This window comes from Mesorhizobium sp. P2_B5 (genome assembly GCF_056404775.1).
In genome coordinates, this window is the sequence record NZ_JBFUDJ010000009.1 from 54,444 (window position 1) to 226,011 (window position 171,568).

157 protein-coding genes, 1 tRNA gene, 2 pseudogenes and 1 riboswitch (1 of these 161 running past the window's edge) are annotated in these 171,568 nt (G+C 62.1%); of the genes and pseudogenes, 71 read left to right on the forward strand and 89 right to left on the reverse strand.

The genetic code is table 11. From position 1 onward, the window contains the following. On the forward strand, positions 1-303 hold the 3' portion of the coding sequence (locus tag AC1D1N_RS24390; protein WP_352557565.1) for a universal stress protein. It extends 147 nt beyond the left edge of the window; the window shows 303 of its 450 coding nt (coding positions 148-450); the start codon falls outside the window, past its left edge; the stop codon is at positions 301-303. 297 nt (positions 304-600) lie between these two features. On the opposite strand, the gene AC1D1N_RS24395 is transcribed toward AC1D1N_RS24390, so the two are convergent. Continuing rightward, entirely contained in the window at positions 601-1,350 is a 750-nt protein-coding gene (locus tag AC1D1N_RS24395; protein WP_477351549.1) for a cytochrome c biogenesis CcdA family protein, read from the reverse strand. Positions 1,351-1,568: 218 nt separating this feature from the next. Here AC1D1N_RS24395 and AC1D1N_RS24400 point away from each other — a divergent pair, with 218 nt between their 5' ends. From AC1D1N_RS24400 to rpmG, 8 genes are all read left to right on the forward strand, one after another. Beyond that, a complete protein-coding gene (locus tag AC1D1N_RS24400) occupies positions 1,569-1,946 on the forward strand; it encodes a COG4315 family predicted lipoprotein (RefSeq protein ID WP_477351551.1) in 378 nt (125 codons plus the stop codon). A gap of 331 nt (positions 1,947-2,277) precedes the next feature. Beyond that, a complete protein-coding gene (gene topA / locus AC1D1N_RS24405; RefSeq protein WP_477351553.1) occupies positions 2,278-4,914 on the forward strand; it encodes a type I DNA topoisomerase in 2,637 nt (878 codons plus the stop codon). A 4-nt stretch (positions 4,915-4,918) separates the two neighbouring features. Beyond that, positions 4,919-7,225, forward strand: coding sequence for a ribonuclease R (rnr, locus tag AC1D1N_RS24410; RefSeq protein WP_477351555.1), 2,307 nt, complete (start codon positions 4,919-4,921; stop codon positions 7,223-7,225). Between the two features lie 18 nt (positions 7,226-7,243). Further along, complete coding sequence (locus AC1D1N_RS24415; protein WP_477351679.1) at positions 7,244-7,696, forward strand: DUF983 domain-containing protein; 453 nt, start codon at positions 7,244-7,246, stop codon at positions 7,694-7,696. 86 nt (positions 7,697-7,782) lie between these two features. Continuing rightward, on the forward strand, positions 7,783-8,523 hold the full coding sequence (locus AC1D1N_RS24420) for an NUDIX hydrolase (RefSeq protein ID WP_477351557.1): 741 nt from the start codon (positions 7,783-7,785) through the stop codon (positions 8,521-8,523). Between the two features lie 38 nt (positions 8,524-8,561). Continuing rightward, entirely contained in the window at positions 8,562-9,740 is a 1,179-nt protein-coding gene (locus AC1D1N_RS24425; protein ID WP_477351559.1) for an MFS transporter, read from the forward strand. Between the two features lie 113 nt (positions 9,741-9,853). After that, a complete protein-coding gene (locus tag AC1D1N_RS24430; protein ID WP_436260167.1) occupies positions 9,854-10,312 on the forward strand; it encodes a YqfO family protein in 459 nt (152 codons plus the stop codon). Positions 10,313-10,466: 154 nt separating this feature from the next. Then, positions 10,467-10,634 carry a 50S ribosomal protein L33 gene (gene rpmG, locus AC1D1N_RS24435; RefSeq protein ID WP_006201775.1) on the forward strand — a complete coding sequence of 56 codons (168 nt, stop codon included), beginning with the start codon at positions 10,467-10,469 and terminating at the stop codon, positions 10,632-10,634. A gap of 406 nt (positions 10,635-11,040) precedes the next feature. Here the strand turns inward: rpmG and AC1D1N_RS24440 are convergent, their stop codons facing one another. Together AC1D1N_RS24440 and AC1D1N_RS24445 are read right to left on the reverse strand one after the other, a co-directional pair. Then, complete coding sequence (locus AC1D1N_RS24440) at positions 11,041-12,414, reverse strand: PleD family two-component system response regulator (RefSeq protein ID WP_477351562.1); 1,374 nt, start codon at positions 12,412-12,414, stop codon at positions 11,041-11,043. Positions 12,415-12,447: 33 nt separating this feature from the next. Next, the gene (locus tag AC1D1N_RS24445) at positions 12,448-12,819 is read right to left on the reverse strand and encodes a response regulator (RefSeq protein WP_142864985.1); all 372 of its coding nucleotides are present in this window, start codon (positions 12,817-12,819) and stop codon (positions 12,448-12,450) included. A 238-nt stretch (positions 12,820-13,057) separates the two neighbouring features. Here AC1D1N_RS24445 and AC1D1N_RS24450 point away from each other — a divergent pair, with 238 nt between their 5' ends. Continuing rightward, positions 13,058-13,357, forward strand: coding sequence for a DUF3572 domain-containing protein (locus tag AC1D1N_RS24450; protein WP_477351681.1), 300 nt, complete (start codon positions 13,058-13,060; stop codon positions 13,355-13,357). Beyond that, on the forward strand, positions 13,354-14,007 hold the full coding sequence (locus AC1D1N_RS24455) for a hypothetical protein (RefSeq protein WP_477351564.1): 654 nt from the start codon (positions 13,354-13,356) through the stop codon (positions 14,005-14,007). The genes AC1D1N_RS24450 and AC1D1N_RS24455 overlap by 4 nt, the downstream gene beginning before the upstream one ends. 25 nt (positions 14,008-14,032) lie before the next feature. On the opposite strand, the gene AC1D1N_RS24460 is transcribed toward AC1D1N_RS24455, so the two are convergent. Next, positions 14,033-15,562: a hypothetical protein gene (locus AC1D1N_RS24460; RefSeq protein WP_477351566.1), complete on the reverse strand. Its 1,530-nt coding sequence runs from the start codon at positions 15,560-15,562 to the stop codon at positions 14,033-14,035. A gap of 103 nt (positions 15,563-15,665) precedes the next feature. Next, the gene (locus tag AC1D1N_RS24465; protein ID WP_477351568.1) at positions 15,666-16,241 is read right to left on the reverse strand and encodes a GNAT family N-acetyltransferase; all 576 of its coding nucleotides are present in this window, start codon (positions 16,239-16,241) and stop codon (positions 15,666-15,668) included. Positions 16,242-16,308: 67 nt separating this feature from the next. Between AC1D1N_RS24465 and AC1D1N_RS24470 the strand changes: the two genes are divergently transcribed. After that, a complete protein-coding gene (locus AC1D1N_RS24470) occupies positions 16,309-17,637 on the forward strand; it encodes a DNA polymerase IV (protein ID WP_477351570.1) in 1,329 nt (442 codons plus the stop codon). Positions 17,638-17,642: 5 nt separating this feature from the next. Here the strand turns inward: AC1D1N_RS24470 and AC1D1N_RS24475 are convergent, their stop codons facing one another. Beyond that, positions 17,643-18,149, reverse strand: a complete 507-nt coding sequence (locus AC1D1N_RS24475; protein WP_436261997.1) for a hypothetical protein — start codon at positions 18,147-18,149, stop codon at positions 17,643-17,645. Positions 18,150-18,331: 182 nt separating this feature from the next. On the opposite strand from AC1D1N_RS24475, the gene AC1D1N_RS24480 reads away from it, so the two are divergent. Continuing rightward, positions 18,332-19,213 (forward strand): DMT family transporter, encoded by an 882-nt coding sequence (locus AC1D1N_RS24480; RefSeq protein WP_436260172.1) that lies wholly within the window; start codon positions 18,332-18,334, stop codon positions 19,211-19,213. Positions 19,214-19,309: 96 nt separating this feature from the next. Here AC1D1N_RS24480 and AC1D1N_RS24485 read toward each other — a convergent pair whose 3' ends face one another. From AC1D1N_RS24485 to AC1D1N_RS24505, 5 genes are all read right to left on the reverse strand, one after another. Continuing rightward, on the reverse strand, positions 19,310-19,705 hold the full coding sequence (locus AC1D1N_RS24485) for a nuclear transport factor 2 family protein (RefSeq protein WP_477351572.1): 396 nt from the start codon (positions 19,703-19,705) through the stop codon (positions 19,310-19,312). Positions 19,706-19,885: 180 nt separating this feature from the next. Then, positions 19,886-23,359, reverse strand: a complete 3,474-nt coding sequence (gene dnaE, locus AC1D1N_RS24490; protein ID WP_477351574.1) for a DNA polymerase III subunit alpha — start codon at positions 23,357-23,359, stop codon at positions 19,886-19,888. A gap of 189 nt (positions 23,360-23,548) precedes the next feature. After that, on the reverse strand, positions 23,549-24,079 hold the full coding sequence (locus tag AC1D1N_RS24495) for a dihydrofolate reductase family protein (protein ID WP_436260175.1): 531 nt from the start codon (positions 24,077-24,079) through the stop codon (positions 23,549-23,551). 23 nt (positions 24,080-24,102) lie between these two features. Beyond that, positions 24,103-26,115 (reverse strand): acetyl-CoA carboxylase biotin carboxylase subunit, encoded by a 2,013-nt coding sequence (locus AC1D1N_RS24500; RefSeq protein ID WP_477351576.1) that lies wholly within the window; start codon positions 26,113-26,115, stop codon positions 24,103-24,105. A gap of 104 nt (positions 26,116-26,219) precedes the next feature. Beyond that, complete coding sequence (locus AC1D1N_RS24505; RefSeq protein WP_477351578.1) at positions 26,220-26,654, reverse strand: ion channel; 435 nt, start codon at positions 26,652-26,654, stop codon at positions 26,220-26,222. 147 nt (positions 26,655-26,801) lie between these two features. Between AC1D1N_RS24505 and AC1D1N_RS24510 the strand changes: the two genes are divergently transcribed. The 6 genes from AC1D1N_RS24510 to AC1D1N_RS24535 all read left to right on the forward strand — a co-directional run bounded on the left by AC1D1N_RS24510 (position 26,802) and on the right by AC1D1N_RS24535 (position 31,602). Continuing rightward, on the forward strand, positions 26,802-27,929 hold the full coding sequence (locus AC1D1N_RS24510) for an S-(hydroxymethyl)glutathione dehydrogenase/class III alcohol dehydrogenase (RefSeq protein ID WP_477351580.1): 1,128 nt from the start codon (positions 26,802-26,804) through the stop codon (positions 27,927-27,929). 66 nt (positions 27,930-27,995) lie between these two features. Further along, positions 27,996-28,565, forward strand: coding sequence for an S-(hydroxymethyl)glutathione synthase (gene gfa / locus AC1D1N_RS24515; protein WP_112564608.1), 570 nt, complete (start codon positions 27,996-27,998; stop codon positions 28,563-28,565). A 64-nt stretch (positions 28,566-28,629) separates the two neighbouring features. Continuing rightward, positions 28,630-29,097, forward strand: coding sequence for a YaiI/YqxD family protein (locus AC1D1N_RS24520; protein WP_112564610.1), 468 nt, complete (start codon positions 28,630-28,632; stop codon positions 29,095-29,097). 22 nt (positions 29,098-29,119) lie between these two features. Then, entirely contained in the window at positions 29,120-29,806 is a 687-nt protein-coding gene (locus AC1D1N_RS24525) for a DUF1345 domain-containing protein (RefSeq protein ID WP_352588862.1), read from the forward strand. A gap of 136 nt (positions 29,807-29,942) precedes the next feature. After that, the gene (locus AC1D1N_RS24530; RefSeq protein WP_477351683.1) at positions 29,943-30,809 is read left to right on the forward strand and encodes a cytochrome b/b6 domain-containing protein; all 867 of its coding nucleotides are present in this window, start codon (positions 29,943-29,945) and stop codon (positions 30,807-30,809) included. Between the two features lies 1 nt (position 30,810). Beyond that, the gene (locus tag AC1D1N_RS24535) at positions 30,811-31,602 is read left to right on the forward strand and encodes a molybdopterin-binding protein (protein ID WP_436260182.1); all 792 of its coding nucleotides are present in this window, start codon (positions 30,811-30,813) and stop codon (positions 31,600-31,602) included. A gap of 19 nt (positions 31,603-31,621) precedes the next feature. Here AC1D1N_RS24535 and AC1D1N_RS24540 read toward each other — a convergent pair whose 3' ends face one another. Further along, on the reverse strand, positions 31,622-32,623 hold the full coding sequence (locus AC1D1N_RS24540) for a hypothetical protein (RefSeq protein WP_477351583.1): 1,002 nt from the start codon (positions 32,621-32,623) through the stop codon (positions 31,622-31,624). A 174-nt stretch (positions 32,624-32,797) separates the two neighbouring features. After that, a riboswitch (glycine riboswitch) is annotated at positions 32,798-32,884 on the forward strand. A gap of 149 nt (positions 32,885-33,033) precedes the next feature. Here AC1D1N_RS24540 and gcvT point away from each other — a divergent pair. The 3 genes from gcvT to gcvP are packed head-to-tail and all read left to right on the forward strand — an operon-like array spanning position 33,034 to position 37,338. Beyond that, positions 33,034-34,134, forward strand: a complete 1,101-nt coding sequence (gcvT, locus tag AC1D1N_RS24545) for a glycine cleavage system aminomethyltransferase GcvT (protein WP_436260184.1) — start codon at positions 33,034-33,036, stop codon at positions 34,132-34,134. 6 nt (positions 34,135-34,140) lie between these two features. Next, complete coding sequence (gene gcvH, locus AC1D1N_RS24550; RefSeq protein WP_112564620.1) at positions 34,141-34,509, forward strand: glycine cleavage system protein GcvH; 369 nt, start codon at positions 34,141-34,143, stop codon at positions 34,507-34,509. A gap of 18 nt (positions 34,510-34,527) precedes the next feature. Next, positions 34,528-37,338: an aminomethyl-transferring glycine dehydrogenase gene (gene gcvP, locus AC1D1N_RS24555; RefSeq protein WP_477351585.1), complete on the forward strand. Its 2,811-nt coding sequence runs from the start codon at positions 34,528-34,530 to the stop codon at positions 37,336-37,338. Positions 37,339-37,430: 92 nt separating this feature from the next. On the opposite strand, the gene AC1D1N_RS24560 is transcribed toward gcvP, so the two are convergent. The 10 genes from AC1D1N_RS24560 to cpaB form a co-directional block, all read right to left on the reverse strand. Continuing rightward, positions 37,431-38,603 (reverse strand): GGDEF domain-containing protein, encoded by a 1,173-nt coding sequence (locus AC1D1N_RS24560; protein WP_477351587.1) that lies wholly within the window; start codon positions 38,601-38,603, stop codon positions 37,431-37,433. A gap of 161 nt (positions 38,604-38,764) precedes the next feature. Then, the gene (locus AC1D1N_RS24565) at positions 38,765-39,235 is read right to left on the reverse strand and encodes a hypothetical protein (protein WP_112564626.1); all 471 of its coding nucleotides are present in this window, start codon (positions 39,233-39,235) and stop codon (positions 38,765-38,767) included. 162 nt (positions 39,236-39,397) lie between these two features. Beyond that, complete coding sequence (locus tag AC1D1N_RS24570) at positions 39,398-40,219, reverse strand: PA3715 family protein (protein ID WP_477351589.1); 822 nt, start codon at positions 40,217-40,219, stop codon at positions 39,398-39,400. A 132-nt stretch (positions 40,220-40,351) separates the two neighbouring features. Beyond that, positions 40,352-41,317, reverse strand: a complete 966-nt coding sequence (locus AC1D1N_RS24575; RefSeq protein WP_112564628.1) for a type II secretion system F family protein — start codon at positions 41,315-41,317, stop codon at positions 40,352-40,354. 1 nt (position 41,318) lies between these two features. Then, positions 41,319-42,284 (reverse strand): type II secretion system F family protein, encoded by a 966-nt coding sequence (locus AC1D1N_RS24580; RefSeq protein ID WP_477351592.1) that lies wholly within the window; start codon positions 42,282-42,284, stop codon positions 41,319-41,321. Positions 42,285-42,288: 4 nt separating this feature from the next. Continuing rightward, the gene (locus tag AC1D1N_RS24585) at positions 42,289-43,710 is read right to left on the reverse strand and encodes a TadA family conjugal transfer-associated ATPase (RefSeq protein ID WP_192258762.1); all 1,422 of its coding nucleotides are present in this window, start codon (positions 43,708-43,710) and stop codon (positions 42,289-42,291) included. Then, positions 43,707-44,921 (reverse strand): CpaE/TadZ family protein, encoded by a 1,215-nt coding sequence (locus AC1D1N_RS24590; protein WP_352588834.1) that lies wholly within the window; start codon positions 44,919-44,921, stop codon positions 43,707-43,709. The genes AC1D1N_RS24585 and AC1D1N_RS24590 overlap by 4 nt, the downstream gene beginning before the upstream one ends. A 44-nt stretch (positions 44,922-44,965) precedes the next feature. Then, a complete protein-coding gene (locus tag AC1D1N_RS24595; protein ID WP_477351594.1) occupies positions 44,966-45,232 on the reverse strand; it encodes a hypothetical protein in 267 nt (88 codons plus the stop codon). 4 nt (positions 45,233-45,236) lie between these two features. Beyond that, the gene (locus AC1D1N_RS24600; protein WP_477351596.1) at positions 45,237-46,637 is read right to left on the reverse strand and encodes a type II and III secretion system protein family protein; all 1,401 of its coding nucleotides are present in this window, start codon (positions 46,635-46,637) and stop codon (positions 45,237-45,239) included. A 78-nt stretch (positions 46,638-46,715) separates the two neighbouring features. After that, the gene (cpaB, locus tag AC1D1N_RS24605; protein ID WP_477351598.1) at positions 46,716-47,621 is read right to left on the reverse strand and encodes a Flp pilus assembly protein CpaB; all 906 of its coding nucleotides are present in this window, start codon (positions 47,619-47,621) and stop codon (positions 46,716-46,718) included. 260 nt (positions 47,622-47,881) lie between these two features. Here cpaB and parE point away from each other — a divergent pair, with 260 nt between their 5' ends. Both parE and AC1D1N_RS24615 read left to right on the forward strand, forming a co-directional pair. After that, the gene (parE, locus tag AC1D1N_RS24610; protein WP_112564842.1) at positions 47,882-49,936 is read left to right on the forward strand and encodes a DNA topoisomerase IV subunit B; all 2,055 of its coding nucleotides are present in this window, start codon (positions 47,882-47,884) and stop codon (positions 49,934-49,936) included. A gap of 44 nt (positions 49,937-49,980) precedes the next feature. Beyond that, positions 49,981-52,050, forward strand: coding sequence for an FUSC family protein (locus tag AC1D1N_RS24615; RefSeq protein WP_477351600.1), 2,070 nt, complete (start codon positions 49,981-49,983; stop codon positions 52,048-52,050). A 4-nt stretch (positions 52,051-52,054) separates the two neighbouring features. Here AC1D1N_RS24615 and AC1D1N_RS24620 read toward each other — a convergent pair whose 3' ends face one another. After that, positions 52,055-53,176, reverse strand: a complete 1,122-nt coding sequence (locus tag AC1D1N_RS24620) for a DUF2336 domain-containing protein (protein ID WP_477351602.1) — start codon at positions 53,174-53,176, stop codon at positions 52,055-52,057. Between the two features lie 92 nt (positions 53,177-53,268). Here AC1D1N_RS24620 and AC1D1N_RS24625 point away from each other — a divergent pair, with 92 nt between their 5' ends. Together AC1D1N_RS24625 and AC1D1N_RS24630 are read left to right on the forward strand one after the other, a co-directional pair. Next, positions 53,269-53,781, forward strand: coding sequence for a MaoC family dehydratase (locus AC1D1N_RS24625; protein ID WP_477351685.1), 513 nt, complete (start codon positions 53,269-53,271; stop codon positions 53,779-53,781). Beyond that, complete coding sequence (locus AC1D1N_RS24630; protein ID WP_477351604.1) at positions 53,781-54,662, forward strand: HpcH/HpaI aldolase/citrate lyase family protein; 882 nt, start codon at positions 53,781-53,783, stop codon at positions 54,660-54,662. Before AC1D1N_RS24625 ends, AC1D1N_RS24630 begins: the two co-directional genes overlap by 1 nt. Before the next feature lie 70 nt (positions 54,663-54,732). Here the strand turns inward: AC1D1N_RS24630 and AC1D1N_RS24635 are convergent, their stop codons facing one another. Next, positions 54,733-55,317 (reverse strand): nitroreductase family protein, encoded by a 585-nt coding sequence (locus AC1D1N_RS24635; RefSeq protein WP_477351606.1) that lies wholly within the window; start codon positions 55,315-55,317, stop codon positions 54,733-54,735. Positions 55,318-55,483: 166 nt separating this feature from the next. On the opposite strand from AC1D1N_RS24635, the gene AC1D1N_RS24640 reads away from it, so the two are divergent. Both AC1D1N_RS24640 and AC1D1N_RS24645 read left to right on the forward strand, forming a co-directional pair. After that, positions 55,484-56,449 (forward strand): hypothetical protein, encoded by a 966-nt coding sequence (locus tag AC1D1N_RS24640; RefSeq protein ID WP_352557526.1) that lies wholly within the window; start codon positions 55,484-55,486, stop codon positions 56,447-56,449. Positions 56,450-56,605: 156 nt separating this feature from the next. Further along, positions 56,606-57,496 (forward strand): ankyrin repeat domain-containing protein, encoded by an 891-nt coding sequence (locus tag AC1D1N_RS24645; protein ID WP_477351608.1) that lies wholly within the window; start codon positions 56,606-56,608, stop codon positions 57,494-57,496. 85 nt (positions 57,497-57,581) lie between these two features. Here AC1D1N_RS24645 and AC1D1N_RS24650 read toward each other — a convergent pair whose 3' ends face one another. Together AC1D1N_RS24650 and thrS are read right to left on the reverse strand one after the other, a co-directional pair. Beyond that, on the reverse strand, positions 57,582-58,520 hold the full coding sequence (locus tag AC1D1N_RS24650) for a lysophospholipid acyltransferase family protein (protein ID WP_477351610.1): 939 nt from the start codon (positions 58,518-58,520) through the stop codon (positions 57,582-57,584). Between the two features lie 84 nt (positions 58,521-58,604). After that, the gene (gene thrS / locus AC1D1N_RS24655) at positions 58,605-60,578 is read right to left on the reverse strand and encodes a threonine--tRNA ligase (protein ID WP_477351612.1); all 1,974 of its coding nucleotides are present in this window, start codon (positions 60,576-60,578) and stop codon (positions 58,605-58,607) included. Between the two features lie 207 nt (positions 60,579-60,785). Here thrS and AC1D1N_RS24660 point away from each other — a divergent pair, with 207 nt between their 5' ends. Continuing rightward, on the forward strand, positions 60,786-61,622 hold the full coding sequence (locus tag AC1D1N_RS24660) for an SAM-dependent methyltransferase (protein WP_477351614.1): 837 nt from the start codon (positions 60,786-60,788) through the stop codon (positions 61,620-61,622). Between the two features lie 11 nt (positions 61,623-61,633). Here the strand turns inward: AC1D1N_RS24660 and blaOXA are convergent, their stop codons facing one another. The 3 genes from blaOXA to AC1D1N_RS24675 all read right to left on the reverse strand — a co-directional run bounded on the left by blaOXA (position 61,634) and on the right by AC1D1N_RS24675 (position 63,256). Continuing rightward, positions 61,634-62,449 (reverse strand): class D beta-lactamase, encoded by an 816-nt coding sequence (blaOXA, locus tag AC1D1N_RS24665; RefSeq protein ID WP_477351616.1) that lies wholly within the window; start codon positions 62,447-62,449, stop codon positions 61,634-61,636. A 155-nt stretch (positions 62,450-62,604) separates the two neighbouring features. Next, positions 62,605-62,973 carry a membrane protein insertion efficiency factor YidD gene (gene yidD / locus AC1D1N_RS24670; protein WP_352557520.1) on the reverse strand — a complete coding sequence of 123 codons (369 nt, stop codon included), beginning with the start codon at positions 62,971-62,973 and terminating at the stop codon, positions 62,605-62,607. Positions 62,974-63,097: 124 nt separating this feature from the next. Continuing rightward, positions 63,098-63,256, reverse strand: coding sequence for a hypothetical protein (locus AC1D1N_RS24675; protein WP_477351618.1), 159 nt, complete (start codon positions 63,254-63,256; stop codon positions 63,098-63,100). A 92-nt stretch (positions 63,257-63,348) separates the two neighbouring features. Between AC1D1N_RS24675 and AC1D1N_RS24680 the strand changes: the two genes are divergently transcribed. Beyond that, positions 63,349-64,278 carry a LysR substrate-binding domain-containing protein gene (locus AC1D1N_RS24680; RefSeq protein WP_436262000.1) on the forward strand — a complete coding sequence of 310 codons (930 nt, stop codon included), beginning with the start codon at positions 63,349-63,351 and terminating at the stop codon, positions 64,276-64,278. A 59-nt stretch (positions 64,279-64,337) separates the two neighbouring features. Here AC1D1N_RS24680 and AC1D1N_RS24685 read toward each other — a convergent pair whose 3' ends face one another. Then, a complete protein-coding gene (locus AC1D1N_RS24685) occupies positions 64,338-64,784 on the reverse strand; it encodes an iron-sulfur cluster assembly scaffold protein (protein WP_477351620.1) in 447 nt (148 codons plus the stop codon). A 240-nt stretch (positions 64,785-65,024) separates the two neighbouring features. On the opposite strand from AC1D1N_RS24685, the gene folE reads away from it, so the two are divergent. The 3 genes from folE to AC1D1N_RS24700 all read left to right on the forward strand — a co-directional run bounded on the left by folE (position 65,025) and on the right by AC1D1N_RS24700 (position 67,198). Then, positions 65,025-65,675, forward strand: coding sequence for a GTP cyclohydrolase I FolE (gene folE, locus AC1D1N_RS24690; protein ID WP_112564672.1), 651 nt, complete (start codon positions 65,025-65,027; stop codon positions 65,673-65,675). 14 nt (positions 65,676-65,689) lie between these two features. After that, a complete protein-coding gene (hisI, locus tag AC1D1N_RS24695; protein ID WP_477351623.1) occupies positions 65,690-66,142 on the forward strand; it encodes a phosphoribosyl-AMP cyclohydrolase in 453 nt (150 codons plus the stop codon). An 84-nt stretch (positions 66,143-66,226) separates the two neighbouring features. Then, positions 66,227-67,198 carry a patatin family protein gene (locus AC1D1N_RS24700; protein WP_477351688.1) on the forward strand — a complete coding sequence of 324 codons (972 nt, stop codon included), beginning with the start codon at positions 66,227-66,229 and terminating at the stop codon, positions 67,196-67,198. Between the two features lie 15 nt (positions 67,199-67,213). On the opposite strand, the gene recJ is transcribed toward AC1D1N_RS24700, so the two are convergent. The 5 genes from recJ to AC1D1N_RS24725 form a co-directional block, all read right to left on the reverse strand. After that, a complete protein-coding gene (gene recJ / locus AC1D1N_RS24705; protein WP_477351625.1) occupies positions 67,214-68,998 on the reverse strand; it encodes a single-stranded-DNA-specific exonuclease RecJ in 1,785 nt (594 codons plus the stop codon). A gap of 60 nt (positions 68,999-69,058) precedes the next feature. Continuing rightward, positions 69,059-70,042 (reverse strand): class II fructose-bisphosphatase, encoded by a 984-nt coding sequence (glpX, locus tag AC1D1N_RS24710; protein WP_477351627.1) that lies wholly within the window; start codon positions 70,040-70,042, stop codon positions 69,059-69,061. 208 nt (positions 70,043-70,250) lie between these two features. Further along, positions 70,251-71,564, reverse strand: a complete 1,314-nt coding sequence (locus AC1D1N_RS24715; protein ID WP_477351628.1) for a homoserine dehydrogenase — start codon at positions 71,562-71,564, stop codon at positions 70,251-70,253. A gap of 48 nt (positions 71,565-71,612) precedes the next feature. Continuing rightward, positions 71,613-72,830 carry an LL-diaminopimelate aminotransferase gene (locus AC1D1N_RS24720; RefSeq protein ID WP_142865034.1) on the reverse strand — a complete coding sequence of 406 codons (1,218 nt, stop codon included), beginning with the start codon at positions 72,828-72,830 and terminating at the stop codon, positions 71,613-71,615. A 91-nt stretch (positions 72,831-72,921) separates the two neighbouring features. Continuing rightward, positions 72,922-73,332: a hypothetical protein gene (locus AC1D1N_RS24725; protein ID WP_203279972.1), complete on the reverse strand. Its 411-nt coding sequence runs from the start codon at positions 73,330-73,332 to the stop codon at positions 72,922-72,924. Positions 73,333-73,429: 97 nt separating this feature from the next. On the opposite strand from AC1D1N_RS24725, the gene phaC reads away from it, so the two are divergent. The 5 genes from phaC (at position 73,430) to AC1D1N_RS24750 (ending at position 78,356) form a co-directional block, all read left to right on the forward strand. After that, positions 73,430-75,265 carry a class I poly(R)-hydroxyalkanoic acid synthase gene (gene phaC / locus AC1D1N_RS24730; protein ID WP_477351630.1) on the forward strand — a complete coding sequence of 612 codons (1,836 nt, stop codon included), beginning with the start codon at positions 73,430-73,432 and terminating at the stop codon, positions 75,263-75,265. A 327-nt stretch (positions 75,266-75,592) separates the two neighbouring features. After that, a complete protein-coding gene (locus tag AC1D1N_RS24735; protein WP_477351690.1) occupies positions 75,593-76,750 on the forward strand; it encodes a YcbK family protein in 1,158 nt (385 codons plus the stop codon). Positions 76,751-77,200: 450 nt separating this feature from the next. Then, a tRNA-Glu gene (locus tag AC1D1N_RS24740) sits at positions 77,201-77,275 on the forward strand. A gap of 347 nt (positions 77,276-77,622) precedes the next feature. Further along, the gene (locus AC1D1N_RS24745) at positions 77,623-77,958 is read left to right on the forward strand and encodes a GcrA family cell cycle regulator (protein ID WP_477351632.1); all 336 of its coding nucleotides are present in this window, start codon (positions 77,623-77,625) and stop codon (positions 77,956-77,958) included. 146 nt (positions 77,959-78,104) lie between these two features. Further along, positions 78,105-78,356, forward strand: a complete 252-nt coding sequence (locus AC1D1N_RS24750) for a hypothetical protein (protein ID WP_477351634.1) — start codon at positions 78,105-78,107, stop codon at positions 78,354-78,356. A gap of 43 nt (positions 78,357-78,399) precedes the next feature. Here the strand turns inward: AC1D1N_RS24750 and AC1D1N_RS24755 are convergent, their stop codons facing one another. Then, positions 78,400-78,693, reverse strand: a complete 294-nt coding sequence (locus AC1D1N_RS24755) for a hypothetical protein (RefSeq protein ID WP_112564692.1) — start codon at positions 78,691-78,693, stop codon at positions 78,400-78,402. A gap of 764 nt (positions 78,694-79,457) precedes the next feature. Here AC1D1N_RS24755 and AC1D1N_RS24760 point away from each other — a divergent pair. Beyond that, positions 79,458-79,997, forward strand: a complete 540-nt coding sequence (locus AC1D1N_RS24760; RefSeq protein WP_477351636.1) for a hypothetical protein — start codon at positions 79,458-79,460, stop codon at positions 79,995-79,997. A gap of 24 nt (positions 79,998-80,021) precedes the next feature. Here the strand turns inward: AC1D1N_RS24760 and AC1D1N_RS24765 are convergent, their stop codons facing one another. The 3 genes from AC1D1N_RS24765 to AC1D1N_RS24775 all read right to left on the reverse strand — a co-directional run bounded on the left by AC1D1N_RS24765 (position 80,022) and on the right by AC1D1N_RS24775 (position 82,719). Continuing rightward, complete coding sequence (locus AC1D1N_RS24765) at positions 80,022-80,690, reverse strand: DUF2161 domain-containing phosphodiesterase (RefSeq protein WP_477351638.1); 669 nt, start codon at positions 80,688-80,690, stop codon at positions 80,022-80,024. 65 nt (positions 80,691-80,755) lie between these two features. Further along, a complete protein-coding gene (locus AC1D1N_RS24770; protein ID WP_477351640.1) occupies positions 80,756-81,997 on the reverse strand; it encodes an ATP-binding protein in 1,242 nt (413 codons plus the stop codon). Beyond that, on the reverse strand, positions 81,994-82,719 hold the full coding sequence (locus tag AC1D1N_RS24775; RefSeq protein WP_436262002.1) for a response regulator: 726 nt from the start codon (positions 82,717-82,719) through the stop codon (positions 81,994-81,996). The genes AC1D1N_RS24770 and AC1D1N_RS24775 overlap by 4 nt, the downstream gene beginning before the upstream one ends. A gap of 126 nt (positions 82,720-82,845) precedes the next feature. Here AC1D1N_RS24775 and AC1D1N_RS24780 point away from each other — a divergent pair, with 126 nt between their 5' ends. From AC1D1N_RS24780 to AC1D1N_RS24800, 5 genes are all read left to right on the forward strand, one after another. Further along, complete coding sequence (locus AC1D1N_RS24780) at positions 82,846-83,622, forward strand: hypothetical protein (protein WP_477351641.1); 777 nt, start codon at positions 82,846-82,848, stop codon at positions 83,620-83,622. 197 nt (positions 83,623-83,819) lie between these two features. Next, positions 83,820-84,008 carry a hypothetical protein gene (locus AC1D1N_RS24785; protein ID WP_436260215.1) on the forward strand — a complete coding sequence of 63 codons (189 nt, stop codon included), beginning with the start codon at positions 83,820-83,822 and terminating at the stop codon, positions 84,006-84,008. 254 nt (positions 84,009-84,262) lie between these two features. Then, positions 84,263-85,540 (forward strand): efflux RND transporter periplasmic adaptor subunit, encoded by a 1,278-nt coding sequence (locus AC1D1N_RS24790; RefSeq protein ID WP_477351643.1) that lies wholly within the window; start codon positions 84,263-84,265, stop codon positions 85,538-85,540. A 4-nt stretch (positions 85,541-85,544) separates the two neighbouring features. Beyond that, positions 85,545-88,688, forward strand: coding sequence for an efflux RND transporter permease subunit (locus AC1D1N_RS24795; protein ID WP_477351645.1), 3,144 nt, complete (start codon positions 85,545-85,547; stop codon positions 88,686-88,688). Between the two features lie 11 nt (positions 88,689-88,699). Next, the gene (locus AC1D1N_RS24800; protein ID WP_477351647.1) at positions 88,700-90,202 is read left to right on the forward strand and encodes an efflux transporter outer membrane subunit; all 1,503 of its coding nucleotides are present in this window, start codon (positions 88,700-88,702) and stop codon (positions 90,200-90,202) included. Positions 90,203-90,225: 23 nt separating this feature from the next. Here AC1D1N_RS24800 and AC1D1N_RS24805 read toward each other — a convergent pair whose 3' ends face one another. The 3 genes from AC1D1N_RS24805 to AC1D1N_RS24815 form a co-directional block, all read right to left on the reverse strand. Continuing rightward, a complete protein-coding gene (locus AC1D1N_RS24805) occupies positions 90,226-90,501 on the reverse strand; it encodes a DUF6074 family protein (protein WP_112564854.1) in 276 nt (91 codons plus the stop codon). A 147-nt stretch (positions 90,502-90,648) separates the two neighbouring features. Continuing rightward, positions 90,649-90,948 carry a DUF982 domain-containing protein gene (locus AC1D1N_RS24810; protein WP_112564705.1) on the reverse strand — a complete coding sequence of 100 codons (300 nt, stop codon included), beginning with the start codon at positions 90,946-90,948 and terminating at the stop codon, positions 90,649-90,651. A gap of 148 nt (positions 90,949-91,096) precedes the next feature. Beyond that, positions 91,097-91,330: a hypothetical protein gene (locus AC1D1N_RS24815; RefSeq protein ID WP_477351650.1), complete on the reverse strand. Its 234-nt coding sequence runs from the start codon at positions 91,328-91,330 to the stop codon at positions 91,097-91,099. A gap of 342 nt (positions 91,331-91,672) precedes the next feature. Here AC1D1N_RS24815 and map point away from each other — a divergent pair, with 342 nt between their 5' ends. The 3 genes from map (at position 91,673) to AC1D1N_RS24830 (ending at position 94,796) form a co-directional block, all read left to right on the forward strand. Continuing rightward, positions 91,673-92,500 (forward strand): type I methionyl aminopeptidase, encoded by an 828-nt coding sequence (gene map, locus AC1D1N_RS24820; RefSeq protein ID WP_112564709.1) that lies wholly within the window; start codon positions 91,673-91,675, stop codon positions 92,498-92,500. A gap of 226 nt (positions 92,501-92,726) precedes the next feature. Beyond that, entirely contained in the window at positions 92,727-93,395 is a 669-nt protein-coding gene (locus AC1D1N_RS24825) for a JAB domain-containing protein (RefSeq protein WP_436260220.1), read from the forward strand. Positions 93,396-93,542: 147 nt separating this feature from the next. Further along, positions 93,543-94,796, forward strand: coding sequence for a tyrosine-type recombinase/integrase (locus tag AC1D1N_RS24830; protein WP_436260221.1), 1,254 nt, complete (start codon positions 93,543-93,545; stop codon positions 94,794-94,796). Between the two features lie 51 nt (positions 94,797-94,847). Here the strand turns inward: AC1D1N_RS24830 and AC1D1N_RS24835 are convergent, their stop codons facing one another. Continuing rightward, positions 94,848-95,450, reverse strand: a complete 603-nt coding sequence (locus AC1D1N_RS24835; RefSeq protein ID WP_436260222.1) for a hypothetical protein — start codon at positions 95,448-95,450, stop codon at positions 94,848-94,850. Between the two features lie 91 nt (positions 95,451-95,541). Between AC1D1N_RS24835 and AC1D1N_RS24840 the strand changes: the two genes are divergently transcribed. Next, on the forward strand, positions 95,542-95,793 hold the full coding sequence (locus AC1D1N_RS24840) for a helix-turn-helix domain-containing protein (RefSeq protein WP_436260223.1): 252 nt from the start codon (positions 95,542-95,544) through the stop codon (positions 95,791-95,793). A gap of 405 nt (positions 95,794-96,198) precedes the next feature. Here AC1D1N_RS24840 and AC1D1N_RS24845 read toward each other — a convergent pair whose 3' ends face one another. The 19 genes and pseudogenes from AC1D1N_RS24845 to AC1D1N_RS24935 all read right to left on the reverse strand — a co-directional run bounded on the left by AC1D1N_RS24845 (position 96,199) and on the right by AC1D1N_RS24935 (position 111,803). After that, positions 96,199-98,637, reverse strand: a complete 2,439-nt coding sequence (locus tag AC1D1N_RS24845; protein WP_436260224.1) for an AAA family ATPase — start codon at positions 98,635-98,637, stop codon at positions 96,199-96,201. Further along, positions 98,634-99,221: a hypothetical protein gene (locus AC1D1N_RS24850; protein WP_436260225.1), complete on the reverse strand. Its 588-nt coding sequence runs from the start codon at positions 99,219-99,221 to the stop codon at positions 98,634-98,636. The genes AC1D1N_RS24845 and AC1D1N_RS24850 overlap by 4 nt, the downstream gene beginning before the upstream one ends. Then, on the reverse strand, positions 99,218-100,861 hold the full coding sequence (locus AC1D1N_RS24855) for an SIR2 family protein (RefSeq protein ID WP_436260226.1): 1,644 nt from the start codon (positions 100,859-100,861) through the stop codon (positions 99,218-99,220). Before AC1D1N_RS24855 ends, AC1D1N_RS24850 begins: the two co-directional genes overlap by 4 nt. A 643-nt stretch (positions 100,862-101,504) precedes the next feature. Next, the gene (locus tag AC1D1N_RS24860) at positions 101,505-102,278 is read right to left on the reverse strand and encodes a lytic transglycosylase domain-containing protein (protein ID WP_436260227.1); all 774 of its coding nucleotides are present in this window, start codon (positions 102,276-102,278) and stop codon (positions 101,505-101,507) included. Positions 102,279-102,281: 3 nt separating this feature from the next. Beyond that, entirely contained in the window at positions 102,282-102,617 is a 336-nt protein-coding gene (locus tag AC1D1N_RS24865) for a DUF736 domain-containing protein (RefSeq protein WP_436260228.1), read from the reverse strand. Positions 102,618-102,687: 70 nt separating this feature from the next. Continuing rightward, positions 102,688-103,233, reverse strand: a complete 546-nt coding sequence (locus AC1D1N_RS24870; RefSeq protein WP_436260229.1) for a S26 family signal peptidase — start codon at positions 103,231-103,233, stop codon at positions 102,688-102,690. Further along, the gene (locus AC1D1N_RS24875; protein ID WP_436262003.1) at positions 103,230-103,718 is read right to left on the reverse strand and encodes a DUF2840 domain-containing protein; all 489 of its coding nucleotides are present in this window, start codon (positions 103,716-103,718) and stop codon (positions 103,230-103,232) included. Before AC1D1N_RS24875 ends, AC1D1N_RS24870 begins: the two co-directional genes overlap by 4 nt. Beyond that, a complete protein-coding gene (locus AC1D1N_RS24880; RefSeq protein WP_477351655.1) occupies positions 103,715-104,875 on the reverse strand; it encodes a replication initiator protein A in 1,161 nt (386 codons plus the stop codon). The genes AC1D1N_RS24875 and AC1D1N_RS24880 overlap by 4 nt, the downstream gene beginning before the upstream one ends. Positions 104,876-104,892: 17 nt before the next feature. Next, a complete protein-coding gene (locus AC1D1N_RS24885) occupies positions 104,893-105,174 on the reverse strand; it encodes a helix-turn-helix transcriptional regulator (protein WP_008877975.1) in 282 nt (93 codons plus the stop codon). 141 nt (positions 105,175-105,315) lie between these two features. Continuing rightward, the gene (locus tag AC1D1N_RS24890) at positions 105,316-105,861 is read right to left on the reverse strand and encodes a DUF2285 domain-containing protein (RefSeq protein ID WP_436260230.1); all 546 of its coding nucleotides are present in this window, start codon (positions 105,859-105,861) and stop codon (positions 105,316-105,318) included. Further along, positions 105,833-106,081: a transcriptional regulator domain-containing protein gene (locus AC1D1N_RS24895; protein WP_436260231.1), complete on the reverse strand. Its 249-nt coding sequence runs from the start codon at positions 106,079-106,081 to the stop codon at positions 105,833-105,835. Before AC1D1N_RS24895 ends, AC1D1N_RS24890 begins: the two co-directional genes overlap by 29 nt. 136 nt (positions 106,082-106,217) lie before the next feature. Next, the gene (locus tag AC1D1N_RS24900) at positions 106,218-106,478 is read right to left on the reverse strand and encodes a DNA -binding domain-containing protein (RefSeq protein WP_436260232.1); all 261 of its coding nucleotides are present in this window, start codon (positions 106,476-106,478) and stop codon (positions 106,218-106,220) included. Between the two features lie 178 nt (positions 106,479-106,656). Continuing rightward, on the reverse strand, positions 106,657-106,983 hold the full coding sequence (locus tag AC1D1N_RS24905; protein ID WP_436260233.1) for a DUF736 domain-containing protein: 327 nt from the start codon (positions 106,981-106,983) through the stop codon (positions 106,657-106,659). Positions 106,984-107,606: 623 nt separating this feature from the next. After that, the gene (locus tag AC1D1N_RS24910) at positions 107,607-108,047 is read right to left on the reverse strand and encodes a hypothetical protein (RefSeq protein ID WP_477351659.1); all 441 of its coding nucleotides are present in this window, start codon (positions 108,045-108,047) and stop codon (positions 107,607-107,609) included. Between the two features lie 135 nt (positions 108,048-108,182). Then, the gene (locus tag AC1D1N_RS24915) at positions 108,183-108,350 is read right to left on the reverse strand and encodes a hypothetical protein (protein WP_436260235.1); all 168 of its coding nucleotides are present in this window, start codon (positions 108,348-108,350) and stop codon (positions 108,183-108,185) included. A 204-nt stretch (positions 108,351-108,554) separates the two neighbouring features. Next, complete coding sequence (locus AC1D1N_RS24920) at positions 108,555-108,983, reverse strand: hypothetical protein (RefSeq protein ID WP_436260236.1); 429 nt, start codon at positions 108,981-108,983, stop codon at positions 108,555-108,557. A 59-nt stretch (positions 108,984-109,042) separates the two neighbouring features. Then, positions 109,043-109,969: a DUF2493 domain-containing protein gene (locus AC1D1N_RS24925; RefSeq protein ID WP_436260237.1), complete on the reverse strand. Its 927-nt coding sequence runs from the start codon at positions 109,967-109,969 to the stop codon at positions 109,043-109,045. A 361-nt stretch (positions 109,970-110,330) separates the two neighbouring features. Beyond that, a pseudogene (locus tag AC1D1N_RS24930) lies at positions 110,331-110,800 on the reverse strand (toprim domain-containing protein); the annotation flags it as partial. Between the two features lie 109 nt (positions 110,801-110,909). Next, entirely contained in the window at positions 110,910-111,803 is an 894-nt protein-coding gene (locus tag AC1D1N_RS24935) for a LysR family transcriptional regulator (protein ID WP_436260238.1), read from the reverse strand. Positions 111,804-111,896: 93 nt separating this feature from the next. Between AC1D1N_RS24935 and AC1D1N_RS24940 the strand changes: the two genes are divergently transcribed. Genes AC1D1N_RS24940 through AC1D1N_RS24955 form a run of 4 tightly spaced genes read left to right on the forward strand, consistent with a single transcriptional unit; the run spans position 111,897 to position 114,833 of the window. Beyond that, a complete protein-coding gene (locus AC1D1N_RS24940) occupies positions 111,897-113,084 on the forward strand; it encodes an MFS transporter (protein WP_436260239.1) in 1,188 nt (395 codons plus the stop codon). A 27-nt stretch (positions 113,085-113,111) separates the two neighbouring features. Next, positions 113,112-113,858 (forward strand): SDR family oxidoreductase, encoded by a 747-nt coding sequence (locus AC1D1N_RS24945; RefSeq protein ID WP_436260240.1) that lies wholly within the window; start codon positions 113,112-113,114, stop codon positions 113,856-113,858. A 12-nt stretch (positions 113,859-113,870) separates the two neighbouring features. Continuing rightward, positions 113,871-114,338, forward strand: coding sequence for a cyclophilin-like fold protein (locus AC1D1N_RS24950; RefSeq protein WP_436260241.1), 468 nt, complete (start codon positions 113,871-113,873; stop codon positions 114,336-114,338). A 51-nt stretch (positions 114,339-114,389) separates the two neighbouring features. Further along, complete coding sequence (locus tag AC1D1N_RS24955; protein WP_436260242.1) at positions 114,390-114,833, forward strand: lipocalin-like domain-containing protein; 444 nt, start codon at positions 114,390-114,392, stop codon at positions 114,831-114,833. Positions 114,834-114,911: 78 nt separating this feature from the next. Here the strand turns inward: AC1D1N_RS24955 and AC1D1N_RS24960 are convergent, their stop codons facing one another. From AC1D1N_RS24960 to AC1D1N_RS24995, 8 genes are all read right to left on the reverse strand, one after another. Continuing rightward, positions 114,912-115,964, reverse strand: coding sequence for a DUF7146 domain-containing protein (locus tag AC1D1N_RS24960; protein ID WP_436260243.1), 1,053 nt, complete (start codon positions 115,962-115,964; stop codon positions 114,912-114,914). Further along, positions 115,964-116,266: a hypothetical protein gene (locus AC1D1N_RS24965; RefSeq protein ID WP_436260244.1), complete on the reverse strand. Its 303-nt coding sequence runs from the start codon at positions 116,264-116,266 to the stop codon at positions 115,964-115,966. The genes AC1D1N_RS24960 and AC1D1N_RS24965 overlap by 1 nt, the downstream gene beginning before the upstream one ends. Continuing rightward, positions 116,263-120,612, reverse strand: a complete 4,350-nt coding sequence (locus tag AC1D1N_RS24970; protein WP_436260245.1) for a strawberry notch-like NTP hydrolase domain-containing protein — start codon at positions 120,610-120,612, stop codon at positions 116,263-116,265. Before AC1D1N_RS24970 ends, AC1D1N_RS24965 begins: the two co-directional genes overlap by 4 nt. A gap of 96 nt (positions 120,613-120,708) precedes the next feature. Beyond that, on the reverse strand, positions 120,709-122,841 hold the full coding sequence (locus tag AC1D1N_RS24975; protein ID WP_436260246.1) for a ParB/RepB/Spo0J family partition protein: 2,133 nt from the start codon (positions 122,839-122,841) through the stop codon (positions 120,709-120,711). A gap of 170 nt (positions 122,842-123,011) precedes the next feature. After that, positions 123,012-123,383, reverse strand: coding sequence for a DUF2958 domain-containing protein (locus AC1D1N_RS24980; RefSeq protein WP_256754696.1), 372 nt, complete (start codon positions 123,381-123,383; stop codon positions 123,012-123,014). Beyond that, on the reverse strand, positions 123,380-124,351 hold the full coding sequence (locus AC1D1N_RS24985) for an ArdC family protein (protein WP_436260247.1): 972 nt from the start codon (positions 124,349-124,351) through the stop codon (positions 123,380-123,382). The genes AC1D1N_RS24980 and AC1D1N_RS24985 overlap by 4 nt, the downstream gene beginning before the upstream one ends. 163 nt (positions 124,352-124,514) lie before the next feature. Beyond that, positions 124,515-126,449 (reverse strand): DNA ligase D, encoded by a 1,935-nt coding sequence (ligD, locus tag AC1D1N_RS24990; RefSeq protein WP_477351692.1) that lies wholly within the window; start codon positions 126,447-126,449, stop codon positions 124,515-124,517. A gap of 428 nt (positions 126,450-126,877) precedes the next feature. Further along, a complete protein-coding gene (locus tag AC1D1N_RS24995; RefSeq protein WP_436260249.1) occupies positions 126,878-127,891 on the reverse strand; it encodes a GlxA family transcriptional regulator in 1,014 nt (337 codons plus the stop codon). 885 nt (positions 127,892-128,776) lie between these two features. Here AC1D1N_RS24995 and AC1D1N_RS25000 point away from each other — a divergent pair. The 13 genes from AC1D1N_RS25000 (at position 128,777) to AC1D1N_RS25060 (ending at position 143,025) form a co-directional block, all read left to right on the forward strand. Beyond that, positions 128,777-130,402 (forward strand): ABC transporter substrate-binding protein, encoded by a 1,626-nt coding sequence (locus AC1D1N_RS25000; RefSeq protein WP_436262004.1) that lies wholly within the window; start codon positions 128,777-128,779, stop codon positions 130,400-130,402. A gap of 39 nt (positions 130,403-130,441) precedes the next feature. Continuing rightward, positions 130,442-131,848 carry a flavin monoamine oxidase family protein gene (locus AC1D1N_RS25005; RefSeq protein WP_477351664.1) on the forward strand — a complete coding sequence of 469 codons (1,407 nt, stop codon included), beginning with the start codon at positions 130,442-130,444 and terminating at the stop codon, positions 131,846-131,848. 68 nt (positions 131,849-131,916) lie between these two features. Further along, positions 131,917-132,930, forward strand: a complete 1,014-nt coding sequence (locus AC1D1N_RS25010) for an ABC transporter permease (RefSeq protein WP_436260251.1) — start codon at positions 131,917-131,919, stop codon at positions 132,928-132,930. 5 nt (positions 132,931-132,935) lie between these two features. After that, positions 132,936-133,778, forward strand: a complete 843-nt coding sequence (locus AC1D1N_RS25015) for an ABC transporter permease (RefSeq protein WP_436260252.1) — start codon at positions 132,936-132,938, stop codon at positions 133,776-133,778. A gap of 20 nt (positions 133,779-133,798) precedes the next feature. Continuing rightward, the gene (locus AC1D1N_RS25020) at positions 133,799-134,791 is read left to right on the forward strand and encodes an ABC transporter ATP-binding protein (protein WP_436260253.1); all 993 of its coding nucleotides are present in this window, start codon (positions 133,799-133,801) and stop codon (positions 134,789-134,791) included. Then, positions 134,788-135,795, forward strand: a complete 1,008-nt coding sequence (locus tag AC1D1N_RS25025) for an ABC transporter ATP-binding protein (protein ID WP_436260254.1) — start codon at positions 134,788-134,790, stop codon at positions 135,793-135,795. Before AC1D1N_RS25020 ends, AC1D1N_RS25025 begins: the two co-directional genes overlap by 4 nt. 44 nt (positions 135,796-135,839) lie before the next feature. Then, on the forward strand, positions 135,840-137,165 hold the full coding sequence (gene otnK, locus AC1D1N_RS25030) for a 3-oxo-tetronate kinase (RefSeq protein WP_436260255.1): 1,326 nt from the start codon (positions 135,840-135,842) through the stop codon (positions 137,163-137,165). A gap of 457 nt (positions 137,166-137,622) precedes the next feature. Then, positions 137,623-138,435, forward strand: a complete 813-nt coding sequence (locus tag AC1D1N_RS25035; protein WP_436260256.1) for an SDR family NAD(P)-dependent oxidoreductase — start codon at positions 137,623-137,625, stop codon at positions 138,433-138,435. Between the two features lie 89 nt (positions 138,436-138,524). Further along, positions 138,525-139,217 (forward strand): GntR family transcriptional regulator, encoded by a 693-nt coding sequence (locus AC1D1N_RS25040; RefSeq protein ID WP_436260257.1) that lies wholly within the window; start codon positions 138,525-138,527, stop codon positions 139,215-139,217. 127 nt (positions 139,218-139,344) lie between these two features. Next, complete coding sequence (locus AC1D1N_RS25045; RefSeq protein WP_436260258.1) at positions 139,345-139,803, forward strand: RidA family protein; 459 nt, start codon at positions 139,345-139,347, stop codon at positions 139,801-139,803. Positions 139,804-139,818: 15 nt separating this feature from the next. Further along, positions 139,819-140,733 (forward strand): SMP-30/gluconolactonase/LRE family protein, encoded by a 915-nt coding sequence (locus tag AC1D1N_RS25050; protein WP_436260259.1) that lies wholly within the window; start codon positions 139,819-139,821, stop codon positions 140,731-140,733. Between the two features lie 101 nt (positions 140,734-140,834). After that, positions 140,835-141,962, forward strand: coding sequence for a mandelate racemase/muconate lactonizing enzyme family protein (locus AC1D1N_RS25055; protein WP_436260260.1), 1,128 nt, complete (start codon positions 140,835-140,837; stop codon positions 141,960-141,962). Between the two features lie 325 nt (positions 141,963-142,287). Beyond that, positions 142,288-143,025, forward strand: a complete 738-nt coding sequence (locus tag AC1D1N_RS25060; RefSeq protein ID WP_436260261.1) for a GntR family transcriptional regulator — start codon at positions 142,288-142,290, stop codon at positions 143,023-143,025. A 160-nt stretch (positions 143,026-143,185) separates the two neighbouring features. Here AC1D1N_RS25060 and AC1D1N_RS25065 read toward each other — a convergent pair whose 3' ends face one another. The 6 genes from AC1D1N_RS25065 to AC1D1N_RS25090 form a co-directional block, all read right to left on the reverse strand. After that, positions 143,186-144,148, reverse strand: coding sequence for a cyclase family protein (locus tag AC1D1N_RS25065; RefSeq protein ID WP_436260262.1), 963 nt, complete (start codon positions 144,146-144,148; stop codon positions 143,186-143,188). 519 nt (positions 144,149-144,667) lie between these two features. Then, positions 144,668-145,900, reverse strand: coding sequence for an aminotransferase class III-fold pyridoxal phosphate-dependent enzyme (locus AC1D1N_RS25070; protein WP_436260263.1), 1,233 nt, complete (start codon positions 145,898-145,900; stop codon positions 144,668-144,670). A 576-nt stretch (positions 145,901-146,476) separates the two neighbouring features. Then, complete coding sequence (locus tag AC1D1N_RS25075) at positions 146,477-147,610, reverse strand: acyl-CoA dehydrogenase family protein (protein ID WP_436260264.1); 1,134 nt, start codon at positions 147,608-147,610, stop codon at positions 146,477-146,479. A gap of 1 nt (position 147,611) precedes the next feature. After that, the gene (locus AC1D1N_RS25080; RefSeq protein ID WP_436260265.1) at positions 147,612-148,808 is read right to left on the reverse strand and encodes an acyl-CoA dehydrogenase family protein; all 1,197 of its coding nucleotides are present in this window, start codon (positions 148,806-148,808) and stop codon (positions 147,612-147,614) included. Between the two features lie 5 nt (positions 148,809-148,813). Next, entirely contained in the window at positions 148,814-150,901 is a 2,088-nt protein-coding gene (locus AC1D1N_RS25085) for a 3-hydroxyacyl-CoA dehydrogenase NAD-binding domain-containing protein (RefSeq protein WP_436260266.1), read from the reverse strand. A gap of 377 nt (positions 150,902-151,278) precedes the next feature. Further along, complete coding sequence (locus AC1D1N_RS25090; protein WP_436260267.1) at positions 151,279-152,082, reverse strand: IclR family transcriptional regulator; 804 nt, start codon at positions 152,080-152,082, stop codon at positions 151,279-151,281. A 313-nt stretch (positions 152,083-152,395) separates the two neighbouring features. Between AC1D1N_RS25090 and AC1D1N_RS25095 the strand changes: the two genes are divergently transcribed. The 5 genes and pseudogenes from AC1D1N_RS25095 (at position 152,396) to AC1D1N_RS25115 (ending at position 157,615) form a co-directional block, all read left to right on the forward strand. After that, entirely contained in the window at positions 152,396-153,652 is a 1,257-nt protein-coding gene (locus AC1D1N_RS25095) for a CaiB/BaiF CoA transferase family protein (RefSeq protein ID WP_436260268.1), read from the forward strand. Next, positions 153,574-153,876 (forward strand): annotated as a pseudogene (locus AC1D1N_RS25100) (3-oxoadipyl-CoA thiolase); the annotation flags it as partial. The gene AC1D1N_RS25095 and the pseudogene AC1D1N_RS25100, both read left to right, overlap by 79 nt. Before the next feature lie 77 nt (positions 153,877-153,953). Continuing rightward, the gene (locus tag AC1D1N_RS25105; protein WP_436260269.1) at positions 153,954-155,390 is read left to right on the forward strand and encodes an NAD-dependent succinate-semialdehyde dehydrogenase; all 1,437 of its coding nucleotides are present in this window, start codon (positions 153,954-153,956) and stop codon (positions 155,388-155,390) included. Positions 155,391-155,538: 148 nt separating this feature from the next. Further along, entirely contained in the window at positions 155,539-157,107 is a 1,569-nt protein-coding gene (locus AC1D1N_RS25110; RefSeq protein WP_436260270.1) for an acetolactate synthase large subunit, read from the forward strand. 70 nt (positions 157,108-157,177) lie between these two features. Then, positions 157,178-157,615 carry a hypothetical protein gene (locus AC1D1N_RS25115; RefSeq protein WP_477351671.1) on the forward strand — a complete coding sequence of 146 codons (438 nt, stop codon included), beginning with the start codon at positions 157,178-157,180 and terminating at the stop codon, positions 157,613-157,615. Between the two features lie 193 nt (positions 157,616-157,808). Here AC1D1N_RS25115 and AC1D1N_RS25120 read toward each other — a convergent pair whose 3' ends face one another. The 13 genes from AC1D1N_RS25120 to AC1D1N_RS25180 form a co-directional block, all read right to left on the reverse strand. Next, complete coding sequence (locus tag AC1D1N_RS25120; RefSeq protein ID WP_436260272.1) at positions 157,809-158,831, reverse strand: ABC transporter permease; 1,023 nt, start codon at positions 158,829-158,831, stop codon at positions 157,809-157,811. 67 nt (positions 158,832-158,898) lie between these two features. Then, complete coding sequence (locus AC1D1N_RS25125) at positions 158,899-159,939, reverse strand: sugar ABC transporter substrate-binding protein (protein ID WP_436260273.1); 1,041 nt, start codon at positions 159,937-159,939, stop codon at positions 158,899-158,901. 24 nt (positions 159,940-159,963) lie between these two features. Continuing rightward, positions 159,964-160,725, reverse strand: coding sequence for an ATP-binding cassette domain-containing protein (locus tag AC1D1N_RS25130; RefSeq protein WP_436260274.1), 762 nt, complete (start codon positions 160,723-160,725; stop codon positions 159,964-159,966). Between the two features lie 550 nt (positions 160,726-161,275). Then, a complete protein-coding gene (gene eda, locus AC1D1N_RS25135) occupies positions 161,276-161,944 on the reverse strand; it encodes a bifunctional 4-hydroxy-2-oxoglutarate aldolase/2-dehydro-3-deoxy-phosphogluconate aldolase (protein WP_436260275.1) in 669 nt (222 codons plus the stop codon). Positions 161,945-162,012: 68 nt separating this feature from the next. Further along, positions 162,013-163,254, reverse strand: coding sequence for an NAD(P)/FAD-dependent oxidoreductase (locus tag AC1D1N_RS25140; protein WP_436260276.1), 1,242 nt, complete (start codon positions 163,252-163,254; stop codon positions 162,013-162,015). Then, positions 163,241-163,927 carry an amino acid ABC transporter permease gene (locus AC1D1N_RS25145; protein WP_436260277.1) on the reverse strand — a complete coding sequence of 229 codons (687 nt, stop codon included), beginning with the start codon at positions 163,925-163,927 and terminating at the stop codon, positions 163,241-163,243. The genes AC1D1N_RS25140 and AC1D1N_RS25145 overlap by 14 nt, the downstream gene beginning before the upstream one ends. After that, positions 163,927-164,598 carry an amino acid ABC transporter permease gene (locus AC1D1N_RS25150; protein ID WP_436260278.1) on the reverse strand — a complete coding sequence of 224 codons (672 nt, stop codon included), beginning with the start codon at positions 164,596-164,598 and terminating at the stop codon, positions 163,927-163,929. Before AC1D1N_RS25150 ends, AC1D1N_RS25145 begins: the two co-directional genes overlap by 1 nt. Next, entirely contained in the window at positions 164,595-165,398 is an 804-nt protein-coding gene (locus tag AC1D1N_RS25155) for an amino acid ABC transporter ATP-binding protein (protein WP_436262005.1), read from the reverse strand. Before AC1D1N_RS25155 ends, AC1D1N_RS25150 begins: the two co-directional genes overlap by 4 nt. A gap of 56 nt (positions 165,399-165,454) precedes the next feature. Further along, positions 165,455-166,420 carry a substrate-binding periplasmic protein gene (locus tag AC1D1N_RS25160; RefSeq protein ID WP_436260279.1) on the reverse strand — a complete coding sequence of 322 codons (966 nt, stop codon included), beginning with the start codon at positions 166,418-166,420 and terminating at the stop codon, positions 165,455-165,457. A gap of 530 nt (positions 166,421-166,950) precedes the next feature. Next, positions 166,951-167,727, reverse strand: a complete 777-nt coding sequence (locus tag AC1D1N_RS25165) for an ABC transporter permease (RefSeq protein ID WP_436260281.1) — start codon at positions 167,725-167,727, stop codon at positions 166,951-166,953. Further along, a complete protein-coding gene (locus AC1D1N_RS25170) occupies positions 167,724-168,557 on the reverse strand; it encodes an ABC transporter permease (RefSeq protein ID WP_436260282.1) in 834 nt (277 codons plus the stop codon). The genes AC1D1N_RS25165 and AC1D1N_RS25170 overlap by 4 nt, the downstream gene beginning before the upstream one ends. Positions 168,558-168,615: 58 nt before the next feature. Then, entirely contained in the window at positions 168,616-169,743 is a 1,128-nt protein-coding gene (locus AC1D1N_RS25175; RefSeq protein WP_436260283.1) for an ABC transporter substrate-binding protein, read from the reverse strand. Between the two features lie 51 nt (positions 169,744-169,794). Further along, entirely contained in the window at positions 169,795-170,886 is a 1,092-nt protein-coding gene (locus tag AC1D1N_RS25180) for an ABC transporter ATP-binding protein (RefSeq protein ID WP_436260284.1), read from the reverse strand. Positions 170,887-171,384: 498 nt separating this feature from the next. Here AC1D1N_RS25180 and AC1D1N_RS25185 point away from each other — a divergent pair. Next, positions 171,385-171,568: alcohol dehydrogenase catalytic domain-containing protein (locus tag AC1D1N_RS25185; protein ID WP_477351677.1), on the forward strand; the 184-nt coding region annotated here is incomplete at its 3' end.

A 171,568-nucleotide genomic window follows, 5' to 3' on the forward strand; every position in this document is an offset into this window, starting at 1 on the left:
ACGCCAGTCGTCGAGATCCCTGGGGCGGCCGAATTCATTCATAAGTTTTTGCATGGAAAGGCGGAGGAGTATCTCGCTTCCGCCGCAGCCGTCGCGGCAGCCAGTCAGGTGTCCTTCGAGACTGTCCACATCAAGCATGAGCATTGCTTCGCCGCTATCATCGAAACGGCTGAAGCCAGGGGCTGCGATCTCATCGTCATGTCATCACATAGGCGAAGTGGGATATCGGCAGTGCTGCTCGGAAGCGTAACGCTCAAGGTGCTGACGCACAGCAACATCCCTGTGCTTGTTCACCGTTCGTAGAGTTGGTCGCGTGTTGCCGTGTGCCAACTCCCAATGCGCTCGCGCCGCTACATTTCCACACCCAAGCAGAAGTTCGTACCACAGCGGTAATGCAGGAGAGATTCTGGCCGAGGCGATCTCAACGTATTATGAACAGTTCTATAGCAATGCATAGTCTATCTCACTGGAAGCTAGAGCTAGCATTGAGATAAACACCAACAATGAATTTTCGATCAATCTTCACTTGAGGGGATCATTACTGATGTTTGGGATCGAAAGGACGATGCCAAGTAGTCTGACAACACCACTTTTGAGCACCTATCCCAGCCGTCCCAGCACCGGGAAATTCTCCAACAGCCAGTACGACACCGTCTGCACCCCACCGGTGAGGAAGAACACGCCGGCGACGACCAGCAGCGCGCCGATGGCTTTTTCGACACGGCCGAGATGGACGCGGAATTTGCCGAGGAAACGCATGAAGGCGCCGGAAAACAGCGCCGCGATCAGGAACGGGATGCCGAGGCCGAGCGAATAGGCGGCGAGCAGCAGCGCGCCTTCGCCCACCGTCTCGCGGCCGCCGGCCAGTGTCAGGATCGGCCCCAGCACCGGGCCGATGCACGGCGTCCAGCCGAAGGCGAAGGCCAGGCCCATGACATAGGCGGCGACCATGCTGGCCGGCTTGCCTTGCGACTGGAAGCGCGCCTCGCGCGACAAAAGTGGAATGCGCAAGATGCCGAGGAAATTCAGCCCCATCAAGATGATCAGCACGCCGGCCGCCATCGCCAGCTGCTCCTGCCAGACACGCAGCCAATGGCCTATGGTCGAGGCCCCGGCGCCGAGCGCGACAAAGACGGTGGAAAAACCGAGCACGAAGGCGATGGAAGAATAAAGCAATGCCCCGCGCGCGCCGGCCTTGGCGGTTACGCCGGCATTGTCGCCGCGAAAGTCGTCGACCGACACGCCGGCCATGTAACAGAGGTAGGGCGGCACCAGCGGCAGCACGCACGGTGACAGGAACGAGATGGCCCCCGCCCCGACCGCGCTGACATAGCCGATGTCCAATGCCATCCCGAAACTCCAAATTCGCTGGCGCCGATATAGCGATGCAAAACTATGTTCGCCAATCACCATCGTGTGGCATTTGGCTACAGGTACGGCTCGGCCGGAGGAATTGTTACCGGCCCATCGTCAGATGACCAAGCCAGGGAAGAAACGCCCCTCGCCTAGCGTTCACAGAGCGAAGCCGCGATTTCTGCGCGCTTCTTCGGATACCCAGGGAGATTTCCATGAAAACGATCACTGTTGGCCTGGCCGCGCTTTTGCTCAGCACCGCTGCATCCTTCGCCGCCGAAGCCTGGAAGGAAGCCGAAGTCAACGGCACCAAGATCTACACCGATGCCAACGGCATGACGCTCTATACCTATGACAAGGACGAGAAGGGCAAGAGCAATTGCTACGATAAATGCGCCACCAACTGGCCGCCGCTGAAGGCCGAAGATGGCGCCAAGCCGGACGACGAATGGACCATCGTCGACCGCACCGACGGCACCAAGATGTGGGCCTATGACGGCAAGCCGGTCTACACCTTCATCAAGGACAAGAAGGCTGGTGACGTCACCGGCGACGGCGTCGGCGAAGTCTGGCACATCGTCAAGGCCGACTGATCGTTCGAATCTCTCCCGCGCCTGACCGGCGGGACTCTGGCTGCCGGCTCCAAGCGACCCGGCGGCCGGTTTCGTTTTGCGGCACCTTGCAAAGACGGACCACGCGCAACCTCCGTGTCGTTTGCGCAAGACTTGACGCCCAAACCGGACGTCCCCGAATTCTGTGATTTTCTCCATACACTCTTAGAGTGTATTGCGTCAGACGTGCCGGCAATTTGGCCGCCTCCCCTTGACCGGATGCAAAAGCGCGGCCATGTGAGCGGCAAATAGAACGAGATTTCGTCGCGCGCAGCGGAATCCTTCTGCCGCACCACAGCTGATATGAGAACTCATGGACGTCGTCGTCGTCGAATCGCCGGCCAAGGCAAAGACAATCAACAAGTACCTCGGCAAGAACTATAAGGTTCTGGCCTCGTTCGGCCATGTCCGCGATCTGCCGGCCAAGGATGGCTCGGTGCGTCCGGACGAGGATTTCGCCATGTCCTGGGCGGTCGACACCGCATCCGGAAAGCGGCTCGCCGACATCGCCAAGGCGGTCAAGGACGCCGATGGGCTGATCCTCGCCACCGACCCGGATCGCGAGGGCGAAGCCATCTCCTGGCACGTGCTGGAAGTTCTGAAGCAGAAGCGCGCGTTGAAGGACAAGCCGGTCAGCCGCGTCGTCTTCAACGCCATCACCAAATCGTCGGTGCTGGAAGCGATGGCCAATCCGCGCCAGATCGATGGACCGCTGGTCGATGCCTATCTCGCCCGCCGGGCGCTCGACTATCTCGTCGGCTTCACACTGTCGCCGGTGCTGTGGCGCAAATTGCCGGGCGCTCGCTCGGCCGGCCGTGTCCAGTCGGTGGCGCTGCGTCTGGTCTGCGACCGCGAATCCGAAATCGAGCGGTTCATTCGCGAGGAATACTGGCAGATCGCCGCTCTGCTGGGCACGCCGCGCAACGAGAATTTCGAGGCGCGGCTGACCGCTTTCGAGCGCAAGAAGCTGCAGAAGCTCGATATCGCCAACAAGGCGCAGGCCGACGACATCAAGGGCATGCTTGAGGGCGCAACCTTTAAGGCGCTGTCGGTGGAAGCCAAGCCGACCCGGCGCAATCCCGGCCCGCCCTTCACCACCTCGACGCTGCAGCAGGCGGCCTCGTCGGGCCTCGGCTTTTCGGCCACGCGCACCATGCAGGTGGCGCAGCGCCTCTATGAAGGCATGGAGATCGGCGGCGAGACCACCGGCCTGATCACCTATATGCGAACCGACGGCGTGCAGATGGCGCCCGAGGCGATCGACGCCGCCCGTGACGCCATCGCCAAGGAATTCGGCCCCAAATATCTGCCGGAAAAGCCGCGTCAGTACACGACCAAGGCCAAGAACGCCCAGGAAGCACACGAGGCGATCCGCCCGACCGATTTCATGCGCACCCCGGCTTCGGTCAGGCAGTATCTCGATTCCGATCAGCTGCGGCTTTACGAGCTGATCTGGAAGCGCGCCATCGCCAGCCAGATGCAGTCGGCCGAGATCGAGCGCACCACGGTCGAAATCGAGGCGGTCAACGGCGCGCGCACGGCGGAGCTTCGCGCCGTCGGTTCGGTCGTCCGCTTCGACGGCTTCATTGCCGCCTACACCGACCAGAAGGACGATGACGCGGAGGACGAGGAAAACCGCCGCCTGCCCGAGATTCGCGCCGGCGAGCAGCTCGCTCGCCAGGCCATCAACGCCACCCAGCACACCACCGAGCCACCGCCGCGCTATTCCGAGGCGTCGCTGATCAAGAAACTGGAAGAGCTCGGCATAGGCAGGCCGTCGACCTACACCGCGATCCTGAAGACGCTGGAAGACCGTGACTACGTCACCATCGACAAGCGCCGGCTGGTGCCGCAGGCCAAGGGCCGGCTGTTGTCGGCCTTTCTCGAAAGCTTCTTCGAGCGCTATGTCGAATATGACTTCACCGCATCGCTTGAGGAAAAGCTCGACGAGATTTCCGACGGCAAGCTCGCCTGGAAGGACGTGCTGCGCGACTTCTGGAAGGATTTTTCCGGCGCGGTCGCCGACATCAAGGAACTGCGCGTCACCGACGTGCTCGACGCGCTGAACGAGGAACTGGCGCCGCTGGTGTTCCCCGCCCGCGAAGACGGTTCCAATCCGCGCATCTGCCCGAAATGCGGCACCGGCAATCTGTCTCTGAAGCTCGGCAAGTTCGGCGCCTTCGTCGGCTGCTCGAACTATCCGGAATGCTCGTTCACCCGCCAGCTCGGCGACGCCGCCAACCCGAATGGCGAGAATGGCGGCGGCGAGGACGGCACCAAGGTACTGGGCAAGGACCCCTACACATCAGAGGAAATCACACTGCGCTCAGGCCGCTTCGGCCCCTATATCCAGCGCGGCGACGGCAAGGAAGCCAAGCGCTCCAGCCTGCCCAAGGGTTGGACGCCGGATACAATCGACCATGAGAAGGCGCTCGCTTTGCTCTCTTTGCCGCGCGATGTCGGCAAGCATCCGGAGTCGGGCAAGATGATCTCGGCCGGGCTCGGCCGCTACGGTCCGTTCGTGCTGCATGACGGCACCTATGCCAATGTAGACAGCATCGAGGACGTGTTCTCGATCGGCCTCAACCGCGCCGTGTCGGTCATCGCCGAGAAGCAGCTGAAGGGCAAAGGCGGCCGCAATGGCGGCACTGCCGCAGCACTCAAGGAGCTCGGCGACCATCCCGACGGCGGCGGCAAGATCGTCGTGCGCGACGGCAAATACGGACCTTACGTCAATTACGGCAAGGTCAATGCGACCCTGCCCAAGGGCAAGGATCCACAGTCGGTGACGGTCGAGGACGCGCTGGCGTTGATTGCCGAGAAGGAAGCCAAGGGCGGTGGCGGCAAGAAGCCATTCCGCAAGGCGGCAGCGGCCAAGGCGCCTGCAGCCAAGAAAACCACAGCCAAGAAGTCGGCGACCAAGAAGCCGGCGGCGAAGAAAAAGGGATAGCAGCGTGGCGCGCAGGATCACCGGTAGAAGCCACGGCGATCCGCGCACCGCCGACACCAGGGCCAAGGTCAAGGACGACTACCGGCCCTCGCGTGACGAAATCCTGCGCTACATCGCCGAAAATCCCGACCGCGCGGGAAAGCGCGACATCGCCAAGGCGTTCGCGCTGCGCGGCGACGACCGCATCTGGCTGAAGGACATTCTGCGCGACCTGCAGGACGAAGGCGTGCTGACCAAGGAGCGCAAGCGGCTGGCCCGTGTCGGCGCCCTGCCGCATGTCGCCATACTCGACATTTTTGGCCGCGACGGCGACGGCATCTTGCTGGCGCATCCGGCCGAGGCCGTGGGCCCGGGCGAACCGCCCGTCGTCTCGATCCGCGTCTCGCGCGGTGGCAATGGCCCGGCGCCAGGCATTGGTGACCGCGTGCTGGCCAAAACCTTCCCGACCGATGAGCCGACCGGCCCCGCCTATACCGGCCGCGTGATGAAGATTTTCGAGAAACGGACCGATGCCGTGCTCGGCGTCTTCCGCATCCTTAAGGACGGCACTTTCCGCATCGAGCCGGTGGAACGGCGCCAACCCGAGCTGATCGTCGACAAGGAATTCCAGAACGGCGCCAGGAACGGCGACCTGGTCGAGGTCGAACCAGCGCGCGCCTCCCGCTACGGCCTGCCGCGCGCAAAAGTGCTGGCGGTGCTGGGTTCGCTGACCAGTGAAAAGGCGGTCTCGATGATCGCCATCCATGCCCATGACATTCCGCATATTTTCCCGGCCGACGTCATCGCCGAATCCGAAGCGATCAAGCCGGCGACGCTTGCTCACCGCGAGGACTGGCGCGACCTGCCGCTGGTCACCATCGACCCAGCCGACGCCAAGGACCATGACGATGCGGTGTTCGCCACGCCGGACCTCGACGAAAAGAACCCGGGCGGCGTGATTGCCACCGTGGCGATCGCCGATGTGGCGGCCTATGTCCGCTATGGCACCGCACTCGACCGCGAGGCGCTGAAGCGCGGCAATTCGGTCTATTTCCCTGACCGCGTCGTGCCGATGCTGCCCGAGCGCATCTCCAACGACCTCTGTTCGCTGCGCGAAGGCCAGGACCGTCCAGCGCTGGCCGTGCGCATGACCTTCTCGGCCGATGGCCGCAAGCTGCGACATACCTTCCACCGCGTCATGATGAAGTCGGCGGCCAAGCTCGCCTACCCGCAGGCTCAGGCCGCGATAGACGGCGTGCCGGACGACAAGACCGGCCCGATCCTAGACACGGTGCTGAAGCCGCTGTGGGACGCCTACGCCATCCTCAAGCGCGGCCGCGATGGCCGCCAGCCGCTGGAGCTCGATTTGCCCGAGCGCAAGATTATGCTCAAGCCGGACGGCACGGTCGACCGCGTCATCGTCCCGGAACGGCTGGACGCGCACAAGCTCATCGAAGAATTCATGATCCAGGCCAATGTCGCCGCTGCCGAGACGCTTGAAGCGAAGAAACAGGCGCTGGCCTACCGCGTGCATGACGCGCCGTCACTGGCCAAGCAGGAATCGCTGCGCGAGTTCCTGCAGACGCTCGGCCTGTCGCTGGCGCGCGGCGCACAGATGCGGCCCGCCCAGTTCAACGGCATCCTCGAGCGCGTGCGCGGCGCCGACAATGAGGGGCTGGTCAACGAGGTTGTGCTGCGATCGCAGAGCCAGGCCGAATACTCGCCCAAGAACATCGGCCATTTCGGCCTCAACCTGAAGCGCTACGCGCACTTCACCTCGCCGATCCGCCGCTATGCCGATCTGATCGTGCATCGGGGACTGATTGCCGCACTCGGGCTTGGCCCGGGCGGCTTGACGCAGGATGAGGAGGCGCGGCTGGAAGACGTGGCGGTGCTGATCTCCGGTACCGAGCGCCGCGCCATGGCGGCGGAGCGCGACACGGTCGACCGGCTGATCGCCGCCTATCTCGCCGAGCGCATCGACGACCGGTTTGACGCGCGCATCTCCGGCGTCACCAAGGCAGGACTATTTGTCCAATTGCCGCAGTTTGGCGCGGATGGTTTCATCCCGGTGTCAAGTCTGAACGGCGATTACTATATATACGACGAAACCGCGCGATCGCTGTTCGGAGAACGCACCGGCAAGGGTTATCAGCTTGCCGACCGCGTCGAGGTTCGCCTGATCGAGGTGGCGCCGATGGCTGGCGCGATGCGGTTCGAAATGCTGACCGACCCGAAGCCCCTGCCCGGCTCCAAGAGGTCGTTTCACAAGGCAAAAGGCCGCGCCCGCGCGTCGCAATCGCGCCCGGGGTCACGCGGCAGGAGGCGGTAAATGCCGAAAGAATTAGGGATGGCAAGCGAACTGGGGATCCAGGAACAGGTTTTCGGCGGTGAACATCATTCGGGCCGGGTCGCCCGCCCGCTATGGACGGCGATGAAGCGCGGCGCGCTTGGCCGCTGCCCGCATTGCGGCGAAGGCAAACTGTTTGCCGGCTTCACCAAGAGCGTCGATAAATGCAGTGTCTGCGGCGAGGAGCTTTATCACCACCGCGCCGACGACCTGCCCGCCTATCTCGTCATCGTCATTGTCGGCCACATCGTTCTCGGCGCCTTTATGGCTGTCGAGGCGACCTCGACGCTCTCCATGTGGCAGCACATCGCCATCTGGGTGCCGCTGACCATCGTGCTGTCGGTCGCTCTGCTGCAACCGGTCAAGGGCGCCGTCATCGGACTGCAATGGGCGCTCTATATGCACGGCTTCGGCGGCGAAAAGGACGGGACCGAGCCACGTCCCGGAACTTGACCCGCATCGGGCAATGTCGCCTGGCGCAACATGCCGACCGTGAAAGGCCACTTTCGTTTGCCAAAAGTTTCCGCTAGGTCCTGCGCATGGAAGGTATGACCAAGGCGGAAGTCGACAGGATGGAGCGGGGCACGATCGCCCATAGCGGCCAGCCGATGCGTCCCCGCGACGCCGCGACCCTGATCCTGCTGGAACGCCAGGGCGACGAGGTGCTGGTGCTGATGGGCCGGCGCCATGCCGGCCACGCTTTCATGCCCGGCAAATTCGTCTTTCCCGGCGGCCGCACCGATCCGGCCGACAGCCGCATTGCCGTTGCCACAGTGCTTCATCCCGAGGAAGAAGCCAAGCTCACCGCCGGCGTAGGCCGCATCAGCCCATCGCGGGCCCGCGCCATCGCGCTCTCGGCCATCCGCGAGACCTATGAGGAAGCCGGCCTGCTCATCGGTTGCAAGGCCGCCTTCGCAACGGACAAGCGCGACTGGCAGGGCTTTGTAGAGCACGGCGTCCAGCCTTCGTTGGCGCCGCTTCGCTTCGTCGCCCGCGCCATCACCCCGCCCAATCGCGTGCGTCGTTTCGACACAAGGTTCTTCAGCGCCTGGCGCAGCGACGTCGCCGTCGAGGTGCCGGGTGGCGGTCCGACCAATGAGCTGGAAGAACTGGTCTGGTTGCCGCTTGCCAAGGCCAGAGAGGCCGATATCCCCGACATCACCCGGACGATCCTGCAGGAGCTGGAAAAGCGGCTTGCCGACGATCCGCTGCTGCGCCCCGGTGGCTCCGCGCCGTTCTACCGGCTTGTCCGCAACCGCTTCGTTCGCGAAATTCTTTAGCCCCCGAAATTTACTAGCATCGAGTAATTAGGCATCCCATGACGGTCGATACCCAGCAAGAGGGCGACGAACGCGTACACTGGCTACCGATGGTGGCTGCGATCTCGTCCATCAGCGTCGTCGGCATCGCCATCGGCCTCGGCATGCCGCTGCTCAGCGTCATTCTGGAGACGCGCGGCCATTCGGCTTCGATGATCGGCCTCAACACGGCGGTCGCCGGCCTCGCCTCGATCGCCGGCGCCCCACTCGCCACGCCGCTGGCGATGCGCTTCGGCGTCGCCTGGACGATGGTTGCCATGATCGTTGCCGGCGCTCTCGCCTTTGTCGGTTTCCATTTCGCCCCGGACTTCTGGATGTGGTTCCCGCTGCGCATCGTCCTCCACATCGCGCTCACGGTCCTGTTCATCCTGTCGGAATTCTGGATCAGCACATCGGCGCCGCCCCGTCGGCGTGGCCTGGTGCTCGGCATCTACGCCACCGTGCTGTCGCTCGGCTTTGCCGCCGGGCCTTGGATCTTCGCTCATATCGGCAGCACCGGCTTCAGGCCGTTCGGCGTCATCATCGTCCTGGTGGCACTGGCCGCGATACCGGTGCTGGCCGCGCGCAACGAAAGCCCCACCATCGTGGTCGACGGCGAGACCAGCCACTTCCTGCGCTACATCTGGCTGGTACCCACGGCGACTGCCGCCGTGCTCGTGTTCGGCGCCGTCGAGACCGGCGGCTTTGCGCTGTTCCCGGTCTATGGCAACCGCATCGGCTATTCCGAAGCGGATGCAGCCCTTCTCCTCACCATGATCGGTCTCGGCAACGTGTTGCTGCAGATTCCTATCGGCATGATCAGCGACCGCGTCAGCGACCGCCGCTATCTGCTTTTGGCTTGCGCCGCGGTCGGGCTTGCCGGCACCATCTTCATGCCGTTCTTCGCTCAGAATTGGCACCTGATGGCGGCGCTTCTGTTCGTCTGGGGCGGTGTGGTGGCCGCCATGTACACGATCGGCCTTGCCCATCTCGGCTCCCAGCTTTCCGGCCATGAACTGGCCTCGGCCAACGCCGCCTTCGTGCTCTGCTACGGTGTCGGCATGGTGCTCGGCCCGCAAGCCATCGGCATCGGCATGGATGCGTTCGGCCCGTCCGGATTTGGCTGGTCGCTCGGCCTGTTCTTCGGCGCTTACATTACCCTGGTCAGCGTCAGGCTGATCCGCAAGCTCCTGTTGTAACCCGCCGCGGCAAGCCCTTTCCCACAACGCAAAGACATGGCTGCTGACAGAACCGTGTCAGGAGGCCTCAGCTAAAAGGGTGTCCCAAAACACCCGAGTCTGAGGATACTGCGATGATCGACAGCGGCTTTGAAACCACATCGTTACGCATGACGCTTCTGCTGCTTGTCAGCTTCCAGGCCCCGGCAGCCGATGTCGACCGCATCATGGACGCCGTGGTCGCGATCGCCCCGCTCGCCATGGGCAAATACGATCGTAACGCCTATCAAACGGCGCACGGCATCGAACGCTACAGGCCACTCGAAGGTGCTGCCGCCGGCGCCGAAACCGAACTGCGCCGCCGCCCCGGCACGGTCGAGGTCTCGTTCGAACTGCCCGATGACCAGATGCTCGCCGCCCGCGTCGTCGAGGCGATTTTCCAGGCGCATTCCTATCAGGAGCCGGTGATCCGCATTCAGCCGATCCTCGCCAGCCGCTCCAAGGGCCTGGACGACCGCGCCAATCCGAATCGCTGGTGGAACACCACCGGCGACTGGAAGAAAGCGGCAGCGCCGATACCGCAACGCGCGTGATTTCAAGCCAAAGGGCGGCTTGCCTGGGTCACAGCTGGTGCGCCGGGCTTGACTTTCCGGGCACGTTCTTTATGTGTCGCGCCAAGTTTCCCGCGTCCGGGTGTTTTCCCCCGCTCCAGCGGCCAAAACCCCACGAACATAACGGACTGATACAATGGCCAAAGCCGCAAACATCAAGATCAAGCTTCTGTCGACCGCCGACACCGGTTTCTTCTACGTGACCAGCAAGAACAGCCGTACCAAGACGGACAAGCTGTCCTTCCGCAAGTACGATCCGGTCGCCAAGAAGCATGTCGAGTTCAAGGAAACCAAGATCAAGTAATCTGGTTTCTGCATGCTCTGTAAAAACGCCGCCCTTTCGGGCGGCGTTTTTGTTTTGCAGGCTCTGAAAAGCCGGAGACCTTCCGCGCCTTGGCGAGGAACGCTCCTTTTGATTTTTGGAAAAAAGTGGGCCGGTCGGCGTATGGCAGCGGTACGAGGAGGCCACTATGTGCCAAGGCCGGCCGGCCGACCCCACGGACCCAGGAGATGCGGCGGACCTGAGCATCATGGGGTATTCGGAGCGATACGGCTGTCTACCCTCGTGCCCGCATCGCCTTAGTTCTTGCACTGCACATTTGCGCAACAACGCTGGAAAATCAATAGTTTCTTAACCAAGCCTCCCGAATCGCTTGGATTAAGGTAAATTCCTAACCCTGTCGGGTTGACTGCATAATCGGCGGTCCAGCCTACGCCGCCTTGGCGACGACGCGGTTGCGGCCACCGCTCTTGGCTTCGTAAAGCGCGACGTCGGCGCGCTTCATCAACGCCGCGACCGTGTCCGCACCGTTCAGAACCGACGACACGCCGACGCTGACCGTGACCTCGATGGTCTTGCCTTCTTGACCGATGGCAAACGGCAACTGGGCGATTTCGGCGCGAATGCGCTCCGCAACCTTTTCCGCCACCGCGCCGTCCGTATCCGGCATCACAACGACGAATTCCTCGCCGCCGAAGCGGCAGGCAAGATCGATGCCCCTGACATTCTTGCGCAGCCGCCGGGCGAATTCGCGCAACACGTCGTCGCCGCCGTCATGGCCATGCGCGTCGTTGACGGTCTTGAAGCGGTCGAGATCGGTGATCATCACCGACAGAGGCCGCCGCCGCGCCACGGCGCGGTCGAACAGCGTCTGCAGATGGCTGTCGAGGTAGCGCCGGTTGTGCAGCCCGGTCAGCCCGTCGGTCACCGCCATCTCGATGGTCTGGGTGACGCTGGCGCGCAGCTGGTCGTTATAGCGCTTGCGGCGCACCTGCGTGCGCAGCCGCGCCATCAGCTCCTGCTGATCGATCGGCCGCATCAGATAGTCGTTGATGCCGAGTTCGAGGCCGCGGATGATGCGGCCCTCCTCGCCTTCCTCGGCAAGCAGGATGATCGGCAGGAAGCGGGTGCGATCGAGCGAACGCAATTGCGAGCATAGCCGCAGCGGATCGAAATCGGCGAAACCGGTCGAGATCAGCACGCATTCGTACGGCGCCTCGGCAGCCTGGAAGAAACCGGCATGCGGGTCGGTGGCAATGTCGAGCTCGGCGCTGCCCCGCAGCATTTTCTGGACGCGTTCGAAGGAGGATTTGCGCTCGTCGATCAACAACACCTTCGGCGTCGCCTCCTCGGACGTGAAGCTGCGGCTCAACAGCGCCTCGATGCCGATGTTGCGGGTGGTCGAGGCGCGCAGACGCAACTCGTCGGTCAGCGACTTCAGCCTGACCAGGCTCTTGACCCGCGTCATCAGCTGCAAATCATTGACCGGCTTGGTCAGGAAATCGTCGGCGCCGGCCTCGAGGCCGCGCACCCGGTCCGAAACCTGGTCGAGCGCGGTGATCATGACCACCGGTATATGCGACGTCGCCGGATCGCTCTTCAGCCGCTTGCAGACCTCGAACCCGTCCATGTCGGGCATCATCACGTCCAGCAGCACTACATCGACCTTGCCGTTTTCGCAGGTCTCGATCGCATCCAGCCCGTTGGAGGCGGTCAGCACCTCGAAATATTCGGCCAGCAGCCGAACCTCCAGTAGCCGCACATTGGCAGGGATGTCGTCGACGACGAGAATCCGCGCAGTCATTTCACAAGGCTCCGGCTGGAATGGGTGCTGGCATCAGGCGTCACCCAGATAGGATTTAATGGTTTCGATGAAACGCGGCACCGAGATCGGCTTGGAGATGTAGGCCTCGCAGCCCCCTTGGCGAATACGTTCCTCGTCGCCCTTCATGGCGAAGGCGGTGACGGCAATCACCGGAATGGAACGGAGATCGTCATCCTCCTTCAGCCATTTCGTCACTTCCAGGCCTGACACTTCCGGCAACTGGATATCCATCAGGATCAGGTCCGGCCGGTGCTGGCGCGCCAGATCGAGCGCCTCGAGGCCGTTGCGCGTGCGCACCGTCTCGTAACCGCTGGCTTCGATGAGGTCCCGAAAGAGCTTCATATTGAGCTCATTGTCCTCGACGATCATCACCTTCTTAGGCATCGATTTCCCGTCCCGGCCGAGCTTCTGCCTGAAACCCGCCGTCATGCGCCCTTGTCGGAGCACACCAAACCCTCCTTCACTCTACGACAATATGATTGACGAAACGGAAACCCGCAGCTGTAAAAGCCCTTCGGATTCCACCTCGAAAACCACATTGGATTGGGGCGGTGGCTTGTCGCAAGCGACGCTTGCCATTACTGCGGAAAAGAGACTCATTTCCGCAAACCAGAAGGTAATGATGGCAAACGCAGCGTCAATGCGCGAGGAGGCGGAAACCATTGCCGTGAGGGCACTGGGCTTCGTCGCCGCGGACCCCGAACTCCTGCCGCGCTTCCTGGCAATCACCGGCATCGAGGCGCATTCCATCCGCCGGGCGGCCAGCGAACCGGGTTTTCTGGCTGGCGTCCTGCAGTTCATCCTTGCCCATGAACCCACTTTGCTTCGCTTTGCCGAGGAAACCGGCACACCGCCGGCCTCAGTCGGCAAGGCCTTGCGCGCGCTGCCGCTTGGCGGCGATGACCATGAGCATTCGATATGAGCGATGATCCCGAGACGGCACGCCAGATCGCCGAACTTGCAGCCGACGACCGGCCTCTGCTGATCCTCGACGTCGATGATGTCGTGCTTGAATTCATCCGGCCGTTTCCGCATTTCCTGAAATCGCGCGGCTTTGGGCTCACGCTGGCCTCCTTCCGCCTCACCGGCAACATCGCCGAAACGGCGAGCGGCCGGCTGATCGAACAGCCGGAGGTGACGGCACTGCTTGGCGATTTCTTCGACGCGCAGGCCGACTGGCAAAGCGTCACCGACGGCGCTGAACAAGCGCTTGCCAGTCTCGGCGACCGCGCCGAAATCGTCCTTTTGACCGCCATGCCGCACCGCCATCGCGCGGCGCGCCGCGCCCATCTGGACGCGCTCGGACTGCCCTACCCGCTTTTGACCACCGAAATGGCCAAGGGGCCAGCGGTGGCGAAATTGCGCGGCAAGAAGGGCAGGCCGGTGGCCTTTGTCGACGACCAGCCCGCCAACCTCATCTCGGCGCGCAATTCCGTGGCCGATGCGCACCTGTTCCATCTGATGGCCGACAATTCGCTGCGCGCCTACCTGCCGCCGGTGCCGGACGACATCGTCTCGGTCGAGGACTGGCGCGACGCCGCGCCGAAAATCGCCAGCGCGCTCGGGCTTTAAGCCCAAGCGCTTCCGAGCCTGGGGATCACGGCTGCAACTTCGCCCCTGCGCCGCCACTATTGCCTTCGCCAGGGCTCGCATCCTGACCGGCGCCCTCTTCCACGACCGGATCTGGCCCCTTCAGCATGGCGCCGTTGACCGTCACCGAACCGTCGTGCCTGGCGTTGATCACCCATTCGATACGACCATCCGGCAGCGTCTTGGCGAATCCCTTGATGGCCAACGCGCCGGTAAAGGCCTGCGAGGCCTGCGGGTCGGTCTTCGCCGCCTCCTGCAGGCTTGCCACGATCTTGTCATAGCCGGTGACGTCGATGGTCACGTTGGCATCGGGCTTCTCGCCATCGGGAAAAGTCATGTCGCCTTCCAGCGCGATTTCCGCGGCGCCATTCTTGATTGTGCTGTGGCCGATGACGACCTTGGGACCGTTTGCCAGGAAACCCGCTTTGAGCTCGTCACCGAATTCGGGCGATAGCGCCGGCATTTTGTTGAGATCGAAGGCTTCGATAGCCTTCTTTGCCATTGTGTCGAAATCGATGTTGGCGCCGCCGAAATTGAGATCGATGTCGGTGGGCAACAGCGCGACGCTCCAGGCTGGAACAAGATTTTGCGGCATCGAGAGCCCCGAAGCTTTGATCCCGTAATTGATCGTCCCATTGCGGGCGATGCCGTCCATGCCGAAAGCGACGCCCATTTTGGCCGCGCCGAAACTGCCGACCGGGCTGCCGACGCTAATGTCCTTGAAACTGTAGGTTCCATCGACCCGCTCCCATAATGGCAGCGCGGACAGGAGACGCGACTTGAGTTCGGCCTGGTTGGCCTTCAGTTTTGCCTCATCCTCATTGGCTACGGCGAAGGCCAACAAGTTCAGAAGAGGCTTCGTGCGCAGCCCTTTGCCTTTTGCATCCACGGACAAGGACGGCGACTTGAACGTCAGCAGGAGTTTCTGACCGTTGCTAGGATTGTCGGTCGTGACCGACTCTGCAAAATCGGCGATAGTCTGAACCATGTTGAAATCGACACCACCATTCGCACCCTTGGCGGCGCTTATTGTGGCCGTGCCGGCGCCGGTACTCATATCCGTGCGCTGCCTGGCATCTTGCGACGTCATCGTCATGCCTTCCAGCGATGAAATCGCGCTGCTGAAAGCCGCCAACTCGGGATCATAGATACCGACGAACTTGCCGCCCTTGATCGACATCTTCATGCTTTGCGGACCCTGAGGCCCGTCGAACTCCATCGACCCTTCCGGTGCCAGATTGCCTGAAACATCCCACGCGCCATCGCTGCGTGGCTTGGTCAAGAGCGCATAGGGCGCGAGATCAAGCTTCAAGCCATCCTGTTTGCCCAGAAGATCCACGAGCGGCCTGAAGTCGAATGCGAGCTTGTAGGCATCGCCTTCGACCGAGACTTTTACAAATCCAATGTCGAAAGGCTTCTTGCCGAAATAGTGCGCCAGATTGTCGGTAAGTTGCTTGGCGCCCTCGCTGTCGACCGTCTGGCCAAACGCCGGTGCGCTGCAGGCAAGAAGCAAAACAAATGGCAAAACGCGCTTCATATCGATCCTCCACTCTACTGCGGCTGTCAAAACCGTTTCTGCCACTGGTAGGGAAATACCATCACAGCCGCAAGACAAGACCCTTGGGATTGCTGGCCGCCTGCTACAGCACCAGCCGCATCAGCGGCCGGCCGGCCTTGCGTTCGACAAGCCGCTCGAAGCCGGCCTTTTCAAACACACGCGACGAGCCGACGAACAGCCCGATCGAACGCGAATCGCGCGACACATCGATCGGACAGGCCTCGACCAGCCTGGCCCTGTTCTGGCGCGCAAAGGCGATGCCGCCCTCGACCAGGCGATGGCTGATGCCCCTGCCGCGCGCACTGGCGCGAATGAAAAAGCAGGAGATCGCCCACACGCCGGGATCGGTGGCGTCGGACGGATCGACCGGCGCCGAACCCCTGCCCCGATTGTTCCATTCGGGCACGTCGGCGCGTGGGCCGATCTGCATCCAGCCGACCGCCACGCCGTCCTCGAAAGCCAAAAGCCCCGGCGGCGGCCCGACCTCGATTCGCGCCTTGATAAGATCTTTGTTGCGCTGCTTGTCGCTGGCGCGCCGCGCCGCCGGCGCTTGCCTGAAATAGGTGCACCAGCAGCCGTAACAGGCGCCCTGCTTGCCGAAAAGATCCTCGAAATCCGCCCATAGGTCGGGCTTCAGCGGCGCTATGGTCGTGCTCATGCGTTCTCTCCCGGCTAACCGCTTGTGGCGGCTTCCGTCCTGACGTACCATTGCATTTGTTCTCTTTATGTTCGCAGCGATGGCGGCCCCTGTCAACAATCCCGAGCACGGTTTTTGCCGCGACTGCCTGACCCTTCAGCGCAGCGATGCCAGACGCTGCGAGCGGTGCGGCAGTCCCCGGCTCGCCCGTCATCCCGAACTCTACCGTCTGCATCTTGCCCATATCGATTGCGACGCCTTCTATGCGGCGATCGAAAAGCGCGACAACCCGGCGCTAAAGGACAAGCCGCTGATCATCGGTGGCGGCAAGCGCGGCGTCGTCTCCACCGCCTGCTACATCGCCCGCATCAAGGGCGTGCGCTCGGCAATGCCGATGTTCAAGGCGCTCGAAGCCTGTCCGGAGGCGGTCGTCATCCCGCCCAATATGGAAAAATATGTCCGTGTCGGCCGCGAGGTGCGCGCGCTGATGCAGGCACTGACGCCGCTGGTCGAACCGCTCTCGATTGACGAGGCGTTTCTCGACCTTGCCGGCACCGAGCGCCTGCACGGCATGCCGCCGGCAGTGGTGGTGGCGCGCTTTTCGCTGACCGTCGAAAAGGAAATCGGCATCACCGTTTCGACCGGCCTCTCCTACTGCAAGTTCCTGGCCAAGGTCGCCTCCGACTTCCGCAAGCCGCGCGGCTTTTCGGTGATCGGCGAGGCCGAGGCGCTGGGTTTCCTGGCCGAGCAGCCGGTGACGCTGATCTGGGGCGTCGGCAAGGCGTTTGCCGCAACGCTCGAACGCGACGGCATCCGCACCATCGCCCAGCTGCAGCGCATGGAGCGCGTCGATCTGATGCGCCGCTATGGTGTGATGGGCACCCGGCTCTACCATCTGTCGCGCGGCCAGGATGACCGCCGTGTCGACCCCGATCAGGATGCAAAAAGCGTCTCGGCCGAAACCACTTTCGACACTGATATAGCTGAAATGGACGAGTTGGTTCCGGTGCTGCGAGGACTGTCTGAAAAGGTTTCGGCGCGGCTGAAAAGGTCAGGCATTGCCGGGCGCACCGTGGTGCTGAAGCTGAAGACGCAGGACTTCAAGCTGCGCACCCGCAACCGCCAGCTCGGCGACCCGACAAGGCTGGCGGACCGCATTTTCCAGACCGGCCTCGACCTGTTGCGCAAGGAGGCGGACGGAACGAAATACCGGCTGCTCGGCATCGGCGTCAGCGATCTCTCGGATGACGGGAAGGCCGACCCGCCCGATCTCGTCGATGTCGGCTCGCGCAAGCGAGCCATGGCCGAAAGCGCCATCGACACGCTGCGCGACAAGTTCGGCAAGAAGGCGGTGGAAACCGGCTACACCTTCGGCAAGGGCCGCAACGCCAACCCGCCCGAGCCGATCGAAGAGTAATTGGCCTAGATGCGCTGCAGATCGATGCGACTCGTCACCACGCTCTTGCCGGTTTTCGGATCGACGTCGGTAACGGTCAACCGCATTCCGTCGCCGCTGGTTTTCTCGACCGTCAACCGCGCCTTGCGATCGCCATTGACCTCCGTCGCCCAGCTGATGCCGAGATTGATCGCGTTGCCCGAGCGGAGGCCGGCGAGCTGTGCCGGCCCGGTACGCGATCCGACATAGACGCCGGTGTACTTCGCCCCGCTGGCCTTCAGATCCGCGCTGATGGCGCGCGTCACCACGACAAGACCACGGCAGTTGCCGTCAAGCGACAATGAGGTCGACGTCGCATCGGAATTGAAAGTACAGGAAACATTTACCGTCGGTGCGTCGGTGGTGACCTTGACTGTGCCCTTGCCGGAGAAATTACCCTGCAGGGAGCTGAGAAAATCCGCCTCGTCGGCATGGGCCGCCCCGCTCGCAGTTATCAGGCAGCCGGATAGCAGAAATCGCGCGAATGATTTCATTGGTATCTCTCCCCCGTTGATGTTGAAGAACAATGCGTCCAGGAATTGGCCAATATCGGGAACCAACGCCTGCCGTCGTGTCAGGTTCCACTTCCTGCTTGGCTGTTTTGCAACGGGTCTGGCCCACTCGAATGCGTCGCCTAGCGGTTGCGATAGAAGTCCCGGCTTGCGACATAGCGCGCATGGCCCCTGCTCCCTCGATCCCCAAAGCCGCGTTCTGGATGGCGCTGTCGATAGCCTCGTTCCTGGCGATGTCGGTCGCCGGCCGCGCCACGACGGCGGAGCTCAACGTCTTCCAGGTGCTCGAACTGCGCTCGGTGATCGGCTTTTTTATCCTGTTGCCGCTGGTGATGATGAGCGGCGGTTTCGCCGCGATGCGCACGCGGCGACCGCTGGCTCATATCGCCCGCAACGTCATCCACTATACCGGCCAGGCGGCCTGGCTCTATGCGCTGACGCTCATCCCGCTTGCGGTGCTGATCTCGATCGAATTCACCACGCCGATCTGGACCGCCATCCTGGCCGTCAGCTTCCTTGGCGAGAAACTGTCGCGGCCAAGGCTGGCGGCGATCGTGCTCGGCCTGGTCGGCGTGGTGGTGATTGTGCGCCCTGGCGTCGGCTCCATCGATCCGGGCCACCTCGTCGTTCTCGGCGCAGCCGTCTGCTTCGGCATTTCGCTGGTGCTGGTCAAGTCTCTGACGCGCACCGACAGCGTCGTGCGCATCATCTTCTGGATGCTGGTCATCCAGTCGGCGGTCGGCCTCGTGCCGGCGCTCTATGAGTGGCGCAATCCCTCGCTGGCACTCTGGCCGTGGATTTTCGTCATCGCCTTCACCGGCATGTCATCGCATTTCTGCCTGGCCCGCGCGCTCGTCTATGCCGACGCCACCATCATCTCGCCGATGGACTTCCTGCGCGTGCCGCTGTCGGCGCTGGTCGGCTGGCTGCTCTACAGCGAGCAGATCGACATTTTTACCGCCGGCGGCGCCCTGCTGATCCTGATGGGCAACCTGCTCAACCTGCAGCGCAAGGCCGTAAAACCGGCCGAAATGGCGGCGTCGTAGCGATCCACCCGGTCAGTTCCCCTCTTCAGGTGTGTTGAGCAAGTGGCGGATTGCGTAGCGTCCGGTGCGCAAGCCGTCCAGTGGCCAGGGACGTCGTCAGCGTTGCACCTTGCCATCGGGCCCGACGACGCCCCAGGCGGTCGCCGTATCGTAGAAGAACTGCTCCTTGGCGATCCGATCACCGCGCCACTGCTGCAGCGCCACCTCTTCCAGCCGCTGGACGACACCATCCTTGTCGGTCTTGTCGAATGTCCAGCGGATGGCGACGTTGTCGCCGTCGACCAGGAAAGTCTGGACGGGATGCGTGTGCATCTTCTGGAGTTGGTCCAAAACCGATTGCTCGCGCGCCATCAGCATTTCCTTGTCGCGCCGCGGGACGCCGAGATTCTCCTGCATGGTTGCGTCGTCATGGTAGAAGTCGGCGATCGCCTTGACATGGCTGCCTTTGACCACCTCCTTGAGGAAGGCTTCGACGCGTTCGCGGCTGGGCATGATTGTGCGTTCCTTTGAAGTTCGTGCTCAACGCATGTGGTTCAAAGGAGCTTCACTTCAACCATGCGGGGCACGCTGGCCCTATCGGCCGCAATGTCAGGCCCACAACTACGTTACGCAGTGGTGCGCTGGCCGACGTCCATGTGATTGCCGTCGGCATCGCCTGAATATCAGCGCAGCCTAGACGAGTTCGACTTCCACCACACCCGGCACAGCGCGCATCGCAGAGGCGATCTGCGGCGAGATGCGGTAGCGGTTGGGCAATTCGATCTCGACCTCGCCCTGACCGGCCTCCTTGATCAGCACGAAGCTGACCTGGCCCTCCCCCTTCACCGCCAGCTGGCTGGCCAGCATACCGATCGGGGCCGCATCGCGCACGAAAATGCGCAGCGCCTTCTGGATGCGGCTTGCCTCGTCCTCCAGCGACTGCACCGTCTGGATGCGCAGATTGACGCCTTCGGGCCGGTCCTCGGCCGAAACGGTGATCACCACCGAGCGGCCGGGCTCGAGCAGATCGCGATATTGCGCCAGCCCCTCTGAAAACAGCACGGCTTCATACTGACCAGACGTGTCGGAAAAGGCGATGACGCCCATCTTGTTGCCGGTGCGCGTCTTGCGCTCCTGCTTGGTGGTGACGGTGCCGGCAAGCCGCCCGGCGGCGGCACCGCGTTTGACCGCGGCCGAGAATTCGCCCCAGTTCTGCACCCGCATTTTCTGCAAAGCAGCCTTGTACTCGTCGAGCGGATGCGCCGAGAGATAGAAGCCGACCACCTGGAATTCGCGGTGCAGCCGGTCCGCTGCAAGCCACGGATCGGTCGGCGGCAAATTGAGCGCCTGCTGCTGCGCGCCGAGAGAAGCGCCGAAAATGTCGTGCTGGCCCGAAATCGCGTTCTGCTGGGCCAGCGAGGCCAGCCCCATCATCCGCTCGACGCCGGCCATCATCTGGGCGCGGTCATGGCCGAAGCAATCGAGCGCACCGGCCATGATCAGGCTTTCGAAGACCCGCTTGCCGACGATCTTCGGGTCGACCCGTTCGCAGAAATCGGCGAGGTTCTTGAACGGCTTTTCGCCGCGCATCGCGACGATGTGCTCGACCGCCGCGTCGCCAACCCCTTTCAGCGCGGCAAGCGAATAATAGATGCGGTTCTCGCCGACTTCGAAATTGCGGAAACTGGTCATCACCGACGGCGCCACCACCTCGATGCCGAGGCGCAGCGCATCCTGGCGGAAATCGGCGAGCTTGTCGGTGTTGCCCATGTCGAGCGTCATCGACGCCGCCAGGAATTCGACCGGGTAGTGCGCCTTGAGATAGGCGGTCTGGTAGGAAACCACGGCGTAAGCCGCAGCGTGCGATTTGTTGAAGCCGTAGTCGGCGAACTTGGCCAAAAGGTCGAAGATGAAGTCGGCCTGCGGCTTGCCGACGCCACGCTCGACGGCACCGGAGACGAAGCGCTCGCGCTGCTTGTCCATCTCGGCACGGATCTTCTTGCCCATGGCGCGGCGCAGAAGGTCGGCTTCGCCGAGCGAATAGCCCGACAGCTCCTGCGCGATCTGCATCACCTGTTCCTGGTAGACGATGACGCCTTGCGTCTCCTTCACCAGATGGTCGATCTTGGGGTGGATCGAGGCCATCTCCTCTTCGCCATGCTTTCTGGCGTTGTAGGTCGGGATGTTCTCCATCGGACCGGGGCGGTAGAGCGCGACCAGCGCGATGATGTCCTCGATGCAGTCGGGCCGCATGCCGATCAGCGCCTTGCGCATGCCGGCACTTTCCACCTGGAACACACCGACCACTTCGCCGCGCGACAGCATGGCGTAGGTGTCGGGATCGTCGAGCGGGATCGTCGCCAGGTCGATCTCGATGCCGCGGCGGCGGATCAGCTTCACCGCCGTCTCCAGCACCGTCAGCGTCTTCAGGCCGAGGAAGTCGAACTTCACCAGCCCGGCCTGCTCGACATATTTCATGTTGAACTGGGTGACCGGCATGTCCGAGCGCGGATCGCGGTACATCGGCACCAGTTCCGACAGCGGCCTGTCGCCGATGACGATGCCGGCGGCATGCGTCGAGGCGTGGCGGTAGAGGCCTTCCAGTTTCTGCGCCATATCGAGCAGCGTCTGCACGATCGGCTCCTTCTCGGCCTCCTCGGCAAAGCGCGGCTCGTTGGCGATGGCGTCCGCGAGCTTGACCGGATTGGCCGGGTTCTGCGGCACCATTTTGGACAACTTGTCGACCTGGCCGTAAGGCATCTGCAGCACACGACCGACGTCGCGCAGCACCGCGCGCGCCTGCAGCGTACCGAAGGTGATGATCTGCCCCACCTGATCGCGGCCGTATTTCTGCTGGACGTAGCGGATAACCTCCTCGCGCCGGTCCTGGCAGAAGTCGATGTCGAAGTCGGGCATCGACACACGGTCGGGATTGAGGAAGCGCTCGAACAGCAAGGAGAAGCGCAGCGGGTCGATGTCGGTGATGGTCGTCGAATAGGCAACCAGCGATCCGGCGCCCGAACCGCGGCCCGGCCCCACCGGAATGCCTTGCGCCTTCGCCCATTTGATAAAGTCGGCAACGATCAGGAAGTAGCCGGGGAATTTCATCTTCTCGATGATGGAGAGTTCGAAATCGAGCCTCTCGCGATATTGCTCGACCGTGTAGCCCGCAGTGGGTCCATGCGCCGCCAGCCGCGCGTCGAGCCCTTCATGGGCCTGGCGGCGCAGTTCGTCGGCCTCGGCCTTCAGCGCCACCTCATTGTCGGCGACATCGCCGCCGGTAAAGCGCGGCAGGATCGGGTTGCGGGTCTTGGGATAGTAGGAGCAGCGCAGCGCGATCTCGACGGTGTTGTCGATCGCTTCCGGCAGGTCGGCGAACAGCCGTGCCATATCTGCCTGGCTGCGCAGGAAATTGTCCGGCGACAGGCGGCGGCGGTTGTCGGCGGCAACGACCGAGCCTTCGGCAATGGCGATCAGCGCGTCATGTGCGTCATAGTCGTCGCGGGCGGAGAAGAACGCCTCATTGGTGGCGACAAGCGGCAGATCATGGATATAGGCAAGATCGACCGATGATTTCTCGATCATGCGGTCATAGCCGGAAACCCGGTCCAGCTCGACATAGAGCCGGTCGCCAAACAGCGTCTTGAGCCCCAGCAGCCTCGCTTCGGCAAGATCGCGGCGGTCTTCCTTGAGAGCCCGGCCGATCGGCCCGCGCGGCCCGCCAGTGAGGCAGATCAGGCCGTCGCTATGGCCTTCCAGCATTGCTGACGTCAGGTGCACCGGTTCGCCCGGCGGCGTCTCCAGATAGACCTGGCTGACCAGCCTCACCAGATTGCCATAGCCGGTCTCGGTGGCGGCGAGCAGCACCACGGCATGCATCTCCGGCCCATGACGGCGACGGTCGCGCTGCGCGTCGCTGGTCTCCCCGGAAAAGGCGAGATCGATCTGGCAGCCGATGATCGGCTGGATGCCCTCCTTCACCGCCTTCTGGGCGAACTCCAGTGCACCGAACAGATTGTTAGTGTCGGTGACGGCGATGGCCGGGCACTCGTCCTTGACGGCATGACCGACAACGGCGCCGACCTGCAAGGCGCCTTCCAGCAGCGAATAGGCCGAATGCACGCGCAGATGGATGAATGGCCGCGCCGGCGTTTCGGGCCTGCTCATCCTTTCAATGGCTTCCTTTTTCAGCGGATCGCGTGTTTTTGTTGCGTCTGCCACCCGGTCAGGCCCTGCTGGTGTTTGAGAATCTCGGTTTGAGGCTAATCTAGTCGTCCGCCGCACCGACTGCCAGCGAAACGACCCTCCGTCCCCAAACTACCGCGCGCGCCTCGTCTTGCCGGGAAATCCACGCGATCAAGCAGGAACGTATGTCAGCCTAATGACGTCCTCATCAACGCGGTCGGTGGACACAAGGCGCAGCGGTGGCCTCGGGCCGGCGAAGAATGGCTTGCCGTAGCCAAGGACGACGGGGTGGAGGTAGAGCCGGTATTCATCTATCAGGCCGAGGTCGGTGAGGCTTCGCGCGAGATCCGGCCCGGAAACGGTAATCTCTCCAAGCAGCTGAGCCTTCAACCCGCGTACCACTCTCTCCAGGTCACCCTCAACCAAGGTCGCGTTGGGACCAACCGATCTCAGCGAACGCGATACGACCCATTTTGGTTGGCGCCGCCACGCCGCCGCGAAATCGCGTTGCGCCGTGCCCCATTCGGGACGGTCTTCGTCCCAGTACCGCATCGTCTCATACATGCGCCGGCCGTACACACTGCCGGCCAGGTCGCGTACGTGCCGGATCCAGTGATCAAACAGCGCGGGGCTCGTCTTCATCTGATCATGATCGACATAGCCATCCAGGGACTGGTTCATTCCAAAGACGAGCTTCGCCATGTCCAAATCTCCACGCCGAATTCTCAGGCGAATTCCATGATCACTGCGTCCACAGCCAGGCTGTCGCCCGGCTTGGCGTTGAGTTTGGCGACGGTCAGATCACGGTCGGCGCGCAGCACGTTTTCCATCTTCATCGCCTCGACCACGGCCAGCGTCTCGCCGGCCTTGACCTCCTGCCCCTCGACAACCGCGATCGACACGACCAGGCCCGGCATCGGGCAAAGCAGCATCTTGGACGTGTCCGGCGCCACCTTTTCCGGCATCAGCCGTTCCAGCTCCGCTATGCGCGGCAGCATGGTGCGTGCGTTCACCGACATGCCTTTCCAAGCGATGCGCAAGCCGTTCGGCAGTGGCCTGATCTGCGCGGTGACCCTGCGGGCGCCGACATGACCGCGCCAGATCAGATCGCCCGGCCGCCAGTCGGAAGTCACCGTCAGCGCCTTGCCACCATTGACCGACAGGTCGATTTCCATCGGGATGGAGACCATCCCTTCCAGGATCGAGGCGGAAAGATAATCCTCGCCGATCTTCACCACCCAGTCGCGTTTGAGCGCACCCGAATGCGGCGCCAACCGCCCGCCCAGCCGGTCGAGCCTGTCGCGGCGCAGAAGCTCGACCGCGGTGGCAATTGCCGCCAGCACCGCTTTTTCGTCCTCGTTGGGTACGATCGGCGCGAAGCCGTCGGGATATTCCTCCGCGATGAAGCCGGTCGATATCCGCCCTTCGCGCCAGCGCGGGTGCTGCATGAGCGCTGCCAGGAACGGTATGTTGTGCTCGATGCCGTCGACAACGAAACTGTTCAGCGCCTCCGACATGGCATCGATTGCATCGATACGCGTCGGCGCCCAGGTGCAGAGCTTTGCCACCATCGGGTCATAGAACATCGAAATCTCGGAGCCCTCGGTGACGCCGGTGTCGTTTCGGATGATGACATCGCCGAACGTGCCCTCCTCCGGCGGCCGATAGCGCGTCAACCGGCCGATCGACGGCAGGAAGTTGCGGTAGGGATCCTCGGCATAGAGCCGGCTTTCCACCGCCCAGCCGTTCAGCTTGACGTCGCTCTGCTTCAAAGCCAGCCTCTCGCCGGCAGCGACGCGGATCATCTGCTCGACCAGATCAATGCCGGTGACGAGCTCGGTGACCGGATGCTCGACCTGCAATCGTGTATTCATTTCAAGGAAATAGAAGTTCTTTTCAGCATCGACGATGAACTCGACGGTGCCGGCGCTCTGGTAGTCGACCGCCCGAGCCAGCGCGACTGACTGCTCGCCCATCGCCTTCCTGGTTTTGGCATCGAGGAATGGCGACGGTGCCTCTTCGGCGACCTTCTGGTTGCGGCGCTGGATCGAGCATTCGCGCTCGCCGAGGTAGAGCGCATTGCCATGCGCGTCGGCCAGCACCTGGATCTCGATATGGCGCGGATCGACGACGAATTTCTCGATGAAGACACGGTCGTCGCCGAACGAGCTTTTGGCTTCCGAGCGCGCCCGGTCGAAGCCGTCGCGCACTTCCGACTGGCTCCAGGCGATGCGCATGCCCTTGCCGCCGCCGCCGGCCGAGGCCTTGATCATCACGGGATAGCCGATCTCGCCGGCGATCTTTTCGGCATGGTCGGCATTTTCGATGACGCCAAGCCAGCCGGGTACTGTCGAAACCTTGGCCGCATTGGCGAACTTCTTCGATTCGATCTTGTCGCCCATCGCCTTGATCGCTTTGGGTTTCGGGCCGATGAAGACAATGCCCTCGGCCTCTAACGCTTCGCAGAAGGCGGCCCGCTCCGACAGGAACCCGTAGCCGGGATGCACGGCCTGCGCGCCTGTTTCCTTGCAGGCAGCGATGATTTTCTCAGGTTGGAGGTAGCTTTGCGCGGCGGGCGACGGCCCGATATGCACGGCTTCGTCGGCCATTTCGACATGCACGGCGTCGCGATCGGCGTCGGAGTAGACTGCGACCGTGGCGATGCCCATCTTGCGCGCCGTCTTGATGACGCGGCAAGCGATCTCGCCGCGATTGGCGATCAGGATTTTCGTGAACATGCAGACGTCGTTCCTCCGGCGAAGCCGTCCTGTTCTATGGACTATCCGGTTGTGGCTCAAGTGGCGGCATACGCATGGCAAAAGCATGCTCCAAGGCGCCTGTTTCAAAAATGCTTGTCGCGCTCGAACGGACCGAAGCGAATGCCTGATGTGACGAGATAGGCGGCCGACCAGCCCATGATCAGGAAGCCGGTGATGCCTTCCATCGCCGCCAGCAGCCGCCACTCGGCCAGCGGCGCCACGTCGGTGAAGCCGATCGTGGCGAAGGCCGATGCAGAGAAATAGAAGGCAGTGTCGAACTCTGCGAACGCGCCGACGGCCACCATTCCGGTGGCCCAAAGCGCCAGCTCAACGCAGACAAGCGCGAACATGCCGAGCGCCAGCACCACCAGCGCAACCACCTTTTCCGCGTGGCTGCCGTCCAGCATGGGATGGGCCAGCAGATAGGCAATGAGCTGCGTGAGCATGATCAGCCCGGCAGCATGGACCAGAAATGTCAGCACATCGAAGAGTGCCGCAAGCAGCAGATTGGCAAGCATAACCGACCCTTTCCCGACCCGGTCAGCCTATTGGCCGATGGTGTGCTATCTGCGTCAAGAAAGCGGGCATTTTGCCTCATCTGGCAGTTGCTGGAGCGGCCAAAACCTGAAACCTTGGAGCCAAAATCGCATGGGAGGAATTGTCTGATGAAAACCCGCGCCGCAGTCGCTGTCGCCGCCGGAAAGCCGCTGGAGATCATGGAGGTCGACCTCGACGGTCCGCGCGAGGGCGAGGTGCTGGTCGAGATCAAGGCGACCGGTATCTGCCATACCGACGAGTTCACGCTGTCAGGGGCTGATCCCGAGGGTCTCTTTCCGGCCATTCTCGGCCATGAGGGCGCCGGCGTCGTTGTCGATGTTGGCAAGGGCGTCACCTCGGTCAAGAAGGGCGACCATGTCATCCCGCTCTATACGCCGGAATGCCGCCAGTGCCCGTCCTGCCTGTCGCGCAAGACCAACCTCTGCACCGCGATCCGCGCCACCCAGGGCCAGGGCCTGATGCCGGACGGCTCGTCGCGCTTCTCGGTCGGCAAGGACAAGATCTTCCACTATATGGGCTGCTCGACCTTCTCGAACTTCACCGTGCTGCCCGAGATCGCGGTCGCCAAGGTCAATCCGGACGCTGCCTTCGACAAGATCTGCTACATCGGCTGCGGCGTCACCACCGGCATCGGCGCCGTCATCAACACGGCCAAGGTCGAGCAAGGCGCAACCGCCGTCGTCTTCGGCCTCGGCGGCATCGGCTTGAACGTCATCCAGGGTCTGAAGCTGGCCGGCGCCGACATGATCATCGGTGTCGATCTCAACAACGACAAGAAAGCCTGGGGCGAGCGCTTCGGCATGACGCATTTCGTCAATCCGAAGGAGATCGATGGCGACATCGTCCCTCACCTCGTCAACATGACCAAGCGCGGCGCCGACCAGATCGGCGGCGCCGACTACACATTCGACTGCACCGGCAACACCAAGGTGATGCGCCAGGCGCTGGAAGCCTCGCATCGCGGCTGGGGCAAGTCGGTCATCATCGGCGTCGCCGGCGCCGGCCAGGAGATTTCGACCAGACCCTTCCAATTGGTCACCGGCCGCACCTGGATGGGCACCGCCTTCGGCGGCGCGCGCGGCCGCACCGACGTGCCGAAGATCGTCGACTGGTACATGGACGGCAAGATCCAGATCGACCCGATGATCACCCATTTGCTGAAGCTGGAAGACATCAACAAGGGCTTCGACCTCATGCACGAGGGCAAGTCGATCCGGAGCGTAGTGGTTTACTGAGGAGAAGAGCCGCCGACCGAAGGGCCAGCGACTGAAGTTGCACGGGTTCAACAAGGGAGGAAGAAAATGCCTGAAAAACTGCATCCGAAAATCGACAATGGCTTGCCCAAGGAAAGCGCGAGCTTTGCCGGCGGCACGCTGGTCTGCGCCTGCACCAGCAAGCCGGTGAAGGTAAAGGTCAAGGGCCAGATCGCCCATAACCATGCCTGCGGCTGCACGAAGTGCTGGAAACCAGAAGGCGCGGTGTTCTCGGTCGTGGCGGTCGCCGGCACCGGCGACGTCACCGTCACCGAGAACGGCGACAAGCTGAAGGTGGTTGATCCCTCAGCGCTCATCCAGCGCCATGCCTGCACCGGCTGTGGCGTCCACATGCATGGCCCGGTCGAGCGCGATCATCCGTTCAAGGGCCTGACCTTCATCCATCCGGAGCGTTTCGAGGAGGACGGCTGGTCCCCGCCCGGCTTCACCGCTTTCGTGTCGTCGATCATCGAATCCGGTGTCGACCCCAAGCGGATGGACGGCATCCGCGGCCAGCTGAAGTCGATCGGGCTCGAGCCTTATGACTGCCTCAACCCCGGTCTGATGGACTATATCGCCACCTGGACGGCGAAGAAGTCAGGCGCGCTTCCGGCCTGACAATACGAGATTTCTGGCATGGGGCCGGGTAATATGCCGGCCCCATGTTCGTTTTGGAGAGACAATGCCCGCACCCGCCATCTACGTCGACGCCGACGCCTGCCCGGTGAAAGCCGAGGTCGAAAAGGTCGCCGAGCGCCATGGCGTCGTCGTCACTTACGTCTCCAATGGCGGGCTTCGTCCCTCGCGCGATCCGATGATCCGCAACGTCGTCGTTTCCAAGGGTGCTGACGCCGCCGACGACTGGATCGTCGACAACGCGAAATCCAACGACATCGTGATCACCGCCGACATTCCGCTTGCCGCCCGCGCCGTGGCGCTGGGCGCCCATGTGCTTGGGCCAACCGGTCGCCCTTTCACGCCCGAAACCATCGGCATGGCGGTGGCGATGCGCGATCTGAAGCAGCATTTGCGCGAGACCGGCGAGAGCAAGGGCTACAATGCCAGCTTTGCGCCGCAGGACCGCTCGCGCTTCCTGGGCGAACTCGACCGTATCTTGCGGCGCGCGCTGAAATCCGTCACACCGGAATAGAAACGGCACCCGAGGCCGGCCCGTGGCAACAGACATCCCGATCACGAACCCGCTGCACCGGCACAAGCAATTCCTGGTGTCGGCATGCGTCGGTCTGCCGGCATTGGTTATCGCGCTGATCGCGGGCTTGCCGCTTGCCTATTCCGTCTCGATCGCCGCCGACGCCTTCTTCGTCGTCTTCATCGCACTCGTCCTCGCCAAGATGCCGCTGCTGTCCGGTCGCTATCTCAGCAAGAATGCGCGCGAGGTCGACCTGCCGGTGCTGGGCATCTTTGCCATTACGCTGGGCGTCGTCAGCATCGCCATCGTCCTTTTGTTCCTGCTGATCAACCACAAGGACCGCGACCCGACCGAACTCGGTATTGCTATGTTGTCGATCCCGCTTGGCTGGTTCACCATCCACTCCCTGGCGGCGCTTCACTATGCTCATGTCTACTGGATGGACGGCGACGCAATCGATGCCGAAACAAAGAAGAAGATGCCGGTCGGCGGCCTCGATTTTCCCGGCAGCAAACGGCCGGATGGCTGGGACTTCCTCTATTTCGCGACGGTGATCGGCATGACCGCGCAGACTGCCGACACGGCGATAACCACCTCGCATATGCGCCGCGTCGTGCTTGTCCATTCGATCCTGTCGTTCTTCTTCAACACGGTCATCGTAGCTGCCGTCGTCAATCTCGCGGTCAGCCTTGGCAATTCGGGCCCGTAATGAGAATCTGCCCGTAATAAAAACGTGATCGCATGAAACATCGCTTTCGATAGCGACGTATTGGGAGGAGAACGACTTGCGCGGCCATGCCAGGATCGCGCAGCCAGAAGGCAGGAAAAAGATGAATACCGTTGCCATGAGCCAGCCTGACGCCGGGGCCGATGCCGCCGCGACGAAGGATAAGACGCTAATCTACCGGCAATCGCGCTGGACGCGTCTGACGCACGGGCTGTGGGCGATTTCGCTATTCTTCATGCTGTTGTCCGGTCTGCAGATCTTCAACGCCCGCCCGCAGCTCTATATCGGCAAGCAATCCGGCTTCGAGTACAACAACACTGTCTTTGCCATCGGCGCCGAAAACACCACGACCGGTCCGCGCGGCTATACCGAGATCTTCGGCCATCGCTTCGACACCACCGGCGTGCTCGGCTGGTCGGGCCCGGCCGGGCAGCAGACCTCGCGCGCCTTCCCGTCCTGGGCGACGATCCCGTCCTACTACGACCTCGGCACCGCCCGCGTCGTGCATTTCTTCTTTGCCTGGATACTGACTACCACCCTGGTCGTCTGGCTGGTCGCCAGCTTGGTCAACGGCCACCTGCGCCGTGATCTGGCTCCGCGCCTGGACGACCTTAAGCGCTTGCCGCGCGACATTATCGACCACGCCAAGCTCAGGTTTCACCACACCCGTGAATACAACACGCTGCAGAAAATGGCTTATGGCGGCGTGCTGTTCGTGCTGTTGCCGCTGATGATCATCACCGGTCTTGCCATGTCGCCGAGCATGAACTCGGTGCTGCCCTGGCTCAACGAGGTGCTCGGCGGCCGGCAGACGGCGCGCACCATCCATTTCACGGTGATGCTGCTGCTGGTCGGGTTTTTCATCATCCATATGCTGATGATCCTTGCTGCCGGCCCGATCAACGAACTGCGCTCGATCATTACCGGCTGGTACCGCACCGATCCTCCCGCGCATGACGACAAACCCGCCGAGAGGAGCGTCTAACATGGCCAAATTCCAGATCAGCCGCCGCAAATTCCTGACCGGTGCCAGCCTCGGTGTTTCCGGCATCATGCTGTCGGGCTGCGATGCCTTCGACAGCCAGCTCGGTATGGGCGACGGCCTGCGCAGCTTCCTCGAAAACGCCAACGGCCTGACCTATCGGGCGCAGCGCCTGCTGGCCGGTCGCGACGCGCTGGCGCCGGAATTTTCCGAGGCCGACATCCGCCAGCCGCAGCGGCCGAACGGCGTGACAGCGCCCGACGACGACACCTACAAAGGCCTGCTCGCCAACAATTTCGCCGATTGGCGGCTGGAAGTGACGGGCCTGGTCGAAAAGCCGCTGTCGCTCAGCCGCGAGCAGCTGCAGAACATGCCGAGCCGCACCCAGATCACCCGGCATGACTGCGTCGAAGGCTGGAGCTGCATCGCCAAATGGACCGGAACGCCGCTGTCGCTGGTGCTGGATCAGGCTGTCGTCAAGCCTGAGGCGCGCTACGTCATGTTCCACTGCCTCGACACGATCGACCGCAGCCTCTCCGGCGAGATCAAATATTACGGCAGCATCGACCTGATCGACGCCCGCCACCCGCAGACGATCCTCGCCTATGGCCTCAACGGCAAGCCGCTGCCGGTCGAAAACGGCGCGCCGCTGCGCGTGCGCGTCGAGCGCCAGCTCGGCTACAAGATGCCGAAATACCTCTACAAAATCGAATTGATCGACAGTTTTGCCAATGTCGGAGGTGGCCGCGGCGGCTACTGGGAAGACAATGGCTACGACTGGTATGGCGGGATTTGATTGAGCCTGCCGATCGAGTTCACGCCACCTTGTCGAGCAGTGGCTTGAGCGCCGGGTGAATCTCCGGCGAGGCGTGCTTGATCGGCGTCAGCAGCGCGCGTTCATTGCCGTGCAGCGGGCGGTGGGTGCCGATGCGCTCGGCCAGCCATTTTGCCTCGCCGGCATCGATCGTTTCGGCACGGCGCGCGAGCGCTTCGGCAGCCCGGTTCTTCGATTCCCACTCGGCCTCGATATCGCCGGGCGAACGATAGGCTTCCATGATGCCTGCGAGCCCGCCCGACACCATCCGGCTGAAAAAGCCGCCAATCTCTGGCTCGGCCTGTTCGAAGAAGCTGTCACGGCGCAAGGCAGCCTCGCGCGTCGGCGCTTCGTAGCCGGCCGAACACATGACGAAATTGGCGAGCGCCTTGACGAACAGTTCGTTCCAGGACGGATCATTGCCGGCGGCGGAAGTCTGCTCGTTGATCCTGAACAGGACTTCGGCCTCGGTGCGGGTGATGGCGATGTTACCGTCGCCGCCATAGGCATAGAGGATGCGGCGCAACAGATCGACTTCGGCCTTGGCGACCAGCCCGGGAACCAGCGTGCCGCCAAGCATCAGCGGCCCCTTACCGTCGACCACCGCATGGGCGACCTGCTCCAGCGCATAGGCGGACAGCCGGCCGGGCGATGATTTCGCCCTCTCCAGCACATGCACTAGGAGCTCCAGCTCGATGCGACTATCGACCATGCCGTCACGCGAGATCGTCCTGATGAGCCAGTCGGCATTGTCCTCGGAAATGTAGCCCGCCGGCTTTTCCTGGTGGACGATATAATCCGTGACGGCCTCGACGAAGAATCCAAGCCATTCCGGGGATTTGTCCCTGGCCGTGGCGTCAAGCGCGAACAGCGCCTCGGCCTCACCACGGCTCACCACGCCATCGGCGAATACTTCGCGGCGCAACATGACGACATCTTCCGCCGTGATGCGATCTTTCGAAGTCAGCCCCGCCACCGGTGCGCTCCCGATCCGTTCGCCCATCTGTCAGTCCCCGTCCGTCGTGCTAACCCAACTACCGGCCAAACTATCAGCAGTGTCTTGAAAAACCGGCAAACGGCGTGGTTAGCGAAGACTTGTCAGGAAGATGTCGCTGGCAGGTGACAACGTGTCGCCGACAAGCTATGGATGGCGCGTCGAGGGCTCAGGTCTGAGTCCTACCTGTTTGCGGGAGAGAGCAGCGCGAGCTGCCGCCGAAGGGGAAATCGCCCGAAATCTCTCAGGCAAAAGAACCGTAGACGGGAAAGACACTCTGGAAAGTCGGGGCTTGCCCCCGCGCCGAAGGTGTAAGCGTCGCCGACAGAGTTCCGGTTGCGCGAGTCTCTCAGGCTTCAGACAGAGGGGCACGGACTGGTCGCCAGCAGCGGCCGATTGCGTGCGACTCTGGAGATGACATGACGGGCGACGACACCAAACACCTTCCCCTCGAGGACCTGCACACCGCCGTCGGCGCGCGCTTTGGCGCCTTTGCCGGCTGGTCGATGCCGCTGACCTATCCGGCCGGCGTGATGAAGGAGCACCTTCACACCCGTGAACATGCAGGGCTGTTCGACATTTCGCATATGAAGCTGTTCGAAGTCAGCGGCCCGGGCGTTGTCGCGCTCTTGAACCGCGCCTGCCCGCTCGATGCCGGCGCGCTCGGGATTTCGCAGTCCAAATACAGCTTTTTCCTCAATGAGGCCGCTGGGATCATCGACGACCTGATCGTCACCCGGCTCGGCGATACCAGGTTCATGGTGGTCGCCAATGCCGGCAATGCTGCCGAGGACGAGAAGCATTTGCGCGCGCTGGCGGCGGATTTCGATGTGAAGGTCGAGGCGCTTGACCGCGTCTTTCTCGCCATCCAGGGACCCGAAGCGTGGGCTGCCTTGTCCCGCGCCGGCATCGAGACCGGCTCGCTGCTGTTCATGCACGGCATCGAGCCGAAGCAGAACTGGTTCATGAGCCGCTCCGGCTATACCGGCGAAGACGGATTCGAGATCGGCCTGCCGGAAGCGGATGCGCGGGCTTTGGTTGTGAAATTGCTTGAGGACGAGCGCGTGTTGTGGATCGGCCTTGCCGCACGCGACTCGCTGCGGCTGGAGGCCGGCCTCTGCCTGCATGGCCAGGACATCACGCCGGAAATCGATCCGGCCAGTGCCGGCCTGATGTGGGCGGTCCCCAAGGATCTCCGTGCCAGCGGATCCTTCATCGGTGCCGACGCCTTGCGGGCGATCCTGGAGCGTGGCGCGGCACAAAAGCGCGTCGGCCTGAAGCCGGACGGCCGCCAACCGGTGCGCGCCGGTGCTGCCCTGTTCGACGCCGACGGCAATGCGGCCGGCCATGTCACATCAGGCGGCTTCGGCCCTTCGGCCGGCCACCCCGTCGCCATGGGATACGCGTCCACGCCCATGGCCAAGCCAGGGACAAAACTCTTCGCCGACGTTCGCGGGACGAAAATCCCGATCGATATCAGTTCCTTGCCCTTCATTCCTCATCGCTACCGCAAAGGATAAATCCCGATGGCAAAAACCTATTTCACACAAGATCACGAATGGCTGAGCGTCGAGGGCGGCATCGCCACCGTCGGGATCACCGACTATGCGCAGGAACAGCTTGGCGATCTTGTCTTTGTCGAACTGCCTCAAATCGGCACGAAGCTGAGCAAGGGCGATACGGCCGTGGTTGTCGAATCCGTCAAGGCGGCCTCCGACGTCTATGCGCCGGTCGATGGCGAGATCACCGACGCCAATGGCGCACTGTCCTCGGACCCGTCGCTGGTCAACTCGGCGGCGACCGGCGACGGCTGGCTGTGGAAGATGAAGCTTGCCGACGAAGGCCAACTCGCCGGCCTCATGGATGACGCCGCCTACAAAGCCCATATCGGCTGATAACAGGACTTAAAAACGATGAGCGCAGCACTTACCCCCTTCTCGGCCCGCCATATCGGCCCGGGCGTCAATGATGTCAGAGCCATGCTTGCCGTGATCGGCGTTCCCTCCGTCGAGACGCTGATCAGCCAGGCCGTGCCGCAGTCGATCCGCCTCGACCTGCCGCTGACCCTGCCCGCACCGGCGAGCGAAGCCGAAGCGTTGGCCGAATTGTCCGCGACCATGGCGAAGAACACGGTGCTGAAGAGCTTCATCGGCGCCGGCTATCACGGCGTGCATGTGCCACCGGTCATCCAGCGCAACCTGTTCGAGAACCCGGCCTGGTACACCGCCTATACGCCCTACCAGGCCGAGATCAGCCAGGGTCGCCTGGAAATGCTGTTCAATTTCCAGACCCTGGTCACCGAGCTGACCGGGCTGCCCGTGGCCTCGGCCTCGCTGCTCGATGAGGCGACGGCGGTGGCCGAAGCCGTCGGCATCGCCTTGCGCCATCATCGCGACAAGCGCACCAAGGTGGCGCTGGCCGGCACGCCACACCCGCAGACGCTGGACGTCGTGCGTACCCGCGCCGAACCGCTCGGCATCGAGATCGACGGCGAGACCATCGACGACAACACCGCCGCTCTGCTCGTCTCCTGGCCGGACACATTTGGTGTTTATGGCGACCACAAGGCGGCGATCGACAAGGCCCGCGCCACCGGTGCGGTCGTCGTCTTCATCGCCGATCCGCTCGCGCTCACCCTGACCGATGCGCCGGCCAAGCTCGGCGCCGACATCGCCGTCGGCCCGATGCAGCGCTTTGGCGTGCCGATGGGCTTTGGCGGCCCGCACGCCGCCTATTGCGCCGTCTCCGACAAACTGACCCGGCTGATGCCTGGCCGCCTCGTCGGCCAGTCCACTGACAGCAAGGGCCGCCCGGGCTATCGCCTTGCCCTGCAGACACGCGAACAGCATATCCGCCGCGACAAGGCGACCTCCAACATCTGCACCGCGCAGGCGCTGCTTGCCAACATGGCGACGGCCTACGCGATCTGGCATGGCCCCGCCGGCTTGCAGGCGATTGCAGCGCGCATCCATGAGCTCGCCAATCGCCTCGCGGCAGGCCTGAAGGCCGCTGGCGTTTCGGTGCTCGGCTTACGCCGTTTCGACACAGTGACGGCCGAAGTGAAAGGCAAGGCTGCTTCGATTGCGGCTGCCGCTGAAAAGGGTGGCCGGCTGCTGCGCATCATCGATGCCGACCGTATCAGCATCGCCTTCGACGAAACCTCGACCGAAGCCGATCTCGAGGCGATCGCCGCCCTGTTCGGCGCCAAGCCAGGCACCGCCGAAGCCGGCGCAATGCCCGGCAAGCCGCGCGGCAAGGAGTTTTTGACCCAGCCGGTTTTCCGCGAGAACCACTCCGAGACCGACATGATGCGCTTGCTGCGCCGGCTGGCCGACAAGGATCTGGCGCTCGACCGCACCATGATCCCGCTGGGCTCCTGCACCATGAAGCTCAACGCGGCGGCCGAAATGATGCCGGTCAGCTGGCCGAGCGTCGCCAATCTGCATCCCTTCGCACCGGCCAGCCATTCGCAGGGGTATCGCGCCATGGTCGGCGAACTGGAGGGCTGGCTGTCGGAGATTACCGGCTTCGACGCCGTCAGCCTGCAGCCCAATGCCGGCAGCCAGGGCGAATATGCCGGCTTGCTCGCCATCCGCGCCTATCACCGCGCGCGCGGCGAGGGCCATCGCACCATCTGCCTGATCCCCTCCTCCGCGCATGGCACCAATCCGGCGAGTGCGGCCATGGCCGGCATGAGCGTCGTCGTCGTGCGTTGCCTTGAGGACGGCAATATCGACATGGACGATATGCGGGCCAAGGCCAACGAGCATTCGAAGAATCTCGCAGCGCTGATGTTCACCTATCCTTCGACGCACGGCGTCTACGAAGAAGGCGCGCGCCACCTCTGCGCCCTGATCCATGAGCATGGCGGCCAGGTCTATTTCGACGGTGCCAACCTCAACGCGCTGGTCGCCCTGGCGCGCCCCGCCGACATCGGCGCCGATGTCTGCCATATGAACCTGCACAAGACCTTCTGCATTCCGCATGGCGGCGGCGGTCCGGGCGTCGGTCCGATCGGCGTCAGGGCGCATCTCAAGCCCTATTTGCCGGGTCATGTCACCGAAGGCTCGGCGCATGCCGTGTCGGCTGCCCCGTTCGGCAGCGCTTCCATCCTGCCGATCACCTGGATGTACATCCGCATGATGGGCGCCGGCGGGCTGAAGCAGGCGACGGAGACGGCGATCATCTCGGCCAACTATGTGGCGACGCGGCTCGCGCCGTACTTCCCGCTTCTCTACAAGGGCAGGCACGATCGCATCGCGCATGAATGCATCCTCGACACCCGCGTGCTCAAGGAAAGCGCCGGCATCAGTGTCGACGACATCGCCAAGCGCCTGATCGACTACGGTTTTCACGCGCCGACCATGTCGTTCCCGGTCGCCGGCACGCTGATGGTCGAGCCAACCGAGTCCGAGCCCAAGCGCGAGCTCGACCGGTTCTGCGAGGCGATGATCGCCATCGCCGGCGAGGCCGCCAAAGTGGCGAAGGGTGAATGGCCGCTTGAGGACAACCCGCTGGTCAACGCCCCGCACACGGCGGCCGAAACGCTTGCCGGCCAGTGGACCCATCCTTATTCGCGGCTGGAAGCGGCCTACCCTGCCGGCGACGCCGATACATCAGCCAAGTACTGGCCGCCGGTGTCGCGCATCGACAATGTCGCCGGCGACCGCAACCTCGTCTGTTCCTGCCCGCCGCTGTCGGAATATCTCGGCGCCGCCGAGTAGAGGCTACAAGCAATTCCAGGGAAAATGCGACGCGGTTTTCCCGGGAAAAGCGCGCAGCGCTTTCCCTTGGGAATTGCGGAAAAGCAAATGGATCAAGCAGAACGCAAGGCCGGCCCGTCGGCCTTGCTCGTCTTGTCCAGGATCAGCACGCGGTTTCGCCCGGCGTGCTTGGCCGCGTAGAGCGCCTTGTCGGCCTCGGCCAGCACCTCGTCGAGGCTGCTGCCGCCCTCCGCGCCGAAGCCGATGCCGCCGCTGACGCTGCTGCGCAGCGGACCGCGAGGCGTCGGCACCACTTCCGTACCGAAGGCGACGCCGATCTTGCTGGCGAGATCGTAGGCCTTGTCCTCGGTCATCCGCGACATGACCAGCGCGAACTCCTCGCCGCCCAGCCGGAAGGCGTGGACGCCGGCCCTGTCATACTTCTTGATGATTGCGGCGAAGCGGCACAGCACCCGGTCGCCGACCGGATGGCCATAGACATCGTTCGTCCGCTTGAAATGATCGAGGTCGAACATGGCGACCGACATGAACGGACCGAAGACGCGCTCGCCATAGAGTGAAATCAAAGCCCGCCGGTTCATCAGGCCGGTCAGCGGGTCGGTCAAGGTTTCGGCCTTCAACTCGATCTGCGCCTGCAAATGGTGCAGCGACAGCGTCAGCGCGCCGAGCGCCGTCATGCAGGCGACCGCCACGACCGAATTCAGCCGCTCGGCCCAATTGTCGGGCGCGACGCCAAGCACCCACTGGCCCTTGACCAGAAGTACAGCGGCGCAGAGGCCGAAGGACAGACCACAGACGCCGCTCAAGGCCGAGACGACCAGAAGAATGCCGCGATCATGACCGCCGCCCTTTATCCAGAACATCACTCCGATCGAGGCGAGCAGCACCGTTACCGTCGTATAGGTGAGGATGAAACCGACACCGTCGAAACCGAGATAGGTCACGCCGGCGCAGATCGCCATCGCAAGCAGGGTCGGCAGGACGGCGCGATTGTGGTTGCGCACACCGAGATACTGCATGGCCGAGAGCGAGAGGGCCAGGAACCCGAGGCTGAGAAGTGCTAATGCCGTCTGGCAAAGCCAAGGGTTGGGCTCCCTTGTGTAGCGCCAGAACACGATGACATGGGCGACAAGGACCAGAATGCCGCACGCCACCGTCAGCACAAAGCGCGCACGCGGCGCCGTGAACCAGATCGCAAACATGGTAACGCTGAGGCATGTGCCCGACAGCGCAGCCGCCAGCAGGAGCGAACTGAAATCCAGCATGGGTGAACGACAGCCTTCAGGGATCGTCGGTTGCACCGCATCATAGGCGAGCGGCCGCTTCGAGATACCGTTTTTGACCGGGCTTGCAGTGCAAATTTCCGACAGGGTTTACAAACCGTCGATAGATCGCGGCAGATACCACAAACGACGGTTGCGAAGCCTCACCCCTTGTTGAGCAGCGCCAGATTGGCGTTGACCACGGTCGGGTCGGCCATGCCCGCCCTTGCTTCCATCAGCAGGGCTCTTGCCTTCTGCTTGTTGCCGCGCAGCAGCTGCGAATAGCCCATATTGTTGACGATCTGCGGCTTGCGCCCAGCAACCTTCAACAACTGGTCGTAGGCGCGGTCGGCGAAGTCGAAGCGGCCGAGCTCGTCGTAGGACGCAGCCAGCCCCATCCATCCCTCGGCACTGTCGGCCTTCAGCTCCACGGCCTTGCGGAAATGCTGTTCGGCAAGACCGTAATTGGCGTCGCGGAACTGCGCCTTGCCCTGCGCCAGGTCGGAAGTGCTGACGTCCTTTGCCGCCGGTTGGATAGATGTGGTCTTGGTCTTGTCGACGTTCTCAGTCGTACAACCGCTGACCGCCAAGACGGCCGCTAGCGCGGCCATTGCCGTGAAAGTTCTGTGACGCATGCCCCTGCCCCAGTCGCCCGATTTACCGGGTCATTCTCTGGGGATCATGTGTACAGGAGAGCGATTAAGCTTCGGTGCTGAAATGCGCTGAAAATTTGGTTTCCGGCACACCGTCCATTAACCACCAGGCGCAACCCTCGATCGGCACCGACGCGAGCGGCCTCAAGGTTCCAAGGCGTTGAGCGCCGCCGGAACCGGATAGCGGCCGCCGTCATAACGCAGCCGATAGGTATGGCCTGTGGACTTGCCGGGATGGGACTGGCACTCCCCGTTCGCATCAGGAAATGGATTATCGGTATCCGATCGCTCGACCACGGTAATGTCGTGATAGCCGTGATGTATCGCCCGGCCCATGGTCAGCGTCACCTGAGTGGAGTGAAACGATCCTGCGCAGTTGGTATCGCCCTCGCCGCCACTGCCTGCCACGATCATGCCAGCGAGCACCACCCGCAGGCCGTTGCCGTCAACCGCATAGAGCCGCAGATCGGTCTCGCTAAAGGGATTCGGCTGCGAATGGTTTGCCATCTCGATGCGCAGGCCGAAGGCGGTGATATCAGGGGCCAGCCCATAGCGGCCGGTGTCGAACTCGATCTCGCGGATTGCGATGGCGTCATCCGTCATCAGATCAGGCTGGAGCAGCCGCTGGCGCACCTGCAGGCTGTTCCGGTCGACCACCAGCAACTCGATATCGCCGACGTGTCGGTCGTCGCTGGATTGGGAGCTGTCAATCAGCGGCACCGCGACCAGCAACAATTCGTCATGGGCGGGCCAGACCTTGCAGACCAAACCGAACGGCGTATCGCCGTCCCGGAGGGTTTGAGCGATGCTGGTATGGGGCTCGAGTGTGAACGAGGTGCCGTCAGCACTCTTGCGAGCCTTGGGATAGGACTGTTGCACGAGAGCGGCAGCGTCGCCGCAGTCGCCGGCCGCAGCCTGTGCAGGCGACAAGCCGGCCGTGGCAAGGCAGAGGAAGACGGTGCACAAGATTATTCGCATTGGCTGATCACTCATCTGCCGGTTTTGCCGAAGCAGCCGCACTGGCCGGGTCTCGCGAAATCCAGGCAGGGCTAATTGAAGTGAGTAACCGCAGGAAGTCGCCGGGCGGCTCCGACGTATCTACTGCGCGGCAGTCATTTTGACGATGATCGGAATGACGGCGATCATCAGCACCACCGGCAGGATGCACACCACCACCGGCACCGACATCTTGGCCGGCAAGGCATGTGCCTTTTCCTCGGCCAGCGACATGCGCTTGTGGCGCATTTCGTCGGAGAACACACGCAGCGCCCCGGCGAGGCTGGTGCCGAGTTCCTTGGACTGCTGCAGGAGCGTGGCAAAGGAGCGCACCTCGTCAAGGCTGAGGCGGTCGGCGAGCGCCTTCAGGGCATCGTCCAGGCTGCGGCCAGCCCTCAGTTCCAGCGACACCAACTGCAGGTTCTGGCTGAGCGACGGATAGGTCTTGGCCAGTTCCTTCGAGACGCGCTCGATGCCGGCTTCCATGCTCATGCCGGCATCGGAGCAGACGATCATCAAATCCATGAAGTCGGGAAAGCCGTTGCGGTATTCGCGCATTTTTTCCCGCACCTTCTGGCTGAGCACCAGGCCGGGCACGAAATAGCCGGCGGCTCCCGACAGGATGATGAAGGTCCAGCGACTGGTCGCGGTGGAATCGGCGCTCGCCATCCAATGGTTGACCAGGAACGCGCCGATCGCGGCACCCACGAGGCAGGCGAAGCGGATCAGGAAGAACGTGCCGACCGCGCGCGGCTCCATGTAGCCCGCCTGGATCAGCTTCATGCGCAGCCGGGCGACATTTTCCGGATCGCTCTTGGCGTAGAATTCCTGCGCCCGCTTCACCGCCTTCTCGCGCACGACGCTCTGGCTCTTCTTCGGCGCCGCCTCGACCTGTTCGGGAGCCTTCCTGTCGTCGACCTTGAGCCGGCGCTTGAGATCGTTGCGGTCGCCTTTGGCCAACACCAGCGGCCATGCCACCGCGCCGCCGCCCAATGCCAGGAGCAGCGCGGCCACCGGCATCATCGAGGTCGGCGCCAGCGAGGCGAGGAACTGGATCACCTGTTCCATATCAGAACCGGAAGTTCGACATCTTGAACATGATGATGTTGCCCAGCATCAGCCATGTCACCGAGCCGCCCAGCAGGTACCAGGTCTTCGGCACATCCCAGACCTGGCTGTAAAATTGCGGCATCAGCACCATGATGGCGGCGAACAGCAGCGCGGGCACCGCAGTCAGGATATAGGCCGACATGCGGCCTTCCGTCGAAATGGCGCGCACCTTGCGGCGCAGCTTGCCGCGTTCGCGGATCGTCGTCGACAGCCCGTCGAGGATCTCGCGCAGATTGCCGCCCGAACTCGTCTGGATCGACACCGCGGTGACGAACAGCGGCAGATCCTCCTGGCCGACCCGGTCGAACAGTGAGTTCAACGCCGAGACCAGGTCGGAACCATAGGTCACCTCGTCGGAGATAACGCCGAACTCTGTGCCGATCGGATCGGGCATCTCGCGCGACACCATGGAGATCGCCACCGGGACCGGATGCCCGGCCTTAAGGCCGCGCGTGATCAACTCCAGCGCTTCCGGCAGTTGCACGCCGAACCGCTTGACCCGGCGGCTGCGCTTGGTACGCAGCACCAGCACCGGCAGCAGTGGCGCGAGCATCACAAACAGCAAGATGGCGAGCAGCAGCGGCAGACCGTACCAGAGCGCGGCGAGCATCATCGCCAGCGCCACGCCCGTCGTGATCATCAGGAATTTCGACAACGGCATCACCATGCCCGACTGCGTACGCAAGGCGCGAAAACGATCGGGCGAGAACAGTGAGGTGCCGGCGTCCAGGCCGCGCTCCTTGCGCAGCTGGATCAGCACCTGTTCCTGGCTGATCTTGTTTTCCTGCAGCTTCATGCGCCGGTTGATGGCCAGGCGCTTGTCGCTACGGCCGGCATAAAGCAGATAACAGCCTTCGGCGATCATGATGCCGGTCAGCGCTGCCGCGGCATAGACGACATAGATCGGGCTGAAACTCTCGAACACCAGCCTACTCCTGCGGTCGGCCGGGTTCGAAATATTTACCGGGGAATTCGATGCCCATATTGCGCAGATCCTCAAGAAAGCGCGGGCGAATGCCGGTCGCCTCGTAGTGACCGAGGATGGTGCCGTCGGCTTCCATGCCAGTGCGCACGAAGCGGAATATCTCCTGCATCTGGATGACGTCGCCTTCCATGCCGGTAACCTCGGCGACGCTGGTCACCTTGCGCTTGCCGTCGGACAGACGCGTCAGCTGGACGATAAGGTCGAGCGCGCTGGCGATCTGGCTGCGGATCGACTGCACCGTCATCGGCATGCCGGTCATACCCAGCATCTGCTCCAGGCGTGAAATGGCATCGCGCGGCGTGTTGGCGTGGATGGTCGCCATCGAACCTTCATGGCCCGTGTTCATCGCCTGCAGCATGTCGAAGGCCTCCTCGCCGCGGCACTCGCCGAGGATGACGCGGTCGGGGCGCATGCGCAGCGCGTTCTTGACCAGGTCGCGCTGCTTCAGTTCGCCATGACCTTCGATGTTGGCCGGGCGCGTCTCCATGCGCGCGACATGCGGCTGCTGCAGTTGCAGTTCGGCCGCGTCCTCGATGGTGATCAGCCGCTCGTCTTCCGGAATGAAGGCCGACAGCGCGTTGAGCATCGTCGTCTTGCCGGTGCCGGTGCCGCCCGAGATGATGGTGGTCTTGCGGGCATGCACGGCGGCGGCCAGCACCTCGGCCATGTTCTGGGTGATGGCGCCGAACTCGACCAGTTTGTGCAGGCCGAGCTTGTTCTTGGAAAACTTGCGGATCGACACCAGCGGCCCGTCGACGCCCACCGGCCGGATGGCTGCGTTGAAGCGCGAGCCGTCGAGCATGCGGGCATCGACCATCGGCTGCGATTCGTCGACCCGGCGGCCGACGGCGGCGACGATCTTGTTGATGATGCGCAACAGGTGCGCCTCATCCTTGAACGGGATGTGTACCTGCTGCAGCTTGCCGCGTTTTTCGACAAAGCAGTTCTGGTGGCCGTTGATCAGGATGTCATTGATGTCGGGGTCCTTGAGCAGCGGCTCCAGCGGACCGAGGCCGACCATCTCGTCGACGATGTCGTCGACCAGCGACTCGAGCTCGACGGTGTTGATCGCCATCCGCTCCTGGCGGGTCTTTTCCGACACGAATTCCTGCACCTGCCGGCGCATTTCTTCCTTGGGCAGGCGCTCCAGCGCGACAAGGTTGATTTCCTCGAGCAACAGACGGTGAATGCGCACGCGGGCGTCGAGCACCTTGTTGGCGCTTTTTCCCGGTGTTGTATCTGGCTTCGGCGGCGAGGCCTTGCGGATCGTCGGAATGACCACCGCATGATGCGCGACCGGCGCCGCATCGGCCGGCTTCAGCGGGCGGACGTCACGGTTCTGCAGGGTCGAGAAGCGACTGGTCATCCCGCTTTCCTCTTCAGGAGTCCCCTGCCGATGCCGAACAGCGAGCGTGATTTCTCCGGCGTCGCCACGGCTTCCTCCGGCAGGATGATCTTCTTCAGATCGTTGACGACATTTGCGTTCGGGTCGATCTCGTGCAGCGGCACGCCGCGGTCGACCGCTTCGCGCACCAGGCGGTAATTGTTAGAGATGCCGCCGACGAAATGCTCGCCGAGGATTTCCTGCACATCCGCCTGCTTGATGCCGTTGTCGAACATCTTCTGCTCGAACCGGTTGACGATGACGTTCGGCTTAACTTCCTTGCCGGCCGTCTCGTAGACCGCCTGGATCAGCCGCTGTGTGTGGCGCAGGCACGGCACCGTCATTTCGGCGACGATGTAGAGCTTGTTGGAGCCGAGCAACACCGTCTCGGTCCACGGGAACCAGGTGCGCGGCATGTCGATGACGACATTGTCGAAATAGGCCGAGACGAGATCGAGCATGCGCACTACGACATCGGTCTTGAACGAACGCATTTCCGATGGGTGCGTGGGTGCGGCCAGCACGCAGAGCCCACTGGCATGCTTGGACAGCATCACATCCAGCAGCTGCCGGTCGAGGCGCTCGGGCTGGTTCTCGATTTCGGTGATGTCGAAGCGCGGCTCAAGGTCGAGATATTCGGCGCAGGCGCCCTGCTGGAAATTGAGGTCGACCACGCAGGTCGACGCGCCGCGCGTCACCGAATGATGCAGCTGGAAGGCGGTTTGCAACGCCAGCGTCGTGGTGCCGACGCCGCCGGCGGCCGGCATGAAGGTGTAGATCTGCGACTCGGTGTTTTCCTCGCGTCCCGGCCCTTGCAGCGCGCGGATGGCGGAGCGCACCAGGTCTGCGGTGGTGATCGGCTTGACCAGGAAATCGGCGACCTGCAGCTGCACCAGGATGCGCACCGCGGCGGCGTTGAACTCCTGGGTGACGACGACGACCGGAACCCGGCCTTCGAGCCGGCGCATGATGCGCTGCAGCGACTCGATCTCTTCCAGCTTTGCAGCATCCATGTCGACGATAAGCGCGCCGAAATCGGCTTCCTGGACCTCGCCGCGCAGTTCGGAAATGTTCTTCTCGACGGTCGAAAGCTGGATCACCTCCGAGGCCGCGAACGCGGTGCGCGTATCCTGTACAAAGGTCCGGTCGCTGGACACCAGCAGGATTTTCTTGGTCTTGATGCCGCTTGCCATTTTGTCAGCCTGTCAGGTCATTCCCGGCCAAATCGCCAGGCAAATCAATCGGTTGTCGCTGTTGGTTGCACGGCATTGGCGGCAGCCGCCTGATCGGCGGCGTTGACCGCCGCGTCACTGCGCTGCGCCGGCACCAGCAGCCTGGTGTTCTGGACGCCGTATTTCCAGGGATCGACCATCTGCATGGCCGTATTGGCAGCCTGCGCGTTGCCGGCGCCGGTCGTCGGCCCCTCGCTACGGACATAGTCGTCGCTGGTGCAGCCGCCGGCGAGGCCGGCGAGCAGCAGGGCGATGCATGCTTCGACGCGCATGGCTTCAATCCTTCGGCAGGTCGAGGAAGTGCCCGACCGTGGTGACCGGGGCCGGCTGTGCCGTGCTGCCGCTGGCCATTGCCATTGCGCGGTTGGCGTCGGACGCCTTCACTTCTTCGGTGTTGTTGAGGAAATAGTCGACATTGCTGGCCGGCTGCGTGCCGTCGGTCGGCTCGAGCAACTTCTTCGACGGATCGACCGGCTTGACCAGATAGGGGGTGACAATGATCACCAGATCGGTCTCGCGCCGCTGATAGGATTTCGAAGAGAACAGCGGGCCGAGCACCGGCAGCTTGCCGAGGCCGGGAAGACGCGACGTGGTGATGTCGTTCTGCGATTGAAGCAGACCGGCGATCATGAAGCTCTGGCCGTTCTTCAGGTCGACCGATGTCCTGGCGCGACGCACGATAAAGCCCGGCACCGAAATCTCACCGATATTGTAGGAGGCCGAGGCATCGATCGAAGACACTTCCGGCGCGATGTCGAGGCTGACCAGCCCGTCCTTCAGCACGGTCGGTGTGAAATCCAGGCTGACGCCGTATTTCTTGTAGCTGACGGAGATCTTGCCATTGTCCTCTGAAACCGGGATCGGGAACTCGCCGCCGGCGAGGAAGCTTGCCGTCTGCCCCGAACGGGCGATCAGGTTGGGCTCGGCCAACCGCCTGGCAAGGCCGCGCTCCTCCAGTGCCTTGATGGCAACGTCGATCGACAGGCCGTTTGACAGCAGCCGGCCGATGATCTCTCCATTGCCCGCCGCCGGCAACGCGCCCGGCTCGATGGTGACGTCTCGCCCGCCAAGGCCGTAAGCGAAATTGGCGCTGTATTTGGCGCCGAGATCCTGTCCGGCCTGGCGGTTGATCTCGACGAAGCGGACGTTGAGCTGAACCTGCTGCGAGGACGAGATGTTGACCGAATTGATCACTTCCTCATTGCCGGAGAAGCGGCTGGCGATCTTGCTCGCCTTCTCGGCGGCGACTGCGTCGTCCGCCTCGCCCGACAGCACGACGCGGCCATTGGCCGAGCCGACCTTGATCTTGGCGTCCGGCACGCTGGCGCGGATGGTGCTGGCCAGTTGGTCGGTGTCCAACGTCACCTCGATGTCAACGGTGCCGACCAGCTGCTTGTTCTCGTCGAACAGCGCGATTCCGGTGGTGCCGAGATTGTTGCCCAGCACATAGAAGGATTTGTCGGTCAGCGGATTGACGTTGGCGATCTCCGGATCGCCGATGACGATCTGGTAGAAGGCGGCATTGGTCATGATCGTCTTCGGCTTGCCCTTGGCCACCTTGATCGACGCATTCTTGGTCGACGACACGTAGACGATGTCGTTGTCGGCCTTTGCCGGCGCGCTGAGGCCGAGCATTGCGGCCGCGGCGAGGCAAGCCGCCATCGCAAGCGCCCGCATTGGGCGCAGCCCTTTCGTCATCCGATATGCATGAAGTCCCGACATCTGTCCCGTCCCTCGCCCGGTCCCCACCGGCAGTTATGGCTGGTCCCGCGCAGGAACCTGGTATTCCTCGACCTGCGTGCCGCGCGTCACGATGATCGTCTTGAATTTCGGCTTCTCAGGCTCCTTGGTCGCGGCCGTGAACAGCGCGCCGGCAGCAGCCTGGACGCCGGACGCGACCGACCCGCCGAACGATGAGATGGTGGTGACGCCGTCCTTTGCGGTACCGCCGTCGGCGGAGGAGCGGAGCGACAGCGACAAGGTGCCGACGGTGCGGGCAAGCGCCACTTTCTGCGCGCCGTCCGTTGTTACCTCGATGGTTACGGAATTGGCGATCTGCGGCGTGGTCTGGCGCTCGTCGGCGCCCTGCCCGACGGTCAGCACCCTGGCGTCGGAGACGACGATTTCGGAGGTAACGGTCGAACCGGCCGCGCCTTGCGCATTCTTGGCCACTTCCTGGATTTCGCCGGCATCGCGTGTCAGCACCACGTCGACGCGGTCGCCCGGCATCACGAAGCCGCCGACCCCGGCGATCTCGTCGGTGCGGATGGTCACCGCCCGCATGCCGGGCGTCATCATGTTGGACAGCGTCGCGCGGCCGTTCGGCCCCGACAGCTTGCTGAGCAGCACCGGCTCGTTGATCTCGATCGGCGACAGCACAACACGGCTGCCTTCGGCAAGCAATGCGTTGATGGTGGTGAAGGCGCCCTGCGGCACCGACTCTTCCGACCATGGGATTTCGGTGAGCTGTGCGCGGTCGAGTTCCATGCCGTAACGCAGCGGTGCGTTGGCCACCACAATGGTCTTGAACTCAACTTTTGGGGTCACGGGCGCCGGGATCGCCGCCGTCCTTTCCTCGGCATCGGTCCTGGCCTGGCTCTTGACCCAGAAATCCGCGGCAAAGATCGAGATCGCGCCGAAGACGGCGGCGATTCCGATCATGGTTATGGCCTTGCCCCTCACAACTAACCCCTGACACCCTGATGGTCTTTTGTTTATTGAGGCCCACACTAGGCCGCTTGGTTAAAGATTCAGGAATCCCGGCCGGTCCGCACGGACCTATTTCCGCCGGCTTGGTTATCGAAAGGTTTTAGGATAAGAAGGGGTTAAATCCCCGAACGTAACAGGAACTTCCGTCGCTTGGCGCTGAAAAGCGTGGCAGTATCGACGGGTGATTCGCGGCACCGGATTCTATGGCAGGCATGGACGACAACAACGATCTTTTCGGCAATCTGGAAAAGCAGCCCCAACCCACCCGGACAACGGCGCGCCCAGCTGATCCGCTGGTGCAGGCCGCGAAGCGTCCCGTTGCGACCAAGGATGGCAGCGAAGGCTACAGCGCTGCCGACATCGAGGTGCTGGAAGGGCTGGAGCCGGTGCGGCGCCGTCCCGGCATGTATATTGGCGGCACCGATGACAAGGCGATGCACCATCTGTTCGCCGAGGTCATCGACAATTCGATGGACGAGGCGGTCGCCGGCCATGCCACCTTCATCGACGTCGAGCTTTCGGCCGACGGGTTTCTGACCGTTACCGACAATGGCCGCGGCATCCCGGTCGATCCGCATCCTAAATTCAAGAAGCCGGCGCTCGAAGTCATCATGACGACGCTGCATTCGGGCGGCAAATTCGACTCCAAGGTTTATGAGACCTCGGGCGGCCTGCACGGCGTCGGCGTCTCCGTCGTCAATGCGCTGTCGGACCATCTCGAAGTCGAAGTGGCGCGAGGCCGCCAGCTCTACCGCCAAAGATTCTCTCGTGGCGTTCCGGTGAGCGGGCTCGAGCAGCTCGGCGAAGTGCACAACCGCCGCGGCACCAAGATCCGCTTCCATCCCGACGAGCAGATCTTCGGCAAGGGCGCAGCCTTCGAGCCGGCGCGGCTCTATCGCATGACGCGCTCGAAGGCCTACCTGTTCGGCGGTGTCGAGATCCGCTGGAGCTGCGATCCGTCGCTGATCAAGGAAAAGGACCAGACGCCGGCCAAGGCGGAGTTCCATTTCCCCGGCGGCCTGAAGGACTACCTCAAGGCATCGCTCGGCGACGACTTCCAGGTGACGCGGGAAATCTTCGCCGGCAAGAGCGAGAAGCAGGGCGGCCACGGCTCGCTGGAATGGGCGGTGACCTGGTTCGGCGGCGACGGCTTCATCAACTCCTACTGCAACACCATCCCGACCGGCGAAGGCGGCACGCACGAAGCCGGCTTCCGCAATGTGCTGACACGCGGGCTTCGCGCCTATGCCGATCTCGTCGGCAACAAGCGCGCCTCGATCGTCACCTCCGAAGACGTCATGATCTCGGCGGCAGGCATGCTGTCGGTGTTCATCCGCGAGCCGGAATTCGTCGGCCAGACCAAGGATCGGCTGGCAACGATCGAGGCCATTCGCATTGTCGAGACCGCCATCCGCGATCCCTTCGACCATTGGCTGGCCGACAATCCGCAGGAAGCGTCCAAGCTCTTGGAATGGGTGATCGCGCGCGCCGACGAGCGGGTGCGCCGGCGTCAGGAAAAGGAAGTGTCGCGCAAGAGCGCGGTGCGCAAGCTCAGGCTACCCGGCAAGCTCGCCGACTGCACGCAGAATGCCGCAGCCGGCGCCGAGCTGTTCATCGTCGAAGGCGACTCGGCCGGCGGCTCGGCCAAGCAGGCGCGCGACCGCGCCAGCCAGGCCGTCCTGCCGCTGCGCGGAAAAATCCTCAACGTCGCCAGCGCCGGCAACGACAAGCTGGCCGCCAACCAGCAGATTTCGGATCTGATCCAGGCGCTCGGCTGCGGCACGCGCTCAAAATACCGCGACGAGGATCTGCGCTACGACCGCGTCATCATCATGACCGACGCCGACGTCGACGGCGCCCACATCGCCTCGCTGCTGATCACCTTCTTCTACCAGGAAATGCCGAACCTGGTGAATGGCGGCCATCTCTATCTGGCGGTGCCGCCGCTCTATTCGATCCGGCAAGGCGGCAAGGTGGCCTACGCCCGCGACGATGCGCACAAGGACGAGCTCTTGCGCACCGAGTTCACCGGCCGCGCCAAGGTCGAGATCGGCCGCTTCAAGGGCCTGGGCGAGATGATGGCCGCGCAGCTCAAGGAAACCACCATGGACCCGAGGAAGCGCACGCTGCTCAGGGTCGATGTGATCGATGCCGTGGCGGCGACCAAGGATGCGGTCGACGCGCTGATGGGAACCAAGCCTGAGGCCCGCTTCCGCTTCATCCAGGAACGCGCCGAATTCGCCGCGACGGAAGTGCTGGATATCTGAGCGTCAGCCGGTCTAGCCTGCGCTTCCGATACGGAGACCAGCTTGTGATCTGGGCGCGGCTGAAGAGCTATTTCGAAGCCAGTTTGGCGGGGCTGACTCAGCCGACACGCTCGGACTGGATTTTCGCGCTGCGCACCGTTTCGGCCGGCCTGATCGCGCTTCTCCTTGCCTACGCGCTAAAACTCGAACACCCGCAATGGGCGATGATGACAGTCTTCATCGTCGCCCAGCCGGTCGCCGGTATGGTGCTGGCGAAAGGCTTTTACCGGCTGCTCGGCACGCTGGCCGGTGGGCTTGCGGCGATCGGCATCACCTCCGTTTTCGGCACCAACCCCTGGCTGCTGGTCACGGCGTTGTCCGTCTGGATCGGCCTGTGCACGCTGGTTTCGTCGCTGCTGCGCAACCCGGAAGCCTATGGCGCCGCACTTGCTGGTTATACCGCGATGATCATCGGGCTGCCGGCTTTCGGCCAGCCGCATGTGATCGTCGATCTCGCTGTCGCGCGCTGCGCCGAGATCGTGCTCGGCATTGTCTGCGCCGGGCTGACCAGCCGTCTGATCCTGCCCAAGCTGGCGGCCGACGCCATCATCTCCAGGCTGAAGCGCAGCATCCTCGACCTTGCCACCTATGCCGGCGGCGCTTTTTCCGGTGGCGACCCGGCGACGCTGGCCGGCCTGCATCGCAAGCTGATCAGCGACGCCCAGACGCTGGCCGAGATGCGCACCTATGCCCGGCTCGAAGCACCGAGCTTCGCCACCCGCGCCCATCCGGTCCGCCGCACCATCGGCCAGCTTCTGTCGGCGCTGTCGGCGGCACGCGCGCTGCACTCGCACGCCGCGCCGAAAAACGCAGCACTCATCCCGGTGCGCTCCGAACTGCAGTCGCTGGTCAGCGAACTTGCAGCCACGTCCGAGGCGCTGGACGACACGTCGCCCTGGGTGACGCGGCTTGACGCGATCGCCGGCAAGGCCCGGCAAATGCCCGACGCCTCAACCGATCAAGGCGACGACAGGGTCGGCACCATAACGCGCCTCACCATCGCAGCCGATTTTGCCGAAGCCTTCAAGCAGGTGCTGCGCGGTCTCGATGCACTGCGCGCACCGGTGACCCGTCCTGGTCAAGGCAACAGGCAGCAGCCCGCGCTGGTGGTGCACCGCGACTACCCCGGCGCTTTTCGCAATGCCATACGCGCGGCCCTCGCCACGCTGGCGGTCGCCGCCTTCTGGCTGACGACGAAATGGTCCGATGCGGCCGGCACCGTCATTCTCGTGGCCGTCGTCTCCAGTCTTTTCGCCGCCCGGCCTGACCCGGTGCAGGTGTCATGGGGCTTCTTCAGGGGAACGCTGCTGGCTTTGCCCTTTGCCTTCCTTGTCGGCCAGGTCGCGCTGCCTGCCCTGCCCGGCTTCGGCTGGTTCACGCTGTTTGTCGTGCCGATCCTGATTCCGACGGCGCTGGGCATGGCCAATCCGCGCACCGTCGGCGTGGCGACCGCCTTTGCCATCAACTTCCTCGCCTTCCTCAGCCCGCATCAGGCGATGACCTATGCTCCAGGCCCGTTCTTCGCCGGCTCGGCTTCAGTGCTGGTCGGCATCCTGCTGGCGATCGGCGTCTTCATCGTCGTGCTGCCCGCCGACCCATGGCTCGCGGCCAACCGCATCGTTTGCGCCATGCGAGAGGACCTGGCCCGGCTTTGCCTGCATGAGCGTGTGCCGCGGCGTTCGGCCTTCGAGAGCCTGGCCTATGACCGCATCAACCAGCTGATGCCGCTCTTGCAGAATGCCGGCAGGAAAGGCGATGCCGTCCTCGGCGGCAGCGTCGCCGCCGTCACCGTCGGCCTCGAGATCCTGCGCCTGCGCACCGCGCAGCAAAGCCCGGCCACTCCTTCCGAAACCGCGCTTTCGATCGGCAATTTCCTACGCGGCCTGGCGCGTGAACTGCTCTTTCGCGCACCCGGCGATCCGCAGACGGCGACGGTCGCCGTCGCCCGGCAATACGCAGCCGCCCTCAGCGAGCGCAGCGGCAGTGCCGACACGCTGCAGATCGCAGCCTCGCTCCGCATCATCGCCGCCGCGATCGAGGATTTCCCGGATTTTTTCGCCAAGGATCGGGACTAAGCAGTTATGCTGCAGCGATCGCCAGCGCATGCCCACGCGCATTTTCGCGCAGGGCGTCGAGATGGATCGACTTGACCAGGCCGGCGAGATCGCCCTCCGTGGACTGGCAGCCGAGTTCCTTCAGCATCAGCCAGCTGACTTCCTGCACGCCGGCGACTCGCTTGCCATTGGCGACCTCGCGCCAAATCTTGAGCGCCCGCAGGATGATGGCGTGGGTGGGGGCGGCAAGACCGGCGCCGCGAAACAGCGCCTGCAGCGCAACGTCTTGTCCGCCGGCAAGCAGCGCCCGCACCCGTTGCTCCGACTGCTGGCTGAGCGCGACCAGGGTCGAGCCGAAAAAGTCGACCTTGCCATGGGCAATGGTGCGTATGATGAAACTTGCGGTCAGGTCGCCGCGCAGGCGCAGATGTTCGATGAGTGCGGCATGTTCCTCCGTGCGCGTGCCTTCGACCAGCCGCACCGAAGCCTTGACGCAGGCATCGCGCGTGACGCGCTCGGCCCTGGCTGCCCCCATCAGCGCGATCACCAGCGGCGAACCCTTCAGTGTTTCGCCGAGCTTGACCAGCAGCATGTGCCGGCAGTCGGCAGGCAGCCTGCTGTCGGTGACCATTGCCTCGCGCAAATGAGCGATATGGCCATGCCGCTCGGCCATGCGGCGAAAGCTGAGCGATGCTATATCGGCGCCGTCATTGGCGAGCAGCGCGGCGCATGCTTCCGGTTCGCCGATCTCGGCAATGGCCGCGGCAACCGCCATCGAGACGACCGGCCGGTCGGCGATCAGTTTTTGCGTCGCCTTGTGACCGGCCGCAACGCGGTCGATCAGGTCGGCATCGGTGAGCAGTGGCGAGCGCGCCAGCACCATGGCGGCCACTTCCGGCTGGTCGGAGGCGAGCGCGCTGATGATCTGCAGCGGGGCGTGGTGGCTCATCGACAGTGCCTCGGCCAGCGCCAGCCGCACCTTTGACGAGGCATCGTCGAGCAGCAGCGTCAGCGCCGCCTCGGCGGCGCAGCGGTCCTCGAAAGGCAGGTCGGAATTGATATAGGCGCGGGCGAGCGCGCTCGCCGCCGCGGCACGCTCCGAAACCCTCGCCGTGTAGATCCATTTGAGAAAATGCGAGACAACCATACTGCCTGCTTATGCCCCTTGCCGGAAAGCTTCCGGCCCCAGGAATGACCCTAGGCAGAAAAGGTTTACGAACGGTTCACCATGTTTATTAACTGGCTTGCGGGTGGCATGGGCAGCGCCTATCAACCGTCAGGCAGCAGAGGAGGACGATAATGGCCGGGCTTTACCTTGAGGAGTTCGTCGTCGGCCATGTCTTCCAGCACACCCTGCGCAAGACCGTCACCGAGAGCGACAACATGCTGTTTTCGGTGATGACGCTGAACCCGCAGCCGCTGCATATCGACTTCGACTTCGCCGCCAAAAGCGAATGGGGCAGACCGCTGGTCAATTCACTGTTCACGCTCGGCCTGATGATCGGCATTTCCGTCAATGACATCACCGTCGGAACCACGGTCGCCAATCTCGGCATGAAGGAGACGGTGTTTCCCCACCCGGTTTTCCACGGCGACACTATCCGTGTCGAGACGACGGTGCTCTCGGTCAGGGAATCGAAATCGAAGCCGGACCGCGGCATCGTCGAGTTCGAGCATCGCGCCTACAATCAGAGCGACGTGCTTGTCGCCAAATGCACGCGCCAGGCGATGATGATGAAAAAGGCGATCTGATGCGCTCGCTGCTGTTTGTGCCCGGCGATTCCGAAAAGAAGCTGGAGAAAGGCTTTGGCGCCGGCGCCGACGTGGTCATTGTCGACCTCGAGGATTCCGTCGCGCCACAAGACAAGGTGGCGGCGCGCGAGATCGCGGCATGCTTCATTGCCGGCAACAGGCAGCAGACAAGCTCCGCCATCTATGTCAGAGTCAACGATCTCTCGACCGGATTGACCGACGATGATCTGGCAGTGCTGGTGGCAGTCAAGCCCGACGGCATCATGCTGCCGAAGTCGAACAGCGGCCAGGATGTTCAGCAGCTCTCCGCAAAGCTCCGCGTGCACGAAGCCGAAAACGGATTGCCGGACGGCGGCATAGAAATCCTGCCGATCATCACCGAGACCGCTGCCGGCGTGCTTGCCGCCGCGAGCTATGCGGGGGCAAGCGCCCGGCTTGCCGGCCTCACCTGGGGTGCGGAAGATCTGTCGGCTGCGATCGGTGCGCGTGCCGCGCGCGACGACAACGGCCGCTATACCGATGTCTTCCGTCTTGCCCGCTGCATGACCATCCTCGCCGCCGGCGCGGCCGAAGTCGCGGCGATCGACACGGTCTTCCCCGCCTTTCGTGACATGGCTGCCTTCGAAGCCGAATGCGCCGAGGCCGAGCGCGACGGCTTTACCGGCAAGATGGCGATCCATCCGGCGCAAGTTCCGATCATCAACGCCGCCTTCACGCCATCGGCCGAGGCGGTGGAACGCTCGCAGGCGATCGTCTCCGCCTTTGAGGCGGCCGGAAATCCTGGCGTGGTCGGCATTGACGGCAAGATGTACGACCGGCCGCATCTGCGGCTGGCCGAACGGCTCCTGGCTCGCGCCAAGGCGGCAGGCGTTTCTAGTTAGTTCCGTTGAGTGTAACGCCGCCCAACGGCCGCTCGTCGGCACGGATGCGCCGGCTCACGACGGCACGCGTTCAAGCCTTCCACGGCCCCGTATAGTCGGCGTAGAGCTTTGCCGGATCGGGCCGCGGCCGTTCCGGCGCCGGGCCCTGGTAGGAGCCGATATGGACGAAGCCGACGACGCGTTCCTGCGGCGCCAGCCCCAGCAGTGCCCTGCCCGCGGCCACGTCGGAATACCAGTTGCTGATCATGTTGGTGCCGTAGCCCAGCGCATTGGCCGCGATCATCAGGTTCATCGCCGCCATGCCGCCGGACAGGAACATTTCCCATTGCGGGATTTTTGGGTTGTCCTTCGGAACCGACACCACGCCGATCACCAGCGGCGCACGCGAAAACCGCGCCAGCTCCTGGTTGTGGCGGTTTTCCGGCAACGGCCCTTCGCGCTGTTCGGCAAGGGCGGCCAGCTTCCTGCCGATCTCGACGCGCGCTTCGCCGCGATAGAGGATGAAGCGCCAGGGCTCCAGCCGGCCGTGATCGGGCACACGGCTTGCAGCCGCGATCATGGTCGCGATATCGGCATCGCTGGGCGCCGGTTCCTTCAATTCAGGGATCGGTGCGGAATTTCGGATCAGCAGGAAGTCGATGATCGGCGACGCCATGGGGGCCTGGTCTCCTAAAGCACTCGATTTTGAGCTGAAGCGCGCCATTGCGGATCGGGGCGGCTCGGGCATTGGCGCGGACGCGCCGGACGAAAGAGCCTGTTGCCAAGGCGGACCGGACTCTTAAGCCTTGAAATTGCCACCGCCTTGGGCTTCAACGCAAGGCATGTTTGAGGGGACATTGCGCCTTTTCCTGATTTGGCTCGCCGCCGCGCTGTTGATGGCGCCGGCTTCAATGGCCATGGCGCAGAATGCCGACGGCATCTCCAATCTGAAACTCCCCGATATTTCGAGCTATACATCGCCCAAGAGCGAGACGTCGCTGGCGCTTAGTGGCGGTGGCGCCATAACGCTGTCGGCCCAACTTACCGACAAGGGCGCCGATATCACCCGCGGCATCGTCTGGCGCGTGTTCAAGCCCGAGGCCGCCAGCGACGGCAAGCTGCCGATGGTGGCGTCCGCGCATGGCGGCACCGCGGTGTTCCAGCTCGAACCGGGCAGCTATCTGGTGCACGCCTCCTACGGACGCGCCGGCGCCACCAAGCGCATCACCGTCGGCAAGGACGCCAAGCGAGAAAGCCTGGTGCTCGATGCCGGCGGCCTCAAGCTCGACGCGGTGCTGTCGGGCGGCGTGCGCATTCCACCGAAAAAGCTGCGCTTTTCCATCTATGAGGGCACCGCCGAGGCCAATGGCGATCGCGCTTTGATCATCCCCGATGTCGAGCCGAACAGCGTCGTGCGGCTCAACGCCGGCGTCTACCATGTCGTCTCCACCTATGGCGCGGTGAATGCCGTCATTCGCTCCGACATACGCGTCGAGGCCGGCAAGCTGACCGAAGCCACGGTCGAGCATCGTGCGGCCGAAATGACCATGAAGCTGGTGCGCGAGACCGGCGGCGAAGCCATCGCCGATACATCCTGGTCGCTGCTCAACGAATCCGGCGATCCGATCAAGGAAGCCGTCGGCGCCTTCGCCTCGATGGTGCTGGCCGAAGGCCAATACACCATCATCGCCAAGAACCGCGACCGCATCTACCAGAAGGATTTTACCGTCGTTGCCGGACAGAACCAGGAGATCGAGGTCCTGGCCACCGAGGCCTCGGCGATCGATCCCGAGGAAGGCGCCGACTAAGTCGTGGACTCATAAACCCAAAGTCACAGCCGGACGGATGGACCTTGCGATTCGTTTCTAGGCACCGGTTGGAATGGCTACGATCAGGCATTCGTGGTATGTTTTTGCGGCCTTGAAAGCATGACGCGTACCGCAGTTTGCCTTGGGAGATGCCAAATGCGCATGTCCTTGCTTTTCATTCCACTACTGCTTGCACCGATTGTATCGCATGCCGCCGACATTCACGACGCCGCCATGAAGGGCGATGTCGCGGCGATCACGGCAGCGCTCGACGCTGGTGCCGGCGTCGATGAGAGCGACGGGCGCACGACACCACTCTATCTTGCGGTCAAAGGCGGTCATTTTGCAGCGGCAAAACTGCTCATTGAACGCGGTGCCGACGTCAACGCCGTCCCGGACCCGCGTTTGGGTCCTGCCCTTATGCTGGCTTTGGCAAAACGCAGGACCGATTTGATCAATCTGTTGTTGGACGGGGGCGCAAATCCAAATTCGAAGCGCAGCCGCGAAAACGCTATCCACATCGCGGTCAATCTCGGTTGCCTCGATTGCGTGAAATCACTGGTTGAGGCCGGCGCGGACGTGAATGCGAAGACAAAGGACGGCAAGACACCGCTCCATCTGTCAAAATTCAAAGGGCAACGCGAAGTTGCTGACTATCTCATGTCGCACGGCGTCGTCTTGCCAACACCAGCTCCGATCTCGATGAAGTTGGCTGCTGCCGATGTCGAGAAAGGCCGAACCTACTTCACGCATGTGTGCCACGGTTGCCACAATGCCGAGCCACAGCGAGGGATCAAAACGGGACCGAACTTATGGGGCGTCGTCGGCCGCGACAAGGCATCCATGGCAAATATGCGTTACTCCGACACCTTGCTGGCCTTGGAGGGTGTATGGACGTACGAGGACCTGAACAAATATCTGCTTGAGCCCATGCTCACCACGCCGGGTGTTTACATGGAGGTGCCTGGCGTCCCGGACGAGACCGAACGGGTCAACCTGATCGCCTACTTGCGTACACTCAGCGACAAACCGCTCCCACTGCCCTAGGAGCTACTGAGCAAAAGGGCCGAGATTGGTCGAAACGTTGATCGACTGATCGTCGTTAATGAGTACACGCCCTAGTTAGCGTTTCTCAGGCAGCCTTGCGCAGGCGGCGCGGCAGGAAGTGGACGCGGCCACGCGGTGCATCCGGCGCCAGATCGAAGACGCCGCGATGAAGACGGTCGAGCAAGGTCTTGCGGTCGCGCAGCGGCTCCAGTTCGGCCCAGTTCAGCACGTTGCCGACGCGCACGTCGATCGCCTTGCCGGACAGCCGCGCGAATTCGCGGATGAGCATCGAAAGGCGCAGCGTCAGCGACGCCTTGCCGACGAATTTCGCCACCCGTCCCTCACGCTCGGCCATGTTCATCGGGCCGCTGACGAGATGGAACAGACGGCCGTTCTGTCCGGAAAAATGCATCGGCACCACCGACGCCTTGGCATCCTGCACGAGGCGTGCCGGAAACATCTTCCACGGCAGATCGCGCGCCCGGCCAAAGCCTTTCGGCGCGGTGGCGACGCCTCCGGCCGGAAACACGACGATGGTGACGCCCTCTTTCAACAGCCGAACCGCCTCGTGGCGCACCGCCATGTTGTTCTTCACGGCGTCCTTGGTCTCGGAAAAGTCGATCGGCAGCGAGTACGGTTCCATCTCGCGGATCTTGAGCAGATCCTTGTGGATCATGACGCGGAACGGACGTCCGAGCTGCTCGACCAGCGACAGCACGGCAACGCCGTCGCCGATGCCGAACGGATGGTTGGCGACGATCACCAGCGGTGTGTCAGGCAGTTTCGCCGGCGGCCACTGATCGGCGCTGCGCACCTTGACGTCGATCAGCTCCAGCATGCGGCTGAACACGCGTTCGCCGGTAGGCACCACTTGGCGGCGCCAAAAATCGTAGAGCGCAGCATAGCGGTCACGTCCCGACAGGCCTTCAATGGAATGGATGAACCAGCGCGTCAGCGCCGGCTGGCTCGCATTGGCGTAGGACAGCTCGGGAAACGGTCTTTCCCGCATTTTCAGCTTGAGCATGTGGGCTCGTTACAGGGTTGGCGTGACAGGCATGTGAAAATGGCGGTGGATCGCTCCACCGCCATTCCTGCAGATATTGATGCTTCAGGCCGCGTTTCGTCTGCGGTCGGGCGACGTGGCTTCGTCGGACAGCGACTTGAGCGCATCGGCCAGCGTCAGCGATTCCTGGTCGCGGGAGCCGAGCCGGCGGATGTTGACCGTCTCCTCCTCCGCCTCGCGCTTGCCGCAGACGAGGATCACCGGAACCTTGGCCAGCGAATGCTCGCGGACCTTGTAGTTGATCTTCTCGTTGCGCAGGTCCACTTCGGCCAAAAGCCCTGCCGCCTTCAATTGCGCGACAACCTTGCGGGCATAGTCGTCGGCATCGGACGTGATGGTCGCCACCACCACCTGCAGTGGCGCGAACCACAGCGGGAAATGGCCGGAATAGTGCTCGGTCAGGATGCCGAGGAAGCGCTCCATCGAGCCGCAGATGGCGCGATGCACCATCACCGGCTGCTTCTTTTCCGAATCCGAACCGATGTAGAAAGCGCCAAAACGCTCCGGCAGGTTGAAGTCGACCTGCGTGGTGCCGCACTGCCATTCGCGGCCGATGGCGTCCTTCAGCACATACTCGAACTTCGGCCCATAGAAGGCGCCCTCGCCCGGATTGATCGAGGTCTTGATGCGGTTGCCCGACCGCGTCCTGATCGTATCCAGCACGCTGTTCATGATCGCTTCGGCGTGGTCCCAGGCCTCGTCGGTGCCGACGCGCTTGTCAGGTCGCGTCGACAGCTTCACGCTGACCTCGTCGAACCCGAAATCGGCATAGGTCGACAGGATCAGGTCATTGATGCGCAAGCACTCGGCGGCGAGTTGATCCTCGGTGCAGAAGATATGCGCATCGTCTTGCGTGAAACCGCGCACGCGCATCAGCCCGTGCAGCGCGCCGGACGGTTCGTAGCGATGCACATTGCCGAATTCTGCAAGTTTTACGGGCAGATCGCGATAGGATTTCAACCCATGCTTGAAGATCTGCACGTGGCCCGGACAGTTCATCGGCTTCAGCGCGAACACGCGGTCGTCATCGGTGTCGTCGCCGGCCACCGTCACCTTGAACATGGCGTCGCGATACCAGCCCCAGTGACCCGACGTCTCCCACAGGCTCTTGTCCAGAACCTGCGGCGCGTTGACCTCCTGGTAGCCCTGTTCGTCGAGGCGGCGGCGCATGTAGTTGACCAGGTTCTGGAACATCTTCCAGCCCTTGGCGTGCCAGAAGACGACGCCCGGCCCCTCTTCCTGGAAATGGAACAGATCCATTTCGCGGCCGAGTTTGCGGTGGTCGCGCTTCTCCGCCTCCTCCAGCATCGTCTGGTAGGCATCGAGCTCAGCCTGGTCGGCCCACGCCGTGCCGTAGATGCGGGTCAGCATCGGGTTGTTCGAATCGCCGCGCCAATAGGCACCGGCCACCTTCATCAGCTTGAAGGCGTTGCCGATCTGCCCGGTCGAGGCCATGTGCGGCCCGCGGCAGAGGTCGAACCAGTCGCCCTGGGCATAGATCTTGAGATCCTGGTCCTCGGGAATGGCATCGATCAGCTCGAGCTTGTAGCGCTCGCCCTTCTCGGCAAAGACCTTTTTCGCTTTGTCGCGCGACCAGACTTCCTTGGTGAACGGCTTATTGCGCGCAATGATCTCGCGCATCTTCTTTTCGATCACCGGGAAATCGTCCGGCGTGAACGGCTCGTTGCGGGCGAAGTCGTAGTAGAATCCGTTCTCGATCACCGGCCCGATGGTCACCTGCGTTCCCGGCCACAGCTCCTGCACGGCTTCCGCCAAGACGTGTGCCGCATCGTGGCGGATGAGCTCCAGCGCGCGCGGATCGGTGCGGGTGATGATCTCGACCTTGCCGGGCTTGCCGAGCGGATCGGAGAGATCACGCACAGTGCCGTCGATGGCATAGGCGACGGCTTTCTTGGCCAGCGACTTCGAGATCGATTCGGCCAGCCCAGCACCGGTCATCGCCGCGTCGTAGTCGCGGACGGAGCCATCGGGAAATGTCAGGGAAACGGAATTCAGCATCAGGTATCTCCTATCCAGTCCCGCAAACGAGCGCGGGTGGTCGTGGTGTGAAGCCGGAGGCATCCGGCAGCGGGCGGGTTTTAGAGGCAGCACGGTAAGAGGTAAAGAGCCGTCGATGGCGCAGCCGTCAGGAATTGGCGCGACAGATGTCGCAGGCCAGTCGCAGAGGCTTGCGAATTTCCCCGACCCGAGGTTGGAATCCCCGGCATGGAAGACGCAAAACCCAGCCGGACCGCACTGGGCGTCGCGCGCCTGCGGGCTCTCCATCAGTTCTCGCCGCAGGCGGCGCTGTTTCTCGACCCATATGCGAGTGCGATTCTGGGCGATGCCGCACCGACGGCAAAGGAGCTCGAGCAGGAAGATGAGCGCAGCCGGCGCATGCGCCTGTTCGTGGCCTCGCGTGCCCGTCTCGCCGAGGACTGGCTGGCTGCGGCGGTGCGCCGGGGCGTTCGGCAAGTGGTGGTGCTCGGCGCCGGTCTCGACACTTTCTCGCTGCGCAATCCGTACCCGGATGTCGCGGTGTTCGAAGCCGATCATCCGGCAACGCAGGCCTGGAAACGCAAATGCCTCGCCGATGCTGGCCTTGCCGAACCGCCGGCCACCACGTTCGTGCCAGTCAATTTCGAGCGGCAGAACCCGGCGGACGAACTGGCATTAGCCGGCTTGAGGCCAGCCGAGCCCAGTTTCTTCATCTGGCTGGGCGTCGTTCCGTATCTGAGCCAGGAAGCGATCTTCAGCACCCTGTCCTGGATTGCCGGCATGCCCGGTTCGGAGGTCGTCTTCGACTATAGCGAGCCGGCCGAGAACCGCGATGCGGCGGGACAGGCTGCCCTGTCCTTCCATGCAGCGCGCGTCGCCGCTGTCGGCGAGCCTTGGATCAGCTTCTTCGTACCCGCCGCACTGGCACAATCACTGCGCGAGCTCGGCTTCGATGAGATCGAAGATCTGGAAAGCAGCGACATCGCCGCCCGCTTCTCCAGGGCGCCAAAGGCAGAAGCAAGGAATTCCGGCGGCCACCTCATCCGTGCCCGCCGGAGCGCTTAAGCCACGCAAGGTCACTTCACCAGCTGCGGCAAATCCTTCAGGAACGCCGTGCGCGTCGCAGGGCCTTTCGGCGTGTCGACCGGCTTGGTATCGACCACCAGCCGGGCAAAGACGATCCGGCGTCCGCCCTTTTCGGCCCAGCCGACGAACCAGCCCAGCGAGCGCTTGTCCTTGCTGTTGCCGAGCCTTGTGCTGCCGGTCTTGCCCTGCACCGTCCAGTCGCCGGCCTGAAAACTCGGCATGATGGCTTGGGTCATCTCATGCGCCTTGGCCGTAACAGGCATCTTGCCGGCAAGCAGCTGGCGCAGGAAGGCTGTCTGTTCGACCGGCGATATCTGCAGTGAGGAATTTATCCAGGATTGCGTGAGCCCGTTGTCCTTGCCGGCATCGCCCGAGACATCCATGTTGCCGTAGCCGAATTTCGAGACGTAGCCGGCAAAGCTTTTCGCGCCGAGCCTGCGCACAATCTCGCGCGAATACCACACGATCGAGTCGCGCTCCCAGATCGTCGGGTCGACGGTTTTGTGGTCGCGCTTCACGGCCTTGAATTCAGGCTTGTAGTCCCAGTTCGGCGTATTCGCGTCACTCAGGATGCCGCTGTCGTAACCGATCAGCGCCAGTGGCACCTTGAAGGTGGAAGCCGGGCTGACGCGTTGGTCGCAGACGCCGTTCTGATAGAGCGTCTCGCCGCTCGCCGCGTCCTGGATCAGCGTGCATGCGACATTGCCGAGCGGCGCCGAGTGCGCCCGCATCGGAAACCCCAAATACCAGGCCAGAAGGAACAGGACCGCGGCAATGATAAAGGGATGGGTTTCGATCCGACGCATGTGAGCTCTCCTGGGAATGACAGGAGGCGCTTAGCGAGTTGTCTTGGCTCGATTTTGACTCAAATGCGCAGTCTTTGTGCAGGCCGTTGTTAACCCTACCGGACCGTAAAGAAAGCGGCCTTGGCGATCTGAATCAAGGGCCAGGAGCGTCGCCGTCAGGCCTCGCCGCGCTTCTTGCCGATCCGCCAGTACCGCCAGGGCATGAACCAGACATAGCGTGGGGCCAGCACCTCCGGAACACGGTCTATGCCATGCGTTCCGAACGGCCCGCAGCGCAGCACGCGAAACAACCCCATCCAGCCGCCGGCCCACAAGCCGTGCCGGGCAATCGCCTCATGCGCGTATTCGGAACAGGTCGGCAGATGCCGGCAGGAGTTGCCGACAAAGCCGGACAGCGTCAGCTGGTACAGCCGCACCAGCGACGTGCCGAAAATGCGGCCGGGCGTCCTGCGCCAGGGACCGGGCCAGTTGCGCCCGCGCTGGGTCTGTCCGGTGGCATGCACATGCCGGTGCTGGTCGCCCACGGCGATCTCTTTCTGAACGTGATCCGAACCCGTTTTTCGGGATCGGCTTGCGCTTCCAAGCCGATAGATGTGAGCTTCGGCAGGCAAACGCAATCCCGTTCACTCACTTGCTTCCCTGTCGGCATCAGGGTCGCGAGCGACGAAAGGGATGCCGCTCCGTTGGAGTCGCCCAGCGGGTGGCCGGCCGTTCCTCGATGCGCGGGGCGTGATGCCGCCTGTCGCCATGCCATTGAAACGTCGCGATCCGCATCACATCGCCAAAGATTTCCAGAAACTGGATCATGTCCGTGTCTCCTTTGAGACGGATTAGACGCCCACTGGTCTTCGCCTTCAAACGAGTATAATTTCCGCTTCGGATAACTTTGGGTTATGCGAATGAAGCGCGGCCGGCTGCCTCTGACAGCGTTGCGAAGTTTCGAGGCAGCCGGCCGGCAATTGAGTTTCAGCCGGGCCGCCGAGGAGCTGTTCGTCTCGCAGGCCGCGATCAGCCGGCAGATCCGCGAGCTCGAGCAGTTCCTACGGCAACCCCTGTTTCACCGTCATCATCGCCGGGTCGAACTGACCGAGGCGGGCCAGCGCCTGCTCGATCAGCTGGTCAGAAGTTTCGACGACATCGACAGGCTGCTTTCGGACCTGGTGGCCGCCCCGGCGCAGTCCGTGGTTCGCGTCAGCGTCGAGCCTTCGCTGGCCTCGGTATGGCTGTTGCCGCGGCTCAACCGCTTCAGCCAGTTGAGGCCCGATATCGACGTTTCCCTCGAAGTTGACCCAAGGCCGATCGAGTTCCGCAGCGATCAGCCCGAACTTGCCTTGCGCTTCAGTGCGCGCGCCACCTCATGGCCGCGCAGCGAAGCCGAATGGCTCGCTTCGACCGTCGATTCACCGGTCCTGTCGCCGGCCTTGCTGGCGTCAGGCCCTCCTCTCGAAAAGCCGCTCGACCTCGCCCGATACACGCTGTTGCACGAGGAAAACCGTCAAGGCTGGGCGCGCTGGTTCGAAGCAGCCGGTGTGGCCGCCGACGCCATTCCGGCGCGCGGCCCGATGCTGGCGGATGTGTCGCTGTCGAAGCAGGCGGCCCTGCTCGGCCACGGCGTAGCGCTGGGCGACCTTTTGCAGATCGGCGAGGAGATTGCGTCCGGCGCGCTGGTCAAGCCGTTCGACATCGACGTCGCATCCGGCGCCTACTGGCTGGTGGCCAGGAGTTTGAAGGACCTGCCGGAACCGGCCAAGGCTTTTGCCGACTGGGTGAGAAGCGAATTTGCCGAAAGCAGAAGGACGCAGGAAACGAAGGCTGGAGCCACCGGCTAGTTAGCGAGCCAGCAAGGCTCGAAGCAAAAACACCAGGCTCTGGCGGTCAAACGGCAAGGTCAGGCGGCTTCTTCGGCGCGTTTCTTCTCGATCTGGCCGATGGCATCGACTACGGCATCGAAGGTCAGCATGGTCGAGGCATGGCGCGCCTTGTAGTCGCGCACCGGCTCCAGATACTTCAAATCGACAAAGCGGCCTTCTGGCGGCGCGCCGTTTTCCTTGAGCATCTTCAGCATGGTGTCGCGCACAGCCCGCAATTCGTCGGCGCTGGCGCCGATGACATGCTGAGCCATGATCGAGGACGAGGCCTGGCCAAGCGCGCAGGCCTTCACGTCATGGGCGAAATCGGTGACGACGCCATCGTCCATCTTGAGGTCGACAGTCACCGTCGAGCCGCACAATTTGGAATGGGCACGTGCCGTCGCGTCCGGATCATCGAGCCGGCCGATGCGTGCGATGTTTCCGGCAAAACCCAGAATTTTCGCATTGTAGACGTCGTCAATCATATTTTTCCAATCCGTCGCCGCCAAGCGAACAGCGATTGCCGCTATGGCGTCTTTCATTCGCTGGGCACGACCATATATAATGCTGGCAGTCGGGTATCGACAAGGCAACGCAAAGCCGCCGTCCTTGCCCATTCGTTCACGCCGCTTGCGGGCTGGAAGCCGGGCGAATTTCCAGCACCCGAAAGGTCGTGGTCCGTTCAACTCGTTCCTCCTGAGAGAGGAACTACGGGAGACGCCTTTATGGATGCCGTCATCAAGAAGATCATGCCCCCCTCCGACTATCTGGACAAGCCGGTCACCGACAGACCGAGCGAAGCCGAGGTCGAGGCCGCCGTGCGCACGCTGTTGCGCTGGACCGGCGACAATCCGAACCGCGAGGGCCTGATCGACACGCCCAAGCGCGTCACCAAGGCCTACCTCGAAATGTTCAACGGCTACGACATGTGCCCGGCCGAAGAACTTGGCCGCACCTTCGAGGAAGTCGCCGGCTATGACGATCTCGTCATCGTCAGGGACATCCAGTTCCATTCGCATTGCGAGCATCACATGGTGCCAATTATCGGCAAGGCGCATGTCGGCTATCTGCCGGACGGCAAGGTCGTCGGCCTGTCCAAGATCGCCCGCGTCGTCGATATCTTTGCCCATCGCCTGCAGACGCAGGAAGCCATGACCGCGCAGATCGCCGGCGTCATCCAGGACGTGCTCAATCCGCGCGGTGTCGCCGTCATGATCGAGGCCGAGCATATGTGCATGGCCATGCGCGGCATCCGCAAGCAAGGCTCCACCACGTTGACCTCGACCTTCACCGGCGTGTTCAAGGACACGCCTGAGGAACAGGTCCGTTTCGTCACCATGGTGCGCGGCCTCGAGGCCCCTCGTCGGCATCGCTAGATCAAGGACCGGCGATGTCGGCACTGGAATTCCCCAAAGCTCCATCGGACAAGAAGGCTCTGGAAGAAGGCGCGGTGTTTTCACCGCGCTTTGACGCCAGCGGTCTCGTCACCGTCGTGGTCACCGACGCCGAAGACGGCATGCTTTTGATGGTCGCGCATATGAATGCCGAGGCGCTGGCGCTGACGCTGGAGACCGGCATCGCCTATTACTGGTCGCGCTCCCGCAACGCACTATGGAAAAAGGGCGAAACCTCCGGCAATTTTCAGCATGTCGTCGAAGTGCGGACTGACTGCGACCAGGACGCCCTATGGCTTCGCGTGAATGTGTTGGGCCACGACGCAACCTGTCACACCGGCCGGCGTTCATGCTTTTATCGGACGGTGGGGCTCAACGACGGCAAGGCGACGCTTGCCGACGATGGCAGCAAACCGCTGTTCGATGCGGACCAGACGTATCGGAAGTGAACCATTCAACAGTCACAAACCACCCATATTCACTATTTTCAAACGTCCTTCCTTTAGAACGGACATGGGACATGGGAGATCATGATGCTCGAATGGGCGTCATTGCGTAGCAGACCAGACGCGCGGGAGGCCAATGGCCCCTCATCGTCCGGCGGCATGCCTGACCCGCAACCTGCGGGGAAGACAGGCATTTCGCTCGCGCTGGGCGGCGGCTGCGCACGCGGCTGGGCGCATATCGGCGTGCTGCGCGCGCTCGACGAGGCTGGCATCGAAGTCTCGATGATCGCCGGCACCTCGATCGGCGCGCTGGTCGGCGGCTGCTACATCGCCGGCAAGCTGGATGAGCTCGAGGAATTCGCACGCAGCCTGACCAAGCGCCGCATCTTCGGCCTGCTCGATCTCAATCTGCGCGGCAGCGGCCTGTTCGGCGGCATGAAGCTGGACGCCAGGCTGCGCGAGCACATGGCCGGCATCCGTTTCGAAGACCTGACAAAGCCTTTCGTCGCCGTTGGCGCGGAAATCCGCACCGGCCATGAGATCTGGCTGTCGAGCGGCTCGCTGATCACCGCCATGCGGGCCTCCTATGCGTTGCCCGGCGTGTTCGAACCGGTGAATTGCAACGGCCGCGTGCTGGTCGACGGCGCACTGGTCAACCCGGTGCCGGTCTCGGTCTGCCGTGCCTACGAGCAGCCGTTGGTCGTCGCGGTCAACCTTCACTACGATCTGTTCGGCCGCGCCGCCGTCATCAAGCATAGCGCCGGCGAACTGCTCATCGAGAAGGACGCGCCTCGGCCGGGCCAGGCCGACCCCGACCACCAGGCGCACCAGACGCGCCTCGGCATCACCGGCGTCATGGTCGAGGCCTTTAACATCATCCAAGACCGGATTTCGCGCGCGAGGCTGGCCGGCGATCCGCCCGACATGTCGCTGCAGCCGAAGCTCAGCCATATCGGCCTGACCGAATTCCACCGCGCCGACGAGGCCATCAGCCTCGGCTACCACGCGACGATGGCGCAGATCGGCGAGTTGAAGCGGCTGCAGACGGTTCTGGCCTAAACCAATCCAGTAATCTCAGGCCTTGGCCGCATCGCTGATGCGAAACTGCACCGAGCGGTTGCCGTTCCAGTAATTGCCCGACAACGAACCGGCGACATGGATCGTCTTGCCCCGGTTCTTGAACAGGAATTCGCCGAGCGCGGTATCGACCGCGCGAAAGGCGATCGCCTGGATGCGGCCGCCGCTCTCCGACTGCAGGTCGGCGCGGATGTGGTTGGTGCCGACGGCGCGCGCGTCGGCCAGCCGGTGGCGTGGCAGTGCGAACACCGGCGCGACATGGCCGGCCCCGAACGGACCGGCCTTCTCCAGTGCATCGAGCAGGCTCAATGTCGCCCCTTCGGCGGCGAGCGCACCGTCTATGGCCAGGCTTTCCTCGTCCTGCAGGCGGAACACCTCGGCCGCCGCGCGCTCCTCGAAGAAGGCTCTGAGTTCACCGAGTTTTGCGCGCTCCACCGTGATGCCGGCCGCCATGCCATGGCCGCCGCCCTTGACGATCAGCCCGGCATCGGCAGCTTCGCGCACCAGCCGTCCGAGGTCGAAGCCCGACACCGAACGGCCCGATCCGGTGCCGATGCCATTGGCGTTGAAGGCGATAGCAAAGGCCGGCCGGCGCGCATGATCCTTCAGCCGCGATGCGATGAGCCCGACGATGCCGGGATGCCAATTGGTGCTGGCGGTGACGATGACGGCCGGGCCATTGCCGCCGGCAAGCTCGGCGTCGGCCTCGGCGCGCGCCGCGGCCAGCATCTCCAGCTCCATCTGCTGGCGTTCCTGGTTGAGCCGGTCGAGCGTCTCGGCAATGGTGCCTGCCTCGACCGGATCGTCGGTGGCGAGCAGCCGGCTGCCAAGGGCTGCGTCGCCGATGCGGCCGCCGGCATTGATGCGCGGCCCGATCAGATAGGCGAGATGAAAGGTGCTGATCGGCTCGCCGATGCGCGATACCCGCGCCAGGGCGGCCAGCCCCTCATTCTTCTGCTGACGCGCCATCTGCAGCCCTTTGACGACGAAGGCGCGGTTGACGCCGACGAGCGGGACGACATCGCAGACGGTCGCCAGCGCCGCGAGATCAAGCAGCGACAGCAGGTCCGGCTGCGCGGCATCGGGCAAGCGGCCGCGCAGGATCCTGGCTGTCTGCACCAGGGCGAGGAAGACGACGCCGGCGGCGCAAAGGTGGCCTTGTCCGGAAAGATCGTCCTCGCGGTTGGGATTGACGACCGCGGTCGCTTCCGGCAGCGCGCCACCGACCTGATGGTGGTCGAGCACCACCACATCGGCGCCGGCCGCCTTTGCCGCGTCGATGGAAACGGCGCTGTTGGTGCCGCAATCGACGGTGACGATCAGCGTCGCGCCGCGCGAGACCAGTTCGCGCATCGCCTCCGGATTGGGGCCATATCCCTCGAAGATGCGGTCCGGAATGTAGATTTCAGACGGCACCGAGAAATGCGTCAGGAAGCGCCTGAGCAGTGCCGACGAGGCGGCGCCGTCGACATCGTAGTCGCCGAAGATCGCCACCTTTTCCTTGGCCATGACCGCTTCGGCAATACGGGTGGCAGCCTTGTCCATGTCGGTCAGCGAGGCCGGATCCGGCAACAGGTCGCGGATCGTCGGATCGAGAAAGCGCTCGGCCTGGTCGGCGGTGACACCGCGCCCGGCCAACACGCGCGCCACAATGTCGGGCACGCCGTGGCCCTGCGCGATGGCAAGCGCCGTCATGTCCTGCCGCTCGCTCAACCGGTGTTCCCAGGAAACACCGGTCGCGGACTGCCTGACATCGAGGAAAAGGCGTTTGTCGCCCGTCATAGGAGGCGTCGTCTGCAGATTGTCATTTCCGGCAATATGCGACGGCTAAACAGGAAAGTCTCAAAACTTTTCCAGATCCTGGTGACGCGCCTTGATCTCGCGCACGGTGCGCGAAAACGAGCGCAGCACGATGGTGTGCGTGGTGATGTAATTGCCGCCGAACTTGACCCCGGCCAGCATGTTGCCGTCGGTGACGCCGGTCGCCGCAAACAGCACGTCGCCACGCGCCATGTCCTCGGCGCGATAGACCCGCTTCGGATCGACAATGCCCATTCTTGCCGCGCGCGCCACTTTTTCCGCAGTGTCGAGGATCAGCCGGCCCTGCATCTGGCCGCCGGTGCAGCGCAGCGCTGCCGCGGCCAGCACGCCTTCCGGCGCGCCGCCGGTGCCGAGATAGATGTCTATGCCGGTCTCCTCCGGATCGGTGGTGTGGATGACGCCGGCGACATCGCCGTCGCCGATCAGCCGGATCGCAGCACCCGTGGCGCGCACCGCTTCGATCAGCCTTTCATGGCGGGGACGGTCGAGGATGCAAGCAGTGATTTCGGAGACCGCGACACCTTTGGCCCTGGCCAGGCTGGCGATGTTTTCGGCCGGCGAGGCGTCGATGTCGATGACGCCTTCGGCATAGCCCGGGCCGATGGCGATCTTGTCCATGTAGACATCGGGGGCAAACAACAGGCTGCCCTTTTCGGCAATGGCGATGACGGCCAGTGCGTTGGGCAGGTTCTTGGCGCAGATCGTCGTGCCTTCGAGCGGATCGAGCGCAATATCGACCGCCGGACCTTTGCCGCTGCCGACTTCTTCGCCGATATAGAGCATCGGCGCCTCGTCGCGTTCGCCCTCGCCGATCACCACCGTGCCCTTTATGGCGAGGCGATTGAGCTCCTGGCGCATGGCGTCGACCGCGGCCTGGTCGGCGGCCTTTTCATCGCCGCGCCCGCGCAGTCTGGCGGCCGCGACCGCGGCGCGCTCGGTGACGCGCACGACTTCCATGGTGAGTATCCGGTCGAGACCGGCGACAATGTTCTGGGCCACATTCATCGGGAGAAATCCTCGTTCACAACGTGCCGCCGCTCTAAGTCAAAGAGATAGAGCATGATGTCATCCGAAAACCGCTTCGCACTTTTCGGCATCATGCTCTAGGGGCGCGCTTCTTGTGTCAAAGCTCCATGACAAGGGCAAGACTTGCCGCGTCAATTTTTCGAAATCGCAGCAATATCAATCGATTAAAGGGAAAAGAAGACTTTCTTTACCCAGCCCGCTCGATGCGGATGACCTGCGGCTTGTCCGTGAGATGGCCGTCCTTGGTGATGCCGTCGACGGCCTTGCGCACCGCCGCTTCCGTCGTCTCGTGGGTGACCAGGATCACTGTCTTCTGCGCATCGGTTTCCGGCCCGGCCGCGTGCTGGACGATCGATTCCAGCGAAATATCATTGTCGGCCATGCGCTTGGCGATTGCGGCAAAGACGCCGATGCGGTCATGCACGGTCAGCCGGATGAAATAGCCGCCGGCATGGCTACGCATCTGCGCCTTCTTGTAGGGACGCAATTCCTTGGCCGGCAGGCCGAAAACCGGACCGTGCTGGAAGCCCGGCCGGCTCTTGGCAATGTCGGCGATGTCGCCGACCACTGCCGAGGCGGTGGCGTTGCCGCCAGCGCCGGGGCCGGAGAGCAGAAGCTCGCCCAGAATGTCGGTTTCGATCGCCACCGCATTGGTCACACCATGCACCTGCGCGATCACCGACGCGGTCGGCACCATGGTCGGGTGCACGCGCTGCTCGATACCGCTGTCGGTGCGCTGCGCGACGCCAAGCAGTTTTATCCGGTAGCCGAGATCGCCGGCAGCGCGGATATCGGCCTGGCTGATGTTGGAAATGCCTTCCATGTAGATGTCGTTGGCGGCGATCCTGGTACCGAAGGCCAGGCTGGTCAGGATCGACAGTTTGTGCGCCGTGTCATGGCCCTCGATGTCGAAGGTCGGATCGGCCTCGGCATAGCCCAGCCGCTGCGCGTCCTTCAGGCACTCGTCGAAGGAAATGCCCTCTGCCTCCATACGGGTCAGGATGTAGTTGCAGGTGCCGTTGAGGATGCCGAAGACGCGGGTCACCGAATTGCCGGCCATCGCCTCGCGCATCGTCTTGATGACCGGGATGCCACCGGCGACCGCCGCCTCGTAGTTGAGCAGCACGCCCTTCTTCTCGGCGATTTCGGCCAACGCCACGCCGTGCTTGGCCAGCAGCGCCTTGTTGGCGGTGACGACATGACGCCCGGCCTCAAGCGCTGCCTTGACCGACGAGCGCGCCGGCCCTTCGTCGCCGCCGATCAGTTCGACGAAGACGTCGATCTCGGCGGTCTGCGCCATCTTGACCGGATCGTCGAACCATTTGGCGGCGCCGAGATCGACGCCACGGTCACGCTTGGGATCGCGGGCCGAAACGGCTGACACAACGACGTCACGGCCGCACTGGCGCGTCAGTTCGGCCGCCTTGTCGCGCAGCACGCGCGCCACCGAAGCGCCGACGGTGCCGAGACCCGCAATTCCAACACGCAACGCTTCAGCCATGTCCGGCGACGCCCCTCAAACTCTGCTCAATTAAGATGTGCGACGACCTCAGCGATGCGCGGCGAGCGGCACCACATTGTTCGGCTGCTTGGCGCTGGACGCCAGAAAGCGCTTGATGTTGCGCGCCGCCTGACGGATCCGGTGCTCGTTTTCGACCAGTGCGATGCGCACATGATCGTCGCCATGCTCGCCGAAGCCGATGCCCGGCGCCACAGCCACGTCGGCGTGCTCGATCAGCAGCTTGGAGAATTCGAGCGAGCCGAGATGCTTGAACGGCTCCGGGATCGGCGCCCAGGCAAACATCGAGGCCGCCGGTGCGGGAATGGTCCAGCCGGCGCGGCTGAAGGCGTCGACCATGACGTCGCGGCGCTTCAGATAGACCTCGCGCACTTCGGCGATGTCGGCGCCGTCGCCATTGAGCGCATATGCCGCCGCCACCTGGATCGGCGTGAACGCGCCGTAGTCGAGATAGGACTTCACCCGCGTCAGCGCCGAAATCAGCCGCTCATTGCCGACCGCAAAGCCCATCCGCCATCCGGGCATGGAGAAGGTCTTCGACATCGAAGTGAACTCGACGCAGACATCGATGGCGCCCGGCACCTGCAGCACCGAAGGCGGCGGATTGCCGTCGAAGTAGATCTCCGAATAGGCAAGGTCCGAGAGGATGATGATGTCGTTCTTCTTGGCGAAGGCGACGACGTCCTTGTAGAAATCGAGCGAGGCGACCAGCGCCGTCGGGTTCGACGGATAGTTGAGGATCAGCGCCAGCGGCTTCGGGATCGAATGGCGGACACCGCGCTCGAGCGCCGGAATGAAGCCGTCATCCGGCTCGACCTGCAGTGAGCGGATGACGCCACCAGACATGATGAAGCCGAAAGCGTGGATCGGATAGGTCGGGTTGGGGCACAGGATCACGTCGCCGGGCGCGGTGATCGCCTGCGCCATGTTGGCGAAGCCTTCCTTCGAGCCGAGCGTGGCCACCACCTGCGTGTCGGGATTGAGCTTCACGCCGAAGCGGCGCTGATAGTAGGCGGCCTGGGCGCGGCGCAGACCGGGAATGCCGCGTGATGAGGAATAGCGATGCGTGCGCGGATCGCGCACCACTTCGCACAATTTGTCGACGATCGCCTTCGGCGTCGGCAGGTCCGGATTGCCCATGCCAAGGTCGATAATGTCGGCGCCGCGCGAACGGGCACTGGCCTTCAGCCGGTTGACCTGCTCGAACACGTAAGGCGGAAGCCGGCGGACCTTGTGAAATTCTTCCATGTCAGTTCCAGACGATTAGAATTGGCTTTGGCAGAGTTGGTTTGGCAAAGCGGACCTTGGCAAAGGTGGGCTTTCGGCGCGCCATATAGCCCTATTTGCAGGTAGGGTCGAGGGCGGGATCGCATTTGGCCTCGATCTGTTTCAGCGTGTCCTTGCCATGGTTCTTCGCCAGCGAGTTCAGCGCCGCCGGGCTGGTGGACGGGACACCGCCGCCGCCCTTGCCCGCCTGCGCCTGCTGTTCGCCCTTCAGCAGGGCAAGCTTGGCCTGGGTCTCCTCAGGCGTGAGCTGCTTTGCCGCCACCTGCGGCGGGATGTTCAGATTGGGGTAGGAGCCGGTGTCCTGCGCGCCCTGTGTCAGGCCGACATTCATCCCGTTGCCGGTGTTGGCGCTGGTGCAGCCGCCTGCTGCCAACAGCCCTGGCGCCAGAAAAGCTGTCGCAACAGCGATGCGGCAAAAGCGGCCTGCCCCCGAAAAAATGGTCTTGCCGGTGTTAATCGTCATATTGTTTTCCTGGCAGCCGGGGTACAGCGCATTGGACCCGGTCAGATGTCCCATGATAATATGTCAAGAAAACGCCTCGGGAGGAACCCCGCGAGCCATGTCCAAAACACCTGATTCGAGCAAAGCGGAAGATGATCAATCTTCGACCGTCGAGCAATATCTGGTGAAAGACCCGGAACGCTTCGCGTTGAACATGGCGCGCATGGTCGAGCAGGCCGGCAAAGCGGCCTCTGCCTGGGCCGAGCCGCGTGAAAAAGGTGAGGTGCGCGATCACGTCGCCGAGCCCGTGGTCGACATGGTCAAAACCTTCTCCAAGCTCAGCGAATACTGGCTTGCCGATCCGCAGCGCGCGCTGGAAGCGCAGACGCGGCTGTTCGCCGGCTACATGACCGTCTGGGGAAACGCCATCCAGCGCATCAGCCCGAATGCCGAAGCGCCCGACGATGCGGTCAAGCCGGAGCGCGGCGACAAGCGCTTCCAGGACCCTGAGTGGGGCCGCAACGCGTTCTTCGATTTCCTCAAACAGGCCTATCTCGTCACCTCGCGCTGGGCGGCCGACCTCGTCGAGCATGCCGAAGGCCTCGACGAGCACACCCGCCACAAGGCCAGCTTCTACGTCAAGCAGGTGTCCAACGCCATCTCGCCCTCGAACTTCATCCTCACCAATCCGGAGCTGTTTCGCGAAACCGTCGCCTCCAACGGCGAAAACCTGGTGCGCGGCATGAAGATGCTGGCCGAGGACATTGCCGCCGGCAAGGGCGACCTGAAGCTGAGACAAGCCGACTATTCGCCCTTCGAGATCGGCAAGAATGTCGCGACCTCACCCGGCAAGGTGGTCGGGCGCAGCGATGTCGCCGAGATCATCCAATACGATCCGACGACCGAAACGGTGCTCAAGCGGCCGCTGCTGATCTGCCCGCCATGGATCAACAAATACTACATCCTCGATCTCAACCCGCAAAAATCCTTCATCCGCTGGGCGATCGAGCAGGGCCACACGGTCTTCGTCATTTCCTGGATCAATCCCGACGAGCGCCACGGCGCCAAGGGCTGGGAAGCCTATATCCGCGAAGGCCTGCAATACGGGCTCGACACGATCGAGAAGGCGACCGGCGAGAAGGAGGTCAACGCCATCGGCTATTGCGTCGGCGGCACGCTTTTGGCGGCCGCACTCGCGCTCCTGGCGCAGGAAGGCGACAACCGCATCAAGTCGGCGACCTTCTTCACCACGCAGGTCGACTTCACCCATGCCGGCGACCTGAAAGTGTTCGTCGACGAGGACCAGGTGGCGGCGGTCGAAAAGTCGATGAACGAAAAGGGTTACCTCGACGGCACCAAGATGGCGACCGCCTTCAACATGCTGCGCTCGGGCGACCTGATCTGGCCCTATGTCATCAACAACTACATGCGCGGCAAGGATCCCCTGCCCTTCGACCTGCTCTACTGGAACGCCGATTCCACCCGCATGGCGGCGGCCAACCATTCCTTCTATCTGCGCAACTGCTATCTCGAGAACAATCTCACACGAGGCGTGATGGAACTCGCCGGCCGCATTGTCTCGCTCGCCGACGTCACCATCCCGGTCTACAATCTGGCATCGAAGGAAGATCACATCGCGCCGGCGCTTTCGGTATTCCTCGGCTCGCAATATTTCGGCGGCGACGTCGAGTATGTAATGGCCGGCTCCGGCCACATCGCCGGTGTCGTCAATCCGCCGGCGGCCAAGAAGTATCAGTACTGGACCGGCGGCAAGCCGGTGGGCGATTTTGGCCAGTGGTTCGCCAATGCAGTGGAGCATCCCGGCTCCTGGTGGACGCACTGGCAGCACTGGATCGAGACCCAGGACGACACCCTCGTTCCGGCCCGCAAACCGGGCAAGCATATGAAAACCCTGGGTGATGCCCCCGGCACCTATGTCAAGGTGCGTGTGTAACAGACTGTAATGTCTGGTGAGTTGACGGACCGGCAAAACGGGGCGAAATGGTGTCGTCAACCATCAAGTAGCCTCAATTCGCCTCCAACGAGCGATTAATTCAGAGGCTTGCAGAATTGACACAAGTCTCGTTTCCGGTTTGGGAACATAGGGTTATTGGACGTGAACGTTTCGACGCCGCACCAATAGCAGGCCGACCGGACACCGAGGGGGAATTTAGTTTTGAAATCAGTAGGATCGCGTCTCGCGGGGAGAGAGGGTCGCACAATAGCGGCAGCACTTTTCTCCGTGCTTCTGGCGTCCTGCACCTCCGCCGGCGACCCGACAATGTCGGTCGGCATGCCCGGCTACAACGCCACTGCTTCTGACATCGCCGCGGCTTCCGGCACCAGCCCTGCGGCGCCGGGCGATTCGACCGTGCAGGTCACATCGACCGCGCAGATCACGTCGACGGGGCCACAGATGATGATGACGGCCGCGGGCGATGCGACGCTGCCCGAGCAGGTCGCCTATGTGCCGGTGGCCAAGCCCGGCACAAGCTTCCCGGTCACTATTCCCGCGGGCGCCGAAGCCATCGTCGGCCAGGCGCCGCAGGCGCTGCAGCAGCCGGCACAGACTGCGGCCGCAACGGACGACGCGGCGCAGAAGATTGCCGCTGCCGATGCCGGCGTGACCGCACCGAAGCCGACGGCCGCAGCACCCGCGACCCCCGCGACCAATGAAGTCTACGTGACGGCCGCCGCACCCCAACAGGTCGATGCGCCGAAGAAGGGTTTCTTCGCTTCGCTGTTCAGCACGACACCAGCCTCGGCTGCACCCGCTCCGCTGATCAACTCCCGCTCGGGCGAACAGCCTGCGGTTGCTGCCCAGTCCAAGGAAGCGCCCGCCAAGCCCATTGTCACGCTGGCTTCTGCCACCTCGGCCGACAAGCCGGTTCAGTTGGCCTCGCTCGGCGACGACAGCAGCAGCCATATCACCGGCGCCGATGCGCTGCCCGGCGTGCGCCAGACGGCGCTGTTCGAGATCAAGCGCAAATCCGGCATCGACGACGAAAGCGACGTCGATCTGAACGAGGACGAAGGCTCGGGCGGCAGCTATCAGGTGGCCTCGGCCGCCGGTCTAGCCCGGCTGGCGCCCAACGGCCTGCTGAAGCAGAACGAAAGCGTCGACGTCGCCTGCCTGAAGCCGTCGCTGGTGCGCGTGCTGAAGACGATCGAAGGCCATTACGGCCGCAAGATGATGGTCACCTCCGGCTATCGCGACCCCGCCCGCAACCGCCGCGCCAACGGCGCCAAGAACTCGCTGCACATGTATTGCGCCGCCGCCGACATCCAGATGCCGGGCGTCTCCAAATGGGAACTGGCGAGCTACATCAGGACCATGCCCGGCCGCGGCGGCGTCGGCACCTACTGCCACACCGAATCCGTCCACGTCGACGTCGGCCCCGAGCGCGACTGGAACTGGCGCTGCCGCCGACGGGGCTAAGCCCCCATACGGCAAACGGGTTGAGGGCTGCCAGCAGCCCACCGTTCCTTCCGGCTAGCTATGAGCAACGTTCGAGATTAGCCGAAGCCTCCGCGACTTCGTCATCCTTGGGCGCAGCGACGCGAAGCGGAGCGCAAACCCAAGGATCCATGCCGGGACTCCAGCCGCAGAACGCAGCGGTGCAGAATTCTGCACCGTGGCGACGCTCAAACGTCGCGGCATGGATCCTCGGGTCTGCGCCGCGTCGCTACGCTCCTTGCTCCGCCCGTGGATGACGACCGTGAGGAACGCTTCGGCCAATCTCCACAGGCATGCAATCTCAGCGCGACTACGGAGCCCGCCTGCCTCACCGAACAGCCGTTCTTGCCCCTCTTGAAAAAAGTTGTCGCATCTGGCGGCTGATGGGTTGCCGGTTGGCAACAACGCAATTATAAGCCGCTTCGTCTGAGCGCGCCCATCGTCTAGCGGTTAGGACACCGCCCTTTCACGGCGGTAACAGGGGTTCGATTCCCCTTGGGCGTACCAGATATTTCAAGGACTTGATTGTGATCTGATGTCTGCGGACCCGATAAGGGGCCCGAAATGCATCTCCGCGTCGGTGAGTCTCCGCACCAAGGTAGGCTTGGCGAAGCACGGCTCGTTGGTTCAGGTCGATTATTTTGAATGGCTGGACCGTCACGACTGTTTTAGCGCCGCTTACCATCCCGTCGGCCGCTCGCGGTTAACCAATGTCCGAATTAAGCCAGCATTCCTTTTTGCTCTGAACGAACGCAAAAGCGGCACAACTAGTGGCGCAGGTGTGGCCTTAAGTCGCAAACTATTGGCTTCAAAAGCAGGGCGTCGGGCTTCATTGACGGTGCGACCAGCACCATATGGTGATCCAAAGCCCTCCAAATCGAGAGAAGCTCGCCCGACGGGTCGCACTGCGGCTGTCAGCCAGAAATGGCTATGAACTAAGGAACCTGAAAACCATCATGCCTGAAAATACCAGACTAACTTCGAGAGACGTTCCCCTCATTCAGCTCGGCGTCTATCAGTGCCGCTTCCCGGTGAGCGAAGACCCGTCAGTACCTGGCGGCTACCGCTTTTGTGCCGGGCCAACTTCGCCGGATCGTGTCTACTGCGATCACCACCACAACATTGTGACCGCCGTGGACCCGCGTCGAGCCCGTTCGGGTCTCCATATCCCCCAACGGCGCGCCGCTTAGGTTACGAGGCCCACAAGCCACACCCGCCGGCAGCGGCGCGTCACATCCCGGTGGAAACGTGCTGTTAACGTCGTTCGCGGGTGACGGTATGTCGGCCCCGGTTCGAAAGTGTAAGTTCCATTCGCTCTCAGCCGTGGAGGTCGGGAATGAACTTGCTGCGAACAGCGCTCTTGTGCGCGGCCATGATCGGCCTGGCAGGACTATCGGTCGTTCGCGCCGAAGATCAGCCTGTTTCGCCGAACGCCGCAGCGGCACCAGAGCAGCCGCCGGTTCATTGCGAGGGGCAAAATTGCTTGCCGCCGGCCGAGGACCACGTCGAGGAGTGCAAGGGGCAAGATTGCACGCCGGTGCCATCGACCGACCAAGCGCCTGCTCCTGAGGTCGAACAAGTCAACTAAGCAGCATCGGCTGGTATCCTCCCAGCGAAACCGGCGCCGCCTATCAGTTCGGAACCATTGGCGACGCCTCTTCGCACCGATAAACCATGCACTGACCGTCACTGGCCGGCACATACTCAACCATTGGCAAGGAAGGAGCATCACACTCATTGCCGAATTGGCGGACATAGCGGTCATAGGTGTTTGGTCCGGTGGACAGCACCGCGGCGTGCTGGCTCTGGATCAGCGCCTGGGTCTGCGCGCACGTCATTTTGCGCGTGTCAGGCCGGGCGTCGGCAAAATTTGCAGCGGCAATGACGATCGCTACCGAGCAACACACGATCGGGCGTAGGGGCATGGTGGCATCCTGGCAAAAATCGTGCCGCCAAACTCGCACCTTGTGACCCGTTTCCGCAACCTTCGCGCGGTCACGATGCAGCGAGCGAGACCGACTTCGCCTCGGGCACAGGCTAGCCTCCCCCTTAGTGGCCCTTAGTGGTGAGCGGATCAAGTTCGCTCCAAGACCGCATTGGTCATGGACGATGCCCGCGCAACCACTCCCACGTCCCCCGCAGATCGACATCCGAAGCCGATCTTGCGTGGAAATTGCGTATCATCCACGCCCCGCACCAAACGCGTGGTCGAATGGCTGCACGAGGCTCCCGAAGCGAGCGCCGCTTCCGCCAAAAACAGGCTGCCCAGCGCCACGCGTTGGCCTTGCTCGGCCGCCGCGAGCGCCAAGTCGCTGCCGCTGAAGTCGCTGCCGTGTACCAGGTGCCGTTAGGCTCGACGCCGACGCTGCGCAGCCAGTCCACCCAACCAGTCGGGCGCTCGTTGTGGATGAGTGAAGCGTCGAGCAGGTCGGCGGGCGTGCGCAGCGTGCTGGCCACGTCTTTCGTCGCGACAGGCGACAGAAAGTCCCTGGTGATCAGCAAACTCTCGCAGCCTTCCGGAGGCGCATCGGCGTAGGGGCTGGAGTAAAGCGCGGCATTCCAGTCCGTGATGCATCCATCATCCGAATGGCAACGCCGTCTTTACCGGCGGATGTCAGGATCCAGCCGTCATTGTGCCTTCATCGATGATGGCAGATTGTGGCAGGCGACACGGGGCGGGATCGGCAGGATGCTGGCTTGGGAGACATCGCATACGGACCGGTGGCAGGTCGGCGGCTGGAATGGTCTGCAAGCCTGCTTTGCCTTCCTCGCCTTGACGGCGGCCTTGGTACAGCCGGCAGAGGCAGGCGACCGTATCTCGCATGTGCTTGATCGCACCAGCACAGCCTCGGCCTATGCGGCCGAATCGGACCTTGTAACTGCCTACACGTCGGGCATGGCGCGCAGCCGCCTGAACCTTGCCGGGCGCACCGGTGAGACCAATCTGGCGGTCCCGCTCGAGCCATGGTCGTTGCGCGCGGAATTCAGGGCGCGGACATGGCGTGCGGCGGACGGCAGCCTGCTGCAGGGTTTTGCAGGCACTGGCAGCTTCCGGGTGACCGTCGGAAATTGCCTTGCCCGCTTTTGCGCCGCCAGCGAATGCAGCGATGTCGGTTGGCCGCTCTACAGCTGCAGCGACGGCCGCAAACGAAAGATGTCGGCCACCGACTTTGTGACGGCAAGTTTCGATGGCGTCTCCTACCGGCGGTTGAGCGCCGCCAAGGAGTAACGCTGCAGGCACTGCGAAAAATCCTCACCCCTGGTCGTGCGCCACCTGCGGCCAGCGCTGCAGGGCGGCATGACCGACTTCGGTCAGCGCATAGACCCCGCGCTCGGCCCTGGCGAACCATCCATAGACATTGTCCAAAAGGATGCTGGCCGCGCGTGGCGAAATCGTTTTCAGATCGCGCGGCCGCTTCGGGCCATCAGTCATGGCGGCGGCGCAGGCCAGCGCATCCTGCCGATAGGCGGTCATGATCGGCGCGCGCGACCCGCCGCCGACCACCGGATCGCCGCGCCGGCGCCGGTGTTCCTCCATCAGCCGCGAGCGCCGCTTCGGGTCGCGGCGCGGCAGCAGAGCGGCCGGGCTGAGCAGCAATTCGACCTCGCCCTTGCTGCTGACAGCCAGAAGCCCGAAGCCGAGCCGCCGGCAGAGCGCGCGAAAACGGCGGTCGTGCTCGCGGCCCTTGCCACGCGCCGACATGCGCGCCGCCAACCATACCTCGTCGCAGGCGGCGGCGCGATCGACGCCTTGCAGGACAAGTTCCAGGTTGAACTGCAGTTTCAATTCGCAAATGACCAGCACCGGCGGCTCGCCATCGCGCACCGCCACGATATCGCAATTGCCGATTTCGCCCTTGACCGTGAATTCCAGGCTCTCAAGAAACCGCTTCACCGGGACGTATAGGGACGTTTCCTGCATGGCGCAGGCATAGCCGATTCGGGCCGGAACGGCACAGCTCGCCGAATGGCACCGGTCTTCGAGCGCTAAACCGCCTCAAACCCAACCGTCTGCAAAAGCCCGCCGCCGGGCAGATTCTCCAGCGTGATGGTTCCGCCATAGCGTTCGACGATTTCCTTGGCGATGGCCAAGCCCAGACCGGCGCCGGGGATGGATTGCCAGCGGGCGGGGTTGACGCGGAAGAATGGTTCGAATGCCTTGTTTAGCAATTCCGGCGGGATGCCGGGGCCATGGTCGGCGATTGCCAGGACGGCGCGGCCGTCGGCAGCGGTGAGCGAAACAATGCAACCCTTGCCGTGCGTGGCGGCGTTGACGATCAGATTGCGCAAGGCCCGGCGCAGACCGAGCGCCCCTGCCCGCACCGAGACCTTGTCGAGGTGGTCGGCCGACACCTGATGTCCAAGCGATCTCATCTCGGCCGCGATGTCGCGCACCAGCCTTTCCAGGTCGACCGGTTCCACCGCGTCCTGGTTGACCTCCTCGCGCACCAGCCGGATCGCGCTATCGGCGATGCGGTCGAGCTCGTCGAGGTCGTGCAGCCATTTATCGCGGTCGTCGTCGAGGAATTCGGCGCGCAGCCGCATGCGTGTCATCGGCGTTCTAAGATCATGACCGGCGGCAGCGACCAGCCGCATGCGACTCTCCATCGCCGCCTTCAGCCGGGTGGAGAGCTGGTTCAGCGCATGCGCGGTCGCCTTGACCTCGGCCGAGCCCACTTCCGGCACCGACGCCAGCACACCGTCCGACCCGATCTTGGAGACAGCAGCCTCCAGCATTTCCAGCGGCCGGATCAACACCGACGTGAAATAGACGGACACCGCCGTGGCGCCGGCCACGATCAGCGAGATCCAGCCGGCCAGAACCAGCCATTCTCGCCTTGGCGGCTTGACGTGCGGCACCTCCATGATCGCCCAGCGGCCGTCGGGCAGTTGCACCGATGCGATTTGTCCGGGTTCGTCCGCCTTGTCGTTGACGATGGCCCGGAGGTCGAAGCCCCGGCGGCGCAGTATGTCGCTGAGCATCGCCGTTTCGGCACGGGCGACCTTGCCGCCGGCGGGATGATCGGTGAGTTGCACGTTCAGCACATCAGGGATAGTACCGGGCTGCAGCCGCACCACGAGTTCCATCTGTTGCGCAATCCAGGGCACGGTCAGTTCCGGCGGCGGCCCGCCGCCGCGCACGCTGATCACGGCGGCGGTGGCCAGGCCGACCACACCGACGATCGAAGCGACCAGCAACAAAATGAGCCGCCGGCGCAGCGAGTTCATATCTCGGCCTCCACGGCCTCGACGCGCGCGGTAAGCTGGTAGCCGCCATTGCGCACTGTCTTGAATAAGGGCCCCTCGCCGGTCTCGCCGAACTTACGGCGCAGCCGGCTCATCAAAACGTCGACCGAGCGATCAAGCGGTTCGCGCTCGCGCCCTTGTGTGAGATCGAGCAACTGGTCGCGCGACAACAGCCGGCCGGGCCGGTCGAGAAATACCTGCAACAAGTCGAATTCGGCGCCGGTGAGATCGACAAGGGCACCTTCAGCGTCGGTCACTTTGCGGATGTCGGGCTCCAGCGTGTAGCTGGCGAAGCGGTAGATGCGCGCGCGTGGTACGGCAAACTCCTCCGGCGCCACCCGCCGCAGCACGGCGCGGATGCGGGCAGAGAGTTCGCGCGGGTTGAACGGCTTGCCGATATAGTCGTCGGCGCCGAGTTCCAGGCCGATGATGCGGTCGACATCCTCTTTCAGCGCCGTCAGCAGAATGATCGGGATATGCGGTTTGCGGTCGCGCAACCCCCGGCAGATATCGAGCCCCGAGCCATCGGGCAGCATGACGTCGAGCACGATCAGGTCGAACTGGCCGGCGCCGAGCTTCTGCTCGCATTCGCGCCGGTCCGCCGCCATCGACACGCGGAAGCCCTGGCCGTCGAGGTAGCGCCCGAGAAGCGTCCTGATCTCGCGGTCGTCGTCGACGACGAGGATATGGGGTTGCGATTGCATTGCCTGCGACATGCCCTTTGCCGGTTTACCTCGCCGATTATAGGCAAGCCGCCGGCGCACAGCAGATAAAATTGCAACCGAATGTTGCCAGCAATCCGCCAGAAACATTCCGAAACAAATCTCCCTTTGCTGGAAACCTTCGGCAACACACCGAAGCAAAGCGGAAAAAAAGGCCCTCTATCCTGCTGCCATCCGATGCATGTGGAAAAGGATTACGTCATGCAAAGCAGACTTCTGGCGCTCGGCCTGTTCTCCGCAGTCGCCATTCATCCCGCCCTTGCGCAGCACGTCGATTTTGTCGCGCCGCCCGGCGAGCCACCGCAAATTTTAGCGTTGCAGGACGACCCGGACCAAGGTCCCCCGGATCAAGGTCCCTGGCCGCACCGGCCGGCATGGCACGGACCGGAGGGCTTCGATCCGCATCGCATGGGTCCGCCGCCGCAATTCAGGCTCGCAGCTCGACTTGCCGCGCTTGAAACCCGCATCGGTGTGCGCAGCGAACAGCTCGATGCCTGGCGCGACTACACCAGCGCGCTGCAGGCGGTGCTGGCGCCGCCCGGTCCCGATCATGGCCCCGGTGGTTCCGGCAATCGTGGTCCTGGAGCCGCGGATGGCTCCGGTGGCAAAGCCGACCAACGTCCCCGCGATCCCTTCGCCTTCCAGGAAAGGCTGGCCGACGATGTTACTGAGCGCGCGGTCGCAGCCACCAAGTTGAAGGACGCCATCGCAGCCCTTCGCACCAAACTGACGCCCGAACAGCTCGAAATCCTTGCCTCGGCGGAACCTCATGGACCACCCCCCGGTCCCTGGGGACATCCGCCGGACGCAGCCGGTCCAGGAGGTCTGCCTGGCCATGACAGACACGCTCCCAATGCCCTACCCCGGACTGACGAGCAACTCTGACCGGCTGCGCCGGCCGGCCCGCTGACACCCGGTCTCGGGCCGGCCGGTTCTCTCCCGTGGAGCAATTCCAGGAAAAGTGTGAAGCGGTTTTCCCGGGAAAAGCGCACAGCGCTTTCCCTTGGGAATTGCGTAAAAAACTATGTCGCCGGTTCCGGCCGCCATCAAGCAACGAAAGCACGACAATGTGGGAAGCCCTGATGATGCTGCGGCTGATCGCGGCGTATGGCCCAGCCGGCTCGACCGGCCATGGCGCGCGAGCCGTGCAGACGGCCCTGCCGGCGGACACGCTCAAGGGCACGATCCGGCTAAGCTTCGCCGCCTGGCGCCTGTCGCTGCCGTTTTCGACGCCGTCGAGCGCCGCCCTTGATGACAAGAAAATTGCGTAAGGGCCGCCCATTGCCGATCAAGGGCAAGGCGCTTGGCGAAACGCTGTCTATTGCCCTATTGATGGCACTGGGCATCGCGGCCAAGACTTCATTCTGCCAAAGACTTCATTCTTCTTGTCGAATACGCACTGGCCGCCGAGAAGGAGCGCAAGACGAGCCGCTTCGAGGCAATGCTCGACGCCGCGCGCAAGCGGGCGCAGCCGATTGCATAACCTTCCGATTGCCATGACCTTCGACCGCAACCCCAGCGAAAGATGATCGACGCCATGCCGTTCCCGTCCAGCCAGTTCTTTTTGCCGTCGCGTCGGTCCGCGTCCTGGGTCGCGCTTTGCGCCACGCTCTTTCTCGCAGCCTGCTCGCAGGAGGGAGCCCAGGCTCCGGCAGGCATGGGCGCTGCCGGCCGGCCCGAGGTCGGTGTCGTCACCCTGCATCCGCAGTCGGTGGCCATCACCGCCGAACTGTCGGGACGCACCAGCGCCTCGCTGACCGCCGATGTCCGCCCGCAGGTGAACGGCATTATCCAGGCCCGGCTTTTCCAGGAGGGCAGCGAGGTCGTGGTCGGCCAGCCGCTCTATCTCATCAACCCCGCGAGCTACCAGGCAGCCCTGGATAGCGCGAAAGCTTCGCAGCAGAAGGCTGAATCAGCAGTGCCGACCGCACAGGCCAAGTTCGACCGCTATGCCGGCCTGCTGGCGCAGAAGGTGGTCTCGCAGCAGGACTACGACGATGCCGCCGCGACGCTGGCGCAGGCACAGGCGGATGTAGCGTCGGCCAAGGCAAGTGTCGAAGCCGCGCGCATCAATCTTGACTACACCAAGATCACCGCGCCGATCGCCGGCCGCATCGACAAGTCGTCACTGACGCCGGGAGCGTTGGTCACCGCCAACCAGGACACCGTGCTCACCACCATCCGCGCGCTCGATCCGATCAACGTCGATGTCACGCAATCAAGCACCAACCTGCTCAATCTGCGCCAGGCCATCAATGAAGGCCGGCTGAAGTTCAGTGGCCCCAACGTCAGCGTCAAGCTGAAGCTCGACAACGGCACCGTCTATACGCAGACCGGCAAGATGGAATTCGCCGGCGCCAATGTCGACCAGTCCACCGGCACTTTTGCGCTGCGGGCTCAGTTCCCCAACCCGGATCGCCTGCTTTTGCCCGGCATGTATGTGCGCGCGCTGGTCGAAGAAGGCGTCGCCCAGAACAGTTTCCTGGTGCCGCAGCGCGCCGTCAGCCGCAATACCAAGGGTGAAGCGACCGCCATGGTCATCAATGCTGCCGGCAAGGTCGAGCAGCGTGTGCTCGCCGTGCGCAACACCGTCGGCAACAGCTGGCTGGTGGATTCCGGTGTGGGCGACGGCGACCGCGTCATCGTCGAGGGCGTGCAACTGGTGCGCCCGGGCGGTGATGCGACCGGCGTCGAGGTGACGATCGACGAGGCAACCGGCGAGGTCAAGGACCGCGCGCAGACCTCCTCGGCCGTACCTGCGACCTCCGAGGTGGCCGCCAACGCCCAGAAGACCGGGAACTGAGCCGATGTCCGCATTCTTCATCAACCGGCCGATATTCGCCTGGGTGATCGCCATCGTGATCATGCTGGGCGGCCTGCTCGCCCTCACCACGCTGCCGATCTCGCAGTACCCGCAGATCGCGCCGACCACGGTCAATATCAGCGCCACCTATCCCGGCGCTGACGCCCAGACAGTGGAAAACTCGGTAACCAAGGTCATCGAGCAAGGCATGACCGGCATCGACAATCTCGACTATATGACGGCGACGTCGACCTCGACCGGTGCGGCCTCGATCACGCTGACCTTCACCACCGCGGCCGATCCCGATACCGCGCAGGTGCAGACGCAGAACAAGCTGCAGCTGGTGCAGTCGCAGCTGCCTCAAGTGGTGCAGAGCAACGGCATCACTGTCTCCAAATCCTCGACCGGCTTCCTGATGGTCATCGGCTTCGTCTCCAGCGACGGCAAGATGAACTCGACCGATCTCGCCGACTATGTCGACTCCACCATCAACGACACGCTGAAGCGTGTCGCGGGTGTCGGCTCGACGCAGCTTTTCGGGTCCGGCTATGCCATGCGCATCTGGCTCGACCCCGACCAGCTCGCCAAATACGCCCTGATGCCAAGCGACGTGGCCGCCGCGATCGAGGCGCAGAACACGCAGGTGTCGGCCGGCCAGCTCGGCGGCCTGCCGCAACGCAAGGGCCAGCAGCTCAATGCAACGGTAACCGCCAAGAGCCGGCTGCAGACCGCCGAACAGTTCCGCAACATCATCCTGAAGAGCCAGACCGACGGCTCGCTGGTTCGCCTCAACGATGTCGCCACCGTCGCGCTCGGCGCCGAAAGCTATACGACGCAAGCCAATTACAACGGCAAGCCGGCAGCCGGCGTCGCCATCAATCTGGCGACCGGGGCCAACGCCATCAGCACGGCGGAAGCGGTGCGTTCGACGATCAACCGGCTGAGCTCGACCTTCCCGCAAGGCGTCGAGGTCGTCTACCCCTACGACACCTCGCCCTTCGTCCGGCTGTCGATCGAGGAGGTGGTCAAGACGCTGTTCGAGGCGATCGTGCTGGTCTTCCTGGTGATGTTCGTCTTCCTGCAGAATTTGCGCGCCACGATCATCCCGACCATCGCCGTGCCGGTTGTGTTGCTCGGCACGTTCGGCGTGCTGTCCTTCTTCGGCTATTCGATCAACACCCTGACCATGTTCGCCATGGTGCTGGCCATCGGCCTGCTCGTCGACGACGCTATCGTCGTGGTCGAGAATGTCGAGCGCGTCATGCAGGAGGAAGACCTGTCGCCGAAAGAGGCGACGCGCAAATCGATGAACGAGATCACCGGCGCGCTGGTCGGCATCGCCACCGTGCTCTCGGCGGTGTTCGTGCCGATGGCTTTCTTCGGCGGCTCGACCGGCATCATCTACCGGCAGTTCTCGGTGACCATCGTCTCGGCGATGATCTTGTCCGTACTGGTCGCACTTGTGCTGACGCCGGCACTCTGCGCCACCATCCTGCGGCGGCCCAAGGACCATGCGACACAGACCGGTCCGTTCGGCTGGTTCAACCGCGTCTTCGACCGCGGCACGACGGCCTATCGTGACGGCTCGCACGGCATCATCAACCGCTCCTGGCGTTTCCTCGCCGTCTTCCTCGCCATCGTCATCGCCATGGGCTGGATGTTTGCCCGGCTGCCGAGCTCCTTCCTGCCGGAAGAGGACCAGGGCATCCTGATCACCAGCGTGCAATTGCCGGTCGGCGCGACGCAGGACCGCACGGAGCGCGTGCTGAAGCAGGTCACGGACCACTATCTCAACGACGAAAAGGACGCGGTCGCAGGGGTGTTCACCGCTTCCGGCTTCGGTTTTGGCGGCGCCGGGCAGAATGTCGGCATTGCTTTCGTGCCGCTGAAGGAGTTCAGCCAGCGCTCATCGCCGGCCTTGTCGGCGCAAGCGGTCGCCGGCCGCGCCATGGGCGCCTTCCGCAAGATCAGGGACGCGCAGGTCTTTGCGCTGGCGCCGCCCGCGATCCAGGGTTTTGGCAACACCAACGGCTTCGACTTCTACCTGCAGGACGTCAACGGCGCCGGCCATGATGCCCTGATCCAGACGCGAAACCAGCTTCTTGGTCTTGCCGCACAGAGCAAGCTGCTCACCGCCACGAGGCCCAACGGCCAGGAAGACCAGCCGCAATTCTCGGTCGACATCGACCAGGAGAAAGCCAGCGCGCTTGGCGTCAACCTCGCCGACATCAACAACACGCTGTCGGCCGCCTGGGGCAGCGACTACGTCAACGACTTCATCGATCGCGGACGGGTCAAGCCGGTCTATTTGCAGTCGGACCCGAACTTTCGCATGCAGCCTGAAGATCTGGACAAATGGCAGGTCCGCAATTCCGGCGGCGCCATGGTGCCGTTCTCCTCCTTCGCCTCCAGCCACTGGACATTCGGTTCGCCTCGGCTCGAACGCTACAATGGCTCGGCCGCGGTCGAGATCCAGGGCGCCGCGGCCGCAGGTATCAGCTCGGGCGCCGCCATGGACGAGATCGATAAACTCGTGGCGCAGCTGCCGCCCGGCTACTCCCATGAATGGACCGGGTTGTCGCACCAGGAGCGGCTTTCCGGCAACCAGGCGCTGTCGCTCTATGCGATCTCGGCACTGGTCGTGTTCCTGTGCCTGGCAGCACTCTATGAGAGCTGGTCGATACCATTCGCGGTCATGCTGTCGGTGCCGATCGGCATCTTCGGCGCGCTGCTTGCCGCAAGCCTGTTCGGCCAGACCAACGACGTCTATTTCAAGGTCGGCCTGCTGACCACGATCGGCCTTGCCGCCAAGAACGCCATCCTCATCGTCGAGTTCGCCATCGAGCGGCAGACGGCCGGCATGGGCCTCGTCGAGGCGACGCTGGAGGCAGCGCGACAACGATCGCGGCCGATCCTGATGACATCGCTGGCTTTCATCCTCGGCGTCACGCCGCTGGCTATCGCCAACGGCGCCGGCTCAGGCGCGCAGAACTCCGTCGGCATCGGCGTCATGGGCGGCATGATCGCGGCGACGGTGATCGGCGTGTTCCTGGTGCCGCTGCTGTTCGTCACGGTGCGGCGCATCTTTAAGGGCAAGGCCGCGAAACAAGACACGGGCGAGACGCCAGCAGCAGCCAACCAGCAATAAGGGTATTTCGTATGACAGGTTTTGAACGTGGCCGTCCGGCCGCGAGGCGGACGCTTTTGCCTATGCTTGCCGTTGTCCTGCTTTCGGGCTGCGTCGTCGGCCCGGACTACGAGAAGCCGCTTCTGGCAATGCCGGCAGGCTGGAGCGATCAGAAGACGGCTTCAATAGCTAGGCCGCCGCAACTGTCGCAATGGTGGCAGCGCCTACGCGATCCGCAACTGAACACACTCATCGACGAGGCGGTTGCCGGCAATCTGGACGTCGCCACCGCCAAGGCCAAGATTCGCCAGGCGCGCGCCAGCTACCGCCAGAGCGCCGGAGCCTTGTTCCCCACGGCCGACGGTTCCGGCTCGGCCACCCGCAGCAAGACCGCCGCAACCACGGAAGGCGGGAGCGCCGGCGATGCCTACAGCTATTACCAGGCCGGCTTCGACGCCAGCTGGGAGCTCGACCTGTTCGGCGCCAACCGCAGGGGCGTCGAAGCCGCGCGCTATGGCGTGGACACTTCCGAGCAGGAGCTGCGCTCGACGCTGCTGACCCTGGTCGGCGACGTCGCCTCCTATTATGCGCAGGCCCGCGGCTACCAGGCACGCATCCAGCTGGCACGGCGCACCGCTGCATCGCAGCAGCAGACCGCCGCACTCACCCGCACCATGCTGCTGGCCGGAACGGCGACGGCTGCCGATGTCGCCAAAGCCCAGGGACAGGCAAGCGCCACCGCGGCCGATGTTCCCTCGCTCGAGGCCAGTTACGCCCAAGCCGTACACCGGCTTTCCGTGCTCACCGGCCGCCCGCCGGCGGCGCTGAACGAGCGGCTGAAGCGCGGCGCGCCGATCCCGACGCCGCGCCTGCCGCTGCCGATCGGTATTCCGGCAGACATCCTGCTGACCCGGCCGGACGTGCGCATGGCCGAGCGGCAATATGCCCAATACACCGCCAAGGTCGGCGAGGCCGAGGCGGCCCGCTATCCCGCAGTCAGCCTGACCGGCAACATCGACACCTCGGCTTTCAGGGTCGGCGACCTCGGCAAGAATTCCACCATCGGCTGGTCGTTCGGCCCGACGCTCAGCGTGCCGATCTTCAATGCCGGGCAGCTGAAGGCGGCGGCCGACGTCGCCAGGGCCGAGCGCGATCAGTATTTCATCGCCTACAAGACGTCCGTGCTGTCGGCGCTCGAAGATGTCGAAAACGCCATCGTCGCGCTGCACCAGGAGCGCATCAGGAACAGCAAGCTTGCGGCTTCGGTGAAATCCTATGGCGAGGCGGCAAATCTCGAGCGCACGCTGTTCAAATCAGGGGAAGCCGGCCTTCTCGACGTGCTGGACGCCGAGCGTTCGCTCTATTCGGCCGAGGACGATCTGCTGCAAAGCCGCATCGCCATCGCCACCGACTATGTCGCGCTCAACAAGGCGCTCGGCGGTGGCTGGGACGGCACGATCGACAGCACCAAGCCCGAGATCGTCGACGCCAAGACCGGTCCACGGCTGGCGTCGTCGGTGCCCGCCACGCAGTGATGAGCGTGTCAGTGTGCTTCTACTTAGAGCCGGGTGCGCGTCTGGCGCTGCCCCGGTGCGGCATCATTCGCCTTGAAATGCATCTCGTCCTGGACGGCGGCAAAAAACCGGCGGACATCGTTGGCGGCCGAAGCCGCGTCGCTGCCGGCGGCGATCGCCTTGTCGAGGAGTTCGCGCGCCGTGGCCTTCCAGAAGGAATTGGCCGTGTCGCCATGCAGCCTGCCCAGCCTGGCCGCCACCTCGCGCACCAGCATGGTCTGCCGGTCTAGCGGAAAGGCGCGCACATTTGCTGAGGACATATTCTGCACCATGACACTGACGCAACGAATCAGACGCTGCCCTATGGCGTCATGCCTAGCTGTGAAGTCGGAAACGGAACCTTAACGGCGCGGAGTCCGCGTCGATCCGAGCGAGTCGGGTGGTCAGCCTCCGGATCCAAAAAGGCTTTAGATCCGCAGGCCCCTCGCCTCGCCGCCGCCGCGCTTGGCCGTAATCATCATGTCCCTGGCCAGCAGGCCGCTGACCCGGCAGAACGCCATGAACGCACGGCAGGCGTCCTCGGTCTTGACGACATCCACCGTGGCGCCAAAGCAAGCGTTGAACGCCGCCTCATAGACCTTGCCCTGTCGCTTCTTTGGCCACTCATGCAGGACATCCAGCGCCTGTTCGACGCTGTAAATCTCCTCTACCGGCAGCCCGGGCGCGGGCGCGATGCGCACCGGCACCTCGAATTGCAATCTGTCCATTTCCAAGTCTCCCGAACTGGTGTCGCCACAACGCCGTTCGTCGTCAAAAGTTGCTTGGACCTGATGTCGCGCAAGAATGTGTCGTCACTGGGGTCGCCGCGTCCGCGCGTTTAAAGCGCGCACAGGCGCGCACTTTAACGCTTTGTTTTTAAGCAATTCCCGATGGAAACCGCTGCACTCGTTCCTGGAATTTGTTGCTATTGGTTGCCGGATCGGTCTCGGCCTCATAGACCATGCGCACGGCTATGAAGAGCACATAGGCCAATGGCAGAGCAAAGATGGTGGCAAGAACCAGTGCGGCGGCTCCCGCTATGCCGAGCGTCTCGGCGATCGCCCAATAGACCGTGCCGATGCAGATGAGCACCTGCACCGAAAGAAACAAGGCGGCCGACCAGCCGCAGGCGCCGCCCTCCGTTTAGCAGCAGCAACGCAATCAGGCCCGAGCAGGTCGCCCTGATCGGCGTCATGACTGGTTTTGCGCGCTTGAACGCGATGGGACGGCAAGATCTCATGATATTTCCACCGGCCTAGCCGACCGAGCCCTAAAAGGGGAGGTTCGTGCGGGCGGGACAAGGCATAGGACAGCGTCGCAATGCATGAATATCGCTGGCGCGAGCCCCTCGCCGGCAGTTCTTCCTTGAACCTTGCGGCTTCCAGTGCCAAATCTGGGAGGATTTTCGAACGGGCTGATATGCATCGCCCGCTTACAGACAAAACGGACACTATGGTCACCTATCTCGACGCCGCCACGGCACCCCTCAGAAACACCGGCCAGATCCGCCTCTACGGCGAGGAAGGCTTTGCGGGAATGCGCAAGGCCTGCGATCTCACCGCGCGCTGCCTCGATGAGCTGGTTCCGATGGTCCAGCCGGGCGTCACCACCGAGACCATCGACCGTTTCGTCTTCGAATACGGCATGGACCATGGCGCGCTGCCGGCGACGCTCAACTATCGCGGCTACACCAAATCGTCCTGCACCTCGATCAATCATGTCGTCTGCCACGGCATTCCCGACAACAAGCCGTTGAAGGATGGCGACATCGTCAACATCGATGTCACCTACATACTCGATGGCTGGCACGGCGATTCCTCGCGCATGTATCCGGTCGGCACCATCAAGCGCGCCGCCGAGCGTCTGCTCGAAGTCACCCATGAATGCCTGATGCGCGGCATCGCGGCGGTCCGGCCCGGCGCCCGCACCGGCGCCATCGGCGCTGCCATCCAGACCTATGCCGAAGCCGAGCGCTGCTCGGTGGTGCGCGATTTCTGCGGCCACGGCGTCGGCCAGCTGTTTCATGACGCGCCCAACATCCTGCACTACGGCACGTCAAGCGAAGGCGTCGAGATGCGGCCGGGCATGATCTTCACCATCGAGCCGATGATCAATCTTGGCCGCCCGCATGTGAAAGTGCTGTCGGACGGCTGGACGGCGGTGACGCGCGACCGCTCGCTGTCGGCGCAGTACGAACACACGATCGGCGTTACCGACACGGGCTGCGAGATTTTCACGCTGTCGCCAAACAAGCTCGACCGCCCCGGCCTGCCGGCCTGAGCGGTCGATATTTGTCGCGGCCGGTTGACGGTGCTCCAGGCATAAAAGGCGAAAGCCCCCGATGCTGTCAGCATTTCAGGTGAAGGTGGCTGCATGCATTAAGTGGTGTTAAGTTTTGTTGCGCAATCGTGGCTGCATCTTGCCGCCTCCACTATCTGCGCGACGAACTGTTCCAATCCACGCCAGAAAAGCCCTAATGTCTGCGTCGAAGGGATGTGGGCTGGATATGGCGAACAACGGCAATGACGATGAACGGGGGTTCTTCTCCGAGCGGTGGATTGAACCGCCGGCGAAGCACAAGGCGCAAAAAGACAAATCGGATGAGAAGCCGCACTATCACGGCCATCGCGATCGCTTGCGCGAGCGCTTCGTTGCCGGCGGTCCCGACGCCCTGCCCGACTACGAGCTTCTCGAACTGCTGCTGTTTCGCCTGATCCCGCGTGTCGACACCAAGCCGATCGCCAAGGCCCTTTTGGCGCGTTTCGGCACATTCGGCGAAGTGCTCGGCGCGCCGGTGGCGCTGCTGCAGGAGGTCAAGGGCATTGGCCCCGCCGTGGCCGTCGACCTGAAGGTGATTGCCGCAGCCGCGCAACGCATGGCGCGCACGGAAGTCCGCGACCGCGAGGTGCTGTCCAACTGGACGCAGCTTCTTGCCTATTGCCGCTCGGCCATGGCGTTCGAGAACCGCGAACAGTTCCGCATCCTCTTCCTCGACAAGAAGAACGTTCTGATCGCCGACGAGGTGCAGCAGGTCGGCACCGTCGACCACACGCCGGTCTATCCGCGCGAAGTGATCAAGCGCGCGCTGGAACTGTCGGCCAGCGCCGTCATCCTGGTGCACAACCATCCCACTCGCCTCTTTTTGATCACGCACAATCACGCTATAGCACATTGATACATATCGCTTTTTCGACTTGTCGCACAGTCGGATATCGTGGCATATTGGGGTCGGTTTTAGGGGGATCGAAGGCCCGTTTGGACCCAACCACAGACCCCTACTACCCGTCAGCCGATCCCACTCGAAAGCCTACGGGAGACCCCAGTGCCAAGCCTTACCGATGGAGAGATTCGCCGCGCTTTGAAGCAGGTCGAGGAGACCGGAAAGCAGCAGAACCTTGTCGATGGTGAGGGTCACGGAACAGGCCGCCTCGTTCTCGTGATAAAGCCAATGCCGACCCGAGTAACGGCGGACTGGATGGCCCAGCAATGGCGAGACCAAAAGCGTCTCAAAAAAAAGTTCGGCTCGTATCCGTCAATGGGCCTCAGCCAGGCTCGCGAGATTTTCAGACGCGATTTCGCCGACATGATCCAGAAGGGACGCAGCATCAAGATTGCAGGCGACATGCGACCCGGCACGGTCGCCGATCTGTTTGAGGCTTACGTCGCGTCGCTCAAAGCAGATGGAAAACCGTCCTGGAAGGAAGCCGAAAAGGGGTTGAACAAGATCGCCGATTCGCTCGGTCGCAACCGCCCTGCCCGTGACATCGAGCCCGATGAGATCAGGGACATCATTCGACCGATTTATCAGCGAGGCAAACGGTCTATGGCCGATCATGTTCGCAGCTATATTCGATCGGCCTACAGTTGGGGGCTGAAATCCGAGCACGACTACCGCTCGACCTCTGTCCGTCGCTTTCGTCTCATCTACAATCCGGCTGCTGGTATTCCGACAGAACCAAAAAACGTTGGAACGCGTTGGTTGGACGAAGAGGAATTTGTCCGTCTCTATCGCTGGCTCGAATATCCCGATGCGCCGGTACATCCCCCTTACACGCGTGCAGTAAGAATTCTTATGCTGACCGGCCAACGCGTCGAGGAGATTGCTCGGCTACACGTCGATCAATGGGATGCCGCTGAGTGCATCATCGACTGGTCCAAGACCAAGAATGGAAAGCCTCACGCCATCCCCGTGCCCAACATCGCGGCCGAGCTTATCGGGTCGATCAAGCCGAATGAATTTGGTTGGTTTTTCCCATCAGCAACCGACCCGTCCAAGCCTGTCAGTCATGGAACGCTCTATTCATTCATGTGGCGACAGCGCGATCGCGAGGTCATTCCCGTCGTTACAAACCGCGATCTCCGGCGAACCTGGAAGACGCTTGCCGGCAAGGCAGGTCTCTCGAAAGAGATCCGAGACCGATTGCAGAACCACACTCTGCAGGACGTCAGTTCCAAGAGCTACGATCGCTGGAATTACATGCCGGAAAAGCGTGCTGCCATAGCCCGGTGGGACAAGTTTGTCCGCGAGCTCGTGACGAAGAAGAAGCGTAAAGTCGCCCTTAAGGAAGCTGCATGAGCTAGCGACTGCTTTTTTGGCGTTTGAGACGGGACAGGGCCGACTTGATTTCTAAAATTCAGCCGGTTTTTCAGCCGGATTTGGAAGAACGGATGTTTCCGCGAACGATTTCGCAGTTTGGCGTATATGTTCCGCAGCCTGTTCCGCCTCGACAGAGTCTACGAGTTGGGCTGCTTGCTGTAGATGCCTCGTTATATCAGCGCGAGTGGTGAAGCGGTCCAACTCGCACGGCTGCAAATCGCCCGCGATAGCTTTCAGATCGCGCAATACGGAAGCGATGTGTGGCCAAGGGAAATCGGTTGGATCGCCGATGTCACGGTCCGCTCCGACGATCACCTCCAACTTGGCCAAGATGCCAGCTAACGACAGAGCTGGAACCTCTGGAAGCGCATCTTGAAGTTTGAGCGCTTCGGTCATGGCTAAGACTTCGGCCTCCCGAGCAACAGCGTACTGAACGCCGTCCGGTGCGATCACTGGCATGGGCTGCTTTTTCATTTCGCCTCTGGTCAATGCCTGAATTCCGGTATTGCAGATAATTCTGGTCTCCAACCGCTGCTGGACCCTGCAAAGCACCAGAGACGTATGTTGGGCACGATGCCATGCGGCCCACAGGGCGAGTGCTGGGTCATGTTTTATTGCCGCTGATGGCGCCATCTTGGATTCCTCCAATTCGACATGGCTGGGTCGTATCTGAATTTAAGATAACTGGAAATCAGATATAATTGAAGCCCTCATCTGGAACTGGATGAGGCCGGTGGTGAAAACGCTCGGAACGCTGCGCCACAAGTCATTGATCACGATGCTGATTGAAAAGCGTGAGGCTAGCGGGCTGACACAGACCGAGCTCGCCGAAAAGCTGGGCGAATATCAGTCGTTTGTCGCTCGACTCGAAAGCGGCCAACGCCGCGTCGACGTAGTCGAATTCATCGATTTGGCGAAAATCCTGGGGTTCGACCCTTCTTCAGCCATCAAGAGATTGGCGGCAGAACCAAACTGAATCTAGCTGAGACCGTCCGAACCGCTCGCGAGCGCGCCACACAACAGCGCCGTAGCGAGCGAGCGGCGGCTTTGCGCCTAATTTCAGACATTTACGGAACTCGGGCGAGTGCCTCGAAGACGTTCACGCCACCGGTCGGTGTGAAAATCGCTGATGTTGGCGCGGTGCGGGACACTTTACTGCTCGCCGCTTACCGACGGCATGATTGTCCACATGGCCGGCGAAGCCGGGCGGCACCCATTGCCCGTCGCGGCTCCCGGCTTCCCTTGTCGTTTGGTCGTTGCGGCTCTGCCCTCCGAGATACTCGACAAATCTTGCCCCGATCATCCAGGGCGCCGACTTTTGGCATCGGCCAGACCCGGTAACCCGCTGCCACGCAGACCTGCGCAGATAGGCCGAGTTATCTCAGGCAGCGACAGCCTTATCGTCCTCAAACGCATAGAAGTGAGGATCCGCAACGGCGTCGCCGGCGAAATTGCGACTGATCTCCACGGTAATCAAACTGTCGCCAGCAAAGGCTGGGCTTAATTCAAGCGTCAGATATTCGAACAGCGCACGCTCGTGCACCGCGATCACCACTTGCTTGCCGAGACCCTTCGAAAACGTTCGCAACAGAGCGGCAAACTGAGCGATGTGAACATCATCCATCGACTGCACGGGGTCGTCGAGCACCAACCATGGCAGTTGCGACGGTACCGACAGGTTAAGCGCAAGGAACAGGGTCAGAGCCGCGGTGTTCAAATTACCCTGGCTGAGCATGGCGCCGGGAGGACCGGAGGACTGCCCTGACCTATGAAACGTCTCCAGCACAGCCTCCACCTTGCCATCCCCCTGATCGGGAAGCCGGAATTGCGGAACGAACTGCTCGTTGGGAGCAAGCCGGACGAACAGGTCGCGCCAGACCTTGTTGAGCGACCCGCTGAAAACGTCGCGGACGATCCCCGAACGGACATGGGTTGCCGCGGTCGCGATGGTCTTCGCCCGCTCTCGCACCTCGCCAATCGACGAAAAGGCCCCCTTCACCGTCGCAACGCGCCTTTCCAGCTCGATTGCCCGCGCCACGCGGTCCGACAGCAACTGTGCCTCGCGGGCATACTGGTCGAGTTCGGTCTCGACCGAGACGCGCGACGAAAGTGTCGCCTGGACGGCTCTGAGACGGCCCGAAAGCGCTCCGGTAGCTGCCTCGAGGGCCTCTCGCAGGCTCGAAAAGTTCGTCGTCGGCTGGCCGGTTGCCCGTTCCACCGCATCATTGATTTCGGGAAGCAGGGACGCCGACTGCAGCCCTGCCCGTCTCGTGGCGGCGAGGCTCCGGCGAGCACCGTCGAGGCGCACGAAGAGGCTCTGCCCGTCAGCGGCATCCTCCTGCAACGGTTCAAGCCTCGACCTGATCGACGCGATCGCGGACTGGCGCCGGCGCAGATCGACGAGCGCCTCGGGCTGCAGCACTAGCCGCTCGGCTGTTGCTTCATCCCGCCGCGCCGTCGTCAACCGCTCGCTCTCCGATGCTCGCTCCGTCGAGAGCGCCTGCAGGCGCCCTGCCTCCGACGTGAGGTTCGCTATCGTGGCCGCAATGTGTGCGGTCAGGGAGCCATTATCGAGCTCCGCGTAGTCGCGGTTGCAGACCGGGCACATGTCCGCTTCGACATGCGGTGCGATGCCCGCAAGGGCAGCGGCGAGGGTCCGGGCATCCTTAGCGCCCGCTTCGAGCGCCTGGTTGATCTCACCAATCCGCGTCGTCGCCCTCTGGATTGTCGTTCTCGCCGCCGTCAGCTGCTGGCTCGCCGTGCCGTGCTGGTCCAGCAACCGCTGCCAGCGATCGACCTCGACGACGCACCATCTCAGAGCATCGCTGACCTGATCCTCGACGCTGGCGCCATCGACTGGCGAAAGCTCGGAATGAAACTCTCTGAGGACGCCCAGCGCCTGGGTGATCTGCGCTCCAGGGCCGTTCAGCCACGTCTCGTACTCGGACCCGATGGTGGCAGCATCCCGCTCCAGCGCCGCGATTTCGGCGTCGGGACTTCCTGCCGAGGTCTGCTCGAGACGGCTCAACAACGAACTCACCTCCGAGCCCTGCTGGGTGACGCTGGCGAGTTCGGCCTGGTCCCTGTCCCGGTCTCCAACCCGGGCCTGCAGTGCGGCGACATCGAAACCGGCACCGACCGGCACTGCGGTGGGGTCCAGAACGGCCAGCAGTTCGTTGAGACGGGAGATGCGCTGGGTTGTCGCCTGCCGGGCGGTCTCGACGCTCGACCGTTCACGGTCGAGTTGCTGGTCGAGCAGATCACGAGCCTCTTCGAGCTGCTTGTAGACCGGAGCAAGCTTCCGTATCCGGGTGACGTTGAACGCATGGTCGAGGCCGTCCACCAAGGCGTCGAGCGCATCAAGGCGCAGCAATTCCTTCACGAACTCCGTCAGCCGCGAGTTCGTGGTCTTCTTTTGGTCGTAGATGTCCAGCAGGCGACCTAGCACTGCCTGCGGCAGGTAGCACCGCTCAGCAAAGAAACCGGCGTCGGCCGCATTGAGCGCCGGCGTCGCGTCGAACGAACCCGGAGCGAACGTGACCTGGCCAGCCCCGGTCGAACGACCATTCATCCCTTCGACGGCGAGCTGGATCGAACCACCCGCCGTGTCGATATGGGTGAGGAAGTCGTGGTACTTCGACTGGTCTTCGAGATGGGCGATGGAGCCGGTAAGACCAAGTTCGATGGCCGACATCACGCTGGTCTTGCCCATGCCGTTGGTGCCGTGAACCAGCACCACCTGCGCATCGAGCGGAATGACCACCGATCCGCGCATGGAACGGAAATTCTGGACCGAGAGCGACTTTAAACGCGGTTTCATGACTGCGCCGCTCCGTCCTCGAGCACCTTGTCGGCAAGCGTCGAGATCTCGAGGGCGAGCGCCGCCTCCACCGCCTCCTTGCCCTTTTCGGCCAGCTGCACGAACCGGACGACAGCCGGCTCGTCATCGGTGTGTTCAAGCTCCTTTTCGAGGTTGGCCTTCCAGTCGGCAAGGTGCTCGACCGGCGGCGGGCTCTTCAGCGGCAGCAGCACGGCCAGCCAGTCCCGCACCATTTCTTCCGCCATCGGCCCGGTCGGTGCGCCGACCGGCAGCACGCGGCAGACGCGACTGATCGAGTTCAGCAGGTCGTTGTCCGCCTGACCCGAGGTCAGAACGGCGGTTACCGATCGCTTCGAGCCCAGCACATCGAGCGCACGGGTAAAGGCGAGGACCGACCGCGTAACCTGTGTGTCTTCGGACGCGCCGGTGAGTTCGATCACGATCACAAGGTCGTTGGCCTTTTCGCCGGCCACCAGCACATGGGTGAAATCAAAAGCCTGCGAACCGATCCTGATCGATTTGCCGAGCGGCCGGTAGCCACCCTCCTTCGTCAGGATTTCAAAGACCGTTTCCGCTGTCGTCATAGCCCGACCTCAGAGTTGAACCTGCCCTGGACCTCGTCAAACGATGCCGAACCCTCGAGCAGGTCGCTGACGCTAATATAGCGCGGCGGCGCCTTGCCTGTCCGCCAGGACTTGGAAGGGCTTCGCTGCTGCCGGGGCGTGACCTTGCGCGAGCAGATGACGACGACGTCGTCGTCCACCTCGTCGAAAGCCCCCGACGCGACGAGCTGGTTGATGTTGTCGTCATTGGCGGCGAGAAACACGCGGGCCTGGGCCGCCGGAGCGACAAGTCGCAGCGCTCCGCTCGTCGGCTGCTCCGGATCGTCGACCGCAACCGACCACTGGTTGGCGACAAGGCCCTGGCCGATCAGCCCCAGCGCGGCAGCGGCTTCCGGCCTGCCGGAGAACCCTACCGCTGGGTCCTGCTGCATCAGATGCGCCGGCTGCGCACTCAGCGGCATGTAGGGGCGGCGGCCGGCGCTACCCGGCCCCCCGAGAAACTGCTCGGTGACCCGGCCCATCAACGCGGCAATGGTCCGGGCGCACACGTACCGGTTGGCGTTCCCGGCCTGCGCCGCGGCAAGTTCGAGCGCTTTCAGACCCTCGACGAGGTTCTGCTTGCCCGCAGCACCTACGGCTGGCGACGTCAGCAGGCCAGCGAGGGCGGCAAGCTTGCCGAACATCGTTCTCAGCAGCAGCGCCAGCAACAGTGGTTTTCCGAAGGCAGGCAAGGTGGCATCCGTTCGGATCTGGTCTCGGTTGGCCTCATAGTCGCCCTGGTACGCACCCTCGAGGATAGATTTCTGTCCCTCGGAGAGCTCCTGGGCCGCAAACACTATCGGCGCCGGGACGGAATTCCAGATCCAACCATTCGCGCCGAACAGCTGCTGGATGTTGGTGTCCTGCCCGGAGAGGCCGATCATCAGCGTTCTTGAACGAGCAATCAGTGCCCTGAGCTGCTCCCGCATCTGTGTGAAGCGCTGGTTCTGCGCCCAATGCGTGATGGCTGCTTCCCTCGCTACGAGCAGCGGCCGGTACTCTGCTTCGTTCGCTATTGCCCGGTTCGCGCAGCCATGGAACTTGTACAACGTCCCGATTCCCAGCGGTCCGTGCAGGTCGCCCCCGGTGACGGCGACGCGGAATGTCTCGTTCGGCCGACCGAGTTCAACCATTGCCGCTTCCAGCAGCCCGTCCCAATTGGCCGTGGCAAGATCTGACACCACGCCTTCGAGAACCAGCATGGCGATCGCCAGGTGCTCGGCGTCGGCCTTCTGCGCGGCAAATGTCGTAGCGAACTCGAGGACGTCCCACAGCAGGTAGTCGAAGGGCCGGCCCTGAACCTCGGTGCCCAGCACCTTCGAGTACTTGTTCCAGAGCCGGTCAATGAGTGCATCGTGGATCGGCCATGACCCAACTGGCTGCGCGAGATCGACCTGCGCTCTCTCGGCAGCAGACAGGTCGGCAAGACCGAGGATACTGTCGAACGCGCGATGGTGCTCGCAGTCGGCGCCGGTGATGCGGAGACGCAGGTTCTCGAGCAGCTTGGACAGGACACCGTCCAGCCCGACTACGCGGTCCCGCGAAATGCCAGATCCCAACCAGAGGGCGTACTGCCCGGCCTGGAAGCCCGCGGAAAAGCTCTTCTGCGGACCGTCGAGCAAGTCGAGCGTCTCCGCGATCTTAATAGTTGACGCTGTCGGCAAGGTGCCCCCTCCACACTACACCTAGCGTGACCGAGTGACTGTTTCCACCAATATTTTGAAGAATATTCGGGTCGCGAACAACGCTTGGCGGTTCGTCAATGCAACGAGTACAGCGCCAGCTAATGGGCTTGGTACTCTTCACAGTGGAAAAGGACGATTGGAGGTCGATTTCTGTCTGTGTCGCGGGTTGGATATTGCATTGAAACTCTCCGAAAAAGCCCGAATTAGGCAGTTCCGGCCTCGGGCTCATCGGCGATATGTCCGCTTCTCGTTTGAAGTCCCCCAAATGCGGATAGTCCGATTACGGCCCCGGTGCAGACGTCTGAAGGACAAAGGGGCGAACCCGGTATTGCCTAGCGAATGCGCTTCGCACCTTGTAGATTCTCACACCAGATCAATAACTTATTATAAAATCGCACATTGCCGCAAAAGCCCGCAATGTGCGAGAAATGGCGAAAACGCCAACAAAAACAGCCAACCGACCGCCGCACAATGTGCGCCCTTTTATCTTGCCATCTTCCGGTTGTTCTGCCCACATTCCGCCTCCATCCACGCCACGGTGCGCTGGAGCTTGCGGTTGCGCGAAAACGCCCATGCGCGCTCATGGCTGGATCCCTTCGCCCGCTCGCGCCACGAAGAGGCCTTCGGACAGCGGCACGATGGCGGAGACATCGCGCACGCTGGGCGCGGAGCTCACGTCATTTTCTGGGCGCTCGGTCGGCACGAGAGCGACAGCTTGTATGCGATCCGACTGACCCACGAAGAGCGAGCCGTGCTTCCAGGGAATGGCCTCGACAGACGCGACTGCGAAAGGGCGCATACCCTCGCTTTCACCGATCAGTGGGGCAAGTGCTGCGACATAGGCGCGGGTCTCGGCCGGTAACGGACGCCCGGCGAGGTAGGCTTGGTAGCGTGCAGGTCCCGCGTTGTAGGCGGCCAGAAACCCCGGCGAGCCGAAGCGATCGTGCAGTTCGCGCAGATACGCCGTTCCGGCCAGGATGTTGTCACGGGGATCGAATGGATCGTGGCCGAGCGACCAGCGGGCACGCAGATCATCCCATGTGCCGGGCATGATCTGCATCAAGCCGCGGGCGCCGGCGCTGGAGACGGCGCGCACGTCGCCCGCACTCTCCTTGCGCATGACGGCGCGTATCAACGCAGTCGGAACGCCGAAGCGATGCGAGGCTTCGATGATGTGCGCGCCAAAAGGATCGCGCTGCGACGATCGTGTGAGAGGTGTTTCCTGCGCCAAGGTCGGCGCCGGCATGACGGTCGCAACGGACAGGCCGCAAAGGAGGAGCAGAGCCATGCGCCGGGCAGCACGAGGCGGCCCAGGCGCACCGCGATGGCTCGTCGACGGACGGCGAGCGCGCATCGTTCAATCCTTCTCGCTGCGGTCGCGCGGACGCGCCCAGTGCAGCGACCAGGACGTCTTGTCGTCGCCATTGCGAAAGAGGTTCGCGCGTATCGGCTGCGCGAGGGTCGGGTCGTCGAGCTGGATCGAGACATAGTCTCCGGCCTTTTCGCTGGAGCGTTTCCAACCAGCGCCGATCTCGGGGCCATCCTCGTTGCCTGCGTGAACGCGGTAGTCAGGCGCATTCTCCGTTTCGCTCGCCTCTGCCGCCACGATGGCGATATCGAGGTTGAGGCTGAGCGTATGGATACGCCCGGTATAGCCTGTCTTCTGGCGGCTGAACTCTCCGATCTGCTGCATGTCAGGCTCCTGTTTTGGAGTGGTGCGGTGATGATGGCTAGCGGCACGACACGCGCCGCCGGTCGCGCGCTCACCGCGTTGGCGCGCGCCATTCGAAGCGGCCGTTGCCGCCCTCGTCCGTCCACAGCGGGACGGCGCGGCCGATGATCTGGCTGGTGGCGAGGAGGCCGAAGTAACGTCCGTCGAGACTGTCGCGGACCTGCCAGTTCATCAGGAAGACTTCCCCGGTCGAGATGCGGCGGCAGCCCTGCCAGACCGGCAGGTCACGGCCGGCCCGATCACGCTCGAGCGCCGCGCCCGCCTCGATACCATCGACAGTGATGGTGAGGTTCGATCGACAGACAATTTGGCCGGAAGCGGCAAGGATGCGCTTCAAGAGTGGCACGCCCCTTGGCAGATAGCCGCGATCAGCGAGGAACGCGGCGAGTGGCTCGGGCGCGTCGACCGCGACAAGATCGGTGACCTCGAAGGATCCGTCGAAGTCGATCGTGTAGAAGCCGATCGGTGCGCTGGCTGACGCGTTCCAGATGAGCTTCGTGGGCATCGAAGTGAGGCCGGGATAGCCGACGCCCATGGTTGCGAGAACGCTAGCGAGGATGATCGCGGCGCGCGTCACGGCTCGGTCCTCTTGCGCAGCAGGAAGGCCCGATGTTGGTCGAGTGTGTAGCTTCGCGGCGCGTGGCCGGCGGTTATCCGGTTGTGGATGTGCCGCCAATGATCGGGCGACACCAACTGAGGCTCGATGTCGAGGCGCTCGATGGCGTCGATCGCTTGCAGTACGCGTTCGACCTTGGGCCAGTTCTCGACCTTCAGAAGGATATCGCCGCCGGGGCGCACGAAGGGTAGTGTCTGATAGGCATCGCCACGTGCGACCGCACGCACGATATCGATGCGTGAGATGATCGTTCCGAAGTCGTTCGCGGCCCAGCGAACGAACGCGAAGACCGCGCCGGGGCGATAGGACAGAATGCGCCGGCGACGATCAACGATCTGTTCCTGGGCGTGGGTGCCGAACCGTATCCAGTTCTCTTGCCTCTTCTCAACCCAGGTCAGTTCGACATGGACGAGTTCGTCGCGAGCGTGGTGCGTGGCGGCGCTCATCGGGTGGCTCCCGTGCGCGGATCAAGAGGCGGATTCGGGACTTCGGAGACGCTGGTTGCCGTGCTGCTGCCGTCAGAGACCGATGGCGCATTCGAGGTCTTGTCGGCGTCTATGCTGAGTGCATCGCCGGTTCGCCGGATGAGCCTTTGCACATCACGAGCGCGCTCTTCAAAGTTAGACTCTGGGTTAGACTCTAAGTTAAGGGCGCGATTTCGGCTTTGCTTTCCAAGGGTTAGGCCCCGTTTGGGTTCCTGATAGCACGAGCCTGCGGTTCCCGATGGCACGATAGGTCCGGTTCCCGATAGCACGAGGCTGTCCACAGGCCTTCCACCGGAGGCGATCCGCTCGAAGGCGAGCAGCGTCCGGCCGCCCATCTCCACTTCGAGGAAGAGCGTGTAGCCGGGCAGCGGCTGGCGGCGGATGATGTCGCGCAGCTCGAAGGCAAAGCGCTTGTGGGGCGACAGGCTGCCGGATTTCTGGTGAAGGTGACGGAAGTCGAAGCGCCAGCCGTCGCGCTGGCGTCCGCCATGCTTGCGCACCAGCCGATAGAGCCAGCGCTCCAGCCCGCCAGTCAGGTCGAAATAGGCGCGATCGATCGTCAGCACGAGCGCGTCATCGAGGACTGCCTGGTAGAACCAGTCGGGGACGATCAACTCGATCCCCGCGGGTTTACCATGGCGATCGATGCGCTCCTGCCACTCGTTGATCCATGAGAACCGGTGACGCCTGCCCTCGGCAGGCTGACGGATGGTCGTCGAGACGGTAGTCGACTGCAGCCGGTCAAGCGCCGCCTTCAGGCGTTGATAGTCGCGCAGGCTCTTGCCGCGGCCGACGAAGGTGAGGATCTCATAGGGCGTGGCGGCCATCAGGCGCGAGGTACGAAGCCCGGTGTCGCGCGCCTCGACGATCTGGCTCGCGGCCCAGATCAGGATGTCGGCGTCCCAGATGGTCGCCATCCCATGATCGGGTACGGCTTCGACCCGGATCGTGACGTTGGGCGCGGCAAAATCGATCGGGGTGACGCGATGGGTCTTGGAAAGGGAGAAGAACGGATAGGCCATGAGATCCTGCGCGTCTCGTGGAGCGAAGTCGCCAGGCAGCGCCCGGAACAGGTCGAGTTGCCCGCGCTCCGAAAGGGATTGGTTTCGCGAAACCATTTGAAATCCGCGCGCGGTCAGCGTGCGTATCGTCCGCCGTGCGCCGGCGGCGTCGACGTGTGACGCTTGGCCGGCAGGACCGATCCACGCGGGTCGGATGTAGAGGTGACAGCGCCGCGTTCGGCCCAAGCCTGAAGGTCGTCGACGGCATAAACGACACGGCCGCCGAGCTTGCGGTAGGAAGGACCAGTGCCATAGGTACGGTGCTTTTCGAGCGTGCGGGCGGACAGGCTGAGGAAATCCGCGGCTTCCTTGGTGCGCAGGAAGCGCGGCGGCAAAACGGCGATATCGGGTCGCATGGGTCGGACCTCCGTGGGGTTTTTGGCAGCCGCTGGCGTTCAGCGGTGGACGGCGACCACGGTGGCGGAGAATGAGCTTCGCAAGGGATGGGGAAGTTGAGGGAGGCTAAAATCCCACCCCCCTGTCCAGGGCCAGACCCGCTATGGTCGACGGCGATGACGCAGGATCTGAAAATAGCCGCCGCCGATCATTGCGGTGGCGCCTTCGACGAGGCCGATCACCGCATCGCGCAACGCCGAGGTCTTCCAAGGATCGGCGGCGATGCGCTTGCGTCCGTAGAACGCAACCGCAATGTCGCGGTAGCTCGCGCCGTTCGCACGGCCGTCAGCGGCCTGCATCATCAGACGAAACCGGCGACGCTGCTGTGGGGTCATACGCGTGTCCGAACCCGTTGGGCGCCCCTGCAAGGAACGCCAGAAACGGGTGAGTGCTTCGATCCGTCCCAACGTTTCTGCATCCAAGGGGATCAGCGCCGCCACGTGGCCGTGCGGATCACTGCCCGGCAGAAGGAGAAGTTGGGTCGCGACGCCTGCACTGTGGACGATGTGACGTCCTTCCGGGCTGTCGTGGACCGCCCCAAGACCGGTCAAAGGCGCCGATCGCAACGACGACAGGAATTCCGGCGCCGGCACGAGAGAAACCACAGCTGGATCGACGTCAGGCGACCACAGAACGTCTTGCGCCAAGGCGGACAAATCCGGCCTGGCCGGGAAATCGCAACCCCCACAGCCGCTGTGTCTCAAGGTGGAAGGGTGCTTTTTCGGTTCTTGTCGTCAGGAGCGCTTGGTAGTGCCGTTGATAGGGTTCGTGACGCCGCAGACACTCCCAGGCGAGCCCTTCGATGGGTAATGTATCGAAATAATCATAGCTGGCATTGTCTCGCCAATGCGACGTATCCGGCCTCATCCAAGAGCTCCTCACGCAAGAAACGCGTAGACCCCGCCTCAAAACAATTCCGGGTTGTAGCGATTGGTGGAAGACCCTCGCCGGGCATCGGGTGATGCCGTTTCGGCATCACCCGGGAACGACGGGAGCGGTGGTGCTAGCTGCCGGGTTGACGCAAGAGATGGCGGTAGCCAGCACGCGCCATCCAGCGGGCTCGCGCCAGATGGCTGTCATGGATGCGCCGGGCGCGTTGTGGCTCCTTCGTCAGATCAATGCCGAAGAGAATTTCGACCACCTCGCGCCAGTCCGCGCCGTCGTCGGCGGCGTCAAGCAGGCGCACATAGAGCTTGACGTGCTCCCGATCGTATTCGGTGAGTTCGTCACCCGTCGGCGCGGTTTCGTCAAACGGCTCGATCATCGCTTACCTCGTCTTCACAGAGTGAAAGCCTGCATTTTATAGAAACAACAGCGCCGACGGAGGATGGTTGATAAGCATCAGGCGATGCGGTTTCGGCATCGCTCTCGGCTTGAGGTGAACCGAACCGGACGTCAGCGCAAGAAGGCCCCGGCCTTCCGGCCGGGGCCTGCGCGGGTCCTTAGTCACCCCGCCGCGGGTTCGGGCGGGACCAGATGAGCGAGAAACCCTCACCTTCCTCGTCGTCGAAGAGGTTGGCGTAGATCGGGGCGTTGAAGCTCGGATCGTCGAGCTTGAGACCCAGATAGTTGCGGCCTTCGTTGGAGGTCTTCGACCAGGCGGCGCCGATCTCGGCGCGACCGACCAGCACCCGGTGGCTGGGAGCGTTCTCGCCAGTGGCGCGTGTGTCTGGGACGATGCGCACGTTCTTGGCCAGGACGCTGAGAGTGACGATTTCACCGTTGAACTCGTTCGAGGCGGACTTCTTGAAGGTGCCGATGGTAGCCATTGTAAGTCTCCATTTTCTGTTCCCGAGCCCGCACCATGCGGCCTCGATGGCGATCACTTGGCCGGAGGCGACCGCCGACGCATCGCTTGCGACCGGAGCAACGCGGAGGACGGCGCAGGAACGACTTTCTTGTCTCGCGAGGAATGGCGGCGCTCGGGGTCCCCATGCGTTTGCGGCATGGGGTGGGAGCCGGCAGGGGAAGAAAGTAGAGACGCGCCGTTGCGGCCTAGGCGGTCGAGGCTTCAGCCGTCCTTCGGCCAGATCAGCCCATTGAAGAGGCCGTTTGGAGCGCTCTTGGGACAGATTGGCAACGGAGACGTTGGCGTCCAACGCGCCTCCAGCAGATCGCTACGAGTTCACTGGCGTCGTCCACGCATTCCAGGCGCCGGGAACCCCACGCACCTCCAACGCCGCAGCCACCGGCCGCGCTGCCGTCCTGCCACCGACTTGTCGGCCTGCCTTGCGGCGTCGACCGAAGAAAGTCCAAGTCCACAAACGAGGCCGCGCCGGCGTGGAGCGTGGCCGTTGCTCGATCCTTGGCATGCATCCCGAGTGCTCCAACCACCGATGACAAGGAGGCCAAGCCTTCATAGCTCTGGTCCATCCGCCTCGCTCGCGCGGGTTTAAGCTCGAACCATGCCCCTACCGGATTGGTCGCAGGCGGCCATGCCCGCGACCCGGAGAAACGCCGTGACGCCGACGGCGATCGCGCCAATGGCGGAAAAGACGATCTGCCAGGTTTCCGAAGGCATCATGTGCTTCGCGATGCCATGAGTGGCATGGTAGCCGGCAACGATCGCGGGAGCGACGAAGACCATCGCGATCGCCAGCTTGGCCCACATAGGCCTGGTAACGCCGAGGAGGATTTGGCCGACGCCGAGCGTCAACCCGGCTGCGAGGATGCCGACAAGGATCGCGCCAAGCCAGCCGGCACCCGTGTTGAATGCCCATGTACTTGCGTTGACGCCGACGAACAAAGGGAGGGCGACGATAGCAAGCGTGAAGAGCAACCAGCACAAGATGCCGATGGCCGCGATGCAAAGGAGAATGCCGAGGATGATCATGGTGGTGTCTCCGAGAGAATAGCTCTGGCGATTGCGCCTTCCACCACCACCTGGCGCAGTGCACAGCATAGCAAAGGAAAAGCGCGGGTGAAACCCGCCGACGTTCTTGCATCGGCAGGCGCGATGTCCGCCCCGTCATGGGGCGAACGGGTCGATTTCGCCGATGATGGCGGTGTCGTCGCCGTCATACTCGTTCGCCGGCACGACGGAGAGAGTGCCGTCGCCAGCACGAAAGATGACGATGGCGACCATGAGGGTTGCGGCGAGGCTGAAGGCGAAGGCATGGGCGTCGGTGAGGGACATCGATCCGGCTCCTGTTTGAAGCGGAGGACCCTCCCCCGCTGACAGGCGCCCGATGTGTTCAGCCGATGGCCGCAATCACCGCGAAGGCGAAGCCGGAGCGGCGGCACGCTTCGCGTAGTCCGACCCCTTGCGGGTTGATGGCGTCAGGCCGTCGGCTGAACCAAGGATCAGCGCAATGGATCGCGGGGTGCGGTCATCTTCAAGTCAGGAGCATCGGGCGTTGTTGACACCACGCTCCAGGAGCGTCTGAGCAAGCTGGGCGTCGAGCGAGAACCCGAACGGCCATGATCGCGATGGATGCCGTTGTAAGCCGCCACGCTGAAAATGAGGATGAAGCTGGACGATGACGCTGTGCAGTCGCGGTGGCAGACCTAATCCAGCTCTCTCGGCGTAAAGAGCCGCCTTGTCGAGATCGTGCCCGATATGGCGGCGGTTCCAGCGATCATCGGTCGCGACCCCGAGAAGATGCGACTTCAGGAGCAATTCAATGGCGATGGCGATGGCGTGAAGGGCCGCATTGTGCCTGCCTAGAACCGCCGCCCAGTCAGCGCCATCGAGGTGGGCGGCGGCATTGCGCAAGAAGGTGTCGGCAAGCGCGATGTCCGGTGCTTCGGGAAAGGACACGAGCGACATGGCTTGAAGGATGCCGTACCTCCCAGTCATTTATAGGGGCGCTTGGGTTCCGACGGCGCTTACGCGCCGCCGTTGCCGAGCCGATAGACCGGAATGCCGAGCTTGCGGGCCTTGTCCGCGAGATTCTCCTGAATGCCGGTGCCCGGAAAGATGATGACGCCGATCGGCATGACCGCCAACATCTGGTCGTTGCGCTTGAAGGGAGCGGCCTTGGCATGTTTGCTCCAGTCGGGCTTGAAGGCGACCTGCGGCACCTTGCGATGATCGGCCCAGCGGGCGGCGATCTTTTCGGCGCCTTTCTGTGATCCGCCGTGCATCAGCACCATGTCGGGGTGCTTGGCGCGGATTTGGTCGAGCTTTGCCCAGATCAGCTCGTGATCGGCGGTATCGCCGCCGGAGAAGGCGATCTTGGGGCCGGCGGGTAACATGACCTCGGTTTCCGCGCGCCGCTTGGCCGCGAGGAAGTCGCGGCTATCGATCATTGCGGCGGTGAGATGGTGGTGGTTGACCATCGACCCCGTGCGCGGTCGCCAGGTCGAACCGGTGTACTGATCGTAGTGGTCGGCGGCCTGGTCACGCATGAGCTCGAAGGCGTCGCGCCGTTCGATCATGGTCTGGCCTTGGGCGGTGAGTGTCTCGAGTTCGACCGCCTTGATCTCGCTGCCGTCCTGTTCGCGCTGCAGTCCCCGCTGGGCCTGCTCGTTGTCGTCCAGTTGCCGCTCGATCCGTTGTACAGCTCGGTGGAAGACATTGGTGACGGACCAGAGCAGGTCATCGAGGTCGGGTTCGAGGCGCGTGTCGGCCAGGGTGGCGATGAGGGCGTCAAAGATGTCGGCCACGGCTCCGGCCACGTGGTCGCCACCGGGGAGCGGTCGCGGATCGGGCTCGCCGGCAAATGGGCGCCAGCCATAGAGCTGGAGTTCGGTGAGGATGTGATCGGTCGGAGAAGCGGCGTGGTGCGGTTCGGTGTCGTCGTGCTCGCTCATGGGGATGCTCCCGTCGGTTTGACCGCGACCCTCGCGGCCTTCATGGCGACGAGAGCGCACGGGCGGGACGGTCCGACACCCGCAGCGAAGCGGAGGGCCGCAGCGCAGTGGAGGATGGCGGCGGCCGGCTATTTTGCCTCGCGATGGAAAGGCGTCGCGCCCAATCGCTGACATTCGCGAGCAATCACGCGCCGCCGGAAAATAGTCGGCCGTCGCCATTGCCTGGCCGGCCAGTTCGTGGGCCCGATCGCCCTCTTGAAGGCCGGGCCGCGGTTCCCTGCCGGCGGGCCACGCATCCATGCGGCGCACCGGCACCATGCGCCGCGCACTTCCCCCTCATGGCTCATGCTGCCTGTGTCAGTTAGCGGATGCGATCTTTGCGCATGAGCTGGTCCGCAATCGAGGCCCGGAAGGCGGCAAGTCCGAAATGGCGGAGGTCTTCGTTGAGTCCTCCGTCTCCGGCGACAGCACGATTGCCTCGATTCCGGCGTCCGTAGCGCGCTCGATCAGACTGTCTAGGGCACCGTCGCCGGGCGGATCGTCGTCGCGGATGACATAGAGCCGCCGCAGCTTCGGAGGGAACAGGATGGCGGCAAGATGGCCTGCCGAGAGTGCCGCAGCCATCGCCATGTCGGGCAAGGCGCATCTGAGCGATAGCGTCGTATCGATGCCTTCGCCTGCCGCCATGACGCAACCGGGTACGCCGAAGCGGACTGCGTGACCGAGAAGGTCACCCATTGCCCGACGCGGTGTGTCAACGAGTGCCTTGCCGCTGCCGTCCGGTGCGAGCCAAGTGCGGTGCGCGCCGGTCAGATGTCCACCGCGGTCGGTGAAATCGTTGTGAGTCAGGCGTTATGTTGCGGCGTCCTCCGCAGAAAGCCTCTGCTCTGAGTGGTGGACGCGGCGCACTCGGGCGGAGAGACGACCGATGCGCTTTCGGCTATGTTCGGTAGCGAAAGGCATCAACAATGGCTTTGAAGGCGGACGAGAGATTGCGCCTGCTCGGATAATAGAGATGGTAGCCTTGGAAAGTCGGGCAGAAGTCCGTCAGAATTTCTTGCAGTCGGCCGGCCTCTATGTACTGCTGGACGAGCGCCGTCGGCGCGTAGGCGAGGCCTATGCCGTCGATGGCAAAATCCAAAGCGGAGCTTAAATCGCTTAGAGTAAGCTGCCCGTTCACCCGTACGCTGAATTCACGACCGTCCTTTGCAAACTCCCACGCATAGAGCGCGCCGGAAGTCTGCATCCGCAGATTGATGCAATTGTGTTCGGTCAGCTCGACGGGACTGGCAGGCGCGGCGTGGCGTTCAAAGTAGCTTGGCGCGCCTACCACACAATAACGGACATCCGGCCCAATACGCACCGCGACCATGTCCTTTGCGACTGCCTCTCCCAGCCGCACCCCGGCGTCAAACTGGCGCTCGACGATATTGGTGAAGCCGTTGTCGACAACCAGCTCCACCGATATGTCCGGATATCTGAGAAGGAACTCCGGCAGCCGCGGCCTGAAAATCATTTCCGTCACATCGTCCGGGCAAACGATGCGAACCTCACCAGATGGCGTGTCGCGCAAGGCGCCGAGGGCGCCGACCTCGGCGGCAATGCTTTCGAAGTGAGGTCCGATGCGCTCGGCAAGGCGCTGACCGGCGGCCGTCGGCGCGACATCGCGCGTCGTGCGCGAGAGAAGTCGCACGCCCAAATTTTCTTCCAGAGCGCGGATCGTATGGCTGAGCGCAGAGCGCGTCACGCCCAGCTTCGCGGCTGCGCGCGTAAAGCTTCTTTCCCGTGCAACCTCAAGGAAGGCGCGCAACTCGGCTAAATCGTCCCGTCTCATTGGTGAAACCCGCTCAACACTTCATACAGATTATACCTTCTAGTGGCTCAAAGCCAGCACGCCTATCTTGCCAATCAAGGATAGGAAAAACCGATGGCTCTGGAATTGACACTGGACGACCGCTTGCCCGCGACCCGCGCCGGGACCCCTTGGTCAGCGGTCATATGCCTTTCTCTCCTGAGCTTCCTGCTTGTCGGGCTGGAATTCATGCCGGTAAGCCTGCTGACACCCATTGCCAGGGACCTGAACGTACTGGAAGGGCAGGCTGGACAAGCCATTGCGGTGTCGGGCTTCTTTGCAGTGATCACGAGCCTGTTCGGTACATCGGTACTGGGACGGCTCGACCGCAAGATGGTCGTCTTGCTTTATACTGCAGTGCTGGCCGTTTCGAGCCTGGCGGTCGCCCTCGCTCCAAACTTCTTCATTTTCCTGCTGGGCCGCGCGCTTGTCGGCATTGCCATCGGCGGCTTCTGGTCGCTATCGGCGGCCATCCTGGCACGCCTGGCGCAACCCGCAGACCTGTTCCGTGCGATTTCCGTTCTTCAGGGCGGCACCGCGCTTGCCGTCGTGGTCGCTGCTCCGGTCGGCAGCTATCTGGGGGAACTGATCGGCTGGCGCGGTACTTTCCTTATCACCGTTCCGATCGGCCTTGTCGCCCTCGTGTGGCAGACCGCCATTCTCCCGAAAATGCCGGCGCGGGCGGCGGGCTCCGCATGGAGCGCTTTCCGCCTGTTGCGCAGCCGCACATTCGCGCTCGGTATGGCCGCGACCGGCCTTGCCTTCATGGGCCAGAATGCGCTGTCCATCTACATCAGACCATTCCTCGAAAACGTCACCCGCCTCGAGGTGAGCAGCCTGTCGCTGACCCTTCTGGGGCTTGGCATCGGCGGGATCATCGGCACCTCGCTGATAGGCCTTTTGCTCCGCCGCAGCCTGACGGCCGCCGTCGTGGGGCTTCCCGCCATACTCGCCTTGCTTGCACTCCTGCTGATCGCTTCCGGACCGCTGGCAGGTGTCACGATCACGCTGCTGGTCATCTGGGGATTCTTTGCCACGCCCACCCCGGTCGCCTGGGGCACCTGGCTGACCCGCATCGTTCCCGATGATCTCGAAGCGGGCGGCGGCTTGCAGGTCGCGCTGATCCAGCTGTCGATTGCAGGCGGCGCGTTCGCCGGGGGCGCGTTCCTCGATACCGCCGGCTGGTGGAGCACTTTTCTGTTGGCCAGCGTTCTCCTTACAGCCTCAGCGGGATTGGCACTTATCGCCAGCCGCGCCCGCTAACCCAACAACACAAAGAAGGAATATGTCATGACCAACGGAATCGAAAACAAGGTCGTTGTCATCACCGGCGCAAGCAGTGGCCTCGGTGAGGCTGCCGCGCGCCATCTCGCAGAGCGCGGAGCGACAGTCGTTCTCGGCGCCCGCCGGGCAGACCGCATCGGGGCCCTTGCCGGCGAACTGACCGCAGCCGGCTACGAGGCCCGCGCCATTGTGACGGACGTCGTCGATCGCGATCAGGTCAAAAATCTCGTTGACACTGCGGTGCGCGAGTTCGGCCACGTTGACGTGATGCTGAACAATGCCGGGCTCATGCCGCTTGCACCGCTGGAGCGGCTCAAGATCGACGAATGGGACCGTATGATCGACGTCAACATCAAGGGCGTCCTCTACGGCATAGCCGCGGCGCTTCCGCACATGCAGGACCGCAAGTCCGGGCACATCATCAATGTGTCTTCCGTCTACGGTCACTTCGTCGATCCCGGCGCGACTGTCTACTGCGCCACGAAATTCGCCGTCCGGGCCTTGTCCGAAGGGCTGCGCCGCGAGGTGAAGCCGTACAACACTCGCACGACCGTCATCTCGCCCGGTGCCGTCAGCACGGAGCTGCTGGAGCACATAAGCGAGAAGGACGTCCAGCAAGGCACCAGGGACTTTGTCAGCAAGATCGCAGTTCCCGCTGACACGTTCGCCCGCATGGTGGCGTTCGCGATCAGCCAGCCGGATGATGTCGACGTGAACGAAATCCTCTTCCGTCCGACGGCCCAGCCGGTCTGAGGCGGATCGAGCATGACCGGCCGGTTTACCCCCATCACGCGTCGCGCCCTGGTCGGTGGAGCCTTGGCAGCTTCCTTGCCCATTGGCGCCAAAGCCCAAACGGGGCGCGACCCGGCGAGCCAGGAGCCAACCAGATTGAGAATCAAACTCAGCTTCAACGATTTGACCCTGACCGCTGTGCTCTATGACAATCCGTCAGCGCGCGATCTGGCATCGCTGCTTCCTCTTGACCTCGCCATCGAAGACTTCGGCAGCAACGAGAAGATCGTGCGCCTGCCGCGCAAGTTGACCGAGGACGGCAGTGGACCGTTCGGAAACGAGCAGCCCGGCGATCTTTGCTACTTCAAGCCCTGGGGCAATCTGGCCCTGTTCCACGACAACTATCGCTGGGACGGGCTGATCCGTCTCGGCCGATTTGAGGGCGGCTTCGAACCGCTGCTTGTGCGTGGGAAATTTCCTGTGCGCATCGAACGCATCTGAAACCAGCCGGCGACGCCCCCGGACGCCAATTCCAACAGAAAAGGACTTCCCATGCGAACCAACCTGAAGATCGCCATCCTGGCGATGGCCGTTGCCGTAACCGCACCGGCCTTCGCCCAGAATGACAAAGCCAGCATCTATGGCTCATGGGAGATGACATCCCTGCAAAGCACCAATGCAGACGGCAGTGTGGTCGAGGTGCCGTATTCCGGCCAGGTCATCTTCGCCAAGGACAGCACGCTGTCAGTGCAGGCCATGGACGCGAATCCGGCTGCAAAGTCCACGACGTACACGATTAATGGCTATGAAGCCTACTATGGCCCGGTCGAGGTCAATGAAGGCAACGGCACCTTCGCCATCACGGTCAAGTCGTCGCTCGTGCGCGATCTGATCGGGCAGCGCCTGGAGCGCAAATACGAAGTCACCACGGACCAACTCGTCATCTTGCCATCTAACCCCGTTGAAGGCTGGCGCGTGACTTACAAGCGCCAATAAGGGCAGTTTCTATCGCCGAGCCGGGACAGCTCTGATGCCCCTTCGTCGGATCGGCCAGGACGGTCCAGTCCACATCTGTCACCTCGTCTCGACCGCTCCCCCGCGCATGAAGCGAACGCCGTCCTGCGGCGTGAGCTGGATGTGCAATGTCCGTCGGAGCGCGTGGACGCCGAATGTGCGCAGGTCCTCGTTGAAGTCGCCCCTCCGCGGAGACAGGGCAAGCGTCTCAATGCCTGCTGCTTCGGCGCGTTCGGTCAATGCCGCGAGCGCCGTGTCGCCTGCGGCGTCGGCGTCGCGGGCGATGTAGAGCCGACGCAGCGTCGGCGGGAGCAGAAGGGCTGCAAGGTGGTTGGCCGAGAGCGCGGCCGCCATCGGCATGGCCGGCACAGCACAGTGCAGCGACAGCATCGTCTCGATGCCCTCGCCTACAGCGAGTACGTCGTCGGCAGCGCCAAAGCGGACGGCATGGCCGAGGAGACCGCCCATGGCTCGGCGCGGCGTGTCGATCGGCGCCTTTCCGGAACCGTGGCGGGCAAGCCAGGTGCGATGCGCGCCGGTGATCGTCCCTTCGAGATCGGTGACAGCAGCGACCATCGCTGGCCAGCTCTCGGTCGGGCCGTCGCCCTCAGGTCGATAGTAGCAGCGCGGATGAAATCGAAGACTACCCGTGCCGCGCAAATTCCTGATGCCGCGGTTGCGCAAATAGGTGGCGACCAGCGTGCCGCTGATCGATCGCGACACGGCGAAGAGGCGCTGCGCCGCTTCGGGCGATCCGGCGGGGACAGGTGTGCGAACAGATGTCGGGGCCCGGCAGAGTTCGGGCTGCGGCAGGCTGAGAAAGCGCCGCGCCTCATCGGCGACATCGCGAAAATCGACGAGCCCGCAGCTCTCGCGGATGACGTCGAGGAGATCGCCATATTCGGCTGAGGCGGCATCAGTCCAATGCCCGGCCGCACCGGGACCGGATTCCGGCCCATTGAGCCGGACAAACATCGATCGGCCGGGCGTGTTGCGCACGTCGCCCACCGTCCAGTAGCGGCCCCGGCGTCGACCATTGGACAGGTAGTGCCGGCAGACCGCCTCTGCGTGGCGAGCCAGGCGGCGAGACAGTTCGGAAGCGTCGCGGGGCATCACGACACCTCCCGCGCGCTGACATTATGTTGCGTAAAAGCCGTCGATCGCCTGCAGGACAGCGCCCAATCGCGGCGGCGCAACACAACCCTCGGCGCAACATACTCGGTCCATTTCCCTGGCGGCCCCTTCGGGGATGGCTGCAGACGCACGAACATCGAGCGGCCCGGCGCATTGCGGACGTCGCCGATGGTCCAATAGTTGCCCTGGCGACGGCCATCGGCGAGGTAGTGGCGGCACACCGCCTCGGCATATTCGCCGAGGCGGTGTGCGAGGTCGGATGCAGCGTGACGCGGCATCATGCAGCCTCCCGCTCACTGACCCGCTCGATTGGGAAGCGGTCGAGCAGGCGCACCAGCACGGCAAGCCCGTTGGCGTCGATCGGCACGAAAATCCTGAGCTTCCACGAAATGATTTCGTGGAAGAGACCGTAGGCGGTGAGGCGCTCGCGCATCGTGTCGGTGAAGCCGGACAATTCGATGCGCCACGCGCCCATGACGCGGCTGCGGCGAAGCTGGAGATCCTCGGCAAGATCGAGGATGGCCCGGCCGTCCAGCAGAGCCGCAAACGCCTGCTCCGGCGACAGCGCAACAACGTTAGTCGCAGAGGCGTTGGCGGCCCATGCCGGCGAGACGCGGCGGCCGATGAGGCGCTCGCCCTCGTCGGTCTGAAGTCGATAAACGCGGGTCGACTCGTTCGGCAGGCGCTTCCAGATCGGTAGCAGCAGGCCGGTGACCATGTACAAGACCGAGTCCGAAAACTCCGGCACCCCCGCGATTTCGGCGGTCCAGGCAGTTGCGAACGCCTCGCGGTCGGCCTCGACCCAGCGTGTTTCCCCCATGGCCTTGAGCGGCATGTTCTGGCCTTCCATCGGCCGGATCAGGCGGACACGTCGCTCGACCTCGCCATCGTCGAGCATGACGCTGGGGGTCGGGATCTGTACGGCGGCGCGGCCCGATTGCTCGTTGATAAGCAGTAAGGCACGCGGATCGCGGAGATGATCGAGCGCCGCATTGAGCGTGACGGGCCGATTTCGCTTGCGTTCGGTGATCGTGAGCATGCGGCTTTCGGCGCCGGTGCGAGGATGGGTGTAGATCACCTGCCGATCGGTGACGACGAAGTTTTCGGCCTGCAGCGTCTCCAGCCCGGCATCGTAGCTGCCGGACGCGATCGCGCCCTCGATGCGCGCCGCCAGCAGTTGCTCGAAGGCACCGAACAGCACGCCCTGCAGCGCAATGGTCAGTGCGAGCAGGCGATTGAGGAAGGTGGTGATCGGCGGCAACTCGTCCTTGATGCCATTGGCATCCATCAGCTTGAGACCGGTCACCGCCTCGAAACGCTCGAGCGAGCAGCCCTCGACCTTGCCGCGTACGATCAGCAGATAGAGTTGCCGTAGCGCATCGCGGGCATAGTGGCTTTCCAGATTGTCCTCTGGCCGGAACAGGCCCTGGCCGCCGGTCTGGCGCTGGCCGCGCGTGATTGCGCCCAGCGTGTCGAGCCTCCGCGCGATCGTCGAGAGGAAGCGCTTTTCCGCCTTCACATTGGTCGAGATCGGCCGGAAGAGTGGCGGCTGCGCCTGATTGGTGCGATGTGTGCGGCCCAGGCCCTGGATTGCGGTATCCGCCTTCCAGCCGGCCTCGAGCAGATAATGCACACGCAGCCGCGTGTTCCGGGCCGACAGTTCGGCGTGGTAGCTCCTCCCCGTTCCGCCCGCGTCCGAAAAAACCAGAATGCGCTTCTGGTCATCCATGAAGGCCTGCGTCTCGGCGAGGTTGGCTGACCCGGCACGGTTTTCAACGACAAGGCGCTCGCCCTTGCGGACAATGCGGCGCGAGCGACCGGTGACCTCGGCCACGATGTCCACCCCGAAATGCTGGACGATCTGGTCGAGTGCGCCGGGGACAGGCGTCAAGCTGGCGAGTTTGGCGATCAGCTCGTCGCGCCGGGCGACCGCCTCGCGGCTCTCGACGGGCTGGCCATCGTGGTAGACCGGGCGCGACGACAGATTGCCCTCGCTGTCGGTGAAGGGCTCATAGAGCTGCACCGGGAAGGAATGGGCGAGATAGTCGAGCACGTATTCGCGCGGCGTGATGTCGACTCGGACGTCGTTCCATTCCTCAGTCGGCAGCTCGGCCAGCCGCCGTTCCATGAGCGCCTCGCCCGTCGAGACGATCTGGACAACGGCCGCATGGCCCTCCTCCAGATCGCGGGTGATGGAGCGGATCAGGGTCGGCGTCTTCATGCTGGTCAACAAATGACCGAAGAAGCGCTGCTTGGCGCTTTCAAAAGCGCTGCGCGCGGCCGACTTGGCCTGGGCATTGAGGGTGCCGGTGCTGCCGGTGATGTTGGCAGCCTGCATGGCCGCATCGAGATCGTTATGAATGATGCCGAAGGCGCCGGCATAGGCATCGTAGATGCGGACCTGTTCGGGCGTCAGCTCATGCTCGATCAGCTCGTATTCGACGCCGTTGAACGAGAGCGAGCGGGCCGTATAGAGGCCGAGTGCCCTGAGGTCTCGTGCCAGCACTTCCATCGCCGCCACGCCGCCGGCCTCGATCGCCTCGACGAACTCGGCGCGGGTCGAGAATGGAAAATGCTCGCCGCCCCAGAGGCCGAGCCGCTGGGCATAGGCGAGATTGTGCACGGTCGTCGCGCCAGTCGCCGACACATAGACGATGCGGGCATTCGGCAGGGCGTGCTGTAGCCGCAGGCCGGAACGCCCTTGCTGGGAGGGGGCGGCGTCGCCGCGTTCACCCTTGCCGCCACCGGCGTTTTGCATGGCGTGCGCCTCGTCGAAAATGATGACCCCATCGAAATCCGGGCCCAACCATTCAACGATTTGTTTGACCCGCGAAACCTTCTCGCCGCGATCGTCGGAGCGCAGCGTGGCATAGGTGGTGAATAGGATGCCTTCCGCATGCGTGACCGGCTTGCCCTGCGGGAAGCGGGATAGCGGGGTGATCAACAGGCGCTCCATGCCGAGTGCAGACCAGTCGCGTTGCGCATCCTCAATCAGCTTGTCGGACTTGGAGATCCAGACCGCCTTGCGCCGGCCTTGCATCCAATTGTCGAGAATGACGGCGGCGGACTCGCGGCCCTTGCCTACACCCGTACCGTCGCCGATCATGAAGCCTTGCCGGAAGCGCACGGCCCCTGCGGTGGCATCGGCCGCGGCGCTAACCACGTCAAAGGTATAGTCAAGCAGCCAGGCGCCGGCGAGATACTCGGCGTGAGCCTCGCCGGCATAGATGACCGTCTCGAGCTGCGCGTCCGAGAGCAGGTCAAGGACGTTCTTCGGCAGGCGCGGCCGGTAGCTGGGCTTGGGTGGCGCCACCGAGGCCATGGCCGCCGATTGAACGAGCTGGGTGGGGTGAGCCCGAGAGCCGGGGATGCGGATCGCCTGAAGCCCGTAGGCCTCATAGATGGCGTCGCTGATCTGGCCGTCCTCGGCTGCCTGCCAGTCGACAGCCTCATAGGCGAGGTCGATGGCTTCCGGTTCGGCGATCGACATGCGTGGCGTGGTTCTCGCCGCGCGTGTGAGAGAGCCGTGCACGGTGCGGGGTGCGGCGACCGCCGATGCCGCGCTGGAAACGGCGGCCATCACGACCGGCGGCCGCGCGGGAAGGCGCTCCTCAATCCACGCGAGGAGCGTCGCCGCATCCGGAGCGATGCCGGGAGCATCCGCGAAGACGGTGGGATTGTCCGCCGGGAGCTTGTCGATGACGGTGAGGCGTGTCGGAAAGGTCGTGCCATGCTTGGCGTAGGCCGAGCCGCCGATGGCGGCGGAGAAGACGACGCGGCCACGTTCCTGCAGGCGAGTGAAGGCGGCGGTCCAGGCCGGATGGTCGGGCGCGAAGTTCGCACCGGTGATCGTCACCAGCCGCCCGCCGGGCGCAAGACGCGCCAGCGCCGAGGCGATATGCCGCCAGGCCGCGTCGATCATGCGGCCCTCGACATTGGCCATGACCGAAAAAGGCGGGTTCATCAGCACCACGCTCGGCACGGCGCCGGGATCGAGATGGTCGTCGATCTGGGCGGCGTCGAAGCGGCTGGCGGAGACGGCCGGAAAGAGGCAGGAGAGAAGTGCCGCGCGCGTCTCGGCAAGCTCGTTGAGGACGAGCGAGGCGCCGGCTGTCTCGGCCAGGATGGCGAGCAGCCCGGTGCCGGCGGAAGGCTCCAGCACACGGTCGGCGGGCGTGATGGCGGCGGCCGTTGCCGCGACCAGGCCGAGCGGAATCGGCGTCGAGAACTGCTGGAAGGTCTGCGCCTCTTCGGATCGGCGGGTATGCGTCGGCATGAGACCGGCGATCTTCGACAATGCGGAAAGCCGGAGAGCCGGCGACGCGGCCTGGCGGAACAACGCCTTGCCGTACTTGCGCAGGAATAGGACCGTCGCGGCCTCGCAGGCATCGTAGGCCTGCTTCCAGTCCCAGGCGCCGGCAGCGTCGGAGGCCCCGAATGCGGCTTCCATCGCCGAGCGCAGGTTTGGCGCGTCGATGCACTCGCCGCGTTCGAGACGGGGAAGCAGCAGGCCAGCGGCGGCGAAGATAGCGCCGGCTGCAAAGCGCGCGGGCGGTTTGGGGGTGTCGTCCGAGTAGCGGATCAGCGAGCCGAGCGGGGCGTTGTCATAGACGATGTGGGCGGACATGGATGTCTCCTGAAACGAAAAGGCCCGACAGGGCGTCGGGCCACGAGGGTGAGGTGAAAGGAAACGGGGAGGCCGGAGCCGGCCCGTCGATGGGTGCTATTCGGCAGCGACCGCGTGAGCGATGTCCTCATCGGCTGCCGCCGAGTCGTCTTCGTGATCGCCGGCGAGGAACTCGGGCAGGTCAGGTTCCTCGCCCTCGCCCGGCTGCGCGGGCGATGCGTCCTGATCGATCATACGGAGCGGTTCGGGTAGCCAGCCACTATCGGCAAGGATGCGTTCGGCCTCCTTGGCCATGTCGCCCTTCTTGAGGTGGTCGATGAGTTGAGCTGCCTGCTCGCCGACGCCCTCACGCACGGCTTCGAGGATGCGGGCCTTGGTAACGCGACCGAGATAGTTCTCGACCGTCGGACGCCAACCCGCATCCACCATGTCGAGCCCGGTGGCGTGGGAGAGCCGGTCGGCTTCGCGCAAGCGTTGCTCCAGCCCGTGCTGGGAAACGCCGCTGCCATAGGGGTTAGGCCGCTCGAACAGCGCGTTGATCCCATAGCTGACGCAATGCGCCAGCAGTGTGTGCTGACTGGCTTCATCGAGACTGTCGAGCCAGGCCCACAGAGTCTGGTCGTCACCGAGCGGGATGTCCCCCGTCCACGCCTCATGGCGTTCGTCGATCGCCTTGGCCGCGGCGCTGTCTTTCAGCTCGGCGTCTTGCGTCGGCAAGTGGACATGTCGGACGAACGCCTCGAGGCAGCCGGTTGCGGAGCGATGACCGAAGGTGTCGAGGACGAGCCGATGCAACAGCGCCGTGATCGCCACATGCTGGTTCTCGGCCACGGCATTGCGCAGCGCCAACGTGCGATGCGCGGTCAGCTCGATCACCAGGCGTTCGGGCAGCGGCTTAATGGCGTCGCCGTCATCCTCATCGGGCTCGGACGTTTGCGCGCCGATGGTGATGGTGGCGCGGCGAACCGAACTATCGTCCCTGCCCTCCTCGCTCTCGGTCGCACCGTCGGGCTCGGCGGCGTCATCGTCGACCGCTTGCATCGCTTCGTCCTCGGGGCGCACATATCCGCGATCGACGATCAGGTCCCCGGCACGGTCGATGCTGATGAAGGCACCGGCGCGGCCGATATCGGCGGGATCGTAGTTCATCGGCCGGCTCTCGAAGGCCTCAAGCGCAGACTGGATCTCGCCGAGACGCTGATCGACCTCGTCGGGGAGTTCGTCGGATTCGCCATACTCGGCTTGCAGCCGATCGTACTCCGCGCGCAGGGCTTCGCGTTCCGCCCGCTCCGCGTCGGTCAGATTGACGGGGGTGCCGGCCAGTGCCCGCAAGCCGTGATCGTGGCCATAGGGCAGATCGACATCGACGACGATCCATTTCCAACCCTCTTCCGCGATCTCGTCGGCGGCGGACCTGAGCTTGTCCCGGACCAAGCGGTCGAGCAGAACGGGCTCCTGCAGCCAGCCGCCATTGTCGGACTCGAACAGGTCGCGCAGCACCACGCCGCCGGCAGCGACATACGCCTCGACACCGACGAACAGCGCCCGGCGATCGGTCGCGCGCACCGTGGTCTCCGTCAAAAGGCGCCGGATCTGCTGCGGTTCCCTCGACCAGGAGTTTTCGAGCGCCTCCCAGACCTGCTCCTGGCGGGCGTGGTCGTCGGTCACGGTAAAGGCCATGAGCTGCTCGAGCTGCATGCCCTCCTGCTCGTAGACCTCGTGCAGCTTGGGCGAAACCTTTGCGAGTCGCAGGCGCTGCTGGACAAAGGTAGCGGACACGAAGAAGCGTGCCGCAATGTCCTCGTGGCTGGCGCCCTGGTCGTGCAGGGTCTGGAAGGCGCGAAACATGTCCAACGGATGTAAATCTTCGCGCTGAAAATTCTCGGCAAGTGAATCCTCCTCGATCGGGACCTCACTGTCGGCGTTGGTGACGACGCAGGGAACTGGCTCGGTCTTGATCATGCGCTTCTGCTTGACCAGCAGTTCCAGCGCGCGATAGCGGCGCCCGCCAGCCGGCACCTCAAACATGCCGGTCTCGTTGCCCTCGCCATCCAACACTGGCCGGACGTTGAGGCTCTGGAGCAGACCCCGCCGCCCGATCGAGGCGGCTAGGTCCTCGATCGTTTCCCCGCGCTTGATGCGCCGGACATTGGATTGGCTCAGCATCAGCTTGTTGAAGGGGATATCACGCGAGGCGTTGAGGGTGATCTTCTGCTTGGGCGTAACCATGTGGACTATCTCCGCGACGGGCGGCTGAGACTCTCTCGACCTCCAAACCCGTCACAAAGGAAGACGCAGCCCTCTCACTCTGAGGACTGCGCCGCACGCGGAGCTGAAGGGACACAAGGCCGCAGACACGCTTTGCGCATCTGCGGCCTTGCGGATTTCGAGCCGAGATCTCACGCGCCCTCCCGACCAGACTGGGCGGCCAGATAGAGGACGCGTTCGGCGTCGCGAATGCTTCCGGCCCGGCGGGCCGCCTCTGCCCAGGCCGAAATCGGCAGGTCGGTGGCAAATAGAATGTCGCGCTCGATGCCCATGCCGAAGGGCAGCCGGACCGACGTCATCTCGAGGAGTGAGAAACTGCCCAACTCGGGATAGCCTAGATCGGCGAGACCGAACATGGCGTCGCCATCGGCACCCAGCTCCGTCGCGAGCCAGGTTCCTTCGCCGAGCGGATTGAAGAACTTCACGACCGGTGCGTGATCGGCGTTGCGCTCGCGGCCATTGGCGAGCAGCCGCTCGCGCAGTTCGTCGGTGAGGAGGATCATGCCGCCCTCCTGTCGATCTCGGCCTCATCAACGTCGACCGGGCCAGCCTCGGCCGCACCGTCAGGTTGCGGCAGGAAGGCAAGCAGCCAGTCGGCCGCCTTGCTGGCCTGGGAGGCGGCACGAACGATGGCGCGGTTGTCTTCGCGCAGGACCTCGAGCCAGGAGGCCAGGTAATCGGCGTGGCGCACGGTTGGTACGATGCCAAGCGAGGCGCAGCAGAAGGCTGCGTTCATCTCGGCGACCAGTTCCTCGAAAGCATATCTCTTGGTGCCGAAGGCGCCTCCGAGGTCGCGGCCGACGCGGGAGGCATGGCCGGTCGCATGCCCAAGCTCATGCAGGGCGGTGCGGTGCCAGTCGATGGTCTCGAAATAGGCCTGCGGGGGCGGCACCCGCACGTAGTCCTGCGCCGGCACATAATAGGCACTGCTGCCACCGATGCGGAAATCGATACCTGTCGCCTTGATCAGCGTCTCGACTGTAGGCTCGATCAGTCCGGGTTCCGGTGCAGGCGGAGCCGCGGCCAGATCGTCGGGCAGATTTTCGCATTGCGCTACGTTGAACACAATGAAGCGTTTCAGGAACGGTATGGCCTGTGCCGCCTCGCCGGTTTCCCGAGCGCGATTCTTCGCGTCGTCAGGGATGAAGCGGTCAGCATAAACGACGGTGGTGCCGTGTTCGCCCTTTCGGACATGGCCGCCCAGCAATAGCGCCTGGCGGAAAGTCAGCCAGCCCTGGATGGGAAAGCCATGCTCGACGACCGCTCCCCACAGGATCAGCACGTTGATCCCGGAATAGGCGCGGCCTGTCGCGGCATTGGCCGGCATAGCAAGGGGCGCTTGCGCCGCCGCCGTGCCCCAGGGCTGCACCCAGGGAAAGCGCCCTGCTTCCAGTTCGGCGATGATCTTGCTGGTGATATCGTCATAGAGGCTTGACCGGTCGGCGCCGGCGCGAGCGTAATGTCTGGACATCGCGGTTCTCCGCGACGGGCGCCGAAGGCCTCTCCTCCAGCTCTCAACCCGTCACGGCAAACCGGTCCGTACTCTCACTCTAGACGGCGTTGCGGGGGGTCTCCCGCAGAAGGGGGACGCTCTCGAATTTTGGGCAAAGGCGGTCCGCGCCAACTGCTTATTCCTACCGGACTGCGTGGCGGATGCGCTCGGTAAGCGTTTGTTCGACGTCGAAATAGCCTTCCCAGGCTTCCGGCAGCTGAGCCCGCGCGGCGGCGGCGAAAACATCGAAACCGTCGGCGCTTTCGCAGGAGGGCAACTCCTCCCAGCTGACGGGCACCGCGCACCCCGCCCCCGCGCGTGCCCGAGTGGACCAGGGACAGATTGCAGTGGAGCCCTGGCCGTTGCGTAGGTAATCGAGAAACATTCGGCCCTTGCGCTTGGCCTTGCTCATGTTGGCGACGAAGCGCGACGGATCTGTACGGGCCAGCAGTTCGGCGAAGTCTTGGCAGAAGCTCTTGACCTCGTCCCAGTCTGCCTCCGGGACGAGCGGCACGACCACATGAACGCCCTTGCCGCCGGACAGCAGCGGCCACGACTGCAGTCCAAGCGCTTCCAGGATGCTCCGTATGTCGAGGGCTGCCTGCTTGACGGCAGTGAAGCCCAAGCCCTCGTCGGGGTCGATGTCGAAGATCATGCGGTGTGGCAGATCCGGCTGCTTGCGCAGGCTTCCCCAGATGTGGAATTCGAGCACGTTCATCTGAACGCCTGCGATCAGCCCAGCCAGGTCATCGATCCACAAGATCCGGCTTTCCTTCCCGGACATCTTCTCCAACTGGCCGTCATGGATGGCCTTAGGCATGCCTGGCAGTCTGTGTTTCTGAAAAAAGGTCTGTTGCAGGTCGCCGTCGGTATCGCGCACCAGCGATAGCGGCCGATCCTGGATGTGCGGCAGCATCTTCTCGGCGACCACGGCATAGTAGGCGGCGAGCGTGGCCTTGGTCACCTTGGTCCCCGGATACATGACCTTGTCCGGATGCGTCAGCTTGACGCCGACAGCAGCGGCGATCTCCTTCCCGATTCCCGGATCGAGATTGGCGGAGCCAGGCGTCTTCGGCATTTCCATCACCACCTGGTCGGCTGGCTTGTCTTCCCGCATGCCCTTAAAGCTTGGATGCCGCAAGCTGCCGTCCGATGTCACTTCGGCATAGGTGACCTCGGCAACAAACTCGGGCTTCACCCATCGGGCACGGCGGGCAATGTCTCGCGGAACGGAGGCGAAAGCCGGTTTGTCAACACGGCGTGTCTCGAGCTTCGCGAGGATGTCTTTGCGCATCGCCGCGGTGAACCCCGTGCCGACGCGGCCGCGATAGATGAGCTTGCCATTGTCGTAAGTGCCGAGGATTAGCGAGGCCATGCCGTGTCCTGTATCACTTGGTCGATAGCCGCCGACGACGAATTCCTGTCGCTTCGTGCACTTGATCTTGAGCCAACTCCCGGTGCGGTCGCCGACGTAGGAGCTGCCGGCACGCTTGGCGATGACGCCTTCGTGGCCGCCCTCGCACATGGCGTCGAACACCCTTTTGCCTTGGTCGACGATGTGGCTGGAGAATTGCAGGCTGTCGTCAGGGCGGCGCGCGCCCAGCAGGGATTCAAGTCGCGCCTTGCGCTCGAGGAGCGGCTGGTTCGACAGATCTTCGCCATCGCATTCAAGCAGATCGAAGGCATAGAACTTGAGGGGCATACCTGCGGCAATGCCGGTTTTCAGCATGGAGAAGTTCGTGCGGCCCTGGCTGTCGATCGCGACGATCTCGCCATCGATCAGCATCGCGCCTTTGGTCAGTCTCTGAAGCGGCGGCAGGATGACCTTGAACTGTCGGGTCCAGTCGTGGCCATTGCGGGTATAGACGACGACGTTCGAGCCGGAGATGGCGACTTGGGCACGATAGCCGTCGAACTTCATCTCGAAGAGCCAATCCCCGCCCGTCGGTATGTCATCTGTCAATGTGCAGAGCTGGAACGACCGAAACCCGGGCAGCGGATATGTAGGGATAGATTCTGAGTCTCTGCGCCGTGTGGGCCTTTTGCTGATGCTGAGAGTGCCATCTACAACCGACATGCGGAACTCGGATACATAGTCCCATTCAATACCCTGCCCGGGATTCGGTTCCATGCCCAAGCATCTCCGCGCCGGCGACCGCCGGCGCTCAAAGGAAGAACGGCGTATAAGCCGAAGTCCTGCGCGCGTCCGTAAAACGGGCGATTGTCGCGCGCAGGACGTAGGAAATTCGCCCCCGCCGCGGGCGGTGAACGGGACAGCCGTAGGAGCGTCAGCATAGCGCCGGCCGCAGGACGGGACGCGGGACCGACTGTCCCCGTCCGCGGCGGTCCGCGTGGATCTCGGCAGCAGGCGTTGGCTCCCTGGTAGGCCCACAAGGCGGCGTCAACAGCCATCAACGATCGGCTGTGATCAAAGCGCGTCTGTACTCGATGCGCATAAAAAGCGTAGAGGCGCGCGTCGATACCAAGCTGATCCGCAGAGGCAGTTCAATAAAGACGGCGTCCGTCCGGAGTGGACGAATTCACCTGGAAGGAGCGTCGGTAATGCATTGGGCTGGTGTTGAAGCGGGCCCGAAAAGCTCGGAAATATGTCGCGGAAGACGTAAATCCGCTTGCTAATCCGGTTTCCCGCACGCTTAGCGTGCTATAAAGAAGCAATTCCTTAGCACGCTGCAGTCGAAACGTAATGTAGTAGTTCTTTGGACTTGCTTTTAAATGCTTCCTGAATAAATGCTGAAGCTCTCTTTGGGAAATTCTGCATTCATTCGCCATGGCTTGGATCGACAGCGGATCCTCGATGTTGTCTTGCATCAGTTTCTGCGCACAAAGAAGAACAGGATTTGAATGCCAAGCGTTGCCATTTATGATTTGACGTTGTTGACCTGTCTCGCTTCTGACTGACGGGTAACTCATCTCGTTTGCGACAACATCCCGCAAAACCCTGCCGCAAAAACGATCCAGCATGAAGAGCGCATAGTCCAGGCAGGCGGCCTGGCCCGCGCAGGTCGACCGGTTTCGATCTACGACAAACAGCTGTTCGACGATCTCCGTTTCGGGATATAGCTCCTTGAACGACGCCAACGTGCTCCAATGGCCGGTGGCCTTGAAACCATTGAGCAACCCCGCTTCCGCGAGAAGCAGCCCACCAGCGTCCAATCCGCAAAGATGGGCGCCAGCAGATGCCTGCCTCCGGAGCCATCGAAAAAGCGAGGCTTTGCCTTGTCCGCCCCAGGCATACGAGGAGTACAGAAGCACAAGGTCGTAAGTTGTCGGCGCGTCGATCGTAGCTGTAGCGGGAATCGAGATGTCTAGATTGGTGTTGGTGCACTGGCCGTCGATAGAAACAAATTCGATCGTGAAAAGGCGCGATTTGCTCATCCGGTTGGCGGCGCGAAACGGCTCTATCGCCAGAAGCGTGGCGTAAAGCGACGGCTCAATGCAGACGACCGCTATGCTGTGCTGGGCGTCAAAGGGCGACGTTCGATTCCGTTTCTGTTCCATCTAACGGTGCTCGTATCCAAACGTCCCTAATGCTGACCAGCGTGCCATGGTTTAAGGGGGACTAGCGATAAGCGCAATCCTTGTTGCGTAATGCGCTATCGGCCTTCGTCTGCGAGCTGGCGCTGCCAGGCCCCCATCCCGCCCGCCGCTCCAATGAGGCCGTAGCGTGTCTTGGAAAACGTGAGCTTGACCTATTCGTTGGAAGCCCTCCATCCATCACGACCATATCGTGCTTCAGGATCTTGGACTTGATTGATGGGGAACACTTCAACGGCACAACTTGGGCGAATTGGAAGACCAAGTTCACCAGGCGGTCGCCACCCGAACCGTATCCGACGGCTTTGGCCACTCTGATCGCCCGCCGAGCGGAGCACTTTGATAAAAAGGGAGAGCGCAGACTTGAGGATTGGTAGCGGCGCAAACCTTGTGGCCATTACCATTGGCACAGCTATTGCGCCCTTCTCCGACCGCGATTCCGTCTTTAGGTGTTTCACGTCCTTCGAAGCTCCATTGATCGACAGGGCTAAGACCCTGGCTGCGCCGTTCATCCTCAATCGGCATCCCGACTGCGTCAAGCGTTGAAGGCCGAGGAAAGCCTAGCCTTACCGCCAGACCGCCTATCAGGCGCGGTCGGCTCGAACAGGATTGCGGTAAACGCAATGTTGTTGGCGCAAAGCGATATGCATGGGCCGCAATTCGCTGGCAAGCTACTGAAGGGCTGCGCCTAGAACCGCGCTACGCGCTCAGTGACGGGCCCAGGATACGATGGGAGATGACAATTCGCATCACTTCACGGCCAGTGCGTTAAACATAGACATGCACGATGATATATCATATCAAGGGCTAATAATGCCGGAAGACGTAACAATGGGAGTTGCTACAATGATGGTTATGCAGAACAGCGGTGCCCACGCGGCTCGCATCCTTCGGAGAAATACGCTCGCTCTCTCGCTGGCGGGTGCGGCGATGCTGATGCCCTTCGGTGTTGGCGCGAGCCAAGCGCAAGACAAGCCACTGGTGGTCGCGCGCGATATGGATATCAATTCCTTGGATCCCGGGCGGGCGTGGTGCGACACTTGCCAGATCTATTTGACGTCCACTTATGCGCGCCTTGTGAATCTCGACAAGGATAACAAGACGATCGTGCCGATGTTGGCGGATAGCTGGACAGTCAATGCCGACCAGACCCGTTTCACGTTCAAGCTCAATCCGAAGGCGGTCTTTTCCGATGGCTCGCCGGTGGAAGCGAAGGACATAAAATGGACGCTGGAGCGATTCAAAAACGTCAAAGGCAACGCCTCATATCTTGTGGATCCGATAAAATCGATCGAAACGCCGGACGCGCAGACCGTCGTCATTGATCTCAACGCGCCAAACTCGGAGTTCCTGAGCGTTCTGTCCGCGCCTTTTCTGTCCATCCTCAATTCCAAGCTCGTTGCGGAACACGGTGGCGACGCCGGACCAGACGCTGCTACCAAGGACACTGCGGAGCAATGGCTGCTCGCCCACTCCGCAGGCGCGGGTCCGTTCGTCCTCGCGTCATATAGCCCGAACCACGAGGTACGGCTGAAGCGCAACGACAAGTTCTGGGGCACGCCGGCCGCTCTCTCCGAGATCATCCTCCAGCAATCGAAGGGTGGCGTGAGCCAGCTTCAGCTCTTGGAGGGCGGTAGCGCTGACATCGCGATGCAAGTGGACCCGACCACGGCCAAGGGCATAACCAATCCCGACATCGTCGTTGATGCCCAGCCCTCGCTTAACATGGTCTATGTCGCTCTTTCTCCCGGGGCCAAAAATCTGTCCAATCCGCTGGGAAGCAAAGTTCGCGAAGCGATCGCCCACGCGATCGACTATGATGGAATCATCGATTTGACCCTTGACGGCAAGGGCCGCCGCCTTGCGACTGCCATTCCGGAAGGCTTCCCCGGAACCGGCGGTGCGGAACCCATCTCCTACGATGTGGAGAAGGCAAAGGCGCTCATGAAGGAGGCGGGTGCCGAGGACGGGTTCACCATCGATACCGCGTTTCCAAACGTCAACACATACGGTGTCGACTACAGCTTGATGATGCAGAAGATCCAGCAGGATCTTTCGGAAATAAAGGTTCAGCTCAACCTGGAGCCAATCGAGTTCACCGTCTGGCGCGAGCGTATAAACGGAGACGGGATCCCGTTCACGGCGGTTTTCTATGCACCCGATTATTTCGGGACCGCGCAATATATCCAGTATTTTTCGATGATGAAGGATACCGCTTGGTACAAGCGGGCTGGCGCGGGTAAAGATCCGAAACTCGCCAGGCCCGAAGCCGCGGAGCTGTTGCAGAAGGCTCTCGCCACGAGTGGGGCTGAAAGTGACGGCTATTTCCGCAAACTTGCCGTCGGAATGGCCGAGGATCATATCATCCTTCCGATCGTTAGCCCCGACAACATCTTCGTCTACAAGAAGGGCCTGTCGGGACTTCGTTTCAGCGCTTGCTGCAACATGGTTTTGTCCGAAATTTCCTGGAAATAGAGCCGACCTTTTCTAACGAAACAGAACCGATGCCGGAGAGTGTATCTCCGGCATCCGGGTATTTTTCCCTTAAAAGAGGTATTTATTATCATGCCAACGGAGTTTGATCGCGACGTCGTGGTCATCGGCGCCGGTCTGTCGGGTCTCAATGCCGCGACCCTGTTGAAGGAAGCCGGCCTTTCGGTGATCGTGGTCGAGGCGCGCAATCGCGTGGGAGGACTCACATATTCTCCGACAAGCGCGGCCTATGGAGGGCGCGTTGATCTTGGCGGACAGTGGGTATCGCCCAAGCATGGACGCATCAACAAGCTGATTGAGAAGTACACGGTTCCGTTGATCAAGCAGTTCGTGACGGGGCAGCGGGTTTGTCTGCACGGCGAGGACGCGTTTGTCGGGGCAATAGGGACGGTTCCCGGTCTCACTGACGATGAGCAGACCGCGTATAAAAACGCCTTCGGAAAATTATACGAGGCCATGGACCGGATTGCGGCCAACCCATGGGAGAGCGCCGATGCCGATCAACTGGATTCCATCACTTACGCGACCTGGGTAAACAGCGTGTGCGAGCCAGGACGGGTTCGCGGGGCAATGACGCGCATCCCGGGAGCCTATTATGGAGCGCTGGCTGAGGAGATCTCCGCCCTTGAGTTGCTCCAGAAGCTGAAGTCTTGTGGCGGGCCTATCTTTATGTCGTCTACCGAGGGCGGCGGCCAGTCAGCCCATATGATGGGAACCCAGATCGCATCGGAGGGAATGGCGCGCGATCTTGGTGACGACATCGTGCTTTCGGCTCCTGTGCGAACCGTGGATTGGACAGCGAAAGGTGCGAAGGTTCACACGGAAGCCGGCGTGTGGCGGGCCCGCTATGTCGTATTCGCCACCTCGCCGACCATGATCAACCAGATACGCTTCACGCCCCAACTGCCGTCAAAACGCAGAATGCTGCATCAGCGCTTCCCCAACGGGCGCAACACCAAAGCGGTCATCGTCTACGACAGGCCGTTTTGGCGTGACCGCAACCTCAATGGCAACGTCATCTCCACCGATGGGTCTCTCACCGCGGCGTACGACCTTGGGGACGAAGAGGCGCGCAAGGGAATCCTGATCACACTGTTCACCGGACTTCCCGCTTATCGTGTCGACAATCTCGCGCCTGCGCAGCGAAAGGCTCGCGTTCTCCAGCTGCTGACGCAGGCGCTGGGACCGGAAGCGCAAGACCCGGTCGAGTATATGGAACGGGTTTGGGCGGATGAAGAATGGTCCGGGGGGGCATCGAGCCCCTTCCTGACACCAGGTGCGCTGACAACAATAGCTGGTGACCTTCGCGAACCGGTAGGGCCTCTGTATTGGGCCGGCACACACATGTCGCCGGAATATAGAGGATACATGGAAGGAGCCCTGGCTGCGGGTGAAATCGCTGCCAGGCGAATAACGGAGGCGTGTTAACGGCGACGGGATAAAAGGGTCAGAACTGGTACGCCTTATCGTTAAGTAACTGAGTAGCGAGACTCCGAATGCTGACATACGTCCTGAGACGGCTTCTTGCTATGCCCCTGCTTTTGCTGGGCGTGGCGGCCTTGGCCTTTTGCCTTTCTCACATGACGCAGGCCGATCCCCTCGCGGCCCTGGTTAGCGATCGAATGACGAACAACCCCGAGGTCGTGGCTGCAGCCAAGGAACGTTGGGGGCTCGACAAAAGCCTGCCCGAGCAGTTTCTCATCTATGTCAAGAACCTCGCCACCGGCGATTTCGGTGTATCTTTTCGCACGCGCAGGCCCATCCTGACGGACATTGCTGAGCGACTTCCAGCGACACTTGAACTCGTCATCGCAGCGATGATCTTTGGCACTCTAAGCGGTGTAATGCTTGGGATAGTGGCCGCGCGCTTTCGCGATAAGTGGGCGGATTACATTGCCCGCCTGTTCGCATTGTTTGGCTCGACGATACCCGTCTTCTGGTCGGGTCTACTGCTTCTCTACATATTCTCGGTTCAGTTTTCGCTCATACCAGGGCCGGGTCGTTTTGATCCGCGCGGCGAACCTCCGTCCTTCGTAACCGGGATGTACACGATAGACGCGCTTGTCGCCGGCGATTTCCGGGCTTTCCTGACAGCACTGCATTATCTCCTGCTGCCAGCCTTCGTTCTCGGCTGGTCCGTGACCGGAATCCTGGCCCGCCTGGTGCGAGCCAGCATGCTCGATGTCCTGGGCCAAGATTACATTCTGGCGGCCCGAGCGAAGGGCGCCGGAGAGAGACGCACTCTGTTTAAGCATGCATTGCCCAACGCCATGATCCCCACGCTTACGATCATCGGATATTCTTTCGCCTATCTGATCACCGGCGCCGTGCTGACAGAATCCGTCTTCGCATGGCCCGGCATCGGATCCTACGCAGTGGATTCGGCCAGAACGCTCGACTATCCCGCGATCATCGGCGTCTCGCTTGTGGGCGCGGCCGCCTTCCTGTTGTCCAACCTGATCACCGACGTCGCTTACGCATTCGCCAACCCTCGTATCAAGCTGAGCTGAATGGCATGACTTCCATCGTTTCGATAGCAAGTTCGCCGCGCCAGTGGCACATAGCGAGGCCTGCCCTGCTGATTGGTATAGGCATCCTTGCCGTGTGGACGGCAATTGCGTTGACGATTGACTTCTGGGCACCTTACGCGCCTCTTAAAATTGTTGGCCGGCATCTCCAATCTCCCTCTTTGGCCCATTGGCTGGGAACCGACTCACTTGGCCGCGACGTGCTGATCCGCACGTTCTACGGCGCCCAATACTCCCTATCCATTGCCGTCATAGTGGTTGCCGCCTCTGTGCTCATTGGCTCAGCCCTTGGGGCACTATCCGGTTTTTTCGGCGGCTGGGTCGACTCTTTGCTGATGCGCCTTGTCGACGTAACCTTGTCTTTCCCGCCAGTGTTGCTGGCCATGTCTATCGCTGCCTCACTTGGACCAGGGGTACAAAGCACGGCCATCGCTATCGTCGTCGTATGGTGGCCTGTTTACGCGCGCCTGATGCGAGGCCAGGTGCTCGAGGTCCAGTCTCGAGACCACATCGAAGCGGCGATTGCCGGCGGAGCCTCGCGAACACGGTTGCTGCTGAAGCACATCCTGCCGCTTTCCTGGACTCCAACGATCATTAGCGCCACCATGGATTTCGGGCAGGTCGTCCTCTTGGCCGCGTCGCTGAGCTTCATTGGATTGGGCGCCAAACCACCGACCCCCGAATGGGGCTCGATGATAGCGGAAGGCGCCGCGCACTTCTATTCCTGGTGGATCGCGTTTGGGCCGGGTCTTGCGATCTTGTCTATCGGCCTTGGCTGCAACTTCGTCGGAGATACGCTCCGCGACATCTTAGATCCGAAGGATGACTAGTCGTGACGTCCGATAGCCCCTTGCTGAAAGTCGACGATCTGCGCGTTACGCTGCGACGAGGAATCGAGGTCGTGCGCGGTGTGAGCTTCAGTGTCCGCGCGGGAAAGGTCGTGAGCATCGTCGGCGAGTCCGGCTCTGGCAAATCCATGGCAGTTCGCGCCGTGATGGGCCTGCCGCCGCCCATGGCTTCACTATCCGGATCGATATTGCTCAATGGCGAGCAACTCATCGGGGCTCCGGAGCGCCGTCTAAAGCAATTGCGCGGTTCGAAGATCAGCATGATCTTTCAAGATCCGATGACGGCTCTGAACCCAGTCGTGAGGGTCGGGGAATTGATCGCGGAAGCGGTGCGACTGCACAATCCCCAGATGTCGGCGAGGCAAGCCGCCCTGCGTGCGATTGAATTGCTGGAAACCGTTGCCGTGCCTCAGCCTGACGTCCGCGCAAGGCAATACTCGCACCAGTTCTCTGGCGGTATGCGCCAGCGGGCCATGATCGCAATGGCCATAGCAAACAATCCTGACGTTCTGATCGCTGACGAGCCGACAACGGCTCTCGACGTGACCGTGCAGGCGCAGATCATCGAGGTCTTGGCGAACCTGCGCCGGATGTTTCCGGTCGGGCTTGTGTTGATCACACACGATCTCGGCGTGGTCGCCGGTGTCGCCGACACCGTCGTGGTGATGTATGCCGGAAAGGTGGTCGAGACAGGCGAGGTGCACGATATTTTTCATAACTCACGGCATCCCTACACGCGCGGCTTGCTGGCGTGTCTCCCCGATATCGAGAAGAAGGGCGGCAAGCTGATACCAATCCCCGGCAACCCCCCATCGCTATCGACAAGACCAAGTGGCTGTCCGTTTCGCCCGCGTTGTCCAATCGCGCGAGACATCTGTGCCCACCAAGAGCCACCGCTCAGGCACGTGGATCGCGTTGAGACCGCGTGTCATTTCGCCGAAGAGCTGCGCTCGCCCGGCGCGCCGGCACTCCAAGCCACCGGAGGCCACGGATGACGACAACCATGACAGCGCCTCTGGACCAGGAAACGCCGGTCCTTTCCGTCAGGAATCTGAAGAAGTCCTTCGACATACGGGGCGGGCTCTTTGGCACGAGGCTGGCCATGCAGGTACACGCCGTGTCTGGCATCTCATTCGAGCTGTTTCGGGGGGAGACGTTCGGGCTCGTCGGCGAGTCCGGATGCGGAAAATCCACGCTTGGAAGATGTATCCTTCGACTTGTTGAACCTACCTCGGGCGAAGTCCATTTTTCAGGCACCAACATAACGAAACTCCCGCGCAACCAGATGCGCAAGTTCCGTCGCCACATTCAGATTGTTTTTCAAGATCCCCTCGCCTCACTTCACCCGCGCATGACAGTGCGATCAATCATCGCCGAACCTTTGCGTCTGATTGGGGTGACAGGAGCGCCCGCGCTAAAACGCGCGTCGGACCTGCTCGATTTGGTTCGACTGTCGCAAGAACACGGTGACCGATACCCACATGAGTTGTCCGGGGGGCAGAGGCAACGCGTGGGTATAGCACGCGCCCTGGCCCTCGAACCGACCGTTCTGGTTCTTGACGAACCGGTTTCCGCGCTTGATGTGTCCATCCAGGCCGGCGTCCTGAACCTCCTGGAAGAGCTGCAGGAAACGCTCGGAATCTCCTACGTTTTCATCGCCCACGACCTTGCTGTGGTGCGCCACGTCTCCGATCGGCTAGCGGTCATGTATTTGGGGCGCATCGTGGAAATCGGAGAGGCCTCAGACATCTACGAACACCCGGCCCATCCATACACGAGGGCTCTATTGTCGGCAGTTCCTTTGCCTGACCCAGACAAAGAGCGCCAGCGCCAGCGCATAACGCTGACGGGAGACGTTCCAAGCCCGATGAACATTCCTTCCGGCTGTCCCTTCCGCACCCGCTGTTGGAAGGCGCAAGACATCTGCAGGGAAGTCACCCCACAACTGGAAACGCGCTCCCAGGGCCATGCCGCCGCGTGCCATTTCCCGGAGGCCTAGATGCCGCGCACAACCCGAACCTTGGGTAATCGGCAGGGGGCAACTTGAGTTCGAACAAACAGCTGGTTTTCGGCGCCGTGGCAGATGATCTCACCGGCGGCTCCGAACTCGCGTCCATGCTTGTGGCAAGGGGCATCCGAACGCGTTTCACGATCGGCACGGCGACAGATTCTGGCGCGGATTTCGATGCCCATGTAATCGCACTAAAGACACGCGTGGTTTCCGCCGACGAGGCGATCTCGCAGGTCTTGCAGGCTGCCGAAACACTCCTTGGCCGAGGCGTACGACAGATATTCTTCAAGTATTGCGCCACCTTCGATTCAACTGCCGATGGCAATATTGGCCCTTGCGCCGAGGCTCTGATGGATCGGCTTGGCGCTCGATACGCTCTTTTTTGCCCTGCATTCTGCGAAACAGAAAGGACGGTCTATCAAGGTCACATGTTTGGGGGCCCACAATTGTTGGCCGAGTCGCCGAAACGCAACGACCCGCTGACGCCAATGACCGACTCTAACTTGGTGCGGGTCCTGCAACGGCAGTCTCGCCGCAAGGCGGGCCTGGTGAATTACAAGGCGGTCGACGCGGGAGCAGGCGCTATTCGTGCCGCGTGCGAAACCCTGGCCGACCAGGACATTTCGCTTGTGCTGGTAGACACTCTACACGAGCGCCATCTGGCCTCCATTGCCGAAGCCGGCGTTGACATGCCGCTCCTGACCGGTAATTCCTCGATTGCCGCGCATCTTCCGCCAATCTGGCTGCGAAATGGACTTATCTGCGCCACGCACTCCGGCACGCTTCCCGGCGTGATGGGACCGGGCGCTGTTCTGGTGGGAAGCGTTGCCGAGCAGACACTGCTGCAGCTTGAGTGGTTTGCGCGAACTTATCCATTCATCACCGTGGATTTGGAACGCGCCTTCGCCGGCGACGACGTCGTGGGGGAAGCGATTGATTTCGCACGTAAGGCGATTTGCGACAACGTCCCGTTTGCGATCAGCACGGCGCAGCCTCATGGTTCCGTCGAACGGCTGCAGTCGAGGTACGGGCGCTACGAGGCGGCTGCCAAGGCAGAAGATCTCCTGTCGCGTGTTGCGACCACGATCACCCTGGAACTGGGCGTGCGGCGGTTGGTGGTGGCGGGGGGGGAAACGTCGGGCGCCGTCATCTCGGCGCTCGGAATATCGGAAATGACCGTGGGACCCTATCAGGGTCCCGGAATGGCGCGCGCCGTGACCTCACTGCCGGCCCGGCTGGCGTTGATGCTCAAGTCGGGAAAACTGGGCAAGCTGGATGTGTTCCAGACCGTTCTCGACGAAATGCAACGCGATTTGGCCTATACGCCCGCCTCGGAATGGCCGCCTTTGAAAAAATAACAACATATTGACCTCCACTGCCGCAGGATATTCATCTCGTGTCGGCGTTCGCTCTCAATCTCTGACCGTGAAGCCCAGCATGGCCTCCCGGCTCCGTGCCTGCCTGGAGTGACCTGTCGAATGCCGACGGAAACAACTGCTGGCCACCTTCGATCGGTCTCGCGTCTCTCCACGATCACTGCGTTTATGCTAGACACAGACGTCCGCCATGATATATCATATTTAGACTCGAGGTCCTTTGCCGGAAGACGCATGCCCAAAATCCCGCCGGACAGATCCTTTACCAGACTGTTTCGAACCTATTTGCATAGCGTGCTGTTCTGGCGCTGGATCGTGAAAGCAGTGGTCGGGTATTTCCTGATCACGCTTCAGAAATCAGTCACTAACTGGGCCAGGTGACGGCCAGCCGCGATCGTTTTGTTGTTGAGAGGGAGGGCAGTCAGGCATGAGAAAACCCATGGCCACGAAGATATTTCTGGTAACAGGCGCAGCAAGCGGTATCGGCGCCGCGATCGCGAGGTTGGTAGTCGACCGAGGTCATAAAGTCGTCGTGGCAGATATCAACGAGGCAGGGGCGCGGAGCGTTGCTGAGGCATTGGGTGACAATGCCATGGCCGCGAAGCTTGATATCCGCTTGCCGCAAGAATGGGAAAGCGTCGTCGACGCTGCCTATGCTCGATTTGGCGCCTTGGACGTTCTTGTCAACAACGCGGCCGTGGTCCACACCGGGTTGACAAAAGATGTATCGCTGGCGAAGCATGAGCAGACGATGACGGTCAACGTCATTGGGCCGATGCTCGGAATGCTGGCGGTTCTTCCTCGTTTCCGGCAGCAGCAATCAGGGCACATTGTGACCATCTGCAGCATGACCGCGTTCCTCCCCTTCCCCGGCATTGCCAGCTATGCCGCCTCCAAACATGCATTGCGTGCAATTCATTTTGGGGTGGCCATGGAAGAGCGGCACGAGCCGATTAATTTCACCATCGTTCATCCAAGCTCGACTGAAACTCCCATGCTGGAGGAAGAGGCCAGGACGGGGGTAGCACTGGCTTTCGCAGTGCCATCATGGAAACCGGACGATGTTGCCGAGATCGTACTGGCTGCCATCAAAAACCGAAAACAGGAAGTCTGCATACCGGCTTCTCGTGGCCGCCTCGTCAAGTCGATAGGCGGAAGTCCCCGAAAGCTTTTCGAGATGGTCGAAAGAAACGAAAAAATAGGTGCGAAAAACCTTGCGGAACGCCTAAGTGTGGCAAAGACGATAAGCTGACGATCCCTTGGACGTAGACTGCCTCAGTGATGGGTTAGCGACGAAAGGGTAAGCAATGGGAACGCACTGGACGCGGCTTGGAGAATGAAATGAGCCTAGCCGACGAAGCGGAAGACCAGGCTTCCATGGGTTTGTCGCGCGACAGCCTGTCGGCGATGATCTATGACAGTCTCAAATCCAACTTGATGACAAGTGCCTACGAACCAGGTGAGCGGCTCAATATTAGGCGCCTGGCGATCAGCTTCGACACATCCCCTACCCCGGTGCGCGAAGCCGTCATGCAACTTGTGAGAGACGGTGGACTTGAGCTGCGGCCTGGACACGAACTGCGTGTACCGATTCTTTCGGTGGACCGATACCTGAAGATACGTCAGGTGCGAGCTCCTTTGGAGCGTCTGGCAACGGAACTGGCGGCCCCCCGGATATCCAACGACGTTCTGGCGAAATTGGCGCAGGTGAACGATAAATTCCTGGCGGCTGAAGAAGCAGGCCATTGGAAAGTCGCCCTCTCCTTCAACACGGAATTTCACTTCCTGGTTTATGCTACCTCGGGAAATGAAATTCTTGTAAAGGCAATTGAGAATTTATGGCTCCAGACGGGTCCCTTTCTGATTAATCAGTATCCTTCGGCAATTCACCCCCACGATGAACACCACCCCCACCTGGAGCTCATCGATGCGCTTCGGCGCCGCGCTTCTGCCGAGGCGGGCGAGATCGTCCTGCGCGGGATGGAAAAAGGCTCTGCACTGATCATCGACAAGCTGAAACGGGACCCGCGGTAGGCCACCCGAAACCAAGAAAAAATCGCGGGACAAGCTTTGTCGTGAGCGCGTGGATATATCATATGAACTAGAGCGAAATCTCGTATACGTCCAATACATCAAGGAACTTGGCTGAAAGGAATTTATCGTGTCATCCGCAGAACGGCTAAAAGAATTGGGCATCGAGCTGCCTGCTTTGGGCACGCCAAAGTATACCTATGTGCCTTTTCGAAGGGCGGGGGATATCGTCTTCCTGGCTGGACAAGTACCTCGTTTGCCCGACGGCTCGTACCTCACCGGGAAAGTTGGTGGTGATTGCTCCCTAGAGGACGGGAAAGAGGCAGCGCGTCTCTGCGGGTTGCATATGCTGGCGTCCGCGCAAGCAGTGACCGGTTCACTGGATGACATCGAATTCTTGAAGGTCTTCGGGATGGTGAACGCGGCTCCCGACTTTCGCGATCATGGGGTGGTTATCGAAGGCTGCTCCCAGCTGCTGGTCGAGGTTCTTGCCGAGCGTGGTCAACACGCTCGATCCGCGGTCGGGATGGGATCCCTGCCCGGCAACATCCGTGTCGAAATTGAAGCCGTTCTCCGGGTAGTGAAATAGACTTGGGTCAGTGGCATGCGTATCATCACGGACAAGCTTACGTTCCCTGAAGGCCCGATTGCGTTTTCAGATGGCTCCGTCATGGTCGTCGACATTATCGAGCAAACCCTTGTCCGAGTATCACGGGACGGTGATATCGCGGTAGTCGCCAAGGTTCCGGGCGGGCCAAACGGGGCAGCTGTTGGGCCAGACGGCAAGATATTCATATGCAACAATGGTGGTATGGACTGGGTCGAAGAGCAAAAAGGACGATTTCGACCAGCCTTGCAGAGCTCCGGATATACGGGCGGCAGCATTGACGTCGTGAATCCTGCCAACGGGTCCGTCCGCCGTCTTTACGATCGCTGCTCGGACAACCAGTTGCGCGGCCCCAATGATCTTGTTTTCGACGGAGACGGAGGCTTCTGGTTCACGGATATGGGGAAACGCCGTCCTCGAGAGATGGACCTTGGGGTCGTTTATTGGGCGGCAAGCGACGGTTCAGAAATCAAAGAGGTCATCTCTGGTCTGATCACGCCCAACGGCATCGCCCTCTCACCTGACGGAAAGACACTTTATGTCGCCGAGACTATCCCAGGTCGAATATGGGCATATCCCGTAATCGGTCCAGGAGAGGTGAGAAAGCAGCCATGGCCTTCCCCGGCCGGCGGAATACTCTTTGCCGGTCCTGGTGGACGAACCCGGTTTGACGGCTTGGCGGTGGCAGAATCGGGAGCCGTCTATGCTGCTGCGCTGGACATGTGTGCGATCCTTGAATTTACCGGAGATTTGAAGAGCCATGTCGTTCACCCCATTCCCGATCTGATGGTGACTAACCTCTGCTTTGGCGGTTCGGACATGCATACCTGTTATGTAACATTGTCTCACGAGGGTAGACTGGCCGCGTTTGATTGGCACGAAGCCGGCCTGGAGCTTAACTATCAATCCTGAAATCCAGGCACGTCACTGAGACGACGCTTGCTCGTCGTGATATATCATGCAGAAAAGAAGCCGACTCGTCCTTCGAGCAGGCATGGAGCCGCAGGAAAAAGATGAAAATCACCAACATTCGTACCACCCCGCTGCATTGCAGGTTCAAGCAGGATTACCATTGGGCAGATGGCATAACGTTGTGCTCGCCCGTGATTCTTATCGAGGTTGAGACGGACGAAGGTGTTGTCGGCATTGCCGAGTCTGGAGCAGGGCCGACCATCGAGCCGATGTTAGCCATCCTTCAGGACGCGATACCGCATTTCATCGGCAAATCGGTCTACGATGGCAACAAGCTCATCTGGGACTACTTTCGGACCGGGTTCAAGGCCCGAGGAGCCGGCAGTCAGTACCGATACTTCTCACGCACCATGTCGGGCATCGAGCTTGCAATGTGGGATGCGATCGGCAAAGGCCTGGGGCAGCCGGTATGCAACATCCTAGGGGGAGCCTTGCACGACAAGGTGGGCTATTTTGGTTTCGTTCAGGGGGATACACCGCAACAGCTTGCCGATGACGCGAAGCAGTTGGTTGAGCAGGGATATCCAGTTCTCTATGTGAAAGTCGGGCGCGACGACAAGCTCGATTTGGAGATCGTCCGGGCCGTGCGGGAGGTGGCTCCAGATGTTCGCCTTCGCCTGGACGCAAACGAAGCGTGGGACACGCTACGTGCTGTGCGCATGATGGAAAAGCTCAAAGCGTTCGATATTGAGATCATGGAGCAGCCAGTTCCCGGTATTGGAGGAGCAGATGCACTTCTGCGCCTCCGCCACGTCGGGATGCCGCTGTCTGCCGATCAAAGTGTGTATCTGCCGGAAGAAGTATATGCGATGTGCAGCACCCGCGCCGTCGAGTCGGTTGTCCTGGGACTGCACGAAACTTGCGGCGCTCTGCGGTGGCGTAAAGCGGCAGCGATCGCCGAAGCGGCAAATGTAAGAATCAATATCCACGGAATTTTCGAAACCGGCATCACGACCTGCATCGCTAATCAGGTTGGTTCAACGGTCCCCAATCTGGACGATGCCAACCAGATCATGTGGCAGTTGCTTGAGGAAGACATAATCGAGAGTCCGAACCTCACGCCTGTGAATGGATTTCTGCCGGTGTCGAAGAAGCCTGGATACGGATTCGAACTGAATCGAGATGCGGTCGGCCGTGCTGCCGAAGCCTATCTCAAGCAAAAACGCTAAAGCATGATGCCGAAAAGTGTGAAGCGCTTTTCGGACGACATGTCGACTTGGAGCCGGATTCAGATCTCAGGAGACGCCGCCCCGGCGGCCGTGCGAGGTCTGCTGGGGAAATTCCGGCAGCATCGTGCGGCCAGCCCAGAGGAATTGCCGGCAACCGGAGGCGTACTCGGAGTGTCGTTGTGGCTTGCCTATTCAACCGGACTGGTATTCGGCCCGGGTCTTCCGCAGACTGTGACGCCTGCCCCATTCCGGGATATTTTGTTATTGATACAGCCAGACTCAAGGGCGCTATATCGATTCGCCGCGCCGGAGTGAGGAGCGATCAATGCCAACCGCCATCAGGGCAAGTGGGCCTGCCGACGAGCTCGAGACCGTAGGGTCGGTTGGGATTAGCAGGAACACGTTCGCCGACCGAATTTATGCACAGTTGCGCATTGCGTTGATGTCGGGTCGCTACGAACCGGGAAGCCGGCTCAATATTCGGCAACTCGCCACCGCTTACGAGACCTCTCAGACACCCGTCCGAGAAGCGGTCCTGCAATTGGTGGCGGAGGGCGCGCTGGAACTCAAACTAGGCCATCAGCCTCGCGTTCCCATCCTCTCTATCCCCAGATATATTGAGATACGCGAGACGCGCGCTCCGCTGGAGCGGTTGGCGTCCGAACTCAGCACTGTCAACATGACACGCCAAGACATCGAGCTGCTGGAAAGGCACCAGACTGAATTCATGGCGGCGGAGGCCGCGGAGGATTGGAAGGCAGCTCTCGCGGCAAACCAGTCATTCCACTTTGCGATATACCGCAAGTCGAACAACCAGGTCCTGGTGCGGGTGATCGAGAATCTGTGGCTATTGGCTGGCCCGTTCGTGAACAATCAATATCCCTATGCCAAGCCACTTGCCTTCGAAGTTCACCCCCACGATCTGATCATCGACGCTTTGAAGCGTCGGTCACCGACCGAGGCCGGGGAATTGGTGGTGCGCGATCTTCGCGATGGCTCCTACAGAATTTTGGAAAAGCTGAAGTCACAATCCGGCTCGAGGCGTAGGCAGCAAGAAAAATAGTGCCTCGTGCCTGCAACGACGTCCCGTCGGCTCCACGGAAGTGGTTGGGCAGAGCCCTCGCGATATCCTGCAGCCACCCCGGTGCGCCTGGCATGGCGCACGTAACCACGCCGGGCCGCCTGAGACGCCCGGACTCGAAAATACCTTTCCGCCCGTTCTGCTATTTTAGCGCGAGCGCGTTGGCTGTCGAGCCGGAGCCGCCCAGCTTGTTGAGCGGTGCGGAAACAAACATTCCTTCATAGCGGCCGTCTTCTTCGCAATCCGCGGCCAGGGCGTCCAATGCGAACATTTCCCCGATGGCGGTGCCCAGCATCGGAATGAGCCGGTAATGTAGGAAGCCATCGGCATCTGTTGAGTCGAAGGGCTGAACTTCCAAGGCAGGGTTGTCGCCGGCAACAGCGGCTACACCCTTGTTCCATATCCAACGTGCGGTCTCTTCCGACCGCGAAAGTCCGCAGGCAGCGAACTGATCGTCGGTTGCCATCTGCTCGCGCGTTGCGGAATCGACACTTTCGTACCACTGGATCCAGCCGAACCGCAGGAGCAGTATGTCTCCTATATTCAGCTTGGATTTCTGCCTGGCAAGACAGGCGTCGATTTCAGCGACCGTTATAGGATCGGGATATCCCGGTTGGATCGGCCGTCCGACCGCCTGTCGAAAGCGAGCAAGGTCCGCTAACACAAACCGGCCGACGATGCCTCGGGTGGCCCAGTTCTCGATACCCAGCCGCGTTCCCGGGAGCCCCGTTATGTCATGTTCCTGAAAGCCTTGGTAAAACCCATGAACAGGGTGGCGGATATGCGAAAGACTGTCCCACTGGGAGGAGCATTGGGGGAAGAACCCCTCATACATGTCGTCTGTGCCGGAACTATCGAAATTAATGGTGTGCTGCATGTTTCGCCGGCCAAAAAGTGCAGGGTTGGGAAGATCAAGGGACCAATTTAGAGAAAAGACCGCACCCTTCGAGACCAGAGCAACTCCGCTCAAGACACGCTCCGGCGTCAACAAACCGACACTTCCAAGCTGGTCATCGCGGCCGTAGACGTTCCAGGATGACCCTGCGGGCACGCTGCCCTCAAGGCCAAGCTGGTCGTAGGGGATGCGGGTTTCGAAATTTGACACTTTTTCCTCCAACGAATCCTATCAATCATCAGGCTTCACCCGCCGAGAAACGTCACTGGACGAGATCCCTCGGCCCAACCGACGATCTCGTCTCAGTTCCATGGCTCACGTTCTGAACGGAAACTCCTGACACATCACGACAGCGTCCAGTGCCGATGGCGGCCGAGCCAAGCAACACGCCAGATCCCGCGACCTCATCAAAAAACACCCTACCAACCCCGAGAATACCAGCAGGCTGAAATCGATCGGTCGCCACAATCGACAGCCACACGCTTCTGTACCCTTAGGCTCCAAGGCTGTCGTATCGAGGTCTGTCGTCGCGTTCGTTCATCATGTTGCTAAAACCGTATGCAAGCGGGGCGCATTACATATCGTGAATTGCGCGACTAAGAGTGCAATTTGCGATTCATTGCCAAATTTGCCGTCGTCGCTTCCGATAACTTTTCATGGTGCGGCGCATTCGGAACCGCCGGGGTCGAGGTCTCAAAAAAATCATCGAGCCGTCGCCACGGGCTTACCTCATTGAAGACGATCAGCCACCGCCGCGAAGCCGATTTCGGCGGCAAACAGGGTCGCCTCAATATCGGCGTCAGTGTGGGCAGCACACAGAAACATGTTGTGTTTGGGATGGAAATAAACGCCGTGCGTCAATAATGTACTGCAGAACAGTTCACCTTTGCTGCCGTCGTGGTCTTCGTCAAACAAGATGAGTGGCATCTGGACAGGACCAGTTTGTCGCAAGACCATACCAGCCTTGGCTGCACGAGCATTCAGTCCGTCGCGGAGTTTGTTCCCGAGGCGGATCAGATGCTGCACCACGTTGTCCCGGCGGGCTATCTGGAGCGTGGCCACTGCGGCCGCCATTGCGACTGACCCGCACCAGAACGATCCCGTCACGAAGATGCGCGACGCGGCTTCGCGAAGCCAATCCGCCCCTGTTACCGCCGCCAGTGGATAGCCATTTGCAATCGCCTTGCTCCATGCCGAGAGGTCAGGGCGGACCCCAATTGCTTCCCAACTGCCGGCCAGATCGAGGCGCAGGCCAGCCCTCACCTCGTCGATGATAAGCGCGGCGCCGTTGCGATCGCAGATTTCGCGCACCGCGCGCGCGAATTCTGGGGTCGCCATCGCCTGATCCTTGCCGAAATCGTGGCGGAACGCCGAAACCAGGATGGCTGCTAGATCGCCCTTGGCCGCTTCCGCCGCGCTTCGCAGGCTCGAGACGTTGTTGAATTCATAGGTGCCCAAATGAACTCGGTCCTCCGCGGTGACACCAAGGACAGAGGGCGAGCACCAAGGCACTGCGCCATGATAAGCGCCCTGGGCAACCAACACCTTGCGCCTGCCGGTCGATGCGCGAGCGATGGTCAGGCACGTCGTAGTCGCATCCGTCCCGTTCTTCTGGAACTGCACCCAATCAGCGGCAGCAATCATACTGGTAAAAAGTTCCGCGAGATCAACCAGCGCATCTGTCGGACCATTCAGGCAATCGCCACTGGCCGCCTGCCGTGCTGCCGCGGCCTCGACCTCCGGTTGGCGATAGCCCAAATAATTCGGCCCCCAGGCGCACATGAAGTCCACATAGCGTCGGCCGTTGACGTCCCAGAGTGCGGAGCCCTCGCCCTTCTTGAAGAACTGCGGATATCCAGCCGGCAGCTTGGCCGCGTTTAAGTGACCCCACATGCCACCGGGAATAACCCGCAGCGCTCTTTCGCGTAGGAGTTTGTCGGCTGATTGAATGACTTCAGGCATCTTCGTCCCTGTTCCAGTCCGGCGCGCTGCGGCCTACCAAGAGTGCCGCCCCTCGGGTATAGACTTATCCACCCAGCGGCGGCTCGCTGCCGTTGAGCGCCATGGCTGATTTTGCCTGCTCCGCGACCCACAGAAAACGGCGGCCGCGGAGCACATCATCGCCTTGGGAGGCAAACGATTTAGGAAGCTTCGAAACAGCGCGTGGACTGCTTCGAAAAACCAGCAATATGATATATCATGTTGGCGCTGGCCGTCAATCAATCTCTCCAGTTTGATTCAGGCAACGCGGCCATCGAGCGCGCCAGAGAGGACGAAAAGCGCCGCGTCCGCAACTGATCAGCAGGGGATGGCATTTGAGAGCTGCCGCAGATGTGGGGCCTGTGCCAGGCTCCCCTCGCCTGCCTACCAGCACGTGGCAAGGTCGCCACACACACTGTCTTTGAGGGAGACCGTGCTGCATACCGGCATAGACTGCCGGACGCCCGCATCGCGCGACGCGCAAGTCTTCTGTTTTTGATTGTGCAAAGAGACCGCTGTCGGCTGTCGTCACCTTCAAACGCAGAACGCGTGATAGCCCTACGCAGCCGTCGACAGGGCGATAAATCGCTCCAGGTGGAAATCAGAATCGCCGAAGCGGTGTTCGATCATGGTGAGCCGCTTCGCAAGATGGCCAAGCGCGTATTCCATGGTAATGCCAATTCCGCCGTGCATCTGGATTGCCTCCTCGACCACGATGCGTGATACCCGGCCAATGAGATTTTTTGCGGCACTCACTTGCAGTTCGCGCTCGCCGCGCGGTGCGTCCAGATGTCCGCACACGTTGATGGCGGCCGAGCGGGCCTGCTCGATTTCGATTAACATGTCGGCCATGCGATGCTGGAGGGCCTGGAATTTCCCAATTGGCTGGCCGAACTGCTTGCGGGTTCGCAGGTACTCCACCGTAAGATGCTTGATGCTCTCCATAAGCCCCACGGCTTCAGCACATTGGGCGGCCACAGCGCGGGCATGCACAGCCTCAATGGCGTCAAAAGCACCGCCCACTTCGCCCAAGCGCTGGCTATCGGGAACCGCCACACCATCCAGGCTCAATTCCGCGGCGCGACCGCCGCCATTGAGCGGATAAGATCGCAAGGCAAGTCCATCGGAATCCAGCGGGATTACGAAAAGGGTAATGCCATTTCGCTCGTCGGCTGCTCCCGAGACTCGCGCGCTGACTACCGCGAGGCTCGCCGCCGGTGCGGCCACAACCAGGGACTTGCCGCCAGAAAGCACCCAACGTCCATCCTGCCTGGTGGCGCGTGTCTCAACGTGAGCAAGATCGTAACGGCCGCCTTGCTCTGTGTGAGCCAGAGTGACAATGCGGCCCGAAATGATCTCCCCGACCAGCGCAAGCTGGTCAGCGGTCGCAAGCGATGCGATGAGGCCGCCAGCGAGGATGCCAGCTTCCATCAAGGGTTCGAAGACACCGGCGCGACCGAGTTCCTCGAAGACGACAGACAGGTCGAAGCCTGACCCGCCGAATCCGCCGACTTGCTCAGCAAAAAGGGCGCCCGGGACACCCATCTCGACCAGTCCGCCCCAGAGGTCCTTGGAGTGCCCTTGTGGACTCTCCGTCGCCTGAAAAAGGATTTCCTGCGTGACAAATCCACGCAAAAACCGCCGCAGGCTGTCCTGCAGCATCTGGCGTTCTCCAGTGAGATCGAAGTTCATATCATAGCTCCAGAATGGCTTTGGCGATAATCTGCCGCTGAACCTCGTTGGAACCGCCGTAGATGGAGAGCTTCCTGTTGTTGAAGTAGCTCTGTGTGGCAGCCATCGCGTAGGCCGGACCGATCGGGGCCGCGTTGGAACCCTCGTCAAGCAATTCGGAGATGAAGGGGATTGCATTGGGACCAGCGGCCTGGCGGGTAAGCTTGTTCAACTCCTGGCGGATGATCGTGCCCTTGACCTTGAGCATCGAACTTTCTGCCCCCGGGGCCTGCCCGGCGGCTGCTTTGGCAACTACCCTAAGGTTCGTGGTTGCCATCGCCATCAAATCGATCTCGACTTGCGCGATCCGGGCCGCAAAGAGAGGGTTGTCAATCAGCTTGCGGTGGCCATCCGGCTCAGTTGCGGCGACGCGCTTGAGATTGGCGAGAGCCGCGCGAGCCATGCCCACACCGGCAAGATTCATGCGCTCATGGGTCAATAGATACTTCGCGTAGGTCCAGCCCATGTTCTCCTCTCCCACGAGGTTCTCGGCTGGCACACGGACATTGTCGAACCAGACTTCATTTACTTCCGCCTCGCCGTCCATCAGCACTATCGGACGGACGCTGACGCCGGGTGCTCGCATGTCGACGAGCAGAAACGAAATCCCTTCTTGTGGCTTGCCCTCCTTTGACGTCCGGACAAGGCAGAAGATCATGTTTGCGTGCTGGGCAAGGGTCGTCCAGGTCTTCTGGCCATTGACGACATAGTGATCGCCGTCGCGCGCCGCGGAGGTCTTGACGCTTGCCAGGTCGGACCCGGCACCGGGCTCCGAGTAGCCCTGGCACCACCAGTCCTCGCCATTCAGAATGCGCGGGAGCCAATAGTCCTTCTGCTGCTGTGTGCCAAAATTCTGCAGGACCGGTCCCAGCATGCTGAGGCCGAAGGGCAAGATTCGCGGAGCATGAGAGCGCGATGCTTCCTCTTCGAATATATGGCGCTGAACTGCATCCCAACCGGGGCCGCCATATTCCTTCGGCCAACTCGTCGCGAGCCAACCTCGCCGGTTCAAAGCCGCATGCCATGTCTCGTGGTCGTTTTTGGTGAGACGCTGGCCGGATGCGACTTTGGCCGCGATTCTTTTCGGGAGCTCCCGGTCAAGGAAAAGTCGGACCTCTTCGCGAAATGCGAGCTGTTGCGCGGTATAGGCCAGATCCATGGTTCTTATCCGTTCAAAGTGGCAAAAATGGCGTTATCGGCCACCAGACGCTCAAGCAGTGGAGCGGGAGCCCAGAAGAACGGATCGTCTTGGGCCCAGCCTCGGATGTCCGCGAGAAGGTTCGGAAGGCCAGCGGCATCCGCCCAGTGCATCGGTCCGCCGCGATAACGTGGGAACCCGAAACCGAACAGGAGCACTGCATCGACATCGAGCGGTCGAGCTGCGATTTTCTCGTCGATTACACGGGCGGCTTCATTCACCATCGCAGCCATGTAGCGGCGCTGGATTTCGGCGTCGGTGAAGTTGCGCGCTGCGATGCCTTCTTTGGCGCGATAACGCGCGATCATGTCATCTACGTCGTGATCTGGCACACCAGGACGACCGCGTTCGGCGTAGATGTAGTAACCACGACCTGCCTTCTGGCCGAGCCGCCCCATGTGATAAAGTTCATCCGCCCATTCCGGCACAACGTCGCGAGGATCCCTGGTCGAGGCCTTGCGCTGTCGGGTCAGAAAACCGATGTCGAGGCCGGCCAGATCGGCGACGGCAAAGGGTCCCATTGCCAAGCCGAAGTCCACCATTGCCCGGTCGACCTGATACGGGCTTGCGCCCGCCAGCACCATCCTGTCGGCGGCGCCCCGAACACGCGCCAAGATGCGGTTGCCGATAAAGCCGTCGCACACGCCGGACCGTACGCAAACCTTGCCCAGCTTCTTGCCCACGGCAAAGGCCGTCGCAACCACATCGGGCTTGGTTGCATCTGCGACAATCACCTCCAGAAGCTTCATTACATGTGCCGGCGAGAAGAAGTGGAGGCCAACTACATCGCCAGGGCGGCGAGTGATCGAGGCGATCTCGTTGACATCAAGATAAGAAGTGTTGGTCGCCAGAATTGCCCCCGGCTTCATCACCGCGTCCAACTGCGCAAATACGTCCTTCTTCACATCCATGGATTCGAAGACCGCCTCTATGACGAGATCGGCCTGGGAGAGCACGGCGTATTCGGTCACGCATGCCAAGCTCCCAGACAAGATCGTCGTGCGTTCCGCTTCCGACAGCTTGCCGCGTCCAACGGCGGCCGTCAGGTTGCCCTCGATCGTTGCGCGCGCGCGCGCCGCGGCCGGGTCATCACGCTCGACAAGGCAAACGTCATAGCCGGCCAGCAAGGCTGCTGTCGCAATCCCCGCTCCCATCGTGCCACCGCCGATCACACCTACCCGCGCCACATTTCGTGGGTTGACGCCGTTCAGCGCCGGCAGGCGGGAGACCTTGCGCTCAAGGAAGAATGCATGGATGAGGCCTGCCCTTTGCGGCGTTTGCATCAGCGCCATGAACAAACGGCGTTCCTCGGCCAGACCTTCTTTGAAGGGACGCGTGGCCGCTTCAATGGCATCTACAACAAAGAAGGGCGCGACCAGGCCCCCGGCAGTCTTCTGAAGCTTCGTCCGGGCACCGGATATTGCGTCGGGATCGGCCGCGGGTGCAGGCATTTCGCTTACGCGGCGCGGGCCCTTTCCAGCCTTCAGAAGGTCATTGGCGAAAGCGAGCCCTGCCGCGCGCACATCGCCATCGCCAATCCTGTCTATGAGCCCGAGTTCGAGCGCTGCCGTCTCTGAAATGGGAGCTCCCGGAACGATAAAATCGAGCGCTTTTGCCACTCCGGCAAGGCGTGTCACGCGCTGCGTGCCGCCTGCACCTGGCAACAGGCCGAGAGTAACCTCGGGCAAGCCCAGTTTAGTGCTCTGCATGGCCAGCCGATAGTGGCAGCCAAGGGCAAGCTCAAGCCCTCCACCGAGACTGACTGCGTGCATCGCCGCCACAATCGGTTTGGCAGAGCTTTCTACGTGATTTACCAGATCGGGAAGCAGCGGCTTTAGGGGCGGCTTCCCAAACTCGTTAATGTCAGCGCCACCAACGAACATGCGTCCGGCGCCTATGACGACCGCAATGCCGACGTTCGCATCCTCGCTAAAGCGGTCTATCGCGCGCCACAGCATGGATCTGACTTCATGGCCCAAGGCGTTGGCGGCCCCGTTGCGGATGGTGATGACGGCTATCCGCCCCTCTCGCTCATAGCTTACCAGTGGATCCATTGGTCGCGTCCAGAAATCGGAATTTAATTCCATATATCGAATTTTCTTCGCGCTGACCAGTGTCCTTCGGGCGGACTGAGAGCGCGGTGCCATTCGTTGGCGCCACTGATAAAAGCGGCCCCACCGAACCAGGCAGACAGCCCTCTCGGCAGCACAACTCGCGCCGGCGCGAGATCTGCTCTGCGGCATAGATGTGCAGGCGTAAATGACCCATTTCGTGTCGCCTGACGACGTGGATCTCGAACTCTGCCGATTGTCGGTGAAGGCTGGCCGAAGCCTGCCACGCCCTTCCGACCGCACCGGCCGCGCATGTCGCCGTATCCATTTGGGCGTCGATTCAGCGACCCGACCGGAAACAAGGGCAGTCACCCCGACGCTTAAGCGTTCTCCAGCAGATCCTGTAATTGCTGCTTCGTCCTCAGCAATGCATCACCCACGGTGGTCAGACAATCGTCACGCGAGACGATATCGGAAATGCCCCCACATGTGAGAGCAACGAGCGGCGATCCGTCGGTCGGCCGGAAAGCAACTCCGATGGCGTTGATGTAGCTGTACCAAGTCCCAAATGAACAGACGAAGCCGCGCGTTCTGTAGCTCTGGATCGCCTCCTCGACACTATCTCGGATCGCGTTCGCATTGGCGGGCTCCCGCGCGATCAGTTGGGCAAGCAATTCCTCGCGCGCTTGCGGTATCATCTCCGCCAAATAGGCCAAGCCCATCGCGGTGCGCCAGATCGGTAACTGTGAGCCCACATTAAGTTGCAGCGTCACCGGCCCGAACGCACGGCAGTTGGCCAAATAGATCATCTCGAGTCCACTACGGGCGCCGAGCGCTGCTGCGACGCCCGTTTTGTCAGCCAGCCCCTGCAACAAAGGCTGGACCATGCGTACGACCGGGATAGAGCTCATCGCTGAATAGCCAAGCGAGATGGTTGAGGGGCCGATGGAGTAACGGCCCAGGGATTCGTTGTAGATGAGGTAACCACTGCTCGCCAGAGCATAGGTCAAGCGCGACACGGTGGCTTTCGGAAGCCCGGTGCGTTCGATCAAATCCTGGTTGCCCAATGTCGACTCGCTCGCCTTGAAAGCCCGCAAGATTTCCAAACCTCGCAGGAGCGAACCGGCGGCGACGCCTTCTTCCCCGCCATTGGCATCCTCCGCTGATTTGGAACGCTTTCTCATCGTCACCTCCTGAGGTTCCGCGGCAACTCTAGCCGCAATTGGCTCGAATACAATGGAATTTAATTCCATTCAGTTGACGCGCAAGGTACCAGATGGCATTAGTAACGCAAAATCGCACCCTGCCGCCGGGCACGACAGACGAGCCACATCATCAAACGGCCGAACTGCTTGCTTCCGACATCTCGACCCAGTTTGCAGTCCGGGATCGATCGGAATCAGACAGGTAGGACGGGAGATCAGCTCGACTGCGTCGCCGGGACCGACGGGGCGCAACCGAAACCCGTTTGCGGCGGACATCTCGAGGAGACCAGCAATGGAGAAGACAGAGCTGCCGCTGGACGGAATCAAGGTGCTGGATTTGACGCGGGTGTTGGCCGGTCCCTGGCTGACGATGTCACTCGGCGATCTGGGTGCCGAAGTCTGGAAGATCGAGAGTGTGGCCGGGGGCGACGACACACGGGCATGGTCAGTTCCAAACTACATGGGGGTGAGCACCTATTATCTCTGCGCCAACCGCGGCAAGCAAAGTGTGGCTGTCGATCTGAAATCGCCGCAAGGGCGTGAAATCATCTTGAAGCTGGCTGGCAAAGCTGACGTCGTGGTGGAAAATTTCCGTGCAGGTACGATGAAGCGGTTGGGTCTCAGCTATGAAACGCTTCGCGACATTAACCCGGCCCTCGTTTTCTGCTCGATCTCGGGCTACGGCCAGACCGGACCGGAAAGCGATCGTCCAGGTTATGATTTCATTATGCAGGCAGAAAGCGGACTGATGTCGATCACTGGCGCCGCCGATGGACCGCCCAATCGGCTGGGGGTGGCTTTCACGGATGTCGTTGCGGGCATGGTTGCTACACAATCGGTCTTGGCGGCGCTCTATCAGCGACGCGATACGGGAAAAGGCCAGTTTATCGACATAGCCCTGATCGAGAGCACATTGAACATGCTGATCAACGTCGGAACAGGCTACTTAAACGCCGGCGTGGATGGGTTCCGATATGGCAATGCTCATCCTAGCGTGGTGCCTTACCAGTTGTTTGAATGCTTGGACGGCTTCTTTGCGCTGGCAGTGGGCAACGACCGGATGTTCAAGGATTTCTGCATCCAGGTCATCGACCGACCGGATCTGGCCGAAAATCCACGCTTCGTCACGGCGCATCAACGTGCGCTGAACCGCGAAGACCTCTTGGCAGCCCTTGGAGAGGCGCTTTGCAAAAATTCGGTTGAACACTGGCTCGATGCCTGTCGCAGTGCGTCTGTGCCAGCGGGTCGCGTGCATACGGTCTCCCAGGCTCTGGCAACGCCCACGGTGATCGAAAGGGGGATCATTCAGTCCTTGAAGCATCCCGAACTCGGTACTATCCGCTTGATCAGTCCGGCCCATGGCCTCGCTGGCCAGAAAAACCGCGTGCAGAAGGCTCCCCCCCTGCTTGGCGAGGATACCCGCGCCGTTCTTGAGATTGTCCTTGGCTATGACGATAGCCAGATAGACCACCTGCTTCGAACTGGCGTCGTCTATTGCCACGGCGCAGCGGCACTACAGGCCCAGGCGTCGGAGGGCGCTGCGCAATGAGCCGTGCCTTCGCCGCACAGGGGCTTGCGGTTCTTCGCGCTCTTGGCCTGCCAGACGACGCGCCGCACGTGAATCCCAATGGAGGCGCCATCGCGGTGGGCCACCCTCTTGGGGCTTCGGGCGCTCGACTGGCGCTCACAGTCGCCCACGAACTGAAGCGCCGAAATGGTCGCTTTGTGCTTTGCACAATGTGCATTGGAGTCGGTCAGGGGATCACTCTCATTCATGGAAAGGCCCTGAGCCGGAATATGCGCGCCCCATTGATCCCGCCTGGACGTCACGCATCACGAGGAAAGTCGATATGAGCAACTATCCCGACGTAAACCTTTACATCAACGGATCATGGCGGCCCGCAGAAGAGGAGCGTTGGATCCCGGTGACCGATCCATCCAGTGGGCAGGAAATTGGTCGCGTCGCCAATGCCTCGCAAAATGATTTGGACGATGCGCTGGCCGCGGCCGACGAGGGGTTCAAGATTTGGAGCCGGACCTCACCGTTCGAGCGCGCCAAGCTCATGCGTCGCGCCGCGGACCTGCTGCGCCAGCAAGTGGACGAGATTTCACATTGGATGACCCTGGAGCAGGGCAAACCCCTGGCACAGTCGCGACTTGAAACATTGGCCGGGGCAGACATCATCGACTGGTTTGCGGGCGAGGCCCAACGTACCTATGGCCAGGTCATCCCGGCGCGCGCGAGCGACGTGCTGCAGATAACAATCAAGCTGCCCGTCGGGCCGGTGGCAGCGTTCACGCCCTGGAACTTTCCTATCAACCAGATTGTTCGCAAACTCTCGGCCGCCGTGGCTGCAGGGTGCTCCATCATCATCAAGGCGCCCGTGGAGACACCTGCAAGCCCGGCGGGTCTCGTTCGTGCCTTTGCAGACGCCGGCTTTCCTGCTGGCGTCGTCAACCTCGTGAACGGACGCTCACCCGAGATCTCGCGCTATCTGATACCCCATCCTGTCATTCGCAAGATAAGCTTCACCGGGTCGACTCCAGTTGGCAAGGAGCTTGCAGCGCTTGCTGGACTGCACATGAAGCGCGCCACCATGGAGCTTGGCGGTCACGCTCCGGTTGTGGTGGCGGCCGATGCCGATCTTGACCTCGCTGTTTCCACGATGGTGCCGTTCAAGTTCAGGAATGCTGGGCAGGTATGCGTTTCCCCCACCCGGTTTCTCGTCCACGAGACGCTGGCTGAAGAGTTCACCCAGCGTTTCACCGCCGCCTCAAAATCGATCAAGACTGGAAACGGCTTTGAAAGCACAACGGAGATGGGTCCGCTGATCAACGAGAAGCGTGTCGCAACGATAGACGGGCTGGTGGCCGACGCGGTCAAGAAGGGCGCCAAATTGATGACGGGTGGCAGGCGGATCGGGAACCAGGGCTGTTTCTACGAACCAACCGTCATTTCAGATGTGCCGGTCTCCGCGCAGATCATGAACGAAGAACCGTTCGGCCCGGTGGCAATAATCAATCGCTTTTCGACGATCGACGAAGCCATCACGGAGAGCAACCGCCTTCCTTTCGGATTGGCAGCGTATGCCTTTACCCGTGATACCGCACTGGCGACGCGTCTGGGCAACGAAATTCAATCTGGCATGACCGCAATCAATCACCTCGGCCTTGCTCTTCCCGAAGTGCCGTTCGGCGGTGTCAGGGATTCGGGCTACGGTACGGAAGGCGGGTCGGAAGCGATCGAGGCCTATCTGGAAACGCGCTTCATCAGCCGCAAAGGATAACTGCGGGACATTATGGAAATTAATTCCATTTTCGGTTGAACGGCCGGCTCTGAAGTGGCAGAGCTAGAGACGGCTCGCCTATCGCACTTCCGGCGGTTGGCGAGTCTTGACCACGCGCAGCCGAATAGACGCGATCGGGAGAAGCCAGATGACCGTCCCTGAAAGACCACACATGAATGGCGCGCAAAGTCTCGTCCACACGCTGGTTGCGGGTGGAATCGATACCTGCTTCGCCAACCCTGGAACCAGCGAGATGCACTTTGTCGCAGCGCTCGACCAGATTCCCGGGATTCGCTGCGTTCTCGGCCTGCAGGAAAACATCGTGACCGGGATGGCGGACGGCTTTTATAGGATAGCTGACCGCCCGGCGACCAGCCTGCTGCATTGTGGACCGGGTCTCGCGAACGGCCTGGCCAATCTGCATAATGCTCGCCGTGCTCGCAGCGGCATCGTTAATATCATCGGCGATCAAGCGACATGGCACCGTCCCTTTGACGCACCATTAACGACCGATACCGAAGGCCTGGCTCGGTTCAGTTCAGACTGGGTGAGGACGACGACCCGTTCGGCCGACGTCGGCCGTGACGCAGCCTGTGCCATGCAAGTCGCCCGCCGCGCGGGGGGTGGCGTCGCTACGCTAATTCTCCCGTCGGACGCATCGTGGGACCAAGGTGGCGTAGCGGCTTCATCGCTGCCAGATCTCGCCCCAACCGCGCCTGATCCACATGCCATTGGCACTGCGGCCCGAATATTGCGCGAGCATGGCGAAACGACGCTGATCCTGCTTGGCGGCCGAGCCATGCTGGTCGGGGCGCAAGAAGCCAGCTGGCGGCTTGTGCAGGCCACCGGAGCCGAAATGATGGGAGAATACGTCTGCGCGCGCATGTCGCGGGGACGTGGTCGTGTTCCGCTCAATCGAGTCCCCTACGCTCAGGCACCGGCGCAAAAGGCATTGTGGCGGTACAGTCACATCATTCTGGTAGGCGCCCGCCCACCTGTGGGCTTCTTCGGTTATCCGGGACAGCCATCGATCCATCACAACCCAGAAACACTTTTCCACGTCTTGTCGCGGCCCGATCAGGATCCTGCCACCGCCCTTACCGACCTAGCGGAAACCCTGAACGCCCCAAAAGCCGCGATCCCGGACGCGGGCCCGCGCCCCGACCCGATCGTTGGCGCACCAACTCCCGAAGGCCTTGCCCGCACCTTGGCCGCGATCATGCCCGAGAATGCTATCGTTTCCGACGAAAGCGTCTCCTTCGGTCGCGGATTCTACGAGCATACGTTTGCAGCGCCACAGCATGACTGGCTGCATTTGACGGGAGGGGCAATTGGCGACGGCCTGCCTGTCGCGACGGGCGCCGCGATCGGCGCGGGAGGCCGACGGCGTGTTATCGGTCTGCAAGCGGACGGTTCGGCGATGTACTCATTGCAGTCGTTGTGGACGCAAGCACGCGAGCGTCTTCCGGTGACTACTGTTATACTTTCAAATCGCAAATACAAAATATTGATCAATGAATACGTGGGAGTTGGCGCAAGCCCTGGTCCGACGGCGATGAGCATGCTGGATTTGACGAACCCGGAACTCGATTGGGTGAAAATCGCCAACGGCATGGGTGTCGAGGCAGCCTGGACCGACACGCTGGAAGGCTGCGCCGACCTGATGAGACAAAGCTTCGCGAGCCAAGCTCCCTTTCTAATCGAACTAGCAATCTGACCTGTAGCCAAGCGGACGATGCTATGTGGCCAAACGGGACCCGACCACTTTCCGTAGCGCGCGATGGTTCTTGCCCGACGATATGCGAACTTTGAGCCATCGCGCTCGCGACGGCAAGCTCGCGACGGCCATCCTGAACACATGGAGCGAACTAAACCCGTGTCGTAGCCATTTCAAAATGCAGGTGGACGTCAAGCCAGAAATCCTACAGGCGGGTGGTTTTCCGTTGGAATTGCCTGCAATGGCGCTTGGCGAGGTGTTCTTGAAACCTCGACCATGCTCTTCGCAACGTGCCCGAATGCAGGCTGAAGAATCATGGGTGGCTGCGTCAAAACAGTCCCGGGTTGCTGATGGCAGCATTTGCTTTATCGATGCCATCCGGGAGCTTGCCGCGATCTCGGCCATCTTACCCTTGAGCGCGTCGCTAAATGCTTGGAAGGCCGCAGTCCCCAGCAGCACTTCGATGCTGCCGCTGATTATTGATTCGTCTAGCAGGCGGACGGACTGAGGCGAATAACTATCAGCACATGAACCAGAAGCTCTTCGTCTTTCTGGACGAGCTTATGCCATAATACATCTCTGAGAGTTAAGCATCCGGCAAGGTTCCGTTACAAGGGTCTCGCAACAGGCCCGCCTGCCCTGCGAACTGCTGGCCGCGCGACACCACTTGGTGCGAAATTGTGGCTCAGCATGGTGAAAGGCTACAGATACCTGGCTCGGATGGAAACCTTGACAGAGTCGAGCAGCACCGCCGCCAGGACAAGAGCGCCCTGGATCATTTGCGTGTACTGCGGCGGCATGCCGAGAAGATTGATTGCTGTTCGGATGGAACTCAGCAGCAGGACACCGGCAAAGACGCCCGACAAACGCCCAACCCCTCCCTTGAGGCTGACGCCGCCAATGACAACCGCGGCGAAGGCCTCGAACAGCATGCCGATGCCGAGATTTGCAGTGGCCCCGGCGGACCGAGCAGCAAGCAGCCAACCGGCAAAGGCAGCAAGCATCCCGCAGATCACAAAACTCCAAACGGCGATGCGCCCCGTGTTGATGCCTGCCCGGAACGGCGCTACCGCATTGCCGCCGTAGAGATACACATATCTGCCGAACGGTGTTTTGGAGAGAATGAAGGTAAAGACCAGGAAGATGCCGATGGTGATCCAGGCCAGCGCGGGAATTCCGAGCAAATGAGCCGTTGCGATCAGACGCAGTTCCGCCGGCATTCCGAAGATTCCCCTGCCGCCGCTGAACGCAACGACCGATCCGCGAAGAAAGATGTAGGTGGCCAAAGTCGCAATGAATGCGTTGATCCCGAATTTGAGCACGATCATGGAATTGAAGAGGCCAATACACGCGCCAAGCACGAGCGCCATCACAAGCGTTGCGGGAACAACGAGCCAGGGCAGACCAAAGAAACCTTCAGTTCCGGACGCGGCGCCTATCGCTGCTGTTAGCATGGCGGAAAGCGCCATGGTGGATTCGATAGATAGATCCATTTGTCCTGCGATGATGGCGATCGACAGACCGACGGCCAATATGCCAACGAAGGTGGATTGCTCCAAAATATTGAGGAAAATGCCCGTCTGTGCATATGCTGGAATCAACAGACAGAACGCCGCCAACAGGGCGAGCAAGATCAGCCACACGGCGTGCTGCAGGACGACCTCGAGTAAACGATGGTTGCGCACCCTTGGCGGGAATGCCTCCAGTGTCTTGGCAGTGTCCATTTTATTCCTCTGATCTTCGTATGGGCGCAACCCGGTGGCCCCGGTCGAGGGCCACCGGCAGTAGCAGTCACTTCACCGGTTCGACTTTTTGCGGCGGCAACTTCAGATTTGCCCAATGGAGCGGATCGTCGACATTTTCTTTGGTTACCAAGGCGCCCGGTATTTTCAGGTTCGGACCCCATGCCTCGTCCGTTAGCACAGACTTGAGCCCCAAGACTTCGTATTCGCCCGCCTTGAGCGGCTCGCCCCGGATGATCTTGTCGAGGAACATGGCTACACCATAGGCCTGTGCGAACATCGGCGCTCCCACGGCAACCTGCTGCCACCCGGCGCGTATCTGAGCCAGGCCGCCGATGTCGCCGTCGGCGTCGAGCATCAGGATGTCGCCTGGCTTCTTGCCGGCCGCCTGCAATATGGCAACGACCGCCGAAGCCAGGTATCCCGAGTGATAGAAGATGAGATCGACATCAGGATTTGTCTGAAGGTAGTCTTGCGCGATGTTGGCAGCGTTGGTCGGCTCCCACTGCATGGCCGCCTTGGTTTCTATCTTCACATCGGGATAGGCAGCCATGATTTCGTCGAAGGCACCCTTGACGCTGACCGAATAGGAATCCCCGGGATCGCCGGTGATTTGCAGGACCTTGCCTTTCACCGCCCCTTTGCGCTCTGTCAGCAGGCGAATGGTCTGCTTGGCGGCGTCATGGCCAATCTCGATCGTGCCAGCCACGGAGGTGAGCGCGAGTTTGGCGGAGGTAATGGGCCGGTCGAACGCAATGACCGGGATTCCCGCCGCCTGTGCGCGCTCGACGCCGGGAACCACTGCGTCGAAGTCCACGGCGGCAATCACCATGGCTTTCGGCTTTAGATTGATGACGTTGTCAATCTGGTTCAGTTGTACGTCAGATTTATTGGTGGCATCGAGCGTCGTCACCTTGTAACCGATCTGGTCAAGGAAATGCGCCATCACCTTGGCTGACTCTGGATAGAAGGGGCCTCCCGAGTCAGGGATAAGATAGTATATCTCGCCCTTGTCCTGAGCTGTGGCGAATACCGGTGCAAGTATCAAAAATAATACAGACATCAGTATAGACACGGCGGATTTCAGCATGTTCACTCCTCCCGGTTAATATTGTCAGTTATGGGAACTTGCTTTGGGCTTTGTCCCGGTTATGATCCGGACGATTTCCTCAGGCGAGGTATCGACGGTGTTCACGTCGCCCACGACCGATCCCTGCCGCATGACCACCATGCGGTCCGCGATTTCGAATGCATGAGACATGTTGTGGGTGACGATGATGACTGCGATGCCCTTGCTACGGACATCGCGGATTGTGTCGAGGCTGCGCCGAACCTGTTCGACGCCAAGGGCGGCGAAAGGCTCATCAAGAACGACAAGCTTGCCGCCCCAATGGACAAAACGGTTGAGTTCGATGGCCTGTCGCTGACCGCCGGATAGGTGTTCCGCATTCATCTTGACCGAGGGAATCCGCGTGCCGGCCTGCCGGAGGACACTCTCGGTGACCTGACGCATCTCCGCTTCCTGAAGGATCGGAATACCGAGAACACGGCGGACGATTTCACGACCCATGAAGAAGTTCGCGACAACGTCGACGTTCATGCAGATGGAAAGGTCTTGATATACCGTTTCAATGCCGAGTTGCTTCGCGTCCTGCGGGGAATTCAGGTGCCTATCCGCACCATCGAACAGGTAGCGGCCGCTTGTCGGCTGCAAGCCTCCCGAAATAATCTTCACCAAGGTGGATTTGCCGGCGCCATTGTCGCCCAGCAGCGCAACGACCTCTCCCCTGCGCACGGAAAGATCAACGTGCTCGATGGCGGTTACAGCCCCAAAGGTCTTCGAAATTCCCTGAAGCCGCAACAATTCTCGATCCATGGGCCAATCTCGTTGTCTGCGTTTTGCAAGATGATATATCATCTTTAAGTTTTGGCCCATTGGCAAGAGAAAAATCGTCTCCATTCTTTGCATTGAGCCTTAAAGCGGACCGATCACTCGACGGTACTCGGCATGCTATGCTCAGGATCCAGGGCGAAGGGCCCCGACATTAGCTCTTCAAGCCGCACTTTATAACAAACGAGGGGTGCCGATTGCCCACGGAGCGCATGATATATCACGTTGGCGTTTCGGACCGACCATATCGATGACTTCCACGAGACGATCCTCAGCGCAGGCACTTGAGGCCAGACTGCCGGAACTATCGGGTTCGTGGAAATCAGGCGATCCTAACTTAACACCGCGTTGGAAAGCCGGCAGCAGGCCAGATTTCGGCCCAGTCGTGCACAGCTCATCGAAGCGTTGGGAACGGAACAGGGCATAATCACGGCGTCACCGGATCGCCGTGATTTCGTCTGGACTCGGCCTATCGATTGTAAGGAGAGCTAGGCCATGCTGTTCCCCGCCAGGGCCTTCGGAGAGGTGCTCTTCTTCAGCGCGCGGCAGCTCGCACGGCTTCTTCAGCCACGGCTTTGACCGCGGCCCAATCCGAGGCTTCAATCAATTGTTTAGGCGCCATGTACATGCCGCCCGCGGCAAAGACGTTCGGCTGGCTGAGAACCTCGCGAATTGTTTCGTTTGAGATTCCGCCCGTCGGGCAAAAGCTGACATCGGGGAACAAGGGAGCGAGGTGCTGAAGCCATCGCAAGCCGCCGTTGAGATCCGATGGGAAGCATTTTAGCTCGGAGTAGCCATGCTCCCGCGCCACAAGCACTTCAGTCGGGGTTGTAGCGCCCGGCAAGAACGGGAGCCCGACCTCATCTGCGGCGTTGGCAAGTGAGGGCGAAAACGCAGGGCTGACAAAAAAGCGCGCTCCTGCATCACGCGCCGCTGCAAATTGCTCCGGCCGCGTCAATGTCCCTGCTCCTACGATGGCTTCCTTCGCGCGCGCCGCCATCGTTTCGATGACCGCGAGCGCACATGGGCTTCTGAGCGTCACCTCGATGGTCTTGATGCCCGCCTCTTCGAGAGCGTCGAGGAGGGGCACGGCATGACTTAGCTGTTCGACATGGAGAATGGCGATCAGCCGCGACGTCTTGCTTAGCAGCTCATCGAAAGGTCGTGGCGATGAGAGTGAATTTTTGGGCGATAAGGCTTGCATCAGGGAGTCCTTGAGTTGTCACCGGAGCGCTTCGGCACGCCGGCGAAGCGAAGATAGAGTCGAAAACCTTAGGCTGCAGCGGCGGAGAAGTTGTCCTTGAAACGGAAGGTGTAATAGTGGACGTAGCGCTCGCGACACTTCTCCAGCATCTCGCTTTCGGACATCCCTGCTGCAAATCGATCCAGAGCCATTGGCGACAGATCGAGTTCGGTGCGGCCATTGACGATAAGTTCCGCCAGCTGCTCGCCCAGAGCTGGCGCAATCGACAGACCGCCGACATTGCAGCCACCCAGAACGTACAGACCTTTTGCACCGGGCGCCTCTCCCAGGATATGATGACCGTCGGTGGTCATCGTGGGAAGACCGCCTCGATGCTCCTGAAGCTTGAGGTCTTGCTGGAAGATCGGCAACTGGTCCTTAACCGTTTCGGTGAGCCGCTTCAGAACTGACAGATCGAGCTCAAGATCCTCAATCCGAAACGATGGCGACATCTGCGAGACATCGACCGGTTTAGGGTCCTTCTCGTAGCCGCCGAACATGAGCCCACCTTTATCGGGCCGCACATAGACATTGGCATCGATGATGCGCGTGATCGGTTGAGTTGTCTCCACCCCCTCGATCGGAGCGGTGATCATCAGCTGGTGGCGCATGGCAACAACCGGTACGTTGCTGCCGGCAAAGGATGCTACCAGGCTCAACCAACCACCGGCGGCGTCGACAATGGTTTTCGCAGCAAGATCGCCTCGATCGGTAACGACACGGCTGACGGCACCGTTCTCCACGACGATCTCAGACACATGGGTGTGAGGAAGGAGCACTGCCCCCAATCTCTTCGCGCCGTTGGCATACCCGCGGGGGACTTGCACCGGCTCAAGAAAAATGTCTTGGCGCATATAAGCAACGGCTACGATGCCCTTCGTCGCCAGAAATGGGTTCAGTTCGTGCGCGTGATCCGGCGAGATCATATCGACGTCGAGGCCGAGATTCTTGGCCAGGGCAAGTCGCTCCTGCAGCATCGCAGCATGTTCCGGAAACCGGGCCACTGACATGCTCCCAGGCTGGAAATATTCAATTTCCTCGCCAGTCTCCTCGGCAAAGCGCCTTATCTTATCGATAGCGCGCATTGCGAGCTTCGTCATCACTTCGGTCTGTCGAACCTGCCCGCTCAAACCAGCGGCGCGGGCGGATGTCTGGGACGCGATTTCTGCCCGGTCCAGCAGCGCTACGCTTTTCCCCGCCTTCGCGAGATGAAATGCCGTACTGGCGCCAAGGGCTCCTGATCCGATGACAATTGCGTCAAATTTTTCCATGACTGAGCATCCTTTCTTCCACTGGGCCTATGCTGAGGCGAGCCTCAAGGATGCGAACAAGATAAGATAACGGGAGGGCCATCAGCAGGTACATGAGTCCGACCGCAACATAGATTTGCAGCGGCATAAAATACTCGCTTGTGAGATCGCGAGCTTGCAGCATCATTTCGGGAGCCGAAATCAACGAAGCGACGGACGTATCCTTCAGCAAGGAGATGCTAAAATTTCCCATCGGAGGAAGAACGACCCTGAAAGCTTGCGGTAAAACAACGTGCCGCAGGACCTGGACAGGACGCATTCCAATCATTTGTGCAGCTTCGCGCTGCCCGTGGTCGATAGCCTGAATGCCTGAGCGATAAATTTCGGACACGTAGGCGGCGCCGTTCAGCCCCAGCCCGAGAATCGCCGCGTCAATCGCATGCAGGGTCAGCCCGAATGATGGCAGCCCGAAGTAGATGACGAACAGCAAAGTCAGGGACGGCATGCCTCTGATGATCTCGACATAAGTCTGTGCGATTAAGCGCAAATAGGAATAGCGTGAGAGCCTAGCCAAGGCGATTGGCAGCGCGAGAACAGCGGCAAGCAGGAAAGACAGTCCCATCAGTCGCAGTGTCCAAAGGACACCACGCATCAACTGCGGCATCCATTCGACGACGAGCGAGACAAATGCCATCACACGCTCCTCCCTTGGCTGAAGCGCCGTTCGAGACGCTGTGCAAAGCGCGACAATGGGAAGCTCATGGCGATGTAGACGGCGGCCACCAGGAAATAGATAGGTCCACTGAGATAGGTCCGCGTCACGAGATTGCGCGCATAGAAGCTCAATTCAGGTGCGGCTACGGCAGATGCTAGGGAGGTATCCTTGAGAAGTCCAACCGCGAAATTCGCCAAAGGCGGCAAGACCACACGCATGGCCTGCGGCAGAACCACGTAGCGCAAGGCCTTCATCCGCGTCATTCCGACCATGAATGCGGCCTCTAGCTGGCCGGAGTGAACCGACTGCAGGCCCGCGCGGAAAACCTCTGTCAGATACGCTCCGCCGTTGAGACCGAAGCCGACGATAGCGACCGGGATCGGATTTAACTTGATCCCGATCTGGGCTAAACCGAAATACAAAACGAACAGTTGAGTTAGGACGGGAACTCCTCTGAATACCTCGATATAGATCCGGATGATTATCTTCGGCAGGCGAGCGGGGAAGGTCTGAATAAGCCCCAGGACCAGTCCGATAGCGACCGCGAGCACGAAGGAGCCGATCGTTATATGTATCGTCGTAACCGCTCCCCAGAGCAGAATTCCCAGGAATTCGGGAAAAAGCGGTAGTGCGCGAGCCCACTCATTCATGAGGAGGTTCCAGCCCGCAGCGCTGTCGAACGAGGTTCGCGGTTCGGGCGCAGGAGCGCTAGCGTGCGCGGATGCGCCGGTGAGGACACCAGCGTGTCGGGTGCGCCCTGATCGACGATGACGCCGTGATCCATGACGACGATGCGGTCGGCCACTTCCTCGGCAAAGGACATCTCGTGGGTGACGATCAGCATTGTCATGCCTTCTTCGGCGAGCTGGCGAATGACGTGCAGCACTTCGCCGACGAGTTCCGGGTCGAGCGCCGAGGTGGCCTCATCGAACAACATCAGCTTCGGCTTCATCGCAAGAGATCGTGCGATGGCGACCCGCTGCTGCTGCCCCCCCGAAAGATGGTCCGGATAAGCGTTGGCCTTATGGGGAAGACCAACCTTCTGGAGTAGATCACGGGCGATGGGCTCAACATCCTCGCGCTTCCGGCGCAGCACTTTGAGTGGACCAAGCATGATGTTTTCTAGTGCGGTTAAATGCGGGAAAAGGTTGAAGCGCTGGAACACCATGCCGATACCGGTGCGGATCTGGGCGATTTCCTTGTCGGACATCGGCACCTTGCGTGCGCCGACGACCTTCTCTCCGATGGACTTGCCGTCAATGGTGATCAGTCCATTTGTCGGCTTTTCGAGATAGGCAATGCATCGCAGCAGCGTGGTTTTTCCCGAACCACTCGAACCGATGATCGCGACCTTCTCGCTTGGGGCGATAGACAGATCAACTCCGTCTATCGCCTTGAAGCTCCCGAACGATTTGTGAAGATCCTTTACCACGACGAGCGGCAGATCGATTTTTGGAGCCGGGTCGGCGTCTCGCTGATCTTTGGCCGATCGATCTGCCACGGCGATCACCCGAAGAAGCTCGAGAAATCTTTCGGCGCATGCGCCCAGGGACCTAGGACGGTGCCCTTTTCGTCGCGATCGATGCCGATGCGTGGGTTGCGTTCGGGCGGGACCAGAAAGTCAGGGTTGTTCAGTCCGTACTTCGCCAGAAACTCCTTGTTCCCGCCGGTCTTCCACAGCCAGGCGATACCGGCATTAAGCGCGTCGAACAGGTCGGTATTCTCTGGGTTCATTCCCATCAAGGTCAATTGCTTAACGCCAAGAATCTTGAACTGTGGGTAGGAGGTAGTTGGAATTACCTTCAGATCCCAATCGGGGTTTTGCTGAATCATGTAGCTGATTGTCGGAGTATCAAGGAACCCGAAGTCCAAGCGGCCGGCGCGAATGTCGCGCACGCAAGCGTCGGTGGTGTCGTAGAGCCTCACTTCCGCGGCGCCCGGCACCTGCTTCAATTCCGGAACGATCGTGAATCCTTGCACAGTCCCAAGGGTTCGATCCTTCATGTCCTCAAGTGTGAGCCGGTCGCCAACGGGCATGTCCTTGCGCATGAGCGTGAACTTCGGCGTGTAGTAGATCGGATCGGTAAGAAGCATTACTTCCGCGCGCTTCTGCGTCCAACCCATATTTCCCAACATAACGTCAGCTCGGCCACCGCGGACAGATTCAATCGTGGCCGACCAATCCATCAAAGCGGGCTGTGGCGTTAGGCCGAGTTTCTCGGCGATCTTTGAAATCATTTCGCCATCGGTCCCAATTATCTTGCCATCTTTGACGCTGGTCATTGGCATGTCGCCGTTCATCGCGATGGTCAACGCGCCTGGGACCACCGTTTTTACCTCTGCAGTCGCCGCGAACGCTGCGGGCAGCAAATTGGTCGCGGCGGTGACGGCGGTCGCCGCAGCGCCAACTAAAATGGATCGGCGGGTGAGGTGATGATGAAGACAGGCGTGTTCTGGCATTTTTGATGTCATCGCTGTTTCCCCTTCAAGCCGGTGCAATCCTGAGAGGCGAGGCCCGGCGCCCTCGCACGAAGCTCGGCCCTCAGCTCAAGGGCCGGGTTCAAAAGATCACTCCGCTATTCCCGCGGCGGCGAACGCTCCTCAAGTATGATATATCCAGCTCTTAGGCGGAGGTTGGACGGCACCGGTCGAAGACCTGACAGATGTATATCTGCCGCAAGATTCGGAGTTTGCAAGAGAAAAATGCCCGCCAGCGGCATTTTTTGCGGCCGGCTAATAAAAAACTGCCGACGCGCACGCGCCCTGGCCGGCTTCAGGAATTCAGATGGCCTGACAATGAATCGGCATAGCAGACACCGATTTCGCGTACTTTACCATATGATATATCCGGCTCCTTGTTGGCCGAGAAGCCCCGATTGCCGTTTCAGGCTGAGAACCGAGGTTGTTCGAAAATCAGCGCGTGCGTCGCCGGGCCCCTACTACCGGCGCTGTTCGTCATGGAAGGCGTCGCGTGCGTCCTCCCTTCAACCGGTCCACGCTCCTCAACCGCGATAGCGCGTCAGCTGCAGCGCTATCACCGTCGAGCCGATGGTGAGCAAGAGGATCAGCGTGCCTATGGCGTTGACCGTTGGTGTCAGGCCCGTGCGAACCATACCCCACACCAAGGTCGGCAGAGTGTTGCCGGTACCGATGGTGAAGAAGGTGATGATGAAATCGTCGATCGACAGCGCCATGGCGATGAGCGCGGCACCGATCACCACCGGACGGATGATCGGCAGCGTCACCGTGAAGAAGGCCCGCAGCGGGCTGGCGCCGAGGTCGCGCGCGCTTTCCACCACGCGTGGGTCGAAATTGACCAGGCGCGCATGCACGATCAGGGTGACGAAAGGCTGCGCGAAGAGCACGTGGCTCAAGATGACGGTCGGCAGGCCGAGCTTAAGGTCGATGCTGACATAGAAGGACAACAATGCGACGCCGAGCACCAGTGGCGGCAGCATGACGGGCAGCGTCAGCAGGGCCATAATGATCGAGGCACGGCGGGCGGGCATCGCCGCCAGCCCCATGGCCGCCAGCGTGCCGACGATCGCCGAGACGACCGCGACGCAGGAGCCGACGATCAGGCTGTTGGCGAAGGACGGCCAGAACTGCCGGGTCACCACCATCTCCTGCCACCAGTGGACCGAAAGCTTCTCGATCGGGAAGTTGGTCAGCGAGCGCGACGTGAAGGAGAAGAAGACGAGGAGCACGATCGGCGAAAGCAGGTAGACGATGAACGCGACCGCCACAATGCCCCACACGATGTTCGAACGCACGTTCATTGGCGGCTCCACAGCGCGATGAGCAGGCGGAAGAGGTAGACCACCACTACAGCCGCAAGCAGCATCACGATCGACATTGCCGCGCCCAGCGGCCAGTTGAACTGAGCGCCGAACTGCGGCACGATCAGATTGCCGATCATCGTCAGTTTGCCGCCGACCAGAAGCGGCGTGACATAGTCACCGGCGACCATCAGGAAGACGAAGCTGAAGCCCGCGACGATGCCGCTCTGGCAGCGCGGCACGATGACCGTCGAGAGGATCGGCCAGCGGCCGGCGCCGAGGTCACGCGCAGCCTCCACCTCGCTGTCGGAAATGCCGCGCATCGACGCGTAGATGGGCAGGACCGCGAAGGGCAAGGTGAAATGCATCAGCGCGAGGACCACGGCCTGCGGACTGTAGAGCAGCGAGGTTATCGGCGAGGAGATGACCCCCATCGCCATCAGCGCGCTGTTGAGCACGCCCTCGTTGCCGAGGATCGTCTTCCAGGCATAGATCTTCATCAGATAGCCGCCGAACAACGTGATCAACACTATGAAGAGCAGTGCCTGCGCCCATTCGCCGGCGCGGAAGCGGGCGAGGAAGGAGAAGGCGAAAGCCAGTATTGTGGTGAGCAGCGCCGTTGCCATGGCGATCACGACAGTGAATGTCATCACATCCCAGTAATTGGCGAAGACATCGCGGTAGTTCGCAATCGTTGGCTTGGCGCTCAGCGCGAAATATTCAACCTGCCAGAAGCTGAGACTGACGAAGTACGCCATCGGCGCGATAAACAGCACGCAGAACACCAGCGCCGAGGGCGCGATCAGCCAATAAGTGGATATGTTTTTCATCTGCCCGCATATCAAGAGGTATGGGAGCCCTGGCCAAGGCCGGGACTCCCCGGAAACGTTACGCGGTCTTGAAGCGCTCGTAGGCCTTCATCCACTCGCTGAAGGTAGCGAAATCGCCTTCCCGCTCGAGCGGCGGCATGCCGAAGAAGCCCGCCTTCTTGCCGTAGTTGGCTACGTCGTCATATGGGTACAGAGAGCGGATGTTCGCCGGCAGCGCCGCGGCGGCATCGACGTTGACGATCGCCTGGAAAGCGACGTTGGCGAGGCGCGTTTGGCCCTCAACGCTGATGGCCCGATTGCACAGCTCATAGGCGGCGTCGAGGTTAGGCGCGTCCTTGGCGATGCAGTAATTGTCGAGCCAGGCGTTGGTGCGCTCGACCGGATAATTGTATTTCACCACCTTGCCCTTGTCGCCGCAGAACTTCACCATCGTCTCCCAACCATTAAATGTAATGGTGACGTCGCCGCGTGCGATTGCGTCGGACAGGTCGCCATAGCTCGCCGCGACGACGCGCGACTGCTTCTTCACCTCGATCAGAAAGTCGATGGAGCGCTCGAGTTGCGCCGCGTTGATCTTGGCCGGCGTCTGGGAGCCGGTCGTGACAAGGGAGCCGATCATCATATTGCCGAGCGGGTCGTCCAACATGCCGACCTTACCGGTGAACTCCGGTTTCAGCAGATCCTTCCACGAGGCCGGTGGCGTCGGGATGGCCGCCGGGTCATAGACCATCGGAGCGCCGCCCCAGGTGAACGGCACGCCATAAAGCCTGCCGTTCACGTTGAGGTTGGGATCCTTAAGAAAGATCGGCATCACCTTTTCGAGGTTCGGTAAGCGCGAGACGTCAATCTCCTGGATAAGGTCGAGCTTCGCCAAAAGCGGAATGTAGCCCATGTAGGGCGTGACGATGTCGATCTGGCCAATGCCGCCGCCCTTGAGCTTGGCGACGATCTCGTCATTGTTTCCGATATAGGTCGTGTTGAGCGTGATGCCCTTCGATTTGAGAAAGTCGTCAAAGGCCAGCGGGTCGTCGTATCCCTGCCAACCGAGGAAGGTGACGGTCGATTCGGCGCGAGCGCGCGTGGCCGGCAGTCCGATTGCACCCGCCGCCGCGGTCGCGGCGAGGACACGGTTGAAGTCGCGTCGCGTCAGCCTGGAGGCCGACAGATTTGAATTATCGCTTCCCATTTTGCTTATCCTGCCTTGTTGTTGTGTGGTCTTCCCTCGTCCCGGCTCGGCCTAGGCTCTGACGACGCGTTGCTGCTGCAGCGGCCAGCCGAGCCTCACACGTTCACCCGCTGCCGGCCGCGGCATGACCGCCGCGTCGAGGTGAACGATCACGTTCTGCCCGTCGGGCATCCCGACCGAGCATTTGATATGGTCGCCGAGATAGAGCACGTCGCTGACGGTACCTGTGATCTCGACCTCCAGTGTTTCGTCAGGCCCGAGCAGCCTCACTGCTTTTGGCCGTACCACGACGGTAACGGACCCATCCGGCCCGGCATCGGCGAAGGTCGGTCCGGCCGCGAGCGTTACCACCCCACTCTTGCGTTCGCCGGGGAGCAGATTCGCCTCGCCGATGAACGTCGCGACAAAACGGGTCGCCGGAGCGGCATAGATGCTTTCGGCGTTGCCTTCCTGATCGATGCGGCCGGCATTCATCACGGCAATGCGGTTGGCGAGCGACAGTGCCTCGCCCTGATCATGTGTGACGAAGACGAAAGTGCCGCCGAACTCCTGGTGCAGGCGACGCAGCTCGTCCTGCATAGCGTGACGCAGTTTGAGGTCGAGCGCAGCGAGCGGTTCGTCGAGGAGCAGCACCTTCGGCCGAAGGATCAGCGCACGCGCCAACGCCACGCGCTGCTGCTGCCCGCCAGACAGGGCCGTCACGGAACGGTCGGCGAAATCGGTAAGCCTGGAATGACGCAGCGCTTCCGAGACACGGTCGTCAATCTCGCCTTTCGGCTTTTTTTGCAGGCGCAGACCATAGCCGACATTCTGGCGCACGGTCATGTGCGGAAACAGCCCATAACCTTGGAAGACGGTGTTGGTCGGCCGCTGCTCCGGGCCGATACGGGTCACGTCGCGGCCGTCGATCTCGACAGTGCCGGTCGTCGGCGAGACGAAACCGCCAATAATACGCAGCAAGGTCGTCTTGCCGCATCCCGACGGCCCGAGGATGGCGACGAAATCGCGCGGGTATATATCCAGATCGAGCGGCTCGACGGCAGCGACCGCGCCGTAGTTTTTCGAGATGCCGCGCAGCCTGAGAAGCGCAGGCGATCCGGCTGCCGGCGAGGACGGGGGTTCTGTTTGGACCCGGAGCATCATTTCGTCTTTCGCCCTCCAGTTGCGGAGGCGAGCCGCTTGCGCGATCTCGACGCCAGGAAACGGATGGAAAAATCGACGTTCTCGATGGCGGTCACAGCGCCCAAGTCCCTTCTTTAAGACGCAACAAATCCGGAGCCATGTTGTCTCATTATGTGCATCTGGAAGATCGTATATCTTTCCTCACATTCAATTTTGTTGCAACAGAAAAACGTTCGTCTGCCCCTCCTTTGGCGCAAATTCGTTATGAACTCCGTGTTTGAGCCGTGGCCAGATTGAGCAACCTCGGGTCGTAAAAATCAGGATGGGACTCGGCATGTGGCTGATTGACACCAATTTTGCCTCATGCAACACACGATATATCATCCAGCGACGAGCGCGGTGCCGGAAGGTCGAGTGTCCGGCACCACGAAACGCCCGAGGACCGGAAACGAATTAACTATCGCCGGACCAGGCCCCTGCCCGCCCCGCGCTCCCGGAAGCCCTCAGAAGGACCTTGATATGAAAGCTGTCGTCTTCGAACAGTTCGGCCAGGCGCCGACGATCCAGACCGTCGCCGATCCGAAGCCGACGCCCGAAGGGGTCGTCATCAAGGTCGAGGCGACGGGCCTTTGCCGCAGCGACTGGCATGGCTGGATGGGCCATGATGAGGGCATCACACTGCCGCATGTGCCGGGCCATGAAC

Excerpts from the sequence above, each read along its gene's own strand:
- AC1D1N_RS24885 (WP_008877975.1), bottom strand. The coding sequence starts at position 105,174 with ATGCGACCCGATATCGCCGTTTTGCCGCCGCGCTTCCTGCGCACCAAG.
- AC1D1N_RS25140 (WP_436260276.1), bottom strand. The coding sequence starts at position 163,254 with ATGGAAAAATTTGACGCAATTGTCATCGGATCAGGAGCCCTTGGCGCC.
- AC1D1N_RS25180 (WP_436260284.1), bottom strand. The coding sequence starts at position 170,886 with ATGATGCTCCGGGTCCAAACAGAACCCCCGTCCTCGCCGGCAGCCGGA.
- AC1D1N_RS24485 (WP_477351572.1), bottom strand. The coding sequence starts at position 19,705 with ATGCCCAGCCGCGAACGCGTCGAAGCCTTCCTCAAGGAGGTGGTCAAA.
- AC1D1N_RS24915 (WP_436260235.1), bottom strand. The coding sequence starts at position 108,350 with ATGTCCCTCACCGACGCCCATGCCTTCGCCTTCAGCCTCGCCGCAACC.
- AC1D1N_RS25060 (WP_436260261.1), top strand. The coding sequence starts at position 142,288 with ATGCCAACCGCCATCAGGGCAAGTGGGCCTGCCGACGAGCTCGAGACC.
- AC1D1N_RS25080 (WP_436260265.1), bottom strand. The coding sequence starts at position 148,808 with ATGGATCTGGCCTATACCGCGCAACAGCTCGCATTTCGCGAAGAGGTC.
- gcvP (WP_477351585.1), top strand. The coding sequence starts at position 34,528 with ATGAGCGCAGCACTTACCCCCTTCTCGGCCCGCCATATCGGCCCGGGC.
- AC1D1N_RS24475 (WP_436261997.1), bottom strand. The coding sequence starts at position 18,149 with ATGAAATCATTCGCGCGATTTCTGCTATCCGGCTGCCTGATAACTGCG.
- AC1D1N_RS24940 (WP_436260239.1), top strand. The coding sequence starts at position 111,897 with ATGGCTCTGGAATTGACACTGGACGACCGCTTGCCCGCGACCCGCGCC.
- AC1D1N_RS24445 (WP_142864985.1), bottom strand. The coding sequence starts at position 12,819 with ATGCCTAAGAAGGTGATGATCGTCGAGGACAATGAGCTCAATATGAAG.
- AC1D1N_RS24685 (WP_477351620.1), bottom strand. The coding sequence starts at position 64,784 with ATGATTGACGACGTCTACAATGCGAAAATTCTGGGTTTTGCCGGAAAC.
- AC1D1N_RS24880 (WP_477351655.1), bottom strand. The coding sequence starts at position 104,875 with ATGGTTTCGCGAAACCAATCCCTTTCGGAGCGCGGGCAACTCGACCTG.
- AC1D1N_RS24585 (WP_192258762.1), bottom strand. The coding sequence starts at position 43,710 with ATGACCAGTCGCTTCTCGACCCTGCAGAACCGTGACGTCCGCCCGCTG.
- AC1D1N_RS24455 (WP_477351564.1), top strand. The coding sequence starts at position 13,354 with ATGAGCGATGATCCCGAGACGGCACGCCAGATCGCCGAACTTGCAGCC.
- AC1D1N_RS24460 (WP_477351566.1), bottom strand. The coding sequence starts at position 15,562 with ATGAAGCGCGTTTTGCCATTTGTTTTGCTTCTTGCCTGCAGCGCACCG.
- AC1D1N_RS24875 (WP_436262003.1), bottom strand. The coding sequence starts at position 103,718 with ATGAGCGCCGCCACGCACCACGCTCGCGACGAACTCGTCCATGTCGAA.
- AC1D1N_RS25000 (WP_436262004.1), top strand. The coding sequence starts at position 128,777 with ATGGTTATGCAGAACAGCGGTGCCCACGCGGCTCGCATCCTTCGGAGA.
- AC1D1N_RS25165 (WP_436260281.1), bottom strand. The coding sequence starts at position 167,727 with ATGAACGTGCGTTCGAACATCGTGTGGGGCATTGTGGCGGTCGCGTTC.
- AC1D1N_RS24715 (WP_477351628.1), bottom strand. The coding sequence starts at position 71,564 with ATGGCTGAAGCGTTGCGTGTTGGAATTGCGGGTCTCGGCACCGTCGGC.
- eda (WP_436260275.1), bottom strand. The coding sequence starts at position 161,944 with ATGCAAGCCTTATCGCCCAAAAATTCACTCTCATCGCCACGACCTTTC.
- AC1D1N_RS24535 (WP_436260182.1), top strand. The coding sequence starts at position 30,811 with ATGGCCAAATTCCAGATCAGCCGCCGCAAATTCCTGACCGGTGCCAGC.
- AC1D1N_RS25040 (WP_436260257.1), top strand. The coding sequence starts at position 138,525 with ATGAGCCTAGCCGACGAAGCGGAAGACCAGGCTTCCATGGGTTTGTCG.
- AC1D1N_RS24630 (WP_477351604.1), top strand. The coding sequence starts at position 53,781 with ATGCGCTCGCTGCTGTTTGTGCCCGGCGATTCCGAAAAGAAGCTGGAG.
- AC1D1N_RS25095 (WP_436260268.1), top strand. The coding sequence starts at position 152,396 with ATGGAGAAGACAGAGCTGCCGCTGGACGGAATCAAGGTGCTGGATTTG.
- AC1D1N_RS24650 (WP_477351610.1), bottom strand. The coding sequence starts at position 58,520 with ATGCTCAAGCTGAAAATGCGGGAAAGACCGTTTCCCGAGCTGTCCTAC.
- AC1D1N_RS24895 (WP_436260231.1), bottom strand. The coding sequence starts at position 106,081 with ATGAGGCCGGATACGTCGCATTGGCGAGACAATGCCAGCTATGATTAT.
- AC1D1N_RS25125 (WP_436260273.1), bottom strand. The coding sequence starts at position 159,939 with ATGCTGAAATCCGCCGTGTCTATACTGATGTCTGTATTATTTTTGATA.
- AC1D1N_RS24825 (WP_436260220.1), top strand. The coding sequence starts at position 92,727 with ATGGCGAACAACGGCAATGACGATGAACGGGGGTTCTTCTCCGAGCGG.
- AC1D1N_RS24760 (WP_477351636.1), top strand. The coding sequence starts at position 79,458 with ATGCTGGCTTGGGAGACATCGCATACGGACCGGTGGCAGGTCGGCGGC.
- AC1D1N_RS24640 (WP_352557526.1), top strand. The coding sequence starts at position 55,484 with ATGTTTGAGGGGACATTGCGCCTTTTCCTGATTTGGCTCGCCGCCGCG.
- AC1D1N_RS24565 (WP_112564626.1), bottom strand. The coding sequence starts at position 39,235 with ATGCGTCACAGAACTTTCACGGCAATGGCCGCGCTAGCGGCCGTCTTG.
- AC1D1N_RS24425 (WP_477351559.1), top strand. The coding sequence starts at position 8,562 with ATGACGGTCGATACCCAGCAAGAGGGCGACGAACGCGTACACTGGCTA.
- AC1D1N_RS24500 (WP_477351576.1), bottom strand. The coding sequence starts at position 26,115 with ATGTTCACGAAAATCCTGATCGCCAATCGCGGCGAGATCGCTTGCCGC.
- AC1D1N_RS24745 (WP_477351632.1), top strand. The coding sequence starts at position 77,623 with ATGGTGATCCAAAGCCCTCCAAATCGAGAGAAGCTCGCCCGACGGGTC.
- AC1D1N_RS24560 (WP_477351587.1), bottom strand. The coding sequence starts at position 38,603 with ATGCTGGATTTCAGTTCGCTCCTGCTGGCGGCTGCGCTGTCGGGCACA.
- AC1D1N_RS24530 (WP_477351683.1), top strand. The coding sequence starts at position 29,943 with ATGAGCCAGCCTGACGCCGGGGCCGATGCCGCCGCGACGAAGGATAAG.
- AC1D1N_RS24600 (WP_477351596.1), bottom strand. The coding sequence starts at position 46,637 with ATGCGGGCGCTTGCGATGGCGGCTTGCCTCGCCGCGGCCGCAATGCTC.
- AC1D1N_RS24770 (WP_477351640.1), bottom strand. The coding sequence starts at position 81,997 with ATGAACTCGCTGCGCCGGCGGCTCATTTTGTTGCTGGTCGCTTCGATC.
- AC1D1N_RS24675 (WP_477351618.1), bottom strand. The coding sequence starts at position 63,256 with ATGATCCAGTTTCTGGAAATCTTTGGCGATGTGATGCGGATCGCGACG.
- AC1D1N_RS24505 (WP_477351578.1), bottom strand. The coding sequence starts at position 26,654 with ATGCTTGCCAATCTGCTGCTTGCGGCACTCTTCGATGTGCTGACATTT.
- AC1D1N_RS24400 (WP_477351551.1), top strand. The coding sequence starts at position 1,569 with ATGAAAACGATCACTGTTGGCCTGGCCGCGCTTTTGCTCAGCACCGCT.
- AC1D1N_RS24950 (WP_436260241.1), top strand. The coding sequence starts at position 113,871 with ATGACCGGCCGGTTTACCCCCATCACGCGTCGCGCCCTGGTCGGTGGA.
- AC1D1N_RS24510 (WP_477351580.1), top strand. The coding sequence starts at position 26,802 with ATGAAAACCCGCGCCGCAGTCGCTGTCGCCGCCGGAAAGCCGCTGGAG.
- AC1D1N_RS24795 (WP_477351645.1), top strand. The coding sequence starts at position 85,545 with ATGTCCGCATTCTTCATCAACCGGCCGATATTCGCCTGGGTGATCGCC.
- cpaB (WP_477351598.1), bottom strand. The coding sequence starts at position 47,621 with ATGATCGGAATCGCCGCCGTCTTCGGCGCGATCTCGATCTTTGCCGCG.
- AC1D1N_RS25175 (WP_436260283.1), bottom strand. The coding sequence starts at position 169,743 with ATGGGAAGCGATAATTCAAATCTGTCGGCCTCCAGGCTGACGCGACGC.
- AC1D1N_RS24635 (WP_477351606.1), bottom strand. The coding sequence starts at position 55,317 with ATGGCGTCGCCGATCATCGACTTCCTGCTGATCCGAAATTCCGCACCG.
- AC1D1N_RS25110 (WP_436260270.1), top strand. The coding sequence starts at position 155,539 with ATGACCGTCCCTGAAAGACCACACATGAATGGCGCGCAAAGTCTCGTC.
- AC1D1N_RS24450 (WP_477351681.1), top strand. The coding sequence starts at position 13,058 with ATGGCAAACGCAGCGTCAATGCGCGAGGAGGCGGAAACCATTGCCGTG.
- AC1D1N_RS25120 (WP_436260272.1), bottom strand. The coding sequence starts at position 158,831 with ATGGACACTGCCAAGACACTGGAGGCATTCCCGCCAAGGGTGCGCAAC.
- AC1D1N_RS25150 (WP_436260278.1), bottom strand. The coding sequence starts at position 164,598 with ATGAATGAGTGGGCTCGCGCACTACCGCTTTTTCCCGAATTCCTGGGA.
- AC1D1N_RS24465 (WP_477351568.1), bottom strand. The coding sequence starts at position 16,241 with ATGAGCACGACCATAGCGCCGCTGAAGCCCGACCTATGGGCGGATTTC.
- AC1D1N_RS24835 (WP_436260222.1), bottom strand. The coding sequence starts at position 95,450 with ATGGCGCCATCAGCGGCAATAAAACATGACCCAGCACTCGCCCTGTGG.
- AC1D1N_RS24975 (WP_436260246.1), bottom strand. The coding sequence starts at position 122,841 with ATGGTTACGCCCAAGCAGAAGATCACCCTCAACGCCTCGCGTGATATC.
- AC1D1N_RS24805 (WP_112564854.1), bottom strand. The coding sequence starts at position 90,501 with ATGTCCTCAGCAAATGTGCGCGCCTTTCCGCTAGACCGGCAGACCATG.
- AC1D1N_RS24985 (WP_436260247.1), bottom strand. The coding sequence starts at position 124,351 with ATGTCCAGACATTACGCTCGCGCCGGCGCCGACCGGTCAAGCCTCTAT.
- AC1D1N_RS24860 (WP_436260227.1), bottom strand. The coding sequence starts at position 102,278 with ATGCGCGCTCGCCGTCCGTCGACGAGCCATCGCGGTGCGCCTGGGCCG.
- AC1D1N_RS24470 (WP_477351570.1), top strand. The coding sequence starts at position 16,309 with ATGTTCGCAGCGATGGCGGCCCCTGTCAACAATCCCGAGCACGGTTTT.
- AC1D1N_RS24900 (WP_436260232.1), bottom strand. The coding sequence starts at position 106,478 with ATGATCGAGCCGTTTGACGAAACCGCGCCGACGGGTGACGAACTCACC.
- AC1D1N_RS24420 (WP_477351557.1), top strand. The coding sequence starts at position 7,783 with ATGGAAGGTATGACCAAGGCGGAAGTCGACAGGATGGAGCGGGGCACG.
- map (WP_112564709.1), top strand. The coding sequence starts at position 91,673 with ATGGTCACCTATCTCGACGCCGCCACGGCACCCCTCAGAAACACCGGC.
- AC1D1N_RS24960 (WP_436260243.1), bottom strand. The coding sequence starts at position 115,964 with ATGCCCCGCGACGCTTCCGAACTGTCTCGCCGCCTGGCTCGCCACGCA.
- gfa (WP_112564608.1), top strand. The coding sequence starts at position 27,996 with ATGCCTGAAAAACTGCATCCGAAAATCGACAATGGCTTGCCCAAGGAA.
- AC1D1N_RS24935 (WP_436260238.1), bottom strand. The coding sequence starts at position 111,803 with ATGAGACGGGACGATTTAGCCGAGTTGCGCGCCTTCCTTGAGGTTGCA.
- AC1D1N_RS25170 (WP_436260282.1), bottom strand. The coding sequence starts at position 168,557 with ATGAAAAACATATCCACTTATTGGCTGATCGCGCCCTCGGCGCTGGTG.
- AC1D1N_RS25085 (WP_436260266.1), bottom strand. The coding sequence starts at position 150,901 with ATGGATCCACTGGTAAGCTATGAGCGAGAGGGGCGGATAGCCGTCATC.
- phaC (WP_477351630.1), top strand. The coding sequence starts at position 73,430 with ATGTCCAAAACACCTGATTCGAGCAAAGCGGAAGATGATCAATCTTCG.
- AC1D1N_RS25105 (WP_436260269.1), top strand. The coding sequence starts at position 153,954 with ATGAGCAACTATCCCGACGTAAACCTTTACATCAACGGATCATGGCGG.
- AC1D1N_RS24865 (WP_436260228.1), bottom strand. The coding sequence starts at position 102,617 with ATGCAGCAGATCGGAGAGTTCAGCCGCCAGAAGACAGGCTATACCGGG.
- gcvH (WP_112564620.1), top strand. The coding sequence starts at position 34,141 with ATGGCAAAAACCTATTTCACACAAGATCACGAATGGCTGAGCGTCGAG.
- AC1D1N_RS24850 (WP_436260225.1), bottom strand. The coding sequence starts at position 99,221 with ATGACGACAGCGGAAACGGTCTTTGAAATCCTGACGAAGGAGGGTGGC.
- AC1D1N_RS24620 (WP_477351602.1), bottom strand. The coding sequence starts at position 53,176 with ATGGTTGTCTCGCATTTTCTCAAATGGATCTACACGGCGAGGGTTTCG.
- AC1D1N_RS24995 (WP_436260249.1), bottom strand. The coding sequence starts at position 127,891 with ATGGAACAGAAACGGAATCGAACGTCGCCCTTTGACGCCCAGCACAGC.
- ligD (WP_477351692.1), bottom strand. The coding sequence starts at position 126,449 with ATGTCGGTTGTAGATGGCACTCTCAGCATCAGCAAAAGGCCCACACGG.
- AC1D1N_RS24645 (WP_477351608.1), top strand. The coding sequence starts at position 56,606 with ATGCGCATGTCCTTGCTTTTCATTCCACTACTGCTTGCACCGATTGTA.
- AC1D1N_RS24755 (WP_112564692.1), bottom strand. The coding sequence starts at position 78,693 with ATGCCCCTACGCCCGATCGTGTGTTGCTCGGTAGCGATCGTCATTGCC.
- AC1D1N_RS24540 (WP_477351583.1), bottom strand. The coding sequence starts at position 32,623 with ATGGGCGAACGGATCGGGAGCGCACCGGTGGCGGGGCTGACTTCGAAA.
- AC1D1N_RS24495 (WP_436260175.1), bottom strand. The coding sequence starts at position 24,079 with ATGGCGAAGCTCGTCTTTGGAATGAACCAGTCCCTGGATGGCTATGTC.
- AC1D1N_RS24965 (WP_436260244.1), bottom strand. The coding sequence starts at position 116,266 with ATGATGCCGCGTCACGCTGCATCCGACCTCGCACACCGCCTCGGCGAA.
- AC1D1N_RS24415 (WP_477351679.1), top strand. The coding sequence starts at position 7,244 with ATGGCAAGCGAACTGGGGATCCAGGAACAGGTTTTCGGCGGTGAACAT.
- AC1D1N_RS24785 (WP_436260215.1), top strand. The coding sequence starts at position 83,820 with ATGATGCTGCGGCTGATCGCGGCGTATGGCCCAGCCGGCTCGACCGGC.
- AC1D1N_RS24735 (WP_477351690.1), top strand. The coding sequence starts at position 75,593 with ATGTCGGTCGGCATGCCCGGCTACAACGCCACTGCTTCTGACATCGCC.
- AC1D1N_RS24660 (WP_477351614.1), top strand. The coding sequence starts at position 60,786 with ATGGAAGACGCAAAACCCAGCCGGACCGCACTGGGCGTCGCGCGCCTG.
- AC1D1N_RS24520 (WP_112564610.1), top strand. The coding sequence starts at position 28,630 with ATGCCCGCACCCGCCATCTACGTCGACGCCGACGCCTGCCCGGTGAAA.
- AC1D1N_RS24750 (WP_477351634.1), top strand. The coding sequence starts at position 78,105 with ATGAACTTGCTGCGAACAGCGCTCTTGTGCGCGGCCATGATCGGCCTG.
- AC1D1N_RS25070 (WP_436260263.1), bottom strand. The coding sequence starts at position 145,900 with ATGCCTGAAGTCATTCAATCAGCCGACAAACTCCTACGCGAAAGAGCG.
- AC1D1N_RS24430 (WP_436260167.1), top strand. The coding sequence starts at position 9,854 with ATGATCGACAGCGGCTTTGAAACCACATCGTTACGCATGACGCTTCTG.
- AC1D1N_RS24765 (WP_477351638.1), bottom strand. The coding sequence starts at position 80,690 with ATGCAGGAAACGTCCCTATACGTCCCGGTGAAGCGGTTTCTTGAGAGC.
- AC1D1N_RS24840 (WP_436260223.1), top strand. The coding sequence starts at position 95,542 with ATGAGGCCGGTGGTGAAAACGCTCGGAACGCTGCGCCACAAGTCATTG.
- AC1D1N_RS25075 (WP_436260264.1), bottom strand. The coding sequence starts at position 147,610 with ATGAACTTCGATCTCACTGGAGAACGCCAGATGCTGCAGGACAGCCTG.
- AC1D1N_RS24800 (WP_477351647.1), top strand. The coding sequence starts at position 88,700 with ATGACAGGTTTTGAACGTGGCCGTCCGGCCGCGAGGCGGACGCTTTTG.
- AC1D1N_RS24440 (WP_477351562.1), bottom strand. The coding sequence starts at position 12,414 with ATGACTGCGCGGATTCTCGTCGTCGACGACATCCCTGCCAATGTGCGG.
- AC1D1N_RS24945 (WP_436260240.1), top strand. The coding sequence starts at position 113,112 with ATGACCAACGGAATCGAAAACAAGGTCGTTGTCATCACCGGCGCAAGC.
- dnaE (WP_477351574.1), bottom strand. The coding sequence starts at position 23,359 with ATGAGCAGGCCCGAAACGCCGGCGCGGCCATTCATCCATCTGCGCGTG.
- folE (WP_112564672.1), top strand. The coding sequence starts at position 65,025 with ATGGATGCCGTCATCAAGAAGATCATGCCCCCCTCCGACTATCTGGAC.
- AC1D1N_RS24775 (WP_436262002.1), bottom strand. The coding sequence starts at position 82,719 with ATGCAATCGCAACCCCATATCCTCGTCGTCGACGACGACCGCGAGATC.
- AC1D1N_RS25090 (WP_436260267.1), bottom strand. The coding sequence starts at position 152,082 with ATGAGAAAGCGTTCCAAATCAGCGGAGGATGCCAATGGCGGGGAAGAA.
- rpmG (WP_006201775.1), top strand. The coding sequence starts at position 10,467 with ATGGCCAAAGCCGCAAACATCAAGATCAAGCTTCTGTCGACCGCCGAC.
- AC1D1N_RS24700 (WP_477351688.1), top strand. The coding sequence starts at position 66,227 with ATGCTCGAATGGGCGTCATTGCGTAGCAGACCAGACGCGCGGGAGGCC.
- hisI (WP_477351623.1), top strand. The coding sequence starts at position 65,690 with ATGTCGGCACTGGAATTCCCCAAAGCTCCATCGGACAAGAAGGCTCTG.
- AC1D1N_RS25050 (WP_436260259.1), top strand. The coding sequence starts at position 139,819 with ATGCGTATCATCACGGACAAGCTTACGTTCCCTGAAGGCCCGATTGCG.
- parE (WP_112564842.1), top strand. The coding sequence starts at position 47,882 with ATGGACGACAACAACGATCTTTTCGGCAATCTGGAAAAGCAGCCCCAA.
- AC1D1N_RS24790 (WP_477351643.1), top strand. The coding sequence starts at position 84,263 with ATGATCGACGCCATGCCGTTCCCGTCCAGCCAGTTCTTTTTGCCGTCG.
- topA (WP_477351553.1), top strand. The coding sequence starts at position 2,278 with ATGGACGTCGTCGTCGTCGAATCGCCGGCCAAGGCAAAGACAATCAAC.
- AC1D1N_RS25035 (WP_436260256.1), top strand. The coding sequence starts at position 137,623 with ATGGCCACGAAGATATTTCTGGTAACAGGCGCAGCAAGCGGTATCGGC.
- gcvT (WP_436260184.1), top strand. The coding sequence starts at position 33,034 with ATGACGGGCGACGACACCAAACACCTTCCCCTCGAGGACCTGCACACC.
- AC1D1N_RS24980 (WP_256754696.1), bottom strand. The coding sequence starts at position 123,383 with ATGATCCTCCTCACCGACGAACTGCGCGAGCGGCTGCTCGCCAATGGC.
- AC1D1N_RS24810 (WP_112564705.1), bottom strand. The coding sequence starts at position 90,948 with ATGGACAGATTGCAATTCGAGGTGCCGGTGCGCATCGCGCCCGCGCCC.
- blaOXA (WP_477351616.1), bottom strand. The coding sequence starts at position 62,449 with ATGCGTCGGATCGAAACCCATCCCTTTATCATTGCCGCGGTCCTGTTC.
- AC1D1N_RS24680 (WP_436262000.1), top strand. The coding sequence starts at position 63,349 with ATGAAGCGCGGCCGGCTGCCTCTGACAGCGTTGCGAAGTTTCGAGGCA.
- AC1D1N_RS25130 (WP_436260274.1), bottom strand. The coding sequence starts at position 160,725 with ATGGATCGAGAATTGTTGCGGCTTCAGGGAATTTCGAAGACCTTTGGG.
- recJ (WP_477351625.1), bottom strand. The coding sequence starts at position 68,998 with ATGACGGGCGACAAACGCCTTTTCCTCGATGTCAGGCAGTCCGCGACC.
- AC1D1N_RS24595 (WP_477351594.1), bottom strand. The coding sequence starts at position 45,232 with ATGCGCGTCGAAGCATGCATCGCCCTGCTGCTCGCCGGCCTCGCCGGC.
- AC1D1N_RS24910 (WP_477351659.1), bottom strand. The coding sequence starts at position 108,047 with ATGATCATCCTCGGCATTCTCCTTTGCATCGCGGCCATCGGCATCTTG.
- AC1D1N_RS24955 (WP_436260242.1), top strand. The coding sequence starts at position 114,390 with ATGCGAACCAACCTGAAGATCGCCATCCTGGCGATGGCCGTTGCCGTA.
- AC1D1N_RS25025 (WP_436260254.1), top strand. The coding sequence starts at position 134,788 with ATGACGACAACCATGACAGCGCCTCTGGACCAGGAAACGCCGGTCCTT.
- AC1D1N_RS25010 (WP_436260251.1), top strand. The coding sequence starts at position 131,917 with ATGCTGACATACGTCCTGAGACGGCTTCTTGCTATGCCCCTGCTTTTG.
- AC1D1N_RS24920 (WP_436260236.1), bottom strand. The coding sequence starts at position 108,983 with ATGTCGCTCGTGTCCTTTCCCGAAGCACCGGACATCGCGCTTGCCGAC.
- AC1D1N_RS24720 (WP_142865034.1), bottom strand. The coding sequence starts at position 72,830 with ATGGAAGAATTTCACAAGGTCCGCCGGCTTCCGCCTTACGTGTTCGAG.
- AC1D1N_RS24905 (WP_436260233.1), bottom strand. The coding sequence starts at position 106,983 with ATGGCTACCATCGGCACCTTCAAGAAGTCCGCCTCGAACGAGTTCAAC.
- AC1D1N_RS24395 (WP_477351549.1), bottom strand. The coding sequence starts at position 1,350 with ATGGCATTGGACATCGGCTATGTCAGCGCGGTCGGGGCGGGGGCCATC.
- AC1D1N_RS24970 (WP_436260245.1), bottom strand. The coding sequence starts at position 120,612 with ATGTCCGCCCACATCGTCTATGACAACGCCCCGCTCGGCTCGCTGATC.
- AC1D1N_RS25145 (WP_436260277.1), bottom strand. The coding sequence starts at position 163,927 with ATGGCATTTGTCTCGCTCGTCGTCGAATGGATGCCGCAGTTGATGCGT.
- AC1D1N_RS24845 (WP_436260224.1), bottom strand. The coding sequence starts at position 98,637 with ATGAAACCGCGTTTAAAGTCGCTCTCGGTCCAGAATTTCCGTTCCATG.
- AC1D1N_RS24480 (WP_436260172.1), top strand. The coding sequence starts at position 18,332 with ATGGCCCCTGCTCCCTCGATCCCCAAAGCCGCGTTCTGGATGGCGCTG.
- AC1D1N_RS24725 (WP_203279972.1), bottom strand. The coding sequence starts at position 73,332 with ATGACGATTAACACCGGCAAGACCATTTTTTCGGGGGCAGGCCGCTTT.
- AC1D1N_RS25160 (WP_436260279.1), bottom strand. The coding sequence starts at position 166,420 with ATGACATCAAAAATGCCAGAACACGCCTGTCTTCATCATCACCTCACC.
- AC1D1N_RS24925 (WP_436260237.1), bottom strand. The coding sequence starts at position 109,969 with ATGAGCGAGCACGACGACACCGAACCGCACCACGCCGCTTCTCCGACC.
- thrS (WP_477351612.1), bottom strand. The coding sequence starts at position 60,578 with ATGCTGAATTCCGTTTCCCTGACATTTCCCGATGGCTCCGTCCGCGAC.
- glpX (WP_477351627.1), bottom strand. The coding sequence starts at position 70,042 with ATGAATGTGGCCCAGAACATTGTCGCCGGTCTCGACCGGATACTCACC.
- AC1D1N_RS25055 (WP_436260260.1), top strand. The coding sequence starts at position 140,835 with ATGAAAATCACCAACATTCGTACCACCCCGCTGCATTGCAGGTTCAAG.
- AC1D1N_RS25015 (WP_436260252.1), top strand. The coding sequence starts at position 132,936 with ATGACTTCCATCGTTTCGATAGCAAGTTCGCCGCGCCAGTGGCACATA.
- AC1D1N_RS24575 (WP_112564628.1), bottom strand. The coding sequence starts at position 41,317 with ATGGAACAGGTGATCCAGTTCCTCGCCTCGCTGGCGCCGACCTCGATG.
- AC1D1N_RS24590 (WP_352588834.1), bottom strand. The coding sequence starts at position 44,921 with ATGGCAAGCGGCATCAAGACCAAGAAAATCCTGCTGGTGTCCAGCGAC.